At 72.1% G+C, this 218252-nt stretch carries 158 protein-coding genes and 6 pseudogenes (1 of these 164 cut by a window edge); 73 read left to right on the top strand and 91 right to left on the bottom strand.

Annotated elements, in window-relative coordinates:
* Positions 1-184 precede the first annotated feature (184 nt).
* The 5 genes from ACFV9J_RS15915 to ACFV9J_RS15895 form a co-directional block, all read right to left on the bottom strand.
* Entirely contained in the window at positions 185-2392 is a 2208-nt protein-coding gene (locus ACFV9J_RS15915; RefSeq protein ID WP_385354499.1) for a S1 family peptidase, read from the bottom strand.
* 33 nt (positions 2393-2425) lie between these two features.
* Positions 2426-2932 (bottom strand): hypothetical protein, encoded by a 507-nt coding sequence (locus ACFV9J_RS15910; protein ID WP_385354497.1) that lies wholly within the window; start codon positions 2930-2932, stop codon positions 2426-2428.
* 121 nt (positions 2933-3053) lie between these two features.
* The gene (locus tag ACFV9J_RS15905; RefSeq protein ID WP_385354495.1) at positions 3054-3443 is read right to left on the bottom strand and encodes a hypothetical protein; all 390 of its coding nucleotides are present in this window, start codon (positions 3441-3443) and stop codon (positions 3054-3056) included.
* Positions 3440-6883 carry a hypothetical protein gene (locus ACFV9J_RS15900; RefSeq protein ID WP_385354493.1) on the bottom strand — a complete coding sequence of 1148 codons (3444 nt, stop codon included), beginning with the start codon at positions 6881-6883 and terminating at the stop codon, positions 3440-3442. The genes ACFV9J_RS15905 and ACFV9J_RS15900 overlap by 4 nt, the downstream gene beginning before the upstream one ends.
* Positions 6884-7230: 347 nt before the next feature.
* On the bottom strand, positions 7231-9060 hold the full coding sequence (locus ACFV9J_RS15895) for a coagulation factor 5/8 type domain-containing protein (RefSeq protein WP_385354491.1): 1830 nt from the start codon (positions 9058-9060) through the stop codon (positions 7231-7233).
* Between the two features lie 264 nt (positions 9061-9324).
* Here ACFV9J_RS15895 and ACFV9J_RS15890 point away from each other — a divergent pair, with 264 nt between their 5' ends.
* The 4 genes from ACFV9J_RS15890 (at position 9325) to ACFV9J_RS15875 (ending at position 16086) form a co-directional block, all read left to right on the top strand.
* On the top strand, positions 9325-10407 hold the full coding sequence (locus tag ACFV9J_RS15890; protein WP_385354489.1) for a DUF1996 domain-containing protein: 1083 nt from the start codon (positions 9325-9327) through the stop codon (positions 10405-10407).
* A 95-nt stretch (positions 10408-10502) separates the two neighbouring features.
* The gene (locus ACFV9J_RS15885; protein ID WP_385354487.1) at positions 10503-12290 is read left to right on the top strand and encodes a discoidin domain-containing protein; all 1788 of its coding nucleotides are present in this window, start codon (positions 10503-10505) and stop codon (positions 12288-12290) included.
* A 31-nt stretch (positions 12291-12321) separates the two neighbouring features.
* Complete coding sequence (locus ACFV9J_RS15880) at positions 12322-14898, top strand: glycoside hydrolase family 3 C-terminal domain-containing protein (RefSeq protein ID WP_385354485.1); 2577 nt, start codon at positions 12322-12324, stop codon at positions 14896-14898.
* 147 nt (positions 14899-15045) lie between these two features.
* Complete coding sequence (locus ACFV9J_RS15875) at positions 15046-16086, top strand: LacI family DNA-binding transcriptional regulator (protein ID WP_385354483.1); 1041 nt, start codon at positions 15046-15048, stop codon at positions 16084-16086.
* Between the two features lie 10 nt (positions 16087-16096).
* Here ACFV9J_RS15875 and ACFV9J_RS15870 read toward each other — a convergent pair whose 3' ends face one another.
* The gene (locus tag ACFV9J_RS15870; RefSeq protein WP_385354481.1) at positions 16097-16750 is read right to left on the bottom strand and encodes a TetR/AcrR family transcriptional regulator; all 654 of its coding nucleotides are present in this window, start codon (positions 16748-16750) and stop codon (positions 16097-16099) included.
* Positions 16751-16892: 142 nt separating this feature from the next.
* Entirely contained in the window at positions 16893-18218 is a 1326-nt protein-coding gene (locus tag ACFV9J_RS15865) for an ROK family protein (protein WP_385354479.1), read from the bottom strand.
* A 176-nt stretch (positions 18219-18394) separates the two neighbouring features.
* On the opposite strand from ACFV9J_RS15865, the gene ACFV9J_RS15860 reads away from it, so the two are divergent.
* The 4 genes from ACFV9J_RS15860 (at position 18395) to ACFV9J_RS15845 (ending at position 23063) form a co-directional block, all read left to right on the top strand.
* Entirely contained in the window at positions 18395-19711 is a 1317-nt protein-coding gene (locus tag ACFV9J_RS15860; RefSeq protein WP_385354477.1) for an ABC transporter substrate-binding protein, read from the top strand.
* Between the two features lie 61 nt (positions 19712-19772).
* Complete coding sequence (locus ACFV9J_RS15855; protein WP_385354475.1) at positions 19773-20810, top strand: carbohydrate ABC transporter permease; 1038 nt, start codon at positions 19773-19775, stop codon at positions 20808-20810.
* A 7-nt stretch (positions 20811-20817) separates the two neighbouring features.
* The gene (locus tag ACFV9J_RS15850) at positions 20818-21657 is read left to right on the top strand and encodes a carbohydrate ABC transporter permease (RefSeq protein ID WP_003972375.1); all 840 of its coding nucleotides are present in this window, start codon (positions 20818-20820) and stop codon (positions 21655-21657) included.
* Positions 21658-21704: 47 nt separating this feature from the next.
* Entirely contained in the window at positions 21705-23063 is a 1359-nt protein-coding gene (locus ACFV9J_RS15845) for a GH1 family beta-glucosidase (protein WP_385354473.1), read from the top strand.
* A gap of 76 nt (positions 23064-23139) precedes the next feature.
* Here the strand turns inward: ACFV9J_RS15845 and ACFV9J_RS15840 are convergent, their stop codons facing one another.
* Positions 23140-23958, bottom strand: coding sequence for an SAM-dependent methyltransferase (locus ACFV9J_RS15840; protein ID WP_385354471.1), 819 nt, complete (start codon positions 23956-23958; stop codon positions 23140-23142).
* 160 nt (positions 23959-24118) lie between these two features.
* Here ACFV9J_RS15840 and ACFV9J_RS15835 point away from each other — a divergent pair, with 160 nt between their 5' ends.
* The 4 genes from ACFV9J_RS15835 to ACFV9J_RS15820 all read left to right on the top strand — a co-directional run bounded on the left by ACFV9J_RS15835 (position 24119) and on the right by ACFV9J_RS15820 (position 29301).
* Positions 24119-24904 carry an SAM-dependent methyltransferase gene (locus tag ACFV9J_RS15835; protein ID WP_385354469.1) on the top strand — a complete coding sequence of 262 codons (786 nt, stop codon included), beginning with the start codon at positions 24119-24121 and terminating at the stop codon, positions 24902-24904.
* A gap of 129 nt (positions 24905-25033) precedes the next feature.
* A complete protein-coding gene (locus tag ACFV9J_RS15830) occupies positions 25034-26692 on the top strand; it encodes a phosphodiester glycosidase family protein (RefSeq protein ID WP_385354467.1) in 1659 nt (552 codons plus the stop codon).
* An 83-nt stretch (positions 26693-26775) separates the two neighbouring features.
* Positions 26776-27804 carry an alpha/beta hydrolase gene (locus ACFV9J_RS15825; protein WP_385354465.1) on the top strand — a complete coding sequence of 343 codons (1029 nt, stop codon included), beginning with the start codon at positions 26776-26778 and terminating at the stop codon, positions 27802-27804.
* Between the two features lie 141 nt (positions 27805-27945).
* A complete protein-coding gene (locus ACFV9J_RS15820) occupies positions 27946-29301 on the top strand; it encodes a M64 family metallopeptidase (protein ID WP_385354463.1) in 1356 nt (451 codons plus the stop codon).
* A 16-nt stretch (positions 29302-29317) separates the two neighbouring features.
* Here ACFV9J_RS15820 and ACFV9J_RS15815 read toward each other — a convergent pair whose 3' ends face one another.
* On the bottom strand, positions 29318-29878 hold the full coding sequence (locus tag ACFV9J_RS15815; protein ID WP_385354519.1) for a pyridoxamine 5'-phosphate oxidase family protein: 561 nt from the start codon (positions 29876-29878) through the stop codon (positions 29318-29320).
* Positions 29879-29938: 60 nt separating this feature from the next.
* Positions 29939-30832 (bottom strand): annotated as a pseudogene (locus tag ACFV9J_RS15810) (alpha/beta fold hydrolase); the annotation flags it as partial.
* Between the two features lie 109 nt (positions 30833-30941).
* Here ACFV9J_RS15810 and ACFV9J_RS15805 point away from each other — a divergent pair.
* Positions 30942-31361, top strand: a complete 420-nt coding sequence (locus tag ACFV9J_RS15805) for a winged helix-turn-helix transcriptional regulator (protein ID WP_385354461.1) — start codon at positions 30942-30944, stop codon at positions 31359-31361.
* A gap of 83 nt (positions 31362-31444) precedes the next feature.
* Here ACFV9J_RS15805 and ACFV9J_RS15800 read toward each other — a convergent pair whose 3' ends face one another.
* Complete coding sequence (locus tag ACFV9J_RS15800) at positions 31445-33253, bottom strand: SMI1/KNR4 family protein (protein WP_385354459.1); 1809 nt, start codon at positions 33251-33253, stop codon at positions 31445-31447.
* A 263-nt stretch (positions 33254-33516) separates the two neighbouring features.
* Between ACFV9J_RS15800 and ACFV9J_RS15795 the strand changes: the two genes are divergently transcribed.
* A complete protein-coding gene (locus ACFV9J_RS15795) occupies positions 33517-34626 on the top strand; it encodes a hypothetical protein (protein ID WP_385354457.1) in 1110 nt (369 codons plus the stop codon).
* Positions 34611-35840, top strand: a complete 1230-nt coding sequence (locus tag ACFV9J_RS15790) for a hypothetical protein (protein WP_385354455.1) — start codon at positions 34611-34613, stop codon at positions 35838-35840. Before ACFV9J_RS15795 ends, ACFV9J_RS15790 begins: the two co-directional genes overlap by 16 nt.
* A gap of 21 nt (positions 35841-35861) precedes the next feature.
* On the opposite strand, the gene ACFV9J_RS15785 is transcribed toward ACFV9J_RS15790, so the two are convergent.
* From ACFV9J_RS15785 to ACFV9J_RS15765, 5 genes are all read right to left on the bottom strand, one after another.
* Complete coding sequence (locus ACFV9J_RS15785; protein WP_385354453.1) at positions 35862-37361, bottom strand: FAD-dependent oxidoreductase; 1500 nt, start codon at positions 37359-37361, stop codon at positions 35862-35864.
* Entirely contained in the window at positions 37351-38553 is a 1203-nt protein-coding gene (locus ACFV9J_RS15780; RefSeq protein WP_385354451.1) for an MAB_1171c family putative transporter, read from the bottom strand. The genes ACFV9J_RS15785 and ACFV9J_RS15780 overlap by 11 nt, the downstream gene beginning before the upstream one ends.
* Positions 38550-39161: a toxin gene (locus ACFV9J_RS15775; protein WP_385354449.1), complete on the bottom strand. Its 612-nt coding sequence runs from the start codon at positions 39159-39161 to the stop codon at positions 38550-38552. Before ACFV9J_RS15775 ends, ACFV9J_RS15780 begins: the two co-directional genes overlap by 4 nt.
* Positions 39158-39766, bottom strand: coding sequence for a hypothetical protein (locus tag ACFV9J_RS15770; RefSeq protein WP_385354447.1), 609 nt, complete (start codon positions 39764-39766; stop codon positions 39158-39160). The genes ACFV9J_RS15775 and ACFV9J_RS15770 overlap by 4 nt, the downstream gene beginning before the upstream one ends.
* 183 nt (positions 39767-39949) lie before the next feature.
* Entirely contained in the window at positions 39950-40780 is an 831-nt protein-coding gene (locus ACFV9J_RS15765) for an SDR family NAD(P)-dependent oxidoreductase (protein ID WP_385354445.1), read from the bottom strand.
* 131 nt (positions 40781-40911) lie between these two features.
* Between ACFV9J_RS15765 and ACFV9J_RS15760 the strand changes: the two genes are divergently transcribed.
* The 3 genes from ACFV9J_RS15760 (at position 40912) to ACFV9J_RS15750 (ending at position 44760) form a co-directional block, all read left to right on the top strand.
* On the top strand, positions 40912-41343 hold the full coding sequence (locus tag ACFV9J_RS15760; RefSeq protein WP_385354443.1) for a MarR family winged helix-turn-helix transcriptional regulator: 432 nt from the start codon (positions 40912-40914) through the stop codon (positions 41341-41343).
* A gap of 232 nt (positions 41344-41575) precedes the next feature.
* Positions 41576-42862 carry a PQQ-binding-like beta-propeller repeat protein gene (locus ACFV9J_RS15755; RefSeq protein WP_385354441.1) on the top strand — a complete coding sequence of 429 codons (1287 nt, stop codon included), beginning with the start codon at positions 41576-41578 and terminating at the stop codon, positions 42860-42862.
* A gap of 272 nt (positions 42863-43134) precedes the next feature.
* Positions 43135-44760: a class I SAM-dependent DNA methyltransferase gene (locus tag ACFV9J_RS15750; protein WP_385354439.1), complete on the top strand. Its 1626-nt coding sequence runs from the start codon at positions 43135-43137 to the stop codon at positions 44758-44760.
* A 7-nt stretch (positions 44761-44767) separates the two neighbouring features.
* On the opposite strand, the gene ACFV9J_RS15745 is transcribed toward ACFV9J_RS15750, so the two are convergent.
* The 8 genes from ACFV9J_RS15745 to ACFV9J_RS15710 form a co-directional block, all read right to left on the bottom strand.
* Positions 44768-46903, bottom strand: a complete 2136-nt coding sequence (locus ACFV9J_RS15745; protein ID WP_385354437.1) for a UvrD-helicase domain-containing protein — start codon at positions 46901-46903, stop codon at positions 44768-44770.
* Positions 46904-46986: 83 nt separating this feature from the next.
* Positions 46987-48204 carry an McrC family protein gene (locus ACFV9J_RS15740; protein ID WP_385354435.1) on the bottom strand — a complete coding sequence of 406 codons (1218 nt, stop codon included), beginning with the start codon at positions 48202-48204 and terminating at the stop codon, positions 46987-46989.
* Positions 48205-48242: 38 nt separating this feature from the next.
* On the bottom strand, positions 48243-50060 hold the full coding sequence (locus ACFV9J_RS15735) for a DUF4357 domain-containing protein (RefSeq protein WP_385354433.1): 1818 nt from the start codon (positions 50058-50060) through the stop codon (positions 48243-48245).
* A 31-nt stretch (positions 50061-50091) separates the two neighbouring features.
* The gene (locus tag ACFV9J_RS15730) at positions 50092-51048 is read right to left on the bottom strand and encodes a hypothetical protein (protein ID WP_385354431.1); all 957 of its coding nucleotides are present in this window, start codon (positions 51046-51048) and stop codon (positions 50092-50094) included.
* Entirely contained in the window at positions 51045-51845 is an 801-nt protein-coding gene (locus ACFV9J_RS15725) for a protein phosphatase 2C domain-containing protein (protein WP_385354429.1), read from the bottom strand. Before ACFV9J_RS15725 ends, ACFV9J_RS15730 begins: the two co-directional genes overlap by 4 nt.
* A gap of 314 nt (positions 51846-52159) precedes the next feature.
* A complete protein-coding gene (locus ACFV9J_RS15720) occupies positions 52160-52825 on the bottom strand; it encodes a VWA domain-containing protein (protein ID WP_309316761.1) in 666 nt (221 codons plus the stop codon).
* Between the two features lie 37 nt (positions 52826-52862).
* Positions 52863-53291 (bottom strand): hypothetical protein, encoded by a 429-nt coding sequence (locus tag ACFV9J_RS15715; RefSeq protein ID WP_385354427.1) that lies wholly within the window; start codon positions 53289-53291, stop codon positions 52863-52865.
* 65 nt (positions 53292-53356) lie between these two features.
* A complete protein-coding gene (locus ACFV9J_RS15710; RefSeq protein ID WP_385354425.1) occupies positions 53357-54655 on the bottom strand; it encodes a hypothetical protein in 1299 nt (432 codons plus the stop codon).
* A 491-nt stretch (positions 54656-55146) separates the two neighbouring features.
* Here ACFV9J_RS15710 and ACFV9J_RS15705 point away from each other — a divergent pair, with 491 nt between their 5' ends.
* A complete protein-coding gene (locus tag ACFV9J_RS15705; protein WP_385354423.1) occupies positions 55147-55659 on the top strand; it encodes a tellurium resistance protein in 513 nt (170 codons plus the stop codon).
* A 192-nt stretch (positions 55660-55851) separates the two neighbouring features.
* On the opposite strand, the gene ACFV9J_RS15700 is transcribed toward ACFV9J_RS15705, so the two are convergent.
* The 5 genes and pseudogenes from ACFV9J_RS15700 to ACFV9J_RS15680 form a co-directional block, all read right to left on the bottom strand.
* The gene (locus ACFV9J_RS15700; protein ID WP_385354421.1) at positions 55852-56397 is read right to left on the bottom strand and encodes a contact-dependent growth inhibition system immunity protein; all 546 of its coding nucleotides are present in this window, start codon (positions 56395-56397) and stop codon (positions 55852-55854) included.
* A 357-nt stretch (positions 56398-56754) separates the two neighbouring features.
* Positions 56755-57141: a PrsW family glutamic-type intramembrane protease gene (locus ACFV9J_RS15695; protein ID WP_385354419.1), complete on the bottom strand. Its 387-nt coding sequence runs from the start codon at positions 57139-57141 to the stop codon at positions 56755-56757.
* A gap of 223 nt (positions 57142-57364) precedes the next feature.
* Positions 57365-57679 (bottom strand): annotated as a pseudogene (locus tag ACFV9J_RS15690) (ATP-binding protein); the annotation flags it as partial.
* A gap of 176 nt (positions 57680-57855) precedes the next feature.
* The gene (locus ACFV9J_RS15685) at positions 57856-58335 is read right to left on the bottom strand and encodes a hypothetical protein (RefSeq protein WP_385354417.1); all 480 of its coding nucleotides are present in this window, start codon (positions 58333-58335) and stop codon (positions 57856-57858) included.
* A 468-nt stretch (positions 58336-58803) separates the two neighbouring features.
* Positions 58804-59553, bottom strand: coding sequence for a transposase family protein (locus ACFV9J_RS15680; RefSeq protein WP_385354415.1), 750 nt, complete (start codon positions 59551-59553; stop codon positions 58804-58806).
* Between the two features lie 122 nt (positions 59554-59675).
* On the opposite strand from ACFV9J_RS15680, the gene ACFV9J_RS15675 reads away from it, so the two are divergent.
* Positions 59676-59966: a hypothetical protein gene (locus ACFV9J_RS15675; protein WP_385354413.1), complete on the top strand. Its 291-nt coding sequence runs from the start codon at positions 59676-59678 to the stop codon at positions 59964-59966.
* A 428-nt stretch (positions 59967-60394) separates the two neighbouring features.
* Here ACFV9J_RS15675 and ACFV9J_RS15670 read toward each other — a convergent pair whose 3' ends face one another.
* From ACFV9J_RS15670 to ACFV9J_RS15660, 3 genes are all read right to left on the bottom strand, one after another.
* Positions 60395-61498 carry a PASTA domain-containing protein gene (locus ACFV9J_RS15670; RefSeq protein ID WP_385354411.1) on the bottom strand — a complete coding sequence of 368 codons (1104 nt, stop codon included), beginning with the start codon at positions 61496-61498 and terminating at the stop codon, positions 60395-60397.
* 166 nt (positions 61499-61664) lie between these two features.
* Positions 61665-63377: a GTPase gene (locus tag ACFV9J_RS15665; protein WP_385354409.1), complete on the bottom strand. Its 1713-nt coding sequence runs from the start codon at positions 63375-63377 to the stop codon at positions 61665-61667.
* Positions 63355-66363, bottom strand: coding sequence for a GTPase domain-containing protein (locus ACFV9J_RS15660; protein ID WP_385354407.1), 3009 nt, complete (start codon positions 66361-66363; stop codon positions 63355-63357). Before ACFV9J_RS15660 ends, ACFV9J_RS15665 begins: the two co-directional genes overlap by 23 nt.
* Before the next feature lie 580 nt (positions 66364-66943).
* On the opposite strand from ACFV9J_RS15660, the pseudogene ACFV9J_RS15655 reads away from it, so the two are divergent.
* Positions 66944-67803, top strand: a pseudogene (locus ACFV9J_RS15655) (Scr1 family TA system antitoxin-like transcriptional regulator).
* On the top strand, positions 67800-67985 hold the full coding sequence (locus ACFV9J_RS15650; protein ID WP_385354405.1) for a DUF397 domain-containing protein: 186 nt from the start codon (positions 67800-67802) through the stop codon (positions 67983-67985). The pseudogene ACFV9J_RS15655 and the gene ACFV9J_RS15650 overlap by 4 nt, the downstream one beginning before the upstream one ends.
* A gap of 70 nt (positions 67986-68055) precedes the next feature.
* Here ACFV9J_RS15650 and ACFV9J_RS15645 read toward each other — a convergent pair whose 3' ends face one another.
* The 5 genes and pseudogenes from ACFV9J_RS15645 to ACFV9J_RS15625 all read right to left on the bottom strand — a co-directional run bounded on the left by ACFV9J_RS15645 (position 68056) and on the right by ACFV9J_RS15625 (position 83207).
* A complete protein-coding gene (locus tag ACFV9J_RS15645; protein WP_385354403.1) occupies positions 68056-68295 on the bottom strand; it encodes a hypothetical protein in 240 nt (79 codons plus the stop codon).
* A gap of 132 nt (positions 68296-68427) precedes the next feature.
* Positions 68428-69852: a hypothetical protein gene (locus ACFV9J_RS15640; RefSeq protein ID WP_385354401.1), complete on the bottom strand. Its 1425-nt coding sequence runs from the start codon at positions 69850-69852 to the stop codon at positions 68428-68430.
* A gap of 10 nt (positions 69853-69862) precedes the next feature.
* Positions 69863-73927 (bottom strand): Eco57I restriction-modification methylase domain-containing protein, encoded by a 4065-nt coding sequence (locus tag ACFV9J_RS15635; RefSeq protein WP_385354399.1) that lies wholly within the window; start codon positions 73925-73927, stop codon positions 69863-69865.
* Positions 73927-76875 (bottom strand): helicase-related protein, encoded by a 2949-nt coding sequence (locus ACFV9J_RS15630; RefSeq protein ID WP_385354397.1) that lies wholly within the window; start codon positions 76873-76875, stop codon positions 73927-73929. Before ACFV9J_RS15630 ends, ACFV9J_RS15635 begins: the two co-directional genes overlap by 1 nt.
* Positions 76876-76905: 30 nt before the next feature.
* Positions 76906-83207: pseudogene (locus ACFV9J_RS15625) on the bottom strand (protein kinase).
* A 218-nt stretch (positions 83208-83425) separates the two neighbouring features.
* Between ACFV9J_RS15625 and ACFV9J_RS15620 the strand changes: the two are divergent.
* From ACFV9J_RS15620 to ACFV9J_RS15585, 8 genes are all read left to right on the top strand, one after another.
* The gene (locus tag ACFV9J_RS15620) at positions 83426-87115 is read left to right on the top strand and encodes a sigma-70 family RNA polymerase sigma factor (RefSeq protein ID WP_385354395.1); all 3690 of its coding nucleotides are present in this window, start codon (positions 83426-83428) and stop codon (positions 87113-87115) included.
* A gap of 103 nt (positions 87116-87218) precedes the next feature.
* Positions 87219-90356 (top strand): helicase-related protein, encoded by a 3138-nt coding sequence (locus ACFV9J_RS15615; RefSeq protein ID WP_385354393.1) that lies wholly within the window; start codon positions 87219-87221, stop codon positions 90354-90356.
* Entirely contained in the window at positions 90353-92215 is a 1863-nt protein-coding gene (gene drmB, locus ACFV9J_RS15610) for a DrmB family protein (protein ID WP_385354391.1), read from the top strand. The genes ACFV9J_RS15615 and drmB overlap by 4 nt, the downstream gene beginning before the upstream one ends.
* Entirely contained in the window at positions 92212-93297 is a 1086-nt protein-coding gene (locus ACFV9J_RS15605) for a DNA helicase (protein ID WP_385354389.1), read from the top strand. The genes drmB and ACFV9J_RS15605 overlap by 4 nt, the downstream gene beginning before the upstream one ends.
* 60 nt (positions 93298-93357) lie before the next feature.
* Complete coding sequence (locus ACFV9J_RS15600; protein ID WP_385354387.1) at positions 93358-93912, top strand: GNAT family N-acetyltransferase; 555 nt, start codon at positions 93358-93360, stop codon at positions 93910-93912.
* Positions 93913-94020: 108 nt separating this feature from the next.
* A complete protein-coding gene (locus ACFV9J_RS15595; RefSeq protein WP_385354385.1) occupies positions 94021-95532 on the top strand; it encodes an ABC transporter substrate-binding protein in 1512 nt (503 codons plus the stop codon).
* A gap of 3 nt (positions 95533-95535) precedes the next feature.
* A complete protein-coding gene (locus ACFV9J_RS15590) occupies positions 95536-97338 on the top strand; it encodes an ABC transporter permease subunit (RefSeq protein ID WP_385354383.1) in 1803 nt (600 codons plus the stop codon).
* A gap of 1 nt (position 97339) precedes the next feature.
* Positions 97340-98653 (top strand): MDR family MFS transporter, encoded by a 1314-nt coding sequence (locus ACFV9J_RS15585; RefSeq protein WP_385354381.1) that lies wholly within the window; start codon positions 97340-97342, stop codon positions 98651-98653.
* Between the two features lie 2 nt (positions 98654-98655).
* Here the strand turns inward: ACFV9J_RS15585 and ACFV9J_RS15580 are convergent, their stop codons facing one another.
* The gene (locus ACFV9J_RS15580; protein WP_385354379.1) at positions 98656-99450 is read right to left on the bottom strand and encodes a CDP-alcohol phosphatidyltransferase family protein; all 795 of its coding nucleotides are present in this window, start codon (positions 99448-99450) and stop codon (positions 98656-98658) included.
* A gap of 109 nt (positions 99451-99559) precedes the next feature.
* Here ACFV9J_RS15580 and ACFV9J_RS15575 point away from each other — a divergent pair, with 109 nt between their 5' ends.
* From ACFV9J_RS15575 to ACFV9J_RS15555, 5 genes are all read left to right on the top strand, one after another.
* Entirely contained in the window at positions 99560-100570 is a 1011-nt protein-coding gene (locus ACFV9J_RS15575; RefSeq protein ID WP_385354377.1) for a zinc-binding alcohol dehydrogenase, read from the top strand.
* Between the two features lie 114 nt (positions 100571-100684).
* Positions 100685-101083 carry a 6-carboxytetrahydropterin synthase gene (locus ACFV9J_RS15570; RefSeq protein ID WP_226030108.1) on the top strand — a complete coding sequence of 133 codons (399 nt, stop codon included), beginning with the start codon at positions 100685-100687 and terminating at the stop codon, positions 101081-101083.
* Positions 101056-102276, top strand: a complete 1221-nt coding sequence (locus tag ACFV9J_RS15565) for a glycosyltransferase family 4 protein (protein ID WP_385354374.1) — start codon at positions 101056-101058, stop codon at positions 102274-102276. Before ACFV9J_RS15570 ends, ACFV9J_RS15565 begins: the two co-directional genes overlap by 28 nt.
* Before the next feature lie 719 nt (positions 102277-102995).
* Positions 102996-103895: an SAM-dependent methyltransferase gene (locus tag ACFV9J_RS15560; protein WP_385354517.1), complete on the top strand. Its 900-nt coding sequence runs from the start codon at positions 102996-102998 to the stop codon at positions 103893-103895.
* On the top strand, positions 103892-105091 hold the full coding sequence (locus tag ACFV9J_RS15555; RefSeq protein WP_385354372.1) for a YbhN family protein: 1200 nt from the start codon (positions 103892-103894) through the stop codon (positions 105089-105091). The genes ACFV9J_RS15560 and ACFV9J_RS15555 overlap by 4 nt, the downstream gene beginning before the upstream one ends.
* Here the strand turns inward: ACFV9J_RS15555 and ACFV9J_RS15550 are convergent.
* Positions 104974-105687, bottom strand: a pseudogene (locus ACFV9J_RS15550) (creatininase family protein); the annotation flags it as partial. The gene ACFV9J_RS15555 and the pseudogene ACFV9J_RS15550 overlap by 118 nt on opposite strands.
* A gap of 53 nt (positions 105688-105740) precedes the next feature.
* On the opposite strand from ACFV9J_RS15550, the gene ribA reads away from it, so the two are divergent.
* Positions 105741-106406: a GTP cyclohydrolase II gene (gene ribA / locus ACFV9J_RS15545; RefSeq protein ID WP_385354370.1), complete on the top strand. Its 666-nt coding sequence runs from the start codon at positions 105741-105743 to the stop codon at positions 106404-106406.
* Positions 106407-106436: 30 nt separating this feature from the next.
* Here the strand turns inward: ribA and ACFV9J_RS15540 are convergent, their stop codons facing one another.
* From ACFV9J_RS15540 to tkt, 8 genes are all read right to left on the bottom strand, one after another.
* Positions 106437-107666, bottom strand: coding sequence for a serine hydrolase domain-containing protein (locus ACFV9J_RS15540; RefSeq protein ID WP_385354515.1), 1230 nt, complete (start codon positions 107664-107666; stop codon positions 106437-106439).
* 91 nt (positions 107667-107757) lie between these two features.
* Positions 107758-109263 carry a membrane-associated oxidoreductase gene (locus ACFV9J_RS15535; RefSeq protein ID WP_385354368.1) on the bottom strand — a complete coding sequence of 502 codons (1506 nt, stop codon included), beginning with the start codon at positions 109261-109263 and terminating at the stop codon, positions 107758-107760.
* A 71-nt stretch (positions 109264-109334) separates the two neighbouring features.
* Positions 109335-110216: a phosphogluconate dehydrogenase (NAD(+)-dependent, decarboxylating) gene (gene gnd / locus ACFV9J_RS15530; RefSeq protein WP_385354366.1), complete on the bottom strand. Its 882-nt coding sequence runs from the start codon at positions 110214-110216 to the stop codon at positions 109335-109337.
* Between the two features lies 1 nt (position 110217).
* On the bottom strand, positions 110218-111870 hold the full coding sequence (gene pgi / locus ACFV9J_RS15525; protein WP_385354364.1) for a glucose-6-phosphate isomerase: 1653 nt from the start codon (positions 111868-111870) through the stop codon (positions 110218-110220).
* Positions 111863-112798 (bottom strand): glucose-6-phosphate dehydrogenase assembly protein OpcA, encoded by a 936-nt coding sequence (gene opcA, locus ACFV9J_RS15520; RefSeq protein WP_385354362.1) that lies wholly within the window; start codon positions 112796-112798, stop codon positions 111863-111865. The genes pgi and opcA overlap by 8 nt, the downstream gene beginning before the upstream one ends.
* Entirely contained in the window at positions 112795-114573 is a 1779-nt protein-coding gene (gene zwf, locus ACFV9J_RS15515; protein WP_385354360.1) for a glucose-6-phosphate dehydrogenase, read from the bottom strand. The genes opcA and zwf overlap by 4 nt, the downstream gene beginning before the upstream one ends.
* A complete protein-coding gene (gene tal / locus ACFV9J_RS15510; protein ID WP_385354358.1) occupies positions 114570-115715 on the bottom strand; it encodes a transaldolase in 1146 nt (381 codons plus the stop codon). Before tal ends, zwf begins: the two co-directional genes overlap by 4 nt.
* A gap of 63 nt (positions 115716-115778) precedes the next feature.
* Positions 115779-117875 (bottom strand): transketolase, encoded by a 2097-nt coding sequence (gene tkt / locus ACFV9J_RS15505; protein ID WP_385354356.1) that lies wholly within the window; start codon positions 117873-117875, stop codon positions 115779-115781.
* A 157-nt stretch (positions 117876-118032) separates the two neighbouring features.
* On the opposite strand from tkt, the gene ACFV9J_RS15500 reads away from it, so the two are divergent.
* Positions 118033-118938, top strand: a complete 906-nt coding sequence (locus ACFV9J_RS15500; RefSeq protein ID WP_164274585.1) for an AraC family transcriptional regulator — start codon at positions 118033-118035, stop codon at positions 118936-118938.
* 78 nt (positions 118939-119016) lie between these two features.
* Here the strand turns inward: ACFV9J_RS15500 and ACFV9J_RS15495 are convergent, their stop codons facing one another.
* From ACFV9J_RS15495 to ACFV9J_RS15475, 5 genes are all read right to left on the bottom strand, one after another.
* Positions 119017-120417, bottom strand: coding sequence for a glycoside hydrolase family 16 protein (locus tag ACFV9J_RS15495; RefSeq protein WP_385354354.1), 1401 nt, complete (start codon positions 120415-120417; stop codon positions 119017-119019).
* 308 nt (positions 120418-120725) lie between these two features.
* Positions 120726-122849, bottom strand: coding sequence for an MMPL family transporter (locus tag ACFV9J_RS15490; RefSeq protein WP_385354352.1), 2124 nt, complete (start codon positions 122847-122849; stop codon positions 120726-120728).
* Positions 122850-122995: 146 nt separating this feature from the next.
* Positions 122996-123664 (bottom strand): response regulator, encoded by a 669-nt coding sequence (locus tag ACFV9J_RS15485; protein ID WP_385354350.1) that lies wholly within the window; start codon positions 123662-123664, stop codon positions 122996-122998.
* On the bottom strand, positions 123661-124881 hold the full coding sequence (locus ACFV9J_RS15480; RefSeq protein ID WP_385354348.1) for a sensor histidine kinase: 1221 nt from the start codon (positions 124879-124881) through the stop codon (positions 123661-123663). Before ACFV9J_RS15480 ends, ACFV9J_RS15485 begins: the two co-directional genes overlap by 4 nt.
* Before the next feature lie 31 nt (positions 124882-124912).
* The gene (locus tag ACFV9J_RS15475) at positions 124913-125707 is read right to left on the bottom strand and encodes an IclR family transcriptional regulator (protein WP_385354346.1); all 795 of its coding nucleotides are present in this window, start codon (positions 125705-125707) and stop codon (positions 124913-124915) included.
* 126 nt (positions 125708-125833) lie between these two features.
* Between ACFV9J_RS15475 and ACFV9J_RS15470 the strand changes: the two genes are divergently transcribed.
* On the top strand, positions 125834-127171 hold the full coding sequence (locus ACFV9J_RS15470; RefSeq protein ID WP_385354344.1) for a 6-phospho-beta-glucosidase: 1338 nt from the start codon (positions 125834-125836) through the stop codon (positions 127169-127171).
* Here the strand turns inward: ACFV9J_RS15470 and ACFV9J_RS15465 are convergent.
* Positions 127164-128327, bottom strand: coding sequence for an ATP-grasp domain-containing protein (locus ACFV9J_RS15465; RefSeq protein WP_385354342.1), 1164 nt, complete (start codon positions 128325-128327; stop codon positions 127164-127166). The two genes, ACFV9J_RS15470 and ACFV9J_RS15465, sit on opposite strands and share 8 nt — an antisense overlap.
* Before the next feature lie 282 nt (positions 128328-128609).
* Here ACFV9J_RS15465 and ACFV9J_RS15460 point away from each other — a divergent pair, with 282 nt between their 5' ends.
* Both ACFV9J_RS15460 and ACFV9J_RS15455 read left to right on the top strand, forming a co-directional pair.
* Positions 128610-129497 (top strand): metallophosphoesterase family protein, encoded by an 888-nt coding sequence (locus ACFV9J_RS15460; protein ID WP_385354340.1) that lies wholly within the window; start codon positions 128610-128612, stop codon positions 129495-129497.
* Positions 129494-130177 (top strand): 4'-phosphopantetheinyl transferase, encoded by a 684-nt coding sequence (locus ACFV9J_RS15455; protein WP_385354338.1) that lies wholly within the window; start codon positions 129494-129496, stop codon positions 130175-130177. Before ACFV9J_RS15460 ends, ACFV9J_RS15455 begins: the two co-directional genes overlap by 4 nt.
* 22 nt (positions 130178-130199) lie before the next feature.
* Here the strand turns inward: ACFV9J_RS15455 and ACFV9J_RS15450 are convergent, their stop codons facing one another.
* Both ACFV9J_RS15450 and ACFV9J_RS15445 read right to left on the bottom strand, forming a co-directional pair.
* Positions 130200-130436, bottom strand: coding sequence for a hypothetical protein (locus ACFV9J_RS15450; protein WP_385354336.1), 237 nt, complete (start codon positions 130434-130436; stop codon positions 130200-130202).
* A 95-nt stretch (positions 130437-130531) separates the two neighbouring features.
* A complete protein-coding gene (locus tag ACFV9J_RS15445) occupies positions 130532-131188 on the bottom strand; it encodes a helix-turn-helix domain-containing protein (RefSeq protein WP_385354334.1) in 657 nt (218 codons plus the stop codon).
* 232 nt (positions 131189-131420) lie between these two features.
* Here ACFV9J_RS15445 and ACFV9J_RS15440 point away from each other — a divergent pair, with 232 nt between their 5' ends.
* Positions 131421-132080 carry a hypothetical protein gene (locus tag ACFV9J_RS15440; RefSeq protein WP_385354332.1) on the top strand — a complete coding sequence of 220 codons (660 nt, stop codon included), beginning with the start codon at positions 131421-131423 and terminating at the stop codon, positions 132078-132080.
* 7 nt (positions 132081-132087) lie between these two features.
* Here the strand turns inward: ACFV9J_RS15440 and ACFV9J_RS15435 are convergent, their stop codons facing one another.
* From ACFV9J_RS15435 to ACFV9J_RS15405, 7 genes are all read right to left on the bottom strand, one after another.
* The gene (locus ACFV9J_RS15435) at positions 132088-132879 is read right to left on the bottom strand and encodes an ABC transporter ATP-binding protein (RefSeq protein WP_385354330.1); all 792 of its coding nucleotides are present in this window, start codon (positions 132877-132879) and stop codon (positions 132088-132090) included.
* A gap of 34 nt (positions 132880-132913) precedes the next feature.
* A complete protein-coding gene (locus ACFV9J_RS15430) occupies positions 132914-133693 on the bottom strand; it encodes an ABC transporter permease (RefSeq protein ID WP_385354328.1) in 780 nt (259 codons plus the stop codon).
* Positions 133690-134463 (bottom strand): ABC transporter permease, encoded by a 774-nt coding sequence (locus tag ACFV9J_RS15425; protein ID WP_385354326.1) that lies wholly within the window; start codon positions 134461-134463, stop codon positions 133690-133692. The genes ACFV9J_RS15430 and ACFV9J_RS15425 overlap by 4 nt, the downstream gene beginning before the upstream one ends.
* Positions 134460-135431 carry an ABC transporter substrate-binding protein gene (locus ACFV9J_RS15420; protein ID WP_385354324.1) on the bottom strand — a complete coding sequence of 324 codons (972 nt, stop codon included), beginning with the start codon at positions 135429-135431 and terminating at the stop codon, positions 134460-134462. The genes ACFV9J_RS15425 and ACFV9J_RS15420 overlap by 4 nt, the downstream gene beginning before the upstream one ends.
* Positions 135432-135575: 144 nt before the next feature.
* Positions 135576-136529, bottom strand: a complete 954-nt coding sequence (locus tag ACFV9J_RS15415; RefSeq protein ID WP_385354322.1) for a PDR/VanB family oxidoreductase — start codon at positions 136527-136529, stop codon at positions 135576-135578.
* Entirely contained in the window at positions 136526-136696 is a 171-nt protein-coding gene (locus ACFV9J_RS15410; RefSeq protein WP_385354320.1) for a hypothetical protein, read from the bottom strand. The genes ACFV9J_RS15415 and ACFV9J_RS15410 overlap by 4 nt, the downstream gene beginning before the upstream one ends.
* Complete coding sequence (locus tag ACFV9J_RS15405; RefSeq protein WP_385354318.1) at positions 136693-137772, bottom strand: Rieske 2Fe-2S domain-containing protein; 1080 nt, start codon at positions 137770-137772, stop codon at positions 136693-136695. The genes ACFV9J_RS15410 and ACFV9J_RS15405 overlap by 4 nt, the downstream gene beginning before the upstream one ends.
* 225 nt (positions 137773-137997) lie before the next feature.
* Here ACFV9J_RS15405 and lanKC point away from each other — a divergent pair, with 225 nt between their 5' ends.
* The 4 genes from lanKC to ACFV9J_RS15385 are packed head-to-tail and all read left to right on the top strand — an operon-like array spanning position 137998 to position 144640.
* Positions 137998-140724 carry a class III lanthionine synthetase LanKC gene (gene lanKC / locus ACFV9J_RS15400; RefSeq protein WP_385354316.1) on the top strand — a complete coding sequence of 909 codons (2727 nt, stop codon included), beginning with the start codon at positions 137998-138000 and terminating at the stop codon, positions 140722-140724.
* A 36-nt stretch (positions 140725-140760) separates the two neighbouring features.
* Positions 140761-140889: a SapB/AmfS family lanthipeptide gene (locus ACFV9J_RS15395; protein ID WP_003972313.1), complete on the top strand. Its 129-nt coding sequence runs from the start codon at positions 140761-140763 to the stop codon at positions 140887-140889.
* Positions 140890-140924: 35 nt separating this feature from the next.
* On the top strand, positions 140925-142808 hold the full coding sequence (locus tag ACFV9J_RS15390) for an ATP-binding cassette domain-containing protein (protein ID WP_385354312.1): 1884 nt from the start codon (positions 140925-140927) through the stop codon (positions 142806-142808).
* On the top strand, positions 142805-144640 hold the full coding sequence (locus tag ACFV9J_RS15385; RefSeq protein ID WP_385354310.1) for an ATP-binding cassette domain-containing protein: 1836 nt from the start codon (positions 142805-142807) through the stop codon (positions 144638-144640). Before ACFV9J_RS15390 ends, ACFV9J_RS15385 begins: the two co-directional genes overlap by 4 nt.
* A gap of 4 nt (positions 144641-144644) precedes the next feature.
* On the opposite strand, the gene ramR is transcribed toward ACFV9J_RS15385, so the two are convergent.
* Positions 144645-145253 carry a two-component system response regulator RamR gene (gene ramR / locus ACFV9J_RS15380; RefSeq protein WP_385354308.1) on the bottom strand — a complete coding sequence of 203 codons (609 nt, stop codon included), beginning with the start codon at positions 145251-145253 and terminating at the stop codon, positions 144645-144647.
* 528 nt (positions 145254-145781) lie between these two features.
* Between ramR and ACFV9J_RS15375 the strand changes: the two genes are divergently transcribed.
* From ACFV9J_RS15375 to ACFV9J_RS15365, 3 genes are all read left to right on the top strand, one after another.
* Positions 145782-146660, top strand: a complete 879-nt coding sequence (locus ACFV9J_RS15375) for a DUF4132 domain-containing protein (RefSeq protein WP_385354306.1) — start codon at positions 145782-145784, stop codon at positions 146658-146660.
* Positions 146661-146706: 46 nt separating this feature from the next.
* Positions 146707-151746, top strand: coding sequence for a DNA-binding protein (locus tag ACFV9J_RS15370; protein WP_385354304.1), 5040 nt, complete (start codon positions 146707-146709; stop codon positions 151744-151746).
* An 85-nt stretch (positions 151747-151831) separates the two neighbouring features.
* The gene (locus ACFV9J_RS15365) at positions 151832-155353 is read left to right on the top strand and encodes a DUF5682 family protein (protein WP_385354302.1); all 3522 of its coding nucleotides are present in this window, start codon (positions 151832-151834) and stop codon (positions 155351-155353) included.
* 4 nt (positions 155354-155357) lie between these two features.
* Here ACFV9J_RS15365 and ACFV9J_RS15360 read toward each other — a convergent pair whose 3' ends face one another.
* Positions 155358-155600: a hypothetical protein gene (locus ACFV9J_RS15360; RefSeq protein ID WP_385354300.1), complete on the bottom strand. Its 243-nt coding sequence runs from the start codon at positions 155598-155600 to the stop codon at positions 155358-155360.
* 376 nt (positions 155601-155976) lie between these two features.
* On the opposite strand from ACFV9J_RS15360, the gene ACFV9J_RS15355 reads away from it, so the two are divergent.
* Positions 155977-157422 (top strand): hypothetical protein, encoded by a 1446-nt coding sequence (locus tag ACFV9J_RS15355; RefSeq protein WP_385354298.1) that lies wholly within the window; start codon positions 155977-155979, stop codon positions 157420-157422.
* A gap of 28 nt (positions 157423-157450) precedes the next feature.
* On the opposite strand, the gene ACFV9J_RS15350 is transcribed toward ACFV9J_RS15355, so the two are convergent.
* Complete coding sequence (locus tag ACFV9J_RS15350; RefSeq protein WP_385354296.1) at positions 157451-158752, bottom strand: MFS transporter; 1302 nt, start codon at positions 158750-158752, stop codon at positions 157451-157453.
* Positions 158753-158923: 171 nt separating this feature from the next.
* On the opposite strand from ACFV9J_RS15350, the gene ACFV9J_RS15345 reads away from it, so the two are divergent.
* Positions 158924-160987, top strand: a complete 2064-nt coding sequence (locus tag ACFV9J_RS15345; protein ID WP_385354294.1) for a phosphocholine-specific phospholipase C — start codon at positions 158924-158926, stop codon at positions 160985-160987.
* Between the two features lie 21 nt (positions 160988-161008).
* Here the strand turns inward: ACFV9J_RS15345 and ACFV9J_RS15340 are convergent, their stop codons facing one another.
* Together ACFV9J_RS15340 and ACFV9J_RS15335 are read right to left on the bottom strand one after the other, a co-directional pair.
* Complete coding sequence (locus ACFV9J_RS15340; protein ID WP_385354292.1) at positions 161009-161941, bottom strand: hypothetical protein; 933 nt, start codon at positions 161939-161941, stop codon at positions 161009-161011.
* On the bottom strand, positions 161938-162753 hold the full coding sequence (locus tag ACFV9J_RS15335; RefSeq protein ID WP_385354290.1) for a phosphatase PAP2 family protein: 816 nt from the start codon (positions 162751-162753) through the stop codon (positions 161938-161940). Before ACFV9J_RS15335 ends, ACFV9J_RS15340 begins: the two co-directional genes overlap by 4 nt.
* A 175-nt stretch (positions 162754-162928) precedes the next feature.
* Here ACFV9J_RS15335 and ACFV9J_RS15330 point away from each other — a divergent pair, with 175 nt between their 5' ends.
* Positions 162929-163543 carry a TetR/AcrR family transcriptional regulator C-terminal ligand-binding domain-containing protein gene (locus ACFV9J_RS15330; protein ID WP_385354288.1) on the top strand — a complete coding sequence of 205 codons (615 nt, stop codon included), beginning with the start codon at positions 162929-162931 and terminating at the stop codon, positions 163541-163543.
* A gap of 180 nt (positions 163544-163723) precedes the next feature.
* On the opposite strand, the gene ACFV9J_RS15325 is transcribed toward ACFV9J_RS15330, so the two are convergent.
* Positions 163724-164749, bottom strand: coding sequence for a DUF2510 domain-containing protein (locus ACFV9J_RS15325; protein WP_385354286.1), 1026 nt, complete (start codon positions 164747-164749; stop codon positions 163724-163726).
* A 286-nt stretch (positions 164750-165035) separates the two neighbouring features.
* Between ACFV9J_RS15325 and ACFV9J_RS15320 the strand changes: the two genes are divergently transcribed.
* Positions 165036-167717 (top strand): ATP-binding protein, encoded by a 2682-nt coding sequence (locus ACFV9J_RS15320; RefSeq protein WP_385354284.1) that lies wholly within the window; start codon positions 165036-165038, stop codon positions 167715-167717.
* A 26-nt stretch (positions 167718-167743) separates the two neighbouring features.
* On the opposite strand, the gene pcaD is transcribed toward ACFV9J_RS15320, so the two are convergent.
* From pcaD to ACFV9J_RS15285, 7 genes are read right to left on the bottom strand one after another with little or no spacing between them, the layout of a single operon-like run.
* Positions 167744-168871 carry a 3-oxoadipate enol-lactonase gene (gene pcaD / locus ACFV9J_RS15315; RefSeq protein WP_385354282.1) on the bottom strand — a complete coding sequence of 376 codons (1128 nt, stop codon included), beginning with the start codon at positions 168869-168871 and terminating at the stop codon, positions 167744-167746.
* Entirely contained in the window at positions 168868-170226 is a 1359-nt protein-coding gene (pcaB, locus tag ACFV9J_RS15310; RefSeq protein ID WP_385354279.1) for a 3-carboxy-cis,cis-muconate cycloisomerase, read from the bottom strand. The genes pcaD and pcaB overlap by 4 nt, the downstream gene beginning before the upstream one ends.
* Positions 170223-170828 (bottom strand): protocatechuate 3,4-dioxygenase subunit alpha, encoded by a 606-nt coding sequence (gene pcaG / locus ACFV9J_RS15305; RefSeq protein WP_385354277.1) that lies wholly within the window; start codon positions 170826-170828, stop codon positions 170223-170225. Before pcaG ends, pcaB begins: the two co-directional genes overlap by 4 nt.
* 6 nt (positions 170829-170834) lie before the next feature.
* Positions 170835-171608 (bottom strand): protocatechuate 3,4-dioxygenase subunit beta, encoded by a 774-nt coding sequence (gene pcaH, locus ACFV9J_RS15300; RefSeq protein ID WP_385354275.1) that lies wholly within the window; start codon positions 171606-171608, stop codon positions 170835-170837.
* Between the two features lie 20 nt (positions 171609-171628).
* Positions 171629-172831: a thiolase family protein gene (locus ACFV9J_RS15295; RefSeq protein WP_385354273.1), complete on the bottom strand. Its 1203-nt coding sequence runs from the start codon at positions 172829-172831 to the stop codon at positions 171629-171631.
* Positions 172828-173481, bottom strand: coding sequence for a CoA transferase subunit B (locus ACFV9J_RS15290; RefSeq protein WP_385354271.1), 654 nt, complete (start codon positions 173479-173481; stop codon positions 172828-172830). Before ACFV9J_RS15290 ends, ACFV9J_RS15295 begins: the two co-directional genes overlap by 4 nt.
* Positions 173481-174236 (bottom strand): CoA transferase subunit A, encoded by a 756-nt coding sequence (locus ACFV9J_RS15285; RefSeq protein WP_385354269.1) that lies wholly within the window; start codon positions 174234-174236, stop codon positions 173481-173483. The genes ACFV9J_RS15290 and ACFV9J_RS15285 overlap by 1 nt, the downstream gene beginning before the upstream one ends.
* A 208-nt stretch (positions 174237-174444) precedes the next feature.
* Here ACFV9J_RS15285 and ACFV9J_RS15280 point away from each other — a divergent pair, with 208 nt between their 5' ends.
* A complete protein-coding gene (locus ACFV9J_RS15280; RefSeq protein WP_385354267.1) occupies positions 174445-174909 on the top strand; it encodes a MarR family winged helix-turn-helix transcriptional regulator in 465 nt (154 codons plus the stop codon).
* 14 nt (positions 174910-174923) lie between these two features.
* Here the strand turns inward: ACFV9J_RS15280 and ACFV9J_RS15275 are convergent, their stop codons facing one another.
* Positions 174924-175901, bottom strand: a complete 978-nt coding sequence (locus tag ACFV9J_RS15275; RefSeq protein ID WP_385354265.1) for a DUF3048 domain-containing protein — start codon at positions 175899-175901, stop codon at positions 174924-174926.
* A 210-nt stretch (positions 175902-176111) separates the two neighbouring features.
* Here ACFV9J_RS15275 and ACFV9J_RS15270 point away from each other — a divergent pair, with 210 nt between their 5' ends.
* Positions 176112-177302, top strand: coding sequence for a zinc-dependent alcohol dehydrogenase (locus tag ACFV9J_RS15270; protein WP_385354263.1), 1191 nt, complete (start codon positions 176112-176114; stop codon positions 177300-177302).
* Between the two features lie 26 nt (positions 177303-177328).
* Here ACFV9J_RS15270 and ACFV9J_RS15265 read toward each other — a convergent pair whose 3' ends face one another.
* Entirely contained in the window at positions 177329-178396 is a 1068-nt protein-coding gene (locus ACFV9J_RS15265) for an ATP-dependent DNA ligase (RefSeq protein ID WP_385354261.1), read from the bottom strand.
* Between the two features lie 74 nt (positions 178397-178470).
* Here ACFV9J_RS15265 and ligD point away from each other — a divergent pair, with 74 nt between their 5' ends.
* Positions 178471-179496: a non-homologous end-joining DNA ligase gene (gene ligD / locus ACFV9J_RS15260; protein ID WP_385354259.1), complete on the top strand. Its 1026-nt coding sequence runs from the start codon at positions 178471-178473 to the stop codon at positions 179494-179496.
* 19 nt (positions 179497-179515) lie between these two features.
* Here ligD and ACFV9J_RS15255 read toward each other — a convergent pair whose 3' ends face one another.
* Positions 179516-181705, bottom strand: a complete 2190-nt coding sequence (locus ACFV9J_RS15255) for an OmpL47-type beta-barrel domain-containing protein (RefSeq protein WP_385354257.1) — start codon at positions 181703-181705, stop codon at positions 179516-179518.
* 14 nt (positions 181706-181719) lie between these two features.
* Positions 181720-184197, bottom strand: coding sequence for a ThuA domain-containing protein (locus tag ACFV9J_RS15250; RefSeq protein ID WP_385354255.1), 2478 nt, complete (start codon positions 184195-184197; stop codon positions 181720-181722).
* A gap of 200 nt (positions 184198-184397) precedes the next feature.
* Here ACFV9J_RS15250 and ACFV9J_RS15245 point away from each other — a divergent pair, with 200 nt between their 5' ends.
* Positions 184398-185408: a multicopper oxidase domain-containing protein gene (locus ACFV9J_RS15245; RefSeq protein WP_385354253.1), complete on the top strand. Its 1011-nt coding sequence runs from the start codon at positions 184398-184400 to the stop codon at positions 185406-185408.
* Between the two features lie 186 nt (positions 185409-185594).
* The gene (locus ACFV9J_RS15240; protein ID WP_385354251.1) at positions 185595-186656 is read left to right on the top strand and encodes a LacI family DNA-binding transcriptional regulator; all 1062 of its coding nucleotides are present in this window, start codon (positions 185595-185597) and stop codon (positions 186654-186656) included.
* A 109-nt stretch (positions 186657-186765) separates the two neighbouring features.
* On the opposite strand, the gene ACFV9J_RS15235 is transcribed toward ACFV9J_RS15240, so the two are convergent.
* Complete coding sequence (locus tag ACFV9J_RS15235; RefSeq protein WP_385354249.1) at positions 186766-187557, bottom strand: VOC family protein; 792 nt, start codon at positions 187555-187557, stop codon at positions 186766-186768.
* Positions 187558-187749: 192 nt separating this feature from the next.
* Here ACFV9J_RS15235 and ACFV9J_RS15230 point away from each other — a divergent pair, with 192 nt between their 5' ends.
* Together ACFV9J_RS15230 and ACFV9J_RS15225 are read left to right on the top strand one after the other, a co-directional pair.
* On the top strand, positions 187750-187995 hold the full coding sequence (locus tag ACFV9J_RS15230) for a WhiB family transcriptional regulator (protein WP_385354247.1): 246 nt from the start codon (positions 187750-187752) through the stop codon (positions 187993-187995).
* 55 nt (positions 187996-188050) lie between these two features.
* Positions 188051-191416 carry a hypothetical protein gene (locus ACFV9J_RS15225; RefSeq protein ID WP_385354245.1) on the top strand — a complete coding sequence of 1122 codons (3366 nt, stop codon included), beginning with the start codon at positions 188051-188053 and terminating at the stop codon, positions 191414-191416.
* Positions 191417-191466: 50 nt separating this feature from the next.
* On the opposite strand, the gene ACFV9J_RS15220 is transcribed toward ACFV9J_RS15225, so the two are convergent.
* From ACFV9J_RS15220 to ACFV9J_RS15205, 4 genes and pseudogenes are all read right to left on the bottom strand, one after another.
* Positions 191467-192441 (bottom strand): acyl-ACP desaturase, encoded by a 975-nt coding sequence (locus ACFV9J_RS15220; RefSeq protein WP_385354243.1) that lies wholly within the window; start codon positions 192439-192441, stop codon positions 191467-191469.
* A gap of 205 nt (positions 192442-192646) precedes the next feature.
* Positions 192647-193423 carry a dimethylargininase gene (ddaH, locus tag ACFV9J_RS15215; RefSeq protein ID WP_385354241.1) on the bottom strand — a complete coding sequence of 259 codons (777 nt, stop codon included), beginning with the start codon at positions 193421-193423 and terminating at the stop codon, positions 192647-192649.
* A 212-nt stretch (positions 193424-193635) separates the two neighbouring features.
* Positions 193636-194086 (bottom strand): annotated as a pseudogene (locus ACFV9J_RS15210) (excinuclease ABC subunit UvrA); the annotation flags it as partial.
* Positions 194087-194093: 7 nt separating this feature from the next.
* Positions 194094-195728, bottom strand: a complete 1635-nt coding sequence (locus tag ACFV9J_RS15205) for an ABC-F family ATP-binding cassette domain-containing protein (RefSeq protein WP_385354239.1) — start codon at positions 195726-195728, stop codon at positions 194094-194096.
* Positions 195729-196027: 299 nt separating this feature from the next.
* Between ACFV9J_RS15205 and ACFV9J_RS15200 the strand changes: the two genes are divergently transcribed.
* Positions 196028-196699 (top strand): GPP34 family phosphoprotein, encoded by a 672-nt coding sequence (locus ACFV9J_RS15200; protein ID WP_385354237.1) that lies wholly within the window; start codon positions 196028-196030, stop codon positions 196697-196699.
* 39 nt (positions 196700-196738) lie between these two features.
* Here ACFV9J_RS15200 and ACFV9J_RS15195 read toward each other — a convergent pair whose 3' ends face one another.
* Complete coding sequence (locus ACFV9J_RS15195) at positions 196739-197155, bottom strand: SsgA family sporulation/cell division regulator (protein WP_385354235.1); 417 nt, start codon at positions 197153-197155, stop codon at positions 196739-196741.
* A 326-nt stretch (positions 197156-197481) separates the two neighbouring features.
* On the opposite strand from ACFV9J_RS15195, the gene ACFV9J_RS15190 reads away from it, so the two are divergent.
* The gene (locus ACFV9J_RS15190; RefSeq protein ID WP_385354513.1) at positions 197482-198528 is read left to right on the top strand and encodes a WD40/YVTN/BNR-like repeat-containing protein; all 1047 of its coding nucleotides are present in this window, start codon (positions 197482-197484) and stop codon (positions 198526-198528) included.
* A 72-nt stretch (positions 198529-198600) separates the two neighbouring features.
* Positions 198601-198930: a plasmid stabilization protein gene (locus ACFV9J_RS15185; RefSeq protein WP_385354233.1), complete on the top strand. Its 330-nt coding sequence runs from the start codon at positions 198601-198603 to the stop codon at positions 198928-198930.
* A 9-nt stretch (positions 198931-198939) separates the two neighbouring features.
* Here ACFV9J_RS15185 and ACFV9J_RS15180 read toward each other — a convergent pair whose 3' ends face one another.
* Positions 198940-199236 (bottom strand): YciI family protein, encoded by a 297-nt coding sequence (locus ACFV9J_RS15180; RefSeq protein WP_385354231.1) that lies wholly within the window; start codon positions 199234-199236, stop codon positions 198940-198942.
* Between the two features lie 41 nt (positions 199237-199277).
* Between ACFV9J_RS15180 and ACFV9J_RS15175 the strand changes: the two genes are divergently transcribed.
* Complete coding sequence (locus ACFV9J_RS15175; protein ID WP_385354229.1) at positions 199278-199979, top strand: endonuclease V; 702 nt, start codon at positions 199278-199280, stop codon at positions 199977-199979.
* On the opposite strand, the gene ACFV9J_RS15170 is transcribed toward ACFV9J_RS15175, so the two are convergent.
* The gene (locus ACFV9J_RS15170; protein WP_271154673.1) at positions 199967-200161 is read right to left on the bottom strand and encodes a hypothetical protein; all 195 of its coding nucleotides are present in this window, start codon (positions 200159-200161) and stop codon (positions 199967-199969) included. The two genes, ACFV9J_RS15175 and ACFV9J_RS15170, sit on opposite strands and share 13 nt — an antisense overlap.
* A gap of 169 nt (positions 200162-200330) precedes the next feature.
* Here ACFV9J_RS15170 and mmpA point away from each other — a divergent pair, with 169 nt between their 5' ends.
* A complete protein-coding gene (mmpA, locus tag ACFV9J_RS15165) occupies positions 200331-200477 on the top strand; it encodes a morphogenic membrane protein MmpA (protein WP_385354227.1) in 147 nt (48 codons plus the stop codon).
* A gap of 43 nt (positions 200478-200520) precedes the next feature.
* Here mmpA and ACFV9J_RS15160 read toward each other — a convergent pair whose 3' ends face one another.
* Positions 200521-201711, bottom strand: coding sequence for a saccharopine dehydrogenase family protein (locus tag ACFV9J_RS15160; RefSeq protein ID WP_385354225.1), 1191 nt, complete (start codon positions 201709-201711; stop codon positions 200521-200523).
* Between the two features lie 207 nt (positions 201712-201918).
* On the opposite strand from ACFV9J_RS15160, the gene ACFV9J_RS15155 reads away from it, so the two are divergent.
* The 3 genes from ACFV9J_RS15155 to ACFV9J_RS15145 are packed head-to-tail and all read left to right on the top strand — an operon-like array spanning position 201919 to position 206544.
* Positions 201919-203094: a CaiB/BaiF CoA transferase family protein gene (locus tag ACFV9J_RS15155; protein WP_385354223.1), complete on the top strand. Its 1176-nt coding sequence runs from the start codon at positions 201919-201921 to the stop codon at positions 203092-203094.
* Between the two features lie 11 nt (positions 203095-203105).
* Positions 203106-204320 (top strand): acetyl-CoA C-acetyltransferase, encoded by a 1215-nt coding sequence (locus ACFV9J_RS15150; protein ID WP_385354221.1) that lies wholly within the window; start codon positions 203106-203108, stop codon positions 204318-204320.
* Between the two features lie 43 nt (positions 204321-204363).
* Positions 204364-206544, top strand: a complete 2181-nt coding sequence (locus tag ACFV9J_RS15145; protein ID WP_385354219.1) for a 3-hydroxyacyl-CoA dehydrogenase NAD-binding domain-containing protein — start codon at positions 204364-204366, stop codon at positions 206542-206544.
* Between the two features lie 9 nt (positions 206545-206553).
* On the opposite strand, the gene ACFV9J_RS15140 is transcribed toward ACFV9J_RS15145, so the two are convergent.
* Entirely contained in the window at positions 206554-207261 is a 708-nt protein-coding gene (locus ACFV9J_RS15140) for a MerR family transcriptional regulator (protein WP_385354217.1), read from the bottom strand.
* 237 nt (positions 207262-207498) lie between these two features.
* Between ACFV9J_RS15140 and ACFV9J_RS15135 the strand changes: the two genes are divergently transcribed.
* Together ACFV9J_RS15135 and ACFV9J_RS15130 are read left to right on the top strand one after the other, a co-directional pair.
* Positions 207499-208968: an amino acid permease gene (locus ACFV9J_RS15135; RefSeq protein ID WP_385354215.1), complete on the top strand. Its 1470-nt coding sequence runs from the start codon at positions 207499-207501 to the stop codon at positions 208966-208968.
* Between the two features lie 41 nt (positions 208969-209009).
* Positions 209010-209495, top strand: coding sequence for a macro domain-containing protein (locus ACFV9J_RS15130; RefSeq protein WP_385354213.1), 486 nt, complete (start codon positions 209010-209012; stop codon positions 209493-209495).
* A gap of 25 nt (positions 209496-209520) precedes the next feature.
* Here the strand turns inward: ACFV9J_RS15130 and ACFV9J_RS15125 are convergent, their stop codons facing one another.
* Entirely contained in the window at positions 209521-211017 is a 1497-nt protein-coding gene (locus ACFV9J_RS15125) for a M1 family metallopeptidase (protein WP_385354211.1), read from the bottom strand.
* A gap of 434 nt (positions 211018-211451) precedes the next feature.
* On the opposite strand from ACFV9J_RS15125, the gene ACFV9J_RS15120 reads away from it, so the two are divergent.
* A complete protein-coding gene (locus ACFV9J_RS15120; protein ID WP_385354209.1) occupies positions 211452-212750 on the top strand; it encodes a M14 family zinc carboxypeptidase in 1299 nt (432 codons plus the stop codon).
* 80 nt (positions 212751-212830) lie between these two features.
* Entirely contained in the window at positions 212831-214567 is a 1737-nt protein-coding gene (locus ACFV9J_RS15115) for a BCCT family transporter (RefSeq protein WP_385354207.1), read from the top strand.
* 32 nt (positions 214568-214599) lie between these two features.
* Here the strand turns inward: ACFV9J_RS15115 and ACFV9J_RS15110 are convergent, their stop codons facing one another.
* Positions 214600-215562 carry an FAD-dependent oxidoreductase gene (locus ACFV9J_RS15110; RefSeq protein ID WP_385354202.1) on the bottom strand — a complete coding sequence of 321 codons (963 nt, stop codon included), beginning with the start codon at positions 215560-215562 and terminating at the stop codon, positions 214600-214602.
* Between the two features lie 66 nt (positions 215563-215628).
* Here ACFV9J_RS15110 and ACFV9J_RS15105 point away from each other — a divergent pair, with 66 nt between their 5' ends.
* Together ACFV9J_RS15105 and ACFV9J_RS15100 are read left to right on the top strand one after the other, a co-directional pair.
* On the top strand, positions 215629-216666 hold the full coding sequence (locus ACFV9J_RS15105) for an oxidoreductase (protein ID WP_385354200.1): 1038 nt from the start codon (positions 215629-215631) through the stop codon (positions 216664-216666).
* A 13-nt stretch (positions 216667-216679) separates the two neighbouring features.
* On the top strand, positions 216680-218252 hold the 5' portion of the coding sequence (locus tag ACFV9J_RS15100) for an ABC-F family ATP-binding cassette domain-containing protein (protein ID WP_385354198.1). The gene runs 74 nt beyond the window's last position; the window shows 1573 of its 1647 coding nt (coding positions 1-1573); its start codon is at positions 216680-216682; its stop codon lies beyond the right edge, outside the window.

Here is a 218252-nt window from a genome sequence, read left to right as displayed (position 1 = left end):
GAAGTCCAAAACACTCGCCCGCACCCGTTCCCGCGCAGCACCCGTTCCCGCGCAGCACTCGTACCCGCGCAGCACTCGGCCCCGCCGGGCCGAAGCCCGGCGGGGCCGAGAGGAACCTGCCGCCGCATCGGCCAAAGGCGTCACCGGGTGCTCCCCGGGGGCTCAGGCCGTACGGCGACAGCCGCTACCGCGCCGCGTACCCGAAGTAGTTGCCGTTGGCCGGGAGACCGCCCTGACCCGGCTGGTACGTGGTCGCGGGGCGGCTCGTACCGCCCGGCACGACGTTCGGGAAGGGCAGGACGTGCAGGGCTCCGGTGGCGGCGGGCCCGTAGGGCATACCGGCGTAGAGGTTGCGCGGGGTGAAGTGGATGCTCGTGCCCAGCCTCTCGCTGGCGCCCGGGGTCCCGGGGACGCCGTCCCCGTCGCCGGCCTCGATCCACAGGTCGTTGGCGCCTGCCGAGCCCATCAGCGAGAAGGTGTGGATGGCGCCGGCGTCGGTGGCACCCGCGAGGTCCTCACCCGGGACGCCCACGGCGATCTTCAGGGTGTCGGCCGAACCGACCTCCCTCGGGGCGGTGTTGACCGCGCTGAGGGACGCGCCCACGGAGTCGCCGGCCTCGATCGTGCCGGAGCGGTCGTCGGTGCCGGAGCCCTGGTTGAGCGCGTGCAGGTAGTCCCAGGTGCCGTCGGCCGCGAGGTGCACGAGCATGACGTTGCCCGCGCCCGCCCGCTGCGCGGCGCCGGTCTCGGCGGCCAGGGCCTCACCGGGCGCGCCGATCGCGAGGATCGAGTCGGTGGCCGTGGCCGCACCGGACGGGCGGTAGGCGACCAGTGCGAGGGCCTGACCGAACTTGTCACCGGCCTCGGCGCTGCCGCTGATCTTCTCGTTGTCCTGGTCCATGCCGGCGACCACGGTGGGCCGTCCGGCGGCGTCCAGCTTGTGGCTGAGCACGGCCAGGTTGCCGGCGTTCGCGTCACCGCCGATGACGTCACCGGGAGCTCCGATGGCGATGAAGTTGGAGTCGCCCGTCACCGACGTGCCGAAGGCGTCGTTCGCCTCGGCCGCACCGGGGACACCCGAAGAGTCCTGATTGATGCTGACGTTGGTGTCGCCGTGCACGTAGAACGCGCCGCCCGCCTTGGTGAGCGAACCGAGCGCCTCGCCCGGCGCGCCGACCAGGATCCACGGCTCGCCCGCGGCGGTGGTGCCGGCGGCGAGGGAGGCGCCCATCCGGTCGCCGGTCTCGGGCGCGGCGCTGCCGATGGAACCGTTGCCCGAGCCCTGTTCGAAGTGGCGGGAGGCCGGGCCACTGCCGAGGCCGTCCTTGCCACCGAACAGGATGTCGAAGAAGCCGGCGTCGACCGCGCTGCCGACGTTCTCCTCGGAGGCGGTGACGACGAGGTCGGTGTAGCCGTCCTCGTTGTAGTCGACGGTCGCGAGGTGGTTGCCGAAGTGGTCCCCGGCCTCGGCGCCGCCGGTCACCCAGTCGAGATCCTGGGTGATCTCGGCGACGCCCTTGCCGCCGCCGTGGACGACACGGACGAGCCCCGCGGTGGTGTCACCGCCGACCGTCGCCATCGGGTCGCCGACGGCGATGTCCTCGACGGCGTCGCCGTTGAAGTCGACGATGCGGGTCGCGCCCGCCTTCTCGTCGATCCAGGAGGCGAGGTCGTCGACGCGCGCGATGACGCCCGCGGTGGAGGTCTGGGTCGCGTCGACGCCGAGGCAGCCGCCCTGGAAGGACTGGCTGTTGAGGCCGACGAGCTTGCCGCCGGAGACGACCGGGCCGCCGGTGTCGCCCATGCAGGCGGCCGCGCCGTCCTTGCCGGTGACGCCCGCGGAGGTGGCCGCCGTGGAGTCGACGGTGTAGGTGCCGGTGTGCAGCTCGAGCGGCGCCCAAACCGTGTCCGTACGGCCGTATCCGGCGAACGTCAGCTCCGCGCCGGTGGCGGGCGCGGTGGTGGCGAGCTGAGCCGGGGTCACGTTGGTGACGGGCCGGTTGAGGCGGGCCAGGACCACATCGCGGTCCGTGCGCGGCACGATCTCCACGACGCGGCGCTCGGCGCCCTGCGTGCCGGAGAGGTCGGAACGGCCGATGACGGCGGTGGTCGTCCTGGCGGGCGCACCGGCCGGGACGGCGAGCGAGGCGGCCGGGTCCTCGGCGAAGCAGCTGGCCGCGGTGAGCAGCCATTCGGCGTCGACGAGCACCGCGGAGCAACCGCGGTCGTGGGCGCCGATGGTGATCTGCGCGGTGTAGGCGTGGGTGGTGTCCGAGTCGGCGACCGGCGTGCCGCCGGTGACGGCGACGGCGGCCGCCGTGCTCAGCGCCAGCGACCCGGCGGTCAGGACCGCGCCGAGCACGGCCGACCGGGAACGTCTGATGGAAGACATACGAGTGGATTCCTCAATCACAGGGGAGGCCGGCTAGTTGGTGACGCGGATCTCGACCAGGATGTGCTCGCGGCCGTCGACGGACTCGCCGACGCCCTTCCACGTGTCCGCGGGGATGTCGTACTCGACCTGGTCGTCCTCGGCGGTCATCTCCAGGTGGGTGTTGACGGAGTCGTCCGTCTTCACCCCGTGCACCGCGGGCAGTTCGAGGGTCAGGTAGCCCTCGTCGGCGGTGACCTCGAAGCAGACGTCCTCGTGGTCGCGCGCGAGGAACTGCAGGAGGTTGCCCCCGCCGGCGCAGTCGGCCAGCACGATGTGGCCGTCGCCGCGCTTGAGGACGATGTTCTGCTCGGCCAGGATCTTGTCGGCGTTCGGGTAGTTGTAGTCCTCGACGGCGTAGCCGGGCGCGGCCTCGGCGACGGCCTCCGTGGCGGCCTCGTTGGCGGCGCCGGCGTTGCCCTGGGCGAGCACGGCCCATGCCAGGGCGCCGGCGGTGGCCGCGGCGCCCAGAGCGCGCACGAATGAGCTGCGTATCTTCATCACAGTCCTAGAAATTCGACGGATCGTGGGTTGAAGCGCCCTGTCGAAGGGCGCACTTGACGCGGTTGCCCCATTCCTGAAAGGAACAGGAATCGGGCAACCGCCGAGAATGCGAGGCCACTCAGCTCGTCTTGTTGAGCTTTTGCGTGACCGGTCCGTCCGGATCGGACTGGAAGTACAGCGTGTCCTGATCGTCTACATAGAGCTGGATACCGCCGGTCTTTCCGAGACCGCCGTCCTCGACCCCCAAGTAGACGAAATCGCTGGAGGTGTCCGGATCCTGGTAGTCCCAGCTGCCGCTGAAATCAACCGGGCCCGTGCTCTCGTTCGTCGTCACCCGCTCGGCCGAGAACGTGCCGTCCGCCGAGAGCTCGATCTGCCCGCCCTCGTCGTTGCGGTACACACCGGGCAGCTTCTTCGGGTCGACCGACCCCGAGCATCCCGACACGAGCACCGCGGACGCGGCGAGCACGGCGAAGAGCCACCGTCCACCTGCCCTCTTGCGCGTCACGGACCCAGCGTAACGTTGAACTCGATCACCTGGGTCTTCGGCGACAGCGGCCCCTCGTCGCCGACGACCTTGTCGACGAACGCGCCCACGGTGTCGCTCCACCAGTCCGTGTACCCGATGACCGGAGGGTGCGTCGCCGACTCGATGTCCGACTCGTTGTACGCCGTGTAGCGCCAGGTGACCGATCCGTCCGCGTTCTCCCGGATGGGAGTCATACGGACCTGGTGCGAGCCCAGGAACGTGTACGCGAGGTTGCCGGTGAGTCCGCCCGTGGTGAGCGTCCCGTAGTCCGTCATGTACTTGCCGGCGCCGTCGAAGCCGCTGAGCATGTAGTCGTTCATGTAGGTGTGACCCAGCTCGTACTTCCCGGTCCGCTGCCACTCGTTGAGGAAGTAGGCGAGAACCCCCTGCGTGTGCGAGTGCTCACGGTAGAGGCGGGTGAACTCGTCGTCCGGGCCGAAGCACTGCGAGGAGGGGCCCGAGCCGGTGAGCCAGCTCCAGCCCAGCTCCCACGGGTTGGTGTTGTTGCGGTGCTCGATCGGGTCGCCGAACGGCGTCAGACAGCTCTCGGCGCCGTCGGGCAGCCCGGTCTCGCCGTCGATCGGCACCTTCGAGTTGTCGAGCGCGTCCTGGATCGCCTGCCGGATCGCGGCCTGGATGACCAGGATCCGGGCCTCGGTGGCGGCGACCGCCGCCTCGGCGAAGGACTTGCCCGCCGCGAGCTTCGCCTGGCGTGCGACGGTCGCGGAGCGCTGGGCGTCCAGGGCGTACGACGCGGCGGTCTCGGCGGAGCGCACCGCCCGGTTCGCCGCGTCCCGCGCCACACTGCTCGCCCTGCGGGCCGCGGCGGCCGCGTTCGCCGCGGTCTGCGCGGACCGGGCGGCGGCGGCAGCGGAGGCTTCCGCGGCCTCCGCGTTCTGGCGCGCCTCCTCGGCGGAGGCCTTGGCGTCGGCCGCCCAGCCCTTGGCCTTGCTTGCCCACTCGGTGGCCTCCTCGGCGGCCTGCCGGGCGAGGGCCGCGGCCTCGGAGGCGCGCGCGGCGTCCTCGAGCGCGTCCTGAGCGATCTTGGCCGCCCGCGCGATGGCCGCACGGATGGCGCTGATGTGCGTGGCGTGATCGTGGTCGATGCGCGCGAACTCGTGCTGCGTCGTGCCGATGAACTGGCGCAGCATGTGCGTGTCGCCATCGAGGGCGACCTTCGCCGCGGCCTGTACGTACGGGCCGCCGGAGACCAGGAGCGTGGTGGCCGCCACCTTGTCGTCCTCGTGGACGGCCGCGGCGCGCTTCACGTGCAGGAACGTGTGCAGCGCCTCGGCGGAGCCGTCCGTCAGGGCGGCCTCGGCGGCACGCCGCACGGCGGTACCGGTGGAGTCGTCCGCGAGGAGCGTGGTGACCTCGACCTCGTTGTCGTCCCTGGCCGCCTCGACCGCGCCCTTCTCCAGGAAGGTCCTGACGGCGGCCGGGTCCTCGGTCCGCAGCGCCGCCGTGGCGGCCTCGGCCACGTTCTGCGTGGAGATCGCGGCGGTGGCCGCGGTGTTCTCCGCGTTGTCCTGCTGCAGCGCGATGAGCCGGTCGGCCTCGATCCAGCGCAGCACGTCCTCGTCGGAGCCGGCCAGCGCGAACTCGGCGGCCTCGCGGGTCCACGTGCCGGACCGGTCGAGGAGCAGGACGGCGGCCTGCCGGCCCTTGTCCACGGCCTCCCCGGTGCGGCCCTCGGCGAACGCCGCCTCCATCGCGGTGATCAGCGCGACGAGTTCCTCGGACAGCCGCGCCTCCTGGGTGCGCTCCCGGTTGGCGCGCTCCAGACGGTCGGTCTCCTCGCGCCGCTGCTGCTTGGCGACCTCGATCGCTTCCTCGGTCTCCTCGTTCAGCCGGGCGATCTCGGCCTCACGGGCCTCCTTCTCGACCTCCCGGGCCTCGGTGACCGCGTCGTACGCCTTGTTCGCGGCTTCCACGGCGGCGTTGGCGGCGGCGGTGGAGCGGTTGGCGTAGTCCACGGCCTTGCCGGCGTTCCGGGCCGCTTCCTCGGCGGCGTCGGCCGCCTTCTCCGCGTGGTCGGCCGCGCTGTCGGCGGCGGCGGACGCGGACCGGGCGGCGGCGGCCGACCTGCGGGACAGGGTGGAGGCCCGGCTCGCGGCGGCCGTGGCCCGGCCCGCGGCGGCCTCCGCGATGGCGGCCTGGCGCTGCGCCTCGGCGGCCTGGGACTGCGCGGCACCGGAGGCCGCGGCGGCGTCGGCGGAAGCCCGCGCGGCGGCGGCCGAGTTGACCGCGGCACCCGCGGCGGCGTTGCCCGCGGCCTCGGCCGCGTCGGAGGCGAGGGCCGCGAGCTTCGCCTTCGCGGCCACGGTGCGCACCCAGTCGACCATGACCCGCGCGGCCTTCGCCGCCTGGTTGGCGGCCTCCGCCATGTTCGCGTTCTTGGAGGCGCCGATCGCGGCGCGGTACGCACGCGATGCGGCGCGCCCCGCGGCCGCGGCGGCTGCCGCGGCGGCGTTCGCGGCGGTCACCGAGCGCCGGGCCGCGGCCTGCGCGGTGCGCGAGGCGGACACCGCGGTCGATGCGGCGGCCGCGGCACCCTGGGCGGCCCGCGCCGCCTTGTTGGCGGCCCTGGCGGAGCGCTGCACGTCCTGCTCGGCGGCCTGGGCCTCGGCCTTCGCCTCCAGCGCGGCGGCCTTGGCCTTCGCGGCGGCCTGCACCGCCTGCTCGGACAGCTCGACCGCCTCGTCGGTCTTCAGCTCGGCGCGCCGGCCCTCCGACTCCACGATCTTGACGAGCTGCTGGATCTCCGCCGACTCCTCGTCCCGCGCCCGGGCGATGTACTGCCCGGTCGTCAGGAACCACTGGATCGCGCGCGGCGATCCGTCGTCGAGCGCCCGCTCCGCGTACTCCCGCACCTGCGGCGAGGCGGTCACGAGGATGGAGGTCACCTCGACGCGCTGGTCCTCGTCGTGCGCCTGGTACTGCCCGCTGCTGAGGAAGTCCCGCAGAGCGAAGTCCGTACCGGTCGCGAGCGCCTCGGAGGACTCGCGCTTCACGGCCTTGCCGCCGTGCGCGTTGACGGTGGTCACGGCCACCCGGAGGTCCTCGTGCACCGCCGACCCGAAACCGCCCTGCAGATAGGCGGCGACCGCCGCGTCCCCGCCGGACAGCGCCTGTCCGATCCCGGTACGCGTCGCCTTGCCCGCGCTGACCAGGGCCTCGGTGAGGGTGAAACGATTGTCCTCGGCCGTGGCCGCCGGCAGCCGCTCGCCGAGGAAGGTGGCCACGGTGTCCGCGTTGCCCACCAGCGCCGCCGCCGCTGCCGTGCGCACCGCGCGGCCGCCGGTCCGGTACGCCTGCACGACCTTGCCGCGGTCGGTGTCGGGCAGTCCCGTACCCCCGTCGGCCTCCGCCGTGTCCGCCGCGTACGCGGGGCCGGACCCGAACACCCCCAGAGGCACCGCGGTACCTGCCGCGATTCCGCCGAAAATCGCCAGTGACTGGCGTCTGCTGAATATCCGTGGTGATGGTGACATCAAGACTCCCTTCTCGGACACGAGGGGAAATCTCGCCGCTCCCCCTGCGGTTCAAGTGCTCTATAGAAGCGGGGGATTGATGACCCGTCCAATGCAGAAACCGGGCAGAAATTGGGTATTCCGTGAGCGTGCGTCGTGATGTGTGTCACGCTTGGAAAGGGTTGTAGTGACCTTGGTAACGAATTGATGGAGACCGAATTGGGCGGCCTCCCCCGGACGACGTCGGCCTTCAGGACCACAGCCGGGTCCTGAAGGCCGACATCACGTTCGCCTCAGGGGTACTGCACCACCTTCGACGGCACGGTGTCCGTCCCCGACGTGGGTGAACCCGTGTCGTTGATGACGCACTCGTACTGCCCGTTGCCGCCGAGCGACACCACGAGCAGCCCGTGGAAGCGCACCCCGGAACGGTTCGGCGCGGCGAAGCCGTGGTGCTGCACGATGGACGGGTCCACGTTGTAGTAGCAGTAGCTGCCCAGACCCCAGCCCTCGTGCTCGGTGACGTCGTCGCCGACCTTGTAGGCGGCGTAGCCCTTGATCGAGCCGTTCTGGATCGCCGCCTGGTCCGGGGCGTCGTACGCCTTCTCGTTCTGGAAGAAGACCGTGCGGCCGCGCTCGCCGTTCCACTGCACGTCGTACTTGTTGAAGTGCTCCACGAACAGGCCGGTGATCAGTACGTCGTCGCCGTTTACCACCACGCCGTAGTCGGCGCGGTTGGTCTCCCAGCCGACGCCGTCGCCGTGGTCGGCGCGCCACACCCAGGTGTGGTCGACGATGGTGTGCCGGCTGTTGACGACCAGGCTCGTGGTCGCCTTGCCGGGGCCCGCGCCGCCGATCCGGACGAACACGTCCTGCACGCTGGTCGGGTTGGCCGCGTGGTCCGCCAAGGCCCCCTCGGGCCCGACCTCCAGCAGGGTCGCGGAGTTGACGGGACCGGCGTCCACGAGGAATCCGGCGAGACGTACGCCGTCCACGTCGGCCACCTTCAGGGCGGTCACGCCGTTGTCGGGGATGAGGGTGGCGTAGCCCAGGCCCAGGACGACCGTGCCCGCGCGCTTCACGTCCACGGTTCGGTCGAGGTGGTAGATCCCCGGCGTCAGCAGCAGGTGCAGGCCCTCCTCCAGTGCCTGGTTGAGGGTGGCCGCCGAGTCCTCGGGCTTGGCCACGTAGAACTGGGACAGCGGGAGCGAGGTGCCGCGCGGGGTGCCGTTGCCCCAGGAGACGCCGCGGGCGTCGGTGCGCTTCTCCGGCAGGAACACGCGGTACTCGTCGCCGTCGAGGTACAGGAACGGCTTCTCCCGGGAGACGGGCGTCGTCTGCAGTGTCGTGTACGGAGGTTCGGGGAAGCTCTGCGCGGGCGCGCCCTCCACGCCGGAGAACACCATGTTCCACACGGCGTTGAGCCAGCCGCCGACCGAGCTGTCCCGGGTGTACCACTGCTGCTGGGAGTACGGGCCGACCGTGCCGTCGATCCGGCTGTCGGCGATGTAGCCGCCGCTGGCCCAGCCGTAGCCGTCGGGGGCGAGGTTGAGGCCGCCGCGCACGTGCATGCGCCGGAAGGGCGCGGCCTGCGAGACCGCCCAGCGGTTGGTGCCGCTGACCGGGACCAGCGCGAGATTCTCCGCCGAACGCCAGAAGTTCTGCGTGGCGTTGCCGTCGAACCAGCCGGCGTCGACCGTGACGTCGCCGTTGATGGTGGTGTCGTCGGGGGAGAGGCCGAGGCCCGCGACGGAGGTGTAGAAGCCGAGCTGGGCGTTGAGCCCGTGGTAGGTGCCGGGCTTGAACAGCAGCGCGTAGCGCCCGGTGCCGAACTGGGCGGACTCCTGCTGCTTGAAGATCTCGTCCAGTCTGCCCTGGATGTTCGCCGTGGACGGGTCGAAGACGATGACGTTCGGCCCGAGGTCGCCACCGCCGGGCAGGGCACGAGGGCCGTCGGGGGAGTCGGGAGAGTCGGCGGCGGCGGTTCCCACGCCGGCGAGTGAGGCCAGCACGGGTGCCGCGGCGGCTGCCGCGAGGAGGCTGCGACGCCGCACCCCGGAGGGCTCGGGCGCGGAGCAGGGTGTGGGGGAAGGTGTGGGGGAGGGCGTGGGGGAAGAGGGCATGCGGGCGGCTCTCCTTGTTCGGAAAGTGAACGAAGTGGGGGTGGGGGAGCGCTCTCTGGGTGTGCATGCTTCATCTGCGCGCACGACACGTCAAGAGTTGCGACCGTTTCTTGTGTGCTGTGTTCAACAAGTGGGGACGCGGGGCGCGTTGGTCCACCCGCCGCCGCTTCCGTCCAAGCCCTTGACACCCTTCCCCGTGCCCTCAACACTCCGACGTGGGAGAGCGCTCTCCGAGAATTTCCCCGACCTTCTCAGGAGGTCTCCATGCCACGGAGATCGAAAGTTCTGTCCGGCACCCTCGTCGCGAGCGCGTTACTGCTGACCTCGATCGGCATCGGCTCGGTCGCCGCCAACGCGGACACGTCCGCCGCGTCCGCCCCGGCCCGAGCCGCGCACGCGGGGCACACCATGGCGGTCTCGACCGCCGCCTCGCCCGAGGACCCGGACGGCGACGGCTACATCCCCGCCAACCCGCCGGTCACCGGTGTCACCCCGTCCACGAAGGAGCCGCCGCACCGCTACTTCCACGAGTTCCAGGCCAACTGCGGGGTCAGCCACACGGCGCCCGACGATCCGATCGTCTACGCCCAGCAGCCGGGGAAGTCCCACGACCACACCTTCATGGGCAACACGACGACCAACGCGTACAGCACCACCGCCTCCCTCGACGCCGGGTCCACCACCTGTCTGGCGCCCGGCGACCGCTCGGGCTACTGGATGCCGACCATGTACGACGGTGACCGTCCGGTGCTCCCGGTCGGCCCGCAGACCATCTACTACAAGGCCGGCGTCACCGACTACACCAGCGTGCGTCCCTTCCCGAAGGGCCTGCGCTACGTCGTCGCCAGCCCGATGCAGAGCGCGCAGGAGTTCCGCGACCACCCCGGCTTCGTCGAGGGCTGGGAGTGCGGCGACAGCTTCTTCAACGTCGACTTCCCCACCGACTGCCCCGAACGCCAGGACGTCCAGGTCAACATCCGTTTCCAGGCGCCCAGTTGCTGGGACGGCAGGAACCTGGACACGCCGGACCACAAGAGCCACATGGCGTATCCGGTGGTCAACCCCGGGACCAACAACAACATCTGCCCTGCCGACCACCCGGTCGCCCTGCCGATGATCGAGTTCAAGATGGCCTTCCCGGTCAACGGCGACCTCTCCCGGGTACGGCTGGCCAGTGGCGCGAGCTACTCGTTCCACTACGACTTCTTCAACGCCTGGGACGAGGCGACCCTGGACGCCATGGTCGGCCACTGCATCGTCGGCGGGCTGCAGTGCGACGCGCGCGGGTACGACCAGACCCACCCGGAGGCCGGAGCGGCGCTCAACGAGGACTACGAGCTGCCCTGACCGCCCCTCGGCCCCTGAGACCGGCCCGGCCGTCCCCGCCCCCGCCACGGCCGGGCCGCCCCCCCCCATACCCCGCAGACCGGAGACACATCCCGATGAGCCGACCCCGCACCCCCACCAGCAGATTCACCCCCGCCCGCAGACTCACCCCCGCCCGCAGACTCACCGCCCCCCTCACGGCCGGCCTGCTCACGCTCGGTGCGCTCACCGCGCTGCCCGCCGCGCAGGCGCACGCCGCCGGCAGCGTCGTGAAGGTCACCGGCAGCCAGGGCAACTGGCAACTGACCGTCGACGGCAGCCCGTACACGGTCAAGGGCCTCACCTGGGGGCCGTCCCCCGCCGACGCCGACCGGTACATGCCCGACCTGGCGTCCATGGGCGTCAACACCATCCGCACCTGGGGCACCGACGCGAGCAGCCGCCCCCTCCTCGACTCCGCCGCCGCCCACGGAGTCAAGGTCGTCGCCGGCTTCTGGCTCCAGCCCGGCGGCGGCCCGGGCAGCGGCGGCTGCGTCAACTACCTCACCGACACCGCGTACAAGGACCAGATGCTGGCCGAGTTCCCGCGCTGGGTCCAGGAGTACAAGGACCACCCCGGCGTCCTGATGTGGAACGTCGGCAACGAGTCGGTGCTCGGCCTGCAGAACTGCTACAGCGGCGACGAGCTGGAGCGCCAGCGCGACGCCTACACCACCTTCGTCAACGACGTCGCCAAGAAGATCCACGCCGTCGACCCGAACCACCCGGTGACCTCCACCGACGCCTGGGTCGGCGCCTGGCCCTACTACCAGAAGAACGCCCCCGACCTGGACCTGTACGCCGTCAACTCCTACGACGCCGTGTGCGACGTGCGCTCCGCCTGGGAACAGGGCGGCTACACCAAGCCGTACATCGTCACCGAGTCCGGGCCGGCCGGCGAGTGGGAGGTGCCGGACGACGCCAACGGCGTACCGAAGGAACCCACCGACCAGGCCAAGGCGCAGGGCTACACCGACGCCTGGAACTGCGTCACCGGGCACCGCGGAGTCGCCCTGGGCGCGACCCTGTTCCACTACGGCACCGAGTACGACTTCGGCGGCATCTGGTTCAACCTGCTGCCCGCGGGCCAGAAGCGGCTGTCGTACTACGCCGTGAAGCGGGCCTACGGCGGCGACACCTCGCGCGACAACACCCCGCCGGTGGTGAGCGGCTTCGGCGTCGAGGGCGACGCGGGCAAGGTGCAGGCCGGCAAGGACCTGGTCCTCACGGTGCGCGCCACCGATCCGGACGGCGACCCGATCGGGTACGAAGTACTGGCCAACAGCAACTACATCGACCAGAGCAAGCAGTTGACCCCCCTGCCCGTCACCGATCTCGGCGGTGGACGCCTCAAAGTCACCGCCCCCGAGCGGCCCGGCGTCTGGAAGCTGTACGTCAAGGCCACCGACGGCAAGGGCAACGTCGGCGTCGAGACCCTCTCGGCGCGGGTCGTGCCGCCCGCCGTCGACGGTACGAACGTCGCCCTCGGCAAACCGGCCACCGCGTCCTCCTTCCAGCCGAGCTACGGCGACTGCCCCTGCACCGCCGCCAACGCCGTGGACGGGAACCCGGACACCCGGTGGGCCAGCGACTGGAGCGACCCGCAGTGGCTCCAGGTGGACCTCGGCACCCGCACCGGCTTCCGGCACGTCCAGCTGTACTGGGAGGCCTCCTACGCCAAGGCCTACACCGTCCAGACCTCGGACGACGGGCAGAACTGGCGGACCGTGTCCACGGTGACCGACGGCAACGGCGGCGTCGACACCCTCGACGTGTCCGGCACCGGCCGCTACGTACGCGTCAACGGCACCGCACGCGGCACGGGTTACGGCTACTCGCTGTACGAGTTCGGCGTCTACGCCTGACGCCGGGGACGAGGGGAAGGGGGAGACCCGGGTGGGGACGAGTGACGAAGAGATCGACCGGCTGCTCGGCAAACTGACACCACGCGCCCGCGCACTGCTGCTGAACGGCGCCACGACCTGGCGCACGAGGGCGGAAGCGGCGGTGGGGCTCCGGGAGTTGGTGATGTCGGACGGTCCGGCGGGCGTACGGGGCGAGGCCTGGGACGAGCGGAGCACCTCTCTCCTGCTGCCCTCCGCCTCGGCGCTCGCCGCCACCTGGGACGAGGCGCTGGTCGAAGACCTCGGCGGCCTGCTCGCCGCCGAGGCCCGGCGCAAGGGCGTGGACGTCCTCCTCGCCCCGACCCTCAACCTGCACCGCAGCCCGCTGGGCGGCCGGCACTTCGAGTGCCTCTCCGAGGACCCCGAGCTGACCGGCCGGATCGGCGCCGCGCTGGTCCGCGGGATCCAGGCGCACGGCGTGGCCGCCACCGCCAAGCACTACGTGGCCAACGACTCCGAGACCGACCGCCTCACCGTCGACGTGCGGTTGGGTGAACGGGCGCTGCGGGAGGTCTACCTCGCCCCCTTCGAGGCGGCGGTGACCGCCGGGGTCCGGCTCGTCATGGCGGGGTACAACGCGGTCAACGGCACCACGATGACCGCGAACGCCCTGCTCACCGACCCGCTGAAGCGCGAGTGGGGCTTCGACGGCGTCGTCGTCTCCGACTGGGGCGCGGTGCGCGGCACGACCGACACCGCCCGCGCCGGTCTCGACCTCGCCATGCCGGGCCCCGACGGCCCCTGGGGCGAGGCGCTGGCCCGCGCGGTGGCCGAGGGCGCGGTGCCCGAGCCGGCCGTCGACGACAAGGCACGGCGCCTGCTGCGACTCGCGGCGTGGCTGGGCGCGCTGGGCGGGCGCGACGCGTCCCGGTCGCCGGTCCCGGGCGGGCCGGCCGACTCGCCGGGTGTGGACGGTGCGGCGGGCCCGGATCCGTGGCCCGGGGCGGAGGGCCGCACGGACCGGGGCCCGGGCCCGGCGCACGGTGCGGAGTCGTCGGCGCCGGGTCCGCGGCGTGCCGGGGACGGGCGGGCGCTGGCCCGTCGCGCCGTCGCAGCCGGTGCCGTGCTGCTGGCCAACAGGGACGTCCTGCCACTGGACCCCGAGCGCCTCGGGACGGTCGCCGTGATCGGTGCGCACGCCGCGCGGACCCGTATTCAGGGCGGCGGCAGCGCGGGGGTCTTCCCGCAGGACGAGGTGTCCGTCCTCGACGGCATCCGGGCCGAACTGCGCGGCCGGGCCCGCGTCGTGCACGTCCCGGGCCCCCGGCCGGACGGCCCCGCGCCTCCACTGGACCCGGACACCTGCACCGACCCGCGTTCGGGGCTGCCCGGCGTCCTGCTGCGGATGCTCGACGCGGACGGCCGCGAGCTGTACGCCGAACGGCGCCGCGGCGGGCGCCTGCTGGAGCCCCGCCTGGTGCCGGGCGCGCACACCGTCGAGATCCGCGCGCGGCTGTGTCCCCGCACCGGCGGCTCCTGGTCCCTGGGCGTGGCCGGGTTCGGCCGGATGAGCCTGACGAGGGACGGACGCACCCTGCTGGAGGGGGACTTCCCGCCGTCCACCGACGATCCGGCGGTGGTGCACGTCAACCCGCCCGCCCGGTACGCCACCGCCGACCTCACCGCCGGCCGGGACACCCTGCTGGTGGCCCGGCGCGAGCTGGCACCCGGCACCGGCCGGGCGACCGTCCTCGTCGCGGCCCCGCCCGCCCCGGACGTGACCGCGTCGCTCGCCGAGGCCGCCCGCGCGGCCGGTGCGGCGGACGCCGCGGTCGTGGTCGTCGGCACCACCGAACACGGGGAGTCGGAGGGCTACGACCGTACGGGTCTGGCGCTCGGCGCCACCCAGGACGCGCTGGTCCGCGCCGTCGCGGCCGCCAACCCGCGCACCGTCGCCGTCGTCAACAGCGGCGGCCCGGTGGAACTGCCGTGGCGGGAGCAGGCGGGCGCGGTGCTGCTGGCCTGGTTCCCCGGACAGGAGGGCGGCGGTGGACTGGCCGACGTGCTCTTCGGACACGCCGAGCCGGGCGGACGACTGCCCACCACCTGGCCGGCCGTCCTCGCCGACGCCCCGGTCACCCGCACCCGCCCCGACGGCGGCCGCCTCGACTACGACGAGGGCCTGCACCTCGGTCACCGGGGCTGGCTCCGCCACCACCGCACGCCCGCCTACTGGTTCGGACACGGCCTCGGCTACACGACGTGGCGGTACGAGGAGCTGACCGTCCCGCCGGCGACCCGGGCGGGCGACGACCTCACCGTGCGCGTGCGGGTGCGCAACACCGGTGCGCGAGCGGGCCGGGAGGTCGTCCAGGTGTACCTGGCCCGGCCCGCGTCGGCCCTCGACCGTCCCGCGCGGTGGCTGGCCGGGTACGCGGCGGTGCGGGCGCGCCCGGGGGAGACGGTGACGGCGACGGTGCGCGTCCCGGCGCGGGCCCTGCGCCACTGGTCGGTGGCGGAGCACGCCTGGCGTACGGAGGCGGGGCCCTGCCTGGTGCTGGCCGGGCGGTCGGCGGGGGACGTGCCGCTGGCGGCGGAGGTGGAGGTGGTGCCTGCGGCTTCCGCGTGAGGGCGGCGGACGGGGGCGAGGCGGGCAGAGCGCGGCGGGCAGGAGCGGCGGGGCAGGAGCGGCGGACAGAAGCGGCGGGCAGGGGCGGCGGACAGAGCGCGGAGAGCGCTCTACCGTGCGCCGGACCCCGCCGGTTAGGGTGCGGGCATGAGCAGACAGGCCCCGACCCTGGAGGACGTGGCCCGGGAGGCCGGTGTCTCCCGGGCCACCGTCTCACGGGTGGTCAACGGCGTCCGCAACGTGGACCCGGCCATCCAGGACCTGGTCCGCCGGGCCATCGAACGGACCGGGTACGCGCCCAACCAGGCCGCCAGACAGCTGGTGACCCGGCGCACGACCACCGTCGCGCTGGTCGTCTCGGGCGCGGGCGACGCCACGGACACGGAGCAGAACGCGTTCGCCACGCGGGTCTTCGCCGACCCGTTCTTCGGCCGCGTCGTGGGCGGCGTGGTCGGGCATCTGCGGCCCCGCAGGATGCATCCGGTGCTGATGTTCGCCGAGACGCCCGAGGCCCGGCAGGAGGTCGTGGCCTACCTCAGGCAGGGCGGCGCGGACGGTGCGCTGGTGGTGTCCACGCACCCCGACGACCCGCTGCCCGCGCTGCTCGCCGGAGCCGGACTTCCGGCGGTGCTGTTCGCCCGTCCGGGCCGCCCCGTGCCGCTCAGCTACGTCGACCTGGCCCACCGCGACGGCGGCCGGCTCGCCGCCGAGCACCTGCTGGAGCGGGGGTGCCGCCGGATAGCCACCGTCGCGGGCCCGCTGGCGGTCGCGGCCAGCCAGGAGCGCCTGGCAGGCTTCCGCGACACCCTGGCCCGGCACGGGCACCCGTACGTGCCGGTGGCCGAGGGCGGCTTCACGGTGGACAGCGGCATGGCCGCGATGACGTCACTGCTCGCCGAACACCCGGACGCCGACGGCGTGTTCACCGCCAACGACCTGATGGCCCAGGGCGCCGTCCAGGTGCTGCGCGACCACGGGCGCCGGGTGCCGCAGGACGTAGCGGTCGTCGGCTTCGACGACTCCAGTGTGGCCGTCACCTGCCGTCCCCGGCTGACCACCGTACGGCAGCCCGTGGAGGAGATGGCGGCCACGATGGCACGCCTCCTCGACGACCACATCAAGGGCGCGCGCGGCGAGCCCACGTCGGTGATCTTCGACCCGGAGCTGGTGGTGCGGGAGTCGGCGTAGGCGGCCCGGGTCAGGGGATCGCGGCCTCGATGTGGGCGAGGTGGGCGGCGAGGATCTCCTCGAAGGCGGCGCCGCGGTCCGCGCCCAGCGGGCGGATCTCCCGGGCGAAATGGGCCAGGGCCGGGAAGCGCTCGGGATCGGCGCCCAGCACCGCGACCCGGAACTGCTCCATGCCCTGCTCGTGCTCCTGGGCACCGACGGCGCCGAATCCGCCCTCGGCGGTGATCAGCGAGGAGATCAGGATCACGAGCCGGTGGTAGCGCGCCGGGATCTCGTCGTCGGGCAGGCCCGAGGCGCGCAGGGCCCGCAGCACCTCTTCCATCATCAGCCGGGAGCCCGTGCCGCCCGACCCGTGGCGCCCCCAGACCGCGGCGAGCTGCGGCTGCCGCCCGAAGGACTCCCGCAGACGCAGGGCCACGGCGGTGAGGCGCTGCTTCCAGTCGCCCTCGGGCCGGTAGCCGTCCATGGCGGACAGCAGGCTCCGGTCGGCGACCGCGCGCAGCAGTTCGGTCTTGTTGCGGAAGTGCCGGTAGAGGCTGGAGGAGTCGGTCCCCAGCGCCGCGGCGAGCTTGCGCACGCTGAACGTCTCGGCGTCGCCCGCGAGCAGCAGCTCCGCCGCCGCGTCCAGGATCTGCTCGGTCGACCAGCGCCTTCGGCCTGCCATCTCGTCGTTCTCCTTGTCGCCATCGTCGCCATCGTCGCCATCGGCCGCCTCCGGGTCGCTCCCGGGTCACTCCCCGGCCCGCCCCTCCCGGTCGGTCAGCCTAGTCCACGCACCTGCCGCTGCACGCGCCGCGCGCACGCCCTCATCCGCCGCCCCGCTGCCCCGCCAGCCTCCCCCCGAGAGCCGCCCGCCACGCCGGGGCCGGAGCGGGGGAGTCGACCGGCGGACGCCGGCCGCCGCGGGCGAAGAACGCCGCCAGGGGCAGGATCGCGGCGCCCACCGTCACCGCGTCGGGTCCGAGGCGGCCCAGCGCGATGCCCACCCGTCCGGCGGGGTGCCGCAGGGCGTGGGCGAGCGTGTGGGTCCGTACGGACTCCAGGAAGGCCGGGCCCAGTTGGAGTCCGGCCCAGCCGCCCACCAGGACCCGCTCGGGCTGGAAGAGGTTGACCAGGTCGGCCAGCCCCGCGCCCAGGTACTCGGCGGTCTCCGCGAGCACCCGCGACGCCACCGGGTCCGGTTCGCCCCCGTCCCCCGGCCCGGCCGCGGACAGCATGGCGGTCAGCGCCGCCTCCTCGTCGACGCCGGACGGCGGCTGTCCGCCCGCCTCCCGCCACCGCGCGAGCAGCGCCTCCGCCCCGGCGTACGCCTCCAGGCAGCCCCGTGCGCCGCACCGGCAGCGGCGCCCGCGCACCCGTACCGTCAGGTGCCCCCACTCCACCGCACGTCCCTGCTCGACCTCGTCGGTGACCACGCACGCGCCGACCCCGGAGCCGAAGAGCACGACCACGGCGTTGCGCGCACCGCGTCCGCCGCCGAACCACATCTCGGCCTGCCCCAGCGTCCTGGCGCCGTTCTCGATGAACAGCGGTACGTGCGCGGGCAGTCGGCCCGAGTCGCGCAGCAGCGCCTCCAGCGGGACCGCGTCCCAGCCGACGGTCTGGCCGTGCACCAGGGTGCCGCCGGTCGTGCGCTCGACGATGCCGGGGACACCGATGCCGACCCCCAGCAGCTCACCGCGGCCCTGCGCCCGGCCGTCGGCGCGGTCGGCGCCGAGCACCTGAGCGACCCCGTCGAGGATGTGCCCGGCGACGACACCGACGTCGTAGGAGCGCGACCCGTGTCCGGGCAGCACGCGCTCGGTCCGGGCGAGTTCGGACATCGACAGGTCGAAGAGCTCCACGCGTACGCGGGTCTCGCCGACGTCGACCCCGACGAGGCGCCCCCGGTCCGCCGCGACGCGGACCAGGGTGCGCGGCCGGCCGCCGTCCGCGCCGAGGGTGCCCGCCTCCTCCACGAGTCCGTCGGCCATCAGCTCGGCGACCACGTTGCTGACGGATCCCGAACTCAGGCCGGCCGCCGAGCCCAGTGCGAGCCGGCTCATCGGCCCGTCGAAATACAACCGTTGCAGAACGGTGCTGCGGCTCTCCCGCCGCAGGTCACGGACCGTGCGCCCGCCGTGCCTGGCCATCCGGCCCCTTCCTTTTCTGCTCCCGCGCGCCCCTCGAACGTGCGCGAGACCTTGACGAGTCTTTCTCTCGGGGTTTAACTCACGTCCTAAATTAAGCCATGAGGGGCTTCGGAAGGGAAACAGCCGAAGCCGCCGTCGGGACTTCCCGACCGACTCCCGGAAGGAACCCAGGAGCCATGCGCAGCATCCGAGCCGCGGCCGTAGGCGCCGTCACCATGTCTCTCGCACTCGCCGCCACGGCCTGCGGAGGGGGCTCCTCCTCGGGCGGCGGATCCAACGACTCGCCGAAGGAACTCACCTACTGGGCCTCCAACCAGGGCGCCAGCATCGAGGTCGACAAGAAGGTCCTCCAGCCCGAACTCGACAAGTTCGAGAAGGAGACGGGCATCAAGGTGAAGCTGGAGGTCGTGCCCTGGTCCGACCTGCTGAACCGGATCCTCACCGCCACCACCTCGGGACAGGGCCCCGACGTCCTGAACATCGGCAACACCTGGAGCGCCTCCCTCCAGGCCACCGGCGCCCTGCTGCCCTGGGACGCCAAGAACTTCGAGAAGATCGGCGGCAGGGACCGCTTCGTCGACTCCGCGCTCGGCTCCACCGGCGTCGAGGGCCAGGACCCGGCCGCGGTCCCGCTGTACTCGATGGCCTACGCGCTCTACTACAACAAGCAGATGTTCGCCGACGCTGGCATCACCAAGCCCCCGGCCACCTGGGACGAGCTGGTGGCGACCGGCAAGAAGATCTCCAAGGACGGCAAGTGGGGCCTGGGCGCCGAGGGCTCCAACCTGTCCAACAACATCCACCAGGTCTTCGTCCTGGCCAAGCAGCACGGCGCCGACTTCTTCACCGCCGACGGCAAGCCCGACTTCACCTCCGACGGCGCCGTCGCGGCCGTCAAGCAGTACGTCGACCTGATGGCCGTGGACAAGGTCATCGCGCCCGGCAACGCCGAGTACGCGCAGAACCAGTCCCTCAGCGACTTCGCCAAGGGCAAGACCGCGATGGTGCTGTGGCAGACCGCCTCCGCCACCTTCAAGACCATGGGCATGGAGGAGGACGAGTGGGGCATCGCCCCCGCCCCCGTCCCGTCCGGCACCCCCGGCGCCGGCAAGGCCATCAACTCCATGGTCGCCGGTATCAACATGGCCGTCTTCAAGAACAGCGACAACCTCGACGGCGCCACCAAGTTCGTGAAGTTCATGACCAGCGACGCCGAGCAGAAGCTCCTCAACAAGGCGTACGGCTCCATCCCGCCGGTCAAGGCCGCCCAGTCCGACCCGGCGTTCAACACCCAGGGCACCACCGTCCTGCGCGAGACCCTCGCCACCAGCGCCGCGGCCCTGCCCCAGGTGCCCGACGAGTCGCAGTTCGAGACCGCGGTCGGCACCGCCGTCAAGGAGCTGTTCGCCGACGCCGCGAACGGACGCGAGGTGACCACCGAGTCCGTCAAAGAGAAGCTCGCCAAGGCACAGCAGCAGATGCCCAACAAGTGAGCGCCCCGACCTTCGACTTCGAACCGGCCCCACCGACTCCGACACGGACACGGACCTCGCCATGACCACCACGACCGCCTCGGCGCAGCCCGGCGAGCGGACGGTCGGCAAGAGCTCCCCCGGGACGGCGCGCGGACCCCGCCGCCGCCCCGGGCGGATCCGCCGCATCGGCCTGCCCTACCTGCTGCTCCTGCCGGCCCTGCTCCTCGAACTCCTCGTCCACCTGGTGCCGATGGTCATCGGCATCGTGATGAGCTTCAAGGAACTCACCCAGTTCTACATCCGCGACTGGACCACCGCCCCGTGGACCGGCCTCGACAACTTCACCATGTCGGTGGACTTCGACGCGCCCGTCGGCGAGGCGCTGCTCCACTCCTTCCTCGTCACCTGCGCCTTCACGATCCTCTCCGTCGGCCTGTGCTGGCTGATCGGCACCGCCGCCGCGATCTGCATGCAGGACGCCTTCCGCGGCCGTGGCCTGCTCCGCGCGATCTTCCTGGTGCCGTACGCCCTGCCGGTCTACGCGGCCGTCATCACCTGGGCGTTCATGTTCCAGCACGACAACGGCCTGGTGAACCACGTCCTGCACGACCAGTTGGGCCTCACCGACAAGCCCTCCTTCTGGCTGATCGGCGACAACAGCTTCGTCGCGCTGCTCGTCGTGTCGGTGTGGAAGGGCTGGCCGTTCGCCTTCCTCATCGTCATGGCCGGCCTGCAGAACATCCCCAAGGAGCTGTACGAGGCCGCCGCCCTGGACGGCGCCGGCGTCTGGCAGCAGATCCGCCGCATCACCCTGCCGTCGCTGCGTCCGGTCAACCAGGTCCTGGTCCTGGTGCTGTTCCTGTGGACGTTCAACGACTTCAACACGCCGTTCGTCCTGTTCGGCAAGGCGGCGCCGGAAGCCGCCGACCTGATCTCCATCCACATCTACCAGTCGTCCTTCGTCACCTGGAACTTCGGCGCCGGCTCCGCGATGTCGGTCCTGCTGCTGCTCTTCCTGCTGCTGGTGACGGGCGTGTACCTGTTCGTGACCTCCCGGGCCACGAGGACCCCACGGGCGCCGCGGAAGCACGAGGAAAGGAAGACGGCCGATGTCTAGGTCCCCGATGGCGGCGCCGCGCTCCTTCACCTGGACCCGCCGCGTCTTCCTCACCCTGCTCACCGGCTTCGTCCTGCTGCCGGTGTACGTCATGGTGTCCAGCTCGCTGAAGCCGCTCGAGGACGTCTCCAGCCAGTTCCACTGGCTGCCGAGCAACCTGACCATCCGCCCGTACATCGACATCTGGTCGACGGTCCCGCTGGCGAAGTACTTCGTGAACTCGCTGATCGTGGCGGGCGCGGCGACCGTCTGCTCCGTCGTGATCGCGGTCTTCGCCGCCTACGCCGTCAGCCGCTACGAGTTCCGCGGCAAGCGGGTCTTCTCGGTGACCGTCCTGTCGACGCAGATGTTCCCGGGCATCCTCTTCCTGCTGCCCCTGTTCCTGATCTACGTCAACATCGGCAACGCCACCGGCATCGCCCTGTTCGGCTCCCGCGGCGGCCTCATCCTCACCTATCTGACCTTCTCCCTGCCCTTCTCCATCTGGATGCTGATCGGGTACTTCGACTCGGTCCCCCGCGACCTGGACGAGGCGGCCCTCGTCGACGGCTGCGGGCCGCTGCGCGCCCTGTTCAAGGTCGTCGTGCCCGCCGCGATCCCCGGCATCGTCGCGGTCGCCGTCTACGCCTTCATGACCGCCTGGGGCGAAGTCCTCTTCGCATCCGTCATGACCAACGACGCCACCCGCACCCTCGCGGTCGGACTCCAGGGCTACTCCACGCAGAACGACGTCTACTGGAACCAGATCATGGCCGCCTCGCTGGTCGTGAGTGTGCCCGTGGTCGCGGGCTTCCTGCTCCTCCAGCGCTATCTCGTGGCGGGCCTGACGGCCGGAGCGGTGAAGTGACCGCCGCACCTCCGCGCCGCACCCTTCCCCAACCCGAAAGGACCTTCGTGACCATCGACTTCGCCGCACTCCCGGACGACTTCCTGTGGGGCACGGCCACATCGGCGTACCAGATCGAGGGAGCCGTGGCGGAGGACGGACGTTCGCCGTCGATCTGGGACACCTTCTCGCACACCCCCGGGAAGATCGACAACGGCGACCACGGCGACGTCGCCTGCGACCACTACCACCGCACCCACGAGGACATCGAGCTGATGCGGCGCCTCGGCACCAACGCCTACCGCCTCTCCGTCGCCTGGCCGCGCGTCCTGCCGGGCGGCGACGGCCCGGTCAACGCCAAGGGCCTGGCCTTCTACGACCGGCTCGTCGACGACCTGCTGGCGGCCGGCATCACGCCGTCCGTCACCCTCTACCACTGGGACCTGCCCCAGGTGCTCCAGGACCGGGGCGGCTGGCCGGAGCGGGCCACCGCCGAACACTTCGCCGCGTACGCCGCCGTCGTCGCCGAACGCCTCGGGGACCGCGTCGGCCACTGGGCCACCCTCAACGAGCCGCTGTGCTCGGCCTGGATCGGCCACCTGGAGGGCAAGATGGCCCCGGGCTGGACCGACCTCACGGCCGCCGTCCGCGCCTCCTACCACCTGCTCCTGGGGCACGGCCTGGCGATGGAGGCCATCCGCGCGGCGGCCCCGGACGCGCAGGTGGGCATCGTCAACAACCTCTCCACCATCCACGCCGCCACCGACCGGGAGGAGGACCTGGCCGCAGCCCGCCGCATGGACGGCCACACCAACCGCTGGTGGCTCGACCCGATCCACGGCCGCGGCTTCCCGGAGGACATGCGCGAGGTCTACGGCGTCGAACTCCCCGAACGGCCCGGCGACATGCGGCTCATCGGCGCCGAACTGGACTGGCTGGGCCTGAACTACTACTTCCCCCAGACCGTCGCCGCCGACCCCAGCGGCCCCGCCCCGCAGGTGCGCACCGTCCGCCGCGCCGGCGTCCCGCGCACCGGCATGGACTGGGAGATCGACGCCGGCGGCATCGAGGACCTGCTGCTGCGCCTGACCGAGGAGTACGGACCGCGCAAGCTGTACGTCACCGAGAACGGCTCCTCCTTCCCCGACGTGGTCCGCCCCGACGGCACCGTCGACGACCCCGAGCGCCAGGAGTACCTGACCGCCCACCTCGCGGCCTGCGCGTCCGCCGCCCGCCGGGGAGCCCCGCTGGCCGGGTACTTCGCGTGGTCGCTGCTGGACAACTTCGAGTGGGCGTACGGCTACGACAAGCGCTTCGGCCTGGTCCACGTCGACTACGCGACCCAGGTCCGCACGATCAAGGGCAGCGGACACCACTACGCGGACATCATCGGCCGGGCGCGCGGGAGGGAGCGCAAGGCCGCCTGAGACCCCGTGGTGGGTGCGGATGCGGGTGGAGCAGAGGGGGTGGCCGCCGGCGGGGCGGCCGGGCCGCCGCCGTGTGTCAGGCGTCCTTGCGTGCCACTCCGCCGTAGATGCCGATCGGCGGGGCGTCGGGGCGTCGCGTCTCCTCGGGGCGCCAGTCGGTGACCCGGACCAGCCCCGGCTCGACCATCGAGAAATCACCGAACAGGTCGAGGACCGCGGCGTGCGAACGCAGGTTGAGCGACGCGGTGGCCTTGTTGTAGACGGCCGCCGCGTCCTCACGCCGATCCTCGTGGACGTCGCCCGTCGCGTGCGACAGAACGAGGTAGGACCCGGCGGGCAGCGCGTCGCGCAGCGTGGCGACGATGCCCGCCGGGTCCTGCGCGTCGGCCACGAAGTGCACCACGGCGACCAGCAGCAGCGCCACCGGCCGGTCGAAGTCGATGACCGCGCGCACCTCGGGATGGTCGAGGATCGTGCGGGGGTCGCGCAGGTCGGCCAGGACGACGGCGGTGTCCGGGTCGTCCGCCAGGGCCCTCGAGTGGGTGGCGACGATGGGGTCGTTGTCGACGTACGCGACCCGGGTACCGGGAGCGAGGGACCGCGCGATCTGGTGCACGTTGGGTTCGGTGGGCAGGCCCGTGCCCACGTCGAGTATCTGGCGGACACCGCCCTCGCCCACCACGTGCCGCACCGCCCGGTGCATGAAGTGCCGGTTGGCGAGAACTCCCTCACGCACCTCGGGCGCCGCCTTCATGAACTGCTCGGCGGCCCTCTGGTCGACCTCGTAGTTGTCCTTCCCGCCGAGGAAGTAGTCGTACATCCGCGCGGGATGGGGCCTGCTCGTGTCGATCCGGTCGGGGTGGGCGGCGCTCTCGCCACTGCTCAGGGAGGTCATGCGGCCTGACTCCGTCCTCAACTCGTGGGCCGCCCAAGGTGCTGGAGTGATGAACACCTGGGTGCGCGCCGGTCGGAACATCATCTTGACACGAGAGCGGGCGCCGGTCCCGCTACGCTGACGACCCGACCATGCCGTTTCGCGTACGGAGGAGTGTCCTGTGACCGCCGGTGCCCCCAGACCTCACATCGACACGAGCAAGCCGCACCCGGCCCGCGTCTACGACTGGCTGCTGGGCGGCAAGGACAACTACCCCGTGGACCAGCGGGTCGGCGAGACCCTCCCCGCGGAGGCACGCGGCAACGCGGCCCGGAACCGGGCGTTCATGCACCGCGCGGCGGCCTGGCTGGCGAAGAACGGCGTCGACCAGTTCCTGGACATCGGCACCGGCATCCCCACCGAACCCAACCTGCACCAGATCGTGCAGGCGATCAGCCCGGCCGCCCGGATCGTCTACGCGGACAACGACCCGATCGTCCTCCGCCACGCGGAAGCACTGCTGACCAGCACCCCGGAGGGAGTCACCGACTTCCTCCACGCGGACGTACGGCAGCCCGCGACGATCCTCGAACGCGCCCGTGAGGCACTGGACTTCGACCGTCCGATCGCCCTTTCCCTGATCGCGCTCCTGCACTTCCTGCCGGACGACGAGGACCCCTACCGGGTCGTGAGCACCCTCGTGGACACCCTTCCCTCCGGCAGCTACCTGCTCCTGTCGCACGGCACCGCCGACCAGCACCCGGAGCTGAAGCAGGAGACCGAGTCCGCCTACAAGAAGGGGGCCATCCCGCTGCGGATGCGCACCCGGAGCGAGGTCGAGCCCTTCTTCTCCGGCCTCGAACTCGTCGAGCCCGGTCTGGTGTTCGCGACCGAGTGGTACCAGGAGGAACCGGCACCGGTGCGGGAACGCAGCGGCTTCTATGCGGGCGTGGCGCGCATCCCCTGACCGGGGCCGCGTGCGAACCGGACGAACTTCCGTCTTCCGGGGCGGCCTTGACGTGGGCGGGGACCGGTCGATACTTGTGCGCAGCATGGGTCGGTCGGTGTCCGTGGTCGGCGTGAGACGGGACGACAGATGAAGCAGAGGAAGAGGCGCCTGTGCGCCGCCACGGGTGCCGTTCTCGGCGCCCTCACCGCGTCGGCCGCGCTCCCACCGGCCGCCGCGGCATCCCCGCACCCCGGCGGGCACCCGCCGTCCGCCCGTCACGCCCTTCCCCTGGGCCCCGCCGACCTCCCCGAGCGCCGCACCACGACCACCCTCCAGCCGGGCGTCACCCTGACCCGCATCGTGCGCGGGAACGCCGACGACCCGGCACTCCACTGGACCGTCGAGGCGTCCATCCCCGGCGGCGACACCTCCCCGGACCCCGACGCGCCGCCGACGGCGCTCAAGGACCGGGCGAGCGCCGACGAACTGGCCGCCGAACTGCGGCGGGACGGCTTCGAAGCGAGGGTGGAGGAGGTGACGACACCCGCGACGGCCGACTACCGGGGTGGCACCCTCGGCTGGCGGGTCCGCATCGGCACCTTCGACTCGCAGACCGCCGCGACGGCCGAACGCACCCGTCTGAGAGCGGCCGGGTACTCGGGCTCCGCCGTCTACACCGGCTGGGACGGCGAGGCGACGGACCGGGGACCGTGGCACGTCGACGTACTCACCATCGACCCGCGCACGTTCCGCGGCGCCCTCGACGCGTCGTACGGCCCAGACCTGGAGAAGCGCGAGACGACCAGCGCGCTCTCGGCGTCGGCCGCCGCGACGGCCGCGGTCAACGCCGGCTTCTTCGTCCTCGACCCCAGGGCGGGCGCACCGGGCGACCCCGCCGGAGTGGGCGTGTACGACGGCCGCCTGCTGAGCGAACCGGTGGCCGGACGCCCGGCCCTGGTCGTCCACGACAACGGCCGCCGCACCGAGATCGCCCGCCTCACCTGGCAGGGCCGGATCGCCACCCGAGCCGCCTCCCTCCCCCTGAACGGGGTCAACCGCGTACCCGGCCTGATCAGGAACTGCGGCGGCAGCGCGGGCGACGCCCCGACGTCGCTCCCGCTGCACGACGTCACCTGCACCAACCCCGACGAGCTGGTCGCCTTCACCCCGGACTACGGCGCCCGCACCCCCGGGGGCGCAGGCATGGAAGCCGTGCTGGACGCCCACGAGCGGGTCGTGGAACTGCGCTCACCGCGCGGGGGAACGATCCCCCGGGGCGGCAGCTCGGTCCAGGCGACGGGCGAACGCGTCGCCGACCTGACCGCCCTGGCCCACGTGGGCGACCGCCTGCGGGTGAGCACGACGCTGCTGGACGACCGAGGTCGCCGGATGTCCACCTCGCCTCGTACCGACATCGTGAACGCGGGCCCCGAGCTGGTCCGCGACGGCCGTATCCACGTCACCCCCGCCACCGACGGCATGGTGCACCCCGGCGACCCGAGCTGGTACTACGGCTGGGTCCACAAGCGCAACCCGCGCACCCTGGCCGGGGTGGACGCCGCGGGGCGCACCGTCCTCGTCACCGCCGACGGACGCAGCACGGACTCCCTCGGGCTCAGCATCGGCGAGAGCGCGGAGGTCGCGAGATCACTCGGCCTGCGCGACGCCGTCAACCTGGACGGCGGCGGCTCGACGACGATGGTGGCCGACGGCGCCGTACTCAACTCCCCCTCGGACGCCGCGGGCGAACGCCCGATCGGCGACGCGCTGTTGATCCTGCCGCACCGGCACGACACCCGCCCCTGACCCGGTCCGCCACGACCGCCCGCCGGAGGCACAACGCGCCTCGCACCACGCACCACGCACAGCAACTCACCCAGGGAGCCGCCGTGTTCGCGAACGTGCCCACTGTCCTGACTCCGCTGCGAGCGAGACTCCTCCTGGTACTCGCCGTCCTGCTGGCCGTCCTGACGCCGACCGCTCCGGGGGCCCTGGCTGCCGGGAATCCGGAGACCGGCGCCACCCGCCCCGGTGCGGAGGTCGTCGCCGTCACCCGGGTCGCGGACCGGCAGGTCGACCTGTCGGTACGGTCGACGGCCCTGGGCGGCCGCACGGTCAAAGTCCGGCTCCTCACCCCCGACGGCTGGAACCCGCACGACCGACGCCACCGGCAGCACTGGCCCACGCTCTGGCTCCTGCACGGCTGCTGCGGCGACTACACGTCGTGGACGAGCATGACGGACGTGGCGGAGACGGACAGCCTGCGCGACGTCCTGGTCGTGATGCCCGAGGCGGGCTGGAACGGCTGGTACAGCGACTGGTGGAACCACGGGCAGGGCGGCGACCCGGCATGGGAGACGTTCCACACCAAGGAACTGCGCCACCTCCTGGAACACGACTGGGGCGCGGGCGGCGACCGCGTGGTCGCCGGCCTGTCCATGGGTGGCCAGGGCGCCCTGCTGTACGCCGCCCGGCACCCCGGGATGTTCAGGGCGACGGCCGCCTTCTCCGGCTCCGCCCACCCCCTCCTGAACGACGAGTCGGTCGACCGCCTCATGGGCTTCTTCGCCGGCCAGGACAACGACCCGCTCCGGGTCTGGGGCGACCCGGTCGCCCAACGCGGCATCTGGCAGGCCCACGACCCCTTCCACCTCGCCAAGCGGCTGAGGTCGATCCCGGTCTACCTCTCCTGCGGCGACGGCACCACCGGCCCCCTGGACGCACCGGGCGCCACGAGTGCCCTGGAGGCCGACTTCAACCGCCAGAACCACGCGCTCGCGGCCGAGCTGAAGCGCGTCGGCGCGCGGCACGTGACGACCCACTTCTACGGCCCGGGGACCCACGGCTGGGCCTACTGGGAGCGCGAGCTGCACGCGTCCCTGCCGATGCTGCTGGGCGCGCTGGGGGTCGACGACTGACCCGCACGACGCCGAGCAACTCCCGTATTCCGCACACCCCTTGCCAGAAGCTCCGGCCGCCCCCTAACTTAAGTGAACACTTAACTTCACTTAAGTGCGGCATTTACATCGCGGTTGCGTCCATCGGGTGGGGAGAGCTTCGTGCACACAGGCCTGCGCAGGTCGGCGGCGGCAACCGTCCTCGCCCTCTTTGTCTCCCTGACCGCGGTCGACGGCGCGGGCGCCGCCGACCCACCGCCGGCCGGCACCGGCCCGTACGTCGACGTCGAGTACTTCCCGGAGCCGGCCGGTGAGGGCGCACGTACCAGCGTCCCGGCCGACAGCCCGCACATACAGCCGGACGGGCCGACCGCTTCCGACCCCCGGGAACGCACCGCCGCCGCGTCCGGGGACGGCGAGGTCGTCCCGCTCGCCGAGACCGGCCCGACCGCCGACCGCCTCGACGTCACGATCATCGGCGACGGCTACACGGCCGCCGAGCAGGACGACTTCCTCGAGGACGCGCGTACGAAGTGGGACGAGGTCACCGACATCGACCCGTACAAGAGCTACGAGGGCCTCTTCAACGTCTGGGCCGTGAAGGCCGTCTCCGAGGACTCCGGTGTCACCGGCGACCCGACCCGGGACGTCGTCAGGAACACCGCGCTCGGCTCGTACTTCTGGTGCGGCGACACGGAGCGCCTGATCTGTGTCGACCTCGACAGGACGAAGACCTACGCGGACCGGGCACCGGCGACCGACCTGGTGATCGTGGTCTCCAACTCCGCCAAGTACGGCGGGGCCGGCTACTCCGGACTCGCGGCGGACTACGGCTACGACGGCGTCTCCACGCTCTCCTCCGACAACGACCGGTCCACCCTGATAGCCGCCCACGAGATGGCCCACTCCATAGGCCTCCTGGCGGACGAGTACCAGTACGAGGGCTACGGCGACTACCCCTACCCCGAGCCCGCCCATCCCAACGCCTCGACCCTGACGGCGGACGACATGGCGAGGCAGCGCACCAAGTGGGCGGCATGGCTGGGCGAGACCGACCCGAGCGGCGGCGTCGTCGGCACCTTCGAGGGCGCCGACTACTACGAGTACGGGGTGTACCGTCCCACGGAGAACTCCATCATGCGCTCCCTGAACACCGACCGCTTCAACCTCCCCGGCCGGGAGGCCATGATCGTCGGCTTCTACCGCTCGGCCAACGCCCTCACCCCGCTGCGGAACACGGCGACCCGGGCCACCCGCTTCACCCACCTCGCCGTGTCGCTCGCCGACTTGGGCCCCGGCACGGGCCTCTCCCGCCCGCAACTGCGCTGGTACGTCGACGGACGCGAGGCCAGGCACGCCCGGGGCAGGACCTCGGTTCTCCCGGCCGCCCTGGGCGTCCCGGCCGACCGGCGCACCCACAAGGTGACCGCCAAGGTGGTCGACACGACGACCGCCGTCCGCAGCCACGCCGTCCGGGACCTCACGTCCAACTCGGCGACCTGGGCGGTCGGCCGCTGACACACCGCGGCGCCGCTCAGAACCCCCACCGTGTATGGCTGTAGACCCCGTCGTCCCGGCCGAACCCGTACGCGGTGACCGGGGCCACCGCGAACAGCACCGCGTCCCCGCGCCGCATGGCGTCCCCGATGCCGTGGAAGGTGCCTTCGGCCGACGTGATGTGCGACCCGTACTTGGCCTCGTACGCCGCGATCACCTCCTCCAGCACCGTCGGATCACCTACCGGCTCCGCCTCGCCCTCGACCACGAGGTCGAACCCCTCGGTGAGCGAGTTTCCACCCGTGATCAGCGCGCAGTGCGCATCGTGCGCCAGGTTCCGGGCCTTCTGCTCACCCGGCCCGGTGGAGAAATACAGCACACCGTCGTGCCACGCCGCGATCACCGGCGTGACGTGCGGCCCGCCACCGGGCCGCACCGTGGTCACCCAGAAGATCTCGGCGGCCTCCAGACGCCGCCGGGCCTCGTCCCACTCGGTGGCGGTGACGTCCGCGGCGCCGGGACGGGGATGGAGTGCGGAGCTGTAGCGGGCGTCGAGCTCGGTCGTGGGCTGCTCGGCGGCAGGTCGTTGCACGGACATGGCGGACTCCTTGCTCTCTTGTCCGTAACGACTGCCGGCCGGCCCGGAAATCATCGGTGCTCCCGATGGAGTACCCCTGACGGCGAGGAACGGTTCGAGCAGGCGGAGCAGCGCTTCGGGGCGGTGCAGCGGGATGATGTGCCCGCAGTCCTCGATCACGTGGCCGACCAGGTGATCGGTGACCGGCCGCAGTTGCCGTTCGAGGGCCCGGCCCACGGGACGGGCGCCGACGGCCATGGTGGGGACGGTCAACCGCCCGCCGGCGACGGCCTCCGCGATCTGCTCGCCGCTCGTGGGCAGCGCCCGGTAGTACGAGAAGGCGCAGCGCAGGGCATCGGTCCCGGTGTACGCCCGCACGAAGGCGTCCCGGACGGCGGGATCGACGCCCTCCCCGAGGGAACCGGCGTCCAGGAACCAGTCGACGTACTGGGCCTCGTGCCCGGTCAGCACCGTCTCCGCGAGACCGGGCACCGCATGGAAGCCGAACCACCAGGGTGCCCCCCGCGCGAGGAACTCCTCGGCCCCCGGCAGCCCGCCCAGCAGTGACTCCATGACGACGAGCCGCCTGACGAGATCGGGCCGGCGCATGGCGAGAAGGAACGCGGGCGGGGTTCCGGCATCGATGCCGACGACGTCCGCCGAGCGGACCCCGAGGGCCTCCAGCAGCCCTTCGGCATCGCACGCGAGTGTGCCGGCGTCGTATCCGTCCGCCGCACGCGTGCTCGCCCCCGCGCCACGCATGTCCGGCGCGATGACCCGGTGGTGTTCGGCGAGGGGGCCCATGACACGGGTCCACAGCCGCCACGTGTGCGGGAAGCCGTGCAGCAGCAGCACGGCGGGGCCCTCGCCCTGGAGGGCCACGTCGAGTTCGACGCCGTTGACCGCGACGCGCCGGAGTTCGACGCCTGGAGGGCGGTGATCGGAGGAGTGGGACGAGGCGACGGGCGTGAGCACGAGGATCCCTGGGGTCGGCCGAAGCAGTTACCAATAGTGACAACCAAACGATAGGAAACTAGGCTGGGCGATCCAAGACCGCACTTCTGCCACAGGTGGTGAGCTCCGGGTGACCTCCTCGACGTCCCGCCCTCCGCACGTCCCTCGCGGAGACCTGTTCGACCCGCAGTGCCCCACCCGCCGCCTCCTCGACCGGATCGGCACCAAGTGGACGTCCATGGCCGTCAAGGTGCTGGCGGAGGCATCCCCGGAGGAGGTGCGGTTCGCGGAACTGCAGCGCAGGATGACCGGCATCTCGCAGAAGATGCTGTCGGTGACCCTTCAGGGCCTCACCCGCGACGGCCTGGTCGGCCGCCGAGTGGAGCCGACGGTCCCGCCGCGCGTGTACTACCGGCTCACCCCACTCGGCCTGACCCTGGAAGAGCCGCTGGCCGCACTCCGCGAGTGGGCCGAGGCACACATGTCCGAGGTGGACCGGGCCCGCCAGCGAAGCGAGGAGCGGGGCGAGGAGCGAGGCGCGGCCGACTGAGGCCCCCTCCCGCAGACGCTACCCACGTTCTTCGGGGGCAGGGCCCGGACGGAGGCCCGGGATGCCGACTCCAGTTGGAACGATCACCGAACTGCCAGATCCTCGGCCAGTTCTCTGCGCCAGTCGTCGCTGAGCCGGTGGTGCACGATCGTTGCCGCAGAAACAGGCAACGGCAACTGGAGGAAGCGACGCAGCGCGTCCGCCGCATTGGCGCGAAGGTGCCAGGCCTGAGTGTCGTCACGGGTAGCGGCGAATTCGGGCGCGTCACGGCCTCGTCGCGAGGTCGGCTCCAGTACGGGCCGGGCGGCCGAGGCCTCTGCCAGGAGTGTGCGCATGCGCAGGTCCAGTGCGCCGTCCTCGACGAACTCCGGGGTCTCGCCGAGGTCGACGGCGTCCAGGGTCCCCGTCACCTCGGGGAAGGTGTCAAGCCCGGTCTCGGCTGCCAGTCTGCGCAGTTGTCTCGCCATCGCCCTACGCAACCGGGGTGCGGGTGTCCGCTCGACCAGGGCGCCCAGATCGAAGCGGCGTATGTATGTGGGGGGACGGCACGACCACTCGGGGATGTCCTCCAGCACAGGTAGGACCAGGGCGCTGGAAAGTGACTCGCCGAGTGCGTGCTCGAGGGCGTCAAGGTCGAAGTCGATGTCGAAACCGCTCCGCAGGCAGGCGACCAAGTCCACGTACGCGGCGGCCGATCCCGGCCAAGGGTCGACGCCGATCGACTGGACGTGCGTGCCGTCCGGCAGCCGTATGCGGTCCTTCCGCGGCGACGAGACAAGGCGGTCCTGGGCACCCTGGGCGTACGGGACCCCATCGGCGTACACCGTAAGGCGTACTTCCGGGCCCTGCTTGGTGAGGGCCACGATCCGGGTGTCCCGGGCCAGTCTGCGCAGAACCTCCGGGCGGGTCAGCTGCTTGGCTCCGGCGCCCTGCATCAGGAAGCCCCAGTCCCCGCACCGGCCCGCCCGCACCAACGGCCGGGAAGCCGCCCAGAGGCTCGCCGCCGACCGCTCGGCCTGCGCGTGACTCCGCCCGCGGACGGTCTCCCGCCGCGGCACCCCCGCACGCACCAGCAGTTCCTCCGCGGTCACGCCCTCGGCGAAGACCAGGTCCGGCTGGCGGGGCTCCGGTTCCCGAGGCTCTGCCATGGTGAGCGTGGCGTACATGCCGTCCTTCGGCGGCTCCGGCTGCGGACGCACGGGTTCGGGTTCCGGTTCGGGTGTCCGCGCGGCAAGGCCTAGCAGCGAAACGGGGTCCGCCTTGACGGTGGGCGTGGCTTCCTCCCAGACCAGCGCTCCGTCGAAGGCCAGCGGAACCCGTCCCGCGACGGGCAGCCGCCGTTCCAGAGCGTCGGCGAACGCAGCCAGCGCCGCACGCAGTGATCCCCAGTCGGTGAACGAGGCGGCGTCCTCGTTGAAGTAGCGTCCGATGCGTCCGTAGTCGTCGCCCGCGCGGCAGGTCAGAAACAGACCGTCCTGGGCGTCCCAGACGACGCCGTGGGTGATCAGCAGCCACTCGCGACGCCAGTACGCGTTGAGCTCGTGGTCGTCCTCGTCGTCGTACAGATCCTCGACGTCCTCGCCGACGGACCGCAGGAACAGGGCGTTCGTCACGATGTCCGCCACGCCGGCGAACGGTCCGTTCAGCGCGAACACCGGTGCCCCCTCGCTCAGCTCGACACCGTCGTGGCAGCGGAGCGACGCCACCAGCTCGGGATGGAACGCCATACCGAGCCGCTGCTCGGCTTCCGCTATGGCTCCAAAAGAAGCGGGCGGCCGCAGCAGTGCCCGGCTCACCGGGGCGTGTTCCGAGAGCCAGGCATCGATGTGCGCCCACGAGTCTTCTACCGTCGGAGACGGAGGCGGGACGGCTGCGGAAGAGATCGACGTCATGCGATCACCATAGGAGCCACCACTGACATCACCATTGCCATGGCCGTGTTGGGCGGGTAGTGCTGTGAGGAAGCGAGGCACCTGACGTCGAGGCCCCGGTTGTGACCGGAGTATCACCAGGGGTGACGCCCGTGCGGCAGACTGCTGTACGTGACGGGTGAACCGGTGCGTGACAAGGGATCAGGTGGGCTTCGAGCGGCCCGGTCGACACGGGCGTCATCGGCCGCCGGAGACGGGATGCGACGTGTTGCTGGGGGACGGGCATGACGACGACCGCTTCACCGGACGGGACTCCTGAGCCGCGCCCCGACGACGACGGCGCCCCGGCCGAGCCCACGGGGCAGCGCGCGGACGCGGACGGGGACACGCCCCCGCCGCCCGCCGACCCCGCGCCACCCGCACCGCAGCCGCCCGGCAACGGGGGACGCCGCCCCGAAGAGAGCTTTGAGGCGCTCGTCTCCGACGTGCTCGGGGTGGACCCGGACGCCTCCCGGCGCAGGAAGCTCCGCTGGCTGTTCGTGAAGGCGGCCATCGGTCTCCTGGGCGTCCTGGGCGCGGTGTTGGTGGCGTACCTCATGATCAAGCCGAGCACGATCAGGGAGAACGACACCAACACCGGTATCGACGCGGCCAAGACCCCGTTCACGGTGTCGGTGCGGCCGGAGGAGGGCGAGCCCCCCACGTGGGCGATGGTCCTCGACCGGAAGCTGACCGCCGACGAGACGCGGAAACTGACGACCGGCGACCCCACTTCGGCCTTCTCCTACCTGAGGGAGCTGGGCGGCCGACCGCTCGTGTACGCGTCCGTGATGGAACACGCCCCCGAGCGGTACGAGCGGAACACCAGGGACGGCGGTCTGGAACTCACCGACGCGTTCAAGATGACCGTGCTGAGCACCCGGTCCTCCGCCGTGGTCATCGACGGCTGGAAGACCACCGACCTCACGTGCCACAAGAGCACCACGCAGACCGTCGTCGCCCTGCCGCCCCAGGGCGGAGCCACCTATCAGGGCATCCGGCTCCACCTTCCGCCGCGCGCCGACGAGCCCGTGCTCACCGACGACGCCGAGGGGCAGGGCGAGTCCTACTTCGGCACCCACTACATCGAGATCGGAGGCGGCCAGCCCTCGGGCGGCCTCAGGGTCGAGGCGATCGCGCCACGGGGACAGGCGTGTGAGTGGGGCATCAAGGTCCACTACAACGACTCCTACCAGAAGGGCGGGTGGCTCCAGCTGAAGGACGCCAAGGGCGAGCCGCTGCGCATCCGCACCGAGTCCGTCCCGGCGGACGTCCAGCAGAAGTGGGTCTTCGGTTCCGTCGCCTGGACGCCGTGCCACAAGAATCCCGAGGGGTCGTTGTGCGATCTGGTCTGACCGTCAAGGCCGCGATCCCCCTCGCCCTGGCTGCCCTGTGCGTCCAGGGGTGCAGCGCGCAGCCGGCCGAGGACAAGCCGACCTCCACCTCCTCGGCGTCCGCGGCGCCCTTCCTCGGCAACCGGGACTACGTCCTCCCGGACAGTCCTTTCACCCGCGACGACACGGTCGTCACGGCCACCTGCGGGATGGGTGCCCGCTTCGCCGCGGTCACCGTACGGGCCTGGGACCCCGAGACGTGGCGACCGCGCGCGGAACGGACGTTCCCCATCCCCGGCGACGCCGCGTTCACGAACTACGCGGGGGCGAAGGCGGTCAACAGCCCCCTCGTGGACCTCTGCGGTATGAACCCGGACAACCCGTCCCCCTACAAGGTCGCCACCCTGGAGTACATGGCTCCCCGGGTCCGCGCACTCTTCGACCTGGCCTTCACGCGCATGGCCGTGGTCCTGCGCGATCCCGTCAACAAGGCGGACTCCCACGCCGGTTACGTGGTGAGCGGCGCCGACCTCGGCGACGTCGTGCGGTTGGGCGGAGCGGCAGGCGCCGACGAACAGAACGCGGTGATGTCGCCGGACGGGCGCAGCGTGTGGTTCACGTACACGGCGGAGGGCGGCGGGCAGAGGATCGGTTCCCGGCCCGCCGAGGGCTCCCATCACCTGTCCGACCAGGGCCCCGCCGCCGGACACGACCTGCCCCTGACAGTACTGGGCAAGCCCCCACGCGCCGTCCAGGCGGACACGGTCCACCTCGCGCCGGGCGGCCGGCGGCTCACCGCCAAGGCGCCGAAGGTCTTCGGGAACGTCTTCGACACCTGGAACTCCTCAGGACCGCTCACCTCTCGCTCGGCGCACCGGGCCACCCTGCTCAGCGGCTGTGTGGGCGTCGTCGGCTGGACCGGCGACGACCGGGTGCTGTGCCGCACCTCGACCGGTGCCTTCCAGATCATGGACGCGCGTACCGGCCGGGCCACGGGCGCCCCGATCAGCACGGTCGGCCCGCAGGACGGGACCGTCGCGGAGGGGATGCTGGTGTCGCCGGACGGGAAGCGGTTCCTCGTCGCCGTCCACGAGCCCAACGCCCGGCGGAGCGACGACGACTACTCGTACCAGAAGCCCGACTTCAGGGTGGTGCCGACCACCGGCAGCGGGGCGACGACCAGAGTGGTCAACGACCTCCTCGACACGTACACGGTGTTCCTGAGCTGGTCGTAGCGGAAGTACAGAACTGCGGCACTACGGCACAGTGGTCTTTCGCTCCGCATCGGTGAGGGGCGGCCCTTGCAGGTGCGGCCTTCTGGGGCCGATGAGCATGGGGATGAGCATGTCCGGCGAGAACAGCCGGGTCGCGGGTCGCTCCAGGCTCATGACATCCAGCAGGGCAGCCATGGCGCGCGGATTGCGGGCGCCGGTCTCCACGGCTTTGTCGACGAAGCGCGCGAGGAGGCGTTCGATGCCGTTGGGCGGGGTGTCGGTGGCTCCCGGATACAGGGCGTCCTGGCCGACGGCCAAGTCCCAGGCGGCGGCCACCGGTCGTGCGGCGGCGCGCTGAAGGCGCCGTGCGAGGCCAGGCCGGCCCAGCCCCGGCCGGCCCAGCCCCGGCCGTCCCAGCCCCGTCGCGTCGAGCGTGTCGCGGACGGCGAGGGCGCACTGGGCGGCGACGGTCAACCCGTGGCCGTAGACGGGGTTGTAGCCGGCGATGGCGTCGCCGAGCACGAGGAAGCCGTCCGGCCAGTGTTTGACCTGCTCGTAGTAGCGACGGCGGTTGGCCGTGGCCCGGGTGGTGACGATGTCCCCGAGTGGCTCGAGGCCCTTGAGGAGTTCGCCGATGACGGGGTCGTCGAGGTTGAGTGCGAAGTCGACGAAGGCGCCGGGATCGTCGGTGGGTTCACCGCCGCGGGTGCCGGCCAGCGTGACGATCCAGCGGTTCCCCTCGATGGGCAGGACGATGCCTCCCCGCCCGGGCGCCTTGGCCGGGTTGGCCTGCACGTTCACGAGGGGGAAGTCGATGTTCCGGGCCGCCTCGGGGGCCCGGTAGAGCCGGGTGGCGTAGGCGACGCCGGCGTTGACCTCGCGCTCCGTGATGCTCGGCGCGCCCAGCTTGGTGAGCCATTGCGGCGCGCGGGACCCTCGGCCCGAGGCATCGACGACCAGGTCCGCGCGCAGGGTGCGTTCCCCGGCCATGGCGTCGGCGTCGGCATCGGCATCGGCATCGGCGTCGGCGCCTGCGTCGGCTTCGGCCGCTGCTCCCGCGCGTATGCGGACGCCGGTGACCGCTGTGGCGTCGCCTTCGAGGCTCAGCGCGGTGGTCTCCTGGCGGAGGGTGATGCGTTCGTCGGCCAGGACGCGGTGTCGCAGGACGGAGTCGAGGAGGTCGCGGGAGCAGACCAGGTTGCGGTGATGGGTGGAGGTGAAACGGCGGAACCACACTTCGTTGGGGGCCCGGGAGACCATGTCGCCCATGATGTGCACCAGGCGACCGCCGTGGGCGACGATTTCACCGGTGAGACCCGGGAGGAGGTCGTCGAACGCCTTGACTCCTCCGCTCCACACCAGGTGTGCGTGCCGGGCCTGGGGAACGCCCCTGCGCGGTTCGGGCCCGTCGGGGAGGCGGTCGCGTTCGACGACGGTGACGTCGGCGAAGTCCGCGAGGGCCGCCGCGGCGAGCAGACCGGTGGCACTGGCGCCGATGACCACTGCGGTGGGCCGGGGGGTGACGGTTCCTTCAGCAGCCATGGTGATGCGCGCTTTCTGTGCTGGTCATGCGTCGGCGGACGTCTTGGAGAATGCGGGGCCGGTGCAGGGCGGACGCGATGCCTTCGATGTGGCCGCCCACCACGACCGCGCCTCCCTGCGGCCCCTGATGGTGGGCGACGGAAGGTCCGCCCTGCTGGTAGGTGCTGATGGCGGCACTGATCGTGACGGCTCCGGCGACACCGTCCGCGTCGGCGTCCGGGACGCCGTACCCGGTCCGTGCGGCTTCGCGGGCCCGCTGGTAGAGGACCGGGTCGACGTAGGGGCCGAGCATGCGCAGCGCGTCGTGGATGCGCTGCCGGCGTTGCAACAGCCGCAGGTCGAGTGGGGTCCACGGTCCGAAGCGCGCTTCGGCTGCCGCTGGGGTGAGGCTGCTCAGCGCGTGCCACAGCGGAGCGAGCCGACGGTACTCGCGCCGGTCCCGGATCCACTTCTGCAGGAAGGGCCCGGCCTGGGGGACGATGAAGCCGAGCGCGACCAGGGCGGCCTCCAGCAGCGCGAACGGGGGCGCGGCCTGAGTGCTCAGCACGTCCCAGTCATGTCCCGACCAGCGGGCGCCGATCGCGGCCGTCTTCGCGACATCGAAGACGAGCCCTGACGCGAAGCCCAGTTGCAGGAACACCACTCCGCCCTTCAGCCAGCGGTCGGCCACTTCGGGGAACCACTTCCACAGCATGGAGACCGCCACGAGGGACGACACCGTGTGGGCGGCGATGTAGAGGAGGATGTGCTCGCGCATCCAGGGGGTGCCGGCGTAGTAGGTGTCCAGGTCGTAGACGCGTGCCGTGGGGACGTCGGCCAGGATGAACGTCAGCCACAGGACGGCGACGATCCCCGCGTAGATCCAGTAGATGCGGCGGATCCTGCGCCGCCGTCTCACCGACGGTGCCTCCCGCCAGCGCATGATCATGGTCAGGCCGGTGGCGCAGAAGGCGGTCAGGAAGGAGTAGGCCCAGGGGGAGGCGATGTTCGGCACGCCCGTGAGGACGTTGAGCCGTTCTATGTTGACCGGGGTGATCACGACCAGCACGGCGGTGGCCCAGATCAGCAGGAGAGTGGTCGCCCTGACGTCCGGGTCGCGCGAAGCCCGCAGGAACGTGGGGAGCTTGAGCACGAGGGCCAGCGCCAGCAGGGCGGCGGGCAGGATGTAGGGGATGTGGAAGGACGGGCTCATGACAGCAGGTGCCCGCCGCGGTTGCTCAGGGACAGATTGATGCGGCCTTCCACGGTGTCCGCGCTGACCGGGCCCTGCGCGTAGCGGCCCTTCACCCAGGTGCGGACCTCCCGTCCGAAGAGCAGCCCGAACGTCTCGGCGTCCGCCTCGTGGTCGTCACGCGACTCGGCTCGGGCCGCGACGGCAAGGAGCGCGTCCGGGGGCACCTCGTGCGCCGCGAGGATCTGTTCGACGGCCCGCTCGATCACTTCCCCGGCCTGCTCGGTGGGCAGCGCACGGGCGGCGGTCGGCATCCCCGCCACGTGGTGTCCGCAGTCCCCCTGCTCCTCGTGCCACAGCTCATGGCCCAGAATGACCAACTGCGCCTCGGGCACCGTGTGTTCCTCCACCACGATGATGGAGTGGTCCCCGCAGTCCAGGCGCATGCCGGAGACGGGAATGTCCGGCGGGAACCCCCGGAACACGAGGCGGATCGGCCGACCGGTGCGTGCGCTCATGGCCTCGCAGAAGGCCGCCATGACCTCCTGGGGCTCGGCCGGCCGCCGAACGGCCCCTGCCGTGTGCCGGCCCAGGACGGAGAGTAAGGACTTCATCGCCTTGGTGCTCACCGCTCGTGACCTCCGTCCGGGGGTACGACGGACCGCAGGACGCCTTCGAGGAGGCGTTCCAACTGCTCGCGGGTCAGGGAGCCGTTGGCGCGCAGGTCGGCGGACCTCACGCCGTACCGATCCATCAGGGCGAGTACGGGATCGTTCTCGGGCCGTTCCAGTCCGTGCAGGACGGGGAGCAGGACGCGGTTGAGCGCGTCGGCGGCCGACGCGGTGAAGAACGCCTCTCCCTCCTCGACCCCGAAGTACTCGACGAGCCCGTGCAGAAGCTCGACGCTGGGCACCTTCTTGCCGTCGCAGACCTGCCGGGCCCAGTACCCGGAGACACCGAGCCGCTCGGAGATGTCCGAGGCCAGGTCGGACATGCGTTTGCCGGTCGCGGCCATCTCGGCTTCGGCGAGCGCGGCGATCCGCGTCCGGACCCGGTCGTTGACGGAGTCGTCCGGTGGCACACCGCCCTGGAGCAGGCTGCGGACGGTGGACACCGGCAGTGCCGCCCGGACGGCGAGCTCCGCCGCGTCCAGCGGCTTCGAACGGCCTTCCCTCTCCTGGACGACCCGGTCGAGACGCAGCAGGGTCTCGGAGAGGGGAGAGGGTGATGCCACCGTTGCACTCCCGGTTCGGGGGCTGACGCCTGGTGTCGCTGACGGGACCCTATGTGAGGAACACGCCGAGAGGCAACGGTCGTTGAGTCCGGATCACCGATCCTTGTCCGGAACGACCGCGCGGCGGCGCCTTCGCCACCTGAAACCACGAGCGCCGTCACTCGTGCGACCCGGTCACTGTCGTCACTGCCCCGGCGCGGCGGCGGGATCGCGGTCGCTGACGTCGCGGAACCCCAGTCGGCGGTTTAGGGCGCCCGTGACACGCGTGACCGTGGTGCGAGGCAGCACCCGCGACGCCCAGACCCCGATGCGCTGGGAGCCACGCCCGGGGAAGGAGACGGCCCGGCCCCGGGCGAAGTCGTCGAGCGTCCTGGCGGCCACGTCGGCGGGGGCATCCGTGAACCTGGGGTTCATGGACGCGGTCGTCCCGTCGAAGAACCCCGTTGCGGTGGCTCCCGGGTGGGCCGCCATCACGCGTACGCCGGTGCCGCGGACCTCCTCGGCGACCGCCTCGGTGAAGGAGAGCACGAACGCCTTGGTGGCGGCGTAGCTCGCCTGGTACGGCAGGGGCTGGAAGGCGGCGGTGGAGGCGATGTTGACGATGCCGCCGCGGCCGCGTTCGACCATGCGGGCGCCCAGGAGGTGGACCAGTCCGACCAGGGCGGTGACGTTCACGTCGACGGACTGGAGGTTGGGCGCGAGGGGCCGGCCGAGGAAGGGACCCACGGCCCCCATCCCGGCGTTGTTGACCAGGAGATCCACGTCCAGGGCGAGTCCGTCGACGGCATCGAGGACCCGCTGCGGCGACGGCCGGTCGGACAGGTCCGCGGCGATCACGTCGACGCGGACGGAATGCGTGGCCCGGATGTCGTCGGCGAGGGCGTTCAGCGCGTCGGCCGAGCGGGCGACGAGCACCAAGTGCGCGCCGCGGGCGGCGAGTTCGCGTGCGTAGGCCTCGCCCAGCCCCTTGGACGCGCCGGTGACCAGGGCGGTGGTGTTCGTGTAGTCGTGCATGGGTGAGCGCTTTCTGTGCGGCTGGATGCGGGCATGGAGCGGCCCGCGGAGAGATGATTCGAGCCTCGAAGCAATTGACTCCAACATACATACACTTCGAGTCTCGAAGTAAGTGGGCGTACGATGAGTCCATGACGCGAAGCACCCTCGAGGCGGCGGTGGCGGCGAACCACGAGCTCTTCATGCAGACCGGCGACCGGATCGAGGCCGTCCTGGCGGAGCACGGCCTGACCCCCGCGACCGCTCAGGCACTGTGGGCCATCGACCCGGACCAGGCACCGCCCTCGATGAAGACACTGGCCGGCCGCCTGTACTGCAACGCGCCCAACCTCAGCTTCGTCATGAACCAGCTCACCGACCGCGGCCTGGTCGAACGCTCCGCAGACCCCGCCGACCGCCGCTCACGCGTCGTGGCTCTGACGGACGACGGGCGCCGCGTGCGGGCGGCGGTCATCGAGGCCACGCTGGCGCTGACGCCCTTCGCACGGCTGGGGGACGACGAGCTGCGCCAGCTGGTGGATCTCCTGGGAAAGGCCCTCGACCCGGCTGCGGAGGGGGCCTGAGGTCAGGCGGGGCGGCCGTCCGCGGCACCGTCGTGAGGCGCGTGAAGTGGGTCGGCGACGAGTTGTCTCGATTGCTTCACGGTGCTGTCGCGGTTGGGATCCGGCGGTGTGAGCGGCCCGGGAGCCCGGCTAACGTCCTGGTCGCAGAGGCACACGTCCGTATGTTCGGTAGGGCCTGGGCCTCCTTGTTCGGGTTCCTGCACTGACGCATCACATCACGGGGGTACGGCACATGGTCAGGCGAGACAGCACGTCGGACGACAGAACACCTGGGGCCTTCGGTGCCCCTTCCCGGCGGCGGGTACTGCGGTTGGCCGGCGGCGGTCTCGCGCTGGCGGCGCTGACCGCCGGTACGGTCGGCTGCGACGAGGACTCCGTGGACGTCGAGGAGCCGGGAAGCACCGGCGGTGACGAGCCGAACGGCGGCGGCAAGGGCTCCGGCGACGGTGGCGGCGCGAGCGCCGGTGCCGGCGAGAAGGGCCAGGCTCCAAAACCGCTGTGGACGAAGCCGACCTCGGCCGAGACCTACGGTGACAACGACGAACTGGTGGCCGCGGGCGGCGTCGTGATCGCCAGCGGCAGTCCGCTCGCCGCCCTCGACGCCGCGACCGGCGGGCAGAAGTGGTCCCTGCCGGGCGGTGCGGTCCCCGGCGCACCCCTGCTGCTCGGCGAAGACACCCTGTACCTGGCCAGCAGCGACTACGACGGCTCCGTCATCGGATACGCCCCGGCCTCCGGCAAGGAGACCTGGCGCAGCCGGCTGGGCAAGGAGTACCGGCAACCGCGCCCGATCGCGGTGGACGAGGAGCAGGTGTACGTCATCGCCGAGATCCTCGAGGAGGACGGCTCGTCCAAGACCAACGTCATCGCCGCCCTCAACAGCACCACGGGCAGGATCGCCTGGAAGGAACAGCGCGACGTCGGCACCGAGCAGAACGGCATCCACGCCGCCGTCCGGGGCCGCCACCTCGTCTACACAGACTTCAAGAAGAACCTCACCGTGCGCGACACCGCGAGCGGCGGGCAGGTGTGGACACACAAGACGACCAAGACGAACTACGGCTTCTTCACCGTCCACCAGGACCTGGTCATCGTCCCCCAAGGGAACGTGCTCCAGGCATTCAACCTGGCCGACGGCAAGGAGAAGTGGTCCCTGGACGCGTCGGACGGGGCCCTCTTCCGCGAACCGGCCGTCCTGGACGACGTCCTCTACATCGCCGACAGCGCCAGGACCATGTGGGCCGTAGACCCGCGGACCGGCAAACAGCTCTGGAAGTCCGAGGCCCTCGCGGACGCGGGACTCCAGGTGCCGCGCCAGTACGTCAAGGCGGGCGACACCCTCTACGGCGCCACGGACCTGGACAAGCAGGGCGGCATCATCGCCATCGACGCGAGGACCGGCGCGGTGCGCTGGACGTTCAACGACAAGACGGGCGACTACCACGCCTGGCTGGTGGCAACCGACGGCAAACACGTCTTCGCCCTGCATGGGAAGAAGCTGCACGCGCTGCCGGTGTGAGCAAGCCGGGCGGGAAACGGTGACAGACGCTGGGCCCCGCCCGCAACGGGCCGCCGTGCGCTGCGGGACGCATCGTCTCGATGCCCGAGTCTCGAAGTGAACGGGCTGGCATCCCCATCGTTCCGCTGCCTATGCAGTCCGGCACGTGCTTTACGAATGATCGACCCAACGATGCCGTTAGCGTAGTCAACGAAGGGGTTCATTGAACCGGAAGTAGGTGGTGTGTACCGTAACGGACTATGGTAGACACTCCCGCGGCCCCGGACGCCCCCATGGTCACCGGCTCCGAGATCGCTCGGCTCGCAGGCGTCACCCGTGCCGCGGTCTCCAATTGGAGACGCCGGTATGACGACTTCCCCGCACCCGCCGGTGGGAGTGCGAACAGCCCGCTCTTCGCTTTGGCCGATGTGCAGAAATGGCTGAGCAAGATGCGGAAGGGCCAGGATGTGTCCGAGGAGGTACAGCTCTGGCAGGCGTTGCGGGCGACTTACGGTGAGGACATGATCCGGGGGCTCGCGGCGGTCGCGCAGGTTCTCTCCGAAGGGAAGACGCCGGAATCCTCCGAGCTGCCGGCAGACGCCGTTCGTCTGGTGGATGCCCTTGCCGAGACAGGGCCGACCAGCGAAGTGGTGGAGGCTCTGGCTGAGCGCTTCACGGACTCCGTACGCAGAGCCGGGTCTGACCAGGTCACCTCGCCGCGCATCGTTCGGGCACTGCGCCACTTCGCGGCTGAAGTGGCATCTGACGCCACCGTTTTCGATCCCGCATGCGGAATCGGTTCTCTGCTGCTCGCCGTCGGTCCGGATCGCGGACCGCGACGGCGAGGCCAGGAGAGCGAGCTGCACAGTGCTCGGTTCGCCCAGTTGCGCGCGGATCTCGCGGGCCGTACCGACGTGGACATCGTCGCCGGGGACTCCTTGCGTGATGACAAATGGCCGAGTCTCAAAGCGGACCTCGTCGTCTGCGACCCTCCAGTGGGCGACGCCGACTGGGGGCGGGAGGACCTGCTTCTCGATTCCCGGTGGGAGCTCGGAACACCCTCGCGAGCCGAAGGCGAGCTCGCCTGGCTCCAGCACGCGTACGCGCACACCGCTGCGGGCGGTCAGGTCATCATGGTCATGCCTGCTTCGGTCGCCTACCGCAAGGCGGGCCGGCGCATCCGCGCCGAGCTGGTGCGCCGCGGCGTCCTCACCCAGGTCGTCTCCCTGCCGGCGGGCAGCGCGGCCTCGCACGCCCTCCCCGTGCACCTGTGGCACCTGCGCCGCCCTGCGACCGTGAGCGACGCCGCGACGAGCGTGCGCATGATCGACCTGACCGCCAACGACCCGGACGGAGAGCTGGAGCCGGCACTCGAGCAGATCGCCGAAGTTCCGCTCATCGATCTCCTCGACGACACGGTCGACCTCACGCCCGGGCGCCACGTGGAGGGATCGCACCGGGACTACGCGGCCGAGTACGCGGAGGTCCGGCAGGAGTTGAGCGAACAGGTGCGGATGCTGGCCCAGTCGCTACCGGAGCTGGTCTCCGGAGAGGGTTCCGGCGTCCTGGACGGTTCCTCGGTGAGCGTGTCCGACCTCGCGCGCGCGGGTCTGGTCGAGTACGAAGACCTGGAACCCGTGTCGACCAGCGATCAACTCGACACGGACTTCCTACAGGGTTTCCTGCGCAGCGCGTCCAACACCCGGCGTTCCACGAGCGCCAGCGGTACCTTCCGGCTGGATGGCAAGGGGGCCCGCATCCCACAGATGGACATCGCCGAGCAGCGCCGTTACGGAGATGCCTTCCGCGGGCTGCAGGCATTTCAGGAACTGGCGCGCCGAGTCGCCGAACTGAGCAGACAGGCATCCGAGCTGGCCCGCGACGGCATCGGCAACGGTGCGCTGCGACCGCCTGGGTGACGGCTCGTCACAAGTCCACCGGGATGAACGGGCTGCCCGCTCCGCTCCACGTGACGGCCAGAGCCTCGCGTGCCCGGGTGCAGGCAACGAACAAAAGGCAGCGTTCCCGCATCAGGTCGGAGTCGTGCTGCAAGGAGTCGACCGAGGCGGGTGTCACTTCGCGCGCGAACGGCACCGCACCCGCCGTCATACCCAGGACTGCGACACAACGGAATTCCAGCCCCTTCATGGCGTGCATCGTCGCGAGACGTACGCCGTCAACACCGGAGCCCTGACCGTCCTTGACCCGGACCACAGGTATCCCGGCCGCGGTCAACCGGTCGTATGCCTTGTCCAGCAGCACGTTGAACCGGGTGCACACGCCGATGTCGGACGGAGCGATGCCTTGAGCGATCCAGCCCCGGACCCGCTCCACCAGCGCCGCGACCTCCGCCTGCTCCGAGCCGTGCCCCGCCACCTGCGGCCGTCGGCCGTGCAGCAGCGAACGGTACCCGGCCAGAGTGTCACTGCCCTCACCTCCCAGGTCGTCGACGGACACCGGTGCCAGGATGCCGGTCGACCAGGTAAGGATTTCCTCCGTGCTGCGGTAGTTGATGCGTAGCCGGTGGGTGCGCCCCGCCACGGAGATGCCGAGCGAACCGAGTGAGACCCGGGAGTCGTAGATGCGCTGGTGCGGATCGCCGGTGAGGAACAGGTCGTCGCCGCCCGGCGCCACCGCGCCGCGCAGCACCCGCCACTGGGCCGGGTGCAGGTCCTGCGCCTCGTCGACCACGACGTGATCGTGCGTGGGCACGGAAGCGGCCAAGAGCTCTGCGGCCCTGGCGCACACCTTCAGATGCGTCGTCGCCCTCTGGTCGCGCAGCATCGACTCGAACAGCTCGACCGCAGGCCACAGCTGCCCCCTCCGGGCCGGACCCAAGGCGCTGCCGCGTCCCCGCCGAGAGACCGAGCGATAGGCGTCCAGTGTGCGCACGTCCTGAGCCAGCACCACGTGCCGGTACTCCTGCGCGAGGAACTGCTCCGTCCACGGCAGCCCCAGCTTCTTGACGACGCGCTGCCACAGCTGCCGCTCCTCCCGGTCACCGACGGGAGAGGGCACGCTGCCCTCGATACGGGCCACGACACCACGCGCGTACGCGTTGACCGTGGTCACCTCCACCCGGTTGAGCAGCGACCCTTCACCGTCCAGCAGCAGACCGAGGTTCTCGCGCAACGAGGCGGCCAGCGCGTTGGTGTACGTGGTGAGGAGAATCCGAGTGTCGGACGATCTGGTCAGGAGATGCTTGACCCGGTGCAGCGCAGCCACCGTCTTGCCCGTCCCCGGCCCGCCGGTCACCTGCACCGGGCCGCCATACGACACCCGGTAGGCGACCCGGCGCTGGGAGGGATGCAGGAACACCCGCCAGGCGGCGAACGGCTTCTCGAGGATCTCGGCGAGCTCCTCCGGTCCGCTGACGAGGGTGATCCGGCTCGCCGTGTTGGCGATGGCCGCAGCGAGCGTCTCGTCGGGATCGGGGCCGGCGGGCACGGGTCGGCGTACGGCGACAACGTCCCGGTAGACCTCCTCGGGAGGAAAGCCCTCGGCGAGGTACTGCAGCACCTCGAACTGGTCCTCCGGCAGCAGTGTGCCGAAGGCCTCCAGCTGCGCCTTGTCGACGACGGTGCGCACGGCCCGCAGCACCTGGTCGTCGACACCCAGCTCGCGCAGCACCGTGTCCGAGTACGCGGCGAACAGCAGGGAGGGAGCGGTGGCGGCCGCCTTCTCGAGCTGCGGCGTCAACTGCTCGATCGCCCGTACGTTGCGCACCTCGAGGGCCCGGGTGGCGGAGTTGGTTGTGTACAGCCGCTTGGCGGCCCAGGTGTAGGCGTCGTCGTGCCGGACCACGTTGACCAGGAGGAACACGTCACTGCCGTCGTCCGGGGCCAGCACGACACCCCGCCAGAAATCGTTGATGCGGATGGTCCGCATACGACGGTCGGCTGCCTTCTCCACCGATTCGAGATGCAGCCCTTTGTCCTGCTGCAGCTCCGGTACGGTCAGCTGCTGGAACTTTTGCATCGCCTTGCGCACGCCGTTCCTGACCGGTTTCTCGAGAGCGTCGTAGCTCTCCCAGAAACTGTTGGCGAACGCAAGCTGTGGCACGGTGCCCACTCCCCACCCCGGACTGACCCTGAGCAGTCGATCATACGGGTGGCCGACCGCCGTTCCACGGGGGTGCGGCAGCCTCAGACGCTGTACATCCGCCGTGTCACCCGGCCGATGTCGGCCAACAGACCGGCAGGGTCCTGGTCCAGGTCGAGAGCGTGCTGGTGGACCAGGATGCCGGCGTGCCGCACTTGATGGGACACGTGCGGGGCGTTGCCCTTCGCGTAGACCAGGTGTCCTTCTCGCAGGCCCAGAGCGGTGCAGTAGGCGAGCATCTGATACAGGTCGGCGTCCGGATAGCCGCCCCGTTTCTCAGCCTTGTACTTGGCGTCCACGACCGCGCACGGGATGCCGTCGGCGCCGTACAGCACGAAGTCCGGTCGCATACGGATCGCCGATGCCTCGTCCAGATGATGCGAGTCCTGCAGCCGGGACGTGCGGCCCCCGCCACGTACCGCCTCACGCAGCGCGACGGTCACGAAGTCCTCGAAGAGCTGGTTCATGTCGAACAGGAACCCGTCGATACGCAGACCGCCGGGCGAGTGATCGGCCGATGCTCCGCGCAGACAGACCTCGGCGAGGCGCAGCGCATGGGGGTATCGGGAGTTGAGCCGGGTCGGCCGCCATCCTGGCAGCTCCTGCCCCCGCACGACCGGCGTCACATCGGCGAGCCGCGCCCGCTGACGCAGCAGCCTGCGCCGCACATCACGCGGAACACCTGGCAGGCGCAACAGCCGCTCGACGGCTGTGCGGAGCACGCGGTTCTCCGCGATGTCGGTGGTGAACTCGTCGTAGGCCACCTCCACCGGCAGCGTCGCCCCGAACCGCCGCCGGATCTGCTCGGCCTCCCTGATCCGTCCCCGGACGATCAGTGAACTCTCTTCCACGCACCGGTACCCCTGCAGCAGCCCCTGACGCAGCGCGCGGTCGATCTGCCGCTCGACGGCATGGGCGAGGGCGGGCATCAGCCCGTCGTACTCACTCACACCCACCTCCCCGTCGCGCCAGCCGCCAGTGGGATCGAGGCTGTAACCAAGGAGGAAGAAGAGCCGGGCGATGGGCACTTTGGGAGCCACCCGCACTGTGAACGGCTCCCGCGCACCCGGCACTGAGACCGCCACCGCCCCGACCTTGGAGCCGGCCCGCAGCGACCAGCGACCGGACACGTACGGGTCGGGCGCCGCGTCGACGACATCTCCCGCCGCCAGCGCCCGCCCTACCCCGTCCGGCAGCGCCAGTCCGTTGACCGCCTCGTATTCGGTGAGGTCGACGCCGGACAGGAGGTCTGCCGCTGCCATCCCCTCCGCCCTGCCGTCTCCGGCGGACGTGAACGTCGTCATCTCAGCGTCTCGCGCAGAGCGGCAACCCCGTACCGGGCCTCGACGTCCATACCCTCCCCGTAGTGGTGTTCCTCCAGCAGCGGCAGGATCTTCGTCCGCCAGGTCCGCTCGAGTCCGCCCTCCCGGAAGACGCCCTTCTTCATCAGGTAGGAGGGCCCGACACGGAAGTCGGCATCGTCGATACGGGAGTTGAGCGCGTCGAGTAGATCAGCCGGTTCACGATCCCTGCCATCCCGCTCCAGCCAGCGCCGCAGCAGCCCTCTCGTCGGCTCGGTGCGCGGCGACAACTCCACGAACGCGAACCGCCGCCGCATGGCGGAGTCGACGAGGGCGATCGACCGGTCCGCGGTATTCATGGTGCCGATGACGAACAGGTTGGGCGGCAGCGCGAAGTCGTCACCGGAGTAAGTGAGACGCACCGACTTGTTCCGGTACTCCAGCAGGAAGTACAGCTCACCGAAGACCTTCGCGAGGTTGGCGCGGTTGATCTCGTCGATGACCAGGAAGTGCGGGACGTGCCGGTTGCCCTCCCGGGAAGCGAGGTCCGCGAGCTCGCGCAGCGGGCCCGCGGTGAGCCGGAAGTCGACCTTCCGGGTCTCCACGTCCTCCTTCGGCCGAAACCCCTCGAAGAAGTCCTCGTAGGCGTACGAAGGATGGAACTGAACCAGCTTGACCTGCTCGGGTCCACCGCCCAGGAACTCGGCGAGCTTCAGGGCCAGGTAGGTCTTGCCGGTGCCCGGAGGGCCGTAGAAGACCAGTTGGCGCTCGTCGGCGAGCAGGTCACGCACCTCGCGCAGCCATGCCGTGTCGTGCACGAGCAACTCGGCGGCCAGATCGTCCGTGGGCTCGGGCAACTCCGGGTCGCGGCGGGCGACGATGGCCGGCACCTCCGTGGTCGGGTCGCGATCCGCCGCCCCGGCCTCCTCGACCAGCTCCGCGTCGCTCCGCCCCAGCCCGTCGATGAGGGGAAGCACGCCGGTGAGGTCGACGACATCGTGCTGCACGGACAGCTTCTGCTGCAAGGCCTCCGGCAGCTGGTCGTAGGGCACGCCGTCGCTCCGCCACGTAGCTCTGCGGCGCAGGCTGGTGAGCCCGCCCTCGGAGTCGACCCGTTCCGCGCCGCCGTCGACGAGACCGACGTGGAGCAGTCCCCCCGAGATGGTGCAGACGGTGTCTCCGGGGCGCATCTGCGCGAGGAAGTAGTACAGCTCGTCGACCATCGCCTGCTTCTGGCTGTAGGAGGTCGTGGCGTCGTACCCCTCCTGGACGTACCGGCGCAGCGCGCTCTTGGTGGGATCGCTCTCGTCGATCAACGGCAGGTGCGTCGCCGGAAGGGTCACCAGCCCGTCCGACAGCCACAGGCGCTTCACCAGGTTCCGTCCCGCCACGTTGGACCCACGCACCAGCCAGGCCTTGCGGGGCTGGCGCCACGAGTGCCCGAGGTAGTTGACGAGCGGGAAATCCTCCTCCGTGCGCCACTCGGTCAGGGCGTCCGAGCCGCGTCCCGCCACGATCGACGCGGCGGCGGAGGGCGAGTTGCACTCGATGTCCCGTGAGGTCTCCAGGTAGCCCGGCCAGCGCTCCGACTCCCGGATGGCGCCCTCCTCGACCAGCGCCTCCCGCTGCGCCGTCGCGTAGGGCCCGGTACCCGGCAGCGTCTCCGGCCGTACTGGTGAATCGGCCAGCACCAGGAACTGCGGACTGCCGTTCATCCCCTTCGACGGCAGCACCCGTCCCCGCGCGTACGGTCCGCCGTTGGGCAGCCGGAGCCGGAACTCCGGGTACCGCGCCTGCTCCTCATTCGTCGTCGTCATCGTTTCCCCAACAGGAATTCCAGGTGCAACACTATGCGGGACCGGAGCCTCGCAACCTGATGGGCGTCCGGTCTCGTGCGCCGTCCAGCACCGTCGGATCAATGGCAGGCCGGGGCCGGGGCGTGACCGCAGTAAGTGTGATGACGCCGCGGTCACTCAACGCCGTCTGCCACTCGCCCGGCTTGGGCCGGGTCCCGCGCTCACCGGCGGCCTGCGCGAACAGTCGTCGCACCGCCTCACCCTGACGGTCGTCGAGACAACCAGGGACGAGTTCCAGGGCCTGCCCCGGCGCGACGTACGGTTCTTGGGCGACTATGCGCCCCGCCACGAGCGCCGTCTTGTACGCGTCCGTGTCGACCGTCGCATCGGTGGAGGACGCGAGAGGATCGTTCCAGTCGGGGGTACCGGCCTGGGCCTGGACGGCTCCGCGCCCCACGCGGCGGAACCCGTCACAGTCCAGGAAATACACGACGGGCTCCGGGGAGAGCGACCACAGCACGTTCGCCTGTGAGATGTCGCCTATGACGAGTCCGGCGTCGTGGAACCAGCCGATGGCCTCGACACAGGCGAGAGCCAGGGCCCTGCGCTGCCGGGGAGTCGGCTGTGCGACCTCCTGCCAAGCCGCCTTCGGTGCCCTGATCACATATTGCAGTTCGAGGAGTTTGGACGCTCCGGCCGAGGTGCGCCACATCATGGTGGACGGGGCACTCCTCATGAGGAAGCCGAGCGTCCGGCCGCCCTCGACCACACGGCACAGCGGCCAGGCGGCGAGAGCATCCAGTCGGCTTCGGCCCTTCTGGTCCAGACCCTGCCGAAGACCGACCAGGTCGGTCAGGGCACCACCGTCGACCGAGCACGGATTCTTGTACTCCTTGAACAGCAGTGGCCCGCCGGCCACCGCGTGCACGTCCCCCTGACCGCCACTCCCGATCTTTTCCCCCAGCACGAGGGAGGAACGTGCGACGTCGGTCCCGTCCTCCGCGCTCACGCCTCCGCCTCCCACACGCAGATGACCGTCCGGTCGTCGTCATAGGACTTGGCCCTCGTCTGCGCCTGCCACAGGAAGTCGGACAGTGACGGCACTTCGGGACCGCCCCATGCGTGCGCGAGGTGCTGGGCGAACTCGGGATTCTGCTGGGTGAGCGGATTGGTGATGCCGTCGGTCCCCAGGAGGAGGACCTCGCCGGGCACGGCAGGCAGGAGGTGCGCCTTGACGGTGCCGTAGGCGTGAGGGAGGGCCTCGGTGCGCGTGTCCAGGAGCGTGCCCTCACTGACCGGTTCGCCCTTCTCCCACCTACCCTCACGCAGCACGAAGAGCCCGCCGTCACCCACGCTGAACACCACGCGCTCGCGGATACGGGGGTCGGTGGGCACCAGGAGGACGTGCAGGGTGGTGGCGTACTCCTGGCCGAAGCGCAGCGCACCGACGGCGTGCCCGACCGCCTTGTTCGCGATCCCGCGGAGCTCGACCTCGTCCCGAGCCGTCAACGCCGCATGGATGTGTTCCGCTACCCGGTCCAGCTCGACGGCTGCCTGACGGGCGAACTGGTGGGACCCGAGGTGTGAGTACTTCGCCGAACCCACTCCGTCGGCGACGGCCAGGAGGAGGAACTCCGCCTCCGGAGGGCCGACGCGCGTCACCACCATGGCGTCCTGGCGGCACGTGCCCTCCCAGTTGTGGGAGTCACCTCGCACGGACGCGGCCCGCACGGTCAGTCGCCCGATCCGGGCGCCGTCCAGGAGCACTGCCGGGGTGAAGGCCGCGAAACCGTCCCCGTCCCGCACTGTGGGGCACTGCAAAGGGTGGGGCGGATAGCTGGGCGGCCGCTGACCGACATGGGCAGGCGCTCCGCGCAAGGGCGTGTCCTCAGGCTCCGCGGCCGACTGGGACAGCACGGTATGTTCCGGAACTGGAGACGCGAACGGCTTCGCTCCGGCGAGCGGTTCCGTGCGCGCTGCTGTTTCCCGAGTGTCGTGTACGTAAATGCCGTCGGGGATGCTCGCGAGGTGTTCGTCGAGACTGTCGGTGTCGACTCGCCCGCCGAGATACCCCGGATCGTGCCATGCCCCGTGGGCTTCACCGGGCTGCACCGGGCCGCTCACAGCTTGTCCAGGGAGAGGCTGGTGAAGCCGGGCACCTGCTCGTCGACCTGGAGCTGGAAACCGTCCCCGCCTTGGGCGGACATACTGGTGGCCGAGCTGACGATGGACCGGGTGAGACTCGACGCGAACTCCCGCAGTGCGACAGCCGGTGAGATGGAGTCGTTCTGCTGGAGGAACGCCTTGAAGTTGGCCACCTCGGTGATGGTCGCGGCGTCGGCGTCACTGATACCGAACGCGATGATCTTCGGGGCGTAGCGGAACGCGTTGAGCTCCTTGAGCTCCGTGCGCCAGCCCTCGTCCGTAGGGATGCCGTCGGAGAGGAAGAACACCACGGGCCGGTACACGTCGTGCCCATCCGCCTTGAGCGCGGCGACGTCCTTCTCGATGGTGTCCTTCAACAGCCGGAAGGCCGCCCCGAAGGACGTCACTCCACCCGCCGACAGGGACGGCAGCTGCGTCAGTTCGCTCAGGTCGGCGAGCGGCTGCAGTACGGACGCCTGGGTGGAGAAACCGATGAGTGCGAAGCGGGTCTTGTCCGCGACGCTGGGGTTGGTGCTGATCTCCTGGTGCAGGTCGGGCAGGGCCGCGTTGATGGCGTCCACGCCACCACCGGCCATGGACCCGGACTCGTCGCACACCATGTAGAAGGGGAGCAGTTGCACGGTTTCATTCTCCTGAGTGCGGGACGGGCTGTGGCCGTCAACGGGTGTAGAAGTAGATCTCCAGATCGGCGGCGCCGGAAGCGCCGTTGAACCAGAAGTCCCGTGTCGTCGCGTCGGCGAACATGGTGGGGCGCGCCTTGCGCAAGGACTTGTTGACGTCCTGCGCGTACGCCTGACCGTCACTAGGATCGGCGGCCTGGCCGAAGGTCAGTACGAAGGCTGCGCTGCGACCCTCGAAGCGAGCCGTGGATTCGCGAAGCCGTTCCACCATCGTGGCGTCGTCGCCCACCGCGGCCGTTAGATGGATCTTCACCGGTTTACGCTCCACCGAACGTGGCCCCGTCGGTGTCCGGCTCGGTTCCGGTGACGGCTTGGTCTCGGCCGGCTTCGAGGGGCGGGCGGAGGGCTGCGCGGCAAGAGGATCGCCACGGTCTCCCATGGAAACCAGAGCGAGCACGAGCAACATGTCGGCGAAGAGCCATCCGGCCAGATGAAGCGGGGTGAACCGGAGGCGTCGCCTCAGCGGGCTCCTCACCGCACCGGTCCGACGCCGGCGCCCGGCTCATCGGCCTGTCGCAGTCGGCTCTCCGCGCGGCGCTGGGCGGCCTCGGCACTCGCCCGCGCCGCTTCTGCCTCAGACCGCGCCGCCTCGGTTTCGCGAAGGACCCGCTCGAGAACGTCGGTTACTGCGGCGAAGCGATCCGTCGCCTCCTGAACGGCCCGGCCGCGAGCCTCGACACCGAGCAGAACCTCCCGGGACACCTCGGCGGCCTCACCGGTTCGGTCGGCCACCGCGCCGAGATCGTTGAGGAGACGGCCGTTGACATCAGCCACGACCTCGACACCGGTGGTGAACCCGCGCTGCGACGCGGCCAGTACGGTCAACGACTCCTCGACCTGTTGCGCCGCGTCCGACAGGGCGCCGCGTACGCGGTCGCCGTTGTCCCCGACCGCCGTTTCCAACCGGTCCGCCGCGCGTGCGAGAACGTCTCGCATGGCGTCCCCGGCGGTCCTCAGCTCCTCCAGTGCCTTGTCGAGGACGCCGGTCTGCCCGCTGAGCGCATCGGCCAGACGGCGACCTGCCTCCGTCAGCGGGTCGTCCAAGCCCTGTACCGCTGTCTGAATGGCCGTTCCGCTGTCCCGGACGGTCTCCTCGATCCGCAGCACCACCTGTTCGATCGGCCTCACATACGCCTCCGCCTGGGCGAGCCGCTTCTCCGCCTTGTCGGCGGCCGCACTCACCAGCTCGGCTGCCCGTGTGAGTTCCTCCTGCGTGGCGATGGCCTTGGTGTGCATGCGCTGCAGTCGGCCGGCCGCGGAGTTGAGCTCCGCCGCGAAACGCTGGGGCGAGGCGAACCGGTGCTCGTTGAGTGAGAGCTGCGCACGCGTGAGAACCGGAACCAGACGGGTCAGGGCCGCTCGGGACCTCCCCTGGGCCTCTTGCTCGCGCCGCTCGGCGGCGGTGCGCCGGTAGCCGTGCACGGCCGTGAGAACGAAGAGCATGAGCAGGGCGAGGCATCCACCCACGGCGACATGGCCGAAGCGGAAGGTCTGGCCCAGGTGCCCGTCAAAGCCGGACTGCCACAACTGAAGGAACGGCCGTCCGGCAGCCTTGGGATCGTCCCCGGTGAGCGCCCCGTAGGCACTGGATGCCTGCCACAGACCGAACCAGGTGAAGAGCAGCGGCAGGAAGACCAAGGCGCCCAGTACCCAGTCGAGTGCGGAGTCGAATCGCTCACCTCGACCGTTGTCCGCCGGCGCCGCGATGCTCTCCGGCCGGGCGAAGTGGGCCATCAGGTCCAGATCGGCCCACGGGTCGAGGGCCTCCACGTCGTCGGAGTCGAGTGCCTGTGCCAGCGCGCGCAATTCTTCGGCCCGTGGGGCTAGTGCGGGGTTCTGCGCTATGTCCCCGAGGTGACGCGCTGTCACCCCTTTGTCGAGCTGTATCCCCGTGATCATTCCCCACCCCTGCCCGGTGACTCCGGGACTTCGTGCAAATCCGAGTGCGGCGAGGACTGGGCTGTGGTGGCTGCCACGTAGACCCTTGCCGCACAGAATGAACTGACGGAGACCTTCACATCTCCTTCACTAGACGCGCAATAATAGACGACGATCACACGGCTTGGGCGGCGTGGCGTAAGGCGGTTACGCAGATCAATGAAGTATGGGGGCGTCCGTTGAGCGGCGACGGAAGGCAGCGCGGCATCATCGACCTGAGCGGAGGACGGGCCGGGGCTGCAAGGCCGGCGTCGCTCTCCCGTAGCGTCGACCTCACCAGGCAGACACCGCGTGCCGAAATCACGGGGCGCGGCGTCCTCCAGATGAATCTGAACTGGTCGCTCACGGCAGAAGCCGACCTCGACCTGGGCTGCATGGTCCTCACCCGTGACGGAGTCGGAACGGCCGTGCAGCCCCTCGGCGCGCAGTTCGGCGATCTCGACGCCTGGCCCTACGTCAGCCTCGACCAGGACGACCGGACCGGCGAGTCCTCGGACGGCGAGACGCTGCGTATCAACCTCGAGTACCGGCATCAGTTCACCAAACTCCTCGCCTACGTCTACCTCTACGAAGGCGCGGCCGACTTCCGCACCCTCGGAGGCGTCGTCACCGTCAGCGCGCCGAGCGGAACATGGCGTCTCCCGCTCGACGACTCCCCGGCCGGAGCGACCTCGTGCGCCATCGCCCTGCTGACCCCAGGACGGAGCGCGGCGCTCGACCTGCGGCGCGAGGTCCGCTGGTTCGCCGCCACACCGTTGCTGTCGGATCAGCAACTCATCGACGCCGCCTACGGCTTCGGCCTCGACTGGGTGCCGGGGGCCAAGCCGCCGCTCTAGCCGTGTCAGCACGCCTTGTTCGCATCCCAAGCATGACAATAGCGTGTTAGCGACGTCAACGCATTGTTCTGTGCTGTGCTCGTCAGCGAGATGCATCACTTCGCGGGCCTCACAGGCCGTTGGACGTTACCGACCGGTGGAACCGCTGTTTCAGGGCATGAAGTCCGAATGTCGACGACCGCAGTGCCTGGTTCACGCCTCCGGGTAGCGGGAGACGGTGCCGTGCACGTCCCTCAGCCATCGCCGGATGTCCGCGCCCGCGGGCGGCGACACCTCCATGCCCAGGAGCGAGACGGCCTGCTTCAGTTCTCCGTCGGTGCCGGCCAGTGTCAGCAGGCGGGAGATGTCCGTGGCGAGTTGATTCCGGTCGTCCCGGGAGGCGTATTCGTCGAAGAAGTCCTGATGAAAATAGCTGCCGAGGAACTGGTGGAGTTCGGGGAATCGGGCCCGGGCCTCCCAGCTGCCGGTGGGCAGGGACTGCGCCGCCGGTACGGGATTCTCGAGCTGGCGGACCAGGTGCGCGCGGATGATGCGGAGACAGTCCTCGACGCTCCTTCCCGCCGGCGGCTCGATCTTCGGGAACAACTCGACGTCGCCCGCGATCTCGGACGACTGAAGACCCACAAGGAGGAGATCGTCGAGCTGCTGTACGGCCGTAGCCGCCCGTCGGGGGTCCTGGGAGACGATTCTCAGGTATCCGGACAGCGCCGGGCCGCCCCACACTGTCGCCCTCGGCACGCTCGGCATCCAGTAGTACGTCAGGCATGTTCCGCTTGCCGCGCTGCAATTGGCGGACGTCGACGGCCATGGCGACGGCCAAGCACGCGAGCGGCGCAGCCCACGCGTTCGCATCCGCCGTCTCCAACCATGGCTCGGCCCACTCACCCGGTTCCTGCACGACGTAGTTGTGCAGCGTGTGGTACGCCGAGGCAGCGACGAGCGGCACCGGTGCCAGGAGGCGCACCCAACCCTGGGTACGCCACAGCATGCCGACGCCCAATCCGGCCACGGACGTCCACACGAGGTATGTGAACGTGTCTGTCGTCGGGACGGCACCCGTCGACAACTGTCCGAACGGAGCGGGCAACCAGGCTGTTAGCGCCTGGTCAGGGCTCGGCACGTAAGGTGCGAAGAGCGAGTCCGGGACAACCCACGCGCCGTCCCGCACGATGACTCGATCCGCGACCAGGCCGAACCTGAGCACGCCTCCAGCAGTCCGAATCCACCGCCCAGGGCCGCGCCCACCACCACGTAGTCGGTCAGCCCCCACTGCCGCCGCACCTTGAGGCTCAGCCCGGCCAACAGCAGCGGGGATATCTTGACCAGTTCCTCCAACCACGGCGCGACCGCGTAGCTGGTGGTGTTCTCCACTGTCACCAGCGAGAGCCCGGACTGGTTCGCATAAAGGCGCGTGTACGCGAACTCGACCAGGCCCGCCGCGACACCGCACCCGTACACACCCACAGCGAACGCGATCAGCACGGTCGACAGCCGCAGCGAACGTGTCGGCCATGAGCAACGGGGATTGAGCTGTTGGCTTGATCGCGAGTTGGCGGGGGTGCACCTCAGTCGGCGTGATCAGCCGCTCGGAAGTCGCACTCGGCCCAGACGGTCTACCGCTGGGCGGATACGGTTCGCTGCCCCACCGGTCGGCGAGGGCGGCGACGATGAGCAGCCCTCGCCCCGACTCGGCGTCCGGCGGCCTGAGGAAATCCGCCACGGGAGAGGGCAGCTGGTCCCCGCGGGCGTCAGTGACCGCGACGCGCAGGACGCCGGCGGCCGAGTCGTTGGCAAGGGCGAGGCGGAAGTCGCGGCCCTGGACCCGGCCGTGCAGCGCCGCCTTGGCGGCCAGCTCCGCGACGATCCGCTCCGTGCGGTCGGCGACTCCGGGTGAGACCTGCCAGGTCCGCAGCTGCTCGGAGGTGAGCAGACGGGCGAGACGGGCACCGAGCCTGGTGGATGAGAACTGCAGCGTGAACGTCTGCGTGGCGGCGGGGAGCCGAGGGGTGCTTGTGCTCATGGGACCACGGTGGTGGGCGCGGAGGGCGTCTGCCAGGGGTGGCCCGCGTACGCACGGTTGTCGTACGGTCACCCTTTGCGTTGTACGCGGATACAGCACCCCTGCGAGTGCGGACTGGCGACCATGCTCGGTGATAGGCACGCCAGGATGGCCCGCGGGCCCGCCCGACCATGGCGTCAGGTAGTGACGCCGGCGCCGCCTATGTAGTCGCCCTTGCCAGCGTCGTCGTAGACGAAGAGCATGTGCCCCGCGCCCTCACTGAGGTTGTAGTCGTACGTCGTGTACTCGACGGCGGCGGACGTTCCGGGCGCTGACACCACGGGCCCCGTGGGCAGCGTGCCGGTAGCAGTGACGTACTCGAGCTGCACGTAGAAGGTGTCACCGTCGTTCTTGGTGTCGTAGACCCAGAGCTTTTCGCCGTAAGGGTGCCACTCGATCTTGCCCAGCCAGGCTCCCGTGTCGGGGTGGTACAGATTGATCTTGACGGCCTTTCCGCCGGGGTCATGACGGAAGTAGGTGCCGTCGTACGAGTCGCCGATGGAACAGGGGCAGTTGTCCGTGTCGACGTACTTGAACGTCAGTCTCGGGTCGGGGTTGTACGCCTGTGCCGACGTAGCTGTCCCGAGGCTCGCTCCTCCCGTGAGCAGCGCTCCCACGAGCAGAGCTCCCAACCGTCGTCCGATCCTCATCTGAACGTCCTCCCTCGCAGGTTCTCAGCTCGCCGGCGGGCCGCGTGCCGGGGGCTTCATGTCAGGCACATGGTCCAGGAAGTGAGTGGCGGAGGGATCCTGAAAAGTTGCAGGGTAGGTCGCCTTGTTCCGTGAGTCCTACCGAGAGAGCTGACACCCGATGTCCGTCAACCAGGCATCCTGGGAAGCTGCGGTACGTCACCTGTACGAGGACGCGTACCCGTACGACGCCACAGGCCCGCGCCGCCACGAGGACTGGGTCCTTGACCTCCTCGCGCTGATGGCGCGCGTACCGGACCCGCGAGGCTGGTCCGGTCTCGACGACGCGGCCCAGGCGCCGGAGCGCGAGACCTCTCCCACCTACCCCTTCGCCGTCCACTCCCGGAACTACGTGGCGTCGCGCCTGCAGGAGATCGACCGGAACAGTGAGCCTTTTCAGCGGTGCCGCTCCAGGGTGAGGATGGCGGCTGCGATTGACGACATGCGGTTGGGACTGCACCGGGCCTTGCGGAAGATCCGCCAGGACTTCAGTCGTGCGACGCCGCGCTCGACCGGGGCGCGTGCTGCCGACAGCGCGCGGTTGACGGTTTGCTGGGTTGGTGTGAGGCCGCGGCCTGGTGGGCGTCTGCGTGGTGTTGTCACCCATGGGCCGGCTCTGATGTAGGCGCGGTCGGCGAGGATCGGGATTCCCTGGCGTTCGCAGATTCGGATGATCCGGTGAGTGCGGGCTGCGGTCAGGTCGTGCGCGCGGCCGGGCAGGGCGGGCGAGATCCACAGCAGTCGTCCGACTGGATCGCTCACCACCTGCACGTTCACGCCGTGACGTCGGTGCTTTTGAGAGAAGTCGGCCCGGCTGTCGCCTACCCGGTCGCACTCCGCGAGGGTGCCGTCCAGCAGGACGTAGTCGGGGTCGGCTTCGCGCAGAGCCCGCAGGAGCCCGGGTGCGCGGTCCGCGAGCAGCGCGATGACTGCTGTGGTGTAGGCGTGGGCGGTGCCGACGGAGATGCCGAAGCCTGCCGCGAGTTGGGCGAGGGTGTCATGGCGGCGCAGGTACACCAGGCCGACCAGCGCAAGCTGGTGCGGCGGGAGTTTGCACCGTCGGTCACCCTCGCGGGTGACGATGAGCATGGTGACCCACTCGACCAGGGCGTGAGGCAGGTCGACTGCGGCAGAATACAGAACCAACGCGGCTCCTGTGCCTGCGGGTTGAGACTTCGAACACCTCCCCCAACGGCACGGGAGCCTCGTGCGTTGCGGGCACTGATCCCGTCACCCGATCAGTGGCCACACTGAAAACGCTCAGTGCCGTGAATCTGCTTCTGGCCCTCACCGATGACCGCTGCACGCTGTCCAATCTGAGGCAATTCACGGAGAGTGAGGAGGAATTGCGGGTGATGGCGCGCACAGTACTCGGGCGTTACGGCGATGGGGCCCGATATCACACCAACATCAATATGCCCGGTCATGTGCGTGGCGCGCTCGACTTCACGTCGTCGAGTTGTGCGTACAGCCCGCTGAGCGTTTACACCGAGGACTGTGGCTTGGTCGTCGTTTCGGACACCGAGGTCGGCATGTTCTGGAACTTTTCTGACTGCTGAGCGGATGCCCACCGGCGTCCAGCCTTCGCGTATTGATGGATGGGCAGTCCGAAAGGCTTCGCCTCAGGGTGATCGAGACATGACGGGCTGTTACGCATCGCGTTCCACCGCTACTACCGCCACAATGTCCGGTTCCCGAACCCCGACAGGGCGACGTACCGCCGGGCGGTGGTTCGGTTGACTGAGTCGGTCGCCCGCCGCGTGTGAGCCCCCGGCGGTCGCTGAACCCGAGGGCGCAGCCTTGTCGCCGGGCACGGTTGGCGAGCCATTGCTGGTCGGTGATCGGACAGTCCGTTTTGTGTGAGCCGCTGTGCGGACGGCATGGCGCTCGAGACGAACTGTCCCATCATGTCGCCAGGCTCAACGCTCACCCCGGTTGCCTCGGTATCCCGGGCGGGCCTCGGAGCGCTGCTCTGCGGGACCTACGGCTACGAGTGCCAGCGGTCGCGGCCATCGGAGCCGGGGCCGCAGACCATTGGCGTCCCTGCCTTGGTCACGCCTGTGGCACCCGGAGGTGAGCAGAAGGAGCCGGGGTGCACGGTGCCGACATCGCTGCCGCCGTCGTCGGACGACGAGGAGTCACCTCCGGTCGAAACGCCGCCGCCAGTCGTGCTGTCGCTGCTGCTGCTGCTGCCGTCGTGGTGGTTCGGGTCGTTGGCGGGGATCTTGTACGTCGTGTCCTTCTTCGACGGGCACTTCTGGACGAGATCGGCGTCGGTCCACTGACCCAAGTCGAGGTGAACCGTTGTGGTGGAAGTGACTTCGTCGTCCTCGTCGGGGCGCTGGAAGCACACCCGCCACTCGTCGCCTTCCTCGGCGGCCTCCTCGGCCGTGGGCGCGTCGACGTCGAGGTAGACGTCGTCGAGCGTGATGCTGCCGAGGTCGATGCCGGCCTGGTTCAGCGCCTTGACCGCCGTGTTGTAGGTGTCGCCGACGACATCCGGCATCGTCGGCCACGGGAGCGGGCCGCCGTCCTTCGACGGACAAGGCTCGTCGTCCTTCACAGCGGCGAAGGCAACGGACTTCGCGGTGGTGTCGACCTCCTGGAAACACACCGTCCAGGTCGACCGCACCACGATCGCACGGTCTTCCTGGGACGCGTCACGACGCCCGGACGTGAAACCGGCCGAACGAGCGCCCTTCTCCGCCTCGTCGAGGGCCTTGCCCGTGTAGTCGGCGAGTGCAGGGGCTTTCGCAGGGGTGGAGGACGGAGCGGCCTCGGTGTTCTTGTCGTCCGTGTCCCGTGCGCTGGCTACGGGCTTGTCCGGCTCGCTGTCGTCGAGCTGTCCGCTCATGCCCGCGCTGATCAGCATCAGGAAGAAGGCACCGAACGTGGCGCCGAGCTTCGCGTACCAGCGCCATGCAGGCAGGACCCACACGGCCACCATGGCAGCGATCATCACGAGGAAGCCGAGCCCGAGACTCACCGCGCTGAGGAGGGCGACGAGGCCCAGGAACCCAAGCAGGGCGGGGGTGGTCTTCCACCAGGACCGGGACGGGGGCGGAGTGGTAGGGGTGTTGTACGGGTTCACGGTTGCTCTCTTGTTCTCCGGTGTTCAGGGTGGATCGGGCCGTGCCGACTCATGTCAGGGGGTAAAACGTTCAACAGCAATGAACGCGCCAGTGTTACGGCAGCGGTCGTTCACTGACCGCGTACGCCGCCGGTACGTCCGCCTGCCGGGGCCCCGGCCCGCCGGGTCAGCCTGTGGCCAGATCGATGAGCCTGTTGGCCGCGTCGCGCAGACTTCCGATCTCTTTCAGCGCCGCCTCGCGTGTGGCGCCGATCTGTCCGCCCGGGCCGGTGAGATCACCCAGTGCGTGTTCCACGTCGGCGATCCACCCGCGCAAGTGCTCTTCGCCGGCGTCGACCAGGCCGTCCCGCTGCTGGAGCGCCACGTTGGCGAAATGGTCCCGGATTTCCTTCCGGTGCTTGTCCACCGCCATCCGATTGCTCTGGTCCTTGATGATGCTGACCGCATCCAGGGCGGGGCCCATGACTACCGGTGCCCACTGGGCCTTCCCGGCCCAACTGGAGACCTTGTTGGTCGCGTTGACCTTGCCCCACGGCTTGAACTTCTTCGCGCCGTTGGTGACCTTCCCGCCGGAGTCGAGCAGCTTCTGGCCCACCTTGTTCTTGTTGAGCCAGTCCACTACGGCAGCTGCCTGCTCTTTGTCGCTCGCGATCTTCCTGAGCCACTCCGACAGCTTTCCGGCCCCCTGCTTCGCAGCCTGCTCCGCCGCCTTCTTGACTGCTTCTTCGAGAGGTGACTTCGCGGGTGTGGTGGGATTCGCCTCGGGCGGGTTGACGTCGTTCACCCACTCCTCGGGCTCCGGTACGACATCTCCGTACTCGGCGGTCAGCGCGTCGTACGCCGCCCTCGTCGCGGAGGAGAAATTGATGTCGAAGTCGGTGTGGGAATCGACCAGCTTTCCGGCGACATCGGTCGCGATGCCGGTCGGGACGGTGCCCTTCTTCTCCGAGACACTGTCGGCGATCCGGCCCCCTTCCGTTCTGATCCTGGCGGCGACGACCTCGCTCTCCCTCTCCAATGCCTTCAGCACCCCCTCCCGCGCGAGGGAGAGCGACGCCTCGACCTTCTCCGCGGTCCGCACGGCGTCGAGGTCCTCGCCCCGCAGGTGCCACATCCCCTCGGCGTCCGCCAGAACCCGGAGGAGTTCGTACGCTTGCGCCCTGGGACGGAGACCGTTGACCCCGGGAGCGACGAGTCGCCGCAACTCGGTGGTGAGGGCGTCGATGCCGCTCCGGGAAGCCAAAAACTCACGTTCCGTGTCCGTGAGTTCGAGATCATTGGCCGCGTCGAGGAAGTCGCGGGCATCGGTCGAGACGATGGGGACCCGTTCGGCGAAGGGGCCGAGCCGTTTGCGGATCTCGTCGAGAATGACCCCACGGTCGCTGTTCTCGGCGTTCATCTTGTTGACGACGACCACACTTCGGTCGGCGAAACCGTCGGCGTCGAGCGCCCGGACAATGGCCTCCGTCTCGGCCTCGCCGGGCAGTTCACTCGTCGTCACGATCATCAGCGCGTCTGCGCCGCGCACACCGCGTTCCGCCGAGGCCAGGTGCGAGTCGTCGCCCGACAGGGTTCCGGGCAGGTCGACCAGGGTCACGCCGTTCCATGGGTACGGCGTCTCCTCCAGTGTCATGGGTGCCGCGTCGACGAGTTTCTCGACCTCGGCCGCCGGGAGTCGGAGGAGTGCGGCGATGAGTGTCGACTTCCCCGCGCTGTACGGGCCCAGGAGCGCGATCCGCAGCGGGCTCGTGTCCGTGCGGGGCAGGGAGGCTGTCAGGTCCCGGGTGCGCGGGTGGGCGTTCAGAACCTCCTCGGCCCGTGCGCTCAGGGCGAGCACGCGGGCACTCGGCCCCCCGTCAGCCGTCGTCCGCAGTCCCATCGCCTTCTCCGCTTCTTGAATCCGGGCGGACCTCGATCCGCTCGGTGAGGACATCCACGAGGTGCTTGTGCAGGTGTGCCCGCACGTCCGCGACGTGGGACGTATCGGTCCAGACACGGAGTTCGACCCCTGGCGTCCGCCGTGCTCGGCGGACGGCCGCTGGATCCCCGCCGGCGAGAGCGAGCAGCCGGCGAGCCAGGGTGAGGTCGATCGTGTCGAGGGCGGACCGCACGGACAACTGCAGCCGACCGAGCCGTTCGAACCGCTCGCGGGTGCTGCCGATGCCCGCGGTCTCTGCCGCGAACTGGGCCTCGACCTGTGCCGTCGCGTCCTCGAGGACGCTCGCCAGCCGGGCGTCGACCCAGTCGAACAGATCGTCGAGGCAGGTCTCGGCCACTTCCGTGGCCGTTTTGGTCCACTCCTCCTTCGCCTGCCGTGCGCGGTCGATCTCGCTGCTCACCGCTTTCATGGCACCGAGCAGGGCATCCGTCGCGTAGAGCGCCGCGGTGACGGGAACGGAGGCAGCGGTGGTGGCGGAGGCGGCCAGTTTCTTGGAGAACACCTTGGTGAGTCCCTTGGAGAGCCCCTTGGCGGAGAGCGAGTCCAGGAGGGTGGTGGCCGCCCCCTTGACGGCGGCTGACGCGATCTTCGGGCTGGGCTGCGGTTCCACGCGCGGGTCTTCGTCGTCCTGCCGCTCGGGGGTGCTCGCCGGTGCACGCAGCGTCCGTCCCCGTTTCCGCGCTTGCCGCACGAGTTCGTCCTCAAGAGCGAGGAGCAGGCCGTCCCACTCCAGTTCGGTGAGGAAGTCGCTCCACCGCTGTGCGTGGTCCTCGCCGCCCAGGTTCCGGACCGTTTCCGGCAACTGCTCCCGGACCCGGTGACGTTCGGCTATGAGACGTTCCTGCGCCTCGCGGCCCGCCGTTCGGAACGCTTCGAGCAGCGCGGCCCGCTCACCCGGCGTCGAGCGTTCCAGTGCGTCGAGTGCGAGACCGATCCGCGGGAGCTCCTCGATGGCCCGGTCGTGGAAGGCGGAGAGCGGCCGTCGCACGTCCTCGGCCAGCCGTACGGCACGAAGCGGAATCGAGCGCTCTGCCAGGAGCCGGGATAGGGCCAACTCCAGTTCGAGAAGTCTGCTCGCCTCCAGGGCTTTGTCGCCCAGTTCGCGATCCTCCACGGACAGCGACTCGTGCGCGGCACCGGAATGGACCGTGAGGACGACGGGCGGGGCGGCCCCGGCCGCGCGGGCGACCTGCTCGATCCGAGCGGCGTGCCCCGACGCTGTTCTGAATTCTCTGTCCGGGGACTTGGCGAAGACCGCGAGGCGCGCGGTTTCGTTGACCTTCCCCTTCACATTGACGACGGCCAGCAGCGGCTTCCCCGAGAGGAGAAGCCGCTGGAACTCCGCGGCCTCCTCGTCGTGCATCGTGTCGGCGTAGTTCCAGATGACCGCGTCGGCGCTGTCGCACGCCGCCCGCGCGTGCTGCGCGTCGAAGTCGTCGTCCTTCGCGGCGAAGCCGGGCGTGTCCAGGTAGGTCACGGGTCCGACGTCGAACGCGGCGGTCTTGCGTGTGGTGCGGTGCGCCCCTTGCCCGATCCCGGACCGGTCCGCGTCGCGCGTCAGGGCCTTGCGGAGCGTGGTCTTCCCGGACTTGGTTCTTCCGGCGACAGCCACGAGCAACTTGCCTCGGACGGCAGGCAGGGGTCGCATGGCATCGCGAAGTTCACGCTCGACCGTTCCGACGCGGCCGATGACCCTGACGAGTCGCTCGCTCTCCACGGCGTGCCCGGAGTGCCCCGTTCGCTCCGTTCGCCGCAGGAGGTCCTCGACTTCGGCCCGGAGAACGGCCTGGACGGCGCGGTAGTCCGAGCGGCTCGTGTCCACCGCTGCGGGCGGTAGGGCGAGTTCGCCGACCAGGGGGGCGAGAGCCTCGCGGAGCCTGGGCTCGCTCTCCCGCAGGTCCATGGCCGACGCCACGCGGTCGAACAGCGCGATGTTCTTCGTGTACCAGGACTCGAGAGCGCGCAGCCGGCCGGCGTCGTGCCGGGAGCCGACCGCGAGGAGCCCCGAGGCGAGCCGTGCGGCCGAACTCGTGGCCGGCGGCGGTACGGCCAGGGACGTGGCGGAGGCGGGAGGGGCGGCCGCTGCCGGTGTCGGCGTCGGCCCCGGCGTGTGTGCGAGCACGGCCCGGCAGCCGTCGGTTGCGAGCAGTTCCAGAGCGCTCCCCGTCAGGGCGCCGGTGTCGCGGGCCGTGAGTGCCCACACCAGGGCGTCACGCCGGTCCGACCTGAACCCGGAGTGCGCGTCCGGCCCGAGCCAGCGCCACCATCCCGGCTGTCCGGAGAGGAACGCGTCGTACGCCTTCTGCGCCGCGACGAAGTCCCGCACCTTCTCGAGCCGCGCCGCCAGCTCCCGGTTCTGCAGATCCTGGGCCGCCGAGACGCTGTGCTGGAGCACGAGCTCCCGAGCGGCCGCCGCCCGACGGGTGGCGCGGGGGCGGTTCAGGTCGGCCAGAGCGCCGTCGAGGTCTATGTCGATGTCGCCGATCGAACGCCAGATCTCCTCGGGCCAGTCCTGATCCGCACGACAGTACGGTTCAAGGGCCTTGGGTATCAGTCGTTCCGCGGTCGTCACCGACGCGCGGTCCGTCCGCAGCACCTCCACCGGGACACCCTCAAGGGCCCGAAGGTGCGACCGCGCTCCTTCGAGCCGCGCCAACTCCCGCAGAGCCCTGGCCTCGTCGGGGTCTGCCGCCGTACCGGCCAGCTCGTGTTCCTCGACGCACATCGACACAGCGTCCGAGACCCACGAAAGCGTGCTCCCGTACGCGGGCAGACCGGCACACCCGTACTCCTGCGCCACTGCGTCCACGTTCTCGGCGAGCCGTCGGAGCGCGGCCTGTCCGGCCATGGCGTCGACCCCCAGCGGCTCGAGCAGGAGGGCCAGGATCTCGGTACGGGGACTTGTGCCTCCGGGCACCTCGGTCACTGTTGCTCCTCATGGGGATGGTGGTGACGGACCACGCCCTTCGCGCGGGCGGCGGTGAGTCGGCGACGACCTGGTCGCCGGTACGGTGGTGCGGGATCGTCCTTACGGGGCCGCGCGGCCGGGCGAGTTATCGGACCGGTGTGCCTTTCGCGCGCCGCCCCTGCTCGTAGCGCGCCCGATGCGGAGTCCACCGCCGACGGGTTCCTGGCCCACTGCCGCCCCCTTCGCCGCGCGCTCTCGAGGCTCGCGCGGTTCTCGCGTTTCCGAGACGGAACGCGCCCCCCTGACCTGATGCCCCACGACCTGCCGTGCCAGAACAGATGCTGGGGCGGCCTTGACTGTACACGGTTCCGCACATGTGTGGCGGGTGACCGCGTGTTGACAGCGTCAATATGCGCTTCGAGTACCCCTGGATCCTGACCTTCCCGATTGGGAAGTGTGCGCTGGGAGCGCTCGCCACCCGTCTCGTACGCTGAGTCATCGTACGAACACGTTCGGTGGAACGTACGATTTAGGGTCGGCCATTCTGGGGGTTCTCGGCCAGGGAACTGGCGCGTGTGCACCTGGAGGTGGGCCTCGAATGACGACCGACCACGGAGAGCCGGCGGTGCCGGGCGGGGAGTGTGAGCGGGAGCCGGGACCGTCGGACAACCTGCGGACGTTCGGAGCCGTCGTCCAGGCGTTGCGTGAGCACGCGGGGCTGAGTCGGGTGCAGTTCGGGGAGATGGTTCGGTTCTCCAAGCACACCGTTGAGTCGGTGGAGTTGGGGCGTCGGATGCCGGACGCGTCCTTCGTGGAGCGCGCGGAGGAGGCGTTGGGGAATACCGGGGCGATGCGGCACTCGGCGCGGTTTCTGACGCGGGGGAGGCGGGGTTGGCGGTGTGGTTCCGGCAGTGGGCGCGGCTGGAGCGTACGGCAGTGAATCTGTGCACGTACGAGTGTCGACTGATTCCTGGGCTGTTGCAGTCGGAGGGGTACGTACGGGCTCTTTGCGAGAACGAGATCCCACCCCTCCCGGATGAGACTTTGGAAACTACCGTGCAGGTACGCATGGAGCGTCAACAATTGCTCCGGGAACGGCCCAGCACAGCGGTCGACTTCGTCATCGAAGAAGCCGTCCTGATGCGCCGCTTGGGAGGCAAGCAGGTTGTCGCAGAGCAGCTCGACCTCCTCATCGAGCTCAGCTTGCTGCGCAACGTCATCGTTCAGGTCATGCCGGCAAGCAGTGAACAACACGCTTGTCTCTCGGGGCCTGTACGACTGCTGGAGATGCCGGACGGACGCTGGCGAGCGTACTCCGAGGGGCATGAGAACGGCCGCTTGATCACTGACCCGAAAGAGGTGAGCCGCATCCACATGCGCTATGCAAGACTGCGCTCGCGGGCTCCTTCCCCGAAGGACTCCATGAGCCTGCTGGTGTGGAGCAGAGGAGCGCTATGAACACGTCCGGACTCGGTTGGTTCAAGTCCAGCTACAGCAGCGCACAGGGCGATGACTGCGTAGAGGTCGCCGTCACCGAGCGGGTCATCCACGTACGGGACTCCAAGGACGTACGGCGCCCGCCCTTCCCTGTGGGACGTGAGGGATGGTCGCGCTTCGTCGGGTTTGTCACCGAGGTGTGACCTGTGTCCCGGTGACCGCGAAGACCGCCGGGACCTGATGGGTCCGCTCAGTTGGCCAGAGCGAGGCGTTCTACGTGGTCGAGCTGATGAAGGTCTGGCCGACGAAATCGCCGTCCTCGTCGAAGGCGTTGACGACCACGGCGTAGTTGGCGGGTCCGTCGCCCTCGTTGCTGATCTTGTAGACGAACTCGTACGTCTCGTCCGTGTCCGCGTCGCAGTCGTTGAATGAGTAGACATCGGTGTCGTCGCCGTACTCGTCGTCGCTGTCCTCGACGACGAGTTTGCCGCCCGAGACTTCGACGTGGTCCATCGTGTCGTCGCCGTTGCCGTAGGTAGTGGGGGAGGGGCGGGCGTGGTGGCCGGTCTCTCGGGTGGGTTGTCGGTCATGAGGCGCTCCGTTCGAGGGTGATGCGTACTGCGAGTGACGCAGGTCGGTGCTTGGTCAGGGTGAGGTGGTGTCCTTGCCGATGCGCAGGCCGGTTCCCGCGAGCAAGCACAATCCGGCGAGGACGGACACGACGCAGGCGGTTTCGAAGACGTCCGAGTGCTCGTCCGCGAACATGCCTGCGGCGGTGAGGCCGAGGAACACTCCGGAGGTCTGCCAGCCGGTTCCGGACGGCATGGGGCTTGCGGCACGCCAACGGATGCGGGGCACCCACAGGCGCAGGAGCTCCGCGGTGGCTGTGAAGGCCACAAGACGGGACGTGATCATCAGGGAGAGGGAAGCTGTGTTGTCTCCGAGCTCGCCGACGCCGACGACGGTGGTGAGCGTGAAGTAGAGAATCGGGACCAACCAGGCGGGGTGCGCCCGGGTGCCGGAAGTGGGGTGGGGCTCACTGGTCCGGTCGGTGACCTTGGTGAGGCTGACCAGGGCCGGGGCATCCCCCGCAGTGCCGGAGAGCGGCGGTGCCTGGGGGATCGGCCGCAGGGCACGGTGCTGCGCGCGGCGGAGGCGGCGACCGATGTCGCCGTACGTGTCCATGTGGGCCGACAGTTGTGTTTGGATGTCGAGCAGCTTTTCGGCCATGGCGTCGAATTCAGCTCTGCGCACGGCGGCGAGCCGACTGGCCTCTTCTTCGGCGGTGGTGAGTCGGCTGAGGGTTTCGGTCTGCAGTTGGGTAGCTTCCTTGCGCGCCTTGTCTGCTGCTCGCGGGGCCTCTGCCAGCTCCTTTCGCAAGCGGACGCGTTCGGCGTCGATGATCTCGGCGATGCGGTGGCGTTCGTCCGGCGGCAAACGGTGTGGGGCGCGGGCTTCCGCGCGGGCAAGGACAGACTGACGCCACTCCAGGAGGGGACGGCCGCGGTGCTGGCCGATGCCGTTGATGTGGACCTTGCCGCCCTTGGTGCGGTGAATGTAGAGGACGTCGCCGCCCTTGCCGTTCGGTGCCTTCTCCCAACTGACGCGTTCGAAGTCGGCGGCCGTCCTGATTCCGTGCGCCGCGAGGTCGCGGATGAGTCCCTTGCCGATGCCGTTCACCTCGCTTGAGGTGAGGTACGTGCGGCTGAGCGTGCGCTCGATGGACTCACGGCGCAGGACGACCAGGGCGCGCGTCTCCTGGCTCTCGCGCTTGCCGTCCAGCCCGTTGAGCTGTTGGCTGAGCGAGGCTTCCTGGCGTGCCCGGCGCTCGTGGATGCGTTGAAGGGCCTTGCCGTGGATCGCCTCGGCGCGGTTACGGTCTCGTGCCTCGCGGTTCAGGCGTTGCTGGTCGGAGATCTCGAAGGCGGGTCGCTTGTCGAGGAGGCGGCGGAGAGCGCGGATGGACTCGATGAGTTGGCGGCGCTCTGCGCGGGTTGCGGAGGGGTAGGGGACGGTGGACGGCGGGGCGGGGGTGGACCCGTCCCGCCGCGTGGGCGTGCTGTCGATCAAGGGAGTGCTCTCAGTGGGCGGGGTGTCGAGGGCCGTGGCCCGGGGGCGGGGTCAGGGTGGAGGTGTAGTTCTCGCCGTCCACCAACGGGTTCTCCAGGCTGACGCCGGCCGCGGCCATGCGGTCGTATTCGGCGAGGATCAGGTCCTTGGTGCGATAGGTGCCGTATTCGGAGATGTCCTTCTGCTTCACAATGGGGAATGTCTCCATGACGTAGTCCACGTTATTGCGCTGGACTCCGTAAAGATGGAAGAATAACGAGTCCAACTCCGCTCGGATAAGCCCGCGACGCTCGTCATCCCATCGGAAGGGTTCGCCTGCGTCGGCTAGGTCCTTGGCGAAGGAGCTCACATCATAAGCGGTGTAGATGAGTTCAAGAGTGCGTGGGATGATGAAACTCCTATGGCGGGCAAGCTGGTCAGGACGCAGTGCGGGGAGCTGCATCATGTATCCGTATGTGAGATGTGTTCCCCCAATTTTCTGGCGGGCTACATAGTCGAAGACGAAAGAAGACAGCTGCGAGTTGAGTAGGGCGCAATCCTGAGGGGTTTTCGTAAATATGAGCGGGTAGGTGTGTCCTATGGCGACCGGGGGTGCCACCGTACTGATCGCAGTCCGCTCGTCGGTAGCGCGGCAGATATCACGCCACCCGAGAAGCCAGCTGTGTTCCCACTTTCTTTGGGCCAGCTTGGCCACCACCTCCGAGTCTGGAATCCAGTAACGGGAAAGCACTGCGAATTTGGCATCCTGCTTGGCTTCTGGAGTGGTTCGTGGGAGTACCGAGTCCATACGGTCGACGGAGCGTTCGCGATAGTCACCGAATCGATGATCATAATGGTGCTGCATTTTCGCCTCGTACAGCGGGGTCATCTGTGCATTGTTCCGCGTGAAGACGTTCCCCCTCAGCTGCCAGCCCTCGTCTTCCAGTTCCTGGCGTGTCCGGAAGAGATGTGAGTCGTTGGCCATGTCGAACATCCTCATGAATGACAGGCCCCAAGGATTGCCGCCGTTCTGTCCGCTATCGCCGAGTTCTTTGATGAGGATGGGTATGCGCTGATAGATTCCGAGGGTGATGTCGGCGTCACGGCTGGTTTTGAAGACTGGGCAACTCCCTGTGTTGGGATTGACCAGCGAAATGTCCTCAGGTGAGAGCTCAAAGGTCCTACCCGCTTCGTCTAGTTCACTGGGGAGCCCTAGGTCGAAGGCGAACTTCGTGGACTTGCATTCGCCGATGCGGCCACTGACGGTAATCAGGCAGAACCTGACGTCCCCGTGACCCACATTCTTGAAAAGGCCTCGGTTGTTCCGGAACCCGAAGACGGCCGCAAGCTGCTTTGAGTAAATGACGTCACGTATGAACGGGGCCGTCGTTGCGTCGCTCACAATCCCAGTCGGGACGATCAGACCGAAGCGGCCCGTCGTGTCGAGCAGTGCACGGTTGCTCTCAGTGAAGACGGCATATGTGTTGATGTCTCCGCGGCCTGTGAGTCGATAGCGACCGCTATTCCTCATGAAATGACTTTCGCCCTCAGTCCTGCGTTTTGCTGCTCCGAACTCGGCGTACAACCCCCGACCGTTCAGGGTGCATCTCAGCTCCGCGATCAGCCTTTTCCGCGCAGCGGCGGTTCTCGCAGTTGCGATTGTTGCATTACGTTGCGCAAAGAACTCCTGTTCTTGCAGCTTGATGCGCTCCCACGGGGGGTTTCCTAGGACGCAAGAGAATCCGCCGGACCATTCCATGGACGGATCCGTGCCGCCGTCCGCAACATTGGAGACCGTGAAGACCTCCGGGAATTCCAAATACCAATGGAAGAACCTGTACTGCTGCGCTAGCCGGATGATCTCCTCGTTCGTGTTCACCGGAATGCCCGCGCCGGCGCTCTGGAGGTCACGGAAGACGCCCTCCGTGACCGGGGTGGGTGCGCCCTGGACTTTCGGCCAGACGAAGGCGGCGCACCAGGCGTCGCCGATGTGTAGGGCTCGAAGATATTCCGCGGACTGCTCAAGTTCGCGGAAGCGACTCGACTGGGTTCGAACGTCGCGCAGCGTGTTGGCCCGGGCGGCCGTGATGTTGCGCAGGCTTGCCGCGAAAGCCGCGTTGGAGACCCAGATGCGCTCCTCCGTGTGGAAGCTGAGCTGGCCGCCGCGTTCTGCCGCGTTGCGTTTCTTGATGGCCGACGCGATCTTCTTGTCGTCGCCCTCTATCGGCTTGAACGCGTCATCCGGGATGCCCTTCGTCAGCAGCGCCGGCGTTGCCCCGATCAGCGCGTTGCCGTGCTTGACGTGGGCGTCCAGAAAGCCCAGCGGCTTGCCCGGTTCCAGGGCCTCCAGCCACAGGGAGACCTTGGCCAGCTCGACCGCCATCGGGTTGAGGTCGACGCCGTAGATGCACCGAGCGACCACCTCGTGCAGCGCGTGCCGCACCGCGTCGATGGTCGGCTCCGGGTTCTGTTCCCGGGCCGCAGCCACCCGCTTGGCGATCCGCCGAGCCGCAGCGACCAGGAAGTGGCCCGAGCCGCAGGCGGGGTCGCAGACCGTCAGTGAAAGCAGTTCCTCGACGATGGCTGGGCCCGGGTCCGGCTGACCCGAACGCGTCGCCCGGATCTCCCCCCGCTTCACCGCGTCGTCGATCACCGGGTCCAGCGCCGAGTCCAGCAGGCACTCGATCAGCGACGACGGGGTGTAGTACGAACCCGTCGTCTTCCGCGCGTTGCCCGCCAGCTCGACCAGCTCGAAGGTGCGCTCCGTCGCGTTGTGCTGCGGGACCAGCTCCAGCAGGGACTCGTAGATGGACCCCAGTTCCTCCGCGTCCAGGTGGCGGTAGTCGACCACCCGGTTGCGCTTGCTGGTGGTGTCCCGCACGATCGACAGCGCTCGTACCGCCTCCAGCAGGGGCTCGTTCGACAGGGACAGGCTGTGCAGGACCTTGTCCGCCTCCGTGTCGTCGAAGATGCCTCCGAGTCCGGGCAGGCCCAGCTCCGGCAGACCGTCGTTGTTGCCCAGTCCCCACAACACGAAGCGCAGCGCCAGGTACAGGTCACCGTGGGCCGTGCCCCGACGGCGCTGGGCGTGCCGGCGTAGGCGGGCCGATGAGAAGTACGTCTTGTAGCGGTCCTTCGCCGACTCCTCCGCCGAAGGGGACAGCAGGACCTCCCGGTCCTCCGCGACGAACAGGAACAGCAGGCGGTAGACCATGCGCAGCAGCCCGTAGTGGAAGGTCTTGACGTCTACGGTCTCGCGCAGGTCGCGGTTGTCCGGGTGCTTCAGGAAGCCTGTGCCGAGGGTGGTGATCGCTTGCTGGACGCCCTTCCGGAGCTGGTCCAGCGCACGCGTCCCCTGTGCAATCGCCTCCGTGCGCCACTCCTCCAACCAACACGTCGACGGTGCCGCGTCCTCCACGACCTCGAAGCGGGAGACGTGCAGCAGCCGGTAGAGCAGCACGAACTCGCTGAACAGCTCGCCGTCGAAGATCGCCTCCAGGTCGAACTCGACGTACGACGCCGTCGCCAGCGCGCTGGAGTCGCGCAGCAGGCGCACCTGGCGGCCGTTGGTCAGCAGACCCCACAGGTGGGCCTCAGTCCGGTTCAGGCACTCCTGGAGCATCGACTGCGGCGGCACCGTGCCCGCACCACCCGGACGCTTGTCCAGGTTGGCGTTCCACGGGGTCTGGTGGATGAGCGCGCGCTGCCAGCGGTGCGAGACATGGAAGTGCTTCTCAGTGTCCGAGTCGGCCGTGACGCCCTCCGCGCCGATCAGTGTCAGGCGGCCGAAGCCCAGCTCCCGCCACAGCGGGGCCAGCCAGTCGGCGACCGCACGGCCCGTGGGATCGGTGGCGGGCAGGCCCGTCACCCGGTCCTCGGGGAGGTGCTTGCGCAGGTCGCGCCAGAGCGGCTTCAGGTACTCCCAGCTGCGTTCTGCCTCGTCGCGAACCGAGCGGGACGACGGCAGGCCGTAGTCCGCGGGCTTCGAGCCGGGGACGTCCTTGCCCTCGGAGATGCGCAGCAGCATGTCGGAGGGGAGCAGACCTCCGACTGTGTGGACTGCGGTGAACACCTGGTGGCGGGTCGTGGCGGACATCAGGCGGACGCTCCAGACGCAGCAGCGGGGTTGGCGGGAAGGTAGAGGTATGCGCCCAGCACGTCGGCCGGCTTCTGGGCCGTAACCGAAAGGCCGCGGACGATCTCGCCGGAGGCCTGGCGCACCCGGCGGTGCGAGGCGTCCAGTTCGGCGGCCAGTTCGTCGCCGTACGACTCCAGGTGGCCGGTCGTCTTGGGGAGTTGGCCGAGGACGCGCTTCATCATGCGCTCGCCGTAATGCGGATCCGTGTTCCGGGACGCCACTCTGTCCAACAGCGACGCCGCGCGCTCCTGCGACAGCCACACCGCGTTCTTCGGGGAACCCTCGAAGGCGAGCAGGCGCGCGTCCTCCGACACGTGCTGCTTCTCGCCGCTTCGCGACGGCAGGGTGAGGTGGAAGCGGTAGCGGACCAGCAGCAGCGTCGTGCTGGTCGACACCGCGTCCGTCGTCACCACACCGCAGCGCCGTGCCGGGCGCGCACCGTCCGCCTCGGTGTCCAGGGCCGAGTTCAGGACGTGGGACGCCAACGCGCCCACCACCGGGTCTGTCCGTACCAGCGCCACTTCGCCCCGTGCCACAGCCGGATCGTTCCGGAACGGGATCGGGCGGTCCCGCTCGATCACCTCCGCGCCCACGGCCGTCGCGAGGGCGTCTCTCAAGCCCGTCGGCGTGCCGCCCACCTGTGCGGTGAAGTCGGACGTCGTCTCACCGGCATCCCGCAGCACCGCGCCGAGCGCGCCCAGGGACTCGCGGACGAACGTCTCCACCTCACCCGTACCGCCCAGCGCCTCCCGGACCGCCGCGACCTCACGGGCCACCTCCTCCGGGTGGATCGAGCGCTGCGCGAACCGGGAACGGGAGGCCGTCTCGCGCTCCGCCGCCGAGTTCCAGTCGCTGTCCAGCTTCGCCGTGCTCACCTTGAACGCGTCCGCGCCGAACAGCGCGCCGTCGTCCTCACGTCCGCGCATGAGCAGCCACTCCACGATCGCGTCCGTCACGCCCGTCGAGAGTTCGTCGGGGACGGACACCGAGATGCCCAGGTCCTTCTTGATCTGGCGGTGCTTCTTAATCAACACCTCCAGGACCTTGCCGTCGATGCCGTTGTCGTCGCCGTACAGGGTGATGACGCGGACCTCGTCCCGCTTCTGCCCGTAGCGGTCGACGCGGCCCTCGCGCTGGTCGTGGCGGGTTGGGTTCCAGGCCAGGTCGTAGTGGATCACCGCGTCGAAGTGGTGCTGGAGGTTCACGCCCTCTGACAGGCAGTCCGTGGCGATCAGGACGCGGCGCGCGGCGGCCTCCTCGCCGGCCTCGGTCGCCAGCGCCTCGATGTTGTCGATGCGCTGCTGGGGCGAGAGCTCGCCCGTGACCGCCCTGACGACGGTCTTCGCGCCGAGAGGGCCGCGCTTCTTCGACTCGGCGTCGTTCGCGAGATACTCGGCCAGGTACTTGGCCGTGGGGATGTAGCGGCAGAAGACGATCGGGTGGTAGCCGTCGGCCAGCAGCGACTTGAGGTGTTTGATCAGGGCCTTCAGCTTGAGGTCCTGCGCCGGGCCCTCCAGCTCCGCCGCCCGGTCGGCGAGTTCCGCGAGCCGGGAGCGCGGGTCGTCCTCCGCGGTCTCCGCGCCCGGTGCTACGTCCATGCCCTCCATCGAGTCGCTGTCCGCCGCGTCGCTGTTGAGCGGGGCGCCGAGCTTGTCGGCCTCCTCCGCCGACGCCGCGACCGCCGCAGCAGACCGCGTGCGTAGCGTCTGCGACGCCGCCCTCGGCGACGACACCAGCGAGCGCAGCAGGGCGATCGCCGACCACCAGGCGATACGGGCCTCGCGGCGGCCCCGGCCGTCCGCCTCCTCCACACGCTCACTCGCGTACGCGATCGCGTCGTCCAGCAGGGCCCGGTACTCCGGGGACAGTTTGTACGTCTCGTCCTTGAAGTAGCGGTCCGAGGGGAACGCGGTGCGCTCGGCGAGCGAGTCGTCGGCCAGACCGTCCGCCTTGGTGAGGTACCGGCGGACGTCCGCGCGCTTGCGGGCCACGAAGTGCTGGGCCAGCAGCTTTCTGCCCGCCTCCGACTCCAGGTCCACGGAGGCCAGGTCCGGCTTGACCAGGCCCAGCAGGTTGCGGAATGCGGACTCCTTGCCGCTGTGCGGGGTCGCCGTCACCAGGAGCAGGTGTCGGTCCGGGTCCTCAGCCACTCGGCGTAGCAGCTCGTAGCGCAGCTGGTTCTGCGTGCCGGTCCTGGTGTCGTCGGCGGCCACGCAGGTGTGGGCCTCGTCGACGATCACCAGGTCGGGACAGTGCCGTACGAAGTCGTCGCGGTGGCGGGTGGACTTGATGAAGTCCGTGGACACGATGACGTGCGGGTAGCGGTCGAAGAGGGACTGGCCCAGGTCAAGGCCACGCTCCAGACGGGTGACCGTCGACGACAGGACCAGCTCCGCGTCGATGCCGAACTTGCTGCGCAGTTCCTGCTGCCACTGCTCCGCCAGGGCGGGGGAGCACAGTACCGCCAGGCCCGTCGCCTCGCCCTGCGCGAGCAGTTCGCTCGCGATCAGACCCGACTCGACGGTCTTGCCGATGCCGACGTCGTCGGAGATCAGCATGCGGACCGTCCTCTGGCGCAGCGCCATCAGCAGCGGGACCAGTTGGTACGCGCGGGGTTCCACCGCGATGCCGGCCAGCGAGCGGAACGGGCCCGCGCCCGAGCGGAAGCCGACTCGCAGGGCCGTGCGCAGCAGGCCGGCAGCACGCTGGTCGCCGAGGTCGGTCGGTTCGGGGGTGGCGAAACGGGCCTCCTCGACCGTCTCGAACACCGGGAAGACGGCGGCGACGTCGTCGTCCGAGCCGCCAAGGGGGCGTAGCACGAGCAGGTCGGGCTTGCTTTCGGGGAGTACCACCCATTCGCGGCCGCGCGCCTTCACCAGGGAGCCGGCGGAATACGTGAGTGCCATGTGTGTCGTCAAGTCCTTCGGTGAAGGTGATCAGTTGGCGGCAGGGGCGCCGAAGTAGCGGACGTTCGCTGCGGCGATTGCGTCCCAGTCGGCGTCGTGGCCGAAGCGGACGACGTCCCAACTGGCGTTGAACAACCGGTCCTCGGCGTCTTCGTCGCGCAGGGTGTCCTGTTCCTGGCCGGGGGCGTCGACGAAGACGGCCACGTTTCCGCCGGGCAGCCGGTACACGAAGTCGGGCCGTGCGTTCGCCTCGGTGAGGAACGGCGTCGCCTCGTCTGGCAGGTGCAGTCCCCGTGCCTTCGCCCAGCCAAGGAAATCGCCCTGGGCGGCGAGGTCGGAGGCGGCCGACGTCTCTACCGGGGTCGGTGCCGCCGGGGCCTGGTCGAGCAGTCGGCGGAACTGCTCCGACCGCGACTCACCGCGTGCCTCGCGCTCCGCCGTCGCCGAGGCGAGGCGCACCAACAGATGCCGGGCGGCATGGCGGTTGATCTGGGCGTGGTCGAGCTGGTTGCCGTAGGTCAGCAGGCACTCGTAGCAGCCGAGTGCGCACGGTCGGTCCGGGTGCGGGCCGCCCAAGTCGGTGCCCTCGTCGTCGAAGTGGCAGATCGACAGCGCGTACTGGGCTGCCTTGGCCAGCGCGTCCGGCTCCGCCTGGAGGCGGCGGAGTACGCCCGCGCCGCCCTCGGCGGCCTCCATGAACAGGAACCGGCCCCGCGGTCCGCCGTCCGGCGGCAGCAGTTCGCTGGACAGCTCGGCGTCCTCCAACTCGAACGCGGCCTCGATGCCCCGCTCCAGCGCGTACATCAGGGACACCGCCTCCGGCTCGGGCAGAGCCTCGTCGAGGGTGAGGACGAGGATGTTGCGGCGGTCCTCCACGTACGGGATGACGCGCTTCTTGCGGCGCCGCTCCTTGCCGTCCTCCTCGACCGTCGGCAGCTCGCTGGAGTCACCGGAGGCCTCGGCGGCGTCCTTGTCGTTCATCCAGCGGCCGTCGGCGAGGTCGAGCCAGTAGCCCGCCGGCTCGTCCTTCTTGGCGCGGACCCGGCCCAGGTTGGTGATCCGGACGGTCGCCGAGTCGCCGTACGCCAGGTCGGCCAGCGGGACGCGCCCGCTGTCGGTGACGGCCGCGTTGAGGCGGCCCTTGCGGGCGCCGTGGTCCTGGAAGCGGTACGACGTCTCCATGCGGTAGCCGGCCCGGCGGCGCTCCTCCTCGTCGGAGGAGATCCGTTCCCGGCGCGTGGTGTACACGGTGTGCAGCTGGAGCAGCCCGTGGGTCGCCGCGCCGAGCGGCTCGTCGCACATGTGGCAACGGTCCTGGCGTTCGGCCGGGTCGTGGTGGTAGCCGCAGTGCGCGCAGCGGCGGGCCTCACTGGTCGCCAGGTCGCCGGACGAGTCCGGCGGGAGCTGGATGCGGGTCACCTGGTAGCGGGCACCCTCGTGGTAGATGAGCGCGCCGGGGCCGAACTCACGGATGGCCAGGAATCGGGGGCGCTGGAGGTAGTCGCCCTCGCCGCGGCGGCGGCCGACCGTCGGGATGTACGCGGCCAGCGGCAGGCGGGGGAAGCTGTAACCGGGCAGGAAGCCCTCGGAGGCGAGGTAGCGGTAGGGGTTGAAGTCCGACAACACCGACTTGCTGTCGACGCTCTCGTTCATGAGCAGGTTGAGCTGTGTCTCCGCCTCGCGGCGCCGTGCGTTGGCACGGTTGCGGTCGAGCTCCGTGAGGCTGTAGTCCAGGCGTCGCCTGTTTTGGATGTACTGGTCGTCGAGCGCGGCGCGGAAGAGTTGGCGCCACCGGTCGAAGGCCTGATCGAACCTCTGGGGCACTGTGCGGACGCGGTCCTGGATCCAGTCGTCGTGCCACCACGTCGTGTCGGCTGCGAATGCCGGCAGCAGCGGGCCGAGCACTCGCAGTGCCGCGTCCACCGTGCGGTCCTGGGCGCTCTCGTCCAGGGAGGCGTCGAGGATGTCGGGCAGCAGCCCCAGAGCGGGGTTCGGGCGGTCACCGGTGTCCGGGTACGACACGTCCAGGATCTCGGGTATCGCGCGGCCCAGCTTCAGGCCGGCTTCCGCGATCCATATGCCCTGCAGGTGCGAGAGGACCAGGTCCTCGTTGGCGAGGTCCAGACGGGGCGGGGCCACCGCGCCCGCCACCATCCGCTCCGAGCGGCGGAAGTAGTACTGGTCGTGGCTGTTGCCCGTCGCGCAGTACGTCGTCACCAACGCCGGCTGGCCGCTGCGGCCCGCACGGCCGGAACGCTGGGCGTAGTTGGCGGGAGTGGGCGGGACGTTGCGCATCATCACCGCGTTGAGGGAGGAGATGTCGACGCCCAGCTCCATGGTGGGGGAGCAGAACAGCAGCTCCAGCTCCGCCTTGCGGAACGCCTCCTCGCGCCGCTCCCGCTCCTCGGGCGCGACCTGTGCCGTGTGTTCGCGCGCGAACATGCCGGACAGTGCGCTCGCCGCCTCCTTGTACAGGTCGCGGAAGAACGTGTTCACCCGCGGGCCGTCACCGCTGGGGTAGGTGCGCGTCAACGGGTCGTGCGCGCCCATCTCGCCCTTGCCGGACCGCCAGACCAGCGACTGGGCCGCCACCCGGTATCCCGTCCGGGCCTCCGCGGTGGGCCGGCGGTAGCGGCCGCCCGCCCGCTGCGGGGCCTCGGGCACCTCCTTCACCAGGCCGTTCGCCGCCAGAACCTTGAGCAGCTCGGCGATGACGAGTTGCAGGTCCTCGGGGGAGAGATTCCTGAATGACCGGTCGGAGCGCCTGAGGTACTTGCCGAACTTGCCGCGTGCGGAGAGGAACAGGCCGGAGCGGTTCAGCCCCCGGCCGGTCGACGGGTGCGGGTAGGCGGTGCCGACGTTGGGCCGGTCGGAGGCCGACAGCACCCACGGATCCACCAGCCGTTCCTCGCTGGCCCGCTGCAACGCGTCGAAGTCGTCGCGGAAGTAGGCCACTCGATGGCGAGGGAGCGGCGCATCTCGTTCAGCAGCGCCTTGGTGATCTCTGCCCGCAGGGCCGGGTCGGCGTCCCGCAGTGCCGTGTGGGTGTGCGCCCACCGGTCCTGCTTCTCCGCCACCCAGTGCAGGTCCGCGTAGTCGATCTCCAGCAGGCCCGTCTGCTCCAGGTTCGGCATGGTGATGCGCCAGCCGCGTTCCAGGTCGAGGTACAGCCGGAACGCGACCACGTCGCGCAGTGTCTTGGCCGCGGCCTTGGCGAGTGTCGGGGGCTGGTCGGCGTCTCCGGTGTAGTCAGCGGGGCCGATCGCGAGCGCGTTCGTCACCGCCGAGGCCAGTTCCTCGTGGGTGAGGCCGTCCTCGCCCACGTCCAGTGCCGCGCGGAAGAGGGCTCCGCGCAACTGGGCGATCTGCACGAAGTCGTTGAAGTGACCGGCCTGGAGAGAAGCGTCCTGACGGTTGTCGACGAAGGTCAGGAGCTTGCGTGCCTCCTTGTGCAGAGCCCCCTCGGGAACCGACTTCAGCGACCGCACCACGGAGGCTGAGATCAGGGAGGTCGCGGAGGAACGGCCCTCCTGGTCCAGCGTGGCGAGCTTGGCGAAGTCCCGGCCGCGTGTCTGCTCGTAGGCCACACCGCAGTGCAGGCAGAACAGGAACGGCGACGGAATGAAGGCGGCCTGCAGCTCGCCTCGGCCCTCGTAACCGAGCGGGTCCACGGCGACGGCGCGCGGTACCCGGTCGCGGTACGTCTTCTTGAGGACCTCCTGGCCCCTCTCGTCCAGCTCCAGCCAGGACTCCGGCAGGCGGCGGTCGTCGACGGCGTACTGGACGCTGGACGGCCAGGCCCGCTCCGGGTCGATGAAGAGGTAGCCGTCGCCCTGCCGTCCACCGGTCGCCGAGGTGTCACGGCGGGCCCCGTAGCGGACCTCGCCGTCCTTCTCGTCACGCCAGACGGTCAGGTACTCCTGGCCGCACTCCCGGCAGAAAGCCAACGGCATCAGCAGCTTGCCGCCGCTGCCCGGCTGCTCCAGCTGGTAGGAACGGGTCAGATGGCGCGAGAGCTTGTGCTCCAGGGTGACGTACACGGTGTCCCCCTTGGAGAGGAACTGGTGCAGGCGGAAGGCGAACAGCGGTCGGTCGGTGACCGGGTGCCGGGCCTGCGAGCCGGCTTCGAGGGTCGCCTCGACAGCCTTCGCACAGTCCTCCTTGGCGACCCCCGACTGCTCCGACAGCTCGGCAGCCGCCGCGTCCAGCGTGGTCGGCCGCCGCCGCACCAGGCGGCCCGTCACCTCGTCGGTGGCCAAACCGAAGCGGGTCTCGATCCAGCGGCCCAAGGGGTCCCGCACGAGGTCGGCATACGCACGCGGAGCGGCCGGTGAGGTCAGGCGCTCGGAGGGAAGAGATTCCGGTGCTTCGTCGGTGGCGCGGACCAGGGTTTCGCCGATGACGTGTTCGGGCCTGACCGTCGTGCCGAACAGCCTGCTCGCCATACCGGCGACGACCTTCTTCTGATCTTCGAGGGTGCCCTCGGTCGACATGGTGGCCGAGGTGCCGATGCACTGCACACCGGGTGCCTGGCAGGCCTCGCGGACCCGGCGGATGAGCAGGGCCACGTCGGCGCCCTGCCGGCCGCGGTAGGTGTGCAGCTCGTCGAAGACCAGGAACTCCAGGCCCCTGGCCATCTTGATGAGGCTGGCCCGGTCGGCGGGCCGGGTCAGCATCAGCTCCAGCATCACGTAGTTGGTGAGCAGGATGTCGGGCGGGTTGCCGCGGATCTCGCGGCGCTTCTCGTCGTCCTCCTGGCCCGTGTAGCGGGCGAAGGTGACCGGTTCGTGACCCTGGCCGTAGCCGTCGCGCAGGTACTTCTCCAGCTCTTTGAGCTGACTGTTCGCCAGCGCGTTCATCGGGTACACGATGATGGCGCGCACCCGTTTGACGGCTTGTGGGCCTTCGGCGTCCCGCTCGTGCAGGACCCGGTTCACGATCGGGACGATGTACGACAGCGACTTGCCGGAGCCGGTGCCCGTCGTCAGCACGTACGATGCGCCGAGCGCGGCGGCGTCGACGGCCTCGCGCTGGTGGCGGTGGAGCGTGAGCGGCCGGCCGTCCGCAACCGTGCCGCCCTCAGTCTTGCCGGCCTGGAAGATGCGGGCACATTCCGGGTGGATGACCTGGTCGCCGACCAGTTCGGCAACGGTGCCGCCACTCTGGAAGAACGGGTTGAGGGACAGCCACGGGTCCGGCCACTGCGACCTGTTGTCGAGATCCTTCTCCACGAACGCCGCGACGCGATCGTCCCGGATGACGGTGCCGCCCTCGGTGAAGTCGCGGTAGTCCCTGATCAGGGAGCGGTGCACGCCGAAGACGTCCATCGCCGTGCCGGAGGCGGTGACGGGCGCAGGCCGCAGGGCAGGCGTGCGTGGAGCGACGGCGGCACGCGCGGCGACGGCTGCCAGCGGCCGTGTCGGGTCGAGGGCGCTCCAGTGGGGGAGCTGCGGAGCGTCCGCGCCCCGTAGCGTCAGTGGGCGCAGGGCGTCACGGACTTCCGCGGCGGTCGTGGGACGGTCGGACGGGTCCTTCGCCAGTAGCCGGCCGACGAGACGGATCAGTTCGGAGGGGATTTCGGTACGGATGACGCCGAGGGGAGTCGGCTCGGCCTCGAGGTGCTTGCGGGCCAGCTCGAACGGTGACTCGCTGACGAAGGGAGGTGTACCGACGAGCATTTCGTACAGCACACAGCCGAGCGCGTACAGGTCGGCGGCCTGGGTGACCTGGCGGGCCTCGAACTGCTCCGGGGCCATGTAGCGGGCCGTGCCGACGCTGACACCGGTGCTGGTCAGCCGAGTCACGTCGGGGTCGTCGACGATGCGGCCCATGCCGAAGTCCAGGACCTTGACGGTTCCGCCACGGGTCAGCATCACGTTCGCGGGCTTGAGGTCGCGGTGCACCACGTCTGCAGCGTGGGCAGCGGCGAGACCGTCGGCGATCTGCGCGCCGATCGCGGCCACCCACGACAGGGGCAGCTGGTGCTCCTCCTCGACGAGATCGCGCAGCGTCTCACCGTCCAGGAACTCCATCACCAGGTACGGCAGTCCGCTGTCCCTGGCTACCCCGCCCGCGACGAGTCGTGTGAGGTTCGGGTGCTCGAGCCGACGCATGATGCGGACCTCGCGCGCGAAGCGCTCCACCGCCTTCGTGTCCGTGGCGGTGTCGATCAGGGCGCCCGTGCGGCTGCGCAGGATCGTCTTCACGGCGACCGAACGCCCGGGGTCGCCCTCCAGCGCCTGAAGGTCCTCGGCCCGGTGAACCTCCCCCATGTTGCCCTTGCCGATGACCTGTCCGGTGCGGAATCTGTCGTCGATCAGCTCGTGGCCCATGGCCGCCTCCTCAATCCTGGCCTCGTCGTTCCATCAGGGAACCGACGTGCCTTCCTCCACACTTCGCGCCCTGTTGACGTCGTTTCAGGTGACGCAGCGAGTGATCCGTACACAAGAGTTACGTCGTCAACACGTTGATGTTGTCAACACATCGCAGTACACTCGCTTGCGTTCAGGGAGTGGAGATGGTGAGGCACCGCATGGTGAGGGAGTCCGGCATGCCCGTGTCGACGGCCGCGCTGAGCGAGCTGCTCAAGCGGCTGCGGCTTGTCGTGGCCGGCGGGGTGGTGCCGGAGCAGGCGTTCGCCCAGGAGGCGCACGCGCTCGGCCTGAGTGACGCCGAACGGGCTCGGTTGCGTGCCGAGCTGGCTCGGATGGGCCTCCTGGTGCGGGAATTGCATATGCACGTGGAGGTCGACTCGCCTGATAGTGAAAAGGTTGTATGCGTAGGTGAAGAAAATGTGACCTCGCGTGTGTTGGTCGCTCAGACGCTGCTCTCCCGCTATAGGGACGGCGATGGAGCCCTGTCGTCCCGGGTCGTCGAGGGCGTGATCCGACTGGCGGGGCTTGATGTCCGCGAGGCTGCGGCGCTGCGGGCAGGGGTCGACGTGCGACCCGTTGCGGATGCCGCGGACGCTGACGCGACAGGGGACGCGAGGACGTCCGAAGAGCTCCGGGAAACCGATGCGACGCCGTTGGCCGACGAGGCCGCCGTCGCGCCGGAGGGCGACCTTGCCGGAGCAGTGGCGGCCGCCCGGGCGGTGCTGGAAACCGACCGGTTCGAACGCAACGCACATAGGCGGCTGTTGAGCGCAGAGGCCGAGGTGGGGCTGACCGCACTCCTGCGGGGTGGGGTGGAACGTATCGCGCAGGAGCCCGGCGAGGAGGAACTCAAGGCGCTACCGCGCGATGACGTCCGAGTTCGGGCCCGCGACTGTCTGGTCCTTCACAATGTGCGGCTCGTGCACTCCCTGGTGCGTCCGCATCTGGAACAGGGGCTCGATTACGACGACCTGGTGCAGCACGGCGTACTCGGGTTGATGCGGGCCACGCGGAAGTTCGACCCGACCATGGGCAACAAGTTCTCCACCTATGCCACCTGGTGGATCCGGCAGTCCATCACCCGGGCCATCGCGGACGAGGGCGCGTTGATCCGGATCCCCGTGCACATGCACGAACAGATGCGCAAGGTGGCCAGGGCCGAGCGCAGTCTGGCCGCCGAGGGACGGTACGCGAGCGCGGCCGACGTCGCGGTGCGGTGCGACATGACCCTGCAGAAGGTGGAGGAGATCCGCCGCCTCACCCGTCGCACCGACTCCCTGGACCGCGTCATCGGTGACGGCGCGACCCTGGGGGACTTCGTGGCGCGGACGCACCTCCTGCCTTCGGTCGACCGGCAGGTGATCGGTGCCCTGTTCGCCGAGGCCGTCATGGACGTGGTCGACACGTTCACCGAGCGCGAGGCGCGGATTCTCGTGCGGCGGCTCGGCCTGGACGGGGACGAACCCTCGACGCTGGACGACCTCGGACGCGAGTTCGGCGTCACACGGGAGCGGATCCGGCAGATCGAGGTCAAGACGCGTCCTCTGCTGCGGGAGCGGGTGCTCGCGGCGGGTCTCGTCGGTCTGGACGCCCGGTGCGAGGAGGCGGAGCGCGCCGCGGAGAAGGCGGCCGCGGCCAAGAGGGCGGCACGGTACGTCCGTGCCACCCACGCGGCCCGCACGGCCCGAGCTCGGTTCGCCCTCCGCAAGGTCAGAGCGGAACGCCTGGCCCGGGTGAGACGGGAGCGGGAACAGCAGCAGGAACGGCTGGCGGACAACGAGCCCGTGGGGGAGGCCTTGCCGAAGACCCCGGTGATGGGGGAGAGGGGGGAAGCTGCCGACATGTCGACCGCAATCGTCGAGCGAAGCGGCCGGTACGAGGTTGCCGCAGAGGTCGAGGAAGACGTTGAAGCCGGGGAAGTCGCTGAAGCCGGACCTTCGACAACGATCACCGCCGACTGGGAACGCGCCTGCCGGATGGCGGGAGCACCCGTCGACCAGGTCTCGTGGCTCGCCGAGTACGCGCGGGCAGCGCTGGGAGACGAGGGTTTGGCCGCGCTGTTGGGGCAGCCGGCCACCGACTTGGTGGTGCGAGACGCCCCAGGGAACGGACGTCTGCCGCGTCCGGTGCTGACCGCTCTGGAGGTGCTGCGCCGGGTGTTTGACGCCCTGGTGGAAGTCGGACAGCGACCGGAGGACTTCTTCGACCGCCCCTCCGAATGCCTGCGAGGGGCTACGCCCCGTGGCTATCTCGCGGCCAGGCCGCTGGTGAACCGTGAGTCGCGACTGGCCGTGCGCGACAGCCTGCGGGAGCTGCTCGCCGCGGCGTCCTCCGGTGATCGGGCGGTGGAACAGCCGGGACCGGCGCGCGTTTTCGGCCAGGCTCAGGAATCGGTGAGCGGAGCCGACAAGGCCGAGCCTGCGCCGGTCGTGGGGGAGGGCAACGCCCCGGCTGCGCCGCAGACTACCGCCGACTGGGACAAGGCCCTGACCCTGACGCAGCCGCCTATGGGCGGGGGAGTCGGATGGCTCGCCGAGTACGCGCTGCTGGCTCTCGGGCATCTGCAGTTGACCGTACTGCTGGGACCTTCCGTGACGGATGCCGTTGTGCGGTCCGCGCGGCAACAGGGGATGCTCGACCGGCCCGTGATGGAGGCGCTCGAAGTCCTCAAGACGGTCCTTGACGCCGTCAAGGACGCAGGTTTGCGACCCGAGCACTTCTTCGAGCGGCCTGTCGCCGCGCTGGCCGGGGCGACTCCCCGGACCTACCTGGCCTCGAAGCCACTAGTGCGGGCCGAGTCGCGAGCCGCGGTCCGTGAGGCCTTGCGGGAGTTCGTCGCCGGACGGCCGGCAACCTTCTCCTCGGCAGAATCCGGTTCGGGAGGTCAGGCGCCGGTCGTAGTCGGCTCCTCACCTGTCGAAGCCACGGCCGAAGCCAAAGCGCAGACCGAAACCAAACCCGACGCCGCCGTCGACGCAAACCCCGACTCCGCCCCCGACTCCGCCCCCGACGCCCGCGCCCAGCACGAGGCGGCACTCGCGGCGCTCGCGCAGAAACACGAGCAACGGCTGGGCGCGGTTCGCGACGCCGCCGACGAGCGGGTGGCGGCCGTCCGCGCGGAGGCCGAGAGACAGCTCGACGCGCTCGAAGAGGAGCTGCTGCACCGCGCCGACCGGGCACGGGAACGGCATGCGGCATACGTGCGGCGCCAGTCAGAGGCGCGCGTCGCGGAGCTGGAGGAACGGCATCGCGAGGCCCGCGCGGCGTTGGTGCGCAGGGCCGAACTCGCGGAGGAGGCCGCCGTTGACGCGTCGGACGGGGAGCAGCGGGCGCAAGATCTGGAGCGGCGGCTGTACGACTACCGCGAGGGCGCGGAGGCCCGGATCAGGGAGCTGGAGTCCCGCCTGAGGGACGCCGAGACGGTCGCTGTCGAGCGGGAGCGCGCCGCCGGTGCGTGGGCCGCCGAGCTGGGGACCCGGCTGCGGGCGGCAGAGAGAGCCGCCGAACTGCGGGAGCGGACCGCGAAGTCGGCACTGGAGGAGTACCGCCAGGGCGCGCAGTTGCGTGTCGCCGAGACCGAGGCGCGACTGCGGGACGCCGAGGCGGCGGTCGCTCAGCGGGACCTGTTCGTCCAGGCGGCCCGCCGGCGCGCAGAGGAGGCCGAGCAGGAGGCGACCCAGCGGATCGCGCAGAGCGAGCACAACGCCTGGCTGCGCTGCACCGATCTGGAGACACAACTCAGCGACCTGCAGACCCAGCTCAGTGATCTGCGAACACAACTCGGCCACGCGCAGGGGCAGCTGGCGGCGGCGCAGGAGGCGGCTGCGGGCCGCACCTCGATCCGGGACCGCTGGCGCCGTACCTGAGTCGTCGCCGCCCGTGCGGCGTCGCCACCCTCCGCCCCGCCTGCCACCCTCACCTTCGCTTCGTCCGATCACCCCACGGACTCGACACACCCCCAGGAATGACATGGACCCCCGACAGGAACTCGTCTCTTACCTCCGGCGGCAGCTCGTCGGCCCGGCCGAAGGCGAACACGAGACACTCGACGCCCCGCCCGACCGGCAGTACCTCATGGGGACCCTCTATCCGCAGGAAGCCGATCTCCAGCGTCAGTTGGAAGTGGCCGCCGAGGAACTGGATGGTGCCGGTACGGAGACCCGGGCGGAGGACACCGCGCCGGCCTCCGACCCCGTCCCCGAGTCCAACTCGTGGCTGCCCTCCTCCCTCGGGTTCAGCTTCTACACCGATGCGGACACCTTGGAGGTCGACTGCTCCGCCGCGCGGTACGAGACCCGGGCCGGCACGAGCGAGCGGGGCCGTAGCTGGCAGCGGGTCCCACTGCCGGCCGGGACGCACCGACTCACGCCCGATCGCGATCAGGTCACGGTCCTGGACGGCCGGGCCGAAATCCGCGTTCGGCACCGGGCGTTCGGCACCGGCAAACTCATCACCGTCGCCCTGGTGAACTGCGCCCGTCACGAGCCCGGACTCGGCAAGTCAGCCCACTGGGACCGGATGCTGTTCCAGGTGGAGCTGCGGGCCCGGCCCGTGGACGGCAGGGTGCTCCAGTACCCCAGCGTTCGACTGGCGAGCCGCGATCCGGAAGAGCAGGAACTCCGCCTCCAGTACCGCCACGTCCGCACCCATGCCGTCGGCCACGGATGCGCGGTGACGGAACGGCGCGACGACGCCGGGGAGCAGGTGACCGAGCTGAGCGCGGCTGTTATGCCGGAGGCCGAGGTCACCGGCGTACGGGCCGCGGGGCTCAGCGGGTCCCCCGTGCTCGATCTCCTGCACCTCGGCGACCCGGCCGTATCGGTCGGCCAACTGAGAGAGGAGCTGGCCGAGTTCGCCGCGCACTACCGGGCCTGGTACGTGGGGCAGCTGAACGAGGACGTTCCCGAATGGGGACGCGATGCCGCCGCCCGCATCCTCGACCGTATCGGCGCGGCCGTCACCCGCATCGAGTCGGGTGTCCGCACCCTCTGCGACCCGCGCCGCCCCGAACTGCTGCACGCCTTCCGCACCGCCAACCGCGCCATGGCGCTGCAGATGCGCCACTCCGCGGCCGATCTCGCGGGTACCCGGCGCTCGCCCGGTGAGGCAGTACCGCCGGACCCGGAGCCGTACCAGGGGGCCACCTGGCGCCCGTTCCAGCTGGCGTTCTTCCTGCTCGCCGTGGACGGCACGGCCGATCCGGGGCACCCGGACCGAGCAGTGACCGACCTGATCTGGTTTCCGACCGGCGGTGGCAAGACCGAGGCGTACCTGCTGCTGGCCGCCTTCGCCATGGTGCTGCGGCGACGCGAACCGGGCGGCGGCGGCACGGCCGTACTCAGCCGCTACACACTCAGCCTGCTCACCACCCAGCAGTTCCAGCGCGCCGCCACCACCGTCTGCGCTCTCGAGACGCTGCGCCGGGCCGAACCGCACGTGTACGGAAGCGAACCGTTCTCCATCGGTCTGTGGGTGGGCGAGACCACCACCCCGAACACGTACGACAGAGCCCGCACCGCCTACGAGAACGCGCGCCAGGCCGCCCAGCCCGACGACGTCTTCATCCTCGACCGCTGCCCCTGGTGCGGTACGCGCATCCTGCCCGCGCACAAGTCACGCGACGCGGGCGACTACGGGGTGCGCGCGACGGCCGACTCCTTCGCCTTCTTCTGCCCGCGGCGTGAGTGCGTCTTCCACGACGAACTGCCCGTCGCCGTCGTGGACGAGCACCTCTACGACCAGCCGCCGACGTTCGTCCTGGGGACCGTGGACAAGTTCGCCCGGCTGGCCTGGGAACCGCGGGCGGGCCGGCTCTTCGGCGCGCGGAGCGGCGCCGGCGCGGGAAACCTGCCTCCCTCGCTCGTCATCCAGGACGAACTGCACCTGCTCACCGGCCCGCTGGGCACCACCGTCGGACTGTACGAGTCCGCCGTCCTCGGGCTGTGTGTCGGGCCCGACGGCACCGGCCCCAAGGTCGTGGCTTCCACCGCCACCATCCGCCGCTCCGGGGAGCAGGTCCGCGCCCTGTACGGCGGCAGCGTCCAGCTCTTCCCGCCGGCCGGCCTCGACGCCCGCCACTCCTACTTCGCCGAACCCGACACCTCCAGGCCCGGCCGCCGCTACCTCGGCGTCATGGCCCAGGGACACACGGCCGGCCGTGCCGCCGTGGCCACCGCCGCCGCGCTGCTCCAAGGGGCGTGGGAACTCCCCCTGGAACACCGGGACGCCTACTGGACGCTGGTCGCCTACCACCACAGCCTGCGGGAGCTCGGCCGCACGGTCACGGCCGCGGCCGACGACATCCCCGCCCAGCTCGCCGGACTCGACACCGGCAACGCGGTTCGGGCTCTGCCGGACCACCAGGTGCAGGAACTGACCAGCAACCTTCCGCGAGCTGAACAGCCCGTACTACTGGACCGATTGGAGAAGGGCTGGGACGACCCGCAGTCGGTGTCCTTCCTGCCCTGCACGAACATGCTGTCCGTCGGCGTGGACGTCAAGAGGCTCGCGCTGATGCTGATGCAGGGGCAGCCGAAGACGACCGCCGAGTACATCCAGGCCACCAGCCGCGTGGGCCGGCACACCGTGCCCGGCCTCGTCGTGACGTTCTTCAATGCCACCCGCCCCAGGGACCGTTCGCACTACGAGACCTTCGACGTGTACCACCGGTCCTTGTACCGGCAGGTGGAACCCACCAGTGTCACCCCCTGGTCGGTGCCCTCCCGCCGACGGGCCCTGCACGCCGCGCTGGTCGTCCTCGTCCGGCACCGGCTCGGGCTCGCCGCCGAGAACCAGGCCGGGCAAATCCTGGACCGCATCTCCGAGGTGGAAGTGCTTGCCGATGAGCTGACCGCGCGTGCCGTGGCCGCCGAACCCGGCGTCGGCGACGAGGTGCGGGCGCAGCTCGCGGGCCTGATCACCGACTGGGAGGACGCGGCCCGGCAGGCCCACAAGGACGGCCGCGAGCTGTACTACCGCAGCCAGGGCAAGGGCCAGTCCAACCTGATCAAGAGCTTCGAACAGAACTACGGCCTCTGGGAGACACCGAACTCCATGCGCAACGTGGACCGGGAGTGCCAGGTGACGGTGAAGGGAGCGGACCTGTGAGCCGCACACTGCGGGTACGGCAGTCGCAGACGGTGGTGCCGTTCGGCGTCGGAGCGGTCTTCGACATCCAGGGTGAGTCCTTCGTCGCCACCGGCATCGGAGACTGGCCCCCCAGGGGGAGGCAGCGGGTCGAGTCCGTCCGTCTCGCCTCCCGCCTGGGCATCACCGGGTTCTACGCCGCCCCGGCGACCGCGAACGACCGCTTCGACGTCCCGGACGCACCCGGAGCGCCGTACATCCGCTTCCCGTCCTGGCTGTTCTGCGGGTCCTGCCGACGGATGAAGCGCTGGCGGATCGCCGACGAGAAGCCCGGTCAGCCGCCGCGCTGCCCCTCCTGCTCACCGGCCCGGACACTGGCGCCCATGCGGTTCGTACAGATCTGCCAGGCCGGACACCTCAGCGACGTCGACTGGTGGTTCTGGGCCCACTCGCGGCGCGACCCCGGTGAACGGCGGCGTTGTGAGGAGCGGGACCGGCTGAGGTTCCTGGTCTCGGAACGGGCCTCCGGCCTCGAGGCGCTGTCCGTGACCTGCACCGCCAAAGGCTGCGGCGCGTCCCGGGACCTGCTCGACATCCTCGGAACCCACGGGATGCGCTGCTCGGGACGCAACCCGTGGCAGCGGGCGAACGAACGGGTGGATTGCCCCCGACCGGTGCAGATCGTGCAACGCACGGCCGGAAATCTGTACTACCCGATCGTGCACTCGGCCCTCGACATCCCCGAGAGCGACGCACCTGCTGCCCACGGCGACGAGGCCGTCGTGGCCAAGGTGCGGGAGCACGACCTGTGGGTCCCCCTGTGCCGGGTGGCCGCGACACCGCGAGCCGCAGCGTTCCGCACGATGATCCAGGAGGACACCGGCGCCGACGACGCCCTCCTGGACGCACTCATCGCGGAGGAGACGGGGGAGACTCCGCCTTACCCAGGAGCGCCGTCGTCCGGCCCGCAGACCGGTCCGGCCCGCCCCGACCTCAGCCGTGAGGAGTGGGCCGCCTTCACCGCGCCGACACCGCCCGCCACCCGGGACTTCGCGTTGCGCGAGACCACTCTCGGCCTGGCGGGCGAGAGCGCCGACCCCTGGGCGGCGCTCGACCGCCGCTTCGGCAGGATCGTCCTCGCCGACCGGCTCCGCGAGGTGCGCGCGCTGTCCGGCTTCACGAGGGTCTCCCCGGACGCGACGGTGGTACCGGCCGACACCGCGCGTCGGCTCAAGTGGTTGCCAGCCGTCGAGGTGTTCGGAGAGGGGATCTTCCTCGGTCTGAATCCGGCCGAACTCGCCGGCTGGGAGGCGGACGGGGAGGTACGCAAGCGCGTCAGGGGTATGCGGGCCGACCTGGACCGCTCCTTCCAGCGGGACCGGCTGGAAGCCCTCACGGGGCCCGAACTCGCCCCCCGGTTCGTCCTCCTGCACACGCTCGCGCACCTGCTGATCCGCCAGCTCTCCTTCGAATCCGGCTACACCACCGCAAGTTTGCGCGAACGCGTCTACGCCCGTCCCGAGCAGGACCAGTACGGCATCCTCGTCTACACCGCTGCCGGGGACGCCGAGGGCACTCTCGGCGGACTCGTACGCCAGGGCGAGCCCCCACGGCTCGCGGAGACACTGCTGCGCATGACGGAGGCCGCCGCCTGGTGTTCCGCCGACCCGCTGTGTTCGGAACACACGGGCCAGGGCTTCGGCAACCTCAACCGCGCGGCCTGCCACGCCTGCGCACTCCTGCCGGAGACGAGTTGCGAGACCGGCAACACCCTCCTGGACCGGACCCTCGTCGTCGGCGGCGAGCACGTGCCCGGGTACCTGGAGCCGATCGTCACCGCCGCACGGGCCGCTGCGGCAGACGCGTTGGATGAGTCGTGACCCTCACCTACCTCGACCTCACCCTCGACCAGCGGGCCGGTCTCGACGCCCTGCCCTTCGACGGCAACCACCTGGTCAGCGGCCCGCCGGGCAGCGGCAAGAGCCTCCTGGCGGCTCAACGGGCCGTCATGCTCAGCCTCACCGGCCCGCCGGTCGCACTGCTCACCCGCTCCAACCTGCTGCGGCAGTCGCTGGCCGCGACGGTCCACGCACTGGCCCCCACCGACCGGGGTGTACGAGTCACCACGGCACATGCCTGGCTCGCCCAGTGGTACGACGGCAAGGCTCCGACCACCGCGGACGGCTGGTACGACTGGAGCGCACTGTTCGACCGGGCAGCCGACACGGGACCGGTACCGGACCTCACCCTGGTTGTCGACGAGGGGCAGGACCTGCCGCCCGAGTTCTACCGGCTCTGCCGCATGCTCGGTGCCCGCGTCACGGTGTTCGCGGACGAATGCCAGCGCCTCACCGACACTCACTCCACCCTCGCCGAGATCGCCGGTCGGCTCGGCCGCTGTGGCCGCCACGACCTGGACGGGAACCACCGCAACACGGAACAGATCGCGTCCTTCGCGGCTCATTTCCACACAGGACCCGGTACGCCGCTCCTGCCCGACCGGCAGGGCCCGCCGCCACGGCTGCACCGGTTTCCCGAGCGGGGCGCGGCCGACCTGCTGGCGCTGCTCGCCGAGCGGCACCCCCGGGACACCATCGGGGTGATCGTCAATTCCAAGCACACCCAGTTCTCCCTGCTGGGCAGCCTCTCGCGCCGGGCACCTCGGCTGAAGCCCCAGCTGTACACGTCGGACGCCAAAGGGGGCCAGTACCGCAATCTCGACCTCGGCCGCCCCGGCATCGTCATCGTCCACCGGGCCAGCGCCAAAGGCCTGGGCTTCGACACCGTCGTCGTCCCGGACACCCACACGGACGCGGCCACCGACCCGACCTCGGCGGCTCTGCGCATGACCTACTACGTCCTCGCGACCCGAGCCCGGCGTGAACTCCATCTCGGCTACGAAGGGACTGCGGAACCGCCGCTGCTTGCCCAGGTGGGAAGAGGACACCTGATGAGGGGCTGACAGTCGTCCCAGCCGTGGGAGGGTGATCGCGCATTTCCAGTTAATGCGTACGATGTGCAAGTGCGCACCACCGACTACACCATCCGCCCGGCAACCCCCGCCGACCTGGACGCCGCCCGAGCCGTCATGCTTGACACCGTCTACCGCGACTTCGGTACCGGGTACGTTCCGCGCTGGCATGCCGATGTGATCGATCCGGCCGGGGCGTATCTCAGCCCCGCCCGGCACACCCTGATCGTTGCCGTCGCAGCCGACGGTGACGTCGTCGGTACCGGGGCCCTCGACTCCCGGGGGCCCGCGCACCCCCCGAACCCCGTGCACGTCGCCGAGCGGTTCCCCTCCGGGGTGACCGCGCAGTTGCGGCGGGTGTACGTGCGGGCCGAACATCGGCGGCGTGGGCTGGCGCGGAGGCTCGTCGACGAGTTGCTCGCGTTCGCCGTCGCCGACGGGGGGTATCGAGCCGTCTATCTGCACACCGACCCCGCCGTCACCGGGGCCGAGCCCTTCTGGCGGTCGTTGGCCAAGGTGGTGCACGACGAGCGGGAGGATGCCGGGGGCGGGCAGGGGATCGTGCACTTCGAGGTGCCCATGGCGGGATGGCGTGGGGCCAGGTAGGCGTGAAAATCGTTTCCATGTAGGCTCCCCGTGCGCTGCCGCACACCCGTCCGACGCCCGGTGCCCGAAATCCGGGTGCCCGCACCTGACTTGATCGATCCGAGGACCATGCGCTCTCACCGCCGCTCCCGGCTGCTCGCCCCCCTCCTGCTCGCTCCGCTCATAGCCGGCTGCTTCGCCTCCGGAGGGGGTGACGACTCCGCGTCGGGTGGCGGCAACGGCGGTGACGGCGCCCGTCTCCGCGTCGCTCTCGCCTTCCCGCCCGCCGAGAACCTGTCGCCGTACGGCGCCGACGCCACCCTGCTCAGCCGGCTCGGGGTCACCGAGGGGCTCACCTCGCTGGACGCCAACGGGTCCGCCGCGCCCGCGCTCGCCGAGTCCTGGCGGCGGGACGGCGACAAGACCTGGGAGTTCAGCCTGCGCGACGCCACCTTCCAGGACGGGGGCGCGGTGACCCCCGCCGCCGTGGCCGAGTCCCTCACGCACGCCACCGACGCCGAGCCCGCGCCCGCCGCCCTCGCCGGTGTCACCCTCAGTGCCGAGGCGGGCGGCGACCGGGTCGTCCGGATCACCACAGCCGAGCCCGACCCCGTGCTGCCGCTGCGGCTCTCCAGCCCCAGCCTCGCGATCCTGTCCAAGGGCGCCTACGGGAAGGGCAGCCGCGTCGACCCCGTCGGTCACGCCACCGGCCCCTTCGAGCTGACCGAGGTCAACGGCGCCACCTCCGCCTCCCTCGACCGGTTCGACGACTACTGGGGTGGCCGCGCGCAGGCCTCCGGTATCGACGCGCGCTTCATCGCCGACGGCACCGCCCGTGCCAACGCCCTGCGGACCGGGGAGCTGGACATCGCCGAGGCGGTTCCCGTCGCCCAGGCGGCCTCGCTGGACGAGAAGACCCGGCGCGACACCGCCACCACCCGGACCACCAGCCTGCTCCTCAACGCCTCCTCCGGGACCTTCAAGGACGCCGGGCTGCGGGCCGCCGCCCGGGGTGCGCTCGACACCTCCGTGTTCGCCAAGGATGTCTACGAGGGGTACGGCGATCCCGGTGCCGGTGTCTACGGGCCCGCCGTCACCTGGGCGGACGGGAAGCGGACCGCGCCCGTCGGGCGGGCGGCGGCCAAGAAGCCCGGGGACGGGGACACCATCAGCCTCGCCACCTACGACAACCGGCCCGAGCTGCCCGAGGTCGCCCAGGTGGTCAAGCAGCAGCTGGAGAAGGCCGGGTTCACCGTCAAGCTCACCGTGCGGGAGTACTCTCGGCTCGAAGGAGACGCGCTGGACGGGAAGTTCGACGCCTTCGTGCTGGCACGGAACACGCTGCTCGACACCGGTGACCCCGTCGCCGTCCTCGCCAGCGACTACACCTGCGACGGCGGTTTCAACATCGCCCAGCTGTGCGACAAGGGCGTCGACCGTGCCGTCGCCGACGCCGAGAAGATCGCCGACACCGCGAAGCGCCAGGACGCCGCCATGGCCGCCGAGGCACGCATCCTCGGCAGCGACGCCGTCGTGCCGCTCGTGCACCAGCGCATCATCACCGGCGTCGCCGACTCCGTACAGGGCGTCGTCCTCGATCCGTACGAGCGCGCGCTCGTCGGCACCGGCACCCGGCGCTGACCCGTGCTGCAGCGGGTGGCCGCCCTGGCCTGGCGGGTCGTGCTCGCGGGTGGGCTCGTGTGCGGGGTCGGGCTGCTGCCCTGGCTCACCCGCACCGACCCCGCGTACACCGTCCTCAAGGCGCGGTCCGCCGAGCGCGAGCCCACGCCCGAGGTGCTCGCCGACATCCGGCGGCAGCTCGGGATCGACGGCGGGCCCCTGCACGTCCTCACCGGCTGGCTGGGCGGGCTCGTGCGCGGGGACGCCGGGCGGTCGTGGATCTCCGGCGCGGACGTCCTGCCCGACGTCGCGCGGGCGCTCGGTGTCTCGCTGCTGCTCATGGGCGTCGCGCTGCTCGTCGCCGTGCTCACCGCCGGGGTGATCTGCGCGCGCACGCTGCGGCTCGGCGCCCGGCGGCGGCTCGGCGGGCGGCGCGGGGGCGGGAGCCTGTCCGCCGTACTCGCCTCGCTGCCCGAGTTCCTCGTCGCCTCCGTGCTCGCCACCGTCGTCGGGGTGCAGCTGGGGTGGCTGCCCGCGCTGGGGTGGTACGGGCCCCAGTGGACGCTGCTGCCCGCGCTCGCCCTCGGGCTGCCCGCGGGCGCCGTGCTGGGGCGGCTGCTCGACGATCTGCTGCCCGGTGCCTTCGGGGAGCCGTGGGCGCTGGCCGCCGCGGCGCGTGGGCTGACCGGGCGGTCCATCGCCCGTCAGGCCGTGCGGCGGTGTGTGCCCGCGCTGCTGCCCAATTTCGGGTTGTTCGTCGTCGGGTTGACCGGTGGGGCCGTCGCCGTCGAACAGGTCTTCGATATCCCGGGGCTCGGGCGCACCACCCTTCAGGCCGCCCTCGCGCAGGACCTTCCCGTCCTCCAGGCCGGGACCCTCGCCCTCGTCCTGCTCGCCGCGCTCGCGACCGGCGCCACCCGCGGCGCCGCCCGGCTGCTCACCGGGCCTGCCTTGCGGGACGGCGCCCTGTCCTCGCTGCACCGGCCCACCCCGCCCGCCGGGGGAGTGCTGCCGCTTGTCTACGGTGCCCTCCTGCTCGCCTTCGTCGGGTTCGGGCTCGTCCGCGATCCGCTGGTCCTCGACACGGGGCAGCGGCTGCGGGCGCCCTCCCTCGACCATCCCTTCGGCACCGACGCCCTCGGGCGCGACCTGCTCGCCCGCGTCGGCCACGGGGCACTGGACACGCTGTTCCTCGCCGCCGCCATCAGTGCCGCCGCCCTGCTCGTGGGCCTGCTGCTCGGGCTCGTGCCCAGGGTCTCCGCGCCCCTCGTCGACACCGTCAACGCCGTACCGCCGGTGCTCGTCGCGCTGCTCGTCACCGCCGTCGCCGGGAGCGGGACGGCCACCCCCGCGCTCGCCGTGGGAGCCGTCGCCTGGGCACCGCTCGCCGCGCACACCTCCTCCCTGCTGCGGCAGGAGCGCGCCACGCTGCACATCACCGCCACCAAGGGGCTGGGCGCGGGGCCGGTCCATCTGCTGCGGCACGAGTTGCTGCCCGCCGTGGTGCCGCCCGTCCTCCGGCACGCCCTGCTGCGGCTGCCCGGCGTCGCCCTCGCCCTCGCCTCGCTCGGGTTCCTCGGACTCGGCGCCCAGCCGCCGTCCCCCGAGTGGGGGCTGCTCCTCGCCGAGAACCAGCCCTATGCCGAGCGCGCCCCCTGGGCCGTGCTCGCCCCCGCCGCCGTACTCGCCCTGCTCGGCGCGCTGGCCGTCAGCGCGGCGGGTGGGCTGCGCCTACGGCCCACCCGGTCGTCCCCTCGGGAGACCGAGGCGGCCGTCGAGCGGCGGTCCCCGGCGGAGACGGAGCAGGAACCGGCCGGAGTCCGGTGACATGACCTCCACCTCCACGTCCGCCACCACCGGGCCGTCCGGGCAGGTGCCCGGCCGTCGTACCGCCCCGTTCGCCACGCTCTCCCCGCTGCTCCGGCTGCTCATCCTCACCCAGCTCGCCTTCAACGTCGGCTTCTTCGCCGTGCTGCCCTTCCTCGCCGAGCACCTGGGGCAGTCCGTCGGCATGGCGGGGTGGCTGGTCGGGTTCGTGCTCGGGCTGCGGACCTTCAGCCAGCAGGGGCTGTTCGTGGTCGGTGGGGCGCTCGCCGACCGGTACGGCATCCGGCCCGTCGTGCTCGCCGGGTGCGTGCTGCGGATCGCCGGGTTCGCCTGGCTCGGGTTCGCCGAGCGGACCTGGGCCGTCGTCGGTGCCGTCCTGCTGATCGGGTTCGCCGCCGCGCTCTTCTCACCGGCCGTCGAGTCCGAGGTCGCCCGGCAGGCCGTCGGGTGGGAGGAGGAAGGGGGCGCGGACCGGACGCGGGTGCTCGCGCTGTTCACCGTCGCCGGGCAGGCCGGTGCCTTCGTCGGGCCGCTGCTGGGGGCGCTGCTGCTCGCCGTCGACTTCCGTACGGCCTGCCTCGCCGGGGCCGGGGTGTTCGTGCTGGTCCTCGCCGGGCACGCCCGGCTGCTGCCGCAGCGCGTACCCGGGCGGGTCCAGGTCCGGATGAAGGGCGGGGCCCGGCTCGTGCTGCGCAACCGGCGCTTCCTCGCGTTGTGCTGCGCCTACGGTGCCTATCTCCTCGCCTACAACCAGCTCTACCTGGCCCTGCCCGCCGAGGTGGAACGGGCCGCCGGTTCGCAGGCGCCGCTGGCCTGGCTGTTCGCGCTGTCGTCGCTGCTGGTGGTGACCGCGCAGTTGCCGGTGACCCGGTGGGCGGGGGAGCGGCTGGCGCGGCGCCGGTCGATGGTGGCGGGGCTGATGCTCATCGCCGTCGGGTTCGCCGTCGTCGGCCTCGCGCGGCCCGCGGGGTGGACGGGGACCGGTGGGCTGCTTCCCGCCGCCGGGTTCGTCGTCCTGCTCACCCTCGGGCAGATGCTCGTCGCGCCCGTCGCCCGCGCCTGGGTGCCGGACCTCGCCGAGGACGGGCGGCTCGGGCTCTACACCGGGGCGCTGTCCTCGGTCTCCGGGCTGATCGTGCTGGCCGGCAGCTCCGCGACCGGCCTCCTGCTCGACACCGGCCTGCCGGTGGTCGTGCCGTGGCTGGTCCTGGCCGCCGTACCGCTGGTGGCGGCGACGACGCTGCCCCGGTGGCCGCACCGGGGCACCGGGGCCACCGCACCAACCCCCTCCACGGCCGGGTCGGGCCGGTCCTAGTCTCACCGCGCGACGAGTTCCCGCACCGTCGTGGCAGGCGCCGCGGCAACCCGCGACCTCCGCCACAGCCACCGCACGTCCCGCCCGAACGACCACACCAACAGGCCCAGCGCCACCGCCACCACCCCCGCGTTCCCCGGGCGCGGCAGCAGCTCCGCACCCGCGAGGAGCAGCAGGACGCCCTGGAGCGCGGCCACCGTCTTGCGGGCCGTGCTCGGCGGCAGCGGGGCCGTCAGCCACGGCCACACCCGGGCCGCGGCCACGAACACGTACCGCATGCCGCCGATCAGCAGCACCCACGGGCCCAGATCCAGCGCGACGTACACGCTGAGCACCAGGATGAGGAACGCGTCGACCTCCATGTCGAAGCGCGCGCCCAACGGGGTGGACGTGCCGGTGCGGCGGGCGACCCTGCCGTCCACGCCGTCCAGGATCAGGGCCACGGCCGTCAGGCCGACGAGGAGGGAGACGGGCGGCGCGCTGCGGAAGGAGTCCGCGACCAGGGCGGTGACCCCGCCGACCAGGGTGGCCCGGCCGAGGGTGACCCGGTTGGCCGGGCCGAACGACGGCAGCCGGGAGCGGTGCAGGGCCCGGGAGAGCACCGCCCAGCTCGCGAACGCGAACGCCAGGCCGGTCAGCCAGCCCGCCGTGCCCATGCCGATCGCGGTGCCGAGCAAGGCCAGGAGCAGGAGCTGCGCGCCCGCGCCCGCCGCCGTCTCCTGCTGAACGGACCTCGCGGGACAGGCGTCGTACGCGTCGTACGCGTCGTCCGTGTGGTTCAGGTTGATCAGGGCCACCGAACATCCTCCGGCCGTGTGACAGAGTCGATCAACGCCGCTACCTTGTGCGCGGCTTGTGCATCCCTCGGTACGTGAGTGGCTTCCCGATCGTTCAGGAGGACTTCCGATGACACGCATGGCACGTGCGTTCTGGCTCGAAGCGCCGGGGCGGGGTGCGATCCGCGAGGTGGAGCTGCCGGAACCGGGCGCGGACGAGGTGCTCGTGCGCGCCCTCTTCAGCGGGGTCAGCCGTGGCACCGAGACCCTCGTCTTCGGCGGGCGGGTGCCTCAGAACCAGTACACGGCGATGCGCGCGCCGTTCCAGGAGGGCGACTTCCCCGGGCCGGTGAAGTACGGCTACCTCGGCGTCGGCGTGGTGGAGGAGGGGCCGGAGCGTCTCGTCGGGCGCACCGTGTTCTGTCTCCACCCGCACCAGACCCGGTACGTCGTCCCCGCCGCGGCCGTGACGCCGGTACCGCCCTCGGTGCCCGCCGGGCGGGCCGTACTCGCCGGCACCGTCGAGACCGCCGTCAACGCCCTGTGGGACGCGGCGCCGCTGATCGGCGACCGGGTCAGCGTGGTCGGCGGCGGCATGGTCGGCTGCTCGGTCGTCGCCCTGCTGGCCCGGTTCCCGGGCGTGCGCGTGGAGTTGGTCGACGCCGACCCGGCCCGGGCGGACGTCGCCGAGGCGCTGGGCGCCGGGTTCGCGTCCCCGGAGGACGCCGCCGGCGACCGCGACCTCGTCGTGCACGCCAGCGCGACGGAAGCCGGGCTCGCCCGGTCGCTGGAACTGCTGCGGCCCGAGGGCACCGTCGTCGAACTGAGCTGGTACGGCGACCGGCGCGTCGCCCTGCCACTCGGTGAGGCCTTCCACTCCCGGCGTCTGACCCTGCGCGGCAGCCAGGTCGGCACGGTCTCCCCGGCCCGCGCCGCCACCCGCGGCTACGCCGACCGGCTCGCCCTCGCCCTCGAACTGCTCGCCGACCCGGCCCTCGACGCACTCGTCACCGGGGAGTCCGCGTTCGCCGAACTGCCGGACCTGATGCCGCGGTTGGCATCCGGAGAGATCCCCGCACTGTGCCACCGGATCCGCTACGACGACGAGGACACCGGCACGGACGCCCGCAGCGGCGCCTGACCTTGAGGAAAGACATACGGCCCACTGAACGGCGGACGGCAGCCAGCCGTAATAGACGGCACCCGCGCAGCGATCGGCGGGGGACCAGACGCGCCACACCTGGAGGGTCGTCCGTTGTTCAGCATCACCGTCCGCGATCACATCATGATCGCCCACAGCTTCCGCGGCGACGTCTTCGGGCCCGCGCAACGCCTGCACGGAGCGACGTTCCTGGTGGACGCCACCTTCCGGCGCGAGCAGCTGGACGAGGACAACATCGTCGTCGACATCGGCCTGGCCACCCAGGAGCTGGGGGCCGTCGTGGGTGCGCTGAACTACCGCAACCTCGACAACGAACCCGACTTCGCCGGCGTCAACACCTCCACGGAGTTCCTGGCCAAGGTCATCGCCGACCGGCTCGCCGAGCGCGTGCACAGGGGCGCGCTCGGCGAGGGCGCCAGGGGCCTGGCCGGGCTCACCGTCACCCTGCACGAGTCGCACGTGGCGTGGGCGAGCTACGAGCGTGCGCTGTGACCGGCGCGACCGCCGCCGGGCGGACCCGGCTCGCTTACGTCCCCGCCCAGCTTCCCGGGCCGGTCCCGGCCCCGAGGAACGGGGGGACCGTCCCCATGTCCCTGCGATCCGTGCACTTCGTCATGCCGGGCGGCGTCGACGACCCGGCCGCGCCCAGCGGCGGCAACGCCTACGACCGGCGGGTACGGCTCGATCTGCCCGGCTTCGGCTGGCGGGTACGGGGGCTACCCGTGCCCGGCGACTGGCCCCGGCCGGACGACGCGGCCCGCGCGGAACTCGCCCGCGTCCTACGGCGGTTGCCGGACGGCGCGGTCGTCCTCCTCGACGGTCTGGTGGCCTGCGGGGTGCCGGAGGTCGTCGTCCCGGAGGCCGCACGGCTGCGCATGGCCGTCCTCGTCCACCTCCCGCTCGGCGACGAGACCGGCCTCGACCCCGCCGCGGCGGCCGCCCTGGACGCCCGCGAGCGCACGGTGCTGCGTGCCGTCCCGGCCGTCGTCGCCACCAGCGACTGGGCGGTGCGCCGCCTCGTCTCCCACCACGGCCTCGACCCGGGCCGGGTCCACGTCGCCGCTCCCGGCGCCGACATCGCGCCCCTCGCGCCCGGCACCGACGGCCTCTCGCGGCTGGTCTGCGTCGCCGCGGTCACCCCGCGCAAGGGCCAGCACCGGCTGGTGGAGGCGCTGGCGGCGGTGGCCGACCTGCCGTGGAGCTGCGTGTGCGTCGGCGGGCTCGCACAGGACCCGGAGTACGTCGACCGCCTGCGGTCGCTGATCGCGCGGCACGGTCTGGAGGAGCGGCTCGTGCTCGCCGGGCCGCGGGCCGGAGCCGACCTGGACGCCACCTACGCCACCGCCGACCTGATGGTCCTCACCTCGTACGCCGAGACGTACGGCATGGCGGTGACCGAGGCCCTCGCGCGCGGCATCCCCGTGCTGGCCACGGACGTCGGCGGCCTGCCGGAGGCGGTCGGACGCGCGCCCGACGGGGGCGTGCCCGGCATCCTCGTCCCGCCGGAGGACCCTGTCGCCCTCGCCGCGGAGCTGCGCGGCTGGTTCGGCGAGCCGGACGTACGACGGCGGCTCAAGGCCGCCGCCCGTGGCCGCCGCGCCGCCCTGAACGGCTGGGCGAGCACGGCCCAGAGCCTGGCCGGCGTACTGCACCGGCTGCCGGGCGACCCGAGGAGGGCCGCATGAGCACGAGCAAGCCCGCCGCACCGACCGAGAGCGCCTTCCAGGCGGCGGCCGGAGGCATTGGTCCGGCGCCGACTGGAAGTACCGTCCCGGGGGCGGCCGGAGGCATTGGTCCGGCGCCGACTGGAAGTACCGTCCCGGGGGCGGCCGGAGGCATTGGTCCGGCGCCGACCGGAAGTACCGTGCCGGCGGCGGCCGGAGGCACTGGCCCGGTCCGGTCCGACCCTCCGGACGCCAACGCCACCGGCTCCCGGAACGCCGTCGTCCCCGTCGCGGACCCGGTCCGCCCGGGCGCCGGACGCCCCGTGGAGCGGCCTGCCGCCGGCCTCGCGGGCGGCCCGGGCGAGGACTGGACGGTCCCGTCCGTCGACCGGCCCGAAGACGGCGCCGCCCGCCCCGCGACGCGGCGGCCGGACGACACCGCCAAGCCGATGGAGCACCGCGCCGAGCGGCCCTTCGCCCGGCCGGTCGCCCACGGGCAGGGGCTGCTCGGCGCCGGAGGGTCCTCTGCCGGGCTGGTCGCCGACGGGCAGGGGCGGCCTGCCGCTGGGGGGCTTTCCGACGGGCCGGTCGCCGACGGGCAGGGGCGGCCTGGCGCTGGGGGGCTTTCCGACGGCCCGGTCGCCGACGGGCAGGGGCGGCCTGGCGCTGGGGGGTTCTCCGACGGGCTGGTCGCCGACGGGCAGGGGCGGTCCTCCGACGGGACGGTCGCCGACGGCCTCATGCGGTCCTCCGGCGAGCGTGCCACCGTCCGGCTGCGCGGAGCGCCGGTGCGTGAGCAGCCCGAGGAGCCCACGCGCTACGCCCCCGAGTGGCTGCGGCTGCGTGAGCCCGCCGATGCCGTCGCGCGGGCGCACGACCTGCTCGACCCGTTGCGGATCAGGCTCGCCAACCTGCCCGGGCGGGCCCACGGGATGGTGGTGCACGACCTGGGCTGCGGCACCGGGTCGATGGGACGCTGGCTGGCCCCGCTGCTCGACGGTGCCCAGCACTGGGTGCTGCACGACCGCGATCCCTACCTCCTGCACTTCGCCGCCGTCGCCGCCCCGCGCACCGCCGCCGACGGCAGCCGCGTCACCGTCGAGACGCGGCGCGGGGACCTAGCCCGCCTCACCCCGGACGCCCTGAACGGCGCCGCGTTGGTGACGGCATCCGCGCTGCTCGACGTCCTCACCACCGAGGAGGTCGGCAGGCTCGCCGCCGCCTGCACCGAGGCCGGCTGCCCGGCGCTGCTGACCCTCTCCGTCGCCGGACGCGTCGACCTCACCCCGGGCCGCCCCCTGGACACCGAGATCACCGAGGCGTTCAACGACCACCAGCGGCGCACCGGCATGCTCGGTCCGGACGCGGTCACCGCCGCCGCCGAGGCCTTCGCCGGGCACGGCGCCACCGTACGGGCGCATCCCAGTGACTGGCGGCTGGGGCCCGGCGAGGCCGGACTCACCACCCAGTGGCTGCGGGGCTGGGTCGGTGCGGCCGTCGAACAGCGTCCGGAACTGCGGGCGAGGGCGGACCGGTACCTGGAGGAGCGCCTCGCGGCCTGCGCGGCCGGGGAGTTGCGTGTCGTCGTCCACCACACCGACCTGCTGGCGCTGTGCCGGCCGACGGGCGGGGCCCCGTGAGCGCACCGACGCTGCCGACGGTGTCGACCGTACCGGCGCGGGAACTGCCGACGCCCGCCCGCCCGTACGCCCCCACCGGCGTCGCGGCTCCCCGCCGCCGCGCCCTGCGCGCCCACCTCGGCACGCTCGCCGGCACCGCCGTCCTCGCCGTGCTCCTGTGGCGGCTGGGGACCGGCGCCTTCCTGGACGGGCTGCGCCGGATCGACGGGCCCACCGTGCTGGCGGCCCTCGGGATCGGACTGGTCACCACGGTGTTCAGTGCCTGGCGCTGGGCCCTGGTCGCCCGGGGGCTGCGCATCCGGCTGCCGCTCGCGGCGGCCGTCGCCGACTACTACCGCGCCCTGTTCCTCAACGCGGCCCTGCCCGGCGGCGTCCTCGGCGACGTGCACCGCGCGGTGCGGCACGGGCGGAGCGCCGGGGACCTGGGGCGGGGCGTGCGGGCCGTCGTCCTCGAACGAGTCGCCGGACAGCTCGCGTTGATCGGTGTCGGGGTCGGGGTACTGCTCACGATGCCCTCCCCGGTGCTCGACGAGGTGCGGCACCTCGCACCCCTCGTGGCCCTGGCCCTGGCCCTGGCCGGCGCGCTCGCCGTCGTCCTCGCCCTGCGCATGAACCGGGCCCCCGCGCGCCGGGGCCGGGCCGTGCGGACGGCGCTCGGTGGGGCACGGCACGGGCTGCTGTCCCGGCGGAACCTGCCGGGCATCGCCCTCTCCTCCGCCGTCGTGCTCGCCGGACACCTCACGATGTTCGTGCTCGCCGCCCGCGTCGCCGGCAGCGCGGCCTCCGTCGCCGCGCTCACGCCGCTGGCCGTGCTGGCGCTGCTCGCCATGGGCCTGCCGCTGAACGTGGGCGGCTGGGGGCCCCGGGAGGGCGTCACCGCGTGGGCGTTCGGCGCGGCGGGGCTCGGCGCGGGCACCGGGCTGGGCGTGGCGGTGGTGTACGGCGTGCTCAGCCTCGTGGCGAGCCTGCCCGGCGCCGTCGTCCTCGTCGGGCGTCGGTACGCCGTGCGCTACACGCGCTCGCCGTCGGAGCCGCCGGAATCCCCGGAGCCGTCGGACGTGGTCGGCGGCACCGCCGTTTCGGCCGTCAGCAGTGCGAAATATTCCCCGAAGGAATCCGCCAGGCTTGCCAGCAGTTCCTTCCCCTTTTCCGCCGAGCCCAGCGAAGGACGACCGATGACACCGGAATCGGTGTAGGCGGACATACCGAGGGAGAGCAGATGACGCCGGTCGTCCGCGACGAAATCGGCGGCCTCGTAACCGGGCCTGACCAATTCGGGACGGGTGTGCAGAAGAATGGAGGTCTCGATTTCCCCCGCGTGCATGTCGGTGAGCAGCGAGGTGACCACCCCCGCCCGCCGGCGCGCCGTCTCCCAGTCCTCCGCGGCCGGGAACAGCGCCATCCGCTCACCGCGTGCCGAGGACTCCTGAACGGCGTTGCCCAGCACGTAGTTGCCGCCGTGCCCGTTGACCACGACCAGGGCCCCGACACCCGAGCGGCGCAGGGAGTCCGCTATGTCGCGCACCACCGCGTGCAGGGTCACGGCGGAGATGCTGACGGTCCCCGGCCAGTCGGCGTGCTCGTGCGAGCAGCCGATCGTCACCGGCGGCAGCAGCCGCACCGGATACGCGTCGGCCACCGCCCGGGCGACGGCACAGGCGACGAGGGTGTCGGTCGCCAGCGGCAGGTGCGGGCCGTGCTGCTCGAAACTCCCGACCGGCAGCACCGCGACCCCGGAGCCGCGCTCACGCACATCGCCGCTCGTGTCCGCCGGCACCAGTGAAACATCCATTCCCGCACGGCCTTTCATCTCGGTTGAGCAAACTGTTGAGGAACGCGAGAATCATGACAGAAAAAATCGGTGTAATCGGCAAGAAGGCAGCACAGCGCACGGACGTGGAGCGGATCGTGGTGACACCGCTTCCCACCGTGTACGGGCAATTCCGGGCGTTCGGCTATTTCGACCACGAACGCGGCGACGAGCAAGTGGCCCTCGTGCACGGCGATCTCGGCGCCGAAGGCGTGCTCACCCGGCTCCACTCGGAGTGCCTGACCGGCGACGCCTTCGGCTCCCAGCACTGCGAGTGCGGTGCCCAACTCGCCACCGCGCTCCGGCAGGTGGCCGACGCGGGCAGTGGCGTCGTGGTCTACCTGCGCGGGCACGAGGGGCGCGGCATCGGCCTGCTCGCCAAACTGCGCGCGATGGCGTTGCAGGCGGAGGGCCTGGACACGGTGGAGGCGAACCTCGCCCTCGGCCTGCCCGTGGACGCCCGGGACTACGGCGTCGCGGCCCGGATCCTCGACGACCTCGGGGTGCGGTCGGTGCGGCTGATGTCCAACAACCCGCGCAAGCGCGAGGCGTTGGTCCGGCACGGCATCCAGGTCGCCGAACAGGTGCCGCTGCTGATACCGCCGTGCGCGTCGAACATCACCTACCTGCGCACCAAGCGGGAGCGGCTCGACCACCACCTGCCGCACCTGGACGCCGCGATGGCACACGTCTCGTCCTGAGCGCGAGGAGCCGGATCCCGCCGGGCCGGTTCAGTCCGTGAGGGCCTCGTGCACGAGCCGCTTCAGGTCCGGGTAGACCGTGTGCGAGGCCCTCGGCCGCACCTGGGTCATGAACTGCACCGTCAGCTCACGGCCCGGGGCGACCCAGAAGGTGGTCGTCGCCACTCCGCTCCAGCCGTAGGTGCCGAGCCCGGCGGGCGACCGCGTGCGGCCCGGGTCGGTCACCACGGAGACGCCGAGGCCGAAGCCGACGCCGTCGTTGCCGGGTTCGTCGTGCGCCGGGCGGCTGCCGAAGGACCGCAGGTCGGCGTCGCCCGGGAGGTGGTTGCGGGTCATCAGGTCCACCGTCGCGGGGGCGAGCAGCCGGACCCCGTCGAGTTCGCCGCGGCGCCGCAGCAGTTCCGCGAAGCGGTGCACGTCGTAGGCGGACGAGGCCAGGCCGCCGCTGCCCGACAGGAACCGCGGCCGGCCCCGCAGCGGCAGCCCGGGGACCGGCGCGATGCCGCCGTCCTCCGTCTCGCCGTACAGCTCGGCCAGGCGGCCCGCCTGCGCGTCGGTGACGTGGAACCCGGTGTCCGTCATGCCGAGCGGTCCGAAGATCCGCTCGGCGCAGAACACGTCGAGGGGCTGCCCGGACACCACTTCCACCAGCCGCCCCAGTACGTTGCTGGCCACGGAGTAGTTCCACTCGGTGCCCGGATCGAACTGCAGGGGCAGGCTCGCGTACAGGTCGACCGTCTCGGCCAGGCCGGCACCCGGCCGCACCGAGGACTCCACCCCGGCCGCCCGGTACAGCGCGTCGACGGGGTGGGTGCGGTAGAAGCCGAAGGTCAGTCCCGCGGTATGGGTCATCAGGTGCCGGACCCGTACCGGACCGGCGGCGGGGCGGGTGACGACGTTCTCGCCGGTCCCGCCGACGTACACCCGCGGTTCGGCGAAGGCCGGCAGGTACCGGTCGACGGGGTCGTCCAGCGCCAGCCGGCCCTCCTCCACCAGGGTCAGCACCGCCACGGACGTGACGGGCTTGGTCATGGAGTAGATCCGCCACAGCGTGTCGGCCGTCACCGGGAGTCCGGCCGCGACGTCCCGCAGTCCGTGCACGGTCAGATGGGCGACGCGGCCGCCGCGCGCGACGGCCACCAGGAACCCGGGCAGCCGGCCCTCGTCGACCTGCCGGGCGAAGTGCAGGTCGAGCCGGGCCAGCGCCCCGGGGTCCAGCCCGGCCGCACCCGCCTCGACCTCCTGCCGCAGGGGTGGCATCGCCATCGCTCTCCTTGATCGTTCGTTCGGGACGCGTCCGGCATACCCCGTACCCGCCCGCTCGGAACTCCCGGCCCCCTGACGGAGGTCCTCACTGACGGCTGACGGTGCGGGTCAGGCCGGTGATCACCGTCGTGGCCAGGATCCAGCCGGTGATGACCAGGACGTAGGAGAGCGTCTGGTACCCGCCCTTGGGCGAGAAGGCGTTCTCCTGGCCGAAGGAGATCACCGGCAGCAGCAGGTCCAGCGTGTAGAAGACCGGGTTGAAGCCGGGCGCCTCCTCCGGTTTGAGCGGCGGCGGGTGGTGCAGCCCGTAGACGACCGAGCCGACCGCGAGGAGCGAGAGCAGCCAGCCGCCCGCGCGCAGCGGACGGAAGCCGTACCCGACCGCGATGTCCTGGAGGTGCCCCCACAGGCGGCCGTACCAGGGCAGGGTGCGCCGGCGCCGCCGCTGCTTGGCGAGCTGTACGAGGCGGGCCGCGTCGTCGTCTCCGATGCGCCGGTAGGCGGCGGTCAACTGCTCATAGGTGAAGGGGAGGTAGCTGTCCCCCTTCTCCAGCATCGGCAGTCGCCGCTCGGCGGGCTCGTGCGGGATGAGCGAGGTGTACGCGAGGTCGTTGAGCTGGACCCAGGCCGGCACCACCTCCGGTTGGAGGAACAGCACGTCCACCTGGGCGCGGCGCAGATTGAGCGCCCCCTGCACCGCCGGGCCCTCCCGCAGCCAGAGTTCGCCGATCACGCAACTGCTGGCGCGCAGTGCGGTGTTCCCGGCGTTGGCCAGCCGGGCGTGCGACAGGTCCAGCCGGCCGGGTATCCGGGCACCGCGCAGCTCCAGCCGGCCCCGGACGTCCGCGCGCCGCAGCAGCACGTCGGCCTCGGCGGCCAGCGTCTCGGCCTGGACGGCGGTGCCGCCCGGGCGGTCCAGCACCGAGTCGTTGAGGTTGACCGTGCCGGCCACCCGGGCGCCGGTGAGCCGGACCTCGCCACCCGCGCGCAGTCCCGGCGCCCACAGGTCGGCGCCCAGCACCGCCTGGTTCAGCTGGAGCACCGGCCACTCGGTGTCCGGCGTCTCGATGCGGGTGCTCTCCAGGTACAGGCTGCCGGTGATCTCCGCCCCCGCGAGCCGCACCGTACCGCTGAACCGGGCCCGGGTCAGCCGCAGTACGCCCTCCACCCGGACCGCGTGCGAGATCAGCCCGGGCAGCACGGACTCGCTCAGGTTCAGCTCGCGCAGCCGGGCCCCGTAGAACCTCGGTGCCTCGTCGAAGTGGCAGTGCCGCAGCCGCACGGGGTGGTCGACCGTCGCGTACTGCAGGTCCAACTGCCCGGTGACGCGGGCGCCGGTCAGGCTGAGCGCCGCGACCCGGCCGTCCTCCCGGGGGCCGTCCAGGAGGAGGGACCGCAGCACGCTCGCGCGCACGGTCCGTCCGGGCCCCCAGGCGCCGCCGTGGGCGGGGTCGTCGGAGTCCGCGCCGGAAGGGTCCGCGGCGGAAGATCCCGGGGCGGAAGGGGCCGCGGCACGGAAGTCCACGTCGGTGCCCGAGGCGAACGCCCGCCAAAGACGCGACTCGGCCGGTGTCAGGTCGTTGATCTCCATCAGGGAGGGACTCTGACCCGAACCGGCCGAGCACGTCAACGCGCTTTCCGGACCGTCCACTTCCCGGGCTGCTACTTCTTGGCCGACTCCACGGCGTGCCCGCCGAACTGGTTGCGCAGCGCGGCGACCATCTTCATCTGCGGCGAGTCCTCCTGACGGGACGCGAACCGGGCGAAGAGGGAGGCCGTGATCGCGGGCAGCGGCACGGCGTTGTCGATCGCCGCCTCCACGGTCCAGCGGCCCTCGCCCGAGTCGTCGGCGTAGCCGCGCAGCTTCTCCAGGTGGTGGTCGTCGTCGAGGGCGTTGACGGCCAGGTCCAGGAGCCAGGACCGGATGACGGTGCCCTCCTGCCAGGACCGGAAGACCTCGCGGACGTTGTCCACCGAGTCGACCTTCTCCAGCAGCTCCCAGCCCTCGGCGTAGGCCTGCATCATGGCGTACTCGATGCCGTTGTGGACCATCTTGGAGAAGTGCCCGGCGCCGACCTTGCCCGCGTGGACGTAGCCGTAGGGGCCGTCCGGCTTGAGCGCGTCGAAGACCGGCTTGAGGTCGTCGACGGTCTCCTTGTCGCCGCCGACCATCAGCGCGTAGCCGTTCTTCAGGCCCCAGACGCCGCCGGACACACCGGCGTCGACGAAGTTGATGCCGCGCTTGCCCAGCTCCTCGGCGTGCTTCTCGTCGTCCGTCCAGCGGGAGTTGCCGCCGTCGATGACGGTGTCACCGGGCTTGAGCAGCGTCGCCAGTTGGTCGATGACGTGCTGGGTGGCGCCGCCGGCCGGGACCATCACCCAGACCGCGCGCGGCCGCTCCAGCTGGTCCACCAGCTCGACCAGGCTGTCGACGTCGGCCCGGTCGGGATTGGTGTCGTATCCGACGACGGTGTGGCCGGCGTTGCGCAGCCGCTCGCGCATGTTGCCGCCCATCTTGCCGAGACCCACAAGACCGATCTGCATGTCAGTGCACTTCCTTCAGTTCACGGTAGGCGGCCACCAGCGCGGCCGTGGACGGGTCGAGGCCGGGGACTTCCGTGCCCTCGGTGAGGGCCGGTTCGACGCGCTTGGCGAGCACCTTGCCGAGTTCGACGCCCCACTGGTCGAAGGAGTCGATGTTCCAGATCGCGCCCTGCACGAAGACCTTGTGCTCGTAGAGCGCGATGAGCTGGCCGAGGACGGAGGGGGTCAGTTCGGCGGCCAGGACGGTCGTGGTGGGGTGGTTGCCGCGGAAGGTCTTGTGCGGGACCAGCTCCTCGGGCACTCCCTCGGCGCGTACCTCGTCCGGGGTCTTGCCGAAGGCGAGGGCCTGGGTCTGGGCGAAGAAGTTGGCCATCAGCAGGTCGTGCTGGGCCTTGAGTTCGTCGCTCAGCTCGTCCACGGGCCGGGCGAAGCCGATGAAGTCCGCCGGGATCAGCTTGGTGCCCTGGTGGATCAACTGGTAGTAGGCGTGCTGCCCGTTGGTCCCGGGCGTGCCCCACACCACCGGCCCGGTCTGCCACTGCACCGGGTTCCCGTCCCGGTCGACGGACTTGCCGTTGGACTCCATGTCGAGCTGCTGGAGGTACGCGGTGAACTTCGACAGGTAGTGCGAGTACGGCAGCACCGCATGCGACTGCGCACCCAGGAAGTCGCCGTACCAGACGCCCAGCAGGCCGAGGAGCAGCGGTGCGTTGGCCGGGGCCTCGGCGTTGCGGAAGTGCTCGTCGACGATGCGGAAGCCGTCGAGCATCTCCCGGAAGCGGTCCGGGCCGATGGCGATCATCAGGGAGAGCCCGATGGCCGAGTCGAAGGAGTAGCGGCCGCCGACCCAGTCCCAGAACTCGAACATGTTGGCCGTGTCGATACCGAAGCCGGAGACCTTCTCGGCGTTCGTGGACAGGGCCACGAAGTGCTTCGCGACCGCCTTCTCGTCGCCCCCCAGCCCGGCCAGCAGCCAGGAGCGCGCCGAGGTGGCGTTCGTGATCGTCTCGATGGTGGTGAAGGTCTTGGAGGCGATGATGAACAGCGTCTCGGCCGGGTCCAGGTCCCGGACCGCCTCGTGCAGGTCGGCGCCGTCCACGTTGGACACGAAGCGGAGGGTGAGGGAGCGGTCGGTGAAGGCCCGCAGCGCCTCGTAGGCCATCGCCGGACCGAGGTCGGAGCCGCCGATGCCGATGTTGACGACGTTCTTGATGCGCCTGCCGGTGTGGCCGGTCCACTCGCCGGAGCGGACCCGGTCGGCGAAGCCGGCCATCTTGTCGAGCACGGCGTGCACCTTGGGGACGACGTTCTCGCCGTCGACCTCGATCACCGCGTCCCTGGGAGCGCGCAGCGCGGTGTGCAGCACCGCCCGGTCCTCGGTGATGTTGATGCGCTCACCGCGGAACATCGCGTCGCGCAGCCCGGACACGCCGGTCGCGGCGGCCAGCTCCTGGAGCAGGGCCAGCGTCTCGTCGGTGACCAGGTGCTTCGAGTAGTCGATGCGCAGGTCGCCGACGCGCACGACGTAGCGCTCCGCCCGCCCGGGGTCCGCCGCGAACAGCTCGCGCAGGTCAGGGTGGGGCAGCGTGCCCTTGGCGTGGTCCGCGAGCGCGGTCCACTCGGGCCGCTGGTTGAGCTTCGGGGTGTCAGACATGGACAGGGGTCTCCTTGCCGGCCTCGCCGCGCAGGGCGACGGCGTACATCTCGTCGGCGTCGAGGCGCCTGAGCTCCTCGGCGATGAGTTCGGAGGTGGGGCGCACCTTCAGGGCGACGGAGCGCGAGGGCTGACCGGGCAGGGTCATCGTGGCGAGCGGGCCCTCCGGCCGGTCGACGACGATCTCGCCGTTCGCCGTGCCGAGGCGGACGGCCGTCACCACCGGGCCGTCGGTGACCACGCGGTCCACGCGGACGCCGAGGCGGGCCTCCAGCCAGCGCGCCAGCAGCTCGGCGGCCGGGTTGTCGGCCTCGGCCTCCACGACCGCGGAGGTCACCGGTACCCGGGCCTGGTCCAGGGCCGCGGCGAGCATCGAGCGCCACAGCGTCAGCCGGGTCCAGGCCAGGTCGGTGTCGCCGGGCGCGTAGGCGCGCACCCGGCGCTCCAGGACCTCCATCGGCCGTTCGACCGTGTACAGGTCGGTGATCCGGCGCTGGGCCAGCGCGCCCAGCGGGTCCTTCGCCGGGTTGTCCGGCGCCTCCACCGGCCACCACACGACGACCGGCGCGTCCGGCAGCAGCAGCGGCAGCACCACCGAGTCGGCGTGCTCGGACACCTCCCCGTACATGCGCAGGACGACGGTCTCGCCGGTCCCGGCCTCGGAGCCGACCCGGACCTCGGCGTCGAGGTGCGAGCGGGTGCGGTCGCGCAGGTTGCGGGGGTGGCGCTTGATGACGACCAGGGTGCGCGAGGGGTGCTCGTGCGAGGCCTCCTCGGCGGCCTTGATCGCGTCGTAGGCGTTCTCCTCGTCCGTGACGATGACCAGCGTGAGCACCATGCCCACGGCCGGGGTGCCGATGGCCCGGCGGCCCTGCACCAGCGCCTTGTTGATCTTGCTTGCCGTGGTGTCGGTCAGGTCGATCCTCATGGCCTGCGCCAGCTCCGTCCGTCTCGTGCGAGCATCTCGTCCGCTTCCCGCGGTCCCCAGCCGCCCGACGCGTACTGCGCGGGCTTGTCGTGCGAGGCCCAGTACTCCTCGATCGGGTCGAGGATCCGCCAGGACTCTTCCACCTCCTGGTGGCGCGGGAACAGGTTGGCGTCCCCCAGAAGGACGTCCAGGATCAGCCGTTCGTACGCCTCCGGGCTGGACTCGGTGAAGGACTCGCCGTAGGCGAAGTCCATCGACACGTCCCGGATCTCCATCGACGTGCCCGGCACCTTGGAGCCGAACCGCACCGTCATGCCCTCGTCGGGCTGGACGCGGATGACGATGGCGTTCTCGCCCAGCTCCTCCGTCGCCGTGGAGTCGAAGGGGGAGTGCGGGGCCCGCTGGAAGACCACCGCGATCTCGGTGACGCGGCGGCCCAGGCGCTTGCCGGTGCGCAGGTAGAAGGGCACCCCGGCCCAGCGGCGGTTGTCGATGCCGAGCTTGATCGCCGCGTAGGTGTCGGTGGTGGAGGCCGGGTCGATGCCGTCCTCCTCCAGGTAGCCGGGCACCTGCGCGCCGCCCTGCCAGCCGCCCGCGTACTGCCCGTGCACGGTGTGCTCGCCCAGGTCGTCGGGCAGCCGCACGGCGCGCAGCACCTTCAGCTTCTCGGTGAGCAGCGACCGCGCGTCGAAGGCGGCCGGCTCCTCCATGGCGGTCAGCGCCATCAGCTGGAGCAGGTGGTTCTGGATGACGTCACGCGCGGCGCCGATGCCGTCGTAGTAGCCGGCCCGGCCGCCGATGCCGATGTCCTCGGCCATCGTGATCTGCACGTGGTCCACGTAGGACCGGTTCCAGATCGGCTCGTACATCTGGTTGGCGAAGCGCAGCGCCAGGATGTTCTGGACCGTCTCCTTGCCCAGGTAGTGGTCGATGCGGAAGACCTGCTCCGGGTCGAAGACCTCGTGCACCAGCGCGTTCAGGTCGCGGGCGCTGTCCAGGTCGTGGCCGAACGGCTTCTCGATCACCGCGCGGCGCCAGGAACCCTCCGGTGAGTCGGTCAGCCCGTGCTTCTTGAGCTGCTGGACGACCTTCGGGAAGAACTTCGGCGGCACGGAGAGGTAGAAGGCGTAGTTGCCGCTGGTGCCGCGGGACGCGTCCAGCTCCTCGACGGCCTTGCGCAGCTGTTCGAACGCGTTGTCGTCGTCGAAGTCGCCGGGGATGAAGCGCATGCCCTCGGAGAGCTGCTGCCAGACCTCCTCGCGGAACGGTGTGCGCGCGTGCTCCCTGACCGCGTCGTGCACGACCTCGGCGAAGTCCTGGTCCTCCCAGTCCCGGCGGGCGAAGCCGACCAGCGAGAAGCCGGGCGGCAGCAGGCCGCGGTTGGCCAGGTCGTACACGGCGGGCATCAGCTTCTTGCGGGACAGGTCTCCGGTGACGCCGAAGATGACCAGCCCGGACGGGCCCGCGATGCGGGGGAGACGGCGGTCCTGGGGATCGCGCAGCGGGTTGCTCCAGTCGAGCGGTGCCACCGGCCGCACGGCCCGGCCGGCCGCACCGTTGCCCTTCGCCGCCCTGGCGGCCCGGGCCGTTCCGGTCTTCTTCGCGCTCCTGGAGGATCCGGACGCGCGGGCGGTCTTCGCCGCCCCGGCGACGCGGGCCTGCTCGGCCTCCTCGGCGAGCGGCGGTCCGGCCGCCTCCTGCGCCGTCCGGGCCTCCTTGGCTTCCTTCGTCGCCTTGGTCTCCCGGACCGTCGTCGCGGGAAGCTCCTCGCTCATTCCCCGTCAACTCCCTTGCTGTCGAGGGACTTCGTCACGGCGGCGAGCAGGTCGTGCCAGGCCGCCTCGAACTTCGCCACGCCCTCCTGCTCCAACTGCTCCACCACCTCGTCGTACGACACGCCGAGCCGCTCCACGGCCGCGAGGTCGGCCCGGGCCTGGGCGTACCCGCCGGTGACCGTGTCGCCCCGTACGTCGCCGTGATCGGCGGCGGCGTCCAGGGTGGCCTCCGGCATCGTGTTCACGGTGCCGGGGGCGACCAGCTCCTCCACGTACAGGGTGTCCCGGAATGCCGGGTCCTTCACACCGGTGGACGCCCACAGGGGGCGCTGCGGGTTGGCGCGGGCCCCCGCGAGGGCGGTGAAGCGGTCGCCCGCGAAGACGTGCTCGTACGCCTCGTAGGCCAGTCGTGCGTTGGCCAGCGCCGCCCGGCCGCGCAGGCCGAGCGCCTCGTCGGTGCCCAGCAGGGACAGGCGCTTGTCGATCTCGCTGTCGACGCGGGAGACGAAGAACGACGCGACCGAGTGGATGCCGGCCAGGTCGATCCCGGCCGCCTGCGCCTTCTCCAGACCGGCGAGGTAGGCGTCCATCACCTCGCGGTAGCGCTCCAGGGAGAAGATCAAGGTGACGTTCACGCTGATGCCCGCGCCGACGACCGCGGTGATGGCCGGGAGACCGGCCTTCGTCGCCGGGATCTTGATCATCACGTTGGGGCGGTCGACCAGCCAGGCCAGCTGCCGCGCCTCGGCGACGGTGGCCCGGGTGTCGTGGGCGAGCCGGGGGTCGACCTCGATGGAGACCCGGCCGTCGCGCCCGCCGGTGGCGTCGTACACCCCGCGCAGCACGTCGGCGGCGGCGCGGACGTCGGCGGTGGTCATCATGCGGACCGCCTCGTCGACGGTGACGCCCCGGGTCGCCAGGTCGGCGAGCTGCTCCTCGTACCCCTCGCCGGAGCCTATGGCGGCCTGGAAGATCGACGGGTTGGTGGTGACGCCGACGACGTTCTTCGTCCTGATCAGCTCGGCGAGGTTGCCGGACTCGATCCGCCGCCGCGACAGGTCGTCGAGCCAGACGGACACGCCCTGGTCGGCCAGGCGCTGGAGTGCTCCCGCGGTGGCGGTTGCTTCGGTCACAGTGATCATCTTCTCTTTCTGCCCTCGGGTCGAGGTCGAAACGGGTCCGGACCGGGATGGGATCCGGTGGGATCAGCCGCGGGCGGCGGCCAGGGATTCCCGGGCGGCGGCGGCCACGTGCCCGGCGGTGAAGCCGAACTCGGTGAACAGGGTCTTCGCGTCGGCGGAGGCGCCGAAGTGCTCCAGGGAGACGAGGCGGCCGGCGTCCCCGACGAACCGGTGCCAGGTCAGGCCGATCCCGGCCTCCACGGCCACCCGGGCCCGCACGGACGGCGGCAGCACGCTCTCGCGGTACGCGCGGGGCTGCTCCTCGAACCACTCCACGGACGGCATCGACACCACCCGCGTGGCGGTGCCCTCGGCCTCCAGCGCCTCCCGCGCGGCCATCGCGAGCTGCACCTCGGAGCCGGTGGCGATCAGGACGACGTCCGGGGTGCCGGTGGAGGCGTCGGCGAGGACGTACCCGCCGCGCGCCGCGTCCGGGTTCGGGGCGTAGGTCGGTACGCCCTGGCGGGTCAGGGCGAGGCCGTGCGGCGCCGGGTGGGTGGAGTGGCGGCGGAGGATCTCCGCCCACACGGTCGCGGTCTCGTTGGCGTCGGCGGGGCGGACGACGTTGAGGCCGGGGATCGCGCGCAGCGAGGCCAGATGTTCGACCGGCTGGTGGGTGGGGCCGTCCTCGCCGAGGCCGACGGAGTCGTGCGTCCACACGTACGTCACCGGCAGCTGCATCAGCGCGGACATGCGCACCGCGTTGCGCATGTAGTCGGAGAAGACCAGGAAGGTGCCGCCGTAGATCCGGGTGTTGCCGTGCAGGGCGACGCCGTTCATCTCCGCGGCCATCGAGAACTCGCGGATGCCGAAGTGCACGGTGCGGCCGTACGGGTCGGCGCCGGGGAGCGGGTTGTCGGCCGGGAGGAAGGAGGACGTCTTGTCGATGGTGGTGTTGTTCGAGCCGGCCAGGTCGGCGGAGCCGCCCCACAGTTCGGGCAGCACCGGGCCGAGCGCCTGGAGGACCTTGCCGGAGGCGGCCCGGGTGGCGACCGCCTTGCCGGTCTCGAACACCGGCAGGGAGTCCTCCCAGCCCTCGGGCAGCCGGCCCGCGACCACGCGGTCGAACAGCGCCGCGCGCTCGGGGGCGGCGCCGCGCCAGGCGGCGATCCGCTTGTCCCAGGCCGCGTGCGCCTCGGCGCCCCGGTCCAGGGCCCGGCGGGTGTGGGCGAGCACCTCACCGGCGACCTCGAAGGACCGCTCCGGGTCGAAGCCGAGGACGCGCTTGGTGGCGGCGACCTCGTCCGCGCCGAGGGCGGAGCCGTGGGAGGCCTCGGTGTTCCGGGCGTTCGGGGCGGGCCAGGCGATGATCGTGCGCATCGCGATGATGGACGGGCGCCCGGTTTCGGCCTGCGCCGCCGTCAGCGCCGCGTGCAGCGCGTGCACGTCCACGTCGCCGCTCTCGGCGGGCTCGACGCGCTGCACGTGCCAGCCGTAGGCCTCGTACCGCTTCAGCACGTCCTCGGAGAAGGCGGTCGCGGTGTCGCCCTCGATGGAGATGTGGTTGTCGTCGTAGAGGAAGACGAGGTTGCCGAGCCGCTGGTGGCCCGCCATCGACGACGCCTCGGCGGAGACGCCCTCCTGGAGGTCGCCGTCGCTGACGATCGCCCACACGGTGTGGTCGAAGGGCGACTCGCCCTCGGGTGCGTCGGGGTCGAACAGGCCGCGCTCGTAGCGGGCCGCCATCGCCATGCCCACCGCGTTGGCCACACCCTGGCCCAGCGGCCCCGTGGTGGTCTCCACTCCCGCCGTGTGCCCGTACTCGGGATGGCCCGGCGTCCTGGAGCCGTGCGTGCGGAAGGCCTTGAGGTCGTCCAGCTCCACCTCGTACCCGGCGAGGAAGAGCTGGGTGTAGAGGGTCAGCGAGGTGTGGCCGGGGGAGAGGACGAAGCGGTCACGGCCGGTCCACTCGGGATCGGCGGGGTCGTGCCGCATCACCTTCTGAAAGATCGTGTACGCGGCCGGGGCGAGGGCCATCGCCGTGCCCGGGTGACCGTTGCCCACCTTCTGCACGGCGTCGGCCGCCAGGATCCGGGCAGTGTCCACGGCACGCCGGTCGAGTTCGGTCCATTCGAAGCGGTCCGCGCCGTCCACCGTCTGCTTGCTCGACTGCGTGCTCATCTTCAAGAAATCCTCGATCGGAGCGAAGTAGCTGGTCTGACGCGTTCAAACTTAAAAGTCTGACTTTTGGGAGTGAAGGTCATGGTGTGTCAGCCTGTGGTGAAACTGGGACACGCCCCGGCCGCGGGGCACACGGGCGGGACGGTACGAGACGGACATGGCGGACGAAAGAAGCCAAGGCGGCGGCGACGGGATCAGAACGTTCCCCTTCCCGGTCGATCTCAGCCTCCTCGGAGTGGGCATGCAGGTCGGTCCCATGGGCGCCGGCCGCACCTGGCACGCGCAGGCGCCGCTGCACCGCGTGCACCGCATCGACTTCCACATCGTCATGCTCCTCACCGGCGGACCGGTCCGTCACATGATCGACTTCGCCGAGTACGAGGCGTCGGCCGGCGATCTGCTGTGGATCCGTCCCGGCCAGGTCCACCGCTTCGCGCCCGAGGCCGAGTACCGCGGAACGGTGCTCACCATGCAGCCCGGCTTCCTGCCCCGCGCCACCGTGGAGGCCACCGGCCTCTACCGCTACGACCTGCCGCCCCTGCTCCACCCCGACGAGGCGCGGCTCGCCGGACTGACGGCGGCGCTGGACCAGTTGCGGCGCGAGTACGAGGACGCGACCACACTCCCGCTGAGCCTGCACACGGCCGTACTGCGCCACACGCTCTCCGCGTTCCTGCTGCGCCTCGCCCACCTCGCGGCCGGTTCCGCGAGGGCGGCGCGCCAGGGGCGGGCGGAGGCGCCGGGGGACAGCACCTTCATCCTCTTCCGGGACGCGGTCGAGCGGGGCTTCGCCACCAACCACAGCGTCAGCGCCTACGCCGACGCGCTCGGCTACTCCCGCCGCACCCTGGTGCGCGCGGTGCGTGCCGCCACCGGTGAGACGCCCAAGGGTTTCATCGACAAGCGCGTCGTCCTGGAGGCCAAGCGGCTGCTCGCCCACACCGAGCTGCCGATCGGGCGGGTCGGCGCGGCGGTCGGCTTCCCGGACGCGGCGAACTTCTCCAAGTTCTTCCAGCAGCACACCGACCAGACACCGGCGGCCTTCCGGGCGGAGCTGCGCTGAGCAACGCCGCACGGCACGACGAAGGGGCCCCACGGTGCGTGGAGCCCCTTCGCCCTCCCGCGGGGGGCCGGTCGCCGCTCAGTGGCCGAAGCCGAACCAGTTCACGTTGACGAAGTCGGCGCTCTGGCCGCTGGTGAAGGTCAGGTAGACGTCGTGGGTGCCCGTCACCGAGGCCATGTTCGCCGGGACGGTCCGCCACGACTGCCAGCCGCCCGTGTTGCCCACGGCGAAGCTGCCGACCGGCGTGCTGCTGCGGCTGTCCAGGCGCACCTCGACCAGACCGCTGACCCCGGCGGCGGCACCGCTCGCCACCCGGGCCTTGAACTGGGTCGCCGCGCTCGAACCGAACTTGACGCCCTTGTACTGCACCCAGTCGCCGTTCGCGAGGGCGCCGAGGTTGCCGCCGCCGCCCGAGTCCGAGGTGGACTCGGTCATGGTGCCGGACTGGGCGTCGTACGACTCCGCCTCGATGGCGCTGTACGCGTCGCGGTCACCGCCGGTCGGGGGCGGTGTGGTACCGCTCCCACCGGCCGACAGCACCTGGACGTAGTCCACGAGCATGGAGTGGCCGGGCTGGGTGCCGCCGTCCGGGCCGCCGCCGAAGGCGTCCGGGAAGCCGCCGCCCATCGCGACGTTCAGGATGATGAAGTAGCCGTGGTCGGTGGCGTTCGCCCAGGTCGTCGCGTCGACCTGGTTGGCGCGGACGGTGTGGAAGTTGTTGCCGTCGACGTAGAAGCGGATCTCCTCGACGCTCGTCGAACGGTCCCACTCCACCCGGTAGGTGTGGAAGCCCGCCTGGCAGGTGGCGCCGGGGCACGGGGTGTTGCCGCCGATGCCGCTGGTCTCGTTGCAGGGGCCGCCGGGCGAGGTGCCGCAGTGCAGCGTGGACCAGACCGTGTTGAGGCCCTGGGTGTTCTCCATGATGTCGATCTCGCCGACACCGGGCCAGTTCCAGTAGTTGCCGCGGTAGGGCGCGCCGAGCATCCAGAACGCCGGCCAGTAGCCCTTGGCGGCCGCTCCGGTGACGTTCGGGACCTGGATACGGGCCTCCACGCGCAGCTTGCCGCCGACCGGGGGCTCGAAGTCGGCGCGCTTGGTCTCGATGCGGCCCGAGGTCCAGTTGCCGGCGCCGTCGCGCTGCGGGGTGATGCGCAGGTTGCCGCCGCCGTCCAGCGAGACGTTGCTCGGTGACGACGTCATCGTCTCGATCTCGCCGGTGCCCCAGTTGGCGGGGCCGCCGGGGTACGAGGTGCCGGTGTCGTACTGCCAGTTGCTTGTGTTCACGCCGGAGCCGGCCGCGCCGTCGAAGTCGTCGGCGAAGACCTGCGTCCAGCCGGACGGGGGCGGCGGAACGGCCGCGCCCGCCGACGGACCCGTGACGGTCGTCGCCGCCGCGGCCAGGCCGAGCGTGCCGACGACGGCCACCAGCGCCCGGCGCAGCGGCCGGCGTCTGGGCGGGTTGCCGGATGTCTCTCTCATGTGGGGGTCGCCTCTCGAAACGCGGGAGTGGGAAGCGGTACGCCCCGAGCGCGCTCCGCGGGGAGACGTTTGAGAGCGCTCTCAGAGTGCGGCCAATGTGCTCCGGGCCGCCGCCGTCAAGAGGTGAAGCCGAGAAAGTCCTTGCGCGGCCGGGGAGTTCAGCCCGTGAACGTCGAGAACGTCGTGAACGTCACGAAAATGCCGGGCGGGACGGGCGTGCCACGGCCGCGGTTCCTCCCCACCCCCGTCGGGGAGGAACCGCGCACCGGCCTGGCCGTGCGCCCGGCGTCGCGGCGGCGCCCGGCGTCTCAGCGCGCCGCGGGCTGCGGCGGAGCCGGAGCGGGAGCGGGATCGGAGGCATCCTCGCGCACCCCGAACCTCTCGTGCGCCCGGCGCAGCGGCTTGGGGGCCCACCAGGCGTGCCGGCCCAGCAGCGCCATCGTGGCCGGTACCAGCAGCATCCGGACGACCGTGGCGTCGATCAGCACCGCCAGGGTCAGGCCGAGCCCGATCTGCAGGATCGGCGAGAAGCCGCCGGTCATGAAGGCGCCGAACACCACCGCGAGGAGCAGTGCGGCGCAGGTCACCACCCGGCCGGACCGGCGCAGGCCGGTCACCACGGCCTCCCGGTCGTCGCCGGTCCGCTCCCGGGCCTCGCGCATCCGGGCCAGGATGAACAACTCGTAGTCCATGGCCAGTCCGAAGGCGATGGCGATGATCAGCGGTGGCGCCGTCAGGCTCAGCGCGCCCAGCCCCTCGGCGCCGATCAGCCCGGCCAGATGACCGTCCTGGAACACCCAGACCACCGCACCGAGCGCGGCCCCGAGGCTGAGCAGCGTCGTCGCGACGGTGCGCAGCGGCAGCAGCACCGACCCGGTGAACGCGAACAGCAGCACGAAGATCCCCGCCAGCACGGTCAGCGCCGCCCAGGGCGCCCGGTCGGCGAGCATCTGCCGGAAGTCGACCAGTTGGGCCGCGTCGCCGGTGACCTGGACGGGCGCGTCGCCGCGCAGGTCCCGCACCCGCTCGACCAGTTCGGTGGCCGCCGGACCGTCGGCCGCTCCGCCCGGGGGCAGTTCGAGCACGGTGGTGCCGCCGGACAGGTCGCGGACGGTGGTGCCCGGAGCCAGCGCGCGGATCCGGTCGGCCGTCGCGGCGTCGGTGCCGGGCCGCAGGACCACCGTGACCGGTGAGACGCCGGTGCCCGGCGGGAAGTGCGCCTCGATCGCGTCGTACAACTGCCGTGCCTCGGTGCTCCTCGGAAGCTGCCGCGCGTCCCCGAGGTTGATGGACATGCCGGTGACGGGCAGCGCCAGCACCAGCAGCGCCGGGACGGCCACCGCCAGGACGGCCACCCGCCGCCGGGCGGCGAAGCGGGCGAGGCGGGCGAAGAGCCGGCCCTCCTCCTCCGGCCGCCCCTTCGCCGGGGGGATCCGGCCGCCGAACCGGGTCAGCAGCGCGGGCAGCAGCGTCAGCGCCGCCAGCATGTCGACGACGACCACCGCGGCCACCGCCAGCCCCATGCTGCGCAGGAACGTGCTCGGGAAGACCAGCAGCCCGGCCAGGCTCACGGCCACCGTCAGCCCGGAGAACAGCACGGTCCGCCCGGCCGCCGCGACCGTGCGGTGCACGGCCTCCACCACGTCCGGGGTGTGCCGCCGCTCCTCGCGGAAGCGGACCAGCATCAGCAGGGCGTAGTCCACGGCGAGGCCGAGCCCCAGCATCGTCGTGACCTGGATCGCGTACACGGAGATGTCGGTGAACCGGCTGAAGCCGAACAGCGCCAGGAACGCGCCCGCGATCCCCGCGACCGCCACCAGCAGCGGCAGCCCGGCCGCGCGCAGCCCCCCGAACACGACGAGCAGCAGGACCAGCACGACCGGCAGCGAGATCAACTCCGCGTTCTTCACGTCCTCCTGGGCGCGCTCGCCGAGCTGCTGTCCCAGCAGCGGCCCGCCGCTGACGTGGACCCCGGACACCTCGCTCGCGTCGATCCCGCGCAGCCGGTCGGCCGCGTCCCGCACCGCCGCGTCCTCGGCGTCGTCGTCGAGACCGCCCTCCAGGGCGACGGAGACGACCAGGGCCCGCCCGTCCTCGGCGACCAGCCCGGGCGTGGCGTACGGGTCGGGGACCGCGGCGACGCCCGCGACCTCCCGGAGGTCGGCCACGGCCCGCCGCACCTCGGCCCGCACCGCGGGATCCGTGACGGCGGCGGCCTCGACGACGCCGGTGATCGAGTCACCCGCCGGGTCGAGGCCGTCCAGGTGTTCGGCGGCGACCTGCGACTCGGTGCCCGGGACGTCGGGCACGTCGTCGGAGAGCCTCCCGAAGACGCCCGTGCCGAGGCCGAAGCCGAGCAGCAGGAACAGGCCCCACAGGAGCATCACGGTCAGCGGGCGGCGGGTCGCCGCCCGGGCGAGTGTGGACAGCACGGTCCCTCCCGGCGATCGGTCTCGGTCTGGTGTCATCGCCACCAGAGTCGGGGCCGCCGGGGGTCCGCCGGATCGCCTGGGAGAGCGGTTTGCCGACTCGCCCGCACGGGGGAGAGCGGTCACCGCCTCACCTGTCGGGGGGAGCGTCACGGGGAGCCGGGAGCCACCAGACCGGTCTCGTAGGCGCAGATCACCGCCTGCACCCGGTCCCGGAGACCGAGCTTGCCCAGCACGTTGCTGACATGCGTCTTGACGGTGTGCTCGCTCACGAACAGGGTGGTGGCGATCTCGGAGTTGGACAGCCCGCGCGCCAGCAGCCGCAGCGTCTCCACCTCGCGCGCGGTCAGCACCTCCAGGCGCGCAGGGGTGACGTCGGCCGCCGCCTCCTCGCGCCGGCGCCGCACGATGTCCGCGACCAGCCGGCGCGTCACCGCCGGTGCCAGCAGCGAGTCACCGGCCGCGACCACCCGCACCGCGTGCACCAGGTCGTCCCGGCGCACGTCCTTGAGCAGGAAGCCGCTGGCACCCGCGTAGAGCGCCTCGTACACGTACTCGTCCAGGTCGAAGGTGGTCAGCATCACGACCTTGCAGGCGGAGCGCGCGCACACCCGCCGGGCCGCGTCCAGGCCGTCCATGACCGGCATGCGGATGTCCAGGAGCAGGACGTCCGGCGCGTACCGCTCGACCGCGGCGACCGCCTCCGCGCCGTCCCCGGCCTCCGCGACCACCTCGATGTCCGGCTGCGCCTGAAGGATCATGCTGAACCCGCTGCGCACCAGCTCCTGGTCGTCGGCCACGACCACCCGGACGCTCACCCGAGGGCCGTCCGCCGGACGGCCGCGACGGGCAGGCGTACGACGACCCGGAAACCGCCGTCCGGTCCACCGCCGGTGACGGCCTCGCCCCCGCAGGCGGCGGCCCGCTCCCGGATGCCGATCAGCCCGTGCCCGCCGCCGCCCGTCCCGTCACCAGGGTCCGCCGGGCCCCGCCCGTCGTCCGTCACCGTCAGGGTCACCCCGTCCTCCGCCCAGTCGAGCCCGACCACCGAGCAGGAAGCGTACGCGTGCTTGACCGTGTTGGTGAGGGCCTCCTGCACGATGCGGTAGGCGGCCACCTCGGTGTCCGGGGGCAGCGCACGCGGTTCGCCCGTCGTCCTCAACTCCACCCGCAGGCCGGCCGATTCGCCGGCCCGGCGGACCAGCCCCGGCAGGGCGGCCAGACCCGGCTGGGGCAGCCGCCGCGGCCCCGGCTCGCGTTCCTCCTCCTTCAGCACCCCGAGAATGCGCCGCAGTTGGGTCATCGCGTCCCGCCCGGCCGTTGCGATCGCGTCGAACGCGGCCTCGGCGCGCGCCGGATCACTGCGCACGACGACCGGTCCGGCCTCGGCCTGCACCACCATCAGGCTGACCGCGTGCGCCAGGATGTCGTGCATGTCGCGGGCGATGCGGGCGCGTTCCTGCGCGGTGGCCCGCGCGGTGTCGGCCGCCCGCTCGCGCTCCAGGCGCCGCGCCCGGTCCTCCAGTTCGGCGGTGTAGGCGCGCTGGGTGCGGGTGAGCGAGCCGAGCGCGTACGCGCACCCGATGCTCAGCAGCTGGAAGGCGTACTCGAAGGGCTCGGCGTCCTCCTTGTGGCTGATGGTGGCGGCGACCCCGATCAGCCAGCCCGCCAGCATCACCCGCCGCTGCCAGGGTCGGGCGAGGGCGGCCAGCGTGTAGAGGACGACGAAGCCGCCGTACATCAGGTCGGGCGGCGGCGCGTGGTGCACCGCCTGGGCCGGGGTGGCCACGGACACGGCACAGGCGGTCGCGAACGGCGCCGCACGCCGCCACACCAACGGCACGGCGGTCGCGGCCCCGAGCAGCCAGCCCCGCCAGGACAGCGGATCGTCCCCCTCGTCGGGGAACAGCCACTGCAGCGAGACGGCGAACAGCACCAGCGCGGCGACGGCGGTGTCCACCGCGTACGGGCTGGTCGTACGCAGCCGGGCGAGGACGGGGGCGAGCGGGGAGGACAGCGGGGACCGGGCGGACATGGCGGCTCCTGGGGCACGGGCCGTCCCAGTATCAGGAGGAGTACGGGTGCCCGTCCTCACCGGTGCGAGGGATATCCGGGTGCCAGCCCAGGGCCCGGGAGATGCCGCGGGCCGCCAGCCGGACCGCCGGGACCAGCGCCGGCACCCGCGCGTCGGCGTGCGGCACGACGACCGACACGGCCGCGGTCACGGTGCCGTCCGGGCCGTGCACCGGGGCGGCCACCGAGAGGGCGTCGTCGGTGATCTGCCGGTCGCTCACCGCCGCTCCGGTGCGCCGCACCTCGGCCAGCACCCGGCGCAGGCGTACCGGGTCGGTGATCGTGTACGCGGTGAAGGAGGCGAGCGGGCCGGTGCGGTACGCCTCCTGGAACTCGGGTTCGCCGTGCGCGAGCAGGGCGAGCCCGACCCCGGTGGCGTGCAGCGGCCAGCGGGCGCCGACGCGGATGTGCACGCCGACCGACGAACGCGCCGCCAGCCACTCGACGTAGACGACCTCGCCGCCGTCCCGCACCGCCAGCTGCACGTTCTCGTGGGTCGCCTCGTACAGGTCCTCCAGGTAGGGCAGCGCGACCTGGCGCAGCGCGAGACCGCGCGGGGCGAGCGCGGCGATCTCCCACAGCCGCAGGCCCACGTGGTAGACGCCCGCACCGTCGCGCTCCAGCGCACCCCACCGGGTCAGGGCGCCCACCAGCCGGTGCGCCGTGGTCAGGCTCAGCCCGGCCCGGCGGCTGATGTCCGTCAGGGACAGGGCCGGGTGCGCGTGGTCGAACGCGGCGAGCACGGCGAGCAGCCGGTCGGGGGCGGTGGGGCCGGCAGGGGCGGTCACCGGGCCGAGGGTAGGTGCCCGCCCGCCCCCTGGACAGAGGAAAGGGGAGGTGCACGCGCGCGGCCACCGGCCGTGCCATGATCGGCGCCGGACACAGGTGCGGCCGGGCGACGGAAGGGTGCGGACGTGAGGCTGACGATGCTGGGCGGCGGCGGGTTCCGCGTGCCGCTCGTGTACGGGGCGCTCCTCGGGGACCGAGCCGAGGGGCGCGTGAGCGACGTCGTCCTGCACGACCTGGACGCGGCCCGGCTGACGGCGGTGACCCGGGTGCTGGCCGAGCAGGCGGCCGGGGTGCCCGACGCCCCGAAGGTGACCGCGACGACCGACCTCGACGAGGCGCTGCGCGGTGCCGACTTCGTGTTCTCCGCGATCCGCGTCGGCGGCCTCCAGGGACGCGCCGACGACGAACGGGTGGCGCTCGCCGAGGGCGTCCTCGGCCAGGAGACGGTCGGCGCGGGCGGCATCGCCTACGGGCTGCGGACCGTCCCGGTCGCCGTCGACATCGCCCGCCGGGTGGCCCGGCTGGCACCGGACGCCTGGGTCATCAACTTCACCAACCCGGCGGGCCTGGTCACCGAGGCCATGTCCCGGCACCTCGGCGACCGGGTCATCGGCATCTGCGACTCGCCGGTCGGCCTCGGCCGCCGCGTCGCCCGCGTGCTGGGCGCCGACCCGGACCGCGCCTTCGTCGACTACGTCGGCCTCAACCACCTCGGCTGGCTGCGCGGCCTGCGGGTCGGCGGACGCGACGAGCTGCCGCGGCTGCTGGCCGACCCGGCGCTGCTCGGTTCCTTCGAGGAGGGCCGGCTCTTCGGCGCCGAGTGGCTGCGCTCGCTCGGCGCCGTCCCCAACGAGTACCTGCACTACTACTACTTCAACCGGGAGACCGTCCGCGCCTACCAGGAGGCCGGCCTAACCCGGGGCGCGTTCCTGCGCGACCAGCAGGCCCGCTTCTACGACGAGATGCGCCGCCCCGACGCCCCGGCCCTCGCCACCTGGGACCGCACCCGCGCCGAACGCGAGGCCACGTACATGGCCGAGAACCGCGAGACGGCGGGCGCGGGCGAACGCGAGGCCGAGGACCTGTCCGGCGGCTACGAGAAGGTGGCGCTGGCGCTGATGCGCGCCGTCGCCCGTGACGAACGCGCCACCCTGATCCTCAACGTCCGCAACCGCGGCACGCTCTCCGTCCTCGACGCCGACGCGGTGATCGAGGTCCCCTGCCTGGTCGACGCGAACGGCGCCCACCCGATGGCGGCCGATCCGCTGCCGGACCACGCCACCGGCCTGGTCCGCGCGGTCAAGGGCGTCGAGCGCGACGTCCTGGCCGCGGCCGGGACCGGCTCCCGCGCGACGGCGGTCCGCGCCTTCGCCCTGCACCCCCTCGTCGACTCGGTCGACGTCGCCCGCCGCCTCGTCGACGGCTACCGGGCGGTGCACCCGGGACTGGCCTACCTCAGGTGAGCCCCACGGGGGTGGACCTCGCCGGTGCCGTCGCCGGTGCCGTCGCCGTCGCCGCAGGCCGTGCGGCAGCAGGTGCGGCCGCGGGCGCCGGCGTCGCGGCGGCCGGGAGGTCCGCGCGCTGGTGCGGCAAGGCCACCGGGCGCAGCGGACGCGGTCCCGCCACCACCGCGTAGTCCTGCCCCAGGAACGGCGGCTCCAGCTCGCCCGGGTCGTCGCCGAGGGCCAGCCGGACCGCCGCCCACGGCATGTTGACCCCGCACAGCGCCAACTGGTGCAGTCCGCCCGCCGGGCGGGTGTTGACGTCCATCAGGACGGGCCGGTCGCCGTACATCCGGAACTGCACGTTGGACAGGTGGTGCAGCCCGAACGTCTCGGCGATCCGCCGTGCCGGTGCCAGCCACTGCTCGTGCAGGGTGAACCCGCGCCGGCGGCCGTTCTTGGTGCGGCCCACGGCCAGCCGGACCCGGTTGTCGGGCCCGGTGAGGCAGTCCACCGAGACCTCCGGCTGCTCCAGGCGCGGCATCACCAGCCAGTCCACGGGCTCCTCGGCCGTCCGCAGCGCCTCGACGACCAGGGGCAGCGGCACGGACGGGCTGGGGAAGCCGTTCAGGTGAGCGAGGGAGAAGGGGTCCCGGGTGACCGTCCGGAAGCCCACGCCGCCCGCGCCGGAGGCCGGTTTGAAGCACGCCCGGTGGCCGCCCGCCTCCAGTTCCTCCACGGCGAGGACGAGTTCGTCGGCGGTGCGCACCCGCCACCACGGCGGCACCGGCACGCCGACGGCCCGGACCGCCTCGTAGGCGATCACCTTGTCCCGGAAGACGGCCACCGCCTCGGGCGGCGGCGCGAGCAGCGCCGTACCCAGCGCCTCGAACTCGGCGCGGTGGGCCACGATCGCGGACTGGTGCAGCCGGGGCACGAACACGTCGATGCCCCGCCGTGCGCACTGGGCCAGGGCGTACTCGACGTAACCGGCCGGGGAGAGCCCCTCGGGCTCCAGCTCCGCGGTGTCCGCGGCGGCCAGCACGGGGGAGTCCGGGTCGCCGTGCGTGGCATGGATCTCGACGGCCCGGTCGGCGGGATTTCTCCGCAGCTGATCCACGAAGAAGACGTTCTCCGCGTACGTGCGGTTGAGCCAGACGCGTACGGGAGAAGCCATGCAAGCCGCCTTCCAGGGTTCGCGGGCAGGGCGAAGCGGGCCGTGCCCGGCCAGGGGTTTGGAGGGACACCGAGCCGCTCTGCGCGAAAGGAGAGTCGTGGCGGTGGTGTTGGGGCGATCATAGGGGTACGCGCGGCCCCGAGCGCAACGAGCGTCACACGGATGCCTCGGCCCGGCCGTGCGGCGGTCCCCGGGGCCGTCGCGCGGCCGGGCCCGGTCGCCTTGTGACCCGCGCGGGGATGTGATCTCGTGGCGTCGAACGTGTGTCTGGGAGGGGTGGGGATGGCGACGAGGGCCGGGGCTCCGGGGAAGCTGTGGGCCATCAGCGATCTGCACGTCGGATACGAGGAGAACCGGGCCCTGGTCGAGCGGACGCACCCCGAGTCCGACGACGACTGGCTCCTGGTGGCCGGCGACGTGGCGGAGACCGTCGCCGGCATCCGCTGGGCCCTCGGCATCCTCGCGGACCGCTTCCGCCGGGTCGTCTGGGCCCCCGGCAACCACGAACTGTGGACGCATCCCAAGGACGAGGTCGACCTGCGCGGCGTCGCCCGCTACGAGCACCTCGTCGAGATGTGCCGGGAGCTGGGCGTGACCACCCCCGAGGACCCGTACCCGGTGTGGGAGGGCGCGGGCGGCCCGGCGGTCGTCGCGCCGCTCTTCCTGCTCTACGACTACTCGTTCCTGCCCGCGGGATGCGCGACCAAGGCCGAGGGACTGGAGTACGCACACGGCACCGGCGTCGTGTGCAGCGACGAGTACCTGCTGCACCCCGACCCCTATCCCAGCCGCGAGGCCTGGTGCCGGGCGCGGGTCGCCGAGACCGAACGCAGGCTCGCCGAGATCCCCGCGGACCTGCCCACGATCCCCGTCAACCACTACCCGCTGCACCGGCACCCCACCGACGTCCTGTGGTACCCGGAGTTCGCCATGTGGTGCGGCACCTCGCTGACCGCCGACTGGCACCGCAGGTTCCGGGTGGAGACCATGGTCTACGGGCATCTGCACATCCCGCGCACCACCTGGCACGAGGGGGTCCGCTTCGAGGAGGTCTCGGTGGGCTATCCCCGCGAGTGGCGCAAGCGGCCCGGACCGCCGGGGCAACTGCGCCGCATCCTGCCGTCGACGCAGGCGTCCACGGCGCCGTCGCGCCGGGAGGTGACCCGTTGATCGAGGAACTGCTGCCCGGCACGGTCGTCGCCGTGGAGGCCTTCGGCCAGGACGACGACACCGGTCACCTGCCCCTCTACCCGCAGGAGGAGGCGCTCGTCGCGCGAGCGGTCGCCAAGCGGCGCCGTGAGTTCACCGTGGTGCGGTCCTGCGCCCGCCGGGCCATGGAGAAGCTCGGCGTGCCGGCGCAGCCCGTGCTGACCGGCGAGCGCGGGGCCCCGCGCTGGCCGGACGGACTCGCCGGCAGCATGACCCACTGCGACGGCTACTGCGCCGCAGCCCTGGTCCGCCTGACCGACCTGGCCTCCCTGGGCATCGACGCCGAACCCGACGGGCCGCTGCCGGACGGCGTCCTGGAGAGCATCGCCCTGCCCGCCGAGGTGGCCCTGCTGCGGCGGCTGGGCGGCGCGCGGCCCGGCCTCCACTGGGACCGGTTGCTGTTCAGCGCCAAGGAGTCGGTCTACAAGGCGTGGTACCCCCTCACCGGGCAGTGGCTGGACTTCACCGAGGCGGACATCGAGATCCGCGTGGACCCGGCCGACCCGCGCAGCGGCACCCTGCACGCCGCCCTTCTGGTGCCGGGGCCGACCGTGGACGGCAGGCGCCTGAGCGGCTTCGACGGCCGGTGGAGCGCCCGGGACGGCCTGGTCACCACGGCGGTCACGGTCCCGCGCACCTGACCTGCGGCCGCCCGCCCGCCGGTCAGGTGGGCGGGCACCAGTCCCGCAGCAGCCGGAAGAACGCCTCCTCGTTCCCCGTCAGTCCCGCGTCCCGCAGCGCCTGCTCGGCCTCGGCCAGCACGGAGGGCGGGACGACGGGCGGGCGGGGAGAGTCGTCCGGGCCCCTCCCGGTGTCGAAACCGGCCCGCACGGTGTGCAGGAGCCGCAGGTAGGCCTGGACGGCGGTGCGTTCGTGATCGGTCAGTACGGCGGTGGTCATCGGTCGGCTCTCCCCACAACGACGTCAGCGGTCACGCGCCCCCGCACGGCGGCGGCACCCTCCCAGCTTGCCGTCCACCACTGACAATCCCGTCCTCACGACTCGGGCCGCTGGACGCTTTCCAGGAGCATGTCCAGCCACTCGGCGACCTTGTCGCGGTGCTGGTCGGTGGGCAGTTGCGCGGCCCGCCAGGCGATGCCGCGCACGCCGTGGTCCTGGAGCAGCCGCTCCAACGGGTCGTCGGCGGGGGCCGCCGCCTCCCGCTCCCGGTCGGCGAGCTGCTGGAGCAGCTCCTGCTCGGCGCGCTGGAGGGCGCCCGCGAGCGCCTCGGGGTCCTCGGCGGTGAGGAATCCGGCGTGCACCCGGAAGAAGCGCTGGATGGCGTCGCAGTGCTCCATGGTGGGGCGCCGGTCGCCGTTGATGAGCGCACCGGCCTGCTGCCGCGACATCCCGGCGCCGTCGGCTATCTCCTGCTGGGTGTACTTGCGGCCGTTGGGCTTCAGCCGGGTGCGGCGCAGCAGGTCCAGGCGCTGCACGAACCTGGTCTGCACGTCGGCTTCGCCCGTCGGCCGGCCCCCGAGCAGCGACCCGACGACGGACTCGGGGACGCCGGAGGCGGCGGACAGCCGGCTCACGTCGAAGACCTCGGCGTGCGGTACGTCGAGCCGGTCCGCGAGGGCGCCGACCCGGGCGACGACGGCGGCCAGCGTGGTGGTCGGCTTGGCGCCCGGACCTTCGAAGCCACCCGTCACCGACAGCTCTCCTACGTCTCTCACAGGCCTCACAGGCTTCTCACAAGCAGTTGCCGTGAACTTCCCGGAGAGTAGCCTGCCGCTCGAACTCACATCCAGGCATCGCCACAACTGTGGCCTATTTCAGCCGTCAACAGGCACGAAATGCCACGATAGTTGACACGCCTCGCGTCGGGGCGACAGGATGCGGACGCCGCGAGAAGGCCGCATAGGCAAGAGGGGTGACCTCCCGATGGCATTTCAGGCAGGTGGGCAGCGGCCGGCGCCGCGGCCCGCCCCCGCGACCCCCGAAGCCCAGGCCTATCTCCAGGACTACACCGCCCTCCTGGAGGCCGTCCCCTTCCCCTCCCTCGTCGTCGACCACCGCTGGGACGTGGTGCTGGCCAACGGCGCCTTCCGGACACTCTTCCAGGGCGCCGGACCGCACCCGACGGCCATGCCGGACGACAACTTCCTCCGCTTCGTCCTCTTCCACCCGGACGCCGCCACGGTCCTCGGCGAGCACGAGTCGAGCTGGTGCCTGCCCATGCTGGCGCACTTCGCCGCCACCCTGGAGCGGTACGGCCACGACCCCGGACTGCAGGCCGTCCGCCGGGACATCGCCCAGGACCCGATCATGGAGGCGGCCTACCGCCAGGGCCTGCCGCACTGGATCCGCGCCGTCGGAGCGCGGGCCGTCGAACACGACGGTGCCGTAAGGCCGCTGCACCACCCCGACCCGCGCCGCGGCACCACCGAGTGCCGGGTCGTGGTCGAAACGCCCGCGTCGCTCCAGGAGCTGGGCTACACGCGGTTGACGCTGGTCCTCAGGGAGCCGCGCCGCGCCGCCCACCGCGCACCACGTGCCCGCCACGCCCCCGCCCACCTGAGAGTCGTCCCCACCGCCGAGTGAGGGGTGGTCAGAGCGGGGGCGGGGCGGCGGACACGCCGCGCTTCGCCGCCTGGATCTGCTCGTACACATGGGTGCGCAACTCCGCGAAGCGGGGAGCCACCCGGGTGTGCACCTGGTCCCGCCCGTCCGGCAGGTCGACCCGGAGCTGCTCCCGTACGACGGTGGGGGAGGCGGACAGCACGATCACCCGCTCGCCCAGGTAGACGGCCTCGTCGATGTCATGGGTGACGAACAGGACCGTGATGCCCCGCTCCCGCCACAGCGCCCGTACCAGGTCCTCGAGGTCGGCGCGGGTCTGCGCGTCGACCGCCGCGAAGGGCTCGTCCATCAGCAGCACCTCGGGTTCGTACGCCAGCGCCCGCGCGATGGCCACCCGCTGCTGCATGCCGCCGGACAACTGCCACGGGTAGGCCCCGGCGACGTCCGCCAGCCCGACCGACGCGAGCGCGTCCACCACCAGCTCCCTGCGCCGTGCCTTGCTCAACCCCTTCTGCTTCAGGGGAAGTTCGACGTTCTGGCCGACCCGCAGCCACGGGAACAGGCTGCGCCCGTACTCCTGGAAGACGAACGCCGTCCCGGGCGGCGGCCCCGACACCCTGCGGCCGGCCAGGAAGACCTCGCCCGCCGTCGGTTCGAGCAGTCCGCCCACGCACTTCAGCAACGTCGTCTTGCCGCAGCCCGACGGGCCGACCATGCAGACCAGTTCACCGGCCGCCACGGTGAAGGTCAGATCGCGCACCGCCTCGACGCGCCGCCCCGCACCCTCGTACACCTTCTTCAGGCCACGTACGTCGAGCATGGACCGCCCTTTCACGAGTCACGAGGTACGGGTTTCACCGGGACCGCCGGGCGGCGGCGCGCAGGCCGTGGTACCAGCCGAGCGCCCGCCGCTCGACCAGCCGGAAGAGCACCGACAGCACGAAGCCGAGCAGACCGAGCAGCAGGATGCCGGTCCACATGTCGGGGATCGCGAAGGAACGCTGGAACTGCACGACGGTGAAGCCCAGCCCGTTGCTGGCCGCGAACATCTCGCTGATCACCATCAGGATGATGCCGACGGACAGCGCCTGGCGCAGCCCCGCGAAGATCTGCGGGCTCGCCGAGCGCAGCACCACGTGCCGCAGCCGCGCGGCACCCGTGATGCCGTAGGAGCGGGCGGTCTCGGCCGTCACCGCGTCCACCGACCGCACCCCCTCGACCGTGTTGAGCAGCACCGGCCAGACACACCCGGCGGCGATGACGACGATCTTCATCGTGTCGCCGATGCCCGCGAACAGCATGATCACCGGCACCAGCACCGGCGGCGGCACCGCGCGCAGGAACTCCAGCACCGGCTCGCACACCGCCCGCACCCGCCGGTAGGAGCCGATCGGCGTGCCGAGCGCGACACCGACGACGCCCGCCAGCGCGTAACCGGCGGCGAGCCGCAGCACGCTGGGCAGCACGTCACCGCGCCACCGCTCGCCGGTCCACACCTCCGGGAAGGTCTCGACGATCGTCCGCAGCGGCGGCCAGTACACGTCCTCGCTGCCCGACGAGGAGACCCACCAGAGGGCCACGAGGACCACCGGCAGGGCGAGCACGAGCACCAGCCGCAGCAGCAGGCGTCTCACACCGCCACCTCCCCGCGCACCGACTGGTGCCAGGCCAGCGCCCGCCGCTCCACCCACCGCGCGCCGACGTTGATCAGCAGGCCCAGCAGACCGGTGACGACGATCAGCGCGTACATCTCCGGCACGGCCTGCGAGGTCTGCGCCACCGCGATCCGGGCACCGAGCCCCGGCGCCCCGACGACCAACTCGGCGGTGACGGCCAGGATCAGCGCGACGGCCGCCGCCAGCCGCACCCCGGTCATGACGTAGGGCAGCGCGGTCGGCCACAGCACGTACCGGACCCGCGCCCAGGTGCCCAGGCCGTACGAGCGTGCCGTCTCCTCGGCGACCGGGTCGACGTCCTGGACGCCGTACAGCACCTGGATCAGCACCTGCCAGAAGGCCGCGTACACGACCAGGAGCAGCACCGACCGCAGCTCGGTGCCGTACAGCAGCACCGCGAGCGGGATCAGCGCGACCGACGGGATCGGGCGCAGGAACTCGATCGTGGACGCCGTCGCCGCGCGCAGGTACGGCACCACGGACAGCAGCACGCCCACCACGATCCCCGCGCCGACCGCCACGGCCAGGCCGAGCGCCCAGCCGGTGAGGGTGTCGCCCAGCGCGGTCCAGAAGGCGCCGTCCGCCACCTCCGTGCCGAGTGCGTCGGCGATGCGGCTGGTGGGCGGGAAGTACTCCTCCTCGACCAGGCCCAGCCGCGGCACCGCCTCGCCCAGGGCGAGGAAGGCCGCGAGCCCGGCCGCACCCAGTGCGGCGTTCTCGCCCCTCACGGCAGCAGCTTGTCCAGGTCCGGCGTCCGCTTGAACAGACCGTCGGCTTCGCCGAGCTTGGCCAGCTCCTCGATGGCGGCGCGATCGGGCTCGGCCGGCCACTTCGGCAGGGTCACCTTCGCCAGCACGTCCGCCGGGATCTTCGTGTACGTGGTGACGACCTCGCGGACCTCGTCGGGGTGCGTGTCCGCGTAGGCGAGGGACTCGGCGGTGGCCGCCTGGAACCTCTCCACCACCTCCGGGTGCTCCTGCGCGTACTCGGTGGAGGTGAAGTACATGGCGACCGTCAGCTTCGGGGCGACGTCGATCATGGGGGAGGCGATCTCCCGGCCGCCCTGGCTCTTGATCGTGGCCAGCGCCGGTTCCACCACCATCGCCGCGTCGATCCGCCCGGCGTCGAGCGCGGCCGGCATCTGGTCGAAGGCCAGCTCCACCAGCTCCACCTCGTCCGGGTCGCCGCCCGCCTTGCGCACCGAGGCCCGGACCGCCGTCTCGTTGATGTTCTTCAGCGTGTTGATGGCGACCTTCTTGCCCTCCAGCTCCTTCGGCGACTTGATCGGGCTGTCCCCCTTGACGGTGAGCGCCTCGAAGTCCTTGCCCACCTCACCGGTCGAGGCGATGCCGTTGGCCACGGCCTTCACCGGCACGTCGTTCGACTGGGCGATCATGAGCGACGTGACGTTGCTGAAGCCGAACTGGAACTGGCCGCTGACCACGCCCGGCACGATCGCCGCGCCGCCCTGCGCGCTGGAGAACGACAGCTTGAGCCCCTGCTTCTCGAAGAACCCCTTCTTCTGACCCAGATACAGGGGCGCGACGTCGACGATGGGGATGAGGCCCACCTCGACCTCGGTGATGCCCCCGGAGGAGCCGGTCCCGTCCGGCCCCCCGGAGTCGTCGGACGAGCCGCACGCCGTCGCGGCGGCCAGGACGGACACGGCCGTGAGGCCGACGAGCAGACGACGCATGACTCCCCCTGGAGGAACGTGCTCAGTGGAACGTGCTCAGTGGGAACGTGCTCAGCGGGAACGTAGGGCCGGGACGGAGCCGTGGTCAATGCCCGTGTCGAGATGGGCCGTTGAGGTTTCAACCGGCCGTGCGCCGCCGCGGACTCACAGGTCCAGCACGAGCCGCCGGCCGCGGCACCGGGACACGCAGACGAGCATCGTCTCCCCGGCGGCCCGCTCCTCCTCGGTGAGCACCGAGTCCCGGTGGTCGGGTTCGCCCTCGACGACGTCGGTCTCACAGGTCCCGCAGGTGCCCTCGGTACAGGAGTGCAGCACTTCCACCCCGGCCTCCCGGACCGCGTCCAGGACCGACACGCCCGGCGGGACGGTGAGCGTACGGCCGCTGCGCGCGAGCACGACCTCGAACTCCGTCTCCGCCGGGGCCGGTACGCCGGCCTCCTTCGGACGGAACCGCTCCACGCGCAGCCTCCCGGCCGGGCAGCGTGCCTCGACGGCGTCCAGCAGCCCGCCGGGCCCGCAGCAGTAGACGAGGGTGCCCGGCGGGACGTCGTCGAGCACGGGGGCCAGGTCCAGCCGTCCCGACTCGTCCTCGGGGACGAGCGCGACCCGGTCGCCGTACCGCCGCAGCTCCCCGGTGAACGCCATCCCCGCGCGGGTGCGACCGCCGTACAGCAGGCTCCACTCGGCGCCCGACTCCTCGGCGGCGGCCAGCATCGGCAGGATCGGGGTGATGCCGATGCCGCCGGCGACGAAGCGGTAGCGGGGCGCGCGCTCCAGCCGGAAGCCGTTGCGCGGACCGCGCACCCGGACCTCGTCCCCGGCCCGCAACCTGCCGTGCACGTAGGCCGAGCCGCCCCGGCCGTCGGTCTCGCGCAGCACCGCGATCCGGTACACCGCCCGGTCGGCCGGGTCGCCGCACAACGAGAACTGCCGCTCCAGGCCCGGGCCGAGGACGACGTCGACGTGGGCGCCGGGCTCCCAGGCCGGGAGCGGTTCGTCCAGCGGGTGGCGCAGGGTGAGGACGAGCACGCCGTCGGCCGCGGTCTCCCGGCGGTCCACGACGAGCCCGGCCTCGTACCGGCCTTCGTACCGGGTCATGAGCCGTGACCCGCACGGTCGTGCCCCTGCGGGTGGGCGAGCATCCACTCCCACATCGCGACCGGGTCCTCGGCGCTGTGCTCGGCTCCGCAGTGGCAGGTGCCGTGCAGGACGTCGGTGCCGGGCAGCCAGTCGACGCGGTAGACCTCGCCGCCGGCCCCGCTCACCGGACCACCCGCGGCCCCGTCCCGGCGCCCTCGCCCTCCTCGGCCAGCCGGGCCAGGATGCGGCGGGCGGCCAGACCACCGGTGTCGATGTTGATGCTCAGCTCCTGGTAGCCGGCGCGCTCGCCGCCGAGCGTGCGCTGGAGCAGGTTGAGCGCGTCGACGTCCTGCATGACGACCGTGCGGTTGTTCTTGTACAGGAACTCGGTGACCTCGGCGTCGTCCGTCGCCCAGTCCCGGGAGACCGCCCAGAAGTCGTACACCTTCCCGTCGCCGGACGGCGTGATGGCGTAGGTGATCTCGGTGTGGAAACCCTCCGGATCGCCGCCGTCGGGCGCGGGCGCGACGCCGGTCGGGGCGACCCTGCTGTGCAGCACGTACAGACAGGGCGCGTGGTACTCGATGTCCTGCCAGCGGTCGATGCGCCCGCTGATCCCCGTCGACCTGGCGTAGAACGGCGGGCACTCGGCGTCGTCCATGTGCCGGCTCACCCGGACGATCCCCGCGCCCTCGTCGACCTCGGTGGTGATCGGCGTCTCGGCGACCTCGGGCGTGCCGATGTAACCGCCGTGCAGGTACGTCTCGTGGGACAGGTCGAGCAGGTTGTCGACCAGCAGCCCGTAGTCCGCGTCGATCGGCTCCATGCCCCGGACGGTGACCCAGCCCGGCGCGTCCAGGTGCCGGGCCCGCGGCACCGCCTCGGAGTCGGCCAGGGCCGGGTCGCCGATCCACACCCACACCAGGGAGTCCCGCTCGGCCACCGGGTAGGAGGCCACCCGGGCGGTGCGCGGGACCCGCTTCTGACCCGGCACGTACACACAGGTGCCGGTCGTGTCGTAGGTGAACCCGTGGTACCCGCACACGATCCGGTCCCCGTCCAGCCGGGTGGGCGCCTCGGACAGCGGATAGCGGCGGTGCACACAGCGGTCGTGCAGCACGACCGGGCTCCCGTCCTCCTCGGACCGGTAGAGCACGAGCGGTTCGCCGAGGACCGTGCGCCCCAGCAACTCGCGCCCCACCTCGTGACTGTAGGCGGCGACGTACCACTGGTTCCTGGCGAAGGTGGTCATGTGCGGCATGCGCGGCTCCCGTCGTCCTCGACGTCGTGTGCTCACACCATCGCCACGCCGTCCCGCTCCGGCAACAGCACTTCCGCCACGCGGAATTCTCCCGCTCCGGGAGTTTCGCCGCCGCGAAGTTACCTGTGCGTTCCGCACCTCGGAGTGGTGACAGCCGCAACTGTCCGGGGCGGTACGCCGCGTGACAGCGTCGTCTCCGTCAGCCACCGGTGGGAGGGAGCAGGCGTGAACAAGGGCTACGCCGTGTACTGCGACGCGGACCCGTACTTCTACGACGCCCCGCACCGCACGGCCGACCGGACCGGGGCCGCGCGCTCCCGGTACGCCGCCGCGTCCTCGCCCGTACCGGAGGGGTGGCAGCGCCACGAGAGAGGCGACTGGCTCGCCCTGCGTCCGGCCGACGCCGACCTGCCCGCCCAGGGGTGGAAGATCCATGTCTCCGCCTGCCTCGACAACGCGGAGTCCGTGCTCGACCGGGTGTGGCGGCACTGCGTCGACGGCGGTACGGCCTTCAAGTTCGTGCCCAGCCGCTACCTGCTGCACCAGCGCAACGCCAAGTACGCGGACCGGGCCGGCAGCGGCAAGTTCGTCACCGTGTACCCGGCCAACGAGGCGGAGTTCGAACGGCTCGTGGGCGAGCTGTCCGAGCTGCTGGCCGGCGAGCCGGGACCGCACATCCTGAGCGACCTGCGGATCGGCGAGGGGCCCGTGCACGTCCGCTACGGCGGCTTCACCCGGCGCGACTGCTACGACGCGGACGGGGAACTGCGGCCGGCCGTGACCGGCCCCGACGGTGTGCTGGTGCCCGACCTGCGCGGTCCGGTCTTCCGCATCCCGGAGTGGGTCGACCCGCCCGCCTTCCTGCGCCCGCACCTCGACGCCCGCTCCGCGGTGACCGTGACCGGCATGCCGTACACCGTCGAGTCGGCGCTGCACTTCTCCAACGGCGGCGGCGTCTACCTCGCCCGCGACACCCGCACCGGTGCGCGGGTCGTCCTCAAGGAGGCCCGTCCGCACGCCGGGCTGGCGGCCGACGGCGCCGACGCCGTGACCCGGCTGCACCGTGAACGCCGGGCGCTGGAGCGGCTGTCGGGGCTCGCCTGCACACCGGAGGTGCTCGACCACCTCACGGTCGGGGAGCACCACTTCCTCGTCCTGGAGCACATCGACGGCAAGCCGCTCAACACGTTCTTCGCCCGCCGGCATCCGCTCATCGAGGCCGACCCGGACGAGCGGAGACTGGCCGAGTACACCGACTGGGCCCTCGACGTCCACGCACGGGTGGAACGCGCCGTCGCGGAGGTCCACGCCCGGGGTGTGGTCTTCAACGACCTGCACCTGTTCAACATCATGGTCCGGGACGACGACAGCGTCGCCCTGCTGGACTTCGAGGCCGCCCACCACGTCGACGAGGCGGGACGGCAGATCGTGGCGAACCCGGGGTTCGTGGCGCCTCCCGACCGGCGCGGGGTGGCGGTGGACCGGTACGCGCTGGCCTGTCTGCGGCTCGCGCTGTTCCTCCCGCTCACCAGTCTGCTGGCCGTCGACCGGCACAAGGCGGCGCACCTCGCGGAGGTGGTGGCGGAGCAGTTCCCGGTGGACCGGGCCTTCCTGGACGCGGCGGTCGACGAGATCACGCGTGTCGACGAGATCACGCGCCTTGACGGGAGCACGCGCCTTGACGGGAGCGCTCGCCTAGACGGGAGCACGCGCGTCGACGAGACCACGCGCGTCCACGGGGCCCCGGCGGCGCGGCGGTCCGCCGGGCCGGTGGCGCCCGTCCGGCCGGACGACTGGCCGCGCAGCCGGGACTCCATGGCGGCGGCGATCCGCGCCTCCGCGACGCCCTCCCGCACGGACCGCCTCTTCCCCGGTGACATCGCGCAGTTCGCCACGGCGGGCGGCGGGCTGGCCTTCGCCCACGGTGCGGCGGGGGTGCTGTACGCCCTGGCCGAGAGCGGGGCCGGACGGGACGAGGACGGCGAGCAGTGGCTCCTGGAGCGGACCAAGCGACCGCCGTCGGGCATGCCGCTCGGTTTCCACGACGGGCTCGCCGGACTCGCCTGGACCCTGGAGCGCCTCGGCCACCGCGACCGCGCCCTCGACCTCGCCGAACTCCTCCTCGACCAGCCGCTCGACCACCTGGGCCCGGACCTGCACGGCGGCACCGCCGGTCTCGGCCTGGCCCTGGAGTCGCTGGCCGCCACCACCGGTCAGCCCGCGCTCCACTCGGCGGCGCTGCACTGCGCCGAACTGGCCGCCGACGGGCTGCGGGCCGACCGCGTGCCCGCCGACCGCGTGCCGGCCGACCGCGTCAGCCGCGGCCGCGCCCGTGCGGGGTTGCTGTACGGCGGCGCGGGGCGGGCCCTGTTCTTCCTCCGGCTCTTCGAACGCACCCGGGACTCCGCCCTCCTCGACCTCGCCCGCGACGCGCTGCGCCAGGACCTCGCCCGCTGCGTCCGCGGCGCGGGCGGCGCGCTGCAGGTCGACGAGGGCTGGCGCACCATGCCCTACCTGGGCGCCGGCAGCGTGGGCATCGGCATGGTGCTGGACGACTACCTGGCGCACCGGGCGGACGAGGAGTTCGCACGGGCCGGGGACGAGATCGTGGCCGCGGCCCAGGCGATGTTCTACGCCCAGCCCGGGCTCTACCGGGGCGTGGCCGGAATGGTCCTGCACCTGGGCCGCACCACGGCCACGGCGCCCGGCACGGGGCCGCAGGCCGTACGGCGCCAACTGGACGCCCTGTCCTGGCACGCCATGTCCTACCACGACCGGCTCGCCTTCCCCGGCGAGCAGATGATGCGCCTGTCCATGGACCTCTCCACCGGAACGGCCGGATGCCTGCTCGCCGTCGCCTCCGTCCTCGGCGACGCACCCGCCGGACTGCCGTTCCTGCCGCCGCCGCCCCGAAGCGGCGGCCCCCCGACTCGGCCCCACCAGGAGCCGTGAGAAAAGCACACCCCTTGCCGAACGAAAGGAATCGTCATGAACCTGTTCGACCTGCAGTCGATGGAGACCCCCAAGGAAGAGGCCATGGGGGACGTCGAGACCGGCAGCCGCGCGAGCCTCCTGCTCTGCGGCGACAGCAGCCTGAGCATCACCACCTGTAACTGACGCAGGAGTTGACGGCCATGGCGATGTGGTGAGCCATGTCGCCGGGCGCGGGCGCCCCGGGTTCCGGCCCGGGGCGCCGACGCCTGCCCGCGCACGACGTACGGAGGTCTTCGCCGGTGCGAAAAAGCAGGCCGCCCGTGCCGCGGCAGGCGCCGGGGCGCGCCCTGGAAGTCCTGGTCCTGCTGTGCTCGGTCGCGGCGGCCGCGGCGGCGGTGGCCCAGCCCCTGGCCCTCGGCCGCACCCTGGATCTGCTCCTGCGCGACGGCGACGCCGGATGGTGGCTCCCGCTGAGCGCCGGGCTGCTCCTGGGCGAACTGCTGCTGGACAGCGCGACCTCGCTGTTCACCGGCCGCTGCAACGCCGCCTGGACGGCGTCCGTCCGCACCCGCGCCCTGCGTGGACTGCTGGGCACCGCCCCCGACCACGCGCGGCCGTACCCGCCGGGCGATATCGGGACCCGCCTGACCCTCAACTCCGCCGACGCGGGCGGCGCTCCGGCGGCCCGCGCGGCGCTGGCCGCCTCACTGATCACCCCGCTGGGCGCCCTGGTGGCGCTGGCGCTCGTCGACGTGTGGGTGGCGCTCTGCGTGCTGACCGGGCTGCCCGCCCTGGCGCTGCTGCTGCGCTCCTTCGCCCGCGACACCGGAGCCACGGTCGCCGCCTACCAGCGCACCCAGTCCCTGATCGCCTCCCGGCTCCTCGAAGCCCTGGAGGGCGCGGACACGATCGCCGCCGCGGGAACCGGAGAACGGGAGCGGGCCCGGGTCCTGGCACCGCTGGCTGAACTGGCCGCCCAGGGGCGGCACATGTGGACGCTGCACGGACGGGCGCTCGGCCGGAGCGGTGTCCTGGTCCCGCTGCTGACACTGGCCGCCACCGCCGTCGGCGGGCTGCGGCTGGCGGCCGGCGAACTGAGCGTGGGGGACCTGCTCGCCGTCGGCCGGTACGCGCAGCTCACGGCCGGCGTCGGCGCGGCGGCGTCCCTCCTCGGGGCGATCGTCCGGGCCCGCGAGGCACGGCGCCGGACCCGGGAGCTGGAACGGATGCCCGCGACGGCGTACGGCACGCGGCGGCTGCCTCCGGACGGTCCGGGAGAGCTGCGGCTGTGCGGGGTGCGCGTGCTGCGCGGCGGCAGGGAGGTGCTGCGCGCCGACGGTGTGCGGGTGCCGGGCGGCAGCACGGTCGCGGTGGTCGGCCGCAGCGGGGCGGGCAAGTCCGTCCTGGCGGCCGTCGCGGGACGGCTGATCGACCCCGACGAGGGACACGTACTGCTGGACGGCGTCCGGCTCGACCGCTTGACGCACGACGCGCTGCGCACCGAGGTGGCGTACGCCTTCGAACGTCCCGTACTGGGGGAGGGCACGGTCGCGGAGGCGGTCGCCACCGGGGCACGGCGGTCGTCGCGTGAGCGGGTACGCGAAGCCGCCCGGGCGGCGGGCGCCGACGGCTTCGTACGCCGGTTGCCGCACGGTTACGACACCCCGCTGCCGCAGGCACCCCTCTCGGGCGGGGAACACCAGCGGCTCGGACTGGCGCGGGCCTTCGCGCACGCCGGGCGGCTGCTGGTGCTGGACGACGCCACGTCCAGTCTCGACACCGCCACCGAGCACGAGGTGGACCTGGCGCTGCGTCGCTCGGTGCGGCCGGGGACCAGGCTCGTGGTGGCGCACCGCCCGTCGGTCGCGGACCGGGCCGACCTGGTGCTCTGGCTGGAGGACGGTGAGGTGCGCGCCGTCGGAACCCATCGCGAGCTGTGGCACACGGCGGGGTACCGGGAGGTCTTCGGCGCCGGCGCGGGAGCTGATGCCGGTGCTGATGCGGGTGCTGATGCCGGTTCCGGGCCCGGTTCCGGTGCTGGTGTCGGCGGGAGTGGCCCGGGGGCCGTACGCCGTCCTGAGCCCGAAGAGGCACGCCCGTGACGTCCGCCGAGGCCGGGGCACTGCGCCGCCTCGCACCGCCGGCCCGCCGCTTCCTCGCCCACCGCAAGGGCGTGCTGGTACGGCTCGCGCTCTGGTCGCTGGCCGAGTCGGGGCAGGCCTTCCTGGTCGGCCACGCGGTCGCGCGCTCCGTCGACGAGGGGTTCCTCGCCGGTGATCCGCGCCGGGGACTGCTGTGGCTCGGGGTCGCGCTGGTCGCCGTACTGTCCGGCGCCCGGGTGGTCCGGGGCGTGTTCGCGCAGCTCGCCGGGGTGACGGAGCCGCTGCGCGACGGCCTGGTGCGGCGTGCGGTCGACCGGTCCATGGCCCGGGCGGCGCCGGGCGGACCCGGCGGGACGGACCGCGCGGCCGTCTCGCGGCTGACGAACCAGGTCGAGATCGCCCGGGACAGCTTCGCCGGTCTCGTCCTCACCCTGCGGTCCTTCGTCTTCACCGCCGCCGGCGCCCTGCTCGGCCTGCTGTCCCTGCACCCGGCCCTGCTCGTGGTGGTGCTGCCCCCGCTGGCGGCCGGGCTCGCGCTGTTCCTGGTCACGCTGCGGCCCATGGCGGCCGCTCAGCGCCGGGCCCTGGCGGCCGACGAGGCGTTGGGCGACCACGCGGCGGGCGCGCGTGCGGCGTTGCGGGACCTCGCCGCCTGCGGGACCGGGCCCGGAGTGGAGCGGCGCGGCGCGGACCTGGTCGCCGACGCCGCCGCGGCCGCCCGGACGCTGGCCGGATGGGCGGCGGTGCGCACGGCGGCGCTCGGCGTCGCGGGCCACCTGCCGGTGCTGGCGCTGCTGGTGGCGGTGGAGTGGCTGCGCGGGCGCGGGGTGAGCGTGGGGGCGCTGCTGGGCGCGTTCACCTACCTCGTCCAGTCCCTGCTGCCCGCCCTGCACACCCTGATGACCGCGCTGGGCGCGGCCGGGTCCCGGCTGCTGGTCGTCCTCGACCGGATCCTCGGCCCGGAGCCGGAGCCGGAGCCGGAGCCGGAGCCGGAGCCGGAGCCGGAGCCGGAGTTGGGGTCGAGGTCGGAGCCGGAGTTGGGGCCGGTGCTGAAGTCGGAGTCGGGGCCGAGGACCGTGAGCGCACCGGCGGCGGCGGCTTTCGCGGTGGACACCGCTGTGGTCCCGGCGGTGGAACTGCGGGCCGTCACCCTGTCCTACGGCGTCCGCGCCGAGCCCGTCCTCGACGCGCTCGACCTGTGCGTCGCGCCGGGTGAACACCTCGCCGTCGTGGGACCGAGCGGCATCGGGAAGTCGACCCTCACCCGCCTCGTCGCGGGAACACTCGCGCCGAGCCGCGGCGAGGTACGCGTGGCCGGCCGCGTGGTGACGGGGCGCCCCGCCGCCGAGCTCGCCGCACTGCGGGTGCTGGTCCCGCAGGACGCCTACGTGTTCTCCGGCACCGTCGGCGACAACCTCGCGTACCTGAGGACGGACACGTGCCGGGCCGAACTCGACGCGGCGGTCGGGGTGTTCGGTCTCGGGCCCCTGGTCCAGCGCCTGGGCGGGCTGGACGCCACGGTGCGCCCCGCCGAGCTCTCGCCGGGGGAGCGGCAACTGGTCGCGCTGGTCCGCGCGTACCTGTCGCCCGCCCCCCTGCTGCTGCTCGACGAGGCCACCTGCCATCTCGACCCGGCCTCCGAGGCCCGCGCGGAGGAGGCCCTCGCCGGGCGGTCCAAAACCCTGGTCGTGGTGGCGCACCGGCTGTCCTCGGCGGTCCGTGCGGACCGGACGCTGGTGCTGGACGGCGTAGGGGCGCAGTGCGCAACGCACGCCGAACTGCTGGGCCGTTCGCCTCTCTACCGGGACCTGACGGGGCACTGGAACTCATGACGCGTCAGGTCCAGCCGGCGCTCTGGACGATGCGGATCGCGTCGACGCGGTTGCGGGCACCCACCTTCCGGACCGCCGTGGCCATGTAATTGCGGACCGTTCCCCGGGACAGGTGCAGACGCGCCGCGATCTCGGCGATCGGCGCCCCCTGCGAAGCCAGGGCCAGCACGCCCAGTTCCCTCGTGGTCAACGGCATCTCCGCGCCCTTCAGCAGGGCCACGGTGAGCGTCTCGTCCAGGAAGCGTTCGCCCCGGGCGACCGTGTGCACGGCGGTGATCAGCCGATGGGCCGGGGCGTTCTTGTCGACCAGCCCGAGGGCGCCCCCGTCGAACGCCCGGCGCAGCACTCCCGGCCGCTTGGCGGTCGCCAGGACCACGAGCCGGTCCCCGTACCGGGCCCGCAGGCGTCCGGCGCCTCCGTCCTGCGGCCCCGTCAGGCACTCTCCGTCCACGACACAGACGTCGGCGGGCAACGCCGCACTCAGCTCCGGACCGTCGGCGTCGAGGCAGTGCGAGGACACGTCCAGCGTGTCGTCGGATCTGAGCAGTTGCACCAGTGCCGACCGCAGCAGTTTCTCGTCGTGCACCACGGCAATACGAACCATCTCCCCCACCCCTTGTCAGCGGCGGCCCCGTCCGGGCCGCCGGGCTCCGCGCGCCCCCGCGCCATCGGGCCATGTGCCCCCATCCGGGACGGCGGAACACGACGCGTACGCACGTGCGAACCGCATCGGAGGCAATTCGCCGTCGTCAGAGCCTTGTCGGGGGACGGTCGAGACGGGTGCGGCAGCGAAGAAGGGCGGATAACACACCAATCCGCGGACGACCCAGGCCCGTGCGGGAACCGACGAGAGTCCGCCGTCCGCGCACCGCGGTCCCTGGCCTCCTGGCCAGGGCGGGTGCCGCTGCCCGGGGCCGGCCGCGCCCGCCGCCCGGGCCCGACCGGCCCGCGGTCCGGGCGGCACCGGGCCCGGCCGAAAACCGCCGCTGTCCAATCTGGCGCGAAAAGCACCGCGCGGTCGGCTCCCGTGGCTGTCGGTGGGTGCCCCTAGTCTTTGGCCAACGCCACAGCGGAGCGTGCCGATTCGGGGGCCCCGTGTGCTGTGCCGTGTGTTCCTAGTAGTGGGAGAGGCGAAGAGCTGATGGGTTGGCTGGCAGCGGGCGACACGTACGAAGTCGCCCTGGTGGAGGGCCGGGTGGTGGCGCGGTCCGCGTCCGCGAAGTCCCCGGCGCGGGGCAAGCGGGAACGAACGCCGCCCCCGGAGATACGGGACCGCCCCGAGGTGGTCGAACTCCAGCGCTTCGCCGAGTGGCTCGACCGGCACGCCGCCGAGTGCGTGGCGCGGGTCGACAACTGGATGGTGTCCTCGCTCCCGGTGCCCACCGGTCTGCTCGCGCGGGTCTGGCCCGACGAGGCGTGGCAGGCGGCCCTGCGGGACGTCGTCGTGGTCGGCGAGGGCCCCGACGAGGTCGGCTTCCTGCGCGACGCGGACGAGTCGCACGGACTGCGGGTGGTGAACCTGGACGGCGAGACCGTCCGCCTGACCCCCCGCACGGTGACCATGCCCCACCCGGTCCTCCTTCCCGACCTGGAGGAACTGCGCACCTTCGCCGCCGAGTCGGGCGTGGTGCAGGGCGTGGAGCAGATCCACCGGGCCACCTGGCCGGCGCCCGGGGACTCCTACGGCGGCGACACCGACGTGGTCACCGAGTTCGCGGGTGCCGAGTACCGCTCGTGGTTCCACCTCTCCGCCCGTGCCACGTCCCTCGGCTACCAGGTCTCCGGGGGCCGCATCGTCGACCGCGTCCGGGACGCGGGGCGCATCGTCACCGTCTCCGTCGGCATGAGCGATCCCTACACCGAGGAGAAGGCCTGGACCGGCGCTCTGGCCTGGAGCCACGAGGACGAGTACCGGAGCCTCCCGCTGCGCGAGGTCGGCCCCGTCGCCTGGTCCGAGGGCATGCGCATGGCGGCCGCCCTGCACGCCGGCCGCACCGTGCCCGCGGACGGCGCCGAGTGAACGCCACGGCAGCGGTACGCACCACACCCACGAAAGGCACACGATCATGAGCGACGGCACGACCCGGGACGGGGTGGCGGCAGAGGTGGAGGAGCTGCTGCGCGCCGGTGCGGTACTGCCGCCGGGCACCACCGGGGGCGGCGACCGCGCCGTGCCCGTGTTCACCCGGGCCTACCGGCATCCGGGACTGGACGACCGGATCGTCGTACGCCTGACGCCCGCCGACCCGTCCGGCACGGAACCCGCCGGGGGAGACCCGGCAGGCGGGGACGGTGGCGGGTTCCTCGGGCTGCTGCCCGTGGGCGAGCCGGTCGAGGTCGGTGTCGGACAGCACCGGGCCATGGGCTTCCCCGAGTGGGTGCTGGTCCGCCACCCCACCGACGGCCACCTCGCGATGTCCCTGGTCGAGGAGATGAACAAGGTCGCCAGGACGGTGCGCTCCCGGGCGAAGAGGGCCCGCGCCACCTACGAGTCGATCGGAGCCCGCCTCGCGGGTTCCGTGCCGCACTTCCTGCCCACCTTCTACGAGGAGGCCGGCCGGGTGTTCCTGGCCGCCGGCGAGAAGGCGTACGCCTCGCAGATGTTCGTCAACGCGCGCAAGGCCGAGACGGCCCACGCCCTGCCGTTCGACGAGGCCCGCATGGACGCGGTGTTCCTGGAGTTCGCCCTCGCCGACGCCATGCCGACCAAGGTGCTCTCCAGCTACGCCAAGGGACTCTCGTCCCGGGTGCCGGCCGCCACCGCCTTCCGGCACCTGCGCGGGCTCTTCGTCCGGCTCGCCGCGCACGGCGTGGCCCCGTCGAGTCCCGGCGCGGGCGATCTGCGCAGGCTGGCGAAGGCCGTCGCGGGCAGGAACGCGCTCGCCGAGGAAACGGCCTATCTGCGCGAGGTGCTGCCGCTGCCCGGCACCCGCAAGGCACCGCCCGGCTGGTGGAAGGCGCACCGCGCCGCCCTGACGGAGCTGACCCGGCGCGAACCCGCCGCCCGCGGCAACCTGCTCGCACTGCTCCCCTCGGAGTGGGAGCACGAGGAGCTGGGACAGTGGCTCGACCTGCTGGACAAGACCGGCGCCACCGAGGGACTGTGCGACGCCGCGCTGCCCGCCGAGGCCCGGTCCCCCGACGGCACCGCCGGCTGGACGCGCCGGTTCCTCGCCCTGTGCCGCACCCACGAGCGGCACATCGCACCGTCCGGGCTGTACCCCCTCGTCGACCGCATGGCCGGTGCCCTCCGCGCCGAACTGAACGACGAGGGCGGTACCTTGCGGCCGCCGGTCGGCGACGTCAACCTCCTCGACCAGCTCCTCGCCCTGGACATCCCGGTCGGGGACCCCGAGGACCGGCCGTGGCTCAACCTCCAGGACTGGGCGGACCGCGACGAACGGCGCGACCTCCTCGCCCTGGAGGCCGACACCCGCTTCCGGGAGGTGTTCCGCAGCGGCTGCCCCACCTACGAGCGCGAGGGCATCGACAAGCGCACCGTGACCCGGCTCGCCGAGTCGCCGGGCGGCCGCCCGATGCTCGCCGAGTGGGTGGCCGGGGTCAGCCGCGGCTACCTCACCAGCGGACTGGGCGACTTCGCCCTCAACAGCGGCCCGTTCGAGACGCTGAACTGGCTGCCGGGCGAGATCCTGGCGACCGCCGAGCAGGAGGTGCGCGGCGCGCTGGGCACCGGCATGGCGCCCGTGCTCGCCCGGGCCCTGCGCGACGGAATCGTCGACGAACTGGGCTGGCCCGCCTGGGACGAGGCGATCGGCGCGTCCGCGTCCCCGGAGCAGGCCCGCGCGACACGCGTGGCCGAGGCCTGGCCCCACCTCGTCGTCCTTCAGGGCACGCACGCCCGGGTGCTCGACGCGCAGGGCACGGTCCTCAGCCACGAGTTGCGCCTCCCGGACGAGGGGGGCCCGGGCCGCCCCGACGTCCGGTACGTGGACGGCCAACTGCTCGTCTCCTGGTACGCGTCCGCCACGTCCACCTCGCACGGCTACTGGTACCACCCCGACACGGGCATCTCGCCGCCCACGGAACTCGTCGGCGACGTCCGCTCCTCCTACGCCTGCCACGCGGACGGCAGCAAGGGGACGAACGGCATGCCGCCCGCCACCCTCCCGCTCCCCGGGGGCGGCACGACCAGCGGCCGTGGCGTGCTGCGGCCCGGGGACACCCACGTCCCGTGGCGGCGGCGGGTGATCGGCGACGGCACCTCGTACTGGGTCTGGGTCGACGACTGGTCCCGTGAGAAGAACAGCACCTGGCACGCCTACGACCCGGCCGACGACACGGTGGGCGAGCGCGGCGGTCCGGACTGGTTCGCCCAGGGGCTGCGCGCCGCACCGGAGGGCAGCACCCTCGGCACCACATGGCTGCTGCCCGCCCCGTCCACCGAACCGGGCCCGGTGTGCGCCCCGGTGGACGGGCTGCTCGGCTGGCGGGTGATCGTCCGGCCCGACGGCTCGCGGCAGGGAGAGGACCTGGCCGGCCACTCGGTCGTCGTACGGTGGCGGGTGGGCGGGAGCCCGGAGAACGCGCTGGTCTTCCCCGGCACCGACCGGGCCGTCACCGTGATGCGATGGTCGAGCAACCTCCAACTGCGGGACTCCGACCAGGCGGTGCTCGCCCACTTCACGCGTGATCAGACAGCCGGCCCCTTCTCCGCGGGCACCCCCCTGCTGCCGCCCCTGCGCTACTGGCACCTGCTCCGGCCCCGCGACCCGCAGGGCTCCGCGGCGCTCCGCCGGGTCGGCGACGACGTCGCGGCGGCCCTGCTGGCGGCGGCCGTCGCCGAGAGTGCCGGGGACGACGGGGCGGCGGACCGGGACGCGGTGCCCGGACCCGTCCGCACGCTCTTCCCGGAGGTCGGCGACGAGGCGCTGCTCCGGGGCATCACCGGCGTGGCCCGCTACGCCGCCGAGCAACAGGGCGTCCTGGACGGGCTGCTCGCCCGGCTGGACTCGGCGGTCCGGGGCATCACCCCGGAGGAACCGCGGCCCGCGCTCGGCGACCGCCTGCTCGCCTCCGCGCTGAACGGCGTCGGCCTGACCGAACGCGACGCACGCCGGTACTACGACTTCCAGCACAGCCTCTTCGAGCTGCCGCAGCTCCTCGCCCGCTCGATGAAGGGGCCGGCCGAGCCCGCCCCCGCGGGCATCCTGCACCTGTCGCTGGACAGGAGGGGCCCGTTGGAGCGCCTGAACGCGGTGGCCCTGCCCGAACTGCCCGCCGTGGTGGCGCTCAGGGCGGCCTCGGAGGCCACCGTGCCGGAGTACCGGGAGGCGCTGGACACCTTCCTCGGTGAACTGGACGCGCAGGGGCTGACGGAGCTGGACCCCGGCCACTGGCGCCGGGTGCACCTGGCCTTCGACCCCGACACCTTCGACGGGCCGGGCGCCACGTACGGGTACGGGAGGGGGACCGTGCTCAACCTGGACGGCGGCGCTTTCCTCGTCTTCCCGGACGACTGGTACCAGTTCGTCCGCGAGTACGGGTACTACGAGATCAAGGGCAAGCACTACGGCGCGATTCACCACGACCCGTCCGGCCGCTTCGAGACGCCGGCCCCCTACACGCCGGTGTCCCAGGAGCCGTTCGTGCCGGAGCCGACCCGGGCACCGGGCTGGGTCGCCGCCTTCCGCGCCGAACTGGCCGAGCGCGGCCCCGCGCCCTGGCGCCCCGAGGCGGCCGAGGAGTTCGCCCGGCTCACCGGCGTCACCCCGACCACGGCCCGGCTGGTGCTCGCCGGCATGCCGCAGACCGACGACAAGCGCACGAGCGTGCCCGCCGCGACCCTCAAGGTCGTCGGGGTGAAGTCCGCCGACGCCCGCGTGTCCAAGGAGGAGCTGAGGTCCCTGGACAGCGGCGCCCTGCGGGCCGTCGTGGCGGCACTGCTGCCCACCGAACCCTCCCGGCTGTGGACGCACGGCCCCGACACCGCCCGCGCGGCCGAGGTCTGGAACGGGCGTTTCGGCCGGCGGACCCCGCTGCCCGAAGAGGTGCTGCACGACGCCGTCCGCACCGTCGAGCCCGTCGGCTGGGCACCCGCCGACGCCCTGCGCGGCTTCGTGGACCTGGCCACCGAGCCCCGGCTGACGAAGGACCTGACCTGGAGCATCGGCCGCTACTACGTGGAGTCCGCCGAGAAGTCGCCCGGCTTCGACGGCTCGGTCCTCAAGGGCTCGGTGTCCCTGGCCGCATGGCTCGCCCACCGGCTCCCGTCCGGCGACCCGCTGCGCGCCGCCCTGCCCGGCGTCCTGACCGCGCTGCGCGAACGGCTGGCCCATCCCGGCCTGCTGCTCGCCCTCGACCGGCGGGTGGTCGACTGGGAGGCGTTCCGGCGGGCCGCCGCAGACCCCGCCGAGACGGGCGAGGGCTTCGAGCGCCACGGCTCGGTCGTCCTGGGCACCGAGCGGACGGAACCGGTCCCCGCCGTCCGGCCCGCGCTGCTGGACGCCGCCGGTCACGACCCGCACCTGGCGGCACTGTTCACCGGCGAGCGGCCGAACGCCCAGGAGACCGCACTGCGCCTGGTCCACGACCGGCCGTTCGCCGAACTGCTCGCCGACCCGGGCCACCCGATGGCGGGAGAGCGCGACGCGGACGGGCTGTGGTGGCCCCAGGACCCCGCCCGCTCGGTGCCCGACCTGGTCGGCGAGGCGGCCAAGCGGTACGGCATCGGCGAGGACGCCGCCGTCCTCTACCTGATGCTGCTCGCCATGCCGGACCCCACCGACCGCAACACCGCCCGCTGGACCGGCTGGGGCGGGCAGCGCGGCGGAACGGCCAGGCTCCGCGCGGCCCGCGCCGAACTGGCCGCCACCGACCTCGTGGTCGAGGGCAGCCGTTCCAAGGCCGGACGCTCGCTGTTCCTGCCCGGCGGCTGGACCCGGCCGCCGAACCCGCACCTCCCCCTGGAGCGGTGGAAGCTGCCGATGTACGACCTGCTGGAGGGCGAGGCGCCGGTCCTGGGGGTCGTCGTGCCCACCCGGCCCGTCGCCGGGCTGTACCGGGAGGCCTGGCAGCGCGTCCAGGACGGGGACGGGCCGCGCCTGGAGGAACTGGAGGTGCCGCGGCCGGGCAGGCGCCGCCGCTGACGTCCGCCACCGAAGGGGACGGCCGTCGGGCGGCCGTCCCCGCCTCCTCCTTGTCCACCTTCCGCACGCCCACGCACCTGGACCCATGACCGCACGCAAAGAGACCGTCACCGAGGTGGTGGTGCCTACGGCTGGCACGCAGCCGTACCTGATCGGCATACGTCACCACAGTCCGGCACTGGCCGTCGCCGTCCCCCGGTTGCTGGACGCCGCGGACGCCGAGGTCGTCTGCGTGGAACTGCCGGCCGACTTCCAGCCCTGGCTGCCGTACCTCGCCGATCCGCGGACCGTGGCGCCGGTGGCCCTGAGCGGCGCCCACGGGGACGGCCGGCTGCGGCTCCACCCGCTCGCCGACTTCTCGCCGGAACTGGCGGCGATCCGCTGGGCGCGGGAACGGGGCGCGGAGGTGGTCTGCTGCGATCTGCCGCTGGCGGACCCGGCGTGGTTCGGCGGAGCGCCGGACAAAACCGCCGTCGACGTCGAGGAGTTGTGGGACCGCACCGTCGAGGCACTGGCGCCGGGCAGCGTTCCCGAGGCCGTGCGCCGCGCCGCCCTCGCCTTCGGGCGGGCGCTGCGCGACGACACCGCGGCCCACGCCGGGATCGGTGCCGGTGACCTCGCCCGCGAGGCACACATGCGCCGGGTCCTCGCCGCCCAGGGGCAGCGCCGGGTCGCGGCGGTGATCGGCGCCTTCCACGTGCCCGGACTGTCCGACGAGGGCACCCCGGGGCCGGTGGCGGAGACCGGGCCGGACGCGGGGCCGGGGGCGGGCTCCCCGGTCGTCACGTCCCTCGTGCCGTACGCCTTCGCCCTGCTGGACCCCGGCTCCGGGTACCCCGCCGGCATCCGCGCCCCGCGCTGGCGGCAGGCGGTGCTCGACGCCGGTGGCGACCCCGGCCGCGTCCGTGCCGCCGCCGCCCGGTTCCTCACCGAAGTGTGCCGGGAGATCCGCGCGTCCGGCGACCCGGCGGGCACCGGTGAGGCCGTCGAGGCCCTGCGGCTGGCCGGTGACCTCGGCACCCTGCGCGGTCTGCCCGCACCGGGCCGCCGGGAACTGGTGGAGGCGGTGACGTCCGTACTCGGCCGGGGCCAGGCCCTCGACCGGGAGTTGGGCGCCGTCCTGGTCGGCACGGGACGCGGCCGCCTCGCGCCCGGCACCCCCCGCTCCGGACTCGGACCCTGGGTGGAGGCCGAACTGGCCGCGCTGCGGCTGCCCGGCCCGGGCGGCCCGGGCAGCCGGGACCTCCGGCTCACGCCGCTGCGCTCCGCGCTCGACGCCCGGCGCGAGATCCTGCTCCAGCGCCTGAGGGAATGCGGGGTGGGCTACGCGGAGCCCGTCGAGGTGACCGCGGCCGGGGAGGGCAGTGCGCTCACCACCCGGTGGCGGGCCGCGTGGACCCCGTCGGTCGCCGCCCGCCTCGACCTCGTCGGCGTGCGCGGGGTGACCGCCGCCCAGGCGGCCGACGGCACCCTCCGGGAGAACCACCGCAGGGCGGCCGAGGCCGGGCGGGTCACCCCCGCCCGGGTCGTCGCCCTCCTGGGGGCCGCGGCCCGGTGCGCCCTCACGGACCTGCTCCACGACGGCCTCACCGAGGCCGAGCGCGTCCTGCCGGGCGCCGCCGCACTGCCCGAACTCCTCGATACCCTGGACCTGTTGGAGTCCATACGCCGACGGCACCTGCCCGGCACCACCGAACGCGTCCGGACCCGGGCGGCCCGGCTCGCCGGCCTCCTGCTGGACGCCGCCGTCCGCGTCCTGCCCGGGCTGGCGGGCAGCGACGAGCCCCGGGACGCCGTCGCGGTCGTCACCCTCGCCGTCCGCAGCGCCGCGGACCGGCTCGGCCTCCGGCTGGACGGCGAGCTGTACGCGCTCTCCCGCAGCGGCTCCCCGCTCCTCCAGGGCGCCGCCCAGGCCGCCCGGGTACTGCTGGACCTCGACGGCTCGGACCTGCTCGGGACGAGGCTCGCCGGCTGGGTGGACACGGCGACCGGGCCCGACGGACGGCGACGGTTGGAGCGCCGGCTCACCGGGGTGCTGGTCGCGGCCGGATTCCTGATCGAGTCCGCGTCCCCCGCCCTCGGCCCGCTGTTCGAGCGCGTGGAGACCATGAGCGACCGCGGCTTCCTCGACCGGCTGTACGCCCTGCGCGGCGGCTTCCGGGCGCTCACCCCGCAGGGACGGACCCGTGTCCTCACGGCCGTCTCCGACCGCCTGGGCGACCGGCCCGACCTGCGGCTCCCCGCGCCGGCCGAGCTGGTCGGGCGGTGGGCCGCGGCCGACGGGGAGGGCTTCGCCCTGCTCCGGGAGCTGGGCCTGGCGGACCTGGTGAACGCCCCGGCGGCAATGGACGCCGGGGCGGCGCCGGCTCCCGCGCCGCCGACGGAGCCCTCCGGCGCCGGGGCCCCGCACCGAGCCGGAGCCCCACGGCTCGGGCCCGCGGACCGCTGGCGGCTGCTGCTCGGCCGCGACACCGCGAGACTCCCCGCGGCCCTGCGGCCGTACGCCCGGGCACTCGACGAACTCTTCGACCGGGAGGGCGAGGAGGCGGCCGAGGAGAGCCGGGAGACCAAAGCGGGCGGGGACGGCGGCGAGCCGGAACCCGGCGCGAGCGGGACCATGGGAGGCGGCGGCGAGGACCGGACCGGCGGCGGAGCCCGGAGCTTTCCCAGCGTCCGGCACTGGGCCGAGGACCTCCGGACGCTGTTCGGCGCGGAGATCCGGGAGGAAGTCCTCGCACGTGCCGTCACCGACGGCCGTACGGACGCCATCGCCCTGCTCGACCCGGCCTCGGCTCGGCCCTCCGTGGAACTGCTGTCCGCCGTGCTGACCCTGGCCAGGGGGATGCCCGAGCAGCGGGTGGCGAGCCTGAGGCCGCTGGTGAAGCGGCTGGTCGAGGAACTCACCAAGGAACTCGCCACCCGCCTGCGCCCCACCCTGACGGGCCTGGCCACCCCGCGCCCCACCCGGCGCCCCGGCGGCCCCCTCGACCTGCCCCGCACGCTGCGGGCCAACCTCGCGCACATCCGCCGCCGGGAGGACGGGCGGGTCGAAGTCGTCCCCGAGCAGCCGGTGTTCAGGACCCGGACCGCACGGCAGAACGACTGGCGGCTGATCCTGGTCGTCGACGTCTCCGCCTCCATGGAGACCTCGGTCGTCTGGTCGGCGCTCACCGCCGCGATCCTGGGCGGGGCACCCATGCTCTCCACCCACTTCCTCACCTTCAGCACCCAGGTCGCCGACCTCACCGGCCTGGTCGCCGACCCCCTCTCCCTGCTGCTCGAGGTGGAGGTCGGCGGCGGGACACACGTCGCGGCCGGTCTCGCCCACGCCCGCTCCCTGGTGAAGGTGCCCGACCGGACCCTGGTGGTGGTCGTCAGCGACTTCGAGGAGGGCGCCGCCGTCGACGGGCTGCTGGCCGAGGCCAGGGCCCTGGTGTCCGCCGGCGTCCGGCTGCTGGGCTGCGCCGCGCTGGACGGCGAGGGAACGCCCCGTTACTCCGTGCCCGTCACCCGTCGACTCGTGGCCGCCGGAATGCCGGTGGCCGCCCTCGGCCCGCTCTCGCTCGCCCGCTGGGTCGGCGCGCAGGTCCGTGGAGCCGCCCGATGACCCGTTACCGCCCGGGCGCCGCCCCCTCGCTCCCGCCGGTCGCGCCGGAGGTGTTCGCCGCCGCGGTGGAAGGCCTGTCCACCCGGTTGCGCCGCCGACTCGACGCGGCCGTCGAGTCGCTGGCCGCCACCCCCGTCGACGCCGCCGAGGACGGCACGTACGGCATCCGCTGCGGCGAGGACGCGCTGGTCACCCTGGCCCCCGGCCCGTCCGGCACGATCACCTCACCGGACCAGGCCCGCTGCACCTGCCTCCTGACCCCGCGCTGCCTGCACCGCACCGCAGCCCTGGGCACCGCCCCGGTCGCGGCCCCGACCCCGCCCACCGAAACGGCTGCGTGTGCTGGGGCGGTCCCGTCTGCTGGGGTGGCCCCGTTCGGCGAAATAGCCGCGTCTGCTGGGGCGGTTGCGTGTGCTGGAGCGGTCCCGTCTGCTGGGGCGGCTGCGTGTGCCGAAACGGTCCCGTCCGCTGGGGTGGCCCCGTCCGGCGAAACGGCTGCGTCTGCTGGGGCGGTTGCGTGTGCTGGAGCGGTCCCGTCTGCTGGGGCGGCCCCGTCCGCCGAAACAGCCGCGTCCGCTGCAACGGCTGCGTTCGCTGGAACGGTTCCGTCCGCCGTACCTGCCTTGCCCACCGCCCCGGCCCTGTCCACCGCTGCGGCCACCCTTGCCGCGCGCCGGCCCTCCGCCGGGCAGGTCCGTGCCGCCGAGGGGCTGTGGACGGCGGCCGCGGCCGTCCTGGCGGCCGGGATCACCGCCGCGGGCTCGGTCGCGCAGGCCGAGTTGCTCCGGGCCGCGCACACCGCTCGCCTGGCCGGCCTGCACCGTGCGGAGGGCGCGGCCCTCGACGTCGTACGGCACCTGCGCGACGCGCGCGGCCCGCAGGGCGCCCACCGGGTCCAGCGGCCCGCCGAGTCGGTCGCCGCCCTGCGGGAACTCCTCCTCGTCACCCACCGACTGAAGGCGGCCGACCTCGACCCCGGGCTGATCGGCGCCGTCCACCACCACCGCCCCGACGGGCCGCTGCGCCTCTACGGCGTCTGCCGGGAACCGGTCGTCGGACCCGGTGCCCTCGGCGGTGTCCTCACCCATCTCGTCGACGACGCCGGCCGCTGGTACACCCTCCGCGACGTCGCACCGGGGGGAGCGGAGCGAGCCCGCCGGGCCGGCACCGCCAACGTCGCCGTCCGGTCCTTCCTGAGCGATCACGAGCGGCTGTCCCGCGGCGGTCTGGTCGTCACCGGGGCCGTCGTCGCCCCGGACGGCCGCCTGCTCGCGGAGCCCGGCGTCCGGGCCACGTTCGCCGCCGGACGCCCCTGGGCCGGCTTCCTGCCCGCGGCCGCCGCCGACGGGACCGGGGGTGCCCCGCCGCTGACCGGGTGCGACGTGGAGATCGTCGCCGCGGACGGCGAGGCGGTGCTGGCCCGGGTCGACACCGGCGACGGTCCGGGGCCGACCGTCCGGCTGGCACCGGCCCACCGGCATCCCGCCCTCGCGCACACCGCGAACCTCCGGCGCCTCGGCGGGTGCCCGGGGCTGCGGGTACGGGTGCTCGGGCGCGTCGACCCCGACCGGGTCACGACCCTGCGCCCCCTGGCCGTCGGGCCGGTTCCCGGACCCGGGGCGGCGACCCTCCGCCTCCCAGAGGACTGGCGGGACCGCGCCGACCTCGGCTACGACCGGCTGTGCGACGCGCACTTCCCGGCAGCGGCTCCCGGCCCGGCCCCGTCACCGGCCCCGCTCGCCGCTGCCGACGCCAGGCCGGTCGACTCGCCGCTCCGGCGAGTGCGCGACCTGGTCGAACTGACGGTCACGGGCGGACGGCGCGCCGCCGCGGAACCCGCGCGCGACAGCGACCGCGGCGCCCACGCCGCCGCGCTGCGCCGCGGCGGGTTCGCCACCGGCGCGGACCTGTTCGCCGCGCTCGGCGCGGTGGCCGCCCGCAGTCCCCGGGACGCCTTCGGCCGCCCGGCCGGGGACGACCTGGACCAGTACGCGGCCCAGTGGCTGGCCACCGCCGTCTACGTCACCGGCACGGAAGCGGCCCTGGGGCGCGACCTCTGGCACCGGTGAGCAGGAAGCCCGGCGGGAAGGCCCGGTGTCAGCGCCGCAGTTCGTCGTGCGCCGTCTCCGGCAGCCGCAGGTACACCAGCGAGGACAGCAGGCACAGCACGGCGACGTACCAGGGGAATATCCCGGAGTGGCCCAGGTCCTTGAAGAGCGTGCCCACGTACGGTGCCGTGCCGCCGAACAGCGCCACCGTGAGCGAGTAGGGAAAGCCGATCCCGGCCGCCCGCACCCGGGGCGGGAAGACCTCCGCGTTGACGGCGGCGCTGATCGAGGTGAAGCCGGTGAGCAGCACCATCCCGGCGCACTGCACGAGCAGCAGGACGGCGAAGGAGTCGCGCAGGGAGTGCAGCAGCGGCACGCTCAGCAGCGCGAAGCCCACGCCGAAGAAGAGCAGCAGGGGACGGCGCCCGAACCGGTCGGAGAGCAGGCCGCCGAGTGGCTGGAGCAGCCCGAAGAAGGCCAGCGAGATCGTCCCGGCGAGCAGCGCGTCCGACTTGGCCACGCCCGCGTTCAGTTCGGCGTACGTCGGCAGGTACGACGTCCAGGTGTAGTAGGCGATGGTGCCGCCCGCCGTGATGCCGCAGATCAGCAGGGACTCGCGCGGATGGCGGCGCAGTGCCTCGAAGAGGGCCGGACGCGGCGCCCGTTGCTGCTCGGTGCTGCGGGTCTCCTGGGCGCCCTGCCGGATCCAGAAGCCGACCAGGCTGAGGACGGCGCCGAACACGAAGGGGAGCCGCCACCCCCAGCCGTTCATCCGGTCCTCGCTCAACGTGTCCACCAGCAGCGTCGCGATCCCGGACGCCACCAGCTGCCCCGCCGTGGTCGAGACGTACTGGAAGCTGGAGAACAGGCCGCGCCGCCCCGGCCCCGCCGACTCCACCAGGAAGGTCGTCGAGGCCGCGAACTCGCCGCCCACCGAAAGCCCCTGGAGCAGCCGCGCGACCACGAGGAACACCGGGGCCAGCACACCGGCCGCCGCGTACGTCGGGGTCAGCCCGACCAGCAGACTGCTGCCGCCCATCAGCAGGATGGTGACGGTCAGCGCGGCGCGCCGCCCCCGCCGGTCCGCGATCGCCCCCATCAGCAGCCCGCCCACGGGCCGCATGAAGAAGCCCACCGCGAACACGGCGAACGTCGACAGCAGCGGCACCAGCGAGTTGTCCGCGCCCTTCGGGAAGACCTGGTCCGCGATGTAGGTCGCCAGGAAGGTGTAGGCGTACCAGTCGTACCACTCCACCGCGTTGCCCACCGAGGCGGCGAGGAGCTGGCGTACGGGCCGTCGGGCCGGGGGTGCCGGTGCTTCCGTGTCCATGCCTGTCATGATCGCGACCATCCCCGGGCGGGAGGCCCGGCACACCTCGCGTACCGGTGACTTTCACACCAGCGCCACCGGACCCTTCCCTGACGTTTGCTGCTCCTGGAACACTCCTTTCGCGCGCAATCCGTCATCACCCGGCACCGTCCGGCCGGTTGAACCCCCCAAGGCGAGAGGTCCCTCACCCCCATGGCCGAAGTGAACCGGCGCAGATTCCTTCAACTCGCGGGCGCCACCACGGCGTTCAGCGCCCTGTCCGCGAGCATCGACCGGGCCGCGGCACTCCCGGCGAACCACCGCTCGGGGTCGATCGAGGACGTCGAGCACATCGTCGTCCTGATGCAGGAGAACCGTTCGTTCGACCACTACTTCGGCAGGCTGCGCGGGGTCCGCGGCTTCGGCGACCCGCACCCGGTGCGACTGGACGACGGCAGGTCGGTGTGGCACCAGCGCAAGGGCGACGGCACCGAGGTGCTGCCCTTCCACCCGGAGGCCGACGACCTCGGCATGCAGTTCCTCGAAGGGCTCCCGCACGGCTGGTCCGACGGCCAGGACGCCTACCACGACGCCAAGTACGACCGCTGGCTGCCCGCCAAGGGCACCACCACCATGGCGTACCTGACTCGCGAGGACATCCCCTTCCACTACGCGCTCGCCGACACCTTCACCGTCTGCGACGCCTACCACTGCTCCTTCATCGGCTCCACCGACCCCAACCGCTACTACCTGTGGTCGGGTCACACGGGCAACGACGGCGCGGGCGGCGGCCCGGTCCTCGGCAACGACGAACTCGGCTACGACTGGACGACGTACCCCGAGCGCCTGGAGGCGGCCGGGGTCTCCTGGAAGATCTACCAGGACGTCGGCGACGGCCTCGACGCGGCCGGCCACTGGGGCTGGATCGACGACGCCTACCGGGGCAACTACGGCGACAACTCCCTGCTGTACTTCAACAAGTACCGCGACGCCAAGCCCGGCGACCCCTTGTACGACAAGGCCCGCACCGGCACCGACGCCAAGGGCGGCGAGGGCTACTTCGACCGGCTGCGCGCCGACGTCAAGGCGGGCAAGCTGCCGAAGATCTCCTGGATCGCCGCCCCGGAGGCGTTCTCCGAGCACTCCAACTGGCCGTCGAACTACGGCGCCTGGTACATCTCCCAGGTCCTGGACGCGCTCACCTCCAACCCGGCGGTGTGGGCGAAGACGGCCCTGTTCATCACGTACGACGAGAACGACGGCTTCTTCGACCACGTGGTGCCGCCGCTGCCGCCGAAGTCCGCCGCGCAGGGCCGCTCCACCGTCGACGTCTCCCTGGACGTCTTCGAGGGCAGCGCCGCCCACCGCGAGGGCTTCTACGGGCTGGGCCCGCGCGTGCCCATGCTGGTCGTCTCGCCCTGGAGCAAGGGCGGATTCGTCTGCTCCGAGACCTTCGACCACACCTCGGTCATCCGCTTCATGGAGCGCCGCTTCGGCGTCCGCGAGCCGAACATCTCACCCTGGCGGCGTGCCGTCTGCGGCGACCTGACCTCGGCCTTCGACTTCTCCCGCACGGACAGCCGCCCGGCCCGGCTGCCGGACACCGACGCCTACGAGCCGCCGGACCGCGAACGCCACCCCGACTACCGCCCGACGCCGCCCGCGGACCCCGGCATGCCCCGGCAGGAACGCGGGACACGCCCCACCCGGCCGCTGCGCTACGCCCCGCACGTGGACGGGGCCGTGGACACGGCGGCCGGGAAGTTCACGCTGGCCTTCGCCTCCGGCGCCCGGGCCGGAGCCGCCTTCCTCGTCACCTCCGGCAACCGCACCGACGGCCCCTGGACGTACACCACCGAGGCCGGCAAGACCCTCGCGGACACCTGGAACTCGGCCTACTCCGGCGGCTCCTACGACCTGACCGTGCACGGCCCGGCCGGATTCCTGCGGGTCTTCCGGGGCGCCAACGAGGTCGCCGGGCCCACCGGCCCCGAGGTCACGGCACGGCACCACGGCGAAGACCTCCGGCTGACCCTCACCCACACCGGCACCGGCACGGTCCGGCTCCGGATCGCGAACGCCCACGACGGCCGCACCCGCACCGTCACCGTCCGCCCCGGCGCCACCGTGCACCACACCGTCGGCCTCGCGCGCAGCCGGCGCTGGTACGACGTGACGGTCACCTCCGAGACCGACCCCGCCTTCCTGCGCCGCTTCGCCGGGCACGTGGAGAACGGCCGGCCGGGGACCAGCGACCCGGCGATCGTCACCGACTGAGGCGGCCGTCCGGAGCCGGAACTAGAGCCGAGTGAGGTGCCCCGGCCCCGGCTGCCGGGGCACCAGCCCCGCCGGGGGCGACCCCTCCGGCTCCGGATCGGTGAGCACCGGTGCCGCGGGCTCGGGCAGCCCCTGTGCCGGGGCCGCTCGGCTCAGCTGGAGCACTCCCCAGGCGGCCAGCGCCGCACCGGTCAGCGCGAGGAGGACGCCGCCCGCGCCGCCCCGGAGCCGTTCCCCGAGCAGGGAGAGCCCGATCACCGCGGCGGCCACCGGATTGGCCAGGGTCACCACCGCCAGCGGGGCGCCGAGACCGCCGCGGTACGCCGTCTGGGACAGCAGCAGTCCGCCGGTCGCGAAGGCGGCCACCAGCACGGCCACGCCGACCACCTGGACGCTCAGCAGCGGGCCCGACCGGTCGGTGACGGCGACCGTGACGGTCTGGGTGAGCGCCGAGGCCACGCCGGACGCGATCCCGGACGCCGTCGCGTGCCGCAGCCCCGGTCGGGTGCCGGGCCACGACAGCACGCCGATCAGCGCCGCCGTCGCGCCGGACACCGTCAGCGCCTCCGGCACGCTCAGCACGTCCTCCGGGGCGGGCCCCGAGGCGGTGAGCAGCAGCGCGCCGAGGCCCAGCAGCGTCAGCCCGGTGCCCCGCCACTCGATCGCGCTCACCCGCCGGCCCGCCAGCCGCGCCCCCAGGGGCACCGCCGCGACCAGGGTGAGCGCACCGAGCGGCTGGACCACGGTGAGGGGACCGTACTTGAGCGCCACCACGTGCAGCAGCGCCGCCGAGGCGTTGAGCGCGACCGCCCACCACCAGGCGCCGGAGGCCAGCATCCGCAGCGGACCGGCGCTTGAGGCGCGCGAGGCCAGCCGCTCCTGGGCGACGGCCGCCGCGGCGTAGGCGCAGGCGGAGACGAGCGACAGCAGTACGGCGACCAGGGCGGCGTTCACCGGCCCGCCCCGACCAGCTCGGGCCGCTCGGCGGACGACCGGCGCCGGACCTCGGGCCGCCGGCGGGGGAGGGCGCACCGCGGCCGCCGGGGCCGTTCGGGCAGCGGCAGTACGGCGAGCGCGAGGCCGAGCAGGGCCGTGGCCACGACCACGTCGAGCCAGTAGTGGTTCGCGGTGCCCACGATCACCAGCAGCGTCACCAGCGGATGCAGCAGCCACAGCCAGCGCCACCGGGTCCGCGTCGCGACGATCAGACCGATCGCCAGCATCAGGGCCCAGCCGAAGTGCAGCGAGGGCATCGCCGCGAACTGGTTCGACAACGTGTCGGTGCGCGGCGGCCCGTACACCGAGGGCCCGAAGAGCCGGGCCGTGTCGATCAGGCCGGTGGCGGCCAGCATGCGCGGCGGGGCGAGCGGAAAGAGGAGGTGCAGCACCAGCGCGGCGCCGGTCACGGCGGCCAGCACCCGGCGGGCCCAGAGATAGTGCGCGGGCCGTCGCAGGTAGAGCCAGACCAGGAAGGCCACGGTGGCCGGGAAGTGGACGGCGGCGTAGTACGTGTTCGCTACGTGTATCAGCGTGTCGCCGTGCAGCAGCAGGGACTGGACCGCGCCCTCGTCGGGCAGCCGGAGCACCCGCTCCCAGTCCCACACGTGGTGGGCGTTGCGGAACGCCTCTGCGGTCTCTCCCGTCGCCAGTCGGCGGCCGGACTTGTAGACGAGGAAGAGCCCGGCCACGAGCAGCAGCTCACGGACGAGTGGCGGGCGCGCGGGCGCGTCCGGCCCCGCTTCGGCAGGCTCGCTGCGGGCATTCATCCCCCGGCCCCTTCGCTGACGGTGGTGCGTGTGGCTGGTCGGATACGGGGGCGTGTGACGGTTCTCATCGATACGACCTCGTTCCGATACGCCAGTGTACCGATACGGTGGTGTACCGGTACACTGGCGTATCGATAGACATACGACACACCGGAAGCGGGAAGGAGCGGGGCCGATGACGTCGCAGGACGCGGACCGACCGGATGCGGTCGGCACCTCGCGCCGCTCCAAGCTCACGCCGGAGCGTGAGCAGGAGTTCTTCGACGCCGTGCTCGACCAGCTCCGCTCCTGCGGCTACGACGCCGTCACCATGGAGGGCATCGCCGCCAGCACCCGGTGCAGCAAGTCCACGCTCTACCGGCAGTGGAAGACCAAGCCCCAGTTCGTGGCCGCAGCCCTGCGCTCCAACCGCCGGGTGCGCTTCACCGACATCGACACCGGTTCGCTCGCCGAGGACCTCCGCCAGGCGGCCGCGGCCGCGGGCGAGGGGGCGGGAAAGGACACCGGGCTGCTCCAGGCGCTGGGCCACGCGGTCATGGAGGACCCGGAGCTCAAGTGCGCGCTGCGCGAGGCGCTCGTCGAGCCGGAGATCGCCGCGCTGCGGGCGATCCTCGCGCGCGGAGTGGCCCGCGGAGAGGTGCCGGCCGGCCACCCGGCGCTGGAGTACGTGCCGGCACAGCTCTTCGGCATGCTGCGGATGCGGCCCGTCCTGGAGGGCGAGCAGGCCGACGCGGCCTACCTCGTCCGGTTCGTGGAGGCCGTCGTGCTGCCGGCGCTCGGCCTCCCCTGAGACTCAGGCCGCCGTCCACGGGATGACTGGACGGTGGCCTGCCCGCGCCGCACCGTGGGGACGGGGGCGGCGCGCACCCCCGGCCGGGCGGGGCACCCTTTGAGCGGAAGGGCGCCCCACCCGGCCGGCAGTTCTTTGAGCCGTACATCTGCGGTACCTCCGCAGGCACCGCCGGGGCGGTCAGACGTCCTGGCCGTTGCCTCCGCCGCCGCCCGAGGTGTCCACCTCGATGCCCTTGGTGATCTCGTCGATGACCGTCTGCTTCTGGTCGGTGTCGACACCGAAGCGGACGACGACGATGCGCTCGGGGTCGGCGGGCGAGGGGAAGGCCAGCGACTCGACGAAGCCGTCGGAGCCCTTGGCGGTGACCGCCTTCCAGCGGACCAGGTAGCCCTTCTGCCCGGCGACCGTGACCGCCTCGGAGGCCAGCTCCTCGTGCGAGGTGATCCCGCCGTACGACTTGCCGCCGTAGGACTCCTCGGCGTTCGCCTCGATGTCGGCCTTGGCGACCTCCTCCGCGGTGTCGCCCTCGGTCTTCAGGAGCAGGGCGGGGGCCGAGTAGGCGCCGCCCTTCGTGCAGGAACTGGAGGCGTCCCCGGGGCACTTGTAGGTGTCCTCCGACGTCACCTGCGCGCCGACCTGCAACTCCTGCCCCGACCAGCCGTCCGGTATGGGCAGGCTGATCCCGCTGAACGCGTCCGTCACCGAGCCGCTGTCGACCGTGGGCGGCTCCGACTGGTCCGGGGAGTCCGGCGCGGGCGATCGGCCGTCCTCGCCCCCGTCACCGCCGCCCGAGTCGCCGAAGGGGTCGTTCCGGTCGCCCGGACCGCGCCGGTCCTGCTGCGCGGCGCCCGCGTCGTTGCCGCCCGAGCCGTCGTCGGTCAGCGCGTACACGCCGACCCCGATGCCGGCCAGCACCGCCACGGCCGCCGCGACGGCTATGCCGGTGCGCAGCCGCCGCCGACGCGCGGACGGGGGCTGGACGGGTATGCCCGGATAGCCCGGGTGCACGGGGTACGGACCGGCCGCGGTGTCCTGCACCGGCGGCTGGAGCGGCGGTTGCGCGGGGGGAGCCCACGCGGCGGCCGCTTCCGCGGGGCGCACCCGGTCGGTCCACGCCGTGCCGTCCCACCAGCGTTCGGTGGCGGGACCGTCATTCTTCTGTCCGGGGTCCGGGTACCACCCGGGAGGAGTCGCCTGCGTCATGTGCCCACCGTATGAGGCGTCGGTGAAAGCCGGATGAGAGGGCCCGGCCGGATCTCCGGCCGCACCCCCGTCCTGCGACGGCCCGGCGCCCCGCCCCGCCCCGCGCCGCGCGAGGTTGACGGCCGCCCGGCCGCACCGCCGCTGATGACAGGCCCGGCGCGTCGTTCACGCTTTACCGCATGTCACCCGTCACGGCAACTGGTCGGCGGAGCGCCCACCACTTGCGCGATCGGAGGGCTAGGCTCAGGCTCTGTACGTCATTCGGGCGACTCGGGGAGGTAGCGGGATGACGGAGGTACGGCGGGCGGGCGCCGTCCCGGGCTCCCTCTGGGAGCGCGACGAGGAAGTCGCCACCATCACGCGCGCGGTGGACACCCTGTGCGCGGACCGCACGTCCCCCGGCACCCTGCTGGAGGCCCGCGGCGAGGCCGGGGTCGGCAAGACGGCGCTGCTCGCCGAGACCCGCCGGATCGCCGAGGCCCGGGGCTGCACCGTCTGGTCGGCACGCGGCGGCGAGACCCTCAGGTCCGTCCCCTTCAACGTGGTGCGCCAACTGCTCCAGCCCGCCCTGGTGTCCATGCTGCCCGAGGAGGCCCGCGAGTACCTCGGCGACTGGTACGACATCGCGGGCCCCGCCCTCGGCATAGCGGACCCCGGTGAGCGGCAGGCCGACCCGCAGGGCGTGTGCGACGGCCTGGTCGCCGCCGTACGCCGGCTCGCCCGCCGGGAGTGGCCGCTGGTGCTGCTGATCGACGACGCCCACTGGGCCGACCAGGAGACCCTGCGCTGGCTCGCCGCGCTCGCCGAACGCCTCGACGAGACCTCCGTCCTGGTCGTCATCGCCCGCCGCCCCGGCGACGTCAGCGGCGACAGCGCCCGTCACCTGGAGGCGGCCACCGCCGTCGGCCGCCCCCTTGCCCCGCTGAACGCCCTCACCCCCGAGGCGACGGCCGGACTCACCCGCGCCACGCTGGGCGCACACGCCGAGGCCGCGTTCTGCCGCGAGGTGTGGGCCGTCACCGGCGGCAACCCCTACGAGACCGTCGAACTCCTCGCGAAGGTCCAGGACAGCGAATTGCAACCCGTCGAGGCGGAGGCCGCCGAACTGCGCGCCCTGAACCGCTCCGCCCGCGGCGGCGGTCTCGTCGCCCGCCTGGAGCAACTCGGCGTCGACTCCACCCGGTTCGCATGGGCCGCGGCCATCCTCGGCGGCGGCATCACCGTCGACATGGTGGCCGGGCTCGCCACCCTGGACCGCGCCGACGCCGCCCGCTGCGCCGAGTTGCTCCGGGGCGCCCGGATCCTGTCCGTGCCCGACGCCACCGCCGGGCAACCGTCCGCGGGCGACCTGGAGTTCGTCCACCCGCTGATCGCCACCGCCGTCTACAACTCCATCCCCGACGCGCTGCGCACGGCGATGCACGGCATAGCGGCCCAGCTGGTCGCCGACTCCGGCCTCGGTGCGGCGGCAGCCTCCCGCCATCTGCTCAAGGTGCACCCCGACGACGACCAGGAAGTCGTGGCCCAGCTGCGCGAGGCCGCCCGCGAGCACCTCGCCGTCGGAGCCCCCGACGCGGCCCGGCGCTGCCTCGAACGGGCCCTGCAAGAACCGCCGTTGCCCGAGTCCCACGCACGCGTGCTGTTCGAACTGGGCTGCGCCACCCTCCTCACCGCGCCCGCCACCACCATCGGTCACCTGCGCACCGCGCTCGCCATGCCCGGCCTCGAGGGCGAGCAGCGGGTGGACGCCGTCTTCCGGCTCTCCCAGGCACTGCTCCACAACGACCAGCTGGAGGAGGCCGTCCGCACCGTCGAGGCGGAGGCCGCCCGCAACCCCGACCCCTCGGCGCGCCTGCGGCTCCAGGCGGCCCAGTACATGTGGGAGGGCATCCACGCGGGCGAGACCTCCTCGCCGCACCGCTCCGCACGCCTGGCCGAACTCGCCGCCACCTGCACCGGCCGCGACAACGCCGAGCGCGCCCTGCTCATCCTGCGCGGCTTCGACGCCATGACCCACGGCGAGAGCGCCGAGGAGGTCGTCGAACTGTGCGACCGCGCCCTCGTCAACGGCCGCCTGGCACCCGGACTCGGCTGGACCGACACCGAGTGGGGCCTGGAACTGCCGATGATGCTGGCCAGCTCCTACGCCTACGCCGACCGGCTCGACCGTGCCGAGGCACTGTTCACCGAGGCCCTGCGCGCCTACGAGAGCGCGGGCTGGAGCGGCGGCCACCTCTCCCTCGCGCACGCCTACGTCGGCCTCGGACACCGCAGGAGGGGCCGCCTGAGGGAGGCCGAGCAGTCGCTGCGCGAGTCCCTGCGCATCGCCGAGCGCGTCGGCCGCGGACTGCCGCTGTACTGGTCGGCGACCTGCAACCTGATCGACACCCTGCTCGCCCGCGGCCATGTCGAGGAGGCCAGGACCGTCGCCGACCAGTACGGCTTCGCCCCGCCGTACCCGTCGACGATCGTGCTGCCCGACCCCCGCCCGGTGCGCGGCCGCCTGCTCCTCGCCACCGGCCGCACCAAAGAGGGCGTCAACGAACTGGAGGCCACCGAGAAGGCCGCCGCCGCGCGGGGCCGGCACAACCCGGTGGTCGTCCCCTGGGCGACCGAACTGGCCCGGGCGCTGGCCGGCGAGGACCCCGGCCGCGCCGCCCGACTGGCCACCGACGCCCGCCGCCAGGCCGAGCGCTTCGGCACGGACACCGCGATAGGAGAGGCCCTGCGCTGTGCCGCCGCACTGGAGACCGGCCAGTGCGCGGTCCGGCTCGCCGCCCAGGCCGTCACCTATCTGGAGGCCTCGCCCTGCCAGTACGAGCACGCCGCCGCCCGCGTGGAGTACGGCCTCGCGGCCCGCTCGGCGGCCGAGCTGAACCGGGGACTGGCGCTGGCCGAGTCCTGCGGCGCCGACGGCCTCGCGGCCCGCGCCCGCGAGGCCCTGGCGGTGGTGGGCCGGGCGGGCTGAGGTCCCTCGGGGCGCGCCGAGGGGGTTCACTCCGCGCTGCCGTCCGCCTCCTCGGCCAGCACCCGCTGGGCCGTCGCGAACGCCGAGTTCGCGGCCGGGACCCCGCAGTACACCGCGGTCTGGAGCAGTACCGCGCCGATCTCGTCCGGCGTCAGCCCGTTGCGGCGCGCCGCCCGCACGTGCATGGCCAGCTCCTCGTAGTGGCCGTGCGCGACCAGCGCCGTCAGCGTGACCATGCTGCGCTCGCGGCGCGAGAGCGTCTCGTCGGTCCAGATCTCGCCCCACGCGTAGCGCGAGATGAAGTCCTGGAAACGGGCGGTGAACGGCGACTGCCGCGCCTGCGCCCGGTCCACGTGCGCGTCGCCCAGCACCTCGCGCCGCACCGCCATGCCCCGCCGGGCCCCGCCGTCGAGATGGGTCCGCAGCGCCGTCAGCACCGCCTCGGGCCGCTCGGCCGGCGCCAGGTGCGAGGCACCCGGGATCTCCGTCAGCGTGGCGCCCGGCACCGCGTCGGCGATCTCCCGCAGGTGCGCGGGCGGCGTGGCCGGGTCCTCCCGCCCCGCGACCAGCAGGGTCGGCGCGGAGATCTCACCGACCCGCTCCCGCAGGTCGAAGGCGGCCAGCGCGTCGCAACAGGCCGCGTACGCACCGGGATCGGCCTCCCGGTGGTCCCGGACCAGCCGCGGCACGGTGAACCCCGGCGTGAACCACCGCGCGTCCGCACTGTCCGCGAACCGTGCCAGCCCCTCGGCGCGCACCTGCGCGGCCCGCTCCTGCCACGGCCGCGCGCCGTTGAAGTGCGCCGACGAGCAGACGACCGCCAGGGACGACACGCGCTCCGGGTGGTGCACCGCCAGATGCAGGCCCACCGCACCGCCCAGGGACACCCCGGCGTGGGCGAACCGCTCCACCCCGAGCGAGTCGGCGAGCGCCAGCACCAGATCGGCCAGGTCCCCGACGGTGGCGCCGGGCCCGATCAGATCGGCCCGGGAACCTCCGTGCCCCGGCAGGTCCCAGCGGATCACCCGGTGCCGGACGGACAGTTCGGGCGCCACCGCGTCCCACAGCGCGTACGAGGTGCCCAGCGAGGGCCCGAGCAGCAGCGGGGGAGCGGAAGCGGGGCCTTCGGACAGGTGGTTGAGCAGGGTCGTCAACGTCGCTCCAGAGCACGGTCGGTGAGGGCGGCAGCGGCGCCCGTGTAGCGAGCGGGGTCGGTCGGGCCGGCCAGGTCGAGGTCCCGCAACTCCGGCACCTCGGCCAGTAGTTCACCAAGGTCCCGGTCCTCGGCGTAGGCGCGCGCCGCCAGTTCGGTGAGCAGCTCCCTGGCGCGGGCCCGGCCGAGCACCGGCGCCAGTTCGGCCGAGAGCCGCTCCGAGACGATCAGTCCGTGGGTGAGCCCGAGGTGCGCCCGCATCACGTCCGGGCGCACCCGCAGCCCCTCGGCCAGCTCCGCGGCATCGCGCGCGGCGCCGCCGGTCAGCCGCAGCAGGTCCCGCAGCGGCTCCCACTCGGCGTGCCAGGCCCCGGCCGGCCGCTCGTCCTCGGCGGCCAGTGAGCCGTACAGCGTGGCCGCGAGCTGCGGTGCGCGCCGGGCGGCCGCCGCGATCAGCGTGGACCGCACCGGGTTCGCCTTGTGCGGCATCGCCGACGAGCCGCCCCCGCCGCCCTCGGCGACCTCGCCGATCTCGGTCCGGGACAGCGTCAGCACGTCCACGGCGATCTTCCCGAGCGCCCCGGCGGTGAAGGCGAGGGTCCCGGCCAGGTCGGCGAGCGGAGTGCGCAGCGTGTGCCAGGGCAGCAGGGGTGCCCGCAGCCCGAGTTCACGGGCGTAGGCGGCGGGCAGCGCGGTCGGGTCCGTCGCGCCGTACGCCTCGAAGGCGGCCAGGGTGCCCGCCGCGCCGCCGAGCTGGGCGGGCAGCGCGTCCCGCACCGCCGTGATCCGGTCCCGCGCGTCCAGCACCAGCGCGCGCCATCCGGCCGCCTTGAGCCCGAAGACGATCGGCACGGCGTGCTGGGTGAGGGTCCGGCCCGGCATCGGTGTGTCCCGGTGCCCGGCGGCCAGCCGGGCCAGCGCCCGTTCCGTGCGGGCGAGATCGGGCAGCAGCAGGTCCAGGGTGCGGGCGGCGACCAGCATCGTCGCCGTGTCCAGGATGTCCTGGCTGGTCGCGCCCCGGTGCACATACGGCCCGTACGGCTCGCCGACCGCCTTCGTCAGGTCGGCCACCAGGGGGATGACCGGATTCCCGCCGCCCCGGGCGCGCGCGGCCAGGGAGCGCGCGTCGAAGGCGCCGGGATCGGCCGCGGCCGCGCCCACCGCGTCCGCCGCCCCGGCCGGGGCGAGCCCCAGCGCGGCCTGGGCACGGGTCAGCGCCGCCTCGGCGTCGAGCAGGGCCCGCAGATACGCGCGGTCACCGGTGGCCGAGGCGGCCGCCGAGCCCGTCCACCCGGGGGCGAGCAGGCCCGTGTCGGTGTCGCTCCCGGCGGGGCCGGGGACGGCAGGTGATGTCACTGAAACTCCAGGAAGACCGTCTCGCCCTCGCCCTGAAGGCGGATGTCGAAACGGTACGTGCCGTGGCCCTCGTCCGCGGCGACCAGCGTGTCGCGGCGTCCGGCGGGCACCCGGGACAGCAGCGGGTCGGCCGCGAGTACCGCCTCGTCGCCCGGCAGGTAGATCCGGGTGAACAGGTGCACCAGCAGCCCGCGCGCGAACACGCACACGCTGACGTACGGTGCGCTCCGCCCCCGCGCGCCCGGTCGCAGCGTCCGTGCGTACCAGTGGCCGTTCGCGTCGGTCTGGATGCGCCCGAAGCCGGTGAACTCCACGCCGTTGCGGCCAAGGAAGCCGCCGGAGGCGGGGTCGCGCCGCATCGACCCGTCGGCGGTGGGGACATGGCCCTCGGAGTCCGGGCCCCACAGCTCCAGGAGGGCGTCGGGCAGCGGGTTGCCCTCGCCGTCGTACACGTACCCGTGCACGGTGACCGTGCCGGGGTGCCCGGCGGGCGCGATGTCCTCGCCGCCGCGGAAGGGCAGCGCGTACCCGTAGAACGGGCCGACCGTGTGCGACGGCGTGGGCAGCACCTGCTCAGGCGTGCTCGTGTCGATCTTCGTCATGGCGGGTCAGCGTCCTTCTTCGATCCAGGTGGCGTTCGGGCCGTCGAGCACGATGTCCCAGTGGTAGCCGAGCGAGAACTCCGGCACGGACAGGCTGTGGTCGTAGGTCGCGATCAGCCGCTGCCGCGCGGCGTCGTCCGTCACCGACTGCAGGATCGGGTCGTACGGGAACAGCGGGTCGTTCGGGAAGTACATCTGCGTGACCAGACGCTGGGTGAACGCCGAGCCGAACACGGAGAAGTGGATGTGCGCCGGCCGCCAGGCGCCCACGTGGTTGCGCCACGGGTAGGGGCCGGGCTGCACGGTCGTGAAGCGGTAGAAGCCGTCGTCGTCGGAGAGGGTGCGGCCCACACCGGTGAAGTTGGGGTCCAGCGGCGCGTCGTGCTGCTCGCGCTGGTGGGCGTAGCGCCCGGCCGAGTTGGCCTGCCAGATCTCCACGAGCTGCCCGCGGACCGGTTTCCCGTCGCGGTCCAGGAGACGGCCGGAGACGGTGATGCGCTCGCCGACCGGCTCACCGGTGTGCTGCCGGGTCAGGTCGTTGTCGACGTCGGTGATGTCCCGCTCCCCGAAGGCGGGCGAGGCCAGCTCCACCAGCTCCGGGTCCTTGGCGACGTCGATGGCGATCGGCGGCTGCTTCGGGTGGCGCAGCACCGAGGAGCGGTACGGGACGTAGTCGCGGCGCGGGTGGTGCTCGACGGGCGCGCCGTCGGCGACCCGCTTCTCGTAGGCGGCGTGCTCGGCCGCGATCTCCGCGTCGATGTCGTGCTGGGTGAGAGTCATGGGGGCGTCCCTGGGGGTGACTAGCGGTCGAGGACCAGGGCGAGGCCCTGGCCGACGCCGATGCAGAGGGTGGCGATGCCGGTGCCGCTCCCCCTGCGGGCGAGCTGGTGGGCGACGGTGCCGGCGAGGCGGGCGCCGGAGGCGCCGAGCGGGTGGCCGAGGGCGATGGCGCCGCCCTGCGGGTTGAGGACCGCGGGGTCGAACTCGGGCCACTCGGCGACACAGCCCAGCACCTGGGCGGCGAAGGCCTCGTTGAGTTCGAGCACGTCCAGGTCGGCGAAGGTCCGTCCGGCCCTGGCGAGCGCGCGGTTCACCGCCGCCACGGGGGCGAGGCCGAAGTACTGCGGGTCGGTCGCCGAGACCCCGGTGGCCGAGACCCGGGCGAGCGGCTCGCGTCCGGTGGCCCGCAGGCCCTCCTCGTCGACCAGGAGCAGCGCGGCGGCACCGTCGTTGAGCGGCGAGGCGTTCCCGGCGGTCACCGTGCCGTCGGTCGTGCGGAAGGACGGCCTGAGCTTCGCCATCGCCTCCAGCGAGGCGTCCGGGCGTACGCATTCGTCGGCGGCGAAGTCCACCGGGTCGCCCTTGCGACGCGGCACCGGCACGGGCGCCAGCTCGGCGTCGAACAGGCCGTCGGCCTGGGCCCGGGCGGCCTTGTGGTGGGAGGCGAGGGCGTACTCGTCCTGCCGCTCGCGGGTGATCCCGTGCTTGTCGGCGATCAGCTCTGCCGACTCGCCGAGCGGGATCGTCCACTGCGGGTCCATCGCCGGGTTGACCATGCGCCAGCCCAGGGTGGTCGAGTACATCTCGGTGTGCCCGGCGGGGAAGGGCCGGTCCGGCTTGGGCAGCACGTACGGCGCCCGCGTCATCGACTCCACGCCGCCCGCGAGCACGACCGACGCGTCGCCGACCGCGATGGCGCGGGCGGCCTGGATCACCGCTTCGAGGCCGGACGCGCACAGCCGGTTCACGGTGACGCCGGGGACGGTGGTGGGCAGGCCGGCCAGGAGCGCGGCCATCCGGGCGACGTTGCGGTTCTCCTCGCCGGCGCCGTTGGCGTTGCCGAAGTACACGTCGTCGATCCGGGACGGGTCCAGGTCAGGGGTGCGGCCGAGGAGTTCACGGATCGCGTGCGCGGCCAGGTCGTCCGGGCGCACGCCCGCCAGGCCTCCGTTGTACTTGCCGAACGGGGTGCGCACCGCGTCGACGATGTAGACGTCCCTCACTTCAGTCCCTCCGCGCTCTTCGCGACGACGAGCTTGGCATCGGTCCTGGCCACGACCTCGTCGACGCCCACGCCCGGTGCGGTCTCCACCAGGACCAGGCCGTCGCCGGTGACGTCGAGGACGCCGAGGTCGGTGATGACGCGGTTCACGCACGCCTTGCCGGTGAGCGGCAGGGCGCACTCCTCAAGGATCTTGGGGGAGCCGTCCTTGGCGGTGTGGGTCATGACCACGATGACGGTCCGGGCGCCGTGGACGAGGTCCATCGCGCCGCCGATCCCGGTGATCATCTTGCCCGGGATCGCCCAGTTCGCCAGGTCGCCGGAGGCGGAGACCTGCATCGCGCCCAGCACCGCCACGTCGATGTGCCCGCCCCGGATCATGCCGAAGGACAGGGCCGAGTCGAAGAAGGCGGCGCCCGGCCGGACGGTGACCGTCTCCTTGCCCGCGTTGATCAGGTCGGGGTCCACCTCGGCCTCGGTGGGGTACCTGCCGGTGCCCAGGATGCCGTTCTCCGACTCCAGGGTGACCTCGACGCCCTCGGGGAGGTAGTTCGGGATCAGGGTGGGCAGGCCGATGCCGAGGTTGACGTACTGGCCGTCCGCCAGCTCCAGCGCCGCCCGCGCGGCCATCTGTTCACGCGTCCACGCCATCAGGAACTCACCGTCCGCCGCTCGATCTTCTTGTCGGTGGCCTGCTCCGGAGTGAGCGCCACCACCCGCTGGACGAAGATCCCCGGCAGGTGCACCGCGTCCGGGTCGATCCCGCCGGGCTCGACCAGCTCCTCCACCTCGGCGATCGTCACCCGACCGGCCATCGCGGCCAGCGGGTTGAAGTTCCGGGTCGACTTCGCGAAGACCAGGTTGCCGTGCCGGTCGCCCTTCGCCGCGCGGACCAGCGCGAAGTCGGTGCGGATGCCGCGTTCGAGGACGTACTCCGTCCCGTCGAACTCGCGGACCTCCTTCGGCGGCGAGGCCAGCGCGACCCCGCCCGACCCGTCGTAGCGCCACGGCAGCCCGCCGTCGGCGACCTGGGTGCCGACCCCGGCGGGCGTGTAGAAGGCGGGGATCCCCGCGCCGCCGGCCCGCAGCCGCTCGGCCAGGGTGCCCTGGGGGATCATCTCCACCTCCAGCTCCCCGCCCAGGTACTGGCGCGCGAACTCCTTGTTCGCGCCGATGTAGGACCCGGTCACCCGGGCGATGCGCCCGGCGGCCAGCAGGACGGCCAGCCCGGACTCCATCGCCCCGCAGTTGTTGGAGACCACCGACAGCCCGCCGGTCCCGCGCTCGTACAGCGCCTGGATCAGCACGTTCGGCACACCGCTCAGCCCGAAGCCGCCCACCGCGAGCGACGCGCCGTCGGCCACGTCGGCCACCGCCGCACCGGCCGTGGCCACCACCTTGTCCATCCGAGGTGCCCCATCTCTTCCGCGTGCCCCGGAAGCAGATAGTCAGGGCACTGAGTATTTCAGCGAGGTTGCCCACACGCTGCCACCGGACGGCCGGGGCGTCAAGACCCGTAAAGTCCGAGGTAGATCTAGTGAGGCTTTCCCGGATGTCGGTACTCGGTGCCATGTATCGTCAGTGCACCTACGAATGTGACCACGGGGAGTTCACATGGCAGCGGTCGATCTGGCCACCCACCCCGGCCACCTGGCCCGGCGGCTGCAGCAGGCGCACTACCTGCTGTGGAACACGATGGTCTCCGAGGAGACCACCTCGCCGCAGTACGCCGTCCTCAACGCCCTCGTCGCCGAGCCGGGGCTCGACCAGCGCACCGTGGGGGAGCGGGTGGGCCTGGACCGGTCCACCATCGCGGAGGTGGTCAGCCGGCTCGGCCGCCGCGGGCTGCTCGACAAGGTCCGCGACCCTCAGGACGGCCGCCGGTCCCTGCTCCGGCTCACCGACGAGGGGCTGCGCGTCCACCGCAGGCTGGGCGTGCGCGTCGCCCGGATGAACCAGGTGTTCCTGGCCCCGCTCGCCGCCGACGAGCAGGCGGTCTTCATCGACCTGATCCGCCGGGTCGCGGACGCCGCGGAGGGGCTCCGCAACCCGGCCGAGCCGGCGGTGGCACCGGGCTGACCGGGGGTCCCCCGTCAGGAGTGCCCGGCGAAGACGACCCAGACCTGGCCCTCGGCGAAGTTCAGCGGCTTGCCGTCCCCGGTGGTGAAGGTCGTGCCGTCCGCGGCCGCCCCGCGCTTCCAGGTCGCGTCGTACGCGCGCCCGTCGCGCAGCACCTCCGCCTCCCCGGAGCCCACCGACTCGACGTAGGGTGAATTGCTGCCGCGGAAGTCGCGGAAGTCCGACTCGCGCACCTTCACGTGCTGCACGACGACCGTGGCCGCTGCCAGCCGCCCGCCGTCGGCCGTGCGGGCCGGGCTGCCGTCCATGGAGACCAGCCACCGGTCCCGGCTGTCGGACCAGGTGAAGGCGAAGCTCGCCGAGGGGTAGCGCACCGTGTGCGAGGACTCCGCCCGGCCGCCCGCGGGGGCCTTGCCGTAGGTGAACCCGGTGGTGAGGGCCGCGGCACCCGACGGCTTCCCCAGCAGTCTGTCCGGTCGCAGGTAGAGGTTGTGCGGGGCCTGCCGGTCCCCGGCGCGTACGTAGGCGTCGGAGTCCTCGCTCGCCGGCTCCGCGCGCAGCGGCGCCCTGTCGATGATCGGCAGCAGTCTGCTCTGCGCCCCGGAGAACGCCAGCACCGGCCGGTCGAACTGGCCGAGCAGCTCCAGGTCGGACTCGCGGGCGCTGCGCACCGGCCCCACCGACTCGGGCAGCTCGGTGGCGTAGATCGCCATCAGCCGGCTCAGTCCCGCCTCCACGGGCTCGGCGTAGACGATGTCCGCGTCCTTGAGGCCCGTCTGCGGGCGGGCCGCGCGCACGTTGTCCACCTTCACGGCGAGCACCGGTCCGGACGCGGGGGCGGCGCTGTGCGAGCGCTCCGGTCGCGGCGCGTGCGACGCCCGTCCGTCGTCCTTCGCACCGGGCCCCGCCGTGCAGCCCGCCGCGCCCAGCGAGACCGCCACCGCCGCCGTCAGCAGGGCGGCGCGGCGCCCCCTGCGCGTTCCTCTTCGCATCCCGGCCATCCGTCCACCCATCCCGTGTCATTGATTGTGCGCTTCTTGAAGCATTTAGTGCCATACCTGAATGAATCCGATACGGCACACGGAACGGGACAGATAATCCGCTGTTCGGCCGAAAAGACCGCCTGGTTCGGCGACCGGAGCCCCGGGGTACCCGGCGGACACGCAGAACCGACGGGCACGGCGACGGAGGGAGCGCGCGCGATGAAGGCAGTGACGTGGCAGGGCAAGCGGGACGTGCGGGTGGAGGAGGTGCCCGACCCGAGGATCCAGGAGCCGACGGACGCCGTCATCCGCGTCACGTCCTCCGGGCTGTGCGGCTCCGACCTGCACCTCTACGAGGTGCTCACGCCGTTCATGACACCGGGCGACATCCTCGGCCACGAGCCGATGGGCATCGTCGAGGAGGTCGGTCCGGAGGTGACCAACCTGAAGCCCGGCGACCGGGTGGTGGTGCCGTTCCAGATCGCGTGCGGCCACTGCTACATGTGCGACACCGGGCTGCCGACCCAGTGCGAGACCACCCAGGTCACCGGCGAGGGCATGGGTGCCCCGCTGTTCGGCTACACCCGCCTGTACGGCGCGATCCCCGGCGGCCAGGCCGAGTACCTGCGCGTGCCGCAGGCCCAGTTCGGCCCGATCAAGGTGCCCGAGGGCCCGGCCGACGACCGCTTCGTCTACCTCTCCGACGTGCTGCCCACCGCCTGGCAGGCGGTCGAGTACGCCGCCGTCCCGCAGGGCGGCAGCCTCGCCGTGCTGGGCCTCGGCCCGATCGGCGACATGGCGTGCCGGATCGCCCGCCTCAAGGGGGTCGACAAGGTGTTCGGCGTGGACCTCGTGCCGGAGCGGCTGGAGCGGGCCCGCGAACGGGGCGTGGAGACCTTCGACCTGCGGTCCTTCGACAACGAGAAGGAACTCGTCTCGGCGATCCAGGACCGCACGGGTGGCCGCGGCCCCGACGCCGTGATCGACGCGGTCGGCACCGAGGCACACGGCGGCGCCGTGGCCAAGCTGGTGCAGCAGACCGCCGCGGTGATGCCCCGGGCCATCGGCGGGCCCCTGGCCGAGCGGTTCAGCGTCGACCGGCTCGCCGCCCTCTACACCGCGATCGACCTGGTGCGCCGCGGCGGCACCATCTCGCTGTCCGGCGTGTACGGCGGCATGGCCGACCCGATGCCGATGCTCACCATGTTCGACAAGCAGATCCAGCTGCGCATGGGCCAGGCCAACGTACGCCGCTGGAGCGACGAGATCGTCCCGTACCTGACCGACCAGGACCCCCTCGGCGTCGACGGCTTCGCCACCCACCGGGTGCCGCTGGCGGACGCGCCGCACGCTTACGAGATGTTCCAGAAGAAGCAGGACGGCGCGGTCAAGGTGCTGATGAAGCCGTAGGAGCCGTGGCGTCGGCGGCGCGCGCGTCAGGGCCCGCCGAGGATCTCCGCCAGGTCGTAGCGGACCGGCTCCTCCAACTGCGCGTAGGTGCAGCTCTCGGGGGTCCGGTCCGGGCGCCACCGGCGGAAGCGGGCCGTGTGCCGAAAACGCGCCCCGTTCTCCATGTGGTCGTACGCCACCTCGACGACCCGCTCGGGACGCAGCGGCACCCAGGACAGATCCTTCTTGCCCGACCACCGGCTCGGCGCGCCGGGCAGCCGCGCCGACTCGTGCGCCGCCTCCTCGGCCCAGGCGGCCCACGGATGCCCCCGGGCGTCGTCCATGCGCAGCGGCTCCAGCTCCTCCACCAGCTCGGCCCGGCGCTTCATCGTGAAGGCGGCACTCACCCCCACGTGCTGGAGCACCCCCCGGTCGTCGTACAGGCCGAGCAGCAGCGAGCCGACCACCGGCCCGCTCTTGTGGAAGCGGTACCCGGCGACGACCACGTCCGCCGTCCGCTCGTGCTTGATCTTGTACATGGCCCGCTCGTCCTGCCGGTAGCGCAGATCGAGCGGCTTGGCGACCACCCCGTCCAGACCGGCCCCCTCGTACCGCTCGAACCACTGCCGGGCCACCGCGATGTCGTCCGTCGCCGGCGCCACGTGCACCGGCGGCGTCACCCCGGACAGCGCCCGCACCAGCAGCGCCCGCCGGTCGGCCAGCCCCACGTCGAGCAGGGACGCGTCGTCCAGCGCCAGCAGGTCGAAGGCCACCAGCGAGGCAGGGGTGCGCTCCGCCAGCGTCCGCACCCGGGAGTCCGCCGGATGGATCCGCTCGGTCAGCGCGTCGAAGTCCAGATGCCCGTCCCGCGCGATGACGATCTCCCCGTCCACCACGCACCGCTCGGGCAGCCGCTCCCGCACCGCCGCCACCAGCTCCGGGAAGTACCTGGTCAGCGGCTTGCCCGTCCGGCTCCCCAGCTCCACCTCGTCCCCGTCGCGGTACACGATCGCCCGGAAGCCGTCCCACTTCGCCTCGTAGTGCATGCCCGGCGGGATCCTCGCCACGGACTTGGCGAGCATCGGCTTCACGGGCGGCATGACGGGGAGGTCCATGGTCCGATTCTGTACGCCCGCGCCCGCCGTCGCCTGATGTGCGAAGCTCCCGCGCCCCGCCTACCGTGGCTCGCATGGCGGAAGCGGTGGAGCTGGAGGCGGGCGGACGGAGCGTACGGCTGTCCAGCCCGGGGAAGGTCTTCTTCCCGGAGTGCGGGTACACCAAGCTGGACGTGGCCCGGTACTACCAGGCCGTCGCCCCCGGCATCCTGCGCGCCCTGCGCGACCGGCCCACCACACTCCAGCGCTACCCCGACGGCATCACCGGCGAGTGGTTCTACCAGAAGCGCGCGCCCAAGGGGATGCCCGACTGGATCCCGACCGCGCACATCACCTTCCCCAGCGGACGCAGCGCCGACGAGATGTGCCCCACCGAGGAGGCGGCCGTGCTGTGGGCCGCCCAGTACGGCACCCTCACCTTCCATCCCTGGCCGGTGCGCCGCGACGACGTCGACCACCCCGACGAACTGCGCATCGACCTCGATCCGCAGCCCGGCACTGACTACGACGACGCCGCCCGCGCCGCCCACGAACTGCGGGCGGTGCTGGAGGAGTTCGGCGGACTGCGGGGCTGGCCCAAGACGTCCGGCGGGCGCGGCATCCATGTGTTCGTGCCGATCGAGCCGCGCTGGACCTTCACCCAGGTGCGGCGCGCCGCCATCGCCGTCGGCCGCGAGATGGAACGCCGGATGCCCGAGCGGGTCACCATCAAGTGGTGGAAGGAGGAGCGCGGCGAGCGCATCTTCATCGACTACAACCAGACCGCCCGCGACCGCACCATCGCCTCCGCCTACTCCGTGCGGCCCCGCCCGAACGCCCCGGTCTCCGCCCCGCTGACCTGGGACGAGGTGGGGGTCGCGCACCCGCAGGACTTCGACATCACGACCATGCCCGCGCGCTTCGCCGAACTCGGCGACGTGCACGCGGGCATGGACGACACGAGGTACTCCCTCGACGCGCTGCTGGAGTTGGCGACGAAGGACGAGCACGACCACGGGCTCGGTGATCTGCCGTACCCGCCCGAGTATCCGAAGATGCCGGGCGAGCCGAGCCGGGTCCAGCCCAGCCGGGCCAGGAAGAAGGCTCCCGGCCCGGACTGAGCCACAGCGGTCCGGGGACCTACAGGTCCTTGATCCGGACGTCGCGGTACGAGACCACGTCCGAGGTGCTGTGCACCTGGAGTCCGATGTAGCCGGAGGCGAACCGCCGCCCGTCGGTGCCCGGGTCGTCCGAGCGCTCGGGGTAGAAGGTCTGGCCGCCGAAGTTGTCGAACTCGTTGATCAGCACGCCGTTGCGGTAGATGGAGAAGTGCTGGTCCACCACCCGGATCTCGTAGTCGTTCCAGGTCCCCTTCTCCGTCACGCCCGCGCCGGCCAGGCCGACCCGGTCGAAGCCGTAGAGCGAGCCCGTCTTGTACATGTCGCCGGTCGGGCTGTCGAACACCTGTACCTCGTGTCCGTACTTGATGGCGACCCACTCCGGCCGGGACTCCTCCGGGTGGTCGTGCACCTGCGGGAAGCGCACGAAGACGCCGCCGTTGGTGTTCGCGGTGCCCGCCGCGTCGTCACGCCACTGGAGCTTCAGCGAGAAGTCGCCGTACTTGCGCTCGGGGAACCACAGCATGCCCATGCCGGGCGTGCTGGTGCTGGACGTGATCGAGCCGTCCGGGTTCAGCCCGAACGAACCGCCGCCCACCTGCTCCCACTTGGCGAAGGACTCCTGGCTGCCGTCGAGGATCGTGCGGTAGCCCTCGGTCTGGCCGGGCCGGCCGATCTTCGACTGCTTGGCGGCCTTGTTGATCGCCCGGTACTCCCGCTTGTCGACGACGCCCTCGTCCAGGAGGCCGTCCATGACCTCACGGACGTGCTTGAGGAACAGCGCCTGGGACGTCCACTCCTTCTCGTCCTCGATCATCTCGTTGATCCGGCACCGGTTGTTGGTCACCCGGTTCGGCACCCCCGAGTCGACCGTGCCGACGATCACCGTCTGCCGCTCGTCGTACTCCGGGCAGGGCGGCGGCGGCACCTGGCCCGCCACCACCGTGAAGCTCACGGTCAGCGGCTCGGAGGTGTTGCCCGCCTTGTCGCTCGCCCGGTACGCCACGGTGTGCCGGCCCACCCGGTCCACGACCACCGGGTCGGTGTACGCCAGGTAGGGCCCGGCGTCCAGCGAGTACTCCACACCGGCGACACCGGACCCGCCCTCGTCCGCGGCGTTCACGGTCACCTTCGCACTGCCGACGTAGGCGCCGTCGGAGTTCTTGGTGCCGTCCACGGTCGCGCCGGTCACCGGCGGGGTGGTGTCCTGCGGGGGAGCGGCGGCCACGGTGAAGGCGACGCTCTTCTCCGCGGCGACGTTGCCCGCCTTGTCGGTGGCCCGGTAGCGCACGGTGTGCTCGCCGACCTCGTGCACCATGACCGGCGCCGTGTACGCCGTCCAGGCGCCGTCGCCGACCGCGTACTCGATGGTGTTGACGCCGGAACCGGTGTCGGAGGCGGTGACGGTCACGGTCGCCATGTCGATATAGGCACCGTCCGCGTTCTTTTCCCCGCTCACCGTCGCCGAGGTCTCCGGCGCGGTCGTGTCGTCGGTGTCCGGCGCGGCCACGGCGAACGTGACGCTCTTCTCCTCGGCGGTGTTGCCCGCTTTGTCGAAGGCCCGGTAGCGCACCGTGTGCTCGCCGACCTGGTCGACGACGACCGGCGTGGTGTACGGCTGCCAGGCGCCGTCGGCACCGATCGCGTACTCGATCCGCTCCACGCCCGAGCCGCCCTCGTCGGTGGCGGCGATGCTCACGGTCGCGGAACCGACGTACGCGCCGTCGGCGTTCTGCGTGCCGCCCACCTCGGCCGAGGTCGCGGGCGCCGTGGTGTCCTCGCCGCCGCCGCCCTCGGTGACCACGAGCACGCCCGTCATCTGGCCGTGGCCCGGGATCGTGCAGTGGTACATGTACTTGCCGGGGGTGAGGGTGACCTCGGCGGTGTGCTTGCCGCCCTCGGCGTCGTTCGGGTTGGCCAGGATGTTCAGCTGGACGTCCTGGTTGTACGCGGGATCGCTGGTCATGAACGTCAGCGTGTGCGGCATGCCGGTGGTGTTGCCGGTGGCCTCACTGTTCTCGAAGACGATCGTGGCCGGACCGGCCACCGCCGTCTCGGGCGCCGACGTGTACTTGGTGATGTCGTCACCGGCCGTCCAGGTGAGCACCTGGTCGGCGGCGGCCGCGGCGGGCGCCGCCGCGGGCTGTCCGGAGGCGGACGTCGCCTGCAGTCCGAGCACCATCAGCAGGCCGGCCAGCAGCGCGGCCCACATTCTTCGTTGGCGTATCACTCGGTCCCCCTCGCCAGCTGTCCGGCGGCCGGCGTCGGGCCGCCGCCCTCGTAGGTGACCCGCCACAGGGCCGACTTGGAGTCCGAGGTGAAGAAGCCGCGGCCGTAGTCCAGGACGTACAGCGCGCCGTCCGGGCCGAACTTCCAGCCCATCAGGTTCTTGATGCCGTCGTTGCCGACCGGCACGATCTTCTTCAGGGACTCCGAGTGCACCGGCAGACCGCCGTCGCCCTGCGTCTTCGGGTCCATCAGCACCGCGTTGCGCGGCTGGTCGGAGTCGTAGAAGTCACCGACGAACCACTTGCCGTCCCAGTACGCGGGCCACTTGGTGTCACTGGTGCTGTCGGCGTCGTAGCGGTAGACCGGGCCGTTCATCGCGGCCTGGCCGCCGCCCTTGAGCCAGGGCAGCTTGTACGTGGCCTCGTCCTGCTCGTACGACGGGACGCCGTTCTCGTCGCGCGGGTAGTCGGGACCGCCGCCCTGCGGCGAGTACCAGATGTTGTTGCCGGTCACCGGCGGCAGGTTGACCAGGCCGTCGTTGTTCGGCGACTCGTTCTTCGGGTGGTCGCAGTCGTACCAGCCCAGCGGCTTCGACGGATCCGGCAGGTTCCGGTCCCGGTACGGCTGCTTGTTGCCCATGCAGTACGGCCAGCCGCGGTTGCTCGCCTTGGTGATGGTGGCGAACGTGTCGTACTTGGCCGGACCCCACGTCGGCGACGGGGCACCGGCGTCCGGGCCGACCCAGCCCGCGTACAGGGTGTCGGTCTTCTTGTCGACGGAGATGCGCGCCGGGTTGCGCACACCCATCACGTAGATCTCGCCGCGCGTCTTGCCGCCGCCCTCGGCGGTCTCCTTGCCGGTGAAGAGGTTGCCCTCCGGGAGCGTGTACGTCCCGTCCGGCTCCGGGTGGATGCGCAGGATCTTGCCGTTGAGGTTGTTGGTGTTGCCGGCCGTGCGGCGCGCGTCGGCGAAGGACACGCCCTTGAAGTTGGGCTCCGGATTGTTGCCGGAGTAACCGTCGCTGAATCCGCTGGAGTTGTTGTCACCGGTGGCGATGTACAGGTTCCCCTTGGAGTCCCAGGCCATCCCGCCGCCCGCGTGGCAGCAGCTGTGGATCTGCACCGGCCACTTGAGCAGCACCTTCTCGCTGCCCATGTCCAGCTTGTTGGTGGCCGGGTCGAGGGTGAAGCGGGAGACCCGCCGCTCGGCCATGTGCGTGTCCCGGTTGATCTCGGAGTGCGGGGTGTAGTGCAGGTACACCCACCCGTTCTCCTCGAACTCCGGGTCCAGCTCGATGCCGAGCAGGCCCTCCTCGACCTTGGTCAGCTCGTCGCCGCCGCCCTTGTTGCCGAAGACGGTCAGCGCGCCCGCGAGGGTGACCTTGTCGGTCTTCGGGTCCCAGACGTGGATCTGGCCCGTGCCCTTGCCGACGTCCGGGTCGTTCCAGTCGGTCACCACGGGGTGGGAGGAGTCCGTGCCGCCGCGGCCGATGTAGAAGACGCGGCCGTCGGGGGCGGTGACCAGGCCGTGCGGTTCGCCGATCTGGTCGTTCTGGCCGGGCTGGTTGGGCTCGGTGAGCCGCTCGGCCTTGTAGTTGGCGGTGATGGTCGCCTTGCAGTCGGCCTGCGAGAGCCGGGTCGTCCACATCAGGGCGCCGCGCAGATGCGTGCGGAAGTCGGTCTCGTCGTACGACGACACCGTGCCGCCCATGCCGGTGTAGAACGACCGGCCGCCGTCGTAGTCCCGGCACCAGCTGACCGGGTGGTCCCAGCCGTTGGCGCTCTCCCCGGGCTGGTACGTCGACTCGCGCACCCGGGCCACGGTGTGGACCTCGCCGGACGGGTTCTTCTGCCAGTTCAGCCACTCGTCGGGGCGCTTCCACTCCAGCGGCAGGTCCTTGGTGGCCGGATGCCGACGGTCACCGACCTCGACGGTGGCCCGCTGGACCTTCGTCGGACTGCCGGCGGCCGGACGCGCGCCGACCAGACCGGTGAACCAGTCCGAGTACGGCTCCGCGCGGGCCGCGTCGTGCACGCCGAGGAACCCGCCCCCGGCCTCCATGTACGCCTCCAGGCCCGCCTCCTGAGCAGGCGTCAGGACATCGCCGCCGCCGGTCAGGAACACGACCGCGTTGAAGCGGCCGAGCCTCTTCTCGTTGGTGAAGACGTTGGCGTTGTCCGTGGCCTCGACCTTGAACTGCTCCTTGGCAGGCCCGGAGAGACCGATCCGCTCGATGGCCGAGATGCCGGCGTTCACGACCGGTGACTCGTCCCCGGCCGCGGCGGAACCGTAGAAGATCAGCACCCGTACATTGGCGCCGCCGGGCGGCGACTTGATCGACATCGTTGTCAGGGATGGGTCCGGCGCCGGACGTGCGCTGGCGGCAGGGCCGGCCAGCAGTCCCGCGGCGACGAAAGCGGCGGTGGCGCACGCCGCCCAGCCTCTTCTCCTCGCGCTCAAACCTCTTAAGGGCATGGGCACCTCCTCGGTCACGGCAGCAGCGCCAAGGAAGCTAGACCTCTTTGCGCGGTACGCCAATAGGTATGACCGCAATCGAACGAACTTTGTCCTGAGTGTGGATAAACGCGGCGGCAACCGGTACGGTCCCACAGGCTCATCACAGCCAATCAGGTCCTGGGTCTGCGCACATTCCGTATCGGCGTGGGGAGTTCGGCATGGACAGGCGAGGCTTCAACCGACGGGTACTGCTGGGCGGCGCGGCCGCCGCGACATCGTTGTCCATCGCTCCGGAGGTCGCGGGCGCCGCCCCCGCGGCCAAGGGGATCACCGCGAGGACGGCACCGGCCGGGGGCGAGGTGAGACACCTCAAGATGTACGCCGAGAAGCTGGCGGACGGTCAGATGGGCTACGGCTTCGAGAAAGGCAAGGCGTCGGTCCCCGGCCCGCTGATCGAGGTCAACGAGGGCGACACACTGCACATCGAGTTCACCAACACGATGGACGTGCGGGCCAGCCTGCACGTGCACGGCCTGGACTACGAGATCTCCAGCGACGGCACCGCGATGAACAAGAGCGACGTCGAGCCCGGCGGCACCCGCACCTACACCTGGCGCACCCACAAACCGGGCCGCCGCGACGACGGCACCTGGCGGCCGGGCAGCGCGGGCTACTGGCACTACCACGACCACGTCGTGGGCACCGAACACGGCACCGGAGGCATCCGCAACGGCCTGTACGGCCCGGTGATCGTGCGCCGCAAGGGGGACGTGCTGCCGGACGCCACGCACACGATCGTCTTCAACGACATGACCATCAACAACCGCAAGCCGCACACCGGCCCCGACTTCGAGGCCACCGTGGGCGACCGCGTGGAGATCGTCATGATCACGCACGGCGAGTACTACCACACCTTCCACATGCACGGTCACCGCTGGGCGGACAACCGCACCGGCATCCTCACCGGCCCCGACGACCCGTCCCGGGTCATCGACAACAAGATCACCGGCCCGGCCGACTCCTTCGGCTTCCAGATCATCGCGGGGGACGGAGTGGGCGCCGGGGCGTGGATGTACCACTGCCATGTCCAGAGCCACTCCGACATGGGGATGGTGGGGCTGTTCCTGGTGAAGAAGCCGGACGGCACGATCCCGGGGTACGAACCGCACGAACACGGAGCGACGGCGTCGGGCGAGGCGCCTGCGCCCGCGCACGAACACGAGCACTGAGCCGGGGCCGGCCGGCGCCGCCACCGGCGCCGCCGGTCAGCTGTCGTGGACCGTTCTTCTGTACATACGCCCATGCTGACGCCCGCACCCGCCCGCGCACAAGAACGTTTTCGGTCCCCGGAGCGCCCCCTCCCGCGCCGCGGCCTGCCGCTATCCTGAGCCGCAGCCGCCGAGGAGGAGCCGCACGTGACCGAGACCGGGCCGCGCCCCACGCTCGAGGCCGTGGCCGAGCGCGCCGGGGTCTCGCGGGCCACCGTGTCCCGCGTGGTCAACGGGGCCCACGGGGTCCGGGACGCGCTCGCCGAGCGGGTGCGGCGCGCGGTGGACGAACTCGGCTACGTGCCCAACCAGGCCGCCCGCTCCCTGGTGACCCGGCGGCACCAGGCCGTCGCCGTCGTCGCCGCGGAACCGGAGACCCGGGTGTTCGCCGACCCCTACTTCGCCCAGCAACTGCGCGGCATCAGCAAGGAACTGACGGCCCACGACAACCAGCTCGTGCTGCTGCTCACCGAGGGCCGCGAGGACCACGCCCGCGTCGGGCGCTACCTGGCCGGCGGGCACGTCGACGGTGCCCTCGTCTTCTCCCTGCACCTGCACGACCCGCTGCCCGGCCTGGTCCGCAGTGCCGGGGTGCCGACCGTCTTCGGCGGGCGCCCCGACTGGGACGACGGGCGGGACGACGTGGTCTACGTGGACAGCGACAACCGCGGCGGCGCCCGTTCGGCCGTCCACCACCTGGCCGGGCTCGGCCGCACCCGCATCGCGCACATCACCGGCCCGCTCGACCAGACCTCGGCCGCCGACCGGCTCGCGGGCTTCCGCGACGTCCGCCCCGGCGCCGACCCGGGGCTGGTCGCGCGGGGGGACTTCACCCCGGGCGGCGGGGAGCGGGCGATGCGGGAACTGCTCGACCGGTGCCCCGGCCTGGACGCCGTGTTCGCGGCCAACGACCTCACCGCGGCGGGCGCCCTGCGGGTGCTGCGCGAACGCGGGCGGCGGGTGCCGGAGGACGTGGCCGTGGTGGGCTTCGACGACATGCTGCCCGTCGCCGAACAGACCGACCCGCCGCTGACCACCGTCCGCCAGGACATCGAGGGCATGGGCCGGCTGATGGCCCGCCTGCTCCTGCGCGGCCTGGACCGCGGAACCGCCGCCGACGCCACCGACTCCGACGCCGCGCAGACACCGACCGCCGCCCCGCCCGGCGTGGTCCTGCCGACGACCCTGGTCCACCGATCCACGGCATGAGCCGGTCCCACCACACCCCGTGGGGCCGGACGTCGGTCCCGCCCCGGACCCGAGTGCGTCCGGGTGCCGGGCCCCGACGTGACCGCGAGTGCCGGACGCGCCCCGTGCCCTACCCCTGGCGCGGTGCGGGCCTGAGTACCGCGAACCGGGCGCCGTACGGGTCGGCCAGTCGGGCGACGCGGCCGACGCCCTCGATGTCCGTCGCGGGCATCCGCACCGTGCCGCCCAGCTCCGTGGTCCGGGCGAGGGCGGTGTCCGCGTCGTCCACCGCGAAGTACGGCAGCCATCCGGCGTCGGTGTCCGTGTCCGCGGGATCCTCGGCGAGCGGGACGAGGCCGCCGAACATGGCGTCCTCGCCCTCTCCGGCCGGGTTGACGCAGGTGTAGGAGCCGCCGGGGAAGGAGACTCCGGAGGTCTCCAGGCCCAGCACCGCACGGTAGTACGCGGCGGCTGCGGCGATGTCCGCGGTGTGCAGCTCGACCCAGCACAGCGCGCCGGTCTCGCCGGTCACGTCCAGGCCGGCGCGCTGCCCCGGCTGCCAGATGCCGAACGGCACCCCGGCCCGGTCGGCGAGGATCGCCATGGTGCCCTGGTCCATGACGTCCATCGGCTGCACGAGGACACCGCCGTGCGCCTGCCCGGAGGCGCGGGCGGCGGCACGGGCGTCCGGGGCCTGGAAGTACACCGTCCACGACGGCGGGCCCTGTTCCTCGGTCGTGCCCATGCCGCCGGCCACGATCCGGCCGTCCAGCTCGAAGAAGCCGTAGCCGCCGGCCTCCGGCCCCGCCGACCGGAACCGCCAGCCGAAGAGGCCGCCGTAGAAGGACGTGGCGCCGTCGAGGTCGGAGGTGCCGACGTCGAGCCAGTTCGGAGCGCCGGTGACGAAACGGGTCGTGAGCATGATTCGCCCTCCTCGGAAGGGTCCCGTTGCCTGCACCGACGAGTCTTCCACCGACCACCGGTGACCGCTTCCGCGCGCCGCCGTGCGCCGCCGTGCGCGGCGGAGGACGATCTGATCTGCTGGGGGCGCCGGGTGCGCGGCGTTGATGCCGCGTTGATCGAACGTTTTTCGCTTCCCGGCAGGCTGCTGCGCATGCACACCGAGACGACCGCGGCGCCCGACCTCAGCTGGCAGGAGGAGGCGTTGTGCGCGCAGACCGGGGGAGACTTCTTCTTCCCCGAGCCCGGCAGCTCCGTACGGGACGCGAAGCGCATCTGCGCCCTGTGCCCGATCCGCTCGACCTGCCTGGAGTTCGCGCTGAGCAACGACGAGCGCTTCGGCGTCTGGGGCGGCCTGTCGGAGAAGGAACGGCTGGCGCTGCGGCGCCCCATGCCCTGAGCCCGGTCCCGGTAATTCGCTGTGCCGCACCCGTCGAGCCGGGCAGAATCCCGGCATGTCCCGAACCGCCGCACAGCACGAGGCAGACAGCCTGCTGCACGCCCTCGATCCGCTCGCCCACCCGCGGCGCATGCGGGAACTCGTGGCGCGCACCCGGGAGTCGCCCGACCCGCGGTCGCTGCTCGCCGAGCTCGAACGGCACGGGGCGTACGGACGCAGGCTCGCCGTCGTCGCCGCGTCCGCCGCCCGTGACACCGAGTGGATCGCGGACCGGATCGCCGACCCCGACCCGTACGTGCGCGGCCACGCCCTGCGGGTGGCCGACACGCTGGGCGTGCCCGACGCCGCCTTCGAGGCGGGTCTCGCCGACGCCCCCGAGACGGTCCGCCGGAGCCTGCTGCGCGCCGTCGCCGCCGGCGGACGCACCGCCCTCGCCGACCGGCTGGTGGACGGGGTGCGCCGCGACTGGGGCGACATCGAGGCGACCCGTCTACTGCCGGGCTGCACCACACCGAAGGTCGCCCTGCTGCTGCCCGGGCTGCTGTACGCCGTCCGGTCCTGGACCCCGTTCGCCAAGCGGCACCGCGCGACGCTGTCCGCCGCACTGGAGGCGGAGCTGGTCGCCCAGCCCGAAGCCCTGCGCGACGACTGGTGGCGCCGGTACGCGCCGGCGGTGGCCACCCTCGCGCCCGCCGAGCCCGCGCGGTGGCTGCGGATGCTGGAGGAGCGGGGACCAAGCGGCCTGCCGTACGAACTGCGCGGCCACCTTCCCGCGTTCGCCGGCGCCGACCCGCGGCGTGTCCTGCGCCTGCTGCTCACCCCCGCCTGGACGTCCGCCGTCGGCGTCCACCGGCTCGGACGCACGGTGCTGTACCGGCTGACCCGCACCGACTCGCCCGAACTCGTCGCCTACGCCCGGGCCCTGGTGCCCCTCGGCGGCCTCCCGAGGCTGCTGAAGGCGCTCCCGCCCGCCCGGCGCCACGCCCTGTGGACGGCCGTGAGCCAGGGTCGGGGAACCGGCGGCACGGTCGGCGTCGACGAGGCGCTCCTCGAGGTGCTGCCGCGCCGCCACGCCGCGCGCGAGGCCCGGGAGGCCGCCGCACGCGCGCGGGAGGCCGGTGCGGCCGAGCACACGGTCCTCGTCGCCGAGTCCTTCCTCCCGGTGGCCGAGGCGCACGACCGGCTGCTGGCGGCCACCCGGCGTCCGGACGCCGACGACCGCGCCCGGGCCTGGCCGCTGCTGATCCGCAACGCCGCTCGCTCGGGCGACCCGGCCGCCGTCACCGCCGTACTGGAGGACATGGCGCGGCTGCGCAACGAGCAGGACCCGGTGCGGTGCGCCGCGCTGCGGGCGGCGTGCGGCATTCCGGCCGCACTGTTCACCGAGGAGGCCGTCGAGCCTCTGGCCCGCCTCGCCACCGACGCCGTCGAGGCGCGCGACTCCTCGCCCCAGACCCGCCGGGCGCTCGGCGAACTGGCCCTGGCCGTGCTGTGCGAGCACGCGGCGGGCGGCACCCGCACGCTGGTGAACTGGGCCCTGCGCACCCTCGTGCGGATATCCGGCACCACGGGCGGCGCCGACCTCGGCCGCCTCGACCGCACCCTGCGGCGCGGCCAGGAGCACCAGGTGTACGAGGCGCTGCGCCCGTGGATCGAGGCGGGCGCCGAGAAGGCCGACTACGGCCTCGCCTTCGCGCTCGCCCGTGCCGTGGGCCCGCGCGCCGGCGGCATGCCGGAACTCCAGGACCAGCTGTGGCAGGCCGTCCGCTACGGCAACGACACCACCGCGCGCACCGCGATCGGCCTGTGGCTCGAACCGTCCGCCACCCGCGACGAACGGGCGGCCCGCGTCCTCGCCCGGGAACCCTCGGCGGCCGCACTGGAGCCGGTGCGCGCGGTGGTCGCAAGACGCCGCACCGACCTGCTCGACCCGCTGCTCGCCGAGAGCCCGCCCTACGGCCGCTTCCTGACCAAGGGCACCCCCTGGTCCGTGCCCGTGACCGCGCACGAGGTGAGCCGGTGGGTGCCGCGCCAGCAGGCCGCGCTGCTGGCGCGCTGCGCCGCCCTGGCCGCCGACGCCGGACTGCCGCTGCACGCGCGCGCGAACGCCGTCACGCGGGCGGCCACCGTGCCCGACGGCGGCGCCGACCTCGTACGCCGCTGGACCGGATCGGCGGACGTCGTCCTCGCCGAGGCCGCGCTCGCCGCCCTGGCCCGCACCGACCGGGCCGCCGAGGCCCTGCCCGAACTGCTGTCGCACGCCGGCGGCGACCGGGCCCGCGTCGCCGTGTACGCGGTCACCCAGGCCTCCCGGCAGGCGCCGCCGTCCCGCCTCGCGGGCGCCCTGCGGGACGTACTGGGGGCCCCGGACGCCAAGGTGACCAGCCGGAAGGAAGCGGTCCGGCTCGCCGCGGTCCGCCTTCCCGTGCCGGACGCGGCGGCCCTGGTCACCGAGGTCTGCGCCCGCCCGGGGACCCACCCCGACGTACGCGCCGCCTGTGTCGCCTTCGCCGCCGGGCTGCTCGCCCGGGAGGAGGTCTGGGACCTGCTGCGCGACGCCGCGGGCGGTGCGCCGGTGCTGCGGGCCGCCCTGCTGCGGACGGTGCCGCGTGACCTGCCCGAGGCGCACCGCGGCCGGTACGCCGGCCTGGTCCGCGACGTGGCCGCCACCGACGACGACCCCGCCACCGCGCTCCTCGCCTTCCATGCCCTGGGCCGGTGGATCCCCTGGTCGGACGACGGCGCCCGGGTACTGGCCGGGGCCGTCACGGACCTGTCGAACCGCGCGACCTGGCACGCGGCGGCGAACGCACTGATCGGCGCGGCGTCGAGCGCTCCGCAGGGCCGGTCCGGCCTGCTAGAGACGCTGCGCGCGCTGGCCGGGGCGGAAGCCGGCGAGGACGACGACGCGGGCGAGCGGCGGGACCGGCCGGCCTGGCAGCGCGTCGAGTACCTCGTCGCCGGGCTCCGGGCGAGTGTCTTCCGCCCGGACGCGGCGGTCCGCCCGGTCGCCCGTGCCGCCGCCGAACTGCTCCAGGGGTACGACGCCCACGTGGCGCGGGCCGCCGAACTCGCGGCCGGTCACCTCGACCTGACCGCCGTACCGCCGCGCCTGGACCGGGTGGCCGCCCTGGTCGGCACCGACCGGCCGGCGCTCGCGGCGCGGATCGCCGACGCGATCGGCGAACGCCTCAGGGGCCGGGAGCAGCCGGGCGACGCCACGGTGCTGCTCGCCGAGGCCAGGGCGCTGGCCGAAGACGGCGGACACGCCCAGGGGCTCGTGGCCGTCGCCGTCACCGGAGCGCTCGGCGAGCGCGAGGACTGGCCCGCGCCGTGGCGGGAACTGCTGCGCACCCTGCGCCGCCACCCGGTCCCCGACGTGCGCGACGCGGCACTGGAGGAGACGACGGCCCACGAGTGACGCCGGTCGGCCCGCGGGGCCGGGCCGGGGAGGCCGGGCCCGGCGGGCGGTCAGCCCGCCGCGCGGGCCGCCATCCGGGCCTTGCGCGCCGCCAGCTTCTCGTCGAACTTGGCGGCCTCGGCGTCAAGACCGCCCATGTACAGCCCCAGCTCCTCCTGGGCCTGCTGCCCCTCGGGACCGAGTCCGTCGATCTCCATGATCCTCAGGAAGCGCAGCACGGGCTGGATCACGTCGTCGTGGTGGATGCGCAGGTTGTAGACCTCGCCGATGGCCATCTGCGCGGCGGCCCGCTCGAAGCCGGGCATGCCGTGACCCGGCATCCGGAAGTTGACGACCACGTCCCGGACCGCCTGCATCGTCAGGTCCGGGGCCAGGTCGAAGGCCGCCTTCAGCAGGTTCCGGTAGAAGACCATGTGCAGGTTCTCGTCGGTCGCGATGCGGGCCAGCATGCGGTCGCAGACCGGGTCGCCGGACTGGTGGCCCGTGTTGCGGTGCGAGATGCGGGTGGCCAGCTCCTGGAAGGCCACGTACGCCACCGAGTGCAGCATCGAGTGCCGGTTGTCCGACTCGAAGCCCTCACTCATGTGGGCCATGCGGAACTGCTCCAGCTGGTCCGGGTCGACCGCGCGCGAGGCGAGGAGGTAGTCGCGCATCACGATGCCGTGCCGGCCCTCCTCGGCGGTCCAGCGGTGCACCCAGGTGCCCCAGGCGCCGTCGCGGCCGAAGAGACTGGCGATCTCGTGGTGGTAGCTGGGGAGGTTGTCCTCCGTCAGCAGGTTCACCACGAGGGCGATCCGGCCGATGTCGGTGACCTTGGACTGCTCCTTCTCCCAGGCCTCGCCGTCCTCGAAGATCCCCGGGAAGTTCCGCGCCTCGGTCCACGGCACGTACTCGTGCGGCATCCAGTCCTTGGCGACCTTCAGATGCCGGTTCAGCTCCTTCTCGACCACTTCCTCCAGCGCGTACAGCAGCCGGGCGTCGGTCCAGTCGGCGGAAGTACCGAGGTGCGGGGAGACGATCGTCACGAAGAACTCCAGGGACGTGTGACAGGGCGGAGCAGCCGGCGAGCGGTGCCGGGAACCTACGGGATCGTAGGCTACGAAACCGTAGGTTACGAGAGCGTAGGTTAAACGCACTGTAAAGGTCGCTGATCAGCCACCGTCCGGCGGCACCCGGCAAGGCCCCGAGACCCGCAGGTCCGGGGCCGGGGGAACGCCGCGCGCGCCGTGCTCAGTCATACAGCTCGCGCAGCCTGACCGAGAGGCACGTCACACAGCCCTCCAGCTTCTCGAACTCCCCGATGTCGACGAGCACCGGCTCGTGACCGAGATCGGCGAGCAGCTCCGCCGTCTTCGGCGCGCTCGCCGCCATCAGCAGCCTGCTCCCGCCGAGCAGCACCACGTGCGCCCCCGACTCCTCCGGCACCGGCAGGAAACGGGGGAACAGCGAGGGCACGTCCGTCAGCGGGACGTGTCCGACCACCGTCCCGTCCGGCAGCGCGGTGACCGCCGACTTCAGGTGCAGCACCTTGCTCACGGGCACGGCGACGACCCGGGCGCCCAGCGGCTCGAACGCCGCCCTCAGTTGCTGGACACCGGCCGCGTTGGTCCGTCCGCCGCGCCCCACGTAGATCGTGTCGCCGATCTTCAGGACGTCGCCGCCGTCCAGGGTGCCCGGCTCCCACACCCAGTTCACCGAGCAGCCGAGCCGGGCCACGGCCTCCTCGACACCGGCCGTCTCCGCGCGCCGCGACTCGGCGCCGGGCCGCGTGATCAACGCGACGTTGCGGAACATGACGACGGCGTCCTCGACGAAGACCGAGTCCGGACAGTCGTCGGCCGGGTCCACCTCCAGCGTCTCCCAGCCGTGCGCTCCGAGGGCCTCGACGTAGGCGTCCCACTGTTCGAGGGCCAGGCCGTGATCGACCTTCTCCCGCTCGACGTGTGTCACCAGTCCCTCGGCGAGCCTGGGGCTGGGGCGGCGGACGAGGGCCTTCTTGCTGGGCACGCGGGGCCTTTCGTGTCGGCGCGGATCGGCGTTGTGTCGACGTCGGCTGTCCGGCTCCGTGACGCGGCGCCGGTCCGCGCCATCATGCAGCGGGGGCCCGCGCCTGCGGAACCCCCGTCAGCCCCTCGTAGCCCTCCTGAGATGCTCGGCGGTGCCGGAGCCGTGGGCCGCGAGCAGCTCGCGCGGGGTGCCCTCGAAGATCACCCGGCCTCTTCCGGGTCGTGCTCGACCACCAGGAGATGTTTCCCTTGCCGCGCAGCCGCAGCCGCAGCCGCAGCAGCAGGTCACCGAGGCGCCCGGCGTCACGCGGGTGCAGCGGCCACCGCGGCACCGGCGACGGGCAGGCCACCGGGTCGTCGATCTCCCTCAGTACGGCGATGAGGTCGGTGTCTGCATCCGGGAGCAGTCGGCGATGGAGCGCCTGCCGATCCGGGTCGCGAGCGCCGCCGCGTTCAGCCGGACCCCGCCGCAGTCCGGGCAGCGGACCTCGACCAGGAAGCCGCGCACGAGGTCCCGGCTCCTCCTCGGTGTTGGTGCAGGCCTGCCCCTGCCAGGTCCCGGCCGCGAACGGCGAGCAGCGATCGTGTCGAACACGACCGACGACTTCCCCGCCCCCGAAACGCCGGTGAACACGGTCAGCCGGCCCTTCGGGATGCGGAGCGTGCGGACGCTAGGCGGAATACCCGACAGCGTCCGGCGTGATTTCCCGCAGTTCTCCCTCCTCCAGCAGCAGCCAGCGCGTGATGCCGAGCGACTCCAGGAACGGCAGGTCGTGGCTGGCCACGAGCAGCGCCCCCTCGTACGCCTCCAGCGCGCTGGTGAGCTGCCGCACGCTCGCCATGTCCAGGTTGTTGGTCGGCTCGTCCAGCATCAGCAGCTGCGGCGCGGGCTCGGCCAGCATCAGCGCCGCCAGCGCCGCCCGGAAGCGTTCGCCGCCGGACAGCGTGGCCGCCTGCTGGTCGGCGCGGGCGCCCCGGAACAGGAAGCGCGCCAGCCGCGCCCGGATCCGGTTGTTGGTGGCGCCGGGCGCGAACCGGGCCACGTTCTCCGCGACGCTCAGCGCGTCGTCGAGGACGTCCAGACGCTGTGGCAGGAACCGCAGCGGCACGTGCGCCGTCGCCTCGCCCGCCACCGGCGCCAGCTCCCCGGCGACGGTGCGCAGCAGCGTGGTCTTGCCCGCGCCGTTGCGCCCCACCAGCGCGATCCGTTCCGGACCGTGCAGATCGAGACCGCCCGCCACCTTGGCGCCGTACGCCATCTCCAGCGCCCGCAGGGTCAGCACGGTCCGGCCCGGCGGCACGGCCGTGTACGGCAGGTCGACGCGGATCTCGTCGTCGTCCCGCACGGCCTCCACCGCGTCGTCGAGCCGCTCCTTCGCCCCGGCGAGCTTCTCCTCGTGCATGATGCGGTACTTGCCCGCGGACTGCTGGGCCGTCCGGGCCCGCAGCTTCATCACCGCACGGGGCTCGCGCTTGGTGTCGTACATCTTCTGTCCGTAGCGCCTGCGCCGGGCCAGGACGACCTGGGCGTCGGCCAGTTCGCGCTTCTGCCTGCGCAGATCGGACTCGGCGACCCGGACCATCCGCTCGGCCGCCTCCTGCTCCACGGCGAGCGCCTCCTCGTACGCCGTGAGGTTGCCGCCGTACCAGGTGACCGAGCCGGCCCGCAGGTCGGCGATCTGGTCGACCCGTTCCAGCAGCTCGCGGTCGTGGCTGACCACGACCATCACCCCCGGCCAGGACTCGACGGCCGCGTACAGCCGCCTGCGGGCGTACACGTCGAGGTTGTTGGTGGGCTCGTCCAGGAGCAGCACGTCGGGCCGGCGCAGCAGCAGCGCCGCCAGCCGCAGCAGCACCGACTCGCCGCCCGACACCTCGCCGACGGTGCGGTCGAGGCCGATGTGGCCCAGGCCCAGCTCGCCGAGCGTGGCCAGCGCGCGTTCCTCGACGTCCCAGTCGTCGCCGACGGTCTCGAAGTGCGCCTCGCTCACGTCACCCGCCTCGATGGCGTGCAGCGCGGCCCGCCGGCCGTCGATGCCGAGCGCCTCGTCGACCCGCAGCGCGGTGTCGAGCGTGACATTCTGCGGCAGGTAGCCCACCTCGCCGGCCACCCGGACGGTGCCCTCGGCCGGGGTGAGCCGCCCGGCGATCAGCTTCAACAGGGTTGATTTCCCGGCGCCGTTGAGGCCGACGAGGCCGGTCCTGCCGGGGCCGAAGGCGACGTCGAGTCCGTCGAAGACGGCCGTGCCGTCGGGCCAGGCGAAGGACAGGGACGTACAGGTGAGAGAAGTGGGGGAAGTAGACATACGGGTCTCCGCGGTTGCTCGAAGCGGTCAGGGGCAAACGCGTATCGAGACACCGGAAGCGGGCGGCCGCCGTCGGACGAGGGGAGGGCACGAAAGAAGCCCTGCTCCGTCAGGAGGCTGGGACGGCTCGAACGCCGAGGTCGCACGCGGCGGACACACGTGAGATACGTGTGACGCGGTGTCTCAGGACCTCAGACGAGCAACGTCCTTCTCCAATCGGCGGCAACAGAAGCAGTACCGAACCTAAAGAACACCCGGTTGGCCTGTCAACGCATTTACGCGGACCCCGAGGAGGCCCCGTGCCCAACGGCTCGCTCTCACTGCCGGCCCGGCTCTGCCTGCTGGCCTGGGACCCCGAGCGGTCCTCGGCGGCCGAGACCGCCCGCGTCCACCACCTGGTGCGCGCCGGTGCGCTCACCGAACTGGCCCAGCGCGGTCTGCTCACCGACGACGAGGGCATCGCCACCCCCGCCGACCTCGACTCCCGCACCGGGGACGCCGTCCTCGACGGGCTCCTTGAACTCGTCCGCGAGTCGCTGCCGCACCGGTGGCGCACCTGGGTGCGGCTGCACGCCCGGGTCACCTTCGACGCCGTGCGGGAGCAGCTGGTCGCCGAGGGATATCTGCGGGCCGAGAAGAAGCGGGTGCTCGGCGTGTTCCCGTCCGTGGAGTACGTGCTCGAGCGGGCCGCCGCGGCGCGGGCGCTGCGGGAGGAGGCACGGCACCTGCTGGAAGGGCCGCTGCCGGCCGGGGAGGTCTCCGAGCGGGAAGCGGCCCTGGCCACGCTGGCGGCCGCTGCCGGACTGGGCGCGCCCGGGGGCACGGCGGGCGGGGTCCGCGGCCGGGACCGGATCGCGGAACTGACCCGGCGGTGCGCGAGCGCGGCACCCGGCATGCGGAAAATCGTGGGCGAGGTGTGGGACGCGGTGAGCGACGAGACGGCCCGGGCACCGGTGTCCGCGCGCGGCTGAGCGCCGTCCGGCGCCGCGGGAGCCGGGAGGGGGGTGGGGTCAGCAGCTCCCGCGCATCAGCTCCGCCAGGTCGTGGTCCAGGTCCAGCTGGAGATACTCGAGCCCCACCGGCACCAGCTCGCCGGCGGCCTGGAGGAACCGGCGCAGCTCCCCCGAGCGGACGTGGATCACCGCGGTGCCCTCGGGCGCGTGGAACTCCAGGACGGTGCGGTCGTACGCGTACGGGCGCACCCGGACGTCGCCGTGGCCGTTCGGCTCCTGCATCCCGGCGATGAGCAGCTCGCGGGAGAACGTCCAGCAGACCTCCACGCCCTCCAGGGTGGCCGGGGCCGGGAACGTCATGCGGACGGCGAACGGGTCGGCGCGGTCGTAGTGCAGGGTGGCGGGAATGCTCGGCATACGCGGCGCGGCGGCGACGAGACGCGCCTCGACGGACTGCTCGATGACGGTGGACAACGCCTTGCTCCCTCGTGACGGCTGGACGGGCTTCGCGGGTGGTGCGGGCCGGGCACTGGAAGAGACGTCGGAATCAGCCCATCCGTGCACACGACGAGCGAGTGACCTCTGTCACCGCGTTCATGCCCGGGAGGTCCCAGGAGTGACACGCCTCTCCTCCCGTGCTCCGAAGGGCACTTGCGGCACGCCCGCACCGTGCGCGCGAGCGGTCGCGGCCCTCTGGACGGCGCGCGGGCCGTGGGCTAGCTTCGCCCGCCATGAGGCGCTTGGGAAGCACGCGACGCACGGGACGGCCCGTTCGAGCCGGCGGCAGACGTACGGGGCAGGTGGCGCTCGCCGGGGCGGTCTGCGCGGCGGCGCTGGCCGCGCTGACCGCCGTACCCGCCCAGGCGCACCAGCGGCCGCAGTGGGACGTGAAGGACACCGGGGTCGTCGACGTCCGGTTCCGGGGGCTCGCCGCCGTCAGCCGGCACACCGCCTGGGTGGCCGGCACCGGGGGGACGGTCCTGCGCACCACCGACGGCGGCGACACCTGGCGCGACGTCTCCCCGCCGGGCGCCGGTGAGCTGGAGTTCCGGGACATCGAGGCCTTCGACGCCCGCCGGGCCGTGGTCCTGGCCATCGGCGAGGGCGAGGCGTCCCGGATCTACCGCACCGACGACGGCGGAGCGACCTGGACCGAGTCCTTCCGCAACACCGACGCCCGGGCCTTCTACGACTGCCTGACCTTCTTCGACCGCCGTCACGGCCTCGCCATGAGCGACCCGGTGGACGGGAAGTTCCGCATCCTGTCGACCGGTGACGGCGGCCGCTCCTGGAAGGTGCTGCCCGACGCGGGAATGCCGGCCGCGCAGCAGGGCGAGGCCGGGTTCGCGGCGAGCGGCCAGTGCCTGGTCTCCGCCGGGTCGAGCGACGTGTGGCTGGCCACCGGCGGGGCCGCACGCGCGCGCGTGCTGCACTCCGCCGACCGCGGGCGCACCTGGACGGCCACCGACGCCCCGGTCCCGGCCGGCGACCCGGCCCGCGGCGTCTTCGCCCTCGCCTTCCGCGACCGCGCCCACGGACTCGCCGTGGGCGGCGACTACCGCCCCGGGGAGGACTCCCCGCGGGCCGCCGCCCGGACCTCCGACGCCGGCCGCACCTGGCGCCCCGCCGATCGCCCGCCCCCCGCCTACCGCTCCGGCGTCGCCTGGCTCCCGCACAGCCGCACCGCGGCCCTCGCCGTCGGCCCCACCGGCACCGACCTCACCACGGACGGCGGCCACACCTGGCGCACCGTCGACACCGGCTCCTACGACACCGTGGACTGCACCCCGGACCTGGGCTGTTGGGCCGCGGGTGAGCAGGGCCGGGTCGCCCGGCTGGAGCGCTGACACCGGGCGGGCCGGGGTGATTGTCCGTAACGTGGGTAACCGTTCGCTGAACGTGAGAGGAAGTGAGCGGACATGCCGAGCGGTTCGAGCCCCAAGCGGGAGCGGCAGTACGAGCACATCAGGAAGAGCGCGAAGGACCGCGGCGAGAGCACCGGCCGCGCCAAGGAGATCGCGGCGCGGACGGTGAACAAGGAGCGCGCGCAGTCCGGCGAGTCCAAGACCGCCAGCCGCATCTCGACGCAGGACAAGTCGCCGAGCAAGCGCGGCGGCCAGCGGTCCGGGAACCGCCAGGGACCCCAGGGGCCCACCTACGACCAGCTGTACGAGGAGGCCAAGCGCCGGGACGTCCACGGCCGTTCGAGCATGAACAAGGGCGAGCTGCGCCAGGCACTGGGCAAGTGAGCAGTCCCGCTACCCGAGCGTCTCCCGGTAGCGCTCCAGCCCGGGCGCCGTCTTCGTGGCGACGAACTCGGTGACGCGGTACGCGCACACACCGGCCCTGACGAACGGGTCGCCCGCGGTGATCTCCTCGATCCGCGCACGGTCCCCGGCGACGGCGAGGATCACCCCGCCCTCGCGGGTCTCCTTGCGCCCGGACGCCAGGAACACGCCCTGCTCGTACAGTCCGTCGAGCCAGGCCACGTGGTCGGGCAGCACGGCGTCGACGGCTTCGAGCGGGGCGGTGTAGGACAGCTCCAGTACGAACATGATCGCGAGCCTACTCGGGCTCCCGTAGGCTTGCGGCCACCATGACGACCGTGAGCGTGCAGATCCCCGCCGGCTGGCCCACGACCGAGGAACGGGCCCGGGCGGTCCAGGACGCACTGCGCGCCCGCGTGGTGCGCGACGAGCCCGGCCCGCCCCCCGGCACCGGCCGGGTGACCGGCGTGGACGTCGCCTACGACGACGAACGCGACGTCGTCGCGGCGGCGGCCGTCGTACTGGACGCCGGGACCCTCGCCGTGGTCGCCGAGGCCACCGCCGTCGGCCGGATCTCCTTCCCCTACGTGCCCGGCCTGCTCGCCTTCCGGGAGATCCCGGCCGTGCTCGCCGCCCTGGAGGCGCTGCCCTGCCCGCCCGGCCTGGTCGTGTGCGACGGGTACGGCCTGGCCCACCCGCGCCGCTTCGGCCTCGCCAGCCACCTGGGCGTCCTCACCGGCCTGCCCACGATCGGCGTGGCCAAGAACCCGTTCACCTTCACCCACGACGACCCCGGCACCCCGCGCGGCAGCACGTCCCCGCTGCTCGCCGGTGCCGAGGAGGTCGGGCGTGCGGTGCGCACCCGCGACGGCGTGAAGCCGGTCTTCGTCTCGGTCGGGCACCGGGTGGACCTCGCCAACGCCTGCGCCCACACCCTGGCCCTGACGCCCGCCCACCGGCTGCCGGAGACCACCCGCAGGGCCGACGCCCTGTGCCGCGCGGCCCTGCGGGACGCCGCCTACCCGGCCTGATCCTCGACGCTCCAGCGGCCCACCTCCCGGTACGCCGAGTCGTAGATCTCGGAACCGTCGCCGGGCCGCAGCGCGTAGTGCTTCAGGTTGCCGCCCCAGTACCGCAGGATCCGCTGCAACTCGCCCGCGGGGTCCTCGGCGAGCGCGCCCTCGTCCATGGTGACTTCGAGAAGGAACTTCATGCCTTCAAGCGTTTCATTGAACTCCTATTTGGTACTTCGCCGCACACGGCACCCGGTGGCCTGGAGAGGGGTACCGTGAAAGTCTCAAATCGGTGGATCCGAGCGCCCAGAGGGATCTGAGTATCCGTACGGATGTGCCACCGCCCGCGGTCCGGGCAGGGTGGACGGCATGACGACAGACCGCGCACCCGAGTACCCGGCCCGGTCCGGCCGCCCCGTCGAGCGGTCCGTGGTCGCGGGTCTGGTGCTGGCGGTGGGCGCGGGTCTGGCCTGGATCGGCGGGATGATCTACACGATCGCCGGGTGGTCCGGGTAGGCCCCGGCCCCCGGAGCGCCGCACGGCGCCCCGGGGCGGCCCGTCAGCGGGTCGCGGCCACCCGGAAGCCGATGCCCGCCGCCCGCAGCCGCTCGGTCAGCGCGTCGCCCATCGCCACGGCCGTGGTCACCTGCCCGGCCGTCGGCGGCAGGGCGTCGAGGGCGAGACAGAGCGCCGCCTCGGCGAACATCTTGGCCGTCTCGTCGTACCCGGGGTCGCCGCCCGCGACCTCGGTGAACACCTTCCGGCCGCCTCCCTCGCCCACGAAGCGGACCGAGAACCAGCTCTTCGCCCGCCGCTCGGCGCCCGGTCCCTCGCCCGGCGCCAGCCGGGCCGACAGCCGGCGCCGTGCGGGCGGCACCTGGGCCGCCGCCACCAGCGCGCCCACGGCCGCCACCCCGCCCACCGCGACGGGCAGCCGCCGTACGGCCGCGTAGTGGCGGTAGCGGAAGTCCGGGCCGTAGCGGTCCAGGGCCTTCGCGGACCGGCGCACGATCTGCGCGTCCACAGTGGGCAGCGGCAGCGCCCACGCCCCCACCTCCCCGGCGAACCGCGGCGCCCCGATCGGCGTCGCCACGCGGCGGCCGACCAGGCGCGGCTCGTGCCGCCGGCGTTCCAGCGCCGCGGCCCGCAGTTCGCGGCCGCGCGCGAACTGGCCCAGCGCGGAGGCGAACGTACCGCCCGAGAACGTGGCGCTGACGGTCACGAAGCCGTCCACGGTCAGCGGCACGCCTTCCGGCAGCTGCCGCACGGTGAAGTACACGCCGAGGTCGTGCGGCACGGAGTCGAAACCGCAGGCGTGCACCAGGCGGGCGCCGGTCTCCCGCGCGCGGGTGTCGTGGCGGACGTAGGCCAGATCCACGAACTCGGGCTCTCCGGTGAGGTCGAGGTAGTCCGTGCCGGCGTCCGCGCAGGCGGCGACCAACGCGTCGCCGTAACGGACGTACGGGCCGACCGTCGTGGCCACCACGCGCGCGTGCCCGGCGAGTTCGCGCAGCGAGTCCGGGTCGGACACGTCCGCGAGCAGCACACCGACGTCCGCCGCGGTGTCCGCCGCACCGGTCAGCCGCTCGCGCAGCCGGCGCAGCCTCTCCTCGTCGCGGCCCGCGACCGCCCAGCGCAGCCCGTCCGGCGCGTGTGCGGCGAGGTACTCCGCGGTCAGTTCGCCGACGAACCCCGTCGCCCCGAACAGCACGATGTCGTACGGCCGGTCGGCCGCCTTCAGCCTGCTCATGACATCCCTCCGTCACCCGTCGGCAACCCCTGGGTCCGCAGCACGCGCCGTTGCCGGTGGCTGAGGCTAGCGTGAGGATCGCGCGGCCCGGAGAGGAGCCTGCACCATAATTGGCTAAGCGCTTGCTCGCCCGGGTCTTGTGCCCAGTGGAACACGTTCTTAGCATCACTGGTGTTACATCGGTTGTGTCACAGAGCTGGGGGCTGAATGCCGCAAGTGAGGACGCCGACGAGGAGCCCGGGCGCCGAGGGCCCGCTCGCCGGTGTGCGCGTGGTCGAGCTGGCCGGTATCGGTCCCGGCCCCTTCGCCGCCATGCTCCTGGCCGACCTGGGCGCCGACGTAGTGCGCGTCGACCGTCCCGGCGGTCCGGGCCTCGGGATCGACCCCGCCCACGACGTCACCAACCGCAACAAGCGCTCCGTGGTCGTCGACCTCAAGGCACCGGACGGCCCGGCCCGGGTCCTCGACCTCGCCGAACGCGCCGACGTCCTGATCGAGGGCTACCGCCCCGGCGTCGCCGAACGGCTCGGCGTGGGCCCTGGGGACTGCCACGCCCGCAACCCGCGCCTCGTCTACGGCCGCATGACCGGCTGGGGCCAGGAAGGCCCGCTCGCCCGGCGCGCCGGGCACGACATCGGGTACATCGCGCTCACCGGCACCCTGGGCATGATCGGCGCCCCCGACGAGCCCCCGGCGGCCCCCGCCAACCTCCTCGGCGACTACGCGGGCGGCTCCCTCTACCTGGTCGTCGGCATCCTCGCCGCCCTGCATCACGCACGGGAGAACGGCACCGGGCAGGTCGTGGACGCCGCCATCGTCGACGGCACCGCCCACCTCTCGGCGATGATCCACGGCATGCTGGCCGCCGGAAGCTGGCAGGACCGGCGCGGCGCCAACCTCCTCGACGGCGGCTGCCCCTTCTACGGCACCTACGAGACCGCCGACGGCCGGTACATGGCGGTCGGCGCGCTCGAACCGCAGTTCTACGCCGAGTTCATGCGGCTGCTCGGCATCCCCGACCTGGCACCGGCCCGCGACGACATGGCCCGCTGGCCCGAGCTGCGCGCGGTCGTCGCCGCCCGCTTCAAGTCCCGTACCCGCGACGAGTGGACGGCCGTCTTCACCGACTCCGACGCCTGTACGGCCCCCGTCCTGTCGCTGCGCGAGGCCCCGCACCACCCGCACCTCGCCGCCCGCTCCACCTTCACCGACCACGACGGCATCACCCAGCCGGCCCCGGCACCCCGCTTCTCCGCGACCCCCACCGCCGTCCGCACCGGCCCCGCCCTGCCCGGCGCCGACACCGAGGCCGTGGTCCGCGACTGGGGGCTGCCCCGCGCCTGGGGCAGCCCGGCCCCGGCCCCCCAACACAACCCTCAGTGAAAGGCCCGCCAGTGAGCACCGAAGCGTATGTGTACGACGCGATCCGCACTCCGCGTGGACGCGGCAAGGCGAACGGCGCCCTGCACGGCACCAAGCCGATCGACCTGGTCGTCGGCCTCATCCAGGAGATCCGTGCCCGTTTCCCCGGTCTGGATCCGGCCGCCGTGGACGACATCGTGCTCGGTGTCGTGGGTCCGGTCGGTGATCAGGGTTCGGACATCGCCCGTGTGGCGGCGATTGCGGCCGGGTTGCCGGACACGGTGGCCGGTGTGCAGGAGAACCGGTTCTGTGCCTCGGGTCTGGAGGCCGTCAACATGGCCGCCATGAAGGTGCGCTCCGGGTGGGAGGACCTGGTTCTCGCGGGGGGCGTCGAGTCCATGTCCCGCGTCCCGATGGCCTCGGACGGCGGTGCCTGGTTCAACGACCCGATGACGAACCTCGCCACCAACTTCGTCCCGCAGGGGATCGGCGCCGACCTGATCGCGACCATCGAGGGCTTCTCCCGCCGCGACGTGGACGAGTACGCGGCCCTGTCCCAGGAGCGGGCGGCGACCGCCTGGAAGGAGGGCCGCTTCGAGCGGTCCGTCGTGCCGGTGAAGGACCGCGCCGGTCTCACCGTCCTCGACCACGACGAGCACCCGCGGCCCGGCACCACCGCCGACTCCCTCGGGAAGCTCAAGCCGTCCTTCGCCGACATCGGCGAGCTGGGCGGTTTCGACGCCGTGGCGCTGCAGAAGTACCACTGGGTGGAGAAGATCGACCACGTCCACCACGCGGGCAACTCCTCCGGCATCGTCGACGGAGCGTCCCTGGTCGCCATCGGCTCCAAGGAGGTCGGTGACCGCCACGGTCTGCGGCCGCGCGCCCGGATCGTCTCCGCCGCGGTCTCCGGTTCCGAGCCCACCATCATGCTCACCGGCCCCGCACCGGCCACCCGCAAGGCGCTGGCCAAGGCCGGGCTGGCCATCGAGGACATCGACCTGGTCGAGATCAACGAGGCGTTCGCGGCGGTCGTCCTGCGCTTCGTGAAGGACATGGGCCTGTCGCTGGACAAGGTCAACGTCAACGGCGGCGCCATCGCGCTCGGCCACCCCCTCGGTGCCACCGGCGCGATGATCCTCGGCACCCTCGTCGACGAACTCGAGCGCCAGGACAAGCGCTACGGCCTCGCCACCCTGTGCGTGGGCGGCGGCATGGGCATCGCCACCATCGTCGAGCGCATCTGACCCCCTCCCGACGGATACGACGGATCACCTGGAGCACACCCTCATGAGCACCGAGCCCACCACCATCCGCTGGGAGCAGGACGACACCGGTGTCGTCACCCTCGTCCTCGACGACCCCGACCAGTCCGCGAACACCATGAACCAGGCGTTCCGCGACTCCCTCGCGGCGGTCACCGACCGCCTGGAGGCAGAGCAGGACTCCGTCCGCGGCGTCATCGTCACCTCCGCCAAGAAGACCTTCTTCGCGGGCGGCGACCTGCGCGACCTCATCCGCGTCACCCCGGAGACCGCCCAGGACCTCTTCGACGGCGGCATGGCCATCAAGCGGAACCTGCGCCGCATCGAGACCCTCGGCAAGCCCGTCGTCGCCGCCATGAACGGCGCCGCGCTCGGCGGCGGCTACGAGATCGCGCTGGCCTGCCACCACCGCGTCGCCCTCGACGCGCCCGGCTCCAAGATCGGCTGCCCCGAGGTCACCCTCGGCCTGCTCCCCGGGGGCGGCGGCGTCGTCCGCACCGTACGGATGCTCGGCATCACCGACGCCCTGCTGAAGGTCCTCCTCCAGGGCACCCAGTACAACCCGCGCCGCGCCCAGGAGAACGGCCTGGTCGACGAGGTCGCCGACAGCCGCGAGGACATGCTCGCCAAGGCCCGCGCCTTCATCGACGCCAACGCCGAGTCCGCCCAGCCCTGGGACAGGCCCGGCTACCGCATCCCCGGCGGCACCCCCGCCCACCCGAAGTTCGCCGCCAACCTGCCCGCCTTCCCCGCCAACCTGCGCAAGCAGACGAACGGCGCCCCCTACCCGGCGCCGCGCAACATCATGGCCGCAGCGGTCGAGGGCTCCCAGGTCGACTTCGAGACCGCCCAGGTCATCGAGGCCCGCTACTTCGTCGAACTGGCCGCCGGCCAGACCTCGAAGAACATGATCCAGGCGTTCTTCTTCGACCTCCAGGCCGTCAACTCCGGTGCCAACCGCCCCAAGGGCGTCGAGCCCCGCAAGGTGACCAGGGTGGCGGTGCTGGGCGCGGGGATGATGGGTGCGGGTATCGCCTACTCGTGTGCGCGTGCGGGCATCGAGGTGGTGCTGAAGGACGTCTCGCTGGAGTCGGCGCTCAAGGGCAAGGCGTACTCCGAGAAGCTGTGCGCCAAGGCCGTCGCGAAGGGCCGTACCAGCCAGGAGAAGGCGGACGCGCTGCTCGCCCGGATCACGCCCACCGCCGAGGCTGCCGATCTGGCGGGGTGTGACGCGGTGATCGAGGCGGTGTTCGAGGACACCTCGCTCAAGCACAAGGTGTTCCAGGAGATCGAGCACGTCGTCGCCCCCGACGCCCTGCTGTGCTCCAACACCTCCACGCTGCCCATCACGGCGTTGGCGGAGGGGGTGGAGCGGCAGGGCGACTTCATCGGGCTGCACTTCTTCTCGCCCGTGGACAGGATGCCGCTGGTGGAGATCATCAAGGGGGAGCGGACCGGTGACGAGGCGCTGGCACGGGCGTTCGACCTGGTCCGGCAGATCAACAAGACGCCGATCGTGGTGAACGACTCGCGGGGCTTCTTCACCTCCCGGGTCATCGGTCACTTCATCAACGAGGGCGTCGCGATGGTCGGCGAGGGCATCGAGCCCGCCTCGGTGGAGCAGGCGGCGGCCCAGGCGGGTTACCCGGCCAAGGTGCTGTCCCTGATGGACGAGCTGACCCTGACACTGCCGAGGAAGATCCGTGAGGAGACGAAGCGGGCGGTGGAGGAGGCGGGCGGCACCTGGGAGCCGCACCCCGCCGAGGCGGTCGTCGACCGTATGGTCGACGAGTTCGGCCGCCCGGGACGCTCCGGCGGCGGCGGGTTCTACGAGTACGGCGAGGACGGCAAGCGGACCGGGCTGTGGCCGGGGCTGCGGGAGCACTTCACGCAGCCGGGATACGAGATCCCCTTCGCCGACATGCAGGAGCGGATGCTCTTCTCGGAGGCGCTGGACACCGTCCGGCTCCTGGAGGAGGGCGTGCTGACCTCCGTCGCCGACGCCAACATCGGCTCGATCTTCGGCATCGGCTTCCCCGGCTGGACCGGCGGCGTCCTGCAGTACATCAACGGCTACGAGGGAGGCCTACGGGGCTTCGTCGCCCGGGCCCGCGAGCTGGCCGACCGCTACGGCGAGCGCTTCACCCCGCCCGCCCTGCTGGTGGAGAAGGCGGACAACGGGGAGGTCTTCACGGACGGCCGCTGAGCCGCCGGATCATTCACCGGCCTCCTTGTCGAGCCACTCCCGCAGCTCCTCGCGCAGCGACCGCTGGAACGTGGTCAGCAGCGCCTGCACCACCAGCGGGTGCATGTGGGCGGACAGCGACCGCACCTCCGGCGCCTCCCGTTCGGCCACCGCGTCGCGCAGCAGCCGCGACAGGTCGCGCGCGGCGGCGCGGGAGTGCTCCAGGAGGGCGGTGCGGGCGGCGAGGACCGTCTCGGGGGAGAAGGGCACGTCGAGCAGCTCGACGCCGAGCCGGAGCAGCCCGACGTCCACCCGGTAGGCGTCGCCGTCGGGCACCACGACGTCCATCGCCCCCAGCCGGTCCACCTCCTTGTCGGTGAGCGGCCGCCCCGCCCGCCTGCCCAGCTCCTCGCGGGTGAGCCGCTCCACCGCCTCCGGCGCCCAGGAGGCCACCACCGCCCGGTGCAGCGCCAGGTCGTGGGGGCTCAGGTCGTCCGGCAGCCGCTTGAGATACCGCTCGATGGCGGCCAGCGTCATGCCCTGGTGCTGCAACTCCTCGATCAGCGCCAGGCGCGCCAGGTGCTCCCGGCCGTAGTGCCCCACCCGGCGGGGACCGAGCACCGGCGGCGGCAGCAGTCCTCTGGTGCCGTAGAAGCGGACCGTGCGCACCGTGACGCCGGCCCGCGCGGCCAGCTCGTCGATCGTGAGGGTCGGCTCCGCGGTGTCGGTCGTCGTCATGTGCAGCAGTATCGCTGTCCCACCAATGCTGTGACACCTCTTGTGCACCGGGTGGAGAACGGAGGCGGATCTTGTGAGAAGTCACGTTGTGTGACATGAGCCACCGCATGCGCACGCAGCGTCGTGGGAAGGTGCCGTCTTGGTCTGTGCCGCGTCATTGGGTGGTGCGGGCCCGAGACACACGTACGGACGACTCGGGCGCACCCCGCCCGAGCGCACCAGAGAGTGGAACCACCCGTGAGCAAGGACGCCGTCGACACGGCACAGGTCGCCGCCCATCCCCAGGCGACCGGAACCATCCCCGCGGACGCGGGCGACGCCGGTTACAGCAAGGACCTCAAGGCCCGTCACGTCAACATGATCGCCATCGGCGGCGCGATCGGCACCGGCCTCTTCCTCGGCGCCGGCGGGCGCCTGCGCGACGCCGGACCGGCGCTCGCCATCGCCTACCTCGTCGCCGGCGTCTTCGCCTTCTTCGTCGTCAAGGCACTGGGCGAGCTGGTGCTGTACCGGCCCTCCTCCGGATCCTTCGTGTCGTACGCGCGCGAGTTCCTCGGCGAGAAGGGCGCCTACGTCGCCGGCTGGATGTACTTCCTGAACTGGTCCACGACCGGTATCGCCGACATCACCGCGATCGCGCTGTACACCCACTACTGGAGCATGTTCACGAGCATCCCCCAATGGCTGCTCGCCCTGGTCGCCCTCGCGGTGGTGCTGGCCGTGAACCTGATCTCGGTGAAGATCTTCGGCGAGATGGAGTTCTGGTTCGCGATCGTCAAGGTCGCCACCCTCGTCGGTTTCATGCTGATCGGCATCTTCCTGCTCGCCACCCAGCACGAGGTGAGCGGGCAGACCCCGGGCATGGGCATGATCACCGACCACGGCGGCATCCTGCCGCACGGCGTGATGCCCGTGGTCCTCGTCATGCAGGGCGTGATCTTCTCCTACGCGGCCCTGGAGCTGGTCGGCGTCGCCGCCGGCGAGACCGCCGAGCCGCACAGGATCGTGCCCCGCGCGGTGAACTCGATCATGTGGCGGGTGGCCCTGTTCTACGTCGGCTCGGTCGTGCTCCTGGCCCTGCTGCTGCCGAGTTCGCTCTACTCGGGCGACGAGAGCCCCTTCGTCACGGTGCTGTCGGGGATCGGTGTGCCGGCCGCCGGTGACGTGATGAACCTCGTCGTCCTCACCGCCGCGATGTCGTCGCTGAACTCCGGCCTGTACTCCACCGGCCGCATCCTGCGCTCCATGGCGATGGCGGGCTCCGCGCCCAGGTTCACCGGCGTGATGAGCCGCAGCCAGGTCCCCTACGGCGGCATCCTGCTGACCTGCGCGGTCTGCGTCCTCGGTGTCGGGCTGAACTACCTGGTGCCGAACAAGGCCTTCGAGATCGTGCTGAACGTCGCCTCCCTGGGCATCATCAGCACCTGGGTGATCATCATGATCTGCCACCTGGTGTTCGTCCGCCGGGCGCGTGCGGGCCAGGTCGAGCGGCCGAGTTTCCGGCTGCCCGGCAGCCCCGTCACGGAGATCGTGACGATCGCCTTCCTGCTGGCGGTCATCGGCCTGATGTGGAACGACGAGGAGGTCGGCCGCAAGACCGTGCTGCTGGTGCCCGTGATCGCGGTGATGCTGGTGGCCGGCTGGTTCGGCGTCCGGCGCCGGGTGGCGCGGCAGGCCGAGCGGGAGCTGTCGGCGCCGAGGGAGTAACGGCCGGGGCCACTGTCAGTGGCACCCCCTACGGTGGCGTCATGTCGGAGATCAGCTATGTCCGGGGTGACGCCACCGCGCCGTCGGTCAAGGGCGTCAAGGTGATCGCCCACGTGTGCAACGACCTCGGGGGCTGGGGCAAGGGCTTCGTCCTGGCCGTCTCCCGCCGCTGGCCCCGGCCGGAGGCGGCCTACCGCGCCTGGCACCGCGACCGCGCGGCCAACGACTTCGGTCTCGGCGCGGTCCAGTTCGTCCAGGTCGAGCCGTACGTGTGGGTGGCCAACATGATCGGCCAGCACGGCATACGGACCGGCAGCAAAGGCGTCCCCGTGCGCTACGAGGCCATCGGCACCGCGCTCGGCCGCGTCGCCGACCGGGCCGCCGAGCTGGAGGCGTCCGTGCACATGCCCCGCATAGGCTGCGGCCTGGCCGGCGGCAAGTGGTCGCGCGTGGAACCGCTCATATCCGACCGCCTCGCCCGGCGCGGCATCCCCGTGACCGTCTACGACCACGGGGACGCCGCGTAGGCCCTTCGGCTCAGTGCCCGTCCGCTCAGTGCTCGTGCACGTCGTTCGTCGCGGCGATCTTCCGCCAGGAACGGGGCTGTACGGGCGCCGCCGCGGGGGCCTTCACGAGGGACCGGGCGCTCGCCGCCGGGGCGTCCGGCTTCGACGGCTGGAACAGCCAGGTGTCGAACAGCGCGGCCAGCGGCTTGCCCGACACCTCCTCGGCGTACCGCTGGAAGTCGGCGACGGACGCGTTGCCGTGGGCGTACTTGGCGGGCCAGCCCTTCAGCACGGTGAAGAAGGCGCCGTCCCCGATCTCGTTGCGCAGCACCTGGACGGCCAGCGCGCCCCGGTCGTAGACGGCGCCGTCGAACTGGTTCTCCGGGCCCGGGTCACCGGGCTTCACCGTCCAGAAGGCGTCGTCGGCCGGGTGCGAGGCGTACGTGTAGTCGGCCAGTTCCTGCGCCGTGCCCTCGCCCTCGTGCTCGGACCACAACCACTGGGCGTACCGCGCGAAGCCCTCGTTGATCCAGATGTCCTTCCAGCCGCGCACCGAGACCAGGTCGCCGTACCACTGGTGGGCCAGCTCGTGGACGACGACGGACACGTTCGACCCGTTGGCGAACTGCCGCGGGCTGTAGAACGGCCGGGTCTGCGTCTCCAGCGCGTACCCGGTGGTGGTGTTCGGCACGTAGCCGCCGAGCGCGTCGAACGGATACGGCCCGAAGTACTCGCTCAGCCAGTCCGCGACCTCCCCGGTCCGCTCCACGCTGGCCCGCGCCGCGCCGTCGTTCGCGCCCAGGTCCCTGCTGTAGGCGTTGACGACCGGGATGCCGCCCTCCGTGGTACCGGTGGTGAGGTCGAACTTCCCCACCGCCAGCGTGGCGAGGTACGTGGCCTGCGGCTGGGCCGAACGCCAGTTCCAGCGCGTCCAGCCGAGGCGTGAACTCGTCGACTGGAGGGTGCCGTTGGAGATCGCCTGGGTGCCGTCCGGCACCTGTACCGACACGTCGTAGGTGGCCTTGTCGAGCGGGTGGTCGTTGCTGGGGAACCACCAGGCCGCGGCCTCGGGCTCGTTCGCGGCGATCCCGCCGTCCGGGGTGCGGTGCCAACTGGTGAAGCCGAACGCCTGCTTCGAGGACGGCACACCGCTGTAGCGGACGACGACGGTGAGGGGCGACCCCTTGTCCAGCGGCTTCTTCGGGGTGATCTCCAGCTCCTGCTCGCCCGAGGTCGTGAACGAGGCCTTGGCGCCGTTCACCCGCACCTCGCCGACGTCCAGCAGGAAGTCGAGGTTGAACCGCGACAGGTCCGCGGTGGTGCGGGCCAGGATCGTCGCCGTCCCCTCCAGCCGGTCCGTGGCCGGCTGGTACTTCAGGCGCAGGTCGTAGTGCGAGACGTCGTATCCGCCGTTGCCGTAGGCCGGGTAGTAGGGGTCGCCGATGCCCGGAGCGCCGGGGGAGTGGGCCGCCGCCGACGCCGGGATCGCCAGCATGAGGGAGGCGGCGCCCAGTGCGCCCGGCACGATGAATCTGCGGTGCACGAAAGCTCCAAGTCGTAGGGGCACGAGATCCGTTCGGAATCCGTTCGGAGCCTATTCAGCCCCTGCGCCCACCGTCATGTCCACGGCCACTCCTGTCACACGATCGCCATCCGGCCGTCATGGGTCGCCCCCGGCCCTCTTATGCGGGGGAGTGGACCGATGTACCGTCCGCGCATGCCGATACGCATGCGCCTCGCCCTCCGGAGACCGCTCGCGACGGCGGCCCCGGCCCACCTGTCCGCCGTGCGCGTCGACCGGAGCCCCCTCGGCCCCTGCGCCGACACGCCGACACCCGCGTTGGACCGATCCCGCACGTCGGCCCGCGTACCGTTCGTCGGCGGCACCCACGCGTTCACCAGGTCCGTCGCCGGCACGAGCAGCACCTGTCCGGCACCCGCGCCGCACCCCACGCACCGCGTCCCGAAGGGAGGCCGATGAACCGCCTGCGCACCCTCACCGCGACCACCGCGGCCCTCGCCGCGTCCCTCCTGGCCCCGTCCCTCCTCACCGCACCCGCCCACGCCGACGGCTCCGCACCCCGTGCGCCCCGCACCGGCTTCGAGCGCACCCACGGCGCCCGCTGGACCACCCAGCCGGAGGAACAGGCCCTCCTGTCCGCCGCCGCCCGGGCGAGCGACCGCGTCACCCTCGACCGCATCGGCACCACGAAGCAGAACCGTCCCCTGCAGCTCGTGACCATCGGCAGGCCCTCCGCCGCCAGCAAGGTCCTCCTGGTGTGCAGCCAGCACGGCGACGAACCCTCCGGCCGCGAGGCCTGTCTGACCACCGTGCGGGACCTCGCGTACGCCACCGACCGCGCGACCCGGCGGTTCCTGGACCGCACCGCCGTGCTGGTGGTGCCCACCGCCAACCCCGACGGCCGAGCCGCCGACACCCGCGGCAACGGCGACGGCGTCGACGTCAACCGCGACCACCTCGCGCTGGCGACGGCAGAGGCCCGCGCCCTGGCCGCCGTCGTCCGCGACGAGCGCCCCGACGTCATCTACGACCTGCACGAGTACGGCGCCACACCCCCGTACTACGACAAGGACCTCTTCGACCTCTGGCCCCGCAACCTCAACACCCGCACGCCGGTCCACGACGAGGCCCGCACCCTGTCCGGCGCCTACGTCCGCCCCGCCGCCGAGCACGCCGGGTACTCGACGGGCACGTACGGCATCTGGACCGATCCCGAGACCGGCGACCCCGTCAAGCAGACCGCCGGCGACGGCCAGGAACGCATCCTGCGCAACATGTCCGGCGTGAAACACGCGGTCGGCCTGCTCATCGAGAGCCGTGTCGACGCCCTCACCGACGCCGAGCGCGAGGACCCGGCCCTCAACCACCGGCGCCGGGTGGACTCCCAGCTCGCCGCCCTGGACGGCATGTTCCGCTTCGCCGACGAGCGGCGCGGACGCGTGGAGGCGGCCACGGGCGCCGCCCGCCGGGCGGGCCTGTCCGATTCCGGACCCGTCTACCTGGGCGGCGCGGACAACGACCCGGCCGAGGCCTCCGAGGTGATCCAGGACCCGCCCTGCGGCTACCGGCTGACCCCCGCCCAGTACCGGGACGTCGGGGACGAACTCGCCCTGCACGGTGTACGGGCGCGCCCGACCGGGGAGAAGGGCGCCTACGTACCGCTGCGCCAGTCGCAGCGTGCCCTGGTGCCGCTGCTCCTGGACGAGCGCGCGACATACCACGTGACGGTGGGTGAACCGGACGCCCGCTGCTGAGGAGGTGAGTTCCGCGTCTTACGTGGTAAGGGCGTAGCGGAGGAGTATTTTCGGCCTGATCGACTTGAAAGGTGCCGCCTGTGACGCAGGACCGACCAAGCGACAAGGAAGAGCACGACAGAGGCGCGCTCCCGGGTTCGGAAGCGGACCTGCCGGGGCGCGAGCACAGGCCCCGGACCGACCGCGTCGTCTTCGGCGTCACGGCCGTCCTGACCCTGGCGTTCGTCGTCTGGGGCGCCGCCGCCACCGATTCGCTGGAGGACGTCTCCAGCAGCATGCTCGGTGGCCTGCTGCACAACGGCGGCTGGGCGTTCACGCTGGCCGCCTCCGGCTTCGTGGTCTTCGCCCTCTGGCTGGCGGCCAGCCGCTACGGCCGCATCCACCTCGGGGCCGAGGGCGAGGAACCCGAGTTCAAGACCGTGTCCTGGGTCGCCATGATGTTCAGCGCGGGCATGGGCATCGGCCTGATGTTCTACGGCGTGAGCGAGCCGCTGGCGCACTACACCACGCCCCCGCCCGGCACCAGCCCGGCCGACTCCGGCGACCGCATGGCCACGGCCATGGCCACCACCCTGTTCCACTGGACCCTGCACCCGTGGGCGATCTACGCGGTGGTCGGCCTCGGTATCGCCTACAGCACCTTCCGCAGGCGCCGCAGGCAGACCATAAGCGCGGTGTTCACCCCGCTCATCGGCGAGAAGCACGCCAACGGCGCCGGCGGCCGGGTCATCGACATCCTGGCCATCATCGCGACGATCTTCGGCTCCGCGGCCTCGCTCGGCCTCGGCGCGCTCCAGATCGGCTCCGGCATGGAGAAGCTCGACTGGATGGACAAGGTCAGCACCGGTCTCCTCGTCGGCATCATCGCGGTGCTGACGGTGGCGTTCGTGGCCTCCGCGATCTCCGGCGTCGAGAAGGGCATCCAGTGGCTGTCCAACACCAACATGGTGCTGGCCCTGCTGCTCGCCGTGTTCGTGTTCATCGCGGGCCCGACCATCCTCATCCTCGACCTGCTGCCGACCTCGGTCTTCGCCTACCTCGGCGACCTGCCCCAGATGGCCGGCCGCACCGAGATCAGCGGCGGCAAGGGAGTCGCGGACTGGCTGGGCAGCTGGACCGTCTTCTACTGGGCGTGGTGGATCTCCTGGACGCCCTTCGTCGGCATGTTCATCGCCCGCATCAGCCGCGGCCGGACGATCCGTCAGTTCATCGGCGGCGTCATCCTGGTGCCCAGCACCGTCAGCCTGATCTGGTTCGCCATCTTCGGCGGCTCGGCGATGCGGCTGCAGGAGCAGAACCGGCTGGGCGACGACTCGACCCCCGAGGGCCAGCTCTTCGGCGTGCTCCAGGAGTACCCCATCGCCACCGCCACCAGCCTGCTGGTGATGATCCTCGTCGGCATCTTCTTCGTCTCCGGCGCCGACGCGGCCTCCATCGTGATGGGCACGCTCTCGCAGAAGGGGGCGCTCGAACCCAGCCGCTGGGTGGTGGTCGTCTGGGGCGTGGTGACCGGCGCGGTCGCGGCCATCATGCTGCTGATCGGCAGCGGCGAGGCGGACGCGCTCACCGGTCTGCAGAACCTCACGATCCTCGCGGCGGCGCCGTTCGTCATCGTGATGATCTTCATGTGCGTCGCGCTCATGCGCGACCTGCGCCGCGACCCGCTCATGGTGCGCGGCGAGATGGCCAACGAAGCCGTCGAACTGGCCGTCATCGAGGGTCACAAGCAGTACGAGGGCGAGTTCGAGATCCGGATCGGTCCCGGCCCCGGCACGGAGGTGGAGGGCGACCCGATCGGCAAGCACCACAAGGACTGACCCCCGCGGTCCGGCCGACCGGAACACCGGCGTCAGGAGGCGAGCCGGGCCGCCTCCTGAGCGCAGCCCCAGGCCACGGTGACGCCCGCGCCACCGTGACCGTAGTTGTGCACCAGCCGCCGCCCGTCCGGCAGCGTCCCGCGCTCCAGCCGGACCGCGTCCCGGGCCGGCCGCAGCCCCACCAGGTGCGCGAGCACCCGCGCCCCGGCGATCTCGGGACGCAGGGCCGCGCACCGCCGCACGATGGCCTCCGCGACCGCCGGGTCCGGCTCGGTCGACCAGGCGTCCTCCTCGGCCGTGCCGCCCAGCAGAAGCCGCCCCGGCTGCGGAAGGAAGTACGTCGTCTCCCCGGAGTCCGCGTCGGCCGAGACCAGCCAGTTGCGGATGCCGGGGTTCTCCACGACGACCAGCTGCCCGCGCACCGGCCGAACCGCCGGGTCCGGCACCAGCTCCCGGGCGCCCAGGCCGGTGCAGTTGACCACCACCGGCGCGTCCGCCTCGGCCAGGTCGGTCACCGCGCGGTCCTCCACCGTGCCGCCCGCGGCCAGCAGCCGCTCCCGCAGCCACGGCAGATGAGTCGACATGTCGATGAGCGGCAGCCGCGCCCACAACCCCGTCCCGGCGTACTCGGCGGCGCTCGCCGCGCGCAGCCCCGGCAGCCGGGCCGCGGCCCACCCGTCCACCTCGTCCAGACCGGTCTCGCCGAGCACCCCTTCGAGCATGCGTACGCCGGTGTGCCCGGGCCGTGCCGCCAGCTCCTCGTACACGTCCAGGGAACGCAGCGCCCAGGCCTGGGCCAGCGCGACCGGCTCGATCCGGTACGGCCACCACAGCCCGCCCGCGACCACCGAGGTGGTCCGCTCCGCGGGCTCCCGGGTCCACAGCCGCACCCGTCTGCCCCGCTCGGCGAGGACGACGGCCGTCGTCAGCCCGATCACCCCGCCGCCGACCACGACGACTTCGCCATCCCGCTCGTCATCCAGTTCGGTTTCCACACCAGGACGTTAACCGAACGCCCGGCGGCGTGCTCCAAGAGGCCCGGCCGAGGGAATACTCACCGCATGGCTGCCGAGTACGCGACCTTCGGTCTGGCCCCGGCGACGCGCGCCGGCCAAGTCCACGCCGACGGCGACTTCCAGGTGCACCGCGACTTCACGGACTTCGTCGTCGACGGACGCCCCCTCCTGTTCCGGCTCTCCGATCTGGACGCCGTCTCCCCGCTCGCCTCCGACGTACCGCCCGCCATCTTCACCGCGCAGGTCCGCGGCCTGCTCCTGGAGGCCGACGCGCCGCTGCCCGACGGCCGGTACGTCATCTACGGCTGCCCCGAGTGCGCCGACCTGGCCTGCGGCGCGGTGACCGCCGTGATCCTGCGGGACGGCGACGACTTCGTCTGGCGGGACTTCGCCTGGCAGACCGCTGAACACGCCGACCTGGAGCTGAACGCCTACCACGGCATCGGCCCCTACCGCTTCTCCGGCGCCGAGTACCGCGCGGCCCTCGCCACCCTGCTCGACGGCTCCGCGCACCCCGGCCGCCGGGTCCTGCTCATCGGCGCCCGCGTCGCCCTGCTCGCCAGGCTCGCCGCGGCGCTGCGCACCATCGGCATCGGCGCCGACATCACCCAGGACGCCCGCGACGTCCCGGCCGACGAACTGCGGACCTACGGCGCCGTCGCCTTCGGCCGGGCGGTCACCGGTGAACAGCGCGCCTCGGTGGGCCGCGCCTTCGCGGCCGCCGGGGTGGACGCGGCCCACGTCGACGGCCTCGCCCCGATCGTCCCGGTGCTGGTCGCCCAGATCGAGCACGCCCTGGCCCCGGGCCCGGCCGAAGGCCGCCGGCTGACCCGCCTCACGGCGAGCGCCGCGGGCGCGGACGTCGAGGTCACCTCGCCCTGCCGGGTGCGACTCACCGCCTACCGCCTCGACCGCCTGCACCGCACGCACGTCCGCGAGGTCTTCGACGGCGTACTCGGACCGGGCGCCCACCGCGTCGCCCTGGACGCGGGCGCGGTGAAGGGGGAGGCCTTCGTGGTGGCGCGGACGCCGGGAAGCGTGCTGGTGACGGCGGTGAGCCGGGGCGCGCCGGGCCGCGGCTAACATCTACGGTCTGATGACTGCCACCCTCGTCGCCAAGAACCTCGCCGCCGGCCACGGCGACCGCTCCCTGTTCACCGGGCTCGACCTCGTCGTCGCACCCGGCGACGTCATCGGTCTCGTCGGAGCCAACGGCGCGGGGAAGTCCACCCTCCTGCGGATGCTCGCCGGGCTGACCGACCCGGAGGAGGGGGAGCTGCGGCTGTCCCCGCCCACCGCCACCGTCGGCCACCTCCCGCAGGAGCCGGAGCGCCGCCCCGGCGAGAGCGTGCGGGAGTTCCTGGCCCGCCGCACCGGCGTCACCGACGCCCAGCGCGCCATGGACGCGGCCACCCAGGCCCTGGTCGACGGCGCCCCGGGAGCCGACGACGCCTACGCCACCGCCCTGGAGCGCTGGCTGGGCCTCGGCGGCGCCGACCTCGACGACCGCGCCGAGGAGACCGCCGACGCGCTGGGCCTGACCGTCGACCTGGACCAGCCGATGACGTCCCTGTCCGGCGGCCAGGCGGCCCGCGCCGGTCTCGCCTCCCTCCTCCTCTCCCGCTACGACGTCTTCCTGCTCGACGAGCCGACCAACGACCTCGACCTGGACGGCCTGGAGCGCCTCGAACGCTTCGTGACCGGCCTGCGCGCCGGCACCGTCGTCGTCAGCCACGACCGCGAGTTCCTCACCCGCACCGTCACCAAGGTCCTCGAACTCGACCTCGCCCAGCGGCAGATCAACCTCTACGGCGGCGGCTACGAGGCGTACCTGGAGGAACGCGAGGTGGCCCGCCGGCACGCCCGCGACGAGTACGAGGAGTACGCCGACAAGCGGGCCTCCCTCCAGGACCGGGCCCAGACGCAGCGTGCCTGGATGGACAAGGGCGTCAAGAACGCCCGGCGCAAGGCGGGCAACGACAACGACAAGATCGGCCGCAAGTTCCGCAGCGAGGCCAGCGAGAAGCAGGCCGCGAAGGCCCGCCAGACCCAGCGCATGATCGAGCGCCTGGATGTCGTCGAGGAACCGCGCAAGGAATGGGACCTGCGCATGGAGATCGCCTCGGCGCCCCGCTCGGGCGCGGTCGTGGCCACCCTGCGCGACGCCGAGGTGCGGCGCGGCGACTTCGTGCTCGGCCCGGTCTCCCTGCAGATCGACTGGGCGGACCGGGTGGCGGTGACGGGAGCCAACGGCGCGGGCAAGTCCACGCTCCTCGGGGCCCTCCTGGGCCGCGTCCCCCTCGACGCGGGGCACACGGCGCTCGGCTCCGGCGTCCTGCTCGGCGAGGTCGACCAGGCCCGCAAGCTGTTCCACGGCCCCGAGACGCTGCTCGACGCCTTCCGTGCGGCTGTCCCGGACCTGGAACCGGCGGAGATCCGCACCCTCCTGGCCAAGTTCGCCCTGAAGGCCGACCACGTCGTCCGCCCGGCGTCGACCCTCTCACCCGGCGAACGCACCAGGGCCGCCCTCGCCCTCCTCCAGGGCAGAGGCGTCAACCTCCTGGTCCTGGACGAGCCGACCAACCACCTCGACCTCCCCGCCATCGAACAGCTCGAGTCGGCCCTGGACGCCTACGAAGGCACCCTCCTCCTGATCACCCACGACCGCC

This window comes from Streptomyces sp. NPDC059906, from assembly GCF_042730645.1.
Lineage (GTDB): Bacteria > Actinomycetota > Actinomycetes > Streptomycetales > Streptomycetaceae > Streptomyces > Streptomyces rubrogriseus.
This window is presented reverse-complemented; position numbering and strand designations above follow the sequence as displayed.

Bases quoted from the DNA above. Each gene is read 5' to 3' on its own strand.
- ACFV9J_RS15265 (WP_385354261.1), bottom strand. From the start codon at position 178,396: ATGGACCTCCCCGTCATGCCGCCCGTGAAGCCGATGCTCGCCAAGTCC.
- ACFV9J_RS15765 (WP_385354445.1), bottom strand. From the start codon at position 40,780: ATGCACGACTACACGAACACCACCGCCCTGGTCACCGGCGCGTCCAAG.
- ACFV9J_RS15185 (WP_385354233.1), top strand. From the start codon at position 198,601: ATGCCGAGCGGTTCGAGCCCCAAGCGGGAGCGGCAGTACGAGCACATC.
- ACFV9J_RS15495 (WP_385354354.1), bottom strand. From the start codon at position 120,417: ATGAGAGAGACATCCGGCAACCCGCCCAGACGCCGGCCGCTGCGCCGG.
- ACFV9J_RS15460 (WP_385354340.1), top strand. From the start codon at position 128,610: ATGGCGACGAGGGCCGGGGCTCCGGGGAAGCTGTGGGCCATCAGCGAT.
- ACFV9J_RS15270 (WP_385354263.1), top strand. From the start codon at position 176,112: ATGAAGGCAGTGACGTGGCAGGGCAAGCGGGACGTGCGGGTGGAGGAG.
- ACFV9J_RS15175 (WP_385354229.1), top strand. From the start codon at position 199,278: ATGACGACCGTGAGCGTGCAGATCCCCGCCGGCTGGCCCACGACCGAG.
- ligD (WP_385354259.1), top strand. From the start codon at position 178,471: ATGGCGGAAGCGGTGGAGCTGGAGGCGGGCGGACGGAGCGTACGGCTG.
- ACFV9J_RS15230 (WP_385354247.1), top strand. From the start codon at position 187,750: ATGCACACCGAGACGACCGCGGCGCCCGACCTCAGCTGGCAGGAGGAG.
- ACFV9J_RS15480 (WP_385354348.1), bottom strand. From the start codon at position 124,881: ATGTCCGCCCGGTCCCCGCTGTCCTCCCCGCTCGCCCCCGTCCTCGCC.
- ACFV9J_RS15750 (WP_385354439.1), top strand. From the start codon at position 43,135: ATGGTCACCGGCTCCGAGATCGCTCGGCTCGCAGGCGTCACCCGTGCC.
- ACFV9J_RS15350 (WP_385354296.1), bottom strand. From the start codon at position 158,752: ATGGTCGCGATCATGACAGGCATGGACACGGAAGCACCGGCACCCCCG.
- ACFV9J_RS15915 (WP_385354499.1), bottom strand. From the start codon at position 2,392: ATGTCTTCCATCAGACGTTCCCGGTCGGCCGTGCTCGGCGCGGTCCTG.
- pcaH (WP_385354275.1), bottom strand. From the start codon at position 171,608: ATGACTCTCACCCAGCACGACATCGACGCGGAGATCGCGGCCGAGCAC.
- ACFV9J_RS15875 (WP_385354483.1), top strand. From the start codon at position 15,046: ATGAGCAGACAGGCCCCGACCCTGGAGGACGTGGCCCGGGAGGCCGGT.
- ACFV9J_RS15255 (WP_385354257.1), bottom strand. From the start codon at position 181,705: ATGTGGGCCGCGCTGCTGGCCGGCCTGCTGATGGTGCTCGGACTGCAG.
- ACFV9J_RS15335 (WP_385354290.1), bottom strand. From the start codon at position 162,753: ATGAATGCCCGCAGCGAGCCTGCCGAAGCGGGGCCGGACGCGCCCGCG.
- ACFV9J_RS15615 (WP_385354393.1), top strand. From the start codon at position 87,219: ATGGACCCCCGACAGGAACTCGTCTCTTACCTCCGGCGGCAGCTCGTC.
- ACFV9J_RS15645 (WP_385354403.1), bottom strand. From the start codon at position 68,295: ATGGACCACGTCGAAGTCTCGGGCGGCAAACTCGTCGTCGAGGACAGC.
- ACFV9J_RS15245 (WP_385354253.1), top strand. From the start codon at position 184,398: ATGGACAGGCGAGGCTTCAACCGACGGGTACTGCTGGGCGGCGCGGCC.
- ACFV9J_RS15285 (WP_385354269.1), bottom strand. From the start codon at position 174,236: ATGGACAAGGTGGTGGCCACGGCCGGTGCGGCGGTGGCCGACGTGGCC.
- ACFV9J_RS15365 (WP_385354302.1), top strand. From the start codon at position 151,832: ATGACCGCACGCAAAGAGACCGTCACCGAGGTGGTGGTGCCTACGGCT.
- ACFV9J_RS15575 (WP_385354377.1), top strand. From the start codon at position 99,560: ATGACACGCATGGCACGTGCGTTCTGGCTCGAAGCGCCGGGGCGGGGT.
- ACFV9J_RS15840 (WP_385354471.1), bottom strand. From the start codon at position 23,958: ATGACCTCCCTGAGCAGTGGCGAGAGCGCCGCCCACCCCGACCGGATC.
- ACFV9J_RS15815 (WP_385354519.1), bottom strand. From the start codon at position 29,878: ATGTCCGTGCAACGACCTGCCGCCGAGCAGCCCACGACCGAGCTCGAC.
- mmpA (WP_385354227.1), top strand. From the start codon at position 200,331: ATGACGACAGACCGCGCACCCGAGTACCCGGCCCGGTCCGGCCGCCCC.
- ACFV9J_RS15865 (WP_385354479.1), bottom strand. From the start codon at position 18,218: ATGGCCAGGCACGGCGGGCGCACGGTCCGTGACCTGCGGCGGGAGAGC.
- ACFV9J_RS15330 (WP_385354288.1), top strand. From the start codon at position 162,929: ATGACGTCGCAGGACGCGGACCGACCGGATGCGGTCGGCACCTCGCGC.
- pgi (WP_385354364.1), bottom strand. From the start codon at position 111,870: ATGTCTGACACCCCGAAGCTCAACCAGCGGCCCGAGTGGACCGCGCTC.
- gnd (WP_385354366.1), bottom strand. From the start codon at position 110,216: ATGCAGATCGGTCTTGTGGGTCTCGGCAAGATGGGCGGCAACATGCGC.
- ACFV9J_RS15595 (WP_385354385.1), top strand. From the start codon at position 94,021: ATGCGCTCTCACCGCCGCTCCCGGCTGCTCGCCCCCCTCCTGCTCGCT.
- ACFV9J_RS15465 (WP_385354342.1), bottom strand. From the start codon at position 128,327: ATGGCTTCTCCCGTACGCGTCTGGCTCAACCGCACGTACGCGGAGAAC.
- ACFV9J_RS15375 (WP_385354306.1), top strand. From the start codon at position 145,782: ATGGGTTGGCTGGCAGCGGGCGACACGTACGAAGTCGCCCTGGTGGAG.
- ACFV9J_RS15395 (WP_003972313.1), top strand. From the start codon at position 140,761: ATGAACCTGTTCGACCTGCAGTCGATGGAGACCCCCAAGGAAGAGGCC.
- pcaG (WP_385354277.1), bottom strand. From the start codon at position 170,828: ATGACGAAGATCGACACGAGCACGCCTGAGCAGGTGCTGCCCACGCCG.
- ACFV9J_RS15620 (WP_385354395.1), top strand. From the start codon at position 83,426: ATGCCCGTGTCGACGGCCGCGCTGAGCGAGCTGCTCAAGCGGCTGCGG.
- ACFV9J_RS15130 (WP_385354213.1), top strand. From the start codon at position 209,010: ATGTCGGAGATCAGCTATGTCCGGGGTGACGCCACCGCGCCGTCGGTC.
- ACFV9J_RS15850 (WP_003972375.1), top strand. From the start codon at position 20,818: ATGGCGGCGCCGCGCTCCTTCACCTGGACCCGCCGCGTCTTCCTCACC.
- ACFV9J_RS15325 (WP_385354286.1), bottom strand. From the start codon at position 164,749: ATGACGCAGGCGACTCCTCCCGGGTGGTACCCGGACCCCGGACAGAAG.
- ACFV9J_RS15785 (WP_385354453.1), bottom strand. From the start codon at position 37,361: ATGGCTGCTGAAGGAACCGTCACCCCCCGGCCCACCGCAGTGGTCATC.
- ACFV9J_RS15145 (WP_385354219.1), top strand. From the start codon at position 204,364: ATGAGCACCGAGCCCACCACCATCCGCTGGGAGCAGGACGACACCGGT.
- ACFV9J_RS15650 (WP_385354405.1), top strand. From the start codon at position 67,800: ATGAACACGTCCGGACTCGGTTGGTTCAAGTCCAGCTACAGCAGCGCA.
- ACFV9J_RS15420 (WP_385354324.1), bottom strand. From the start codon at position 135,431: ATGCGTCGTCTGCTCGTCGGCCTCACGGCCGTGTCCGTCCTGGCCGCC.
- ACFV9J_RS15895 (WP_385354491.1), bottom strand. From the start codon at position 9,060: ATGCCCTCTTCCCCCACGCCCTCCCCCACACCTTCCCCCACACCCTGC.
- ACFV9J_RS15405 (WP_385354318.1), bottom strand. From the start codon at position 137,772: ATGCCGCACATGACCACCTTCGCCAGGAACCAGTGGTACGTCGCCGCC.
- ACFV9J_RS15795 (WP_385354457.1), top strand. From the start codon at position 33,517: ATGACGACGACCGCTTCACCGGACGGGACTCCTGAGCCGCGCCCCGAC.
- ACFV9J_RS15635 (WP_385354399.1), bottom strand. From the start codon at position 73,927: ATGTCCGCCACGACCCGCCACCAGGTGTTCACCGCAGTCCACACAGTC.
- ACFV9J_RS15415 (WP_385354322.1), bottom strand. From the start codon at position 136,529: ATGACCCGGTACGAAGGCCGGTACGAGGCCGGGCTCGTCGTGGACCGC.
- ACFV9J_RS15320 (WP_385354284.1), top strand. From the start codon at position 165,036: ATGACGGAGGTACGGCGGGCGGGCGCCGTCCCGGGCTCCCTCTGGGAG.
- ACFV9J_RS15280 (WP_385354267.1), top strand. From the start codon at position 174,445: ATGGCAGCGGTCGATCTGGCCACCCACCCCGGCCACCTGGCCCGGCGG.
- ACFV9J_RS15440 (WP_385354332.1), top strand. From the start codon at position 131,421: ATGGCATTTCAGGCAGGTGGGCAGCGGCCGGCGCCGCGGCCCGCCCCC.
- ACFV9J_RS15120 (WP_385354209.1), top strand. From the start codon at position 211,452: ATGAACCGCCTGCGCACCCTCACCGCGACCACCGCGGCCCTCGCCGCG.
- tkt (WP_385354356.1), bottom strand. From the start codon at position 117,875: ATGAGCACGCAGTCGAGCAAGCAGACGGTGGACGGCGCGGACCGCTTC.
- ACFV9J_RS15180 (WP_385354231.1), bottom strand. From the start codon at position 199,236: ATGTTCGTACTGGAGCTGTCCTACACCGCCCCGCTCGAAGCCGTCGAC.
- ACFV9J_RS15500 (WP_164274585.1), top strand. From the start codon at position 118,033: ATGGCGGACGAAAGAAGCCAAGGCGGCGGCGACGGGATCAGAACGTTC.
- ACFV9J_RS15205 (WP_385354239.1), bottom strand. From the start codon at position 195,728: ATGTCTACTTCCCCCACTTCTCTCACCTGTACGTCCCTGTCCTTCGCC.
- ribA (WP_385354370.1), top strand. From the start codon at position 105,741: ATGACAGAAAAAATCGGTGTAATCGGCAAGAAGGCAGCACAGCGCACG.
- ACFV9J_RS15830 (WP_385354467.1), top strand. From the start codon at position 25,034: ATGAAGCAGAGGAAGAGGCGCCTGTGCGCCGCCACGGGTGCCGTTCTC.
- tal (WP_385354358.1), bottom strand. From the start codon at position 115,715: ATGATCACTGTGACCGAAGCAACCGCCACCGCGGGAGCACTCCAGCGC.
- ACFV9J_RS15140 (WP_385354217.1), bottom strand. From the start codon at position 207,261: ATGACGACGACCGACACCGCGGAGCCGACCCTCACGATCGACGAGCTG.
- ACFV9J_RS15560 (WP_385354517.1), top strand. From the start codon at position 102,996: ATGCGGTCCTCCGGCGAGCGTGCCACCGTCCGGCTGCGCGGAGCGCCG.
- ACFV9J_RS15870 (WP_385354481.1), bottom strand. From the start codon at position 16,750: ATGGCAGGCCGAAGGCGCTGGTCGACCGAGCAGATCCTGGACGCGGCG.
- ACFV9J_RS15105 (WP_385354200.1), top strand. From the start codon at position 215,629: ATGGCTGCCGAGTACGCGACCTTCGGTCTGGCCCCGGCGACGCGCGCC.
- ACFV9J_RS15370 (WP_385354304.1), top strand. From the start codon at position 146,707: ATGAGCGACGGCACGACCCGGGACGGGGTGGCGGCAGAGGTGGAGGAG.
- ACFV9J_RS15450 (WP_385354336.1), bottom strand. From the start codon at position 130,436: ATGACCACCGCCGTACTGACCGATCACGAACGCACCGCCGTCCAGGCC.
- ACFV9J_RS15910 (WP_385354497.1), bottom strand. From the start codon at position 2,932: ATGAAGATACGCAGCTCATTCGTGCGCGCTCTGGGCGCCGCGGCCACC.
- ACFV9J_RS15705 (WP_385354423.1), top strand. From the start codon at position 55,147: ATGAATCTGAACTGGTCGCTCACGGCAGAAGCCGACCTCGACCTGGGC.
- ACFV9J_RS15715 (WP_385354427.1), bottom strand. From the start codon at position 53,291: ATGTTGCTCGTGCTCGCTCTGGTTTCCATGGGAGACCGTGGCGATCCT.
- ACFV9J_RS15290 (WP_385354271.1), bottom strand. From the start codon at position 173,481: ATGGCGTGGACGCGTGAACAGATGGCCGCGCGGGCGGCGCTGGAGCTG.
- ACFV9J_RS15390 (WP_385354312.1), top strand. From the start codon at position 140,925: ATGTCGCCGGGCGCGGGCGCCCCGGGTTCCGGCCCGGGGCGCCGACGC.
- ACFV9J_RS15435 (WP_385354330.1), bottom strand. From the start codon at position 132,879: ATGCTCGACGTACGTGGCCTGAAGAAGGTGTACGAGGGTGCGGGGCGG.
- ACFV9J_RS15855 (WP_385354475.1), top strand. From the start codon at position 19,773: ATGACCACCACGACCGCCTCGGCGCAGCCCGGCGAGCGGACGGTCGGC.
- ACFV9J_RS15170 (WP_271154673.1), bottom strand. From the start codon at position 200,161: ATGAAGTTCCTTCTCGAAGTCACCATGGACGAGGGCGCGCTCGCCGAG.
- ACFV9J_RS15740 (WP_385354435.1), bottom strand. From the start codon at position 48,204: ATGGCAGCGGCAGACCTCCTGTCCGGCGTCGACCTCACCGAATACGAG.
- zwf (WP_385354360.1), bottom strand. From the start codon at position 114,573: ATGAGCGAGGAGCTTCCCGCGACGACGGTCCGGGAGACCAAGGCGACG.
- ACFV9J_RS15155 (WP_385354223.1), top strand. From the start codon at position 201,919: ATGCCGCAAGTGAGGACGCCGACGAGGAGCCCGGGCGCCGAGGGCCCG.
- ACFV9J_RS15755 (WP_385354441.1), top strand. From the start codon at position 41,576: ATGGTCAGGCGAGACAGCACGTCGGACGACAGAACACCTGGGGCCTTC.
- ACFV9J_RS15585 (WP_385354381.1), top strand. From the start codon at position 97,340: ATGACCTCCACCTCCACGTCCGCCACCACCGGGCCGTCCGGGCAGGTG.
- ACFV9J_RS15800 (WP_385354459.1), bottom strand. From the start codon at position 33,253: ATGACGTCGATCTCTTCCGCAGCCGTCCCGCCTCCGTCTCCGACGGTA.
- ACFV9J_RS15860 (WP_385354477.1), top strand. From the start codon at position 18,395: ATGCGCAGCATCCGAGCCGCGGCCGTAGGCGCCGTCACCATGTCTCTC.
- ACFV9J_RS15225 (WP_385354245.1), top strand. From the start codon at position 188,051: ATGTCCCGAACCGCCGCACAGCACGAGGCAGACAGCCTGCTGCACGCC.
- ACFV9J_RS15780 (WP_385354451.1), bottom strand. From the start codon at position 38,553: ATGAGCCCGTCCTTCCACATCCCCTACATCCTGCCCGCCGCCCTGCTG.
- ACFV9J_RS15345 (WP_385354294.1), top strand. From the start codon at position 158,924: ATGGCCGAAGTGAACCGGCGCAGATTCCTTCAACTCGCGGGCGCCACC.
- ACFV9J_RS15665 (WP_385354409.1), bottom strand. From the start codon at position 63,377: ATGGGACTGCGGACGACGGCTGACGGGGGGCCGAGTGCCCGCGTGCTC.
- ACFV9J_RS15250 (WP_385354255.1), bottom strand. From the start codon at position 184,197: ATGCCCTTAAGAGGTTTGAGCGCGAGGAGAAGAGGCTGGGCGGCGTGC.
- ACFV9J_RS15885 (WP_385354487.1), top strand. From the start codon at position 10,503: ATGAGCCGACCCCGCACCCCCACCAGCAGATTCACCCCCGCCCGCAGA.
- ACFV9J_RS15275 (WP_385354265.1), bottom strand. From the start codon at position 175,901: ATGCGAAGAGGAACGCGCAGGGGGCGCCGCGCCGCCCTGCTGACGGCG.
- ACFV9J_RS15540 (WP_385354515.1), bottom strand. From the start codon at position 107,666: ATGCCACCCCTGCGGCAGGAGGTCGAGGCGGGTGCGGCCGGGCTGGAC.
- ACFV9J_RS15160 (WP_385354225.1), bottom strand. From the start codon at position 201,711: ATGAGCAGGCTGAAGGCGGCCGACCGGCCGTACGACATCGTGCTGTTC.
- ACFV9J_RS15535 (WP_385354368.1), bottom strand. From the start codon at position 109,263: ATGGAGATCAACGACCTGACACCGGCCGAGTCGCGTCTTTGGCGGGCG.
- opcA (WP_385354362.1), bottom strand. From the start codon at position 112,798: ATGAGGATCGACCTGACCGACACCACGGCAAGCAAGATCAACAAGGCG.
- ACFV9J_RS15760 (WP_385354443.1), top strand. From the start codon at position 40,912: ATGACGCGAAGCACCCTCGAGGCGGCGGTGGCGGCGAACCACGAGCTC.
- ACFV9J_RS15630 (WP_385354397.1), bottom strand. From the start codon at position 76,875: ATGGCACTCACGTATTCCGCCGGCTCCCTGGTGAAGGCGCGCGGCCGC.
- ACFV9J_RS15735 (WP_385354433.1), bottom strand. From the start codon at position 50,060: ATGACGACGACGAATGAGGAGCAGGCGCGGTACCCGGAGTTCCGGCTC.
- ACFV9J_RS15235 (WP_385354249.1), bottom strand. From the start codon at position 187,557: ATGCTCACGACCCGTTTCGTCACCGGCGCTCCGAACTGGCTCGACGTC.
- ACFV9J_RS15890 (WP_385354489.1), top strand. From the start codon at position 9,325: ATGCCACGGAGATCGAAAGTTCTGTCCGGCACCCTCGTCGCGAGCGCG.